180 protein-coding genes are annotated in these 221,920 nt (G+C 73.5%); 90 read left to right on the top strand and 90 right to left on the bottom strand.

Annotated elements, in window-relative coordinates:
• Positions 1-605, bottom strand: a 605-nt coding sequence (locus tag CHF15_RS22330; RefSeq protein WP_089225634.1) for an ATP-dependent DNA ligase, incomplete at its 3' end; no start/stop codon positions are given.
• Positions 606-865: 260 nt separating this feature from the next.
• On the opposite strand from CHF15_RS22330, the gene CHF15_RS22325 reads away from it, so the two are divergent.
• Positions 866-2,695, top strand: a complete 1,830-nt coding sequence (locus CHF15_RS22325; protein WP_089225621.1) for a glycoside hydrolase family 15 protein — start codon at positions 866-868, stop codon at positions 2,693-2,695.
• Between the two features lie 478 nt (positions 2,696-3,173).
• Here CHF15_RS22325 and CHF15_RS22320 read toward each other — a convergent pair whose 3' ends face one another.
• On the bottom strand, positions 3,174-3,701 hold the full coding sequence (locus tag CHF15_RS22320; protein WP_089225620.1) for a GNAT family N-acetyltransferase: 528 nt from the start codon (positions 3,699-3,701) through the stop codon (positions 3,174-3,176).
• Positions 3,702-3,875: 174 nt separating this feature from the next.
• On the opposite strand from CHF15_RS22320, the gene CHF15_RS22315 reads away from it, so the two are divergent.
• Positions 3,876-6,422 carry a SpoIIE family protein phosphatase gene (locus tag CHF15_RS22315; protein ID WP_089225619.1) on the top strand — a complete coding sequence of 849 codons (2,547 nt, stop codon included), beginning with the start codon at positions 3,876-3,878 and terminating at the stop codon, positions 6,420-6,422.
• Between the two features lie 140 nt (positions 6,423-6,562).
• The gene (locus CHF15_RS22310) at positions 6,563-7,507 is read left to right on the top strand and encodes a hypothetical protein (RefSeq protein ID WP_089225618.1); all 945 of its coding nucleotides are present in this window, start codon (positions 6,563-6,565) and stop codon (positions 7,505-7,507) included.
• Positions 7,508-7,535: 28 nt separating this feature from the next.
• Here the strand turns inward: CHF15_RS22310 and CHF15_RS22305 are convergent, their stop codons facing one another.
• The 4 genes from CHF15_RS22305 to CHF15_RS22290 form a co-directional block, all read right to left on the bottom strand.
• Entirely contained in the window at positions 7,536-8,516 is a 981-nt protein-coding gene (locus CHF15_RS22305; protein ID WP_089225617.1) for an alpha/beta fold hydrolase, read from the bottom strand.
• 431 nt (positions 8,517-8,947) lie between these two features.
• Complete coding sequence (locus tag CHF15_RS22300) at positions 8,948-9,790, bottom strand: prephenate dehydratase (RefSeq protein WP_089225616.1); 843 nt, start codon at positions 9,788-9,790, stop codon at positions 8,948-8,950.
• A gap of 243 nt (positions 9,791-10,033) precedes the next feature.
• Entirely contained in the window at positions 10,034-10,735 is a 702-nt protein-coding gene (locus tag CHF15_RS22295) for an SDR family NAD(P)-dependent oxidoreductase (protein ID WP_089225615.1), read from the bottom strand.
• 125 nt (positions 10,736-10,860) lie between these two features.
• Positions 10,861-11,733 carry an oxidoreductase gene (locus CHF15_RS22290; RefSeq protein WP_089225614.1) on the bottom strand — a complete coding sequence of 291 codons (873 nt, stop codon included), beginning with the start codon at positions 11,731-11,733 and terminating at the stop codon, positions 10,861-10,863.
• Between the two features lie 247 nt (positions 11,734-11,980).
• On the opposite strand from CHF15_RS22290, the gene CHF15_RS22285 reads away from it, so the two are divergent.
• Entirely contained in the window at positions 11,981-12,346 is a 366-nt protein-coding gene (locus CHF15_RS22285) for a DUF1330 domain-containing protein (RefSeq protein ID WP_089225613.1), read from the top strand.
• Between the two features lie 7 nt (positions 12,347-12,353).
• Here CHF15_RS22285 and CHF15_RS22280 read toward each other — a convergent pair whose 3' ends face one another.
• Positions 12,354-13,271 (bottom strand): helix-turn-helix domain-containing protein, encoded by a 918-nt coding sequence (locus CHF15_RS22280; RefSeq protein ID WP_089225612.1) that lies wholly within the window; start codon positions 13,269-13,271, stop codon positions 12,354-12,356.
• A gap of 183 nt (positions 13,272-13,454) precedes the next feature.
• Here CHF15_RS22280 and CHF15_RS22275 point away from each other — a divergent pair, with 183 nt between their 5' ends.
• The 3 genes from CHF15_RS22275 to CHF15_RS22265 are packed head-to-tail and all read left to right on the top strand — an operon-like array spanning position 13,455 to position 15,854.
• On the top strand, positions 13,455-14,390 hold the full coding sequence (locus CHF15_RS22275) for an alpha/beta hydrolase (RefSeq protein ID WP_089225611.1): 936 nt from the start codon (positions 13,455-13,457) through the stop codon (positions 14,388-14,390).
• Positions 14,391-14,444: 54 nt separating this feature from the next.
• On the top strand, positions 14,445-15,107 hold the full coding sequence (locus CHF15_RS22270) for an MBL fold metallo-hydrolase (protein WP_089225610.1): 663 nt from the start codon (positions 14,445-14,447) through the stop codon (positions 15,105-15,107).
• A 27-nt stretch (positions 15,108-15,134) separates the two neighbouring features.
• Positions 15,135-15,854 carry a hypothetical protein gene (locus CHF15_RS22265; protein ID WP_089225609.1) on the top strand — a complete coding sequence of 240 codons (720 nt, stop codon included), beginning with the start codon at positions 15,135-15,137 and terminating at the stop codon, positions 15,852-15,854.
• Positions 15,855-15,965: 111 nt separating this feature from the next.
• Here CHF15_RS22265 and CHF15_RS22260 read toward each other — a convergent pair whose 3' ends face one another.
• Positions 15,966-16,901 (bottom strand): oxidoreductase, encoded by a 936-nt coding sequence (locus tag CHF15_RS22260; RefSeq protein WP_089225608.1) that lies wholly within the window; start codon positions 16,899-16,901, stop codon positions 15,966-15,968.
• A gap of 98 nt (positions 16,902-16,999) precedes the next feature.
• Between CHF15_RS22260 and CHF15_RS22255 the strand changes: the two genes are divergently transcribed.
• From CHF15_RS22255 to CHF15_RS22245, 3 genes are all read left to right on the top strand, one after another.
• Positions 17,000-17,560 (top strand): TetR family transcriptional regulator, encoded by a 561-nt coding sequence (locus CHF15_RS22255; RefSeq protein ID WP_089225607.1) that lies wholly within the window; start codon positions 17,000-17,002, stop codon positions 17,558-17,560.
• Positions 17,561-17,995: 435 nt separating this feature from the next.
• On the top strand, positions 17,996-18,490 hold the full coding sequence (locus CHF15_RS44990) for an RICIN domain-containing protein (protein WP_107418558.1): 495 nt from the start codon (positions 17,996-17,998) through the stop codon (positions 18,488-18,490).
• A gap of 421 nt (positions 18,491-18,911) precedes the next feature.
• Complete coding sequence (locus CHF15_RS22245; protein ID WP_089225605.1) at positions 18,912-19,733, top strand: DUF1684 domain-containing protein; 822 nt, start codon at positions 18,912-18,914, stop codon at positions 19,731-19,733.
• A gap of 10 nt (positions 19,734-19,743) precedes the next feature.
• Here CHF15_RS22245 and CHF15_RS22240 read toward each other — a convergent pair whose 3' ends face one another.
• The 6 genes from CHF15_RS22240 to CHF15_RS22215 all read right to left on the bottom strand — a co-directional run bounded on the left by CHF15_RS22240 (position 19,744) and on the right by CHF15_RS22215 (position 25,932).
• On the bottom strand, positions 19,744-21,027 hold the full coding sequence (locus CHF15_RS22240) for a M48 family metallopeptidase (RefSeq protein ID WP_089225604.1): 1,284 nt from the start codon (positions 21,025-21,027) through the stop codon (positions 19,744-19,746).
• A 36-nt stretch (positions 21,028-21,063) separates the two neighbouring features.
• Positions 21,064-22,464 carry a CoA transferase gene (locus tag CHF15_RS22235; RefSeq protein ID WP_089225603.1) on the bottom strand — a complete coding sequence of 467 codons (1,401 nt, stop codon included), beginning with the start codon at positions 22,462-22,464 and terminating at the stop codon, positions 21,064-21,066.
• Positions 22,465-22,494: 30 nt separating this feature from the next.
• Complete coding sequence (locus tag CHF15_RS22230; protein ID WP_089225602.1) at positions 22,495-23,373, bottom strand: acyl-CoA thioesterase; 879 nt, start codon at positions 23,371-23,373, stop codon at positions 22,495-22,497.
• Between the two features lie 256 nt (positions 23,374-23,629).
• The gene (locus CHF15_RS22225) at positions 23,630-24,043 is read right to left on the bottom strand and encodes a hypothetical protein (protein WP_245938961.1); all 414 of its coding nucleotides are present in this window, start codon (positions 24,041-24,043) and stop codon (positions 23,630-23,632) included.
• 176 nt (positions 24,044-24,219) lie between these two features.
• Positions 24,220-25,410, bottom strand: a complete 1,191-nt coding sequence (locus CHF15_RS22220) for a hypothetical protein (RefSeq protein ID WP_143681610.1) — start codon at positions 25,408-25,410, stop codon at positions 24,220-24,222.
• A 9-nt stretch (positions 25,411-25,419) separates the two neighbouring features.
• The gene (locus tag CHF15_RS22215) at positions 25,420-25,932 is read right to left on the bottom strand and encodes a 4-hydroxylaminobenzoate lyase (RefSeq protein ID WP_089225599.1); all 513 of its coding nucleotides are present in this window, start codon (positions 25,930-25,932) and stop codon (positions 25,420-25,422) included.
• Between the two features lie 219 nt (positions 25,933-26,151).
• Between CHF15_RS22215 and CHF15_RS22210 the strand changes: the two genes are divergently transcribed.
• The gene (locus CHF15_RS22210; protein WP_245938960.1) at positions 26,152-27,360 is read left to right on the top strand and encodes a PP2C family protein-serine/threonine phosphatase; all 1,209 of its coding nucleotides are present in this window, start codon (positions 26,152-26,154) and stop codon (positions 27,358-27,360) included.
• A gap of 22 nt (positions 27,361-27,382) precedes the next feature.
• On the opposite strand, the gene CHF15_RS22205 is transcribed toward CHF15_RS22210, so the two are convergent.
• Positions 27,383-28,084 carry a nitroreductase family protein gene (locus CHF15_RS22205; RefSeq protein WP_089225598.1) on the bottom strand — a complete coding sequence of 234 codons (702 nt, stop codon included), beginning with the start codon at positions 28,082-28,084 and terminating at the stop codon, positions 27,383-27,385.
• A gap of 91 nt (positions 28,085-28,175) precedes the next feature.
• A complete protein-coding gene (locus CHF15_RS22200; RefSeq protein ID WP_089225597.1) occupies positions 28,176-28,844 on the bottom strand; it encodes a TetR/AcrR family transcriptional regulator in 669 nt (222 codons plus the stop codon).
• Positions 28,845-29,136: 292 nt separating this feature from the next.
• Here CHF15_RS22200 and CHF15_RS22195 point away from each other — a divergent pair, with 292 nt between their 5' ends.
• Positions 29,137-30,015, top strand: coding sequence for an alpha/beta fold hydrolase (locus CHF15_RS22195; protein ID WP_089225596.1), 879 nt, complete (start codon positions 29,137-29,139; stop codon positions 30,013-30,015).
• Between the two features lie 20 nt (positions 30,016-30,035).
• On the opposite strand, the gene CHF15_RS22190 is transcribed toward CHF15_RS22195, so the two are convergent.
• Together CHF15_RS22190 and CHF15_RS22185 are read right to left on the bottom strand one after the other, a co-directional pair.
• Positions 30,036-32,237, bottom strand: coding sequence for an FUSC family protein (locus tag CHF15_RS22190; protein ID WP_322975693.1), 2,202 nt, complete (start codon positions 32,235-32,237; stop codon positions 30,036-30,038).
• An 82-nt stretch (positions 32,238-32,319) separates the two neighbouring features.
• Positions 32,320-32,949 (bottom strand): cysteine hydrolase family protein, encoded by a 630-nt coding sequence (locus tag CHF15_RS22185; RefSeq protein WP_089225594.1) that lies wholly within the window; start codon positions 32,947-32,949, stop codon positions 32,320-32,322.
• Positions 32,950-33,292: 343 nt separating this feature from the next.
• Here CHF15_RS22185 and CHF15_RS22180 point away from each other — a divergent pair, with 343 nt between their 5' ends.
• The 3 genes from CHF15_RS22180 (at position 33,293) to CHF15_RS46700 (ending at position 34,307) form a co-directional block, all read left to right on the top strand.
• Entirely contained in the window at positions 33,293-33,532 is a 240-nt protein-coding gene (locus tag CHF15_RS22180; RefSeq protein WP_143681609.1) for a hypothetical protein, read from the top strand.
• Between the two features lie 9 nt (positions 33,533-33,541).
• Entirely contained in the window at positions 33,542-33,790 is a 249-nt protein-coding gene (locus tag CHF15_RS22175; protein ID WP_089225592.1) for a hypothetical protein, read from the top strand.
• Between the two features lie 79 nt (positions 33,791-33,869).
• A complete protein-coding gene (locus CHF15_RS46700) occupies positions 33,870-34,307 on the top strand; it encodes a TetR/AcrR family transcriptional regulator (RefSeq protein WP_089225591.1) in 438 nt (145 codons plus the stop codon).
• A gap of 399 nt (positions 34,308-34,706) precedes the next feature.
• Here CHF15_RS46700 and CHF15_RS22160 read toward each other — a convergent pair whose 3' ends face one another.
• Entirely contained in the window at positions 34,707-35,984 is a 1,278-nt protein-coding gene (locus tag CHF15_RS22160) for an FAD-dependent oxidoreductase (RefSeq protein ID WP_265737401.1), read from the bottom strand.
• 61 nt (positions 35,985-36,045) lie between these two features.
• Here CHF15_RS22160 and CHF15_RS22155 point away from each other — a divergent pair, with 61 nt between their 5' ends.
• Positions 36,046-37,269 (top strand): cytochrome P450 family protein, encoded by a 1,224-nt coding sequence (locus CHF15_RS22155; protein WP_089225589.1) that lies wholly within the window; start codon positions 36,046-36,048, stop codon positions 37,267-37,269.
• Positions 37,270-37,356: 87 nt separating this feature from the next.
• Here CHF15_RS22155 and CHF15_RS22150 read toward each other — a convergent pair whose 3' ends face one another.
• The 3 genes from CHF15_RS22150 to CHF15_RS22140 all read right to left on the bottom strand — a co-directional run bounded on the left by CHF15_RS22150 (position 37,357) and on the right by CHF15_RS22140 (position 38,711).
• Positions 37,357-37,842 carry an SPW repeat protein gene (locus CHF15_RS22150; protein WP_089225588.1) on the bottom strand — a complete coding sequence of 162 codons (486 nt, stop codon included), beginning with the start codon at positions 37,840-37,842 and terminating at the stop codon, positions 37,357-37,359.
• A 198-nt stretch (positions 37,843-38,040) separates the two neighbouring features.
• On the bottom strand, positions 38,041-38,430 hold the full coding sequence (locus tag CHF15_RS22145; RefSeq protein WP_089225587.1) for a hypothetical protein: 390 nt from the start codon (positions 38,428-38,430) through the stop codon (positions 38,041-38,043).
• Positions 38,427-38,711: a ribbon-helix-helix domain-containing protein gene (locus CHF15_RS22140; RefSeq protein ID WP_089225586.1), complete on the bottom strand. Its 285-nt coding sequence runs from the start codon at positions 38,709-38,711 to the stop codon at positions 38,427-38,429. The genes CHF15_RS22145 and CHF15_RS22140 overlap by 4 nt, the downstream gene beginning before the upstream one ends.
• A gap of 127 nt (positions 38,712-38,838) precedes the next feature.
• Here CHF15_RS22140 and CHF15_RS22135 point away from each other — a divergent pair, with 127 nt between their 5' ends.
• From CHF15_RS22135 to CHF15_RS22120, 4 genes are all read left to right on the top strand, one after another.
• Positions 38,839-39,504, top strand: a complete 666-nt coding sequence (locus CHF15_RS22135; RefSeq protein ID WP_089225585.1) for a maltokinase N-terminal cap-like domain-containing protein — start codon at positions 38,839-38,841, stop codon at positions 39,502-39,504.
• Positions 39,505-39,789: 285 nt separating this feature from the next.
• Positions 39,790-40,077, top strand: coding sequence for a hypothetical protein (locus CHF15_RS22130; protein ID WP_089225584.1), 288 nt, complete (start codon positions 39,790-39,792; stop codon positions 40,075-40,077).
• Between the two features lie 104 nt (positions 40,078-40,181).
• Positions 40,182-40,976: an SDR family NAD(P)-dependent oxidoreductase gene (locus tag CHF15_RS22125; protein ID WP_089225583.1), complete on the top strand. Its 795-nt coding sequence runs from the start codon at positions 40,182-40,184 to the stop codon at positions 40,974-40,976.
• Between the two features lie 73 nt (positions 40,977-41,049).
• Entirely contained in the window at positions 41,050-41,508 is a 459-nt protein-coding gene (locus CHF15_RS22120) for a GNAT family N-acetyltransferase (protein WP_089225582.1), read from the top strand.
• 39 nt (positions 41,509-41,547) lie between these two features.
• On the opposite strand, the gene CHF15_RS22115 is transcribed toward CHF15_RS22120, so the two are convergent.
• From CHF15_RS22115 to CHF15_RS22100, 4 genes are all read right to left on the bottom strand, one after another.
• Positions 41,548-42,243 (bottom strand): hemerythrin domain-containing protein, encoded by a 696-nt coding sequence (locus tag CHF15_RS22115; RefSeq protein ID WP_089225581.1) that lies wholly within the window; start codon positions 42,241-42,243, stop codon positions 41,548-41,550.
• Between the two features lie 186 nt (positions 42,244-42,429).
• On the bottom strand, positions 42,430-43,173 hold the full coding sequence (locus CHF15_RS22110; protein ID WP_089225580.1) for a hypothetical protein: 744 nt from the start codon (positions 43,171-43,173) through the stop codon (positions 42,430-42,432).
• A 67-nt stretch (positions 43,174-43,240) separates the two neighbouring features.
• On the bottom strand, positions 43,241-43,576 hold the full coding sequence (locus tag CHF15_RS45795) for a membrane dipeptidase (RefSeq protein ID WP_245938959.1): 336 nt from the start codon (positions 43,574-43,576) through the stop codon (positions 43,241-43,243).
• Positions 43,573-44,883 carry an amidohydrolase family protein gene (locus tag CHF15_RS22100; RefSeq protein ID WP_089225579.1) on the bottom strand — a complete coding sequence of 437 codons (1,311 nt, stop codon included), beginning with the start codon at positions 44,881-44,883 and terminating at the stop codon, positions 43,573-43,575. The genes CHF15_RS45795 and CHF15_RS22100 overlap by 4 nt, the downstream gene beginning before the upstream one ends.
• 99 nt (positions 44,884-44,982) lie before the next feature.
• Here CHF15_RS22100 and CHF15_RS22095 point away from each other — a divergent pair, with 99 nt between their 5' ends.
• From CHF15_RS22095 to CHF15_RS22060, 8 genes are all read left to right on the top strand, one after another.
• Positions 44,983-45,741, top strand: a complete 759-nt coding sequence (locus CHF15_RS22095; protein WP_089225578.1) for an IclR family transcriptional regulator — start codon at positions 44,983-44,985, stop codon at positions 45,739-45,741.
• Positions 45,738-46,688 (top strand): ornithine cyclodeaminase family protein, encoded by a 951-nt coding sequence (locus tag CHF15_RS22090; protein ID WP_089225577.1) that lies wholly within the window; start codon positions 45,738-45,740, stop codon positions 46,686-46,688. The genes CHF15_RS22095 and CHF15_RS22090 overlap by 4 nt, the downstream gene beginning before the upstream one ends.
• Before the next feature lie 107 nt (positions 46,689-46,795).
• Positions 46,796-47,947 (top strand): CaiB/BaiF CoA transferase family protein, encoded by a 1,152-nt coding sequence (locus tag CHF15_RS22085; protein WP_089225632.1) that lies wholly within the window; start codon positions 46,796-46,798, stop codon positions 47,945-47,947.
• 160 nt (positions 47,948-48,107) lie between these two features.
• Complete coding sequence (locus tag CHF15_RS22080) at positions 48,108-50,006, top strand: SMI1/KNR4 family protein (protein ID WP_089225576.1); 1,899 nt, start codon at positions 48,108-48,110, stop codon at positions 50,004-50,006.
• 152 nt (positions 50,007-50,158) lie between these two features.
• Positions 50,159-50,530 (top strand): hypothetical protein, encoded by a 372-nt coding sequence (locus CHF15_RS22075; RefSeq protein ID WP_089225575.1) that lies wholly within the window; start codon positions 50,159-50,161, stop codon positions 50,528-50,530.
• 265 nt (positions 50,531-50,795) lie between these two features.
• Positions 50,796-51,431 carry a TetR/AcrR family transcriptional regulator gene (locus CHF15_RS22070; protein WP_089225574.1) on the top strand — a complete coding sequence of 212 codons (636 nt, stop codon included), beginning with the start codon at positions 50,796-50,798 and terminating at the stop codon, positions 51,429-51,431.
• Positions 51,428-52,789 (top strand): MFS transporter, encoded by a 1,362-nt coding sequence (locus CHF15_RS22065; protein WP_179279903.1) that lies wholly within the window; start codon positions 51,428-51,430, stop codon positions 52,787-52,789. Before CHF15_RS22070 ends, CHF15_RS22065 begins: the two co-directional genes overlap by 4 nt.
• A 37-nt stretch (positions 52,790-52,826) precedes the next feature.
• Entirely contained in the window at positions 52,827-53,264 is a 438-nt protein-coding gene (locus tag CHF15_RS22060; protein WP_245938958.1) for a hypothetical protein, read from the top strand.
• Between the two features lie 107 nt (positions 53,265-53,371).
• Here CHF15_RS22060 and CHF15_RS46420 read toward each other — a convergent pair whose 3' ends face one another.
• The 3 genes from CHF15_RS46420 to CHF15_RS22045 all read right to left on the bottom strand — a co-directional run bounded on the left by CHF15_RS46420 (position 53,372) and on the right by CHF15_RS22045 (position 62,800).
• A complete protein-coding gene (locus CHF15_RS46420) occupies positions 53,372-56,644 on the bottom strand; it encodes a family 78 glycoside hydrolase catalytic domain (protein WP_089225573.1) in 3,273 nt (1,090 codons plus the stop codon).
• A gap of 67 nt (positions 56,645-56,711) precedes the next feature.
• Positions 56,712-60,113, bottom strand: coding sequence for a glycosylhydrolase-like jelly roll fold domain-containing protein (locus CHF15_RS22050; RefSeq protein WP_089225572.1), 3,402 nt, complete (start codon positions 60,111-60,113; stop codon positions 56,712-56,714).
• Between the two features lie 89 nt (positions 60,114-60,202).
• Positions 60,203-62,800, bottom strand: coding sequence for a glycoside hydrolase family 127 protein (locus tag CHF15_RS22045; protein WP_089225571.1), 2,598 nt, complete (start codon positions 62,798-62,800; stop codon positions 60,203-60,205).
• 517 nt (positions 62,801-63,317) lie between these two features.
• Between CHF15_RS22045 and CHF15_RS22040 the strand changes: the two genes are divergently transcribed.
• The gene (locus CHF15_RS22040) at positions 63,318-64,223 is read left to right on the top strand and encodes an oxidoreductase (protein WP_089225570.1); all 906 of its coding nucleotides are present in this window, start codon (positions 63,318-63,320) and stop codon (positions 64,221-64,223) included.
• Between the two features lie 26 nt (positions 64,224-64,249).
• Here CHF15_RS22040 and CHF15_RS22035 read toward each other — a convergent pair whose 3' ends face one another.
• The 4 genes from CHF15_RS22035 to CHF15_RS22020 form a co-directional block, all read right to left on the bottom strand.
• Complete coding sequence (locus CHF15_RS22035; RefSeq protein WP_089225569.1) at positions 64,250-65,176, bottom strand: universal stress protein; 927 nt, start codon at positions 65,174-65,176, stop codon at positions 64,250-64,252.
• A 449-nt stretch (positions 65,177-65,625) separates the two neighbouring features.
• Complete coding sequence (locus CHF15_RS22030) at positions 65,626-66,186, bottom strand: hypothetical protein (protein ID WP_245938957.1); 561 nt, start codon at positions 66,184-66,186, stop codon at positions 65,626-65,628.
• A gap of 85 nt (positions 66,187-66,271) precedes the next feature.
• Entirely contained in the window at positions 66,272-67,159 is an 888-nt protein-coding gene (locus tag CHF15_RS22025; RefSeq protein WP_089225568.1) for a universal stress protein, read from the bottom strand.
• A gap of 74 nt (positions 67,160-67,233) precedes the next feature.
• Positions 67,234-67,806 carry an Rv1733c family protein gene (locus CHF15_RS22020; protein ID WP_089225567.1) on the bottom strand — a complete coding sequence of 191 codons (573 nt, stop codon included), beginning with the start codon at positions 67,804-67,806 and terminating at the stop codon, positions 67,234-67,236.
• A 236-nt stretch (positions 67,807-68,042) separates the two neighbouring features.
• On the opposite strand from CHF15_RS22020, the gene CHF15_RS22015 reads away from it, so the two are divergent.
• Positions 68,043-68,951: an alpha/beta fold hydrolase gene (locus CHF15_RS22015; protein WP_089225566.1), complete on the top strand. Its 909-nt coding sequence runs from the start codon at positions 68,043-68,045 to the stop codon at positions 68,949-68,951.
• A gap of 161 nt (positions 68,952-69,112) precedes the next feature.
• Here the strand turns inward: CHF15_RS22015 and CHF15_RS22010 are convergent, their stop codons facing one another.
• The 3 genes from CHF15_RS22010 to CHF15_RS44985 all read right to left on the bottom strand — a co-directional run bounded on the left by CHF15_RS22010 (position 69,113) and on the right by CHF15_RS44985 (position 72,156).
• Entirely contained in the window at positions 69,113-70,219 is a 1,107-nt protein-coding gene (locus tag CHF15_RS22010) for a type III polyketide synthase (protein WP_089225565.1), read from the bottom strand.
• 359 nt (positions 70,220-70,578) lie between these two features.
• Entirely contained in the window at positions 70,579-71,784 is a 1,206-nt protein-coding gene (locus tag CHF15_RS22005) for a cytochrome P450 (RefSeq protein ID WP_089225564.1), read from the bottom strand.
• Between the two features lie 216 nt (positions 71,785-72,000).
• On the bottom strand, positions 72,001-72,156 hold the full coding sequence (locus CHF15_RS44985) for a DUF6131 family protein (RefSeq protein WP_018557825.1): 156 nt from the start codon (positions 72,154-72,156) through the stop codon (positions 72,001-72,003).
• Between the two features lie 625 nt (positions 72,157-72,781).
• On the opposite strand from CHF15_RS44985, the gene CHF15_RS21995 reads away from it, so the two are divergent.
• Together CHF15_RS21995 and CHF15_RS21990 are read left to right on the top strand one after the other, a co-directional pair.
• Positions 72,782-74,143: a glycoside hydrolase family 16 protein gene (locus CHF15_RS21995; RefSeq protein ID WP_245938967.1), complete on the top strand. Its 1,362-nt coding sequence runs from the start codon at positions 72,782-72,784 to the stop codon at positions 74,141-74,143.
• Positions 74,144-74,296: 153 nt separating this feature from the next.
• On the top strand, positions 74,297-74,503 hold the full coding sequence (locus CHF15_RS21990; RefSeq protein ID WP_089225562.1) for a hypothetical protein: 207 nt from the start codon (positions 74,297-74,299) through the stop codon (positions 74,501-74,503).
• A 122-nt stretch (positions 74,504-74,625) separates the two neighbouring features.
• On the opposite strand, the gene CHF15_RS21985 is transcribed toward CHF15_RS21990, so the two are convergent.
• The gene (locus tag CHF15_RS21985; RefSeq protein ID WP_089225561.1) at positions 74,626-75,852 is read right to left on the bottom strand and encodes an MFS transporter; all 1,227 of its coding nucleotides are present in this window, start codon (positions 75,850-75,852) and stop codon (positions 74,626-74,628) included.
• A 364-nt stretch (positions 75,853-76,216) separates the two neighbouring features.
• Positions 76,217-77,104, bottom strand: a complete 888-nt coding sequence (locus CHF15_RS21980; protein ID WP_089225560.1) for a GNAT family N-acetyltransferase — start codon at positions 77,102-77,104, stop codon at positions 76,217-76,219.
• A gap of 101 nt (positions 77,105-77,205) precedes the next feature.
• Here CHF15_RS21980 and CHF15_RS21975 point away from each other — a divergent pair, with 101 nt between their 5' ends.
• Positions 77,206-77,439, top strand: coding sequence for a hypothetical protein (locus CHF15_RS21975; protein WP_089225559.1), 234 nt, complete (start codon positions 77,206-77,208; stop codon positions 77,437-77,439).
• Positions 77,440-77,458: 19 nt separating this feature from the next.
• On the opposite strand, the gene CHF15_RS21970 is transcribed toward CHF15_RS21975, so the two are convergent.
• Complete coding sequence (locus tag CHF15_RS21970) at positions 77,459-79,531, bottom strand: SpoIIE family protein phosphatase (protein ID WP_089225558.1); 2,073 nt, start codon at positions 79,529-79,531, stop codon at positions 77,459-77,461.
• A gap of 188 nt (positions 79,532-79,719) precedes the next feature.
• On the opposite strand from CHF15_RS21970, the gene CHF15_RS21965 reads away from it, so the two are divergent.
• Entirely contained in the window at positions 79,720-80,286 is a 567-nt protein-coding gene (locus tag CHF15_RS21965) for a type 1 glutamine amidotransferase domain-containing protein (RefSeq protein ID WP_089225557.1), read from the top strand.
• A gap of 23 nt (positions 80,287-80,309) precedes the next feature.
• On the opposite strand, the gene CHF15_RS21960 is transcribed toward CHF15_RS21965, so the two are convergent.
• Both CHF15_RS21960 and CHF15_RS21955 read right to left on the bottom strand, forming a co-directional pair.
• Positions 80,310-80,969: a response regulator gene (locus tag CHF15_RS21960; protein ID WP_089225556.1), complete on the bottom strand. Its 660-nt coding sequence runs from the start codon at positions 80,967-80,969 to the stop codon at positions 80,310-80,312.
• Complete coding sequence (locus tag CHF15_RS21955; protein ID WP_089225555.1) at positions 80,966-81,922, bottom strand: HAMP domain-containing sensor histidine kinase; 957 nt, start codon at positions 81,920-81,922, stop codon at positions 80,966-80,968. Before CHF15_RS21955 ends, CHF15_RS21960 begins: the two co-directional genes overlap by 4 nt.
• A 264-nt stretch (positions 81,923-82,186) precedes the next feature.
• Between CHF15_RS21955 and CHF15_RS21950 the strand changes: the two genes are divergently transcribed.
• Entirely contained in the window at positions 82,187-82,468 is a 282-nt protein-coding gene (locus CHF15_RS21950; RefSeq protein ID WP_089225554.1) for a DUF3040 domain-containing protein, read from the top strand.
• Positions 82,469-82,636: 168 nt separating this feature from the next.
• Entirely contained in the window at positions 82,637-84,220 is a 1,584-nt protein-coding gene (locus CHF15_RS21945) for a multicopper oxidase family protein (protein WP_089225553.1), read from the top strand.
• A 45-nt stretch (positions 84,221-84,265) separates the two neighbouring features.
• Here CHF15_RS21945 and CHF15_RS21940 read toward each other — a convergent pair whose 3' ends face one another.
• The gene (locus CHF15_RS21940) at positions 84,266-85,516 is read right to left on the bottom strand and encodes a DUF6777 domain-containing protein (RefSeq protein ID WP_245938956.1); all 1,251 of its coding nucleotides are present in this window, start codon (positions 85,514-85,516) and stop codon (positions 84,266-84,268) included.
• Between the two features lie 272 nt (positions 85,517-85,788).
• On the opposite strand from CHF15_RS21940, the gene CHF15_RS21935 reads away from it, so the two are divergent.
• The 4 genes from CHF15_RS21935 (at position 85,789) to CHF15_RS21920 (ending at position 90,709) form a co-directional block, all read left to right on the top strand.
• Positions 85,789-87,882 carry a SpoIIE family protein phosphatase gene (locus CHF15_RS21935; RefSeq protein ID WP_089225551.1) on the top strand — a complete coding sequence of 698 codons (2,094 nt, stop codon included), beginning with the start codon at positions 85,789-85,791 and terminating at the stop codon, positions 87,880-87,882.
• 124 nt (positions 87,883-88,006) lie between these two features.
• Positions 88,007-88,567, top strand: a complete 561-nt coding sequence (locus CHF15_RS21930; protein ID WP_089225550.1) for a hemerythrin domain-containing protein — start codon at positions 88,007-88,009, stop codon at positions 88,565-88,567.
• A gap of 175 nt (positions 88,568-88,742) precedes the next feature.
• Entirely contained in the window at positions 88,743-89,270 is a 528-nt protein-coding gene (locus tag CHF15_RS21925; RefSeq protein ID WP_179279902.1) for a hypothetical protein, read from the top strand.
• Between the two features lie 92 nt (positions 89,271-89,362).
• Positions 89,363-90,709 carry an FUSC family protein gene (locus CHF15_RS21920; RefSeq protein ID WP_089225548.1) on the top strand — a complete coding sequence of 449 codons (1,347 nt, stop codon included), beginning with the start codon at positions 89,363-89,365 and terminating at the stop codon, positions 90,707-90,709.
• Between the two features lie 49 nt (positions 90,710-90,758).
• Here the strand turns inward: CHF15_RS21920 and CHF15_RS21915 are convergent, their stop codons facing one another.
• Together CHF15_RS21915 and CHF15_RS21910 are read right to left on the bottom strand one after the other, a co-directional pair.
• Positions 90,759-91,586, bottom strand: a complete 828-nt coding sequence (locus CHF15_RS21915) for an alpha/beta fold hydrolase (protein WP_089225547.1) — start codon at positions 91,584-91,586, stop codon at positions 90,759-90,761.
• Positions 91,587-91,760: 174 nt separating this feature from the next.
• Positions 91,761-92,495 (bottom strand): SOS response-associated peptidase, encoded by a 735-nt coding sequence (locus CHF15_RS21910; RefSeq protein ID WP_089225546.1) that lies wholly within the window; start codon positions 92,493-92,495, stop codon positions 91,761-91,763.
• A 99-nt stretch (positions 92,496-92,594) separates the two neighbouring features.
• Here CHF15_RS21910 and CHF15_RS21905 point away from each other — a divergent pair, with 99 nt between their 5' ends.
• Positions 92,595-93,437 (top strand): SDR family NAD(P)-dependent oxidoreductase, encoded by an 843-nt coding sequence (locus CHF15_RS21905; RefSeq protein ID WP_089225545.1) that lies wholly within the window; start codon positions 92,595-92,597, stop codon positions 93,435-93,437.
• A gap of 256 nt (positions 93,438-93,693) precedes the next feature.
• Here the strand turns inward: CHF15_RS21905 and CHF15_RS21900 are convergent, their stop codons facing one another.
• Positions 93,694-94,290: a TetR/AcrR family transcriptional regulator gene (locus CHF15_RS21900; RefSeq protein WP_089225544.1), complete on the bottom strand. Its 597-nt coding sequence runs from the start codon at positions 94,288-94,290 to the stop codon at positions 93,694-93,696.
• 160 nt (positions 94,291-94,450) lie between these two features.
• On the opposite strand from CHF15_RS21900, the gene CHF15_RS21895 reads away from it, so the two are divergent.
• Together CHF15_RS21895 and CHF15_RS21890 are read left to right on the top strand one after the other, a co-directional pair.
• Positions 94,451-95,371 carry an NAD(P)-dependent oxidoreductase gene (locus tag CHF15_RS21895; protein WP_089225543.1) on the top strand — a complete coding sequence of 307 codons (921 nt, stop codon included), beginning with the start codon at positions 94,451-94,453 and terminating at the stop codon, positions 95,369-95,371.
• Positions 95,368-96,234: an SCO6745 family protein gene (locus tag CHF15_RS21890; RefSeq protein ID WP_089225542.1), complete on the top strand. Its 867-nt coding sequence runs from the start codon at positions 95,368-95,370 to the stop codon at positions 96,232-96,234. Before CHF15_RS21895 ends, CHF15_RS21890 begins: the two co-directional genes overlap by 4 nt.
• A 9-nt stretch (positions 96,235-96,243) precedes the next feature.
• Here CHF15_RS21890 and CHF15_RS21885 read toward each other — a convergent pair whose 3' ends face one another.
• The 4 genes from CHF15_RS21885 to CHF15_RS21865 form a co-directional block, all read right to left on the bottom strand.
• Entirely contained in the window at positions 96,244-96,645 is a 402-nt protein-coding gene (locus tag CHF15_RS21885) for an SsgA family sporulation/cell division regulator (protein ID WP_089225541.1), read from the bottom strand.
• Between the two features lie 39 nt (positions 96,646-96,684).
• On the bottom strand, positions 96,685-96,999 hold the full coding sequence (locus CHF15_RS46585) for an ATP-binding protein (protein ID WP_410169655.1): 315 nt from the start codon (positions 96,997-96,999) through the stop codon (positions 96,685-96,687).
• 27 nt (positions 97,000-97,026) lie between these two features.
• On the bottom strand, positions 97,027-98,265 hold the full coding sequence (locus CHF15_RS21875) for an RNA-guided endonuclease InsQ/TnpB family protein (RefSeq protein WP_245938965.1): 1,239 nt from the start codon (positions 98,263-98,265) through the stop codon (positions 97,027-97,029).
• A 418-nt stretch (positions 98,266-98,683) separates the two neighbouring features.
• Complete coding sequence (locus CHF15_RS21865) at positions 98,684-100,039, bottom strand: PP2C family protein-serine/threonine phosphatase (protein WP_322975692.1); 1,356 nt, start codon at positions 100,037-100,039, stop codon at positions 98,684-98,686.
• A gap of 311 nt (positions 100,040-100,350) precedes the next feature.
• Between CHF15_RS21865 and CHF15_RS21860 the strand changes: the two genes are divergently transcribed.
• The gene (locus CHF15_RS21860) at positions 100,351-101,895 is read left to right on the top strand and encodes a GMC family oxidoreductase (RefSeq protein ID WP_089225539.1); all 1,545 of its coding nucleotides are present in this window, start codon (positions 100,351-100,353) and stop codon (positions 101,893-101,895) included.
• Between the two features lie 35 nt (positions 101,896-101,930).
• Here CHF15_RS21860 and CHF15_RS21855 read toward each other — a convergent pair whose 3' ends face one another.
• Both CHF15_RS21855 and CHF15_RS21850 read right to left on the bottom strand, forming a co-directional pair.
• Positions 101,931-104,684 (bottom strand): AAA family ATPase, encoded by a 2,754-nt coding sequence (locus CHF15_RS21855; protein ID WP_089225538.1) that lies wholly within the window; start codon positions 104,682-104,684, stop codon positions 101,931-101,933.
• Between the two features lie 155 nt (positions 104,685-104,839).
• The gene (locus CHF15_RS21850; protein ID WP_179279901.1) at positions 104,840-105,433 is read right to left on the bottom strand and encodes a TetR/AcrR family transcriptional regulator; all 594 of its coding nucleotides are present in this window, start codon (positions 105,431-105,433) and stop codon (positions 104,840-104,842) included.
• Positions 105,434-105,673: 240 nt separating this feature from the next.
• Here CHF15_RS21850 and CHF15_RS21845 point away from each other — a divergent pair, with 240 nt between their 5' ends.
• Positions 105,674-106,969, top strand: a complete 1,296-nt coding sequence (locus CHF15_RS21845) for an MFS transporter (RefSeq protein ID WP_089225536.1) — start codon at positions 105,674-105,676, stop codon at positions 106,967-106,969.
• Positions 106,970-106,991: 22 nt separating this feature from the next.
• On the opposite strand, the gene CHF15_RS21840 is transcribed toward CHF15_RS21845, so the two are convergent.
• A complete protein-coding gene (locus tag CHF15_RS21840; RefSeq protein ID WP_179279900.1) occupies positions 106,992-107,444 on the bottom strand; it encodes a lipocalin-like domain-containing protein in 453 nt (150 codons plus the stop codon).
• Positions 107,445-107,539: 95 nt separating this feature from the next.
• On the opposite strand from CHF15_RS21840, the gene CHF15_RS21835 reads away from it, so the two are divergent.
• Positions 107,540-108,169 carry a cysteine hydrolase family protein gene (locus CHF15_RS21835; RefSeq protein ID WP_089225534.1) on the top strand — a complete coding sequence of 210 codons (630 nt, stop codon included), beginning with the start codon at positions 107,540-107,542 and terminating at the stop codon, positions 108,167-108,169.
• 1 nt (position 108,170) lies between these two features.
• Positions 108,171-109,748 (top strand): aldehyde dehydrogenase (NADP(+)), encoded by a 1,578-nt coding sequence (locus tag CHF15_RS21830; RefSeq protein ID WP_089225533.1) that lies wholly within the window; start codon positions 108,171-108,173, stop codon positions 109,746-109,748.
• A gap of 42 nt (positions 109,749-109,790) precedes the next feature.
• Here the strand turns inward: CHF15_RS21830 and CHF15_RS21825 are convergent, their stop codons facing one another.
• Together CHF15_RS21825 and CHF15_RS21820 are read right to left on the bottom strand one after the other, a co-directional pair.
• Positions 109,791-112,442, bottom strand: coding sequence for a tetratricopeptide repeat protein (locus CHF15_RS21825; RefSeq protein WP_143681607.1), 2,652 nt, complete (start codon positions 112,440-112,442; stop codon positions 109,791-109,793).
• A 57-nt stretch (positions 112,443-112,499) separates the two neighbouring features.
• On the bottom strand, positions 112,500-113,525 hold the full coding sequence (locus tag CHF15_RS21820) for a terpene synthase family protein (protein ID WP_143681606.1): 1,026 nt from the start codon (positions 113,523-113,525) through the stop codon (positions 112,500-112,502).
• Between the two features lie 268 nt (positions 113,526-113,793).
• Between CHF15_RS21820 and CHF15_RS21815 the strand changes: the two genes are divergently transcribed.
• The 3 genes from CHF15_RS21815 to CHF15_RS21805 all read left to right on the top strand — a co-directional run bounded on the left by CHF15_RS21815 (position 113,794) and on the right by CHF15_RS21805 (position 116,189).
• On the top strand, positions 113,794-114,336 hold the full coding sequence (locus CHF15_RS21815) for a hypothetical protein (protein ID WP_089225530.1): 543 nt from the start codon (positions 113,794-113,796) through the stop codon (positions 114,334-114,336).
• Positions 114,337-114,427: 91 nt separating this feature from the next.
• On the top strand, positions 114,428-115,207 hold the full coding sequence (locus CHF15_RS21810; protein ID WP_089225529.1) for a class I SAM-dependent methyltransferase: 780 nt from the start codon (positions 114,428-114,430) through the stop codon (positions 115,205-115,207).
• A 22-nt stretch (positions 115,208-115,229) separates the two neighbouring features.
• Positions 115,230-116,189 (top strand): GNAT family N-acetyltransferase, encoded by a 960-nt coding sequence (locus CHF15_RS21805; RefSeq protein ID WP_089225528.1) that lies wholly within the window; start codon positions 115,230-115,232, stop codon positions 116,187-116,189.
• A gap of 10 nt (positions 116,190-116,199) precedes the next feature.
• On the opposite strand, the gene CHF15_RS21800 is transcribed toward CHF15_RS21805, so the two are convergent.
• A complete protein-coding gene (locus CHF15_RS21800; RefSeq protein WP_089225527.1) occupies positions 116,200-116,466 on the bottom strand; it encodes a hypothetical protein in 267 nt (88 codons plus the stop codon).
• Between the two features lie 477 nt (positions 116,467-116,943).
• Here CHF15_RS21800 and CHF15_RS21795 point away from each other — a divergent pair, with 477 nt between their 5' ends.
• The 3 genes from CHF15_RS21795 (at position 116,944) to CHF15_RS21785 (ending at position 121,435) form a co-directional block, all read left to right on the top strand.
• Complete coding sequence (locus tag CHF15_RS21795; protein ID WP_089225526.1) at positions 116,944-118,128, top strand: hypothetical protein; 1,185 nt, start codon at positions 116,944-116,946, stop codon at positions 118,126-118,128.
• An 80-nt stretch (positions 118,129-118,208) separates the two neighbouring features.
• Positions 118,209-119,147, top strand: coding sequence for a GNAT family N-acetyltransferase (locus tag CHF15_RS21790; RefSeq protein ID WP_089225525.1), 939 nt, complete (start codon positions 118,209-118,211; stop codon positions 119,145-119,147).
• Positions 119,148-119,335: 188 nt separating this feature from the next.
• Positions 119,336-121,435 (top strand): PhoX family protein, encoded by a 2,100-nt coding sequence (locus tag CHF15_RS21785; protein WP_089225524.1) that lies wholly within the window; start codon positions 119,336-119,338, stop codon positions 121,433-121,435.
• Positions 121,436-121,562: 127 nt separating this feature from the next.
• Here the strand turns inward: CHF15_RS21785 and CHF15_RS21780 are convergent, their stop codons facing one another.
• The 7 genes from CHF15_RS21780 to CHF15_RS21750 all read right to left on the bottom strand — a co-directional run bounded on the left by CHF15_RS21780 (position 121,563) and on the right by CHF15_RS21750 (position 128,734).
• Positions 121,563-122,807: a cytochrome P450 family protein gene (locus CHF15_RS21780; RefSeq protein ID WP_089225523.1), complete on the bottom strand. Its 1,245-nt coding sequence runs from the start codon at positions 122,805-122,807 to the stop codon at positions 121,563-121,565.
• Positions 122,807-124,060, bottom strand: coding sequence for a cytochrome P450 (locus tag CHF15_RS21775; protein WP_089225522.1), 1,254 nt, complete (start codon positions 124,058-124,060; stop codon positions 122,807-122,809). The genes CHF15_RS21780 and CHF15_RS21775 overlap by 1 nt, the downstream gene beginning before the upstream one ends.
• A complete protein-coding gene (locus CHF15_RS21770; protein WP_089225521.1) occupies positions 124,057-124,701 on the bottom strand; it encodes a GTP-binding protein in 645 nt (214 codons plus the stop codon). Before CHF15_RS21770 ends, CHF15_RS21775 begins: the two co-directional genes overlap by 4 nt.
• Positions 124,682-125,041 carry a DUF742 domain-containing protein gene (locus tag CHF15_RS21765; protein ID WP_018557864.1) on the bottom strand — a complete coding sequence of 120 codons (360 nt, stop codon included), beginning with the start codon at positions 125,039-125,041 and terminating at the stop codon, positions 124,682-124,684. The genes CHF15_RS21770 and CHF15_RS21765 overlap by 20 nt, the downstream gene beginning before the upstream one ends.
• Positions 125,038-125,481: a roadblock/LC7 domain-containing protein gene (locus tag CHF15_RS21760; RefSeq protein WP_018557865.1), complete on the bottom strand. Its 444-nt coding sequence runs from the start codon at positions 125,479-125,481 to the stop codon at positions 125,038-125,040. Before CHF15_RS21760 ends, CHF15_RS21765 begins: the two co-directional genes overlap by 4 nt.
• Positions 125,478-127,025 carry a sensor histidine kinase gene (locus CHF15_RS21755; RefSeq protein WP_089225520.1) on the bottom strand — a complete coding sequence of 516 codons (1,548 nt, stop codon included), beginning with the start codon at positions 127,023-127,025 and terminating at the stop codon, positions 125,478-125,480. Before CHF15_RS21755 ends, CHF15_RS21760 begins: the two co-directional genes overlap by 4 nt.
• A 461-nt stretch (positions 127,026-127,486) precedes the next feature.
• The gene (locus tag CHF15_RS21750) at positions 127,487-128,734 is read right to left on the bottom strand and encodes a YbfB/YjiJ family MFS transporter (protein ID WP_245938955.1); all 1,248 of its coding nucleotides are present in this window, start codon (positions 128,732-128,734) and stop codon (positions 127,487-127,489) included.
• Positions 128,735-128,880: 146 nt separating this feature from the next.
• Here CHF15_RS21750 and CHF15_RS21745 point away from each other — a divergent pair, with 146 nt between their 5' ends.
• The 11 genes from CHF15_RS21745 to CHF15_RS21695 all read left to right on the top strand — a co-directional run bounded on the left by CHF15_RS21745 (position 128,881) and on the right by CHF15_RS21695 (position 144,590).
• Entirely contained in the window at positions 128,881-129,477 is a 597-nt protein-coding gene (locus tag CHF15_RS21745) for a TetR/AcrR family transcriptional regulator (protein ID WP_089225518.1), read from the top strand.
• A 25-nt stretch (positions 129,478-129,502) separates the two neighbouring features.
• The gene (locus CHF15_RS21740; protein WP_089225517.1) at positions 129,503-130,468 is read left to right on the top strand and encodes a phosphotransferase family protein; all 966 of its coding nucleotides are present in this window, start codon (positions 129,503-129,505) and stop codon (positions 130,466-130,468) included.
• 197 nt (positions 130,469-130,665) lie between these two features.
• On the top strand, positions 130,666-133,581 hold the full coding sequence (locus CHF15_RS21735; protein WP_089225516.1) for a M4 family metallopeptidase: 2,916 nt from the start codon (positions 130,666-130,668) through the stop codon (positions 133,579-133,581).
• Positions 133,582-133,709: 128 nt separating this feature from the next.
• A complete protein-coding gene (locus CHF15_RS21730) occupies positions 133,710-134,729 on the top strand; it encodes a helix-turn-helix transcriptional regulator (protein WP_089225515.1) in 1,020 nt (339 codons plus the stop codon).
• 113 nt (positions 134,730-134,842) lie between these two features.
• A complete protein-coding gene (locus CHF15_RS21725) occupies positions 134,843-136,348 on the top strand; it encodes an aldehyde dehydrogenase family protein (protein WP_089225514.1) in 1,506 nt (501 codons plus the stop codon).
• A gap of 383 nt (positions 136,349-136,731) precedes the next feature.
• Positions 136,732-136,821 carry a K(+)-transporting ATPase subunit F gene (gene kdpF / locus CHF15_RS21720; RefSeq protein WP_018559386.1) on the top strand — a complete coding sequence of 30 codons (90 nt, stop codon included), beginning with the start codon at positions 136,732-136,734 and terminating at the stop codon, positions 136,819-136,821.
• Positions 136,821-138,485, top strand: coding sequence for a potassium-transporting ATPase subunit KdpA (gene kdpA / locus CHF15_RS21715; RefSeq protein WP_089225513.1), 1,665 nt, complete (start codon positions 136,821-136,823; stop codon positions 138,483-138,485). Before kdpF ends, kdpA (CHF15_RS21715) begins: the two co-directional genes overlap by 1 nt.
• Positions 138,485-140,602, top strand: a complete 2,118-nt coding sequence (gene kdpB, locus CHF15_RS21710; protein ID WP_089225512.1) for a potassium-transporting ATPase subunit KdpB — start codon at positions 138,485-138,487, stop codon at positions 140,600-140,602. The genes kdpA (CHF15_RS21715) and kdpB (CHF15_RS21710) overlap by 1 nt, the downstream gene beginning before the upstream one ends.
• Positions 140,603-140,621: 19 nt before the next feature.
• Positions 140,622-141,245 carry a potassium-transporting ATPase subunit KdpC gene (gene kdpC / locus CHF15_RS21705; RefSeq protein ID WP_089225511.1) on the top strand — a complete coding sequence of 208 codons (624 nt, stop codon included), beginning with the start codon at positions 140,622-140,624 and terminating at the stop codon, positions 141,243-141,245.
• 100 nt (positions 141,246-141,345) lie between these two features.
• Positions 141,346-143,910 (top strand): sensor histidine kinase, encoded by a 2,565-nt coding sequence (locus CHF15_RS21700; protein ID WP_089225510.1) that lies wholly within the window; start codon positions 141,346-141,348, stop codon positions 143,908-143,910.
• Entirely contained in the window at positions 143,907-144,590 is a 684-nt protein-coding gene (locus CHF15_RS21695) for a response regulator (RefSeq protein WP_089225509.1), read from the top strand. The genes CHF15_RS21700 and CHF15_RS21695 overlap by 4 nt, the downstream gene beginning before the upstream one ends.
• A gap of 59 nt (positions 144,591-144,649) precedes the next feature.
• On the opposite strand, the gene CHF15_RS21690 is transcribed toward CHF15_RS21695, so the two are convergent.
• Positions 144,650-145,432 carry a GNAT family N-acetyltransferase gene (locus tag CHF15_RS21690; RefSeq protein ID WP_245938954.1) on the bottom strand — a complete coding sequence of 261 codons (783 nt, stop codon included), beginning with the start codon at positions 145,430-145,432 and terminating at the stop codon, positions 144,650-144,652.
• Positions 145,433-145,623: 191 nt separating this feature from the next.
• On the bottom strand, positions 145,624-146,442 hold the full coding sequence (locus CHF15_RS21685) for an SDR family NAD(P)-dependent oxidoreductase (RefSeq protein WP_089225507.1): 819 nt from the start codon (positions 146,440-146,442) through the stop codon (positions 145,624-145,626).
• A 428-nt stretch (positions 146,443-146,870) separates the two neighbouring features.
• Between CHF15_RS21685 and CHF15_RS21680 the strand changes: the two genes are divergently transcribed.
• Positions 146,871-147,743, top strand: a complete 873-nt coding sequence (locus CHF15_RS21680; protein WP_089225506.1) for a hypothetical protein — start codon at positions 146,871-146,873, stop codon at positions 147,741-147,743.
• Between the two features lie 42 nt (positions 147,744-147,785).
• Here CHF15_RS21680 and CHF15_RS21675 read toward each other — a convergent pair whose 3' ends face one another.
• The 4 genes from CHF15_RS21675 to CHF15_RS21660 all read right to left on the bottom strand — a co-directional run bounded on the left by CHF15_RS21675 (position 147,786) and on the right by CHF15_RS21660 (position 150,825).
• A complete protein-coding gene (locus tag CHF15_RS21675; protein ID WP_179279899.1) occupies positions 147,786-148,814 on the bottom strand; it encodes a cation diffusion facilitator family transporter in 1,029 nt (342 codons plus the stop codon).
• 218 nt (positions 148,815-149,032) lie between these two features.
• Positions 149,033-149,671 carry a DUF305 domain-containing protein gene (locus CHF15_RS21670; protein ID WP_179279898.1) on the bottom strand — a complete coding sequence of 213 codons (639 nt, stop codon included), beginning with the start codon at positions 149,669-149,671 and terminating at the stop codon, positions 149,033-149,035.
• The gene (locus CHF15_RS21665; protein WP_089225504.1) at positions 149,668-150,318 is read right to left on the bottom strand and encodes a DUF3105 domain-containing protein; all 651 of its coding nucleotides are present in this window, start codon (positions 150,316-150,318) and stop codon (positions 149,668-149,670) included. Before CHF15_RS21665 ends, CHF15_RS21670 begins: the two co-directional genes overlap by 4 nt.
• Before the next feature lie 105 nt (positions 150,319-150,423).
• Positions 150,424-150,825, bottom strand: coding sequence for a hypothetical protein (locus CHF15_RS21660; RefSeq protein ID WP_143681605.1), 402 nt, complete (start codon positions 150,823-150,825; stop codon positions 150,424-150,426).
• Positions 150,826-150,929: 104 nt separating this feature from the next.
• Between CHF15_RS21660 and CHF15_RS21655 the strand changes: the two genes are divergently transcribed.
• A complete protein-coding gene (locus CHF15_RS21655; RefSeq protein ID WP_089225502.1) occupies positions 150,930-151,463 on the top strand; it encodes a GNAT family N-acetyltransferase in 534 nt (177 codons plus the stop codon).
• Between the two features lie 166 nt (positions 151,464-151,629).
• The gene (locus CHF15_RS21650; RefSeq protein WP_089225501.1) at positions 151,630-153,213 is read left to right on the top strand and encodes an outer membrane protein assembly factor BamB family protein; all 1,584 of its coding nucleotides are present in this window, start codon (positions 151,630-151,632) and stop codon (positions 153,211-153,213) included.
• Positions 153,214-153,236: 23 nt separating this feature from the next.
• Here CHF15_RS21650 and CHF15_RS21645 read toward each other — a convergent pair whose 3' ends face one another.
• Both CHF15_RS21645 and CHF15_RS21640 read right to left on the bottom strand, forming a co-directional pair.
• Positions 153,237-153,464: a hypothetical protein gene (locus CHF15_RS21645; protein WP_089225500.1), complete on the bottom strand. Its 228-nt coding sequence runs from the start codon at positions 153,462-153,464 to the stop codon at positions 153,237-153,239.
• An 83-nt stretch (positions 153,465-153,547) separates the two neighbouring features.
• Positions 153,548-154,213, bottom strand: coding sequence for a DUF1707 SHOCT-like domain-containing protein (locus CHF15_RS21640; protein WP_245938953.1), 666 nt, complete (start codon positions 154,211-154,213; stop codon positions 153,548-153,550).
• Positions 154,214-154,430: 217 nt separating this feature from the next.
• Between CHF15_RS21640 and CHF15_RS21635 the strand changes: the two genes are divergently transcribed.
• Entirely contained in the window at positions 154,431-154,838 is a 408-nt protein-coding gene (locus tag CHF15_RS21635; RefSeq protein ID WP_089225498.1) for a cupin domain-containing protein, read from the top strand.
• Between the two features lie 185 nt (positions 154,839-155,023).
• On the opposite strand, the gene CHF15_RS21630 is transcribed toward CHF15_RS21635, so the two are convergent.
• On the bottom strand, positions 155,024-155,569 hold the full coding sequence (locus CHF15_RS21630) for a universal stress protein (RefSeq protein WP_089225497.1): 546 nt from the start codon (positions 155,567-155,569) through the stop codon (positions 155,024-155,026).
• 236 nt (positions 155,570-155,805) lie between these two features.
• Here CHF15_RS21630 and CHF15_RS21625 point away from each other — a divergent pair, with 236 nt between their 5' ends.
• The 6 genes from CHF15_RS21625 to CHF15_RS21600 all read left to right on the top strand — a co-directional run bounded on the left by CHF15_RS21625 (position 155,806) and on the right by CHF15_RS21600 (position 162,721).
• The gene (locus tag CHF15_RS21625; RefSeq protein ID WP_089225626.1) at positions 155,806-156,216 is read left to right on the top strand and encodes an SAV_915 family protein; all 411 of its coding nucleotides are present in this window, start codon (positions 155,806-155,808) and stop codon (positions 156,214-156,216) included.
• Between the two features lie 13 nt (positions 156,217-156,229).
• On the top strand, positions 156,230-157,567 hold the full coding sequence (gene lysA, locus CHF15_RS21620) for a diaminopimelate decarboxylase (protein ID WP_089225496.1): 1,338 nt from the start codon (positions 156,230-156,232) through the stop codon (positions 157,565-157,567).
• Positions 157,568-157,741: 174 nt separating this feature from the next.
• Complete coding sequence (gene kdpB / locus CHF15_RS21615; RefSeq protein ID WP_089225495.1) at positions 157,742-159,865, top strand: potassium-transporting ATPase subunit KdpB; 2,124 nt, start codon at positions 157,742-157,744, stop codon at positions 159,863-159,865.
• Positions 159,866-159,867: 2 nt separating this feature from the next.
• Positions 159,868-160,710: a potassium-transporting ATPase subunit C gene (locus CHF15_RS21610; protein WP_089225494.1), complete on the top strand. Its 843-nt coding sequence runs from the start codon at positions 159,868-159,870 to the stop codon at positions 160,708-160,710.
• A gap of 8 nt (positions 160,711-160,718) precedes the next feature.
• Positions 160,719-162,335, top strand: a complete 1,617-nt coding sequence (kdpA, locus tag CHF15_RS21605) for a potassium-transporting ATPase subunit KdpA (protein WP_089225493.1) — start codon at positions 160,719-160,721, stop codon at positions 162,333-162,335.
• Between the two features lie 122 nt (positions 162,336-162,457).
• Positions 162,458-162,721: a dihydrofolate reductase family protein gene (locus CHF15_RS21600; protein WP_245938952.1), complete on the top strand. Its 264-nt coding sequence runs from the start codon at positions 162,458-162,460 to the stop codon at positions 162,719-162,721.
• Between the two features lie 27 nt (positions 162,722-162,748).
• Here the strand turns inward: CHF15_RS21600 and CHF15_RS21595 are convergent, their stop codons facing one another.
• Positions 162,749-164,419: a phosphodiester glycosidase family protein gene (locus tag CHF15_RS21595; protein ID WP_089225492.1), complete on the bottom strand. Its 1,671-nt coding sequence runs from the start codon at positions 164,417-164,419 to the stop codon at positions 162,749-162,751.
• Positions 164,420-164,727: 308 nt separating this feature from the next.
• On the opposite strand from CHF15_RS21595, the gene CHF15_RS21590 reads away from it, so the two are divergent.
• Together CHF15_RS21590 and CHF15_RS21585 are read left to right on the top strand one after the other, a co-directional pair.
• Positions 164,728-165,513, top strand: a complete 786-nt coding sequence (locus CHF15_RS21590) for an alpha/beta fold hydrolase (RefSeq protein ID WP_089225491.1) — start codon at positions 164,728-164,730, stop codon at positions 165,511-165,513.
• 151 nt (positions 165,514-165,664) lie between these two features.
• Positions 165,665-166,108 carry a VOC family protein gene (locus tag CHF15_RS21585; protein WP_089225490.1) on the top strand — a complete coding sequence of 148 codons (444 nt, stop codon included), beginning with the start codon at positions 165,665-165,667 and terminating at the stop codon, positions 166,106-166,108.
• A gap of 63 nt (positions 166,109-166,171) precedes the next feature.
• Here CHF15_RS21585 and CHF15_RS21580 read toward each other — a convergent pair whose 3' ends face one another.
• The gene (locus CHF15_RS21580) at positions 166,172-166,792 is read right to left on the bottom strand and encodes a TetR/AcrR family transcriptional regulator (RefSeq protein ID WP_089225489.1); all 621 of its coding nucleotides are present in this window, start codon (positions 166,790-166,792) and stop codon (positions 166,172-166,174) included.
• Between the two features lie 200 nt (positions 166,793-166,992).
• Between CHF15_RS21580 and CHF15_RS21575 the strand changes: the two genes are divergently transcribed.
• From CHF15_RS21575 to CHF15_RS21560, 4 genes are all read left to right on the top strand, one after another.
• Positions 166,993-167,907, top strand: coding sequence for a LysR family transcriptional regulator (locus CHF15_RS21575; protein ID WP_089225488.1), 915 nt, complete (start codon positions 166,993-166,995; stop codon positions 167,905-167,907).
• Positions 167,908-168,013: 106 nt separating this feature from the next.
• Positions 168,014-168,727 carry an SDR family NAD(P)-dependent oxidoreductase gene (locus tag CHF15_RS21570; protein WP_089225487.1) on the top strand — a complete coding sequence of 238 codons (714 nt, stop codon included), beginning with the start codon at positions 168,014-168,016 and terminating at the stop codon, positions 168,725-168,727.
• 138 nt (positions 168,728-168,865) lie between these two features.
• Positions 168,866-169,495, top strand: coding sequence for an ATP-binding protein (locus CHF15_RS21565; RefSeq protein ID WP_143681604.1), 630 nt, complete (start codon positions 168,866-168,868; stop codon positions 169,493-169,495).
• Between the two features lie 81 nt (positions 169,496-169,576).
• Positions 169,577-170,080 (top strand): hypothetical protein, encoded by a 504-nt coding sequence (locus tag CHF15_RS21560; RefSeq protein ID WP_089225486.1) that lies wholly within the window; start codon positions 169,577-169,579, stop codon positions 170,078-170,080.
• Positions 170,081-170,117: 37 nt separating this feature from the next.
• Here the strand turns inward: CHF15_RS21560 and CHF15_RS21555 are convergent, their stop codons facing one another.
• Positions 170,118-171,392, bottom strand: a complete 1,275-nt coding sequence (locus CHF15_RS21555; protein WP_089225485.1) for an MFS transporter — start codon at positions 171,390-171,392, stop codon at positions 170,118-170,120.
• Positions 171,393-171,562: 170 nt separating this feature from the next.
• On the opposite strand from CHF15_RS21555, the gene CHF15_RS21550 reads away from it, so the two are divergent.
• Positions 171,563-172,321 (top strand): hypothetical protein, encoded by a 759-nt coding sequence (locus CHF15_RS21550; protein WP_089225484.1) that lies wholly within the window; start codon positions 171,563-171,565, stop codon positions 172,319-172,321.
• Positions 172,322-172,384: 63 nt separating this feature from the next.
• Here CHF15_RS21550 and CHF15_RS21545 read toward each other — a convergent pair whose 3' ends face one another.
• Complete coding sequence (locus CHF15_RS21545) at positions 172,385-173,218, bottom strand: class II fructose-bisphosphate aldolase (RefSeq protein WP_089225483.1); 834 nt, start codon at positions 173,216-173,218, stop codon at positions 172,385-172,387.
• Positions 173,219-173,352: 134 nt separating this feature from the next.
• On the opposite strand from CHF15_RS21545, the gene CHF15_RS21540 reads away from it, so the two are divergent.
• Both CHF15_RS21540 and CHF15_RS21535 read left to right on the top strand, forming a co-directional pair.
• Complete coding sequence (locus tag CHF15_RS21540; protein WP_089225482.1) at positions 173,353-174,141, top strand: DeoR/GlpR family DNA-binding transcription regulator; 789 nt, start codon at positions 173,353-173,355, stop codon at positions 174,139-174,141.
• 164 nt (positions 174,142-174,305) lie between these two features.
• Complete coding sequence (locus tag CHF15_RS21535) at positions 174,306-175,253, top strand: SIS domain-containing protein (RefSeq protein ID WP_089225481.1); 948 nt, start codon at positions 174,306-174,308, stop codon at positions 175,251-175,253.
• 89 nt (positions 175,254-175,342) lie between these two features.
• Here CHF15_RS21535 and CHF15_RS45775 read toward each other — a convergent pair whose 3' ends face one another.
• Positions 175,343-176,326: an RICIN domain-containing protein gene (locus CHF15_RS45775; RefSeq protein ID WP_245938951.1), complete on the bottom strand. Its 984-nt coding sequence runs from the start codon at positions 176,324-176,326 to the stop codon at positions 175,343-175,345.
• A 172-nt stretch (positions 176,327-176,498) separates the two neighbouring features.
• Between CHF15_RS45775 and CHF15_RS21525 the strand changes: the two genes are divergently transcribed.
• From CHF15_RS21525 to CHF15_RS21515, 3 genes are read left to right on the top strand one after another with little or no spacing between them, the layout of a single operon-like run.
• Positions 176,499-177,092, top strand: coding sequence for a sigma-70 family RNA polymerase sigma factor (locus tag CHF15_RS21525; RefSeq protein WP_245938950.1), 594 nt, complete (start codon positions 176,499-176,501; stop codon positions 177,090-177,092).
• The gene (locus tag CHF15_RS21520; RefSeq protein WP_089225479.1) at positions 177,089-178,246 is read left to right on the top strand and encodes a hypothetical protein; all 1,158 of its coding nucleotides are present in this window, start codon (positions 177,089-177,091) and stop codon (positions 178,244-178,246) included. Before CHF15_RS21525 ends, CHF15_RS21520 begins: the two co-directional genes overlap by 4 nt.
• A 19-nt stretch (positions 178,247-178,265) precedes the next feature.
• Entirely contained in the window at positions 178,266-182,762 is a 4,497-nt protein-coding gene (locus tag CHF15_RS21515; RefSeq protein ID WP_089225478.1) for an FtsK/SpoIIIE domain-containing protein, read from the top strand.
• Between the two features lie 106 nt (positions 182,763-182,868).
• On the opposite strand, the gene CHF15_RS21510 is transcribed toward CHF15_RS21515, so the two are convergent.
• A complete protein-coding gene (locus tag CHF15_RS21510; RefSeq protein WP_089225477.1) occupies positions 182,869-183,168 on the bottom strand; it encodes a hypothetical protein in 300 nt (99 codons plus the stop codon).
• Positions 183,169-183,216: 48 nt separating this feature from the next.
• Positions 183,217-184,083: a hypothetical protein gene (locus CHF15_RS21505; protein ID WP_089225476.1), complete on the bottom strand. Its 867-nt coding sequence runs from the start codon at positions 184,081-184,083 to the stop codon at positions 183,217-183,219.
• A gap of 181 nt (positions 184,084-184,264) precedes the next feature.
• On the opposite strand from CHF15_RS21505, the gene CHF15_RS21500 reads away from it, so the two are divergent.
• Positions 184,265-203,131 (top strand): hypothetical protein, encoded by an 18,867-nt coding sequence (locus CHF15_RS21500; protein WP_089225475.1) that lies wholly within the window; start codon positions 184,265-184,267, stop codon positions 203,129-203,131.
• Between the two features lie 21 nt (positions 203,132-203,152).
• Positions 203,153-205,687 (top strand): right-handed parallel beta-helix repeat-containing protein, encoded by a 2,535-nt coding sequence (locus CHF15_RS21495; protein WP_089225474.1) that lies wholly within the window; start codon positions 203,153-203,155, stop codon positions 205,685-205,687.
• A 116-nt stretch (positions 205,688-205,803) separates the two neighbouring features.
• Here the strand turns inward: CHF15_RS21495 and CHF15_RS21490 are convergent, their stop codons facing one another.
• Positions 205,804-206,652, bottom strand: coding sequence for a tetratricopeptide repeat protein (locus CHF15_RS21490; protein ID WP_245938949.1), 849 nt, complete (start codon positions 206,650-206,652; stop codon positions 205,804-205,806).
• 102 nt (positions 206,653-206,754) lie between these two features.
• Entirely contained in the window at positions 206,755-208,524 is a 1,770-nt protein-coding gene (locus CHF15_RS21485) for an MOSC and FAD-binding oxidoreductase domain-containing protein (protein ID WP_089225473.1), read from the bottom strand.
• Between the two features lie 199 nt (positions 208,525-208,723).
• On the opposite strand from CHF15_RS21485, the gene CHF15_RS21480 reads away from it, so the two are divergent.
• Positions 208,724-209,467: a GNAT family N-acetyltransferase gene (locus tag CHF15_RS21480; RefSeq protein WP_089225472.1), complete on the top strand. Its 744-nt coding sequence runs from the start codon at positions 208,724-208,726 to the stop codon at positions 209,465-209,467.
• A 152-nt stretch (positions 209,468-209,619) separates the two neighbouring features.
• On the opposite strand, the gene CHF15_RS21475 is transcribed toward CHF15_RS21480, so the two are convergent.
• Positions 209,620-210,672: a sulfite oxidase gene (locus tag CHF15_RS21475; protein ID WP_245938962.1), complete on the bottom strand. Its 1,053-nt coding sequence runs from the start codon at positions 210,670-210,672 to the stop codon at positions 209,620-209,622.
• A 100-nt stretch (positions 210,673-210,772) separates the two neighbouring features.
• A complete protein-coding gene (locus CHF15_RS21470) occupies positions 210,773-212,092 on the bottom strand; it encodes a helix-turn-helix domain-containing protein (RefSeq protein ID WP_089225471.1) in 1,320 nt (439 codons plus the stop codon).
• 173 nt (positions 212,093-212,265) lie between these two features.
• Between CHF15_RS21470 and exaC the strand changes: the two genes are divergently transcribed.
• Positions 212,266-213,789 carry an acetaldehyde dehydrogenase ExaC gene (exaC, locus tag CHF15_RS21465; protein WP_089225470.1) on the top strand — a complete coding sequence of 508 codons (1,524 nt, stop codon included), beginning with the start codon at positions 212,266-212,268 and terminating at the stop codon, positions 213,787-213,789.
• A 20-nt stretch (positions 213,790-213,809) separates the two neighbouring features.
• On the opposite strand, the gene CHF15_RS21460 is transcribed toward exaC, so the two are convergent.
• The 8 genes from CHF15_RS21460 to CHF15_RS21425 form a co-directional block, all read right to left on the bottom strand.
• On the bottom strand, positions 213,810-215,162 hold the full coding sequence (locus CHF15_RS21460) for an aldehyde dehydrogenase family protein (RefSeq protein ID WP_089225469.1): 1,353 nt from the start codon (positions 215,160-215,162) through the stop codon (positions 213,810-213,812).
• A gap of 28 nt (positions 215,163-215,190) precedes the next feature.
• The gene (locus CHF15_RS21455) at positions 215,191-216,948 is read right to left on the bottom strand and encodes an asparagine synthetase B family protein (protein ID WP_089225468.1); all 1,758 of its coding nucleotides are present in this window, start codon (positions 216,946-216,948) and stop codon (positions 215,191-215,193) included.
• Between the two features lie 73 nt (positions 216,949-217,021).
• Complete coding sequence (locus tag CHF15_RS21450) at positions 217,022-217,534, bottom strand: hypothetical protein (RefSeq protein ID WP_089225467.1); 513 nt, start codon at positions 217,532-217,534, stop codon at positions 217,022-217,024.
• An 85-nt stretch (positions 217,535-217,619) separates the two neighbouring features.
• A complete protein-coding gene (locus CHF15_RS21445; RefSeq protein ID WP_089225466.1) occupies positions 217,620-218,462 on the bottom strand; it encodes a hypothetical protein in 843 nt (280 codons plus the stop codon).
• A gap of 1 nt (position 218,463) precedes the next feature.
• Positions 218,464-219,555 (bottom strand): hypothetical protein, encoded by a 1,092-nt coding sequence (locus CHF15_RS21440; protein ID WP_089225465.1) that lies wholly within the window; start codon positions 219,553-219,555, stop codon positions 218,464-218,466.
• Positions 219,552-220,559 (bottom strand): hypothetical protein, encoded by a 1,008-nt coding sequence (locus CHF15_RS21435; protein WP_089225464.1) that lies wholly within the window; start codon positions 220,557-220,559, stop codon positions 219,552-219,554. The genes CHF15_RS21440 and CHF15_RS21435 overlap by 4 nt, the downstream gene beginning before the upstream one ends.
• On the bottom strand, positions 220,556-221,248 hold the full coding sequence (locus tag CHF15_RS21430) for a cupin domain-containing protein (protein ID WP_089225463.1): 693 nt from the start codon (positions 221,246-221,248) through the stop codon (positions 220,556-220,558). The genes CHF15_RS21435 and CHF15_RS21430 overlap by 4 nt, the downstream gene beginning before the upstream one ends.
• Positions 221,249-221,407: 159 nt before the next feature.
• A partial coding sequence (locus CHF15_RS21425) for a glutamate-cysteine ligase family protein (RefSeq protein ID WP_322975691.1) occupies positions 221,408-221,920 on the bottom strand: 513 nt, incomplete at its 5' end.

Here is a 221,920-nt window from a genome sequence, read left to right as displayed (position 1 = left end):
GTACTGGTCAACCGCTTCGCCACCACCCCGTCATACCCCTCCTGCCGAATGTAGTGCAACGCCTCACTCGCCATCGCCGGCCAGTACGGCGGCACCACCACATGCGGCCCCGACACCCCCAGATCATCCAGCAACGCCCGCCGCGCCGTATACGGCGCATGCAACACCGGCTCCCCCAAATACAAAATGTCGTACACCACCAACTGCACCGGCATCGCCACCGCGGCCTCCGCCACCGCCGCCGGATGCCGCACACTCATCCGCCGCTGCAACCGCTCCACCGACACCCCACCATGCTTCCCCAACGCCACCACCTCCCCGTCCAGCACCCCCACCAGACCCGGCGGCAACACCCCCGCCAACCCCTCCAACTCCGGATACCCCGCCGTCACGTCCTGCCCGATCCCCGACACCAACCGCACCCGCCCATCCCCCGGCAGATACACCAGCACCCGCGCCCCGTTGAACAACGGCTCGAACCCGTACCCCGCCTCCGCCTCCGCCCCCGGCAACGGACCCGCCACCGCCAGCATCGGCGACCACGCAGGCAAATCGGCCCGAGCCACAGAATCCGCAGGAACACGCGTACCCATATACACCAGCATCCCCCCACACCCCCCACCCGGCGAATCAAACACCGCGGACCCCCGCACACCCCCCACGCACCCGGTCGCCCGCCGCCTCCCGCGGCACACTGGAGGCATGGACGCGGACAGCGGGACCGGTCTGCCGTGACAGGCCGGGGACATCGGGCCGGTCGCGACCGAACTCCGGCCGCCAGGTGCGGTGTTCGCGGCGCGCGAAGCGCCCGCCGCGTACGGCGCCGGCCGGCCGGTCCGCTGAGGCACCGTCCGTGGGAGCTGCCATGAGTTCGACCGCGATCGCCGACTACGCACTGATCTCCGACCGGCACTCCGCCGCGCTGGTGAGCCGGGACGGCTCGGTCGACTGGTTGTGCTTCCCCCGGTTCGACAGCCCCTCGGTCTTCGCGCGACTGCTGGACGCCGCGGCGGGGCACTGGTCGGTCCGGCCGTCGGTCCCGTACCAGGCGACGCGGCAGTACGTGGACCGGTCCATGGTGCTGGAGACGACCTTCCGCACCGGACCGGGGACGGTCACGCTCACGGACGCGCTGCTGACCGGCCCCGCCGGCGACGCGCACAGCCTCGGGGCCGGCGCACCGCGCCTGCTGGCCCGCCGGCTGACCTGTACCGAGGGCGAGGTGCCGATGGAGACGGAGTACCGTCCGCGCCCGGAGTACGGGCTCGTGGCGCCGATCCTGTCGGAGACCGCGGGCGGGGTCACCTCGCGGGGCGGGGCCGAGTGGCTGGTGCTCACCACCGCGCACCGCATGGACTTCGCCGACTCCACGGCCCACGGCGCCTTCACCCTGCGGGCCGGTGAGTCCGTCTGCCTCGGTCTGCAGCGTTCGACGCTGGAGGAGCCCCCGGCCCACGTCTGGACGCAGGAGGACCTCTCCGACCGCCTGGACGCCACGATCGAGGCGTGGCAGTCGTGGTCGGACATGCACCAGGCGTACGACGGGCCCTGGCGCGACCTGGTGCACCACAGCGGCCGGGTGCTGCAGGCGCTGTCGTTCCAGCCCAGCGGCGCCATCATCGCCGCCGCGACCACCTCGCTGCCGGAGGGCGTGGGCGGCGAGCGCAACTGGGACTACCGCTACACCTGGGTCAGGGACGCGTGCCTGACGATGGAGGCCCTGTGGGTGGCGGCCTGTCCCGACGAGGCGCACGACTTCTTCGCCTTCCTGGCGACCGCCGCGCCGTCGCTGGGCGCGGACCGGACGCTGCAGATCATGTTCGGCGTGGGCGGCGAGCACGATCTGAGCGAGCGCACCCTGCCCCACCTGCGGGGATGGCGGGAAAGCCGGCCGGTGCGGGTGGGCAACGGCGCGTGGTGCCAGCAGCAGATCGACGTCTACGGGGAGCTCCTCGACGCCGCGTACCGCCTCGCCGACCAGTTGGACCGCATCGACGACGACACCCGGCGCTTCCTCGTCGCCTGCGCGGACGCGGCGGCCGAGCGCTGGACCGAGAAGGACCAGGGCATCTGGGAGGTCCGTGGCGAACCCCGTCACTTCCTTTACTCGAAGGTCATGTGCTGGACGGCGCTGGACCGGGCCGTCAGGCTCGCCGGGCCTCTGGGCGCGCCCCGCGGGAAGGTCGCGGGATGGCGCAGGACCCGGGACGAGATCCACCGGACCGTACTGCGCGAGGGCTGGAACGAGGAGGCGGGTGCCTTCACGCAGTACTTCGGCTCGACCGCCCTCGACGCCTCGAACCTGATGATGCCGATCGTCGGTTTCCTGCCCGCCGACGACCCACGGGTCCGCGCCACCATCGACGCGACGGAGCGGGACCTCACCGACGACGCGGGTCTGGTCTACCGGTACCGCACCGAGGAGGGGGTGGACGGCCTCGCCGGGGAGGAGGGCACCTTCCTGCTGTGCACCTTCTGGCTGGCCCAGGCGCTGGCGCTGGCCGGCCGGGCCGAGCGGGCCAGTGACGTCTTCGCCCGTGCGGCGGCGTACGTCAACGACGTGGGCCTGCTGGCGGAGGAGATCGACCCGGCCACCGGTGAACTGCTCGGCAACTTCCCGCAGGCGTTCAGCCACATCGGTCTCGTCACCGCAGCGTGGGCGATCGGTGAGGCCCGGCAGCCCATCGCCGCCTGATGATCCGTCAGAGATGCTGCGGCGGTGCGGAGTCGGCCGGAAGAAGCGGGTGAGTGAGGTACGAAGCGGGCCCGGGGCCGTTTCATCGGGGGCCACTCCGGGGCCCCGGGCCGCTGATGCCATCAGACACCCGTCGCGGCGTTCCTGCGAGCCGGACTGACCCACCCGGGCTCAACCGGCCGTCGCTCCGGGTGGTGTGACGGGGCATCCGGTACCTGTCCGGCGCCGTGTGGCGAACGTTCCCGATGCGCCGCTCGCCACTCGCCGCTCGTCTCGAAAGCGCACGATCGGCGCCGGCCGGGAAGGGGGGCCAGGCCGGCGCCGAATCGGAGCGGGGCCGTTCTCCTGCTCCGCGGGCTCCGTGGGGGCCGGACCGCTCGTCGGTACCCGTGGAGCCCCGAGGCAGGTCTCCCGCGCCTGGTGCAACCGTGAACCGGACGCCGTCATTCCCCGTCCGGTCCAAGAGGTGGTGACGCCGCTACCGGTCGCCTGCGAGCAGGCCGAACAGCAGGTCGTCGGTCCATTCCCCCTTGATCCAGCTGTGGGCCGGGCGGCGGCCCTCCAGCCGGAACCCCACGCGTTCCAGCAGCCGTGCGGAGGCGGTGTTGCGGGCGTCGCACACCGCGGACACGCGGTGCAGACCGCCCTCGGTGAAGAGCCGGTCCAGCAGCGCGGTGACGGCCTCGGTGGCGTAGCCGTGTCCCTGGTGCGCGCGGGCGAGGGTGAATCCGAGGTCGGCCTGCATCCGGTTGTCGTGCAGGCAGACGCCGATGTCGCCGATCAGCTCACCGGTGGCGGTGAGCTCCACCGCGTACTGGAACCAGCCGGGCTCCTCGGGGTCCCCCGCGGCGAAGCCCGCGACGAGGTCGGCGGCCTCCTCGGCGGACACCGGTGCGCTCCAGCCCTGGTAGCGGGCGACGGCGGGGTCGGAACGGTAGGCGGCCAGGGCCGGCGCGTCACCGGGGCGGAAGCGGCGCACGCGCAGTCGGGAGGTCTCCAGGAACATGCCCGCGATGCTCTCACGCCCCGGCGCGCCTTCCTGCGGCCCCGCCCGGTACGCCGATCCGCTGCGTTGGTGCTCGCTCTCCGCAGGCACGATGCTGGTCAGTGGATGGCCTGGCCGAGCCCGGTTCCCCCGACCCAGCGGGGGAAAGAACCTAGCGAGGGCGAGATGACAGCCATGGAGCCACTTCCCACCGCCGCCGGTGGCGGGCCGGAGTCCCGGGGCGCCGACGGCGGTACCGCCTACACCGCCTCCGCCACGCTCGACGACCACGGGGTCGTCACCGGCTGGAGCGCCCAGGCCCACCACCTGCTCGGCCACACGCCCGCCGAGATCATCGGCCATCCCGCCACGCTGCTCCTCGCCGGACCCCCGCCGCACGCCCCGCCGCCCTCCACGCCGCGCTGGTCCGGCACGCTCGCGCTCCGCCACCGCGACGGGCACACCCTGCGTCTGCGGCTGCTCGCCCACCACCGCGGGACCGAGGACGGGGGCGACGGCACGGGGCCCGGCCGCAACGGCGGCGGCCACGGCAGGGGTGGCTGGCTCGTCGTCGCGGCGGTCCCCGCCTCCTCCGGCGACCCTCCTGCCCACGACGCCGTCCGCGGCTGGGCGTTCGCGCAGTCACCGTGCCCCCAGGCGGTGTTCGACGCCGGCCTGCGTCTGACGCGGGCCAACGCCGCCTTCGAGGACACGCTGGGCCTGCGCGAGGCGGAGATGCGCGGCCTGCGGCTGGCCGACCTCGCCCCCGGTGACACCGCCCGGCAGACGGAGACGCACATGCGGAGCGTGCTGACCAGCGGCCGCCCGCAGCATGCCCCGGCGCCCTTCGCGGCCGACGGCTCCACCGCCCCCGGACACAACGGGAGCCCGGGCACCTGGGCCGGGGACGAGGACCGGGCAGCGGACGGGACGGGCGCGGTGGACGGCGCCGACGGGGAGCACGCCCTGCGGGCGACGCTCACCCCGCTGGCGGACCCGGCGGGGACGGTTCACGGGGTGGTGCTCACCACGCACCCGGCCGCCGAGGACCCCGAGGTCCGGCGCCGTTCGCATCTCCTGCACGACGCGGCGACCCGTATCGGCACGACCCTGGACACCACCCGCACCGCGCAGGAGCTCACCGACCTGGTGGTCCCCGAACTCGCCGACTACGCCGCCGTCGACCTGATCGAGCCGTCCACCCGCCCCGGGGCGGCGGGCTCGGACGGTCCGGTGACCGTGACCCGCACCGCCGCCAGGTCCATCCTGCCCGGCACGCCCGAGGCGCTGATCGCCCTCGGCGACACCGCGACCTATCCCCCTGGCTCCCCTCCCGCGCAGACGCTGGCCACCGGGAAGGCCGCGCTGTACGACATCACCGACGCCACCCTCGCGCGCTGGGCCGCCCAGGACCCGCGGGCCGCGTGGATCCGCGAGGCGGGCACCCACTCGGTCATCGCCATCCCCCTCACGGCCGGCGGCGCCACCCTGGGGCTGGCGGTCTTCAGCCGGCACCGCAATCCCGTCCCGTTCAGCGCCGACGACCTCGCACTGACCGGGAAGCTCGCCCACCGGGCGGCCACCGCGATCCACAACGCCCGCCGCTACGCCCGCGAGCGCACGACGACGATGACCCTGCAGCGCAGCCTGCTGCCGCACACCCTGCCCGACCAGGCCGCCCTGGACGTCGCCACGCGCTACCTCCCCGCGACGACCCACGCCGGTGTGGGCGGCGACTGGTTCGACGTGATCCCGCTGTCGGGGACCCGCGTCGCGCTCGTGGTCGGCGACGTCGTCGGGCACGGCATCCGCGCCTCGGCCACGATGGGCCGGCTGCGCACCGCGGTGCGGACCCTCGCCGACGTCGACCTGCCCCCGGACGAACTCCTCACCCACCTCGACGACCTGGTGATCCACCTCTGCTCCGACGACGCCGGGGACGACCAGGACGCGGAGACCGCGGGCGGGATCGGCACCACGTGCCTGTACGCGGTGTACGACCCGACCACGCGCCAGTGCAGCCTCGCCCGCGCGGGGCACCCGCCGCCCGCCGTGGTGACCCCCGACCACGCCGTCCACTTCCTGGACGTCCCCGTCGGCCCTCCGCTGGGCCTGGGCGGGCTGCCGTTCGAGACGATGACCACGAACCTCCCTGAGGGGACCGTCCTCGCCCTCTACACCAACGGGCTGCTGGACCCGCACCACCACGACATCGACCAGTCCCTGGACAAGATGTTCACGGCCCTCGCGCACCCGGCCGGGTCCCTGGACTCGATCTGCGACCGGGTCCTGACCACCCTCATCACACACCGCCCGACGGACGACATCGCCCTGCTGGTCGCCCGGACCCGCACGCTGCCGCCGGACCACATCGCCACCTGGCAGTTGCCCAACGACCCCGCCACCGTCGCCCAGGCCCGCCACCACGCCACGACGCAGCTCACCGCATGGGGCCTGGAGGAGACCTCGTTCACCACCGAACTCCTCGTCAGCGAACTGGTCACCAACGCCATCCGCTACGGCAAGCCGCCCATCCAGCTGCGTCTGATCCACAACACCACGGCGCTCATCACCGAGGTCACCGACACGAGCAACACCACCCCGCACCTGCGCCGTGCCCGCACGTACGACGAGGGCGGGCGGGGTCTGCTCCTCGTGGCGCAACTCGCCCAGCAGTGGGGCACCCGCCACCATCCCCGCGGCAAGACGATCTGGACCGAGCAGGCTCTGACACCCGCGTGACGCACGCCTGACAGGCATACCCCCACCCCGTATCCCCGGCAAACGTCCGAACGCCTTGGCACATACCCCCTGGGGGTATATTTTGGGGTCGCGCGCCCGCCCGGCACGCGTCCCTCGGCCACGGCACCCACGGAGCACCCTTGAACACCGGAACGAAGATCACCGCGTTCGCCGTCGTCCTGGCGGCCTCCTTCGGCACCGCCTACGGCGTGGGCGCGGCCCTCGACCCGGTCCGCACCCCGGCGGCCGGCGCGAACGCGCCGGGGGCGGCGCACGCGCACGACGCCGCCGGCGAGGCATCGGCCGCGCCTCCCGCGGGCGGCCTGGCGATCAGCGAGGCGGGCTACACCCTCGACCTGCTCACGCCGCACATCGCGTCCGATCGCCCGGCCGAACTGCGCTTCCTCATACGCGGCGCCGACGGCCGGCCGCTCACCTCGTACCGGCTCGCCCACGAGAAGGAGCTGCACCTGATCCTCGCCTCACGCGACCTGACCGGCTACCGCCATCTGCATCCCGCGCGCGCCGCCGACGGCACGTGGAGCACCGCGGTCAGCCTCCCCCGCGCCGGCGACTACCGGGTGTTCGCCGACTTCACCCCCGCCGTGAAGGACAGCCGGAACCTCACACTCGGCGCGGACCTCTCCGTGGCCGGCGACCACCGGCCCACCGCCCCCGCGCCGGCCTCCCGGACGGCGACCGTGGACGGCTACACCGTCACCCTCGGCGGGGCGTTGCGGCCGGGTGCCGAGCGGGAGCTGCGGCTGACGGTGGCCAAGGACGGCCGCGAGGTCACCGATCTGCAGCCGTACCTCGGCGCTTACGGCCACCTGGTCGCACTGCGCGCCGGCGACCTGGCGTATCTGCACGTGCACCCGGGCGGCGCGCCCGGCGACGGCGACACCGCACCCGGGCCGCACGTCTCCTTCGACGCCACGGCCCCGAGCGCGGGCGCGTACCGGCTCTTCTTCGACTTCAAGCACCAGGGCACGGTCCGCACCGCCGCCTTCACGGTCACGGCCGGTCCGGGCGACGGACATCCCGACGCGGACACCGGCTCCGGCGCCGGCGGGCACGGCCACTGACGGCGGGAGCGGTCCGCGGTCAGGCCCCTCAGGCGAAACGGCGCCGCAGCCGGCGGGCGCCGAGAACGGCTCCCGCTCCGGCGATCAGCCCGCCCGCGGCAAGGCCGGCCAGAACACCGGTGCCGGACCTGCCCCCGCCGGAGCCGGAGCCGGTGTCCGCCAGCGCCGGGGAGGACCCCGCGGCCGTGGCGGCCTGGAGGATCAGGTCGGCGACGGCGTCGGGCCGCGCGATCAGGGACACGTGGCAGGTGTCGAGTTCCACGGTGTGGGAGTGGGCGCGCTTCGCCTGGAACCGTTCCTGGTCGGGGTTGATGGTCATGTCCTGGCGGCCGACGAGGGCCCAGGACGGAATGGTCTTCCAGGCCGCGACCTTGGCCTTCTCCGAGAACGCGGTGGTGGCCGCGGGCCGCTGGGTGACGCCCAGCAGGTTCGCCTGGCTCTCCGGCAGGCAGGCGGCGAACACCGGGTGCACCTTGTCGCGCTTGAGGTAGAGGTCGGTACCGCTCACGCCGCCGCCCGCCCGGTACGGCACGGACCTGGTGGCGGTGCCGAGGGCACTGGGGAACCGCTCGCCCAGCGACATCCCGCTCTCACCGACGTCGGGCATCAGCGCCGAGACGTAGACCAGCGACTTCACGTGGGGGTTCCCGGCCGCGGCCGAGCTGATCACCGCGCCGCCGTACGAGTGGCCGGCCAGGACGATGGGGCCCTTGACGCTCTCCAGCACGGAGGCGATGTACTCGGCGTCGCTGTACAGCCCGCGCAGCGGGTTGGCCGGGGCGATGACGGGGTAGCCGCGGGCCTCGAGCCGCTCGATCACCCCGTTCCAGCTGGAGGCGTCCGCGAACGCCCCGTGGATCAGGACGACGGTCGGCTTCGTCCCGGCCGTGTCCCCGTCAGCGGCGGCGGGAGCCGCGGCGGACGCGCACAGCGCGAGGGCGCAGCCGGCCGCGGCGACGTGGGCGCGGCGTATGCGACGCCGGGAGCGGGAATCCAGTGTTGCCGCCATGCCGTATCTCACTTTCCTCGGTGCTCGGGGCGGGGTCCCCCACGGCACCTGAGTGTTCACGGCTCCCGGGCGACAGGCCCGGCCGCGTGTGCCGACCGGGTCACGTGCGTGGGCCGTCGGGGTGAAACCCGCCGCCCGGCGGTGTGACGGCTGCGGCACGCCCTCCACGGCCGTGCGGGAGGCGTCGGGAACGCGTTCGCCCGGCGGACCGGCGTCCACGCCGGGGGCGGTGCGCTCGGGCAGGACCGGGCACGCGCGAGGCGGCGGATCGACTGCGGCCGGAGGAATGCCTGCGGGATCACGACGCGGCGCCCCGGTCCGCGTCCGCGGGGGCGGAGACGGCCGCGCCGCGGGCCGTCCCGGTGGGACACGTCCACATATGCGGCGGGCGCGACCGGCGGAGCCTCGTACGACCGGCGCCGGAACCGGCGTCAGTCGTGGTCGAGGGAGCGGTGCGGGTGCGCCGGGTAGACGCCCATGATCCGCACCTCGGAGGAGAAGAAGCGCAGCTCCTCCAGGGCCAGGGCCACGCTGCTCTCCTGCGGGTGGCCCTCGATCTCGATGTAGAAGCGGCTGGCCTTCAGCCCCGCGCCCACCTGGTAGCTCTCGATCTTGGTGAGGTTCACCGCGTTGCTGGAGAAGCCGCCGAGCGCCTTGTAGAGCGCGCTCGGGATGTTGCGCACGGAGAAGAACAGGCTGGTCATCATCGGCGTGTCCGAGACCGGCGGGAACTCGGCGTCGCGGGCGAGGACGACGAAGCGGGTGGTGTTGTCCGAGGTGTCCTCGACGCCGCTGCGCAGCACCTCCAGCCCGTACAGCTCCGCGGCACCGGGCGGGGCGAGGGCCGCGTGCCGCGGGTCGCCGAGCTCGGCGATCTCGCGGGCGGCGCCCGCGGTGTCGTCGCTCACCAGCGTCTGCCAGCCGCCCTCGCGGATGATCTTCCGGCACTGCCCCAGGGCGTGCACATGGCTGCGGACGAAGGCGACGTCCTCCAGCGTGGCGCCGGGCACGGCCATCAGGTCGAAGCGGATCGGGAGGAAGTACTCCGCGATGATCGAGAGGTCCGACTCCGGCAGCAGGTGGTGGACGTCCGCGACACGACCGGCGGCGGAGTTGTCCACGGGGATCACGGCCAGGTCGGCGGTCTCCAGCGCCACCGCCTCCAGCGCCTGCTCGAAGGTCGTGCAGGGCAGCTCACGGCTGTCGGGGTACAGCCTGCGGGCGGCGGCGGCCGAGTTCGATCCGGGCTCTCCCTGGTAGGCGATGGTCACCATGTGCGCGTCGGTATCTCCGGATCGATGGTCTGTGCGTGCGGCGGGGCCGTCCTTCGCATGCTACTGCGCGCGGCGCGCCGACCCCGTATCCGTCCGAGGGCCGGACGACCGCGGCCGGCCCGGATCGGGAGGCCCGGATCGGGAGGCCCGGGCTCACCGGTGCCGGGGGCGGGTGCCCCCGGGCGGCCCCCACCGCCCGGGGGTTCCGCGTCCGCGCCGACCGGGGTGTGGCCGGCGCGGCGTTCACCACGGAAGCGGCGCGCTCCGGTCGCCGAAGGTACCGGTCGGGCCGTCCTGGCCGACCGTGGCGTAGCGCACGATCGCCTCGGCGCCCTCCTCCGGTGTCTGGATGCCCTGGCCGCTCAGGCCGTGCAGGTCGGTGGCGCTGAAGCCGGGCTCGACGGAGTTGACGCGGATGTGGGGCAGGCCCTTGGCGTACTGCACCGTGAGCATGTTCACCGCCGCCTTCGACGCGGAGTAGACGGGCGTGACGTACCGGGACTCGTTCTTCTCGGGGTCGAGGACCGTGCCGAAGGAGCCGAGCCCGCTGCTGACGTTGACGATGACCGGCGCGGCGGACTCGCCCAGGAGCGGGAGGAAGGCGTGCGTCACACGCACCAGGCCGACGACGTTGACGTCGAGGACGGCGCTCATGTGGGCGCCGGAGGCCGCCTCGGGGCCGATCAGGCCCTCGTACACGCCCGCGTTGTTGACCAGCACGTCGAGCCGGCCCTCGCGGCGCCGCAATTCCTCCGCCGCCGCGGCGACGGAGGCGTCGTCGGTGACGTCGAGCACGAGCAGCTCCGCGCCGAGCTCCTCGGCGGCCTCCCGTCCGCGGGCGGCGTCCCGGGCGCCGATGTAGACGGTGTGGCCGGACTTGATCAGACGGCGGGCGGTCTCGCGGCCGAGGCCCTTGTTGCCGCCGGTGACGAGCGTGATGGTCATGAGGTGCTCCCTTGCTCTCTGCCGGGGGTCACGACGCGCGGGTGGCCGCGCACGGACAGGTTCCGGGGGGTGTGTTCGGGGATGTGCGGGTGGTGTGAGGTGTGCCGGCGTGGGTGGGCGGCCGGTCAGGCGGCGATGCCGTCGAGTTCCGCGAGGGCGTCGGCGGGCAGTTCCAGGGCGGCCGCGGCGACGTTCTCGCGCAGGTGCGCGACGGAGGACGTACCGGGGATGAGGACGCTCGTCGGCGACCGCCGGAGCAGCCGTGCGAGGGCGACCTGCTGCGGCGAGGCACCCAACCGGGCGGCCACGCCCGCCAGTTCTCCCGACTGGAGGGGGGTGAAGCCGCCGAGCGGGAAGAAGGAGGCGAAGGCGATGCCTTCGGCCGCGCACCGGTCGACGAGGACGTCGTCCTGGCGCTTGACCAGGTTGTAGAGGTTCTGCACGGCGACGACGGGGGCGATGGACCGCGCCTCGGCCAGCTGGGTGCCGGAGACCCCGCTCAGGCCGAGGTGCCGGATCAGGCCCCGCTCACGCAGCTCCGCGAGGGCCCCGAACGCCTCGGCGATCGACTCCTCACCGGTGCCCTCCACGGATCCGAGGCGCAGGTAGACCACGTCGAGCACGTCGAGTCCGAGGTGCCAAAGGTTCTCGCGCACCTGGGCCTCGAGGTCCTCGGGCTCCACGGAGGGGATCCAGCCGCCGGTGCCGTCGCGGCGGGCGCCGACCTTGGTGGCGATGCGCAGGGCGTCCGGATAGGGGTGCAGCGCCTCCCTGATCAGCTCGTTGACGACCGCGGGACCGTAGAAGTCGCTGGTGTCGATGTGGGTGATCCCCAGCTCGACCGCCTCGCGCAGCACCGCGAGGGCCTGGTCGCGGTCCCTGGGCGGGCCGAAGACGCCGGGGCCGGCCAGTTGCATGGCGCCGTATCCCATGCGGCTGATGACGAGGTCGTCCGCCGGCTTCAGCGCACCACCGGGGACGTTCCGGACGTTGCTCATGTGCCGCACCTTCCGCGCATTGGTGTGAGGTGATGACGAACCGGTCGGGTCCGGCCGACCTCCACTGTGCGCGGCGCCGGGCACGGGTGGGAGTGCCCCGCTGCTCCTGGGGGTGCGGGGGCCAGGCACCTCACCCGGGAGGACGCATCGCGGCGACCGTGCGGCGCGTCGCGCGGTGATCCGGCCGGTCCGTCACGTCGCCTGGTCACGACGACCGGCGACGGCACCCACCTCCGGAAGGCCCGACATGAGCACGTACCTGATCAACCACCTGCGCATCCCCGGCGGCATCCCGAACGACGAGGGCCTGGACTACCTGGAGCGCGTCGACGCCACCTTGCGGCCCTACGGCGGCACGTGGCTCGCGAACGGCGAGCCGACCGTGGTGGAGGGCGCCTGGCCCGGCCTGGTCGTCCTCCTGGAGTTCCCCGACCGGGCCGCGGCCCGGAACTGGTACGACTCGCCCGAGTACCAGGAGATCCTGCCGCTGCGCACCCGCAACGCGATCTCCGACCTCGTGCTGATCGACGGCCTTCCCGCGGACTACACCGTCGCGGGCTTCGCCCGGCAGGTCCGGGCGTCGGTGGCCGGTGCGTCCCGTACGGACGACTGACGCGGGCTCAGTGGCGGCCTGGCCGGGGCGGGTCGATCCCGCCCCGCGAACGTGCCCGGTCCCCGGCCTCGTTCGCGTCCGGGCGTCCCGCCGTCCACGAGGCCAGGATGCGCAGGGCGTCGTACGAGGGGGTGCCGGGCTCCGCGGTCAGCACCATGAGGCGCTGGCCCGAGTCGTCGGGGCTGCTCCACGTGTCGCAGTCGAGCGTGAGGTCACCGACCACCGGGTGCCGGTAGTGCTTGGTGCCGTAGGCGGTGGCGATGACGCGGTGCTCCGCCCACCAGGTACGGAAGTCGGCGTCCTGGACCGACAACTCGCCGACGAGACGGGAGAGTTCGGGATCGCCGGCTTCGGCGGCGGCCTGCATGCGCAGCGCGGCGACGGCGTCGCGGGCGTCGTGCTCCCACCGCAGGTGCATGCCGCGCACGGCCGGGTCCGTGAAGAGCAGGTGCACGTAGTTGCGGCGGTCTGGCGGGATCGCGGAGAAGTCGGTGTAGAGGGCCGCGGCGGCGTCGTTCCAGGCCAGGACGTCCATCCGCCGGCCGAGGACGACGGCGGGCGTCGCCGTGAGCTGGTCCAGCAGGCGCCGCATCGCCGGGCGTACGCGCTGCGGGGGAGGGCGGTGCCGCGGATGCGCGTCGGCCTTGCCGGCCAGCTCGTACAGGTACCGCTGCTGGTCGTCGTCGAGGCGCAGTGCACGCGCCAGCGGGGCGAGGACCGATGCCGACGCCCGGACGCGGCCCTGCTCCAGCCGCGTGTAGTAGTCGACGCTGATCGCGGCGAGCTGGGCGACCTCCTCCCGCCGCAGGCCGGCGACCTTGCGAGTGGAACCGGTCGGCGGCAGACCGCATTCGTCCGGTGCGAGCTGTGCCCGGCGGGCCTTCAGGAAGGCTCCGAGTTCGCGGGGGCCGGATGCCGCAGTCATGTGCCCCATTCTCCCGCGCACTCCCCCGGTTGTGAGGGGGCAGGTTTCTTCCCGGGCAGGAATCCGCCTCTTCCGCCCGCTCCGACCAGGGCGGATGGTCGGGAAGTGCCCGGCACGGATCCGGGTGGCAGCGGGCCCGCCGAACGGGCGCGGCCCCGCCGAACAACGAACACGGAGCATCCTGTGGCCAAGACCACCGTCACGTTCGACAGCGCCGGCATCCCGCTCGCCGGACATCTCTACTCCCCCGACACCGCCGGCGCACCGGGCCCCCGGCCCGCGATCGTCGTCGGTCACCCCGGCACCGGCGTGAAGGAGCAGACCGCGGGCCACTACGCGCGGCGCCTGGCGGAGCGGGGCTTCGTCACCCTCGCCTTCGACGCGGCCCACCAGGGCGAGAGCGGCGGCGAACCCCGCGGCCTCGAGGACCCGGCGCAGCGCGTCGAGGACCTCAAGGCGGCCGTCTCCTACCTGGCCACCCGCGGCGACGTCGACGCCGAGCGCATCGGCGCCCTCGGCATCTGCGCCTCCGGCGGCTACGTCCTTCCCGCGGCGGCCGGCGACCGGCGGATCAAGGCGGTCGGCACCGTCAGCGCGGTCGACGTCTCCCGCCAGTTCCGCCTGGGGGCGGACGGGACCCAGGACGCGGCCGTGTTCCAGGGCATGCTGGAGGCCGCTGCCGCCGCCCGCACCGCCGAGGCCCGCGGCGAGACGCCGCCCGTCCTGACCCTGTTCCCCGACACCGCGGACCAGGCCCGCGCGCTGGGCGGCGAGCACGGCGTCGAGGGCTTCGACTACTACCGCACCGCGCGGGCCCGGCACCCGCGGGCGGCCGACTTCTTCACCTGGTCGAGCGTCGACAAGATGGCGGGCTTCGACGCCTTCGCCGCCGTCCCGCTGCTCGGCCCGCGGCCCCTGCTGATGGTCGTCGGATCCCGCGCGGTCACCGCCTGGATGAGCGTCGACGCGTTCCAGCGCGCCACCGGCCCCAAGGAGTTGCACTGGATCGAGGGCGCCGGTCACGTCGACCTCTACGACCGGGAGCGGTACGTCGACCCCGCCGTGGAGAAGCTCGCCGGCTTCTTCACCCGGAACCTGGACCCGGCCGCGGGTCGCTGAACCGCGGCGCCGGACCCGGCGGTTCCGGGGGGGGTGCGCCGGTTGGGTCCCCGCATGCGCGAACTCGCCACCGGCGTCTGGCACTGGCAGGCGCCGCACCCGGACTGGACGCCCGACGACCGGTGGCCGCGGGAGGTGTCGTCGTACGCCGTGGACGACGGCACCCGGCTGCTCCTCCTCGACCCGCTGTCCGTGCCGCCCGGGCTCCTCGCGCTCGCCGCGGACCGGCAGCCGGTGGTGGTGCTCACCGCGCCCTGGCACGAGCGCGACACCAGGAGTCTGGTCGAGCTCCTCGGCGCGCCGGTGTTCACGCCCCCGCCGGACACCGCCGACGACATCGTGCGGAAGTTCGGCGTCACCCGCGAACAGGCGGGCGACGGCAGCCCCGACCTCACGTGGCTGCGCACCGGCGCCGGCGGCGCGGGCCGTCTGTACGCGGCGGGCGACCGGCTCCCGGTGGGGATCGAGGCGTTCGCCGGGCGGGAGCACAACGACCTGGTGCTCTGGGACGGCCGGGTGCGGGCCGTGATCCCGGGAGACACCCTGGTCGACTTCGGTCGGGGCCTGCAGATCAACGACCGGCTGCGGGGCGGCATCACGCGCGAGCAGGTGGCGGAACGGCTGCGCCCGCTGCTCGCCCTCCCCGTCGAGATCGTGCTCCCCGCCCACGGCGCACCGGCCGACCGGGCCGCGCTGGAGCGTGCGCTGTCCCTCTGACCCCACCCCGTCCGGCACAATGCGGGAGTGATCCTGGACGCCATCGACGCCGTGGACTGGTCGGCACTACCCAACCCGACGCCGTGGCCGGGCGACGAGCCCGCACGGGTCGCCGACGCGCTGCGGCGGCTGACCGTGTCGACCACGGCCAACGAGACGGGGAGTGCGGCGGCGGCACTGGAAGGCAGCGGCTTCACCTGCGGCCACGCCGCCATGGTGTTCCCCGCGGCCTACCCCGCCACGGCGATCCTGCTGGACCTCGTCGAGCACGGCCGACGCCCGCGCATCAAGGCCGTGGCACTCTCCCTCGTGTTCGACGCACTGTGCTTCTCCCCGCTCGCCGGCCACAACCGCGTGGACACGCCCTACGGCACCGACGTCCCGCTCTGCTGCGCCATCGCGCGGCAGATCCGCAGCCGTGCCGGCGTCCTCCTCGCGTACGGCATCCACGGGAAGCACCTACTGGCGCAGGCCGCACTCCACTGGCGGCTGGCCGTCGAGGAGGCCGAGTCCCAACCCGACGGCAGCACAACCGCCTTGGCCACGCTCGAAGGAGTGCCCTTCGCCACGCCTGCCGAGGCGGAAGTGCACACGGCGGCGTCGGGTGACACGGGTGCGATCCTGCGCGTCGAGTCTCTGACGGCCGATGCCTCCGGCGCGGCGTGCGTCCAATTGGCGGACGTCCGCGGCGTGTTGCCCTCGGGTGCCGTCCTCTACGACGCCGAATGCGGACGCCGCGAACACTGACTCGGCCGCGGACCTGGTCGGTGCGGTCCTCGGCGACGGCGTCGTAGGACGTCCGCGAGCCGGTCGTCGGTGTCCATGCCCGGTCACGGTGCTCGACCGGGGAACCCGTGCTCAGGCGGGGAACCGTACGCCCGTCAGCCGCTCGCTCGCCGTCCACAGCCGCTCGCCCTCGGCCAGGTCGTCCGCGTCGCGCGGCAGCGGAACCGGAACGGGGGTGCCGGTGGTCTGGTCGCGTCCGGCGGGGCCGATGAACTGCCCGCTGCGGACGTCGGGGCTGGTGGCGGCGTACAGCGAGGGCCACGCGGCGCCCTGCTGCGAACCCATCAGCGCCCGTGCGGCCACGGCCACGACCATCCGGGAGAGCGGGCCGCTGCTGTGCCGCTGCAGGTTGGTCATCGCCGAACCGGGATGGACGACGACGGCCTCGACGTGAGTGCCGGCCAGACGGCGCGCCAGCTCCCGGGTGAACACGACGTTGGCCCGCTTGGACTTGGCGTAGGCGGTCATCGCTCCGTACCGGCGCTCGCTGTTCAGGTCGTCCAGGCGCCCGCTGCGCCATCGCGCGGCGACGGCGCTGACGGTCACGACGCGGGCCGCGGGAGACCGGAGCAGGGCCGGCATGAGGCCGGCGGTGAGGGCGAAGTGGCCGAGGTGGTTGGTGCCGAAGGTCAGCTCGAACCCGTCGGCGGTGGTGCGGCGCTCGGGCACGTTCATGACGCCCGCGTTGTTGATCAGCAGGTCGATCGCCCCCGGCTCCGCGGCCAGCCGCTCGCCCGCCCGCCGGATCGAGGCGAGGTCCGCGAGGTCGACGACGACCGTGCCGACCTCGGAGCCTGGCTGCTCCGCGCCGAGGGCTGCCGCCGCCTCGTCGAGCGTGTCCTGACGGCGTCCGGCGAGGATCACACGGGCGCCGTGACGTGCGAGGACGCGTGCGGTCTCCAGCCCGATGCCGCTGTTCCCGCCCGTGACGAGGGCGGTGCGGCCGTGCTGGTCGCCGATGGCGTCGGGGGTCCAGTGGTGGGCGGTGGCGGCGGTGCTGCCGGACATGCGGGACTCCTATCAAATGAACGTTCATTTACCAGTTCGACGGTGCCCCACCCGCGGGCGAGTTGTCAAATGAACGTTCAATAGCCGAGGATGCGGGCATGCGCACACGCGACCCGGACCTGAAGCGCCGGCTGCTGCTGGAGGCGGCGCTGGCCGAATTCGCCGAGTACGGTGTCGCCGGGGCGCGGGTCGACCGGATCGCCAAACGCGCCGGGGTCAGCCCCGGCCTCACGTACTCCTTCTTCGACGGCAAGGAGGGCCTGTTCGAGGCCGTCTACGACGCCGTCGTCGAACAGGCCGTCGCCGGCATTCCCATCGACGCCGACGACCTGCCCGGCTACGCCGGCCGCCTCTACGACGCCGGCCTCGGCCACCCCCAGGTGATGCGCTTCGTGACCTGGTACTCCCTCGAACGCGGCGACGGCCGCGAGGTCCGGCCCCTCGTGGCCGCGTCCATGGCTGACAAGGTCGCGGCGGTCGAGGACGCCCAGCGGCGCGGCACCGTCACCGACCGCATGGGCGCGGGCGAACTGCTCGCCCTCGTCCTGGTGATCGCCAACATGTGGCAGAGCCAGGGGGAGGACGTCCGCTCCCTGGTCCCGGCATCGGAGCGCAGGCGGGTCGTCGTGGAGTCGGTCCGGCAGCTCGCCACCCCCTGATCGGGCACGCGGCGTCGGCGTGCGGCCGCGTGCCTCGCGCCGCACGCCATGAGCGCGGAGCGCGCCGCAACGGCGTTCACTCCCGATCGGCCTCGGCCTGGGCGTGAGGCTCACACCGCCGGCCTCGTCGCCGCCAGGCGGAACCCATTCCCGCCACCGCCTGCGGCCGCCGCCCGGTGGGCCGCCGGGGGCGGCGTTTCCGCCCGGCCCGGGGCGAATGCCGCGGGCGGCCGCCACTGCGGCATCGTGCGGACGGCCCGGCTTCACCTGGTGTTGGCCCGGCGTACGGGGGTGAATGACCGGAAGACCTGTGTTCGCGCACACGTTCGGTGGGCCAAGATCGTCGCGGCCGTCCCAGGGATCGGTGGCAGGGGCGGTGGACAAGGAGACGGCGGGGGGCGGCGGCCTGCCCGCACGACGGAAGGTTCACCTCACGTGCGCAAGAAGTCCTGGGCCGCGATGGCGACGGGCGTCCTGGCGGTCGCGACCCTCGCCGCGGGCACGCCGTCCGCGAGCGCGGTCGACATCTACTCGCGGGTCGCGAACTACAAGAGCGGACGGTGCCTCTCGCTGGAGGGCGGCGGCGGCACGGCCAACGGCACCGACGCCATCCTGTGGGACTGCGGCACGGGGCACGAGCAGTACTGGTTCCACGCCACGCCGTCCGGGGAGATCCGCAACCTCAAGAGCGGCAAGTGCCTGTCGCTGGACGGCGGCGGCGGCACCGCGAACGGCACCAAGGTCATCCTCTGGGACTGCAACGGCCGCGCCGAGCAGGCGTGGGACTACTCGGGCGGACACCAGTGGTACAACGAGAAGGCCGGCCGGTGCATGTCGACGGCGGGCGGCGGCGGCACCGCGAACGGCACCAAGGTGATCATCTACAACTGCATAGGCTCGGACGAGCAGGACTGGGACTACATCGGCTGAGCGCCGGCCGTCGTACGAGGCAGGGTCGTCGGCCTGATGCCCGGCAGGCCGAAGCGTGACCCTCCGAGGGCGGACGGGCAGGCCGCCCGGAAGTACCGGGGCTCCGAGCGGGCGGTCGACGTGAGGCGACGGCAATTCCCGGACGGTGAGCGGCCGTCCCCGCCCACCGGGCCGGAATTCCCCTGCCCCTGACGACTCCACGCTCGCGACACGCGGCGCCCCACCCCGTCCGGCGCAATCGCCACGCCTTCCGGCCTGCGCGGCGATCACCCCCGGGGCAGCCTGGGAAGCGGAGCCCGCCCGGTCGCCCTCGCACGCCGACCGGGCGGGCCGCCACATCTGCGGGCGGCGGGATGACCTCGCGGGCCTCGGCGGTTGTACGCAGTGGAGCAGTACACCGTCACGCGAGGGAGCAGCGGACATGACCGTGCAGGACGTCGACCGCAGCGGCTTCACCGAGCAGTGGGAGCGCTGGCACCGCGCCAAGGAGGAGGTGCTCGCCGGTCCGCACGGCTTCCTGGCGATCACCAGTCTGCGCTGGCCGGGCCCGCGACCGGAACGCTACGACGACGCGCCCGGCGCCTGGTCGGTCGTCGACGGCCACGTGGTGGTCGAGCTGGACGACGGCGAGGAGTTGACCGTCGGCGGGACGACGGTGCGCGGCCGGTACGACTTCGGCGTCGTCGCCGAGCGCGACAGCGTGTACGCCGGCTTCGGCGCCGCCGTCGTCGAGGTCGCCAAGCGCGGCGGGCACGACATCCTGCGGCCGCGCCACCCGGACAACCCGCTGCGCACCGGCTTCACCGGGACGCCCGCCTACGCTCCCGATCCCCGCTGGGTCCGCGAGGCCCGGTTCGTGCCCTACGACGTCCCGCTTCCGGTGACCGTGGGCGCGGCGGTGGAGGGTCTGGAGCACGTCTACGACTCCCCCGGGCAGGTGGAGTTCGACGTGGACGGCGCGACGTACCGGCTCACCGTCTTCAACGGCTCGCGGCCGGGCGCCCTGATGGCGCTGTTCACGGACGCGACGTCCGGGGTGACGACCTACGCGGCGAACCGCTCCCTGCAGATCGATCCGCCGGACGCCGACGGCAGGGTGAGCCTGGACTTCAACCGGGCGGCCAACCTGCCCTGCGCGTACACCGACCTCGCCACCTGCCCCCTCCCGCCCGCCGGCAACCGGCTGCCGTTCCCCGTCGAGGCGGGCGAGAGGATTCCCCTGGAGCGGGGCGGGCAGGTCTGACGCCGGCCGCTCAGCCGCGCAGGACCTCCCGGCCCAGCCGGCGGCGGGCCGGGTCGAGGGCGGCGTCGACCTCCTTGCTCCGCGCGACGTCCAGCACGATGGCGGCCGCGTGGTGCTCCCGGCGCTCCACCGCGGCGCGGCGCAGGTGGGTCGGCGGGTGGGTCTGGTCCTCGGCGTGGGCGGTGAGGACGGAGAGCCGGCGCCGCCGCTCGAGCTCGTGCTCCGGGATCGACGCCACGTACTCCTTGAGGCGTTCCCAGACCGCCTCGTCGGGTTCCCGGCCGGCGCCGCGTGTGGCGCGGTGCACGGTGCCGACGGTGACGTACTGCTGGTCGAGCCAGAACGCGATGGCGTCGGCGAGCAGCAGGACGTCCATTCCGCCGATGGCCGCCTCCGTCGAGCCGATGCGCGCCTCGAGGTCGTCCGCGAGGTACTCGGCCTGCTGACCGGCGCGCAGGGTCAGGTGCGCCAGGACGTGCAGGAGCAGCAGTACGGCGGAGGCGGGAACGAACATGAGCAGTCGTGCGGCGGTCTCGACCAGGCCCAGGCCGCTGGTGTCGGACTGCGGACGCAGCAGCACGTACCACTCGATCAGGGTGCGGTGCGCGGAGCCTATGACGAGCGTCTCGCTCGTGTCTCCGTTCACGAAGTGCCCGAACTCGTGGCCGAGCAGGCCCACCCGCTGCTGCGGGGTCAGCACCTCCCACAGCCCGAGTCCGATCGTCAGCACCTTGCGACGGCGCAGGCCGACCGCCTGGACAGAGGCGTTCACCTCGGCGTCCACCACGACCACGTCCGCCCGCGGCGCCCCCAGGGTGTCGGCCACCTCGTCCAGCAGCGCGTAGAGCGCGGGCGCGTCCTCCCGCCGCAGCCGGACGCCGTGCCGCGGCACCCGCCCCAACCGCGGACGCATCAGCCACGCCAGGCCCAGCAGCAGGACTCCCAGCACGGCGGGGATGACCGCCCGCCAGCCCGTCACCAGGAGCCACACACCGGCGCCGGCCACGGCCAGCGTCAGCAGGTGCACGAGCCCGGCGATCGCGTAGGCGCCGGCGTACGCGGCGCCCCGGCCGGGGAGCGGCGGCCGTTCCGAGGTCATCCTGGCGAACAGTTCCTCGCCGTACGTCCGCGAAAGGCGCCGGCGGAACGCGTCGACGGGGCCGTCGTGCTGCTCGTCGTCCTCGTTCCCGCCCCGGACGTTCCAGTCGCACGACGTGCACCAGACCACGAACCGGTCGTCGTCCGTCAGCCGCTGCCCGCACTGCGGGCACGGTCTTCCTCCGCCGGTCTCCATGCCGCCCTCCCCTTGATCGACATCGGCCGGGGCATCCTAACGGCGTTCCTCAAGCGGCCCGGACCACACTGCGGGGTCCGTGCCCCAGCGTCCCGGTGGGCGGCTCCAGTCCTGCGGGGCACCGCGGTAGCCCAGCGGCGGCCGGGCGTGGACGAGGCGTCCGTACGCGGAGTCGGCGACGGTGAGCAGGCGGGCGGGGCCGTGGTCCTCGCCGGAGCCGGTGCCGGTGTCCCCGTCGCCCGGGCCGATGCCGTCGGTCAGCCAGGAGGCGGTGGCCGTCAGCGACAGCCGCAGCAGCCTTCCGCCGCCGTGGGGGCGGGCGTCGGTCAGGGCGCGCAGGACCGCCGCGGCCAGCAGATAGCCGGTGCCGTGGTCGAGGGCCTGGGCGGGCAGGACGCCCGGCTGGCCCTCCGGTCCGGCCTCGACCGAGGCGATGCCGCAGCGTGCCTGCACCAGGCTGTCGAATCCGCGCCGCCCCGCCCAGGGTCCCGACCGCTCCCAGGCGCGGAGCTGGGCGACGACCAGTCCGGGCCGCCGCTCGCGCAGCGCCTCCGGCGCCAGGCCGAAGCGGTCCAGCGCGCCGGGACGGTAGCCGGTCACGACCACGTCGGCGGAGGCGAGGAGTTCCTCGAGGACCGCACGGTCGGGACCCCGGAGGTCGAGCCGCGCCGACCGCTTCCCGAATCCGGTGTCGGCGTGGGCCCACTCGTCCTCCGGCAGACGGGGACCGTCCACCCGCAGTACGTCCGCGCCGAGCAGGGCCAGGGTGCGCGTGGCGACCGGTCCGGCGATGACCCGCGTCAGGTCGAGCACGCGGACGCCTGCCGCAGGCAGCCCGGCGGGCGGCAGCGGACGCGCCAGGGCGTCGTCCGTACGCTCGGTCTCCACGAGGGGCTGCGCGCCCGGGCCGGAGTCCCGTACGGCGACGGCCAGTCCGCCCGCCGCGTAGACGGTCTCCTCGACCTCCAAGGCCTTGCGCCCGCCCAGTTCGTGCGCCAGCCGCCGGGACACGGCGTCCGCGTCACCGGCGTCTCCGCCGTCGGGAATGCCGAGGACGGCCGTCAACCGGGCGCGGTGGTGCGGGTAGTTGGCGTGGGTGCGCACCCACCCGTCGGCGGTGCGCCAGAAGCCGGACAGCGGGGCGAAGGAGCTGCCCGCCCGGCCGTCGATCCGCAGGTGCCGCTCGCTGGTGAACGCGGTGGCCACGGCTCCCTCGTCCACCAGTACCGGGGGCGGCGGCCCGCCGGAGCGCAGCGCGAGCAGCTCGGCGGCGGCCAGCGAGCAGACCCCGACCGTGGCCCGGGCCATCCGGCGTACCGGCAGCCGTGCCGGCAGTACACCGGCGACCTCCCGGTAGGTCACGTGTTCCACGTGCTCCGGGGCACCGCCGAGGGCCGACCAGGCGTCGGCGGTCGGACCGTCGATAGGATGTGACATACCGTCATTCCTTGCCGGGCGAAGGGAAGTTCAGCGGGCGGGCCGCCGCCGGTACAGCCCCTCCTGCACGACGGAGGCGACCAGGCGGCCGTCCCTGGTGAAAAACTGGCCGCGGGCCAGACCGCGGGACGACGCGTACGTCGGGCTCTCCATGGCGAACAGCAGCCACTCGTCGGCGCGGAACGGCCGGTGGAACCACACGGCGTGGTCCAGCGAGGCGGCCTGCCGCTGTCCCGGGTGGTCGGCGTAGGGCAGGCCGGCCGTCGCGAGCAGCCGGATGTCGGAGATGTACGTCAGTGCGCAGGCGTGCAGCAACGGCCCCCCGGGCAGGGCGTCCCGGGTGCGGACCCACAGTTGCTGGCGCGGCCCCTGCCCGATGCTGGGCAGCCCTTTGACGGGGTCGCCCACGCAGCGGGACTCCAGGACGGCCTCGAAGACCGACACGGCCCGGCCCGGTCGCCCGGCCTCCCACAGTTCGGGCAGCCCCTCGGGGCCGGGTGCCTCGGGCGCGTCCGCCTGGTGCTCCTCCCCGTCCTCCGGGCGGTGGAAGGACGCGGAGAGGCTGAAGATGGCCTCGCCGTCCTGGATCGCGACCACGCGTCGGGTGGCGAAGGAGCGTCCGTCCCGGGTCCGGTCGACCTCGTAGACGATGGGCCGGTCGGTGCGGCCCGGGCGGATGAAGTAGCCGTGCAGCGAGTGGACGAGCAGGTCCGGGGCGGGCGGTTCCACGGCGGGCAGCGTCGAGCCCGCCGCGATGAGCGACTGCGCCGCGACCTGGCCGCCGAACGCCCGCAGCGGCATCCCGGCATGGCAGAAGCCGCGGTAGAGGTTCTCCTCCAGCCGCTCCAGGGTCAGCAGTTCCTTGAACGACGTCGCTGCCTCGGCGGGATCCGGGACGTTCCGCTGCATGGGTTCACCGCCAGAGTGCGTACGGCGGGCGCTCACCGCTCGCCCACTTGAGTGCGTGACGCACATGGTAGGGCCGCCGACCTGCGCAGACCCGGCGGGGGCGGGTGCCGCGGGTCACGGCATGCCGGAGCCGGGCGGCGAGAGCCGGCCCGTGCTGACGGTGCGCCCGCGGCGAAGCCGCGCGGGAGGCGGCTTCGCCGCCGTCATCGATCGGGCCGCGGCTGTCGGAGACCGAGTGCCATCCGGGGACGGACACTCAGGGCTTCGGGAACGGCGGCACCTCGTCCATCAACAGCAGCAGCTCGCGGGCAGGCGCTGCCTCCTCCGGGTGCGGGGATGCGGCGAGCCTCTCGATGACAGGCCGGCCGGCGTGCACGGCTGCTCGAGCGGCTGCCTCCCAGCCGGGTTGCTCCTGGTAGTTCGCCTCGTACCCGTCGTTCCTCGCCGCCACGGCAGCGGAGTGCCATTGGTCGGTTCGGCAGATGCGCTGCAGCAGGGCCAGCACGTCGGCCTTGCAGGACGTGTGCGGGGCGCCGGCCAGTTCGAGGAGGAACGGAACCGCCGGGGCCGTGGCCTCGCCGACGACGAACCCCAGCTCACAGATCAGATCGCCCAGATCGTCGACGGCGAGACGGGCGGTCTCCTCATCGGCATATGCGATCCGCGACAACAGAGCGGGAATGCCCCCGGCCCGGTCCCTCCGTGCGTCACACAGCTCCCCCCAACGGATCCCCGAGACACCCTTCAGAAGAACTCCCATGTGCCGCTCCCTCCCTGCGCCCTGATCGCGTGGATACCACCCGGGTAGCGCCTCTGTGGGCCCCGGCGCCGGCACAAACCCGCCGGTCACCGGCGGTGCGCGGACCAGCGGTTGAGGGTGGTGCCGTCGGCGGCCAGAGTCAGCCAGGTGCCGTCGCCGAGCGCGACGGCATAGCCGCCCCGGACGGGGTCCCGGTCCCCGTCCGGGTAGGCGATCGGGCCGAGCGGGCGCAGCGTGAGCGCGTCCAGCAGCCAGTGCCGGGACGCCTCCCGGTGATGGTGGGCATCGTAGGCGTCGGCGATCACGGTGTGCCCGTCGACGAAGCCCGCGACGAAGTCCCAGGCCGGTTCGGTCCCGTCGGCGTCGTCTTCGGCGTCGTCTTCGCCGCCCGCGAGGTCCGCGGCGTCCCGCTCCATCAGGACGCGGCCGTCCGGGAAGCGGTGCAGCACGAGCGGGTCGAAGCCGTGCGGGGTGCTCAGGAACGCCCGTCCCCCGGGATGGACGGCGACCGGGATCCGGAACCCGTCGCCGATCTCCTGGACGGTGAGCGCCGATCCGTCCCAGTGACCGACGTAGGCGGGCGAGCCGTCCTGGCCCTGACCGGTGCCGAGGATCATCCGGCTGCCGTCATCGGGGTGCGGAAGGTGGTGCGAGCCCTGGGAGCCGCCCTCGATCCGGGCGACGCCGAGGACGGTGCCGTCGGCGGCGTCCAGGACGAGCCACTGCTCGTACGAGTCGGTGTCCGGGTCCCCGTGGTCGATGTCCGGCAGGACATGCGCCCAGACGAGCCCGCCGTCCGCGCCGACCTGTACGGATCCCTGGGCGAGGCCGCGGCACGGCTCGGCGCCGCCGTGACGGTGGGGCCCGTCGCCCCAGCAGCCGTGCCGGTACTCCCAGCGGGTACGGCCGTCGGGTTCCAGTGCGAGCACCGAACGCTGTCCGGAGAGGACGACGAGGCCACCGTCGGCGCTTGCCGCGCTGGCGCTGTTCCGCCACCCGGGCCAGGGGTTCGCGACGCCGGCGAGCACCGCCGGCCGGCCGGCGAACGCGGCGTCCAGGTCGACCAGTGCGAAGGTGTCGTCGCCCTGGTGCAGCAGCGCGTGGTGCGCGCCGCCGGGATGCCGCAGCAGCGCGTGGCCCGCCGTCACGGATCCGGCGCCGGGCAGGCGGGCCGTGCCGGCCGGGCGCGCGCGGATGGGCGCCGGATCAGCGGGCGCGGCCTGCCGCGGCACCGCCTCGGCGGTGGCGTGACGTCGTCGGAGTTCCCCGGAATCCACGCCCGCACCCTAGTCCACGCGCGGCGCGGTGACGTCGTACGAGATGCGCCCGGCGGGCAGGTAGAACAGGGCGATGAGGGCGCCGCCGCGGACCTCGGGGTAGTGGTGGCTGCCGGGGGCCGGGGCGGTCCAGCCGGGGCCCTGCCAGCCGCTCGGACCGGCCAGCTGCGCTTCCCGGTCGACGGGGGCCACGAGGTTGATCTCGCCGTAGGGGTGCGCGTGGTACTGGCCCCGGAAGCGGGCCTGGCTGTCCATGTACACCGCGGTGATGCTGAAGTACCGCGTCTCCGCCGAGGGCGGTGCGATGAGGCTGCGCCGGTAGTTCGGGCCGTCGACCTCGATGTTCGCGGCCCAGCCCTCCTCGACGCCGCGCTTGATGAGGCGCGCGAGGTGCCTGTACAGCTCGCTGTGCGGGCCGTGGGTGCCGTTCAGCCAGTCCTCCAGCTCCTTGCCCGCGGTCCGGTTCTTGACCTCGTCCAGGAACGCGATGCTGCGCTCGATGAGCTCTCGCCTGTGATCCATCGTCCGTCCTCCACAGAGCCCGGGGCGGCCCTCGCACCCCGTCGGAGCCAGCGTGACATCGCGTTCCATTACAGTCAATGCCTGTAATGGAACACACTCCGCGACCGGACGGAATCCCTGAACGATGCATTAACGTTACAGTCCATAGATGTAATGAAATGTCCACCTTGACTCGCATCCCCGTCGCGGGTTGGAGGGCCAGGCGAGGAGGTCAGGCCGGTGCACAAGTTCATCCGGCGTTCGGGAAGGCACGCATCCGTCCCGGTCGCCGCGGGCACACCTCACGGCCGCCTCGCCTGGGGCCGCACGGCACCCGGCAGACGGCAGCGGTCGAGGCAATGGCGGGCGTTGCGCCTGTCCGAGGTGGGCGCTCCCGTCGCGCTCGTGCTGATCATCACGGGGATCGCTCTCGTCGCGCCCACCGACGTGCATCTGGCGTCCCTGCTCATCGCCGCGCCCGCCCTGACGGCGGCGGTCTCGACGGCCCGCGCCACCTCCGGGGTGGCCGTGCTGTCGCTGGCCGGCGCGGTGGTCTGCGACGTCCACGACGGGCTGCTCCGCTCCTCCATCCTGCCCACGCACATCGCCGCCCTGCTGGTGGTCTCCGCCTTCCTCTTCGCCTTCTGCAGCGGCCGTGACCGCAACCGCCGCGAGGCGAGCCAGTTGCGGGCGATCTCCGAGGCGGCGCAGCAGGTCGTCCTGCGGCCCCTCCCCCGCCGAATCGAGGACCTTCGGGTCGCCTCGGTGTACCGGGCGGCCGAGACGATGGCCGAGGTCGGGGGCGACCTGTACGCCGCAGCGCGGACGCCGTACGGCACCCGGCTCCTGATCGGCGACGTCAAGGGCAAGGGCCTGGAGGCGCTGGACGACACGGCGGCGCTGCTGGGCGCCTTCCGCGAGGCGGTGCACCAGCACCGCACTCTGCCCGGTCTGGCCGCGGCACTCGAGGGCAGCGTGCGCCGCCACGTGGCCGAGGCGTCCGAGGCCGACGCCGACGCGCCGGAGCGGTTCATCACCGCGCTGCTGGTGGAGTTCCCGCCCGGCGCGGGCCTTGTGCGGACGGTCAGTTGCGGGCACCCGCCGCCGCTGCTGCTGCGGGACGGCCGCATCACCGCGCTCGCGGGCCCGGTGGCGGCGCCGGCGCCGCCGCTCGGGCTCGCCGGCCTCGACCCCGCCGCGTACCGGGAGGACTGCTTCCCGTTCGCCCCGCGTGATCTGCTGCTGCTCTACACCGACGGCCTCACCGAGGCCCGGGACCGCTCGGGCGCCTTCTACTCCGTGGCCGACCGCGGTATCCCCCGGAACGCGGCGGCGTGCGACCCGGAGTCCCTGCTCGAGGAGGTCTTGGCGGACTTGCTCCGCCACACGGGCGGGCGGCTCAACGACGACGTGGCGCTGGTGGCCGTGCAGTGCCCTCCGGCCGCCTGACGCACGCCGGCACCGGCCCCGCTCAGGACGCCGGGCGGTCGAGTTCGATGCGCGCGCCGTCCGCGTCCGGCGGCCAGAGGGGCTCGGGCACCCGCGCGCCGAACGACTCGCCCCACTGGTTGCGCGACGAGACCTCGTGGACCGGACGCCGGTTGGCCGCGACCCCCCAGCGACCCAGCGGGTAACCGAAGGCCAGCATGGCGATCATCCGCCAGCCGTCCGCGGTGGGCACGCCCAGCAGGTCGCAGACGGTGCAGGCCTCGTAGCGCAGCACCGTGGTCAGCACGCCGCCGATGCCCTCGGCGCGCGCGGCCAGCAGCGAACTCCAGATGGCCGGATAGATGTTCGCGCCACCGTGGTCGTCCACCGCGAAGACGAAGACCAGCAGGGGGATCTCGGTGAAGTGCTCGACGAAGCGGTCCCCGGACTTCTTGATGCGCGCCAGCGACTCCGCGCGCCGCACGGCGTCTTCATGCGGTGCCGCACCGAGCCGGCCGGCCGCGATGTCCGCGTACTCCTGCTGCCTACAGGACGCGTAGAGCTCGGCGAGCCGGGCCTTGAGCGCGAGGTCGTCGACGGCGAGGAAGTGCCAGCGCTGGGCGTTGCCGCCGTTGGGCGCGCGGATCGCGGCGTCCAGGATTCGGCACTGGCTCTCCATCGGGATGGGATCCGGCTTCATGCGGCGCATGATCCGGGTCGTGTAGAGCGCCTCGTGAACGTCCACCGGTCGGCTCCCAGGGCGTGGGCGACAGTTACGTTACAAATACCGACTGTAACATGCATCCCTGTCGCCCGCCCCGCGCCCCGGAGCCCGATCAGCCGGAACCGGAGGGATGCGCCGCGATGGCGGGCCAGAGGGTGCCGACCACCCGGTCCGCGACGTCCGCACCGGAACCACCGGTGCGGAGGTAGTCGGCGAAGTAACTGCCGAAGCAGAGCGTCACGACGGTGTCGAGGTCGATGTCCTCGCGGAGCTCGCCGCGTTCGCGGAGCCGCAGCAGCGTCTGCGTCAACTCGTGGCACCGGGGCCCCACACCGTGCTCCCGCAACTGCTCCAGCAGGCCGGGGGCGCGTTCGGCCTCCGCCATGAAGTTGCCGTGCAGGGCCATCGCCCCCTTGTTGTGGTAGCGCGGGTCAAGGCGGCGCACGGCCTCCCGGAACGCCTCGACCGCCGGCAGCGCGTCCATGTCGACGTCCGGGTACGCCTCGCGCTGGGCGCGGAAGCCGTACTGGAGGGCGTCGACGACCAGGTCGTACTTGTTGGCCCAACGCCGGTACAGCGTGGGCCGGGTGACGCCGGCGTCGGCGACGATGTCTCCGATGGTCATCTGCGAGTACCCGTCGGCGACCAGGCGCTTGCGCGTCGCCCGGATGATCGCCGCCTCGATCGCCGGGTCCCGGGGCCGGCCACCAGCCCTCGGCCCGGCGCCGCGGCCGGTCTCTTCGCCATCCCCGGCGCTTCCGGCGCGTTCCTCGCCACTCATCCGCGATCCCCTCTGTGCCCGAAAAGGCCCCATGCCAACGATTGCGGGCGTTACATTACATAAGTGTAATGTAACGGCCCCTCGCTTCACGGTCCCGGGGCCTCGCACGGGGGCGCGGCCCCGGGACGCCAAGGGCAGCATGTGAGTCGCCGGCCGCTCCCGGACTGACGGTCCGTCCGCGACCGCGCGCCCACGGGCGCTCCCGCGCCGGGGGTGCCGAGCCGGGGCGGCGCGGCTATCGTACCGACTGGACGGTATGAGCCGATCCCCCGCGAGCCCCAAGGAGCCCCGCATGCCGCGCGCGAAGTCCAACGGAATAGAGCTCGAGTACGACACCTTCGGCAGCCCCGGCGATCCGGCGCTGCTGCTCGTCATGGGCCTCGGTGCACAAATGACGCTTTGGCGGCCGGAGTTCTGTTCCGCGCTCGCGGACCGCGGATTCTTCGTCGTCCGCTACGACAACCGCGACGCGGGTCTGTCGAGCGGTCTCGACGAGCACCCCGTCCCGGACATCGGCTCCGTGCTGTCGGGCGACCCCTCCGGCGTCCCCTACTTGCTGGCCGACATGGCCGACGACGCCGCGGGCCTGCTGGACGCGCTGGACATCCCGGCGGCGCACGTCGTCGGCGCGTCGATGGGCGGCATGATCGCCCAGCAACTGGTGATCGACCACCCCGGCCGGGTGCTGTCGCTGTGCTCGATCATGTCCACCACCGGCGACCGGTCGGTCGGCCGCGCCTCGGCGGAGGCCATCGCGGCGATGCCCGGCTCCAACGGCGTCCCCCTGACGCGCGAGGCCGTCATCGACGAGGCGGTGCGCCGCGCCGCGGTGATCGGCTCCCCCGGCTACCCGCCGGCTCCCCAGGAACTGCGCGAGCGGGTGGCCGCCGCCCACGACCGGGCGTACCGGCCGGAGGGCTACGTACGCCAGTACGCCGCGATCCTCGCCTCGCCGGACCGCACACCGGGCCTGCGGTCGGTGGCGGTGCCGACGGTGGTCGTGCACGGCGAGCAGGACCCCCTGATCGACCACAGCGGCGGCCGGGCGACGGCAGCCGCGGTCCCAGGCAGCGAGTTGTTGCTGATCCCGGGCATGGGGCACGACCTGCCGGAGCAGGTGTGGCCGGCGGTCGTGGACGCGATCGCCCGCAACGCCGCCAGGGTCGCCTGAGCCGCCCGCCGGTGCCTGCGTCACGAGTGGTCGCGGACGGGCAGCCCAAGGGTTCGAGCGAGTCCCTGGATGCTCTCGTCCACGCGTTGCAGGTGCCGCAGCACGCGTCGCGTCAAGTGGACGTCCTCGGCACGCGCGCCGCCGGAACTCACTCCGAGCAGGGCGGGAAGGCCCGAACCGCGTTCGAGCGGGGTGTCGTCCTCGCCGCCGGCAGCCACCTGATCGATCAAGGTCGCGAGATTGCGATCGATCCGGCCGGCTTCGTCCACGAGGCACGGATCGGCGCCGATGCGGACACCGGCCGGCATCAGGTCCAGGGTGGCCGCCAGGCTGCGGGTGTGGAAGGCCGCGGTCTCCAGCGACCCCAGCACGCAGAGCGCGGTGCGCCGCCTGGACCGCAGTGGACTGATCGGGGTGATCAGCGGTTGCACCGACAGACGCAGGCTGTCCAGGGCCGAATCCAGCGCGCGGGCCGGATCGAGCAGATCCGGGCCGGGCTCGCCGCCTATCCGCGCCAGCGCTTGGGAAAGCACCGCGCGCAGCCGCTCCAGCACGTCGCGCAGCAACTGGTCCGTGCGTTCCCGGGTCCGCACCGGCAGCACGAGCAGAGCGGCGGCCAGGCCGCATGCGATCCCGAGCGCGGTCTCCTCGATCCGCACCACCAGCACGCCCGGGGTGAGGGCGTGCAGCAGCGTGTACAGCATGCCGAGCATCGTGGTGACGAAGAAGGACATCAACGTGTAGGACACCGCGGTCGTGTAGTACATGCCGAACACGCTGAAAATCGCGAAGGCGAAGGCCGGCCGGGGGTCGCCGCCGATCAGGACGGCGAGGGCGAGCCCGGCGACGACACCCACCACCGTGCCGATCAGCCGCCGATATCCTCTGACCAGGACCTCGCCGGTGGAGGCGGTGCTGATGAACACCACCCAGCACGTGAACACCGCCCAGTACCAGCGTTGCGGCGACAGCAGTTCACCGCCGACGACGGCCAGCGCCGATCCGGTCGCGACCTGCAGCGCGATCCTGGTGGTGGGGCGGATGCGGGGGCCCTCCCGCTTCGATACGACGTCCTCCGCCAGGCCGGAGTCCTCTGCCGTGAGCTCCTCCCGCGACCGTGCCGTCTCGGGGGTGTCCAGGGATGCCAGAGTGTCTTCGTCCAAGGCCAGGCGCAGGCCGAACAGGGCGCGGGCCAACTCCCCGGCGGAGCGGAAGACGTCCCCCATCGCCGGGGACGCGTCGGGCAGGTGCTCGTCGTTGCGATAGCCGAGCAGCCGGTTGCGCACCTCGGCGGGATCGGCGCCCACCGGCCGCGGCCGACCCGGGTCGATCAGCACACGCAGCGCACGCAGCTCCGAGATCATCGCGGGCAGCGTGACCGCGTCGCGGGCGTCGACGGGGGATCCGGCGCGGCGGTTCCTCGTCAGGTGCCGGGTCAGGGTGTCGATGTCGTCTCCGGGCCACAGAACCCGGAGCACGAGGATGGCCAGCCGCTCCACGGCCGTCTCCGCTTCCGCCACGCGGCGCTGGATCGCGGTGGCGGTACGCTCGTCGGGCGTGCCGGTTCGCAGCCGGGCCTGGATCATCAATGCACCCGTGTGCAGGCGGGCCGTGTACCGGCGCAGACCGTCGACCGACCGCCTGGCCCGCGGCGCCTCCGGTCCGCCCTCGGCCACCTCGATCAGCGCGTCGAGCACCAGCACCAGACGAACGCGGAAGGCCCGCTGCAGCCGTGCCAGCGTCCGCTCCGGCGGCGAGCGCAGGACGGCGAAACGGAGCAGCGCCGAGCTGCCGAAGGCCACCACCACGGCCAGGAACAGCTGCGGCAGCTGCGCCACACGGGTCTCGGCGAACTGGGTCACGAAGAAGAGCTGGAAGGCGAAGATGCCCAGCGCGGTCGCGCGCGGGCCCAGCCGCCGGATGTAGATGGCGGCGAAGATCAACAGCACGAACACCACGTCCGCCACGACCCGGTACGGCGTCAGCGCACTGCCGACCGCCACGGTCGCCAGCGTGATGGGCAATCCGGCCGCAAGGGTGAGCACCTGGTCGCGCGGCCGGGGCTCGGTGACCGCTACCGTGCTGACCATCGCGGTGAGGGCGCCCGTCACCAGGATCGGTATCGGGGCATGCAGCGCCGCGAGGAGACCGAGCGTCAGCAGCACCGCGCAGACCGTGCTCAGTGCGGACAGCAGCCGGATCAGTCCGGGATCGGATGCCACGAGCCGATCCCCAACGTCCGCCAACGCCGTTCGGGCCCGGTGCATCCCGGCTGCTCTCCTCACCGGACGGATGGTGGAAGTGTCACGCGTCCAGGCTGTCGAGCGAGGCCAGGAAGTCGTCGACGCTGACCACTCTGTGCGAGATCATGTTCAGGCCGCGCATCATCGCCTGGTACGTGACCAGGCCGCCGGGAGCGGCGATCGCGTCGGTGAACGTCGTGACGTGGTAGGCGCGCTCCATCGCGGTGCGGGCCGTCGACTCCACCGCCATGATCCCGGAGACGCCGGCGATCGCCAGGTACTCGACGCTGCGCTGCCGCAAAAGGAACTCGAGGTCGGTGTGGTGGAGCACGTCGAGGCCCTTGTGCGGCGCGAGGATCACCTCGCCCGGCTGGGGAGCCAGATCCTCGTAGAACTCGGTGTTCCAGGTCCCCGCCTCGAACAGCCGGTGGTCGAACATCTCCCGGTGCATCCCGGAGACGTGCTTCCACGTCGAGTAGTCCTCGTCGGTGAAGGCAGTCTTCGAGTAGAAGACGGGGATTTCCTTGTGCCGTCGTACCCCAGCGATCAGCTGGCCCAGATTGTCGATCGTGCCCAGCCTTTCGTATTCCGAGGCGTAGATGGCGTAGGCCTTGCCGTCTTTCGAGAAGTTCTCATTGACGAGGTCGACGAGCAGCAACCCCACCCGGCCGCGTTCATAGTCGCTCGGCATGACCCACCTCCTACGCAGAGGTCACCGACAGTCGGATCCCGGACCACGGGCCCACGGTTTCCACGATGCGCCCGGACCGACCGCAGAGCGCGCCGAACAGCCGCCCGCCGGTCGCGTGTCTGCGACCTGCCAGCCCCTTGCCGGATCTCGCACACCAGTGCGAATATCGAGACGCCTTCGAAGGTGCAAAGTGCGTACGGGCCTATCGGCCGGTGTGCTGGCAGAGTGGCGCTCTCCCCGGATATTCTCCAGTCACGAATGGTGTTTCCACTCGGAGGACAGCATGAGCGCCCAGCCCGCGGACACCGGCCCTGCCCCCCAGGCCGAGCCCACCATTCGCAGTGTGCGCGCAGCCCTACCCGCAGAGCACCGCGCCGCCTTCATCGAGCACATCGACAACACCGCGCTCCACCTCATCGGCAAGGTCCTGGCCGACTGGGACGCCCGCGCCCGGGCCCTCGCCAGTCCCGCCATGATCGCCATGGCGCAGCGCATCGCAGACGAACGGGCCGGCCGGTCCAATCCTCCTGCCACGGCGTCCGATGCCGAGATTCGGGCCATCGCGCCCTCCCTACGGCCGTAGTCTGGCTCCGTGCCATACAAGATCGACCTCAGCACCGAGGTCGTCGCCGACTACCAGCGTCTCCAGCCATGGGCCCAACGTTCCCTCGAAGCGGCCCTCCTGGTGGCCTCTGACGACCCGCACCGGCTTCCGGCCGTCCCGCAGCAGTCCGAGCACGCCCGGATCCTGAGCTTCGCGGACGGCCGCGGGCTGTGCATGGTGGAGATCGACGACGACGCCAAGCGCCTCGCTGTCCGCCTCATCGAACCGCCCCGCTGAACCGCCGACGTTCAACAGCCCGAAGCACCGACCCCGCGGGATCGGCGCCCTGATCCGCGCCGTCGGGGTGGACCGCGTAATGGCGGAGGCCGATGTCGCGCGGGGCACCTTCTACCGGCATGTCGAGGGCAAGGACGACTTGGTGCGTGCCTACCTCGAGGCAGCGGATCGCGAGATCCGGGGGCGGGTCAGCGCGGCCGAGAAAGTCATCGTTTCGCCTGCCGACGTCCTTGCCACCGTGGCGCACGGCATCGGCGAGGAGGTCTGCGGCGCGGAGTTCCGGGGCTGTCCGTTCATCACGCCACGGCCGAGTGCCCGGACCGCGAGAGCCCTGTCCATCAGGCGGTGCTGCGACACCACGCCTGGTTCCGCTAGGCCGTGTCGTCAAATGAGCTCCCCCAGCTACCGCTGGGAGGTGCCCCCACCGCCCGGAGGGCGGGCCCCGTGGTTCCCCCAGCTTGCGCTGGGCGGTGCCCCCAGGTGCGGTGCATCGCAAGGCGGAGAGTCGTCCTCGTAGTGGGCTACTCGGACGATTCGACAACGTAGCGTGGGGGCACCTCCCAGCGGAGCTGGTGGAGTGCCGTGCCTGGGGGCACCTCCCAGCGGAGCTGGGGGAGTGCCGCGGGGTGTGGGCACCCCCGGCCGAAGGCTGGGCGAGGGCGTTTGACGACACGATCTAGGTGCTGCAGGGTGCCTTCCACCGGCTCGGGGGCGGCCGATCCATCGCAGTCGCTGACGCCATGGTGGCCATGCGGGACGGCGCGATGGTGGCCGGCTACCTCGGCGACGCCCGGGCCGCGCGTGCCGGCCTGGAGCACGGCGTCGCCGCGCTCATGGCCGCCGCCTGACGGTTTCCACCTGTCGCTGGAACGCGGCCGGCCCCCTCCCCCACGTGGCGGATTCCAGGACCGGGGGCCTACCGCAGGGACGCCGCGGGCGGGCGCTCGCGCAGGGCGCCGTAGGCGATGAAGTACGCGGGCACGCGCTTCAGCCAGGGCGTGGAGTTGAGCAGACCGGCGAGCCGCCCGGCGCGGTCGGCGTCGCCGAGGGGGGAGGTTCCGGCCAGCACAGGGGCGATGAAGCGGCGGTGGGCCACGCGCTGCAGTGCCTGCGTGGCGGCCGCGGTCGGCCACCGGCGGAGCTGCACGGCGCGGACGTCCCGCAGCCCGACGCTGTCGCGGCGCAGCGGCTCCACGAGATGGCGGGCGGTGGCGACGGCGTCCTCGACCGCGAGGTTGATGCCGATCCCGAACACGGGCGACATGGCGTGGGCGGCGTCGCCGATGCACAGCAGACCCGGGCGGTGCCAGCGCTCCAGCCGGTCGCAGCGTACGTCGAGGAGCTTGACCTCGTCCCAGGAGCGCACCGCGTGCACGCGGTCGCCCAGCCAGGGCACGGCGGCCGAGAACGCGGCGAGGAAGCGGTCGAGGCCCGCGGCCCGGCGGTCGGGGTCGCTGCCCTTGGGGATCAGCGCGGCGCACTGCCAGTACTCGCCGCGGTCGATCATCGCGGTGAGGAAGCGGTCGCCGACCCCGGCCACCAGCCCCTGCGGGTCGCCCGGGTGCCGCGGCACCCGGAACCACCACGCGTCCATCGGGCAGCCGAACTCGCGCAGGCCCAGTTCCGGCCGCGACCGCGCCAGGGAGCCCCGGCCGTCGCAGGCCACGGTCAGGGTGGCCCGCAGTTCGCCTTCGCGGCCGTCCGCGGTGCGGTAGCGCACACCCGTGATCCGGCCGCGTTCCTCGAGGAAGGAGGTCGCCTCGGTGCCCATGCGCAGCGTGAACGCCGGCTCGCGTCCCGCCTCCTCCGCCAGGAGGTCGAGCAGGTCCCACTGCGGCACCATCGCCACGTAGTTGTACGGGCCGCGCAGTGTGCCGACGTCCGAGACGGTGACCAGGGACCGCCCGGGGCCGATCGGCAACTGGACCGTGGTGATGCGGCGTTGCGGCAGCGCGGCGAAGCGCTCGGCCAGGCCGAGCTCGTCCAGCAGGGTGAGCGTCGAGGGGTGCACGGTGTCGCCGCGGAAGTCGCGCAGGAAGTCGCCGTGCTTCTCCAGGACGGTGACCTCCACCCCCGCCCTGGCCAGCAGCAGGGCGAGCACCATGCCCGCCGGGCCGCCGCCCACCACACAGCACGTGGTCCGCTCCGTCACCCCGCCCGCCTCCGCCATCCCCGACTCGACATAACCGGACATATTACCCTTGAACGGTGCACGTTGATGCCGTCATGAAGTGCCACGCACTCCCGGAGGCCTGATGAGCCAGCAGCCGGTCACCCTGCCCTTCACCGATCCGGCGTTCGTCGCCGATCCCTTCCCCCTCTACCGGGAGCTACGCCAGGAGGGCCCGGTCCGCCGCGCGGTCATCCAGGGCGAACTCGAGGCCTGGCTGGTCACCCGGTACGAGGACGGCCTGGCGGCCCTCACCGACCCGCGGCTGAGCAGCGACGTCCGCGACGCCGCGGACCCGCGGCTCATGGAGCGGCTGCCGACCACCGAGCGCGAGTCGATGATCCGCACGATGCTGCGCGCCGACCCGCCCGACCACACCCGGCTGCGCCGGCTGGTCTCCAAGGCGTTCACCGCCCGGCGCGTGGCCGAACTGGAGCCGCGGGTCCAGGCCATCGCGGACGAACTCCTCGACGCGATCGCCGCGGCGGGGCGCGCCGACCTCGTCGAGGACTTCGCGGTGCCGCTGCCGGTCACGGTCATCAGCGAACTGCTCGGCGTGCCCGTCTCCGACCGCTTCGACTTCCAGCGGTGGACCGACGACATGGTCCTCCAGGGGCCCCAGCCGCCGGATCCGGCCAAGATCGAGGCGGCCTGGCAGCAGATGCACGGCTACCTCACCGCGCTGCTGGACGCCAAGCGGGCGCACCCCGGGGACGACCTGCTCAGCGCCCTGATCGCCACCCACGACGACGAGCAGCGGCTGGACCGGCACGAACTGATCTCGATGGCCTTCCTGCTCCTGGTCGCCGGGTACATCACCACCGTCAACCTCATCGGGAACGGCATCGCCGCGCTGCTCACCCACCCCGAGCAGCTGCGCATGCTGCGCGAGGACCCGGAGCTGCTGCCCGGAGCGATCGAGGAGTTCCTGCGCTGGGACGGACCGGTCAACCCGGGCATCGCGCGTTTCGCCCGCGAGGACCTGACGATCGCGGGGGTGGCGATCCCGCGCGGGGCGACCGTGCTGGTCGCCTCAGCCATCGCCGACCGCGACCCGGCGCGGTTCGCCGACCCGGACCGCCTGGACGTCACACGGGCGGACAACGCCCATCTCGCCTTCGGCCACGGCATCCACTACTGCCTGGGCGCGCCGCTGGCCCGGCTGGAGGGCAGGATCGCCATCGGGACCGCCCTGCGCCGCCTGCCCGGCCTCGCGCTCGCCGTACCGGAGGAGGAGCTGCGCTGGCGGCCGCGCGTACTGCGCGGCCCGTCGCGGCTGCCCGTCACCTTCGGTTCCGCACAGGGATAGGACGGGCGCCGGGGTCCCCGGACACGCCAACCGCCGGGCGAGCGCGCAAGGGGCTCGCCCGGCGGAGCGGATTCCGGCGGGAGCCGGTCAGATGCGTGAGCCTCCTGTGGGGCCCCTCATGTCCGCGCCCCTCATGTCCGAGGACTTCCCGCGGCCGGTGCCCGGCCGCATCGAGGCCGCCGCAAGTGCGAGCAGCAGCGCGATGACGCCGACCACCACGTTGTTGACGATCGTGCGCGTCGTGCTGACGTTCCCCGCGATGCACCAGGGCGAGATGATCGTCCACAGCCCGATGATGGCCGCGGCCCACGCCATGGAGTGGGTGCGCTCGAAAGCCCTGCCCACGCCGCCCATGAGCATGGCGTACGCGATGCCGGCGATCAGGTTGCCGACGGCTATCGTCGACAGGCCGTTGAAGCCCACGATCCAGGGGGACGCCGCCAGGTAGGTGCCTGTCACCAGGCCCATCGCCTCGATCGCCTGGCCCCGGTTGGTGGCGGTCGTCCGTTCGTACTCCGCGCGCAGCGCCAGCAGGTCGGGGTGCTGCTCGATACTCGGTCGCGTAGAGGCCATCTAAACCATCCCCACTCATTTCGGACCTTTCACCCCACACTTACCCACGTGGCGGCGGCCGAGACCTGGAGATTCCCGCAGGAAGGTTCGAGGGGCCGTCCAAGGGGCCTCCACCCCTCTGTTCAGGCGCTTCGTCCCGCCGAACAGGGGGCGCACATCCGGCTCCCGGGCAGGGCGCCGCGGGGAACCGGGGCGGGGTCAGTCGATCTGCTCGGTGTCGATCCTGGCGTCCACGCGCTTGTAGGCGTCGGGCTGCTGGGTCAGGACCGGCAGGCCGGTGGAGAGCGCCAGATGGGCGGCATGGGCGGTGGCGATGTCCGTCGCGCGCTCGTGGGCGATCTGCGCGACGGACCAGCAGGTGGCCTCGCCGAGCGCCCGGAAGACGAAGCACGGTGCCGCCAGGGCGTCCTGGAGCCGTTCGTACACCTCGCCGAGGACCGACTCGGTCAGGCCCTGCGCGAAGGGGACCGCCGGGACGTACAGCGGAACCGCCGTCTGCGCCGAGCGGATGACCCGGGCGACCATGTACGGCCGCCCCAGGGCCAGGGCCCGGACGGCGGTGTGGTCGAGGATGTACCCGCCGCTCACGCCGCCTGACCCGGGTCGGCGGAAGGAGCGGTCTCGAAGCCGCGCCTCGCGTCGGCGGAGGCGACGGCCTCGAGGGCGGCCTCCCACTCGCCGGGGTGGTCCTGGCGGGCGCGGGCGGCCAGCCAGTCGACGGCGCGCAGGGCGCGTTCGGTGCGCTGGAGCCGTTCGGTGACGGCCGCCTCGATGAACGCGGACCGGTTGCCGCCGGGGCCGCCGGCCAGCTTGTCGACGGCGGCGACGGTGTCCTCGTCGAGGGTGATGGTGACCTTCTGTTTCGCCATACGGTCACCTTACCGATGTATGGCCTGGCAGGCGACGACTGTCACCCGGCCGGACGACCTCTTCGTGTCGGACCCGGATGGGACGATGTCCCCCGCACGCACGGACTCAGGGGAGGCTCCACCGGCCATGTCGCTCATCCACCGCACCACACTGACGCCGACCAAGCTGGAACTGCTCACCGACTGGCTCCCCCGGCAGCCCTGGTACGCGGGCTCGGGGCGGCGGCCGGAGCTCGTGAAGGCCGGCGGCTTCCGCCTGGACGACCCCCTGGGCGAGGTCGGGGTGGAGTTCATGGTGGTCACCGACCAGGACGGCGCCGCCTACCACGTGCCCATGGCCTACCGCGGCGCGCCGCGGGCCGACGCCGAGGACGCCCTGATCGGCACCACGGAGCACGGGGTGCTCGGCAGGCGCTGGATCTACGACGGCGCCCACGACCCGGTCGTGGTGGCCCAGTTGATCGCCCTGGTGCGCGGCGAGGCCGAGGCGCAGGCCCAGAGCGTCAGCGACACCCCCGACCCGACCGTCGCCCGCCACTACGCGGGACCGGCGGACGCCGCCGTGTCCGGCGCCGGATCCGTCACCGACGGCCCGGGGGCCACGACCGACGTCACCCTCGACGCCGGAGCGGCCGGCCGCCTGGTCCTCCGTGTGACGCGCGCGCTGCGGCCCGGTGCGGCCGACGGCGGGGCGGGTGACGTGCTGGGGCACGTCGAAGCCCCCTGGCGGCAGCCGGACGGCACCGGGGCCCGGGCCGTCCTCGCGAGCCTGCGGAAGGCCGCGGACGGCTGATCGGCGGGGCGGCAAATCGCCGAACGGCCCCGCGCGGAAGGCGAGTTCGGCGACCTGCCGGCATGAAGACCATGGGGGCCGCGGGAGCCGACTTCGGGGTGTTCACGGCGCTCGCCAACCCGCCGGCGTCGCCGTACACGACGCTCGGGGCGCCCCTCACGCGGAATGTCTGGGACGGTACCGCCAACGTCCTGAGCCTCCTGCTGGACGCGGGCTGGTCCCGGGCCGCCCTCGCGGCGGCCGCGGGCGTGCTCGCCGGGACGCCCGCCGGCGGCGTACTACGCGATGGACCACCTCTTTGTGGAAGCCGGCTCGGACGTCCTGATCTTCGGGCCGTTCCTCGGCATGACGGGCGCGGCCGTCCGGCGGCCCGGACTGCTCGGCCTCCTGGCCGCGTTGACGGTGCCGGTCGGTGCCGCCGTCCAGATGGTCGTCCTGCCGCCCCGGCCGCATGTCACGGTGGCCCCGGCGATCGCCGTCGCCGAGGCCGTCGTCCGGACGGCCTCGGCGGCCGGCGCGGCCTGGGCCCTCCACCGCTTCCTCGCCGAGAGGCGTGCCGTCAGGGCCCGATGACGACGGCGGTCGCTCGCCGCGCGGCGGGATGCGGCCGGGCGGAGACTGGGAGGAGCACACTCGTGCCGCCGTGATCGCCGACCGGCTCGCCCCAGGGAGCGGACATGCGCATCGACCTCACCGGACGGACCGCCTTGGTGACGGCATCGACGCAGGGCATCGGAGCGGCCATCGCGGCCGGGCTCGCGCGTGCGGGCGCCCGCGTGGGCGTCAACGGCCGCGACCCGGAGCGGGTGGACCAGGCGCTCAAGGAGCTGCGGGACGAGCTGCCGGACGGGGAGTTCGTCGCCGTCGGAGCAGACGTGGCCACCGACGAGGGTGCCGAACGGGCCCGCGAGGCGTTCCCGGACGTCGACATCCTCGTCAACAACCTCGGCGTCTACGGCGCCAAGGACGCACTCGAGATCGACGACGCCGAATGGCGCCGGTACTTCGAGGTCAACGTCCTGTCCGCGGTCCGCCTCACGCGGATGTACATGCCGCGGATGCTGGAGCGGGACTGGGGCCGCGTCCAGTACATCTCCAGCGAGTCCGGCGTGGCGATCCCCGTCGAGATGGTCCAGTACGGCATGACCAAGACGGCCATGCTCGCCCTCGGCCGCGGCTTCGCCAAGAAGGCCGCGGGGTCGGGCGTGACGGTGAACTCGGTCCTGGTCGGCCCGACCCGTACCGCGGGCGTCGAGGAGTTCGTCCGGGGACTGGTCGGCGGCGAGCTGCCCTGGGAGGAGGCGCAGCGCGTCTTCATGCGCGAGCACCGCCCGCAGTCGCTGCTGCAACGCCTCATCGAGCCGGCGGAGATCGCCAACATGGTGGTGTACCTCAGCTCCGACCTCGCCTCGGCCACCACCGGCGGCGCCCTGCGCGTGGACGGCGGCTGCGTGGACGCGATCGTCCCCTGAGGCGACGTCAGCGGAGCCGCCACCGCGACGACGCGGCGGCGGGCGCTCCGCGCGGCACAGTAGCCTTGCGATCATGACGGACTGGGACCTGCGGCCGGCTGCGGCCACGGACGTCGAGGCGGTGGCGGAGCTGCGGGCCCTCGTCCTGCGGGACGACCTGGAACGGCTCGGGCGGTACGACCCGCACCGCGTGCGGCAGCGGCTGCGGGACGCCTTCGTGCCGGAGCACACCTGGGTCGTCGACGTGGACGGCGCCTTCGCCGGCTGTGTCGCCCTGCGGCCCGCGGGGGACGCGCGCTGGCTGGAGCACTTCTACCTGGCCCCGCGTCTGCAGGGCGGCGGCATCGGCACGGCCGTCCTGCGCGCGCTGCTCGACCAGTGCGACCGCGACGGTGTGCCGGTCCGGCTCAACGTGCTGCGCGGCAGTGCGGCGCGTCGGCTGTACGAGCGGCACGGGTTCACCGTCGGTTCCGAGGACGCGGTCGACGTGTTCATGGTGCGCGAGCCCCGTGCCGCCGTGTGCGGCGGTTGATGCCCGGCAGCCGCCCGGCGGCAGGCCCGGGCGTTCCGTTCAGCCGCGCCGTCCGACACGGGGCGGCGTGGCCGTGCCGTGCAGCTGCCTGGCGTAGGCGCGGTACCGGCGGCGGCACCGCATCGGCATGAGCACGCGGACACGCAGCGGCGCGCCCTTCAGGAGCCCCTTCATCACGGCGGGGTCGCCCTCGTAGAGGGTCATCCCGAACTGGAGGTCCAACCGGTCCGGGGACGTCCTGGACGTGCCGTGGCGCCCGAGTTCGGCCCACTCCGCGGCCGTGATGTGCTTCTCGGCCAACGGCAGGATCGACTCCTCCTCGAGCTGCATGTGCTCGAACGCGATGCGGTTCAGCCGGTCGGCGATCTCGGCGACCTCCTTCCCCCGCACGAGGTCACCGCTGACCCGCCAGCTCCGGACCGCCCCGGCGAGTTCGTCGCAGACGGCGTGCAATCGCTCGTGCTGCTCCTCCATCACGTGCACCAATGGGGCGAGTTCACCGCTCACCCGCTCCAGGAGCCGGGGCCACAACCCGATGTCCTCGCCTTCGTGGTGGCCGGTCAGCGCGGAGAGCATGATGTCGATGTGCTCGGCCACGATGCGGGTGCGCGTCAGGTCCCCGTCGGCGACGCCCCGCACGAGTGCGGGCGTGAGCCCGAACTCCCGCCGGAACATGGTGTGCACGACGTGCATCTCCTTGACGTTGGCCATCGGCACGGCGTTGTCGGTGCTCATCTGCTCTTCCTGGTGGGAAAACACGATCCGCGGCGGACCCCGGGGCGCGGTGCGGGCACGCGGCGGCGGCCCGGGAGTCAGATACTTGCCTCGTCAAGTACATACGCGCCCCGACGCGAATGTCAACCCGGTCCGGTCACACCCGAGCCCGGACCCCTCCCGGCCCCGGCACGGTCGGGGCCCCTGTCACGCCTCCCGCGGACGCATCAGCGCCAGGTCCTCGCCCCACGCGTCCAGCACAGCGCCGTGCCCGGCGCGGCGGGCCACCGCCTCGACGCGGGCGAAGAGCTCCCGCTGCGCGGACACGTCCCCCGTCGCCGAGACGGCGTCCGCGGCGTCGAGCAGCACACGGGTGTCCCAGCCGGGCAGCGGATACCGGGCGAGTTCCCACTCCAGGTACTTGTTGTACGGGCGGGGGCGCCGGTCGAGGGCGAAGAGCAGTTCCAACAGGAACCCGACGCTGTCGGCGGCGTCGAGCCGTGCCGCGAGCGCGTGTCCGTCGCGGTCGTTCTTGACCGAACGGTAGAGGGAGTTGGCGTAGGCGTCGAGCCACAGACCGGCGGCCCGGGACGCCTCGTCGGCGTCGAGGTGCGCTTTGGCGGCCACGATCCGGGCGACCTCTCCCCCGAGCCGGTCGAGCACGATCCGGGCGCGGGCGAGGGCGTAACGCTCGAACCCCGGCATTCCGACGGCGCGGAACTCCTCCAGGGAGACGATGACCAGGTCGAGTTCCGTGGTGCGGTGCCCGGCGAAGCGCCTGAGATCCGTCGTCGCGCCGTCGGCGATCACGACGTACAGGTCGTGGTCGGAGTGATCGGTGGTCATGCCCTCGTGAGCTCGTGAACCCTTGAGGACGAGGCCGACGACGGCGGGATCGGCCGCGGCGATCGCGACGAAGGCCTCGTAGGCGAGGGGCTGCTGTGAGGTCACCGTGCGCTCTCCCGGGGATGCGGTGGGCGTGCCGGGGCGCCCGCCCCGCCATCGGTCCCAGGGGAGGCTACGCCCAGACGCGGGAGGCGTAGGCCAGGAAGTTGCCGCCGAGGACCTTCTCGATGCGCTCGGAGCGGTAGCCGCGGCGTTCCAGCAGGCGGACGAGTTCGCGGAACTGGTCCACGCCGCGCAGGTCGACGACGAAGGGGTAGGTGTCCGCGCGCTCGCCCGCCGCGCCGACTCCCGCCTCGCGGCGCCGGGCGGCGTGTTCGGCGAGGGCGCGGGCGTCGATGGTGAGCTGGTCGCCGGAGGGGTTGAGGTGGGCGGCGGCCTCGGCGGAGGTGGGGGCGTTGGGGTTGTCCAGCTGACCCAGTGCGTTGACGATCACGGGCAGGCCGTTCACCGGCGGTCCTCGAACTCGGCGCGGTCGAAGCGGTGTCCGCGCTTGACGGTCAGCGTGACGCTGCGCAGGTTGCCGATGTCGCGCAGCGGATCCTCGTCCAGGACGGCGAAGTTGGCCAGTTTTCCGGGCTCGACGCTGCCCATGACGGCCTCGGCGCCGGCGGCGCGGGCGCCGATGAGCGTGGCGGAGCGGAGGACGTCCGCGGTGGGGATGCCGCAGCGTCCGGCGAGGAAGGCGAGTTCGTCGTGGAGGGCGGGGAAGGGCGCCCCGGGGGCGGTCTCGTGGTCGGTGCCGGTGGAGAGGGCGACGCCCGCCCGGTGGGCCTGGGCGGTGACGGCGGCGGCGAGTTCGCTGTTGGCGCGGGCCCGGGCGGCGTCCTCGGGGCCCTCGCCGGCCAGTTCGTCGCTCTCCCACATGGCGGCGGTGGCGTCCAGGACGGTGCCCCGCGCGCGCATGGCGGCGAAGAGCCGGTCCAGGTGCGGGTCGTCCCCCGCGGCGAAACGGGCGTGATCGACCGTGGGTTTGGCCTTGTAGCTGGTGAGCCCGTCGGGGGTGCCCTCGAAGGCGAGCAGGGTGACGTGGGAGACGGTGTCGACACCGGCGGCGACGACCTGGCCGGGGGTCGCGGGGAAGACGGTGGCGTGGGCCCAGACGGGGATGCCCTGACGGTGGGCCTCGGCGGTGACGGCGGCGACCAGGTCGGCGTCGAGGTCCGCGTAGACCTTGATCGCGGCGGCGTAGGTGCCGCGGGCCATGGCGACGGCCAGCGGCAGGTCGGTGGCGGTGGTGACGGCCTGCATCCACGGCACTTCGCCGGGCACGGCGCCCTGGGAGACCTGGTGGGTGCGCGGGTCGTCGAAGAAGCCGGGGCCGGCCATCAGGGCGGCGTAGCGGATGTCGGGGCCGGGGATCTCACCGACGAGGGTGGCGCGGGCGAGGTCGCCGATCTGCCGCAGGTCGTCGGCCATGTCCCGGACGGCGGTGATGCCGCTGTAGACGTGGCGGCGCAGTGCCGCCTCGGCCGCGGGGCGGTCGGGCGGGGTGGCGAGGTGCTGGTGGGTGTCGATCAGCCCGGGGATGACGAAGCGTCCGTCGAGGTCGAACACCTCGGCGTCGCCGGGGAGCCGGGAGGCGAGGTCGGCGTCGGGCGCGACCGCCGTGATCGTCTGTCCGTCGGTGACGATCGTGGTCCCGGACCGGGGCGGGCTGCCGGTGCCGTCGAAGAGGGTCGCGCCGCGGTAGACCGCGGCCGTGCCCGCGGCGGGCGCCGCGTAGGGAGTGGGGGCGCCCTGGGACTGGTCGGCCATGCTCACCTCGGCTGTTGCATACCACGTAACATCTGTATCGTCTGACGAAACGATCGGTACTGTACTGCAGCCGCCGCGGAACGAGAAGGAGTGGCCGCGATGCCCGAGGCCCCGCGTACCGCGGTGGACAAGGCGCTCGACCTGGTCGAGGCCGTCACCCGCGCGCCGCGTCCCGTCCGCCTGACGGATCTGGCCGGCGAGGTCGGCCTGCACCGCGCGACGGCCTACCGGATCCTGCTGGACCTGGTGCGCAGGGGCTGGGTGCTGCGGGCCGGGGACCGCTACCTGCCCGGCACCGCCGTGCTGCGGATGTCGGCCGCCGCGGCGGGGAACTCGCTGACCGCCCTGGCCCGCCCGGTGCTGCGGGACTTGTCCGACGTCACGGGGATGATGGTCAACCTGCAGGTGCTGGAGACCGACCGGGCGCGGGTGATCGACGTCGTCCGGCCGGAACGGCTCGCCATGATCAGCCACTTGCTGGGCGAGGCGCTGCCTGTGCACCGATTCGCGGGGCCGCTGGCACTGGTCGCGGCACTCGACCCGGCGGCCCGCGCCCCCTATCTGCGTCCCGCGGAGGACGACGGGTACCCGCTGGACGGGGACGCGGGGCTGCTGGCGGACATCGCGCGCACCGAGCGGACGGGGATCGCCGTGGAGCGCGGACGCAACGAGAAGCTGGTCTCCTCGATCAGCGGCGCCGTGACACCCGGCCCGGGCGCGCCCGTCTGCGCGCTGACCGTCGTCGGGCCGGACGCGGAGTTCGAGGAGGCCCGCCTGCCCGCCCTGGAGCAGGCGCTGCGCGACGCCGGCGAGCGGCTCCGGCGCATCCTGACCGATCCTCAGGGAGGTACGGCATGAACGGTGTCCTCGTCCTGGACCGGGCGCAGACCCGGGCCGCGCTCGACACGCGCCGCGTCGTGGACGCCGTGGCCACGGCCCTCGTCGCGATCAGCCGCGGCGAGGTGTCGGCGCCGCCGCGGATCGCGGCGCGCACCCCGGCCGGGCTGCTGGGCGCGATGCCGGGCCATGTGCCGGGGCTGGGCCTGGCGGCGAAGCTGGTGTCGGTCTTCGGCGATCCGGCGCGCCCCGGGCGCAGTGCGCACCGGGGCATGGTCGCGTTGTTCGACGAGCACGACGGACGCCCGCTGGCCCTGATGGACGCCGAGTCGCTGACGGCCGTGCGCACCGCCGCGGCGGCCACGCTCGGGGCGCGGGTGCTGGCCCGTCCGGGGGCGCTGCGCCACACCGTGGTCGGCACCGGGGCCCAGGCCCGCGCCCAGATCGCCCTGCTGGCGGAACTCCACCCGGCCGCGGAGGTCCTCGTGGCCGGCCGGGATGCCGGGGGCGCCCGCGAGGCCGCTGCCCTGCACCCCGGGGCGCGAGTGGCGGACGGCGTCGAGGCGGCCGTGGGCAGGGCCGACGTCGTCTTCTGCTGCACCGGGGCCACGCGTCCGGTCGTACGCCGCTCGTGGCTCGCGCCGGGCACGCACGTGAGCTCGGTCGGCGGCTCCCACGGGCCCGAGATCGACGCCGACACCGTCAGGGACGCCGCCCTGTTCGCCGAGTGGCCCGGCGCGGCGGGCTCCCCTCCCCCGGCCGGGGCCCATGAACTGCAGGGCCTCTCCCCCGGCCGCGAGGTCGTCCTGCTCGGCTCGGTGCTCGCCGGTGACCACCCCGGCCGCGGCGGGGGTGACGGGCTGACCCTCTTCAAGTCCACGGGGCACGCGGCGCTGGATGTGGCCGCCGCCCACGTCGTCCACGCCGTGGCCCGCGCGGAGGGACTGGGCACGACCGTGGACCTGTGAACGTTCCCGTCCGCACGCAGACCAGGAGCGCGACCTTGCAGCCATCACAGCAGCCCTCGCAGCAGCAGTCGGAGCGGCGGTCGGAGGGACAGACGGAACGGCAGCCGCTGGAGGGCGTCACCGTCGTCTCCGTGGAGCAGGCCGTCGCCGCGCCGTTCGCGACCCGTCAACTCGCGGACCTCGGCGCCCGGGTGATCAAGGTCGAGCGGTCGGGCGGCGACTTCGCGCGGGACTACGACAGGGCGGCCAGGGGCCAGTCGGCGTACTTCGTCTGGTGCAACCGCGGCAAGGAGAGCGTGGTCCTGGACCTCAAGCAGGACGCCGACCGGGCGCTGCTGGACCGGATCCTGGCCGAGGCCGACGTCTTCGTGCAGAACCTCGCCCCCGGCGCCGCCGAGCGGCTGGGCCTGGGGGCGGAGGCGCTGCGCGCGCGGCACCCGCGGCTGATCTGGTGCGGCGTGTCGGGTTACGGCGACGACGGCCCCTACGCGGCGAAGAAGGCGTTCGACCTGCTGGTGCAGTGCGAGTCGGGGCTCGTGTCGCTCACGGGCACGCCGGAGAGCCCTGCGCGGGCCGGGATCTCCATCGCCGACGTCGCGGCCGGGATGTACGCGTACACCGGTGTCCTGACCGCCCTGTACGAGCGTGAACGCACCGGCGAGGGCAGCGCCTTCGACGTGGCGATGCTCGACGCGCTCGGCGAGTGGCTGGGGCAGCCGCTCTTCCACGGCCTGTACGGGAGCGCGCCGCTGGCCCGCAGCGGCGCCCGGCATCCGTCGATCTCGCCGTACGGCCACTACCGTGCGGGCGACGGCGGGGAGGTCTTCATCAGCGTGCAGAGCGACCGGGACTGGGTCGCCCTGTGCGAGAAGGTGCTGGAGCGGCCCGAACTGGTCCGCGACCCGCGCTTCGCGGACAATCCGCTGCGCCACATCCACGACGACGAGCTCACCGCGATCATCGAGGAGCACTTCGCGGCCTTCGGGGCGGACGAGGCCCTGGAGCGCCTCGACGGCGCGGGGATCGCGACCGCGAGGCTGCGGTCGGTCGCGGAGTTCGCGGCCCATCCGCAGCTCGAAGTCCGCGACCGCTGGCGGGAGTTCGACACTCCTTCCGGCCCCCTGCGCGGGCTGCTGCCACCGGTGACGGTACGCGGACGCGAGGCCCTGATGGGGCCGGTGCCGGCGCTGGGCGAGCACACTGACGCCGTGCGCGCCGAGTTCTCCGGCGCGCGGGAGGGGGCGGAGGGCGGCCGGTGAGCGACCACGCGGCGATCCGCGGGCGGCACGAAGTCGCGCGGTCTCGGAGGCCACCGAACCCTCCCGACGCCCCGCCAACGGCATGACCCAGGTCTCCGACACCCGTACGGGACCGGAACCGGCAGAGGGCGTTGTCGGTGCCGCATGTCAGGATCGACGGGTGACGGACACCGACTTCGACTGGCGGTCCTTCCTCGCACGCTGGAGCGGGGAGTGGGCCGACGCCCAGGACCCCGACGCGTCTCCCCCCGATGACGAGGCGCACGCCCTGCGCGCACGCTGGCTGGGCTTCGCCCCCGCGAGCCCGGAACGCATAGCGGAGGCCGAGCGGCGGCTGGGGCGCCGGCTGCCGCCGTCCTACCGGGCGTTCCTGGAGGTGACGGACGGCTGGCGGCACGCGGGCGGGTTCGTCTCGCTGCTGGCCGGCACACAGGGGGCGCGCTGGTTCGAGGACGAGGTCGGCTTCGCGGAGCTCTATGAAGACGACCTGGACGAGGACTCGACGCCCGAGGAGGTGATGCGTGCCGGAATGTGGTCCCGGGCACTGCAGTTGGACGTGGAATCCGACATCACCTACGTCCTCATGGACCCGGGCGACGTCGACGAGGACGGGGAGTGGGCCGTCTCCCACTACAAGGGATGGTCCGGTGACCTCCCCGAACGCCACGCGTCGTTCCGGGAGTTCATGGAGGCCATGTACGCCGAGTTCCACCAGTTGTCGGTGCACGGGGGCGAGCGTTCCGGCCGGGAGTTCGTCAACGCCACGACCGAGGCGCTCGACGCGGACATCGAGACGGCCAGGAGCGATGCGCTGGCCGGACGGTACGCCCGGGCCGAGGCCGTCCTCGCGCGGGCCGAGGAGTTCGGCCGGCCACGGGCGAAGCCGCTGCTCGACCAGCTCCGGTGGATCCTGGGACGCCGTGACCTCGCGGACTTCGCGGGCCTGGCCCTGCACCCGGTGTACGGCGCCGAGTTGCTGCCGCTGCTGGCCATGGAGCACGTCCGCTCCTCGCACGACGAGGCGTCATGGGGTTTCCGGATGCGCGGCGCGACGGACGAGGCCCGCCGGGCGGGGGACGCCCTCGTGGAACGGACCCGCGACGGGGCGTTCCGGTACACCGCCGCCGGCGTGTTCGGACGTGCCGTGGACGAGGCGCGCGAGCACGCCCGCTGGGGCCGTACGGACACCGCGTGGCGCGTCCTGGCCCGTGCGCTCCCCGAGTGGACCCCGCTCGGACCGGACCACCTCGCCCCCGTCGGCCTGCTGGCGGACCCGGTTCTCGCTCCCGTCATCACGGAGGCACGCGGACGGCTGATCCTGTCGACCCCCCGTGCCGGTGAGCCGGGCGAGGCACCGGCCCCGGAGGCCGAAGCCGAACCGGACGGCCTGGCCTGGCTCGCCGCCCAGCCCGAGTACGAACGGGGGTACCGCTTCGTCCTGGTGGAGGGAGTGGCGCCCGCGGAGCTGCCGGCCCGCCTGGGCGACTCGGAGGGCGGCGGGCTCCAGGAACCGGTGATGCTTCAATCGTCGGCCATGTGGTGGGGCCGGTCGCACTCCTCGCACGAGGACAGGGCACTGGTGGCCGTCGGCAGCGCCGGGGACGGCTGGAGCTTCGCCTTCGACGGAAGGCCGGGCGGTTTCGCCGACCAGCGCTTCGTTTCCCCGGCGGCGGCCGCGTCCGGCACGGGCCGCGCGCTCGTCGTCTGGAGCGCCCCCGGTACACGGTTCGACGGGACGCCGGACGTGTTCCACCTGTCCATGGCCGAGGCCGGGGAGGAGCGATGGGCGTTCACGGTACGACCGACCCAGGTGCGCAGCAGCGGGCACGTCCCGGAGGCATTCGGGCCCGGGCGGCTGTTCACGCCGGAGGACTTCCACCGGGAGGGCGAACTGCGGGCGCTCCGCGCCGTGGCCGAGGAGTTCGGGGTGTCGCTGCCGCGCTTCGCGCTGACCCGGGGACGTCTGCACACCTTCCGGACCCGATCGTGGACACGCCCACCGGCTCCGGGCGAGACATACGTGACCCTCACCGTGACCGCGCACCGGAAAGAGGTGTGAGCGAACGTGCGGGTCGTACCACCCATGGCCGGCGCGGCCACCGCGACCGGCGATGCGCGCAAGCACAGTTCGGCGCTCTCGGCGCACATCGACAATGCCGTTCGGCTGAGGCAGCATGACAGCGACTCGTGGCGACAGGGCGGAGGCAGTGGGTGGCCGAACCGTCGCAGCCGTGGCTCGGGTTGGTGAAGGCCGGATCCGGCCTGGCAGCGCTCGCCCTCGGAGTCGCATCACAACTGCTCGCCACCATCAAGGATCTGGCCTTGCCCGGCGGCCTGGTGGCCCTGTCGCTGGCCGCCGCTGTCTGGGTGTCGAGCAAATGGGCCTCGGCCGCCGAGAATCATCCGCCGCTCAGGCCGGTGAACCGCGCGCTGCTCCTGTTCGGGGCAGCAGGTGTACTCGCGGGTCGGCTCTGGCTCGGCCCCGTCGCCACGGTGCCGTCCAGCTTCCTGCTGATCAGCGCCGGAGTCTGGTTCCTGACGGACGGAACCACCGACGTCATCGTCTTCCGGCGGCTGTCGTGACCGGGGACGGCCGACCGGGCTGCCCACGCGACAGGACGCCCGCAGATGAATCGCCACGCCTGGCGGTAAGTGGTCGGCGCGGGGGCGGTGGCCCGCGGAACCGGCCTTAAGCGCCGCTGCCGCCCGGCAGTTCTGGCGCGGACTCGGCGCGACGCCAGACCCGCTCGGCGCGCGCCCACTGTGGCTCCAGGGCGATGTGCCGCATCCGTCCGGACCAATTGCCGGGCGTAGACAGTGTCTACGCCCGGCTGGTAGACACTCCCCCATGACGGATGGCGGCTCCCTGCGGGAGCGACTTGTCGATGCCGGCGTGGACCTCGTGCTGGCCGGGGGCACCGCGTCGGTGGGGCTGCGCGAGATCGCCCGGCGTGCGGGGGTGTCGCACGGCGCTCCGCGGCGCCACTTCCCCACGCACGATTCCCTGCTGTCGGCGATCGCCCGGCGCGGCTTCGAGGACCTGCACGCGCGGTTCGCGACCGCGACCGCCGGCGCGGACGCACCGCGTGCCCAACTGGCGGCCGCCGCCCGCTCGTACGTCGGGTACGCGCTGGACCACCGCGGCATGTTCGAGTTGATGTTCCGACACGACCTGCTGGACGGCGCGCCGCAGGCGGACGGCGGCCCGCGGCTGCGGGAGACGTCACTGCCCCTGTTCCGGGCCATCGTCGACCTCGTCGTCCGGTGCCGGGCGGAGCAGGACGCAGCCACGGCCGCCGCCGCGCCGCCCGCCGCGGTGACGGCGGCGGCCCTCTGGTCGAATCTGCACGGTCTCGTCCAGCTGTGGACCTGGGGCAGTCTCCAGGTCGTCCTGGGCGCAGACGGCCCCGGCGCGGAGTCGCCGCACTACGAGCAGCTCGTCACGGCGGTCATCGACGCCCACCTCGGGCCGGTGCCCGCGTGATCTCTCCCGCGCGGCGGCGGCTCGCGCTCGCGGCGAGCGCCGCGGGCGCCGCGATCGTCGCCCTGGACGGCGGCGTCCTGCTGGTGGCACAGCCCAGCCTCCAGCGCGACCTGGGCGCGAGCGTGGCCGAGGTCCAGTGGACCAGCACCGGTTACCTGGTGGCGGTGGCGTCCCTGCTCGTGCTGTCGGGGCGGCTCGGGGACCGCTACGGCCACCGGCGCCTGCTCTGCGCCGGGGTGCTGGGTTTCGGGGCGGCGTCGGCCGGGATCGCCGTCGCGGGCAGCGTCGGCTGGGTCATCGCGCTGCGCGTGGCCCAGGGCGTGTTCGGTGCGCTCCTGCAGCCCGCGACGCTCGCGCTGCTGCGGCTGGCGTACCCCGAGGACCGGCTGGGAAGGCCGATCGCCGTTCGCACGAGCGCGCTCGCGGTGGCCGCGGGAGCCGGTCCCGTCCTCGGCGGACTCGTCGTCGCGCACCTGGGGTGGCGCGCCGTGTTCTGGATCAACGTCCCCGTCGCTCTCGCCATCGCCGCGCTCACGCTCGCCGTCCGGGTGCCGGCGCCGGAACGGCCGGCGGACGGCGGAGGGCGTGTCGGCCTGGGCGGCGCCGCCCTGCTCGCGATGGCGCTGGCGGCCCTCGTCCACGCGCTGGCGGGCATCCCGGAGCGCGGGTGGACAGGAACCGGGACACTGCTCGAACTCCTCGCCGCGGCCGGGGCCCTCGCGCTGCTCGTCGCGTACGAACGGCGTGCGAAGCACCCCAACGTGCCCCGTGCGGTGGCCCGTTCGGTGCCCGTGACGGCGTCCGTCGCAATCCTGCTGGTGACGACCGCGGGACTGTTCGGCACCCTGTTCCGGGCCACGTTCCACCTGCAGGACGCGCTGCGTCTCGATCCGCTGGCCACGGGCCTGAGGGTGCTCCCGCTGACGGCGCTCATGGTGCTCGGCGCACCCGTCGCCGGTGCCGCGCTGCGCCGGTACGGGCCGCGGCGTACCGCGGTCTGCGGCACGCTCCTGGTCGTCCTGGGCATCGCACTGCTGTCGCGGTCCGGGACGGGCGGTGCGTGGGCCGCCATGGCCGCCGCGTTCGCGGTGCTCGGCGCGGGCTTCGCGACCGTCATGGTGACGGCCACCGCCTCCGTCGTGGGCGACGCGCCGCCCGGGTACGCCGGGGTCGTCGGGGGCCTGAAGCAGACGGCCATGAACGTCGGGCCGACCCTGGGCATCGCGGTCGCGGCCGGGACGACGGGAACGGCGGGCGTGCCGGGCGCCACGATGGGCACCACCCTGCTCCTCCTCGCCGCGGTCGCCGCCCTGGGCCTGCTCCCGGCGTCACTGCTGCCCCGGCCCGCCAGGGCGTAGGCGGGGCCTGCTGCCCGCCGGCCGGGCGAGGTGGCTCATGCGCAGCGCTTCCCCCGGGCCGCCGGCTCTTGGATCGGACCGTGAGACCGTCGTGCTCGTGCTTGAACACTGGGCGATCGATGAAGACGAACCTGCGCGCGTGGAATCCGGGACGGTGGTGGAGATCCTCCGGTCGAGAATCGCCAGCATGCGGCTTGAGACGTGGCTGACCAGTTCGTCCGGGCGATTGCTGGCCTTCGTGACGAACACCGAGCGCGCGATGGTGATACTGCTCGAAGGAGAAGGGGATCCCGGCGAGCATGCCGTGGACCCGGAGGCTGTGGGATCCAGCGAAGGGTTCGTCCTGTCCAAGGGGCAACACGACGCGTACCCGGCCGAAGACACCGTCCCCCTCAGTGAGGCGTTCGGGCTCGTCAAGCACATCGTCGGCACCGGGTCCTGGCCGGCGAACGCGCCTAGGGTGATCGATCGCTGAGGTGCCCGCTGGGCCCCCCACCGCGAGCGCCAGGACCGCTGAACGCCGCCGCCCCGGCCGGCCGCATGGGGAGGTGCGGCCGGCCGGGGCGTGCCGTACCGGCCGGGTCAGGCGCCGGCGCGGTAGGTCGAGGTGAACGTCCAGTCGCCCGAGCCCACTTCGTAGACCCGCTCCCCGTCACCGGAGCGGACGAGGCGGGCGCCCTTCGGCGCGGCCACGTCGCCTGAGGTCACCGGCACGTGCACCTCGGCCGTGGTGCCCGCGGGCACGGTCAGCCGCAGCCGGTACGCGTCCCCGTCCAGGCGCCACGCGGTGCCGACCGTGCCGTAGGGGGTGCGGTACGAGCCGGAGGCGGAGGTGAGGCCGGCCACGAGGGCCGGGTCCACGAGGAGTTCGCGGTAGCCGATGGAGCCTGGCGCCTGCTGGATGCCCGCGAGGCGAGCGGTGAACCAGGCGTCGATGGCGCCGAGCATGAAGTGGTTCTGCGACTGGCCGGGCCCGCCGTCCCAGCTCTCGCCGAGCGTGGTGTTGCCGTGCAGCACCTGGTAGCCGTAGCTGGGGCTGGTGGTCTGGGTGGCGATCCGGCCGACGACGTCGTCGTGCCCGGTCTCCGAGAGCACCCGGAAGGCGGCGGGAAGCGAGATCTCCCCCAGGTTGAGGTGGTACCCGGCCGCCTCGACACCGGCGACGAAGTGGCCGAGCAACCGGTCGCGCTGGTCGGCGGGGACGGCGCCCATGTCGAGGGCGAGGGCCTCCGCTCCGTGCCCGCCGCCGCCGAAGGTTCCGGTCGCGGGGTCGTAGTACTTGTCCGCGAGGGCCTTGGCGGTGGCGTCGGCCTTGGCCCGGTACTCGGCCGCGGCGTCCTGGTCGCCCTGGAGTGCGGCGATGCGGCTCATCGCGTCCACGACGCGCCAGTAGCCGTAGGTGCCGGCCACCGCGCGGGGGAAGGTGGTGTCGGGGGTGAACCAGTCGCCGAGGCCGTAGTCGAGGATGCCGCCGGAGACCTTCTCCTCCAGGAAGGTCACGTACTTCCGCATCTGCGGGTAGTACGTGGCGAGGGTCTGCTCGTCGCCGTACGTGGTGTAGAGCTGCCACGGCACGAGGACGAAAGCACCGCCCCAGTTGGAGTCGTTGCGGTAACCGCCCGGCAGGGCCGTGTACTCCGGGGTGGTGGAGGTGATCAGGCCCTCGGGCGTCTGGCCGTCGGACATGTCACGGACGATCTTGCGGAGCTGGGACTCCATGTCGTAGTTCGCGGCGAGGGTGGGGAAGACGAGCTGGTTCTGCTCCAGCCAGCCGAGCTTCTCGCGGCTCGGGCAGTCGGTGAGGACGCTCATCATGTTGCCCTCGATGGAGCGGCGGATGATGGAGTGGATGCCGTTGACGAGGTCGTCGGAGCTGGTGAAGTCACCGGCCGAGGTGTTGTCGGTGTGCAGGACCTTGCCGCGGACGGTCACCGTGGCCCCGGCGGGCAGGCCCTTGAGCTCCAGGTAGCGGAAGCCGTGGTAGCCGTACTCGGGGTGCCAGGTCTCGGCTCCGGAGCCGCCGGTGGTGTAGCTGTCCCACAGGGGCCCGCCGACGTTGCTGATGGACTGGAAGGCGTGACCGTCCTTCAGGCTCTCGGCGGGCAGGATGCGGACGGTGGTGCCGGCGGGTGCCGTCACCGTGACCTCGGGCCAGCCGGCGATGTTCCTGCCCAGGTCGAAGACGCGGCTGCCCTCGGCGCCGGGCACCTCCTTGCCGGTGAGGGTCTCCACGACCCGGATCGGTTCGGTCTCACGGGCGCTGAGCGTGGCGGGCGCGTCGGCGGTGCCGGGGCCGGCGACGGTGACGGCCTCGTCCCAGCCGGCGCGGCTGCCGCGGGGCTCGTCCCAGTGCGGGACGGCGCGGCGCGCGTCGTAGTCCTCGCCGCCGTACCAGTTGGAGGAGGTGGTGGGGCCGAGCGTGGTGCGCCAGTCGTCGCCGCTGCCGATACGGCGGACGGTGCCGTCGGCGAGCGTGACCTCCAGCTGGGCGATCAGCTTGGGGTCGCTGATGTTTCCGTAGAGCTTGCGGTAGCGGTCCGCGGTGCTGACGACGTTGGAGATGCCGTTGCCGAGGGAGACGCCGACGGTGTTGCCGCCGGTGCGCAGCAGGTCGGTGACGTCGTAGGTGGCGTACTGGACGCGCTTGGTGAAGGTGGTGTTGGCGGGTTCGAGGACGGCGTCGCCGACCTGCCTGCCGTTGATGGTGGCGTCGTAGATGCCGAGGCCCGAGACGTACAGGCGGGCGCTGCGCACGTGCTTCGGCAGGGCGAAGTCCTTGGTGAACAGCGGCAGTCCGGACGGCAGCCAGGGCTTCGGCGGCTGCTGCCCGGTGACGGCGGCGGCCTGGGTGAAGGGCCCGGTGGGGGTGTCGGCGGTGGCGAGGGTGTAGTCGGTGGGGAAGCCGGGGACGCGGCCGTCGTCGGTGAGGACGTCGGCGCGGGGGTAGAGGGCGACCTCGTCGAAGGTCTTCGCGGACTTCAGGTCGAGGGTGAGCGTCACGGGCTGCTGTGCGACGTCCGGCCCGGTGTGCGCGGCGCTGGAATAGCCGGCGGCGGTCTGGAGGGCGCTGTTGGGCAGCCCGTCCACGGCGAGGGCCGGCTCCCAGGTCTTGCGGAGGGTGTTGGACTCCGAGGCGGTGACGGCGGCGCCCTTGGCGAGGCCGGTCGTGCCGGAGGCATCGTCGCGCACGTCGATCTCGCCGAGCTGCAGGCGCCAGGTGCGGTCGGGGAAGTTCTCCTGCAGGGGCAGGCCGAGGCGGGTGACGTCGAGGCGGAGGTAACGGGCGGTGGTACGGGGCAGTTTGACGACCACGGGGGTGATCTGGCGCTTGCCGAGCTGCCAGTCGGCGTTGGTGATCCAGTCGGCCTGCCAGTCGCCGCTCTTGGTGAGGCCGGTCTCGAAGGACGCGGGCGCGCTCCAGTCGGCGGCGTGGCCCGCGCCGTGCGAGCCCGTGGCGGACCAGAGCATGACGCGCCAGTAGACGCGGGTGCGGGAGCCGAGTTCCTTGCCCGCGTAGACGGTCCGCGGGACGTCGGAACCGACCTTGCCGGAGTCCCACAGGTCGGGGCGGCCCTGCCGGAGCCTGGTGGGCGAGGTCGCGGCCTGGACCCGGTAGGCGGTCTGGACGAGCCCCGCGGAGCGGCCGGTGAGGGCCCAGCTCAGTTCGGGGGTGGTGTCGTCGATGCCGAGGGCCTGGCTGAGCTTCTGGGTGCGCAGGGTGGTCGCGGTCAGCGACGCGGGGGCGCCGGCCTCCGCGGTGACGGCGGTGGGCAGGATCGTGACGAGCGCGGTGAGACCGGTCGCGACGGCGAGGGCCGGGCTGCGCCGGACTCCTCTGCGCGGGGGTCGGGGCATGCGGGTGCTCCTTGACGGCGGTTCGATGGGCGGGTGCTGCGGGTCGGGCGCCGCGGTGGACGGCACGTCAGATCCGGCGCAGGGTGGCGGTGACCTCGCGGTACGGCCGCAGGGTCACCGGGCCGAGGAGGCCGGACGGCAGGGGCTTGTTGCGCTCGTTCGAGAGGGTGTTGGACACCCGCACCGTCAGGGTGTTGCGGCCCGCGCGCAGCAGGTCCGTCACATCGGCGGTGTACGGGGTCCACAGCAGCGGGGGCAGCTCGGTGCCGTTGACGGTGACCTGGGCGACCTCCCTGACCTGGCCGAGGTCGAGGCGGAATCCGCGGCCGTCGAGGGTGCCGGCGTCCAGGACGAGTTCGGTGGTGTAGACGCCGCTGCCGGAGAACAGCGGTTCCACGGCGGTCCAGCTGCCGAGCGGGCCGGTGACGGGGGTGGCCCCGGCGCGCTGCAGGGTGAGCGTCCAGTCGCCGGCCACGGGGACGGGCGCGAGCGGGTCGGTGACGCTCACCGTGCCCCGGTAGGTGCGGCCGCCGTCGGTGCCGGTGAGGACGTGGTCGCCGGGGGCGTCGAGGACGGCGGTGACGCGCAGGGTCTGTCCGGTGGCGGTGACGGAGGCGATGGACGCGGCGGGCAGGGTGCTGTCGGTGAGGTGCGGCCGGGCCTTGCCGCCGGCGCGGACCACGACGGCGAGGGTCTCGTACGGGGCGAGCCGCAGCGGCAGGCGGACGCCGCCGTGCTTCTGCTGCCGGTGGACGGGCGCGGGGCGCACGGTGCCGGTGACGGGGTCCCAGAGTTCGGGGACGCCGTCGGCGGGGAGCACGGCCACGGTGTCGACCGGCGCGGCGCTCTCGTTGTTGAGGAGGAACGCGACGTCCTTGCCGCGGGTGGTGCGCAGCACGCGTACGGCCGGCGCCTGCGGTTCGAGGACGGCCGCGGCGACTCCTGCGTCCCGCGCGGCGTCCCCGAGGTCGGCGGTGCCGGCGACGCGGACGGCGGTTCCCGCGCCGACGCGGCGGCTGCCCGGGACGGCGTCGCCGAAGAGGGCGGTCAGTGCCCGCTCCAGGGTGCGGTCGCGGCCGTCGGCGTCCTCCTGGGGAAGGGTGCCGACGGCGACGACGGTGCCACCCTGCCGGGCGAAGGCGTCGAGGCGCGCGACTGCGGCGGCGTCGAGGGTCGGGGTGACGGGGAGGACGGCGAGGTCGTAGCCCGCCTCGCCGACGACGAGCCGTCCCTGGTGGACGCGGGCGTGGGCGAGCAGTTCCGGGTCCCCGGACAGGGCGCCCTCGTGGACGAGGTCGAAGTCGACCTGCGCGCTCTCCAGCGCGTACGCGGCGTCGGTGAAGGCGCCGTCGACCTCGCCCTGCCGGGTGGTGCCGCCCCACTGCTCGGCGGCGCGCTGCGGCTGGATCAGGGCGGTGCGGGCGCCGGAGGTGCCGCGGGCGACCTCCATGACGCGGCCGATCCAGTCGGCGATCGGCTCCATCGCCCACCACCAGGGCGCGCGCGGGCCGAACGGCGGCGGGAAGAAGACGCGCTGCTCGTCGGTCCACAGGGCGTGCAGCACGGTGAGGTTGACGCCGCGGGCGGCGTTCGCGCCGACCAGGGCGCGCACGAAGTCCGGGGCGACCTGCCAGCCCATGTTGCCGAAGCACTCCAGCAGCGCCCGGTCGCGGCCCATCTGGTGGGCGACGCTCACCGGGTTGCGGGGGATCATGGTGGGCTGTCCGGCCACGTACTCGGCGGTGATGATGTCGCCGCCGGGCACCTGCGCCCACTGGTGGACCTTGTGCAGGTCGCCGGTGGAGACGATCCGCTTGGAGGGCGAGGTCTCGTCGTACAGCGGGTTGGTGATGAGCGCGACGCCGCGCTTCTCGTACCACTGTGACTGCTTGCGGAAGTAGCCGGCGAAGCGGTCCGAGACGGCCTGCCAGTAGCGGCCCCGGGTGATACGGCCGGTGCGGCCGAGGTCGTCGAAGGCCGTCGCGTAGGCCGTGCCGGGCTCGGTGCCCGTCCTGCGCAGGGCGGCGGCCAGGGTGGGCGACCACGGGAGGCGCTTGAAGTGGGCCTCGGCGGAGGCGAAGAACGGCTCGTCGTCCCAGAAGCCGGGGATGACGTTGCCGAAGTAGCGGGCGAACCTGCGGTGGTACTCGCCGGGCACGATGTCGAGGAAGAGCTCGACCGGCTCGTCGTCGAGGAGGTCGACGTAACTGCGGCTGTAACCCTGGGAGTCGTCGACCAGCGGGGTGCCGCCGAACACGTCGATCAGCCAGTCGCCCTCGGGGACGCGCCAGGTGCCGCCGTCGCCGAGTTCCCCGGTGAGTTCGACGAGCTGGTCGCCGGAGGTGGCACCGACAGGGCGGGCGGCGGCCGCGACGGGTGCCGCGGCGCCGGCGGGCGCGATCCGGGCCGGGAAGTCGCCTGCGGCGGCGGGGTCGTCGAAGGCCGTCCTGGTGTGGAGGGCGGTGCCGTCGGCGGCGGTCACGACCAGGCTCGCCCACAGGGCGCGCTGCGTCCCGGTGGCGCGGACGCCGACGCCCCCGGCGGGGTGCGTGGTGTCGGTGACGGTGCCCTTGGCCTTGCCGTCGAGGGTCACGGTCAGGGTGGAGCCGCTGACGGTGACGGCGAGGGTGTGGAACTTGGTCTTGTTGAAGCCGTCGGTGCGGGTGGAGCGGGCGAGTTCGACGGGGTCGCGGTCCTTCGCGAGGAGCGAGACGGTGACGACGCCGGTCTGGTCGAACTCGACGGCGTAGCCCGCGCCTCCGTCGGCGGCGGCCCGTACGACGAGTCCGGCGGCCACCTGGTCGGCGCGGGCGCTGCCGGTGACGGTGTAGTCGTGCCACTCCTCTCCTCCGCGCAGCACGGCGGCGCCGCCCAGGACGGCCGCGTCGGCGACCAGCGAGGTGGTGTCCACGCCGACGCCCGTGGTGGTGCGCAGGTCCACGGTGGCGGGGCCGGAGACGACGGTGCTGGACCGCCACAGGGCCTTCAGCCGCAGGTCGGGGCGGGGCGGGTAGGTGCGTGAGCCGACCTGGCCACCCTTGACGATGTACTCGCCGGAGCGGCCGCTGGGGAAGTGGTCGTCGTTGAAGATCCACACACGCATGCCGGTCTTCTCGGCGGTCTCCAGGACGTGACCGACGATCGCGAACCATTCCTCGGTGAAGAAGACCGGCTGCATCTCCGCGTTGTCGAAGGGGAAGAGGACGACCTCGTACATCCCCTTGTCCCGCAGGTCGGCCATCTGGGTGTCGACGAGCTCCGGGGTGACGGGGCCGTTCCAGTACCAGTAGACCGTCGGGCGGCTGTCCTTGGCGGGGTCGGCGAAGCGTGCGGGCGACCAGGTCGCCTCCGCCGCGCCGTGGTGCTGCTGCGCGGCGTACGCGGGGAGGGGCAGGCCGGACGCCAGCGCGGCTCCGGTCACTCCCGCGGCGGCCACGAAACGGCGTCTGGACAGGGGGAATTCAGGCATGGCGGTACTCCGTGAGGTGAGGGCGGGGGAAGGCGGGAGGGCGGGGGGGGAGGGCGGGAGGTCGGGCCCTGGCGCTCTCGTCGGCCGTGTCAGGGGGTCGCGAGGGCGGCGACGTCGGCGGGCGCGAGGGCGCGGTTGTGCAGCCGGAAGCCGGCGACCGCACCGGTGAGGTAGGGGTGCGTGGGGTTCTGCGAGCGGCCGAGGTAGTTGTGCGTGGTCGTGCCGAGCAGCAGCGGGCTCGCGGCCATCGCGGGGTTGCGGCCGGCCTCGGCGCCGTCGACGTAGAGGACGCCGGTGCGGTCGCCGAGGGTGAGCGCGACGTGCGCCCAGCGGCCGGCGGGCAGCGGGCCGGCGGCGTCGACGACGTCCTCGGCCTCCATGCCGGCGATCTTCAGGGCCGCCCGGGCGCGTCCCGCGCCGGTGCGCGGGGTGAGGAACAGGTAGGTGTCCTTGTGGTAGCCGAGGTCGAAGACGCGGGCGGAGTTGACCAGGACGTCCACCCGCACCCACATGCTGACGGTCAGTTCGGACAGCCCGGCGGGCAGCGCAGGGGCCAGTGCGACATGGCCCCCGGCCCCGTCGAGGGCGACGGCGGCCCGGCCGCCCGGTCCGTCCGCGGTCCAGGAGGCACCCGCGGTGAGCGCGGCGGGGGCGAACGTGCGCGTGGTGTCGGAGGAGGTGCTCCCGGCGCCCTCGTCGAGGGGGTAGCGGGCCACGTCGCCTTCGCGGCCGGGGCGGGGGGCGACGGCCCAGTAGACGCTGTAGTTCTCGTGGTGGACCTGGTGGAACGGCTTGAGGGTGATCGCGCCGCCGTCCGCCTCGGCGGTGAACACGCCGTCGGCGCCGCGCACGGGGCGCAGGGTTTCCGGCCGGATCTCCGGGATCGTCGTCAGTTCCGCCGAACCGTGCGTGCCGGCCAGCACGAGCGGCCCGTACGACACCGAGCGCACCTGCGGGTTGTCGGGCGCGGGGCGCCACACGGGTTCGCGGGGCAGGGTGAGTTCGACGGTGTCCCCGGCCCGCCAGCGCCGGTCGAGGGTGAGGTGGCTGCCGGGCTCGACGCGGCCGGTGTAGGGGTGTCCGGCCACGCGGACCCGGGGCCGTCCCGGGCCGTCCGCCAGCCAGCCCGGTATCCGGACCTTGAGCGCGAAGCGGCCGCCGCCCTCGGCGACGGTGATCCGCACGGTGTCCGCGGAGACGGCGTGCTGACGGATCGTCACCTTGCCCGTCGCCCCATGGGGCCGCCAGTCCGCCTCGGAGGGGATGAAGAGGTTGACGTAGAGCGCGTCGGCGGACCGGAAGTAGATGGTGTCGGCGAACTTGGTGTGGGTCTCCAGGCCGGTGCCGTGGTCGCAGGAGAAGTTGTCGTAGTCACCGCTGTAGCTGCCGGGTGCCGCCCCCAGCCCGCCCTTGGGCTGCCGGTGCGAACCGGCCCACAGCCCGGTGTAGTAGGTGACGAAGCCGTGCTCGGAGTCGGGGTCCTGCTCGCCGAGCATCTGGTTGTACAGGGTCCACTCGTAGTGGTCCATGTAGGCGGTGCGCGACGGTTCGTGCAGGAACAGCTGCCGGCCGAGCTTGAGCATGTTGTAGCTGTTGCAGTTCTCGCAGGTGTTCTCCGACAGACGGCTCACGATCTCGTCCGGGGGCCCGAAGAACTCCAGGTTGGAGTTGCCGCCGATGGCGTACGTGTGGTGCTCCACGACCGTGCGCCAGAAGGTGCGCGCGATGTCGAGGTAGCGGCGGTCCCCGGTGGCCTCGTAGCTGTACGGCGCGCCGACGATCTTGGCGATCTCGGTGTTGGCGTGGCGGCCGGCGAGTTCGTCGCGTCCGGCGGCGAGCGGCGCGTAGAGCTCCTCGTGGTCGAAGCGGCGGGCGGTGCGCAGGTGCGCGGGGTCGCCGCTGAGGAGGTGGAGCCGGGTCAGGACGTCGTTCATCCCGCCGAACTCCACCTTGAGCACGGACTGCATGCGCTCGTACGGCAGCGGCGCGGTGCGCGCGTCCGCCCAGGCGGCCATCCCCAGGAGCACGGTCATGGCCTGCTCGTCGCCGCTGAGGGTGTACTGGTCGAGCAGCCCGGCCATGATCTTGTGCAGGGTGTAGTACGGCGCCCAGGGCTTGCCGCCCGCCTCCAGGCTGTCGAAGACGGACTCGGGGAAGGCGGACAGGTATCCGTCGTGGAACCCGGCGCCGGGCGAGGCGGCCTGGCACTCGGCGAGCGCGGCGACGAGGACGCGGGCCTTGTCGGCATAGACCTGTTCGCCGGTGCCGGCGTGGGCCTGGGCGAGCGCGGACAGCAGGTGCCCGGTGGTGTGGCCGCGCAGCTGGACGTCGGGGGCCTCCCAGCCGCCGCAGGGCTCGGCGGACGAGGGCAGTCCGACGTTGCGGCGGAAGGTGTGCAGGAGCCGGTCGACGTCGACGAAGCGCAGATAGGCGCTGGTGCGACGCATGTTGTCGAGGAAGGGGCTCGCCAGCAGGCGTACCGCGGACAGCGGCAGCGGGGCGAGCCTCGGACGCGCGGCGGGCGCCGGCCCGCTCCGGTCGGCGACCGGCGGCTCGGGGGCACTCGGCGCGGCGGCGGCGGGGACCGCCTGGACGGCCTGGGCCGCCACCGACAGGGTCGCGGCCGCGGCGGCGCCGGCGGTCAGCACATTCCTGCGGGACGGCTGGGAGGGGTGTGGTGCGGACATTCTCGGAACTCCTTCCGGGCACGGAGGAGTACCACCGGTCGGCGGCTGTCCGGCGGTATGCGGCCGTGGAACGCGGTTGCCGGGCAGCCCGATGCCCGGCCACTGGCCTGAGAGCGAATGAATCGTTTTTAGAGCCAGCGGCAACCTAGGGTGACTTCGCGGAGACCGTCAAGGGCCGCCGGGCATTCCAAGGGACGTGGGGTCACGTCCCCGACGGACCGTCACAAATGGCTGGAGAAGGGGCATCAGGACGTCGGGGATCCACCCCAGGAGCTGGCGGAGCGGCTTCCGGTGCCCGGCGTCTTGTCGCGGCGGACGCCGCCGCGTATGTTCCTCCCCGTCGCGCACTGAATCGTTCAAGTCCAAAAGGGAGGCAGCAAGCGCCGTCACTGTCCCGCACCGGGGTTCACGGGCGGCAATGGGCACGGCAGTGGCCACGGCAGCGGACACCCCGCCGCTGTCCTGCAGTGTCAGGCGCCGGGGGATACTCCGGAGCGGCGAAAGGAATCAGTCACCCATGACCACTGACAGGATCTCCGCGGCCGCCGCCGGCACCTGGCTCCTCGGCGACATGAAGGTCAACCGGATCGGCTTCGGCGCGATGCGGCTGACCGGCAGCGCCGCCTTCCACCTCGGTACGCCCAGCGACCGAGACCGCGCGATCGGCGTGCTGCGCCGCGCCGTCGAACTCGGCGTCGACCACATCGACACCGCCGCCTTCTACTTCTCACGGCTGCGTTCGGCCAACGAGCTCATCAACTCGGCGCTGGCGCCGTACCCGCGGGATCTTGTCATCGCCACCAAGGTGGGGCCCGCACGGGACGCGTCCGGGGAGTGGGCCACCGCCGCCCGTCCCGACCAACTGCGCGGCCAGGTCGAGGAGAACCTGCGGCAGCTCGGCCGCGACCACCTCGACCTGGTCAACCTCCGCTTCATGGGCGGCACTTCCGTCGCCGAGCACTTCGGCGCCCTCTCTGAGCTGCGCGACGCCGGGCTCGTCCGCCACCTCGGGCTCTCCAACGTCCGTCCGGAGCACCTGGCGGAGGCGCAGGACATCGCCCCCGTGGTGTGCGTCCAGAACCGCTACGGCGTCGACGCCCGCGACAGCGACGGCCTGCTGCGGGAGTGCGGTGCCCGGGGCATCGCCTTCGTGCCCTTCTTCGCCATCGCCGGCGGGGGCCGCGAGCGCGGGCCGGACGCAGGAGGTGCCGAGAGCGACGCCGTGCTCGCCGTCGCGGCCGCCCACGGCGTCTCACCCGCACAGGTGCGGCTCGCGTGGACGCTCGCCCAGGGCGACCATGTGCTCGCCATCCCGGGGACGGGCGATCCGGAGCACCTGGTCGACAACGTGGCGGCGGGCACGCTGCGGCTGACGGACGAGGAGACGGCGCTCATCGACGCGGCAGGCCGCCCCGCCCGCTGACCCGGGCCGCGCCGGGGCGCCCGGGGTCAGTCGTGCGGGACGACCGCCACGGGCGCCTTGGCGTGGTGCAGCACGGCGTGCGTCACCGGGCCGACGTGCAGCCCGGCGGCCGCGCGCCGGACACGGCGGCCGACGACGACCAGCGAGGCGTCGGCCGCGGCCTCGATCAGGTGGTGCGCCGCCCCGCCGGCCACGGAGTGCTCGACGACGTCGACGGCGGGGTACTTGGCCCGCCACGGTGCCAGCACCTGGGTCAGCGCCTTCGCCTGGGCGCCGGTCAGCTCGTGCTCCAGGTCGAGGGCGATGGCCGCGGGGTTGTAGCCGTAGGAGGCCGGCAGGTTCCAGCCGTGGACGACGCGCAGGCCCGTCCCGCGCAGCATGGCGGCCTCGAAGGCGAAGGCCAGCAGATCGTCGTGGGGCCGGGCCAGGTCGATGCCGAGCACCACGTCGCGGAAGGGCGTGTACTCCGAGACCAGCCCGTCGAGGTCCGGGCGGTGCTCGTCGTCGCCCTTCTCACCGGCCCGTACCAGGACGACGGGCCGGACGGCCTGGGCGACGGTCGCGGAGGCCACAGAGCCGACGAGGAACCCGGCGAGCGCGCCGAGGCCGCGGGAGCCGAGCACCAGCAGCTCCGATTCCTCGGCGGCGGCCGCGAGGGCCGCCGCGGGCTGCCCGCTCACGCGACCGGCGGAGATCTCCAGGTCCGGATGGCGCCCGGCCAGTACGGCGGCGGCCTCGCGCGGCACGGACTCGGCCCACTGCTGCTGGACGTCGGGGTCCACCGCGGCCACCGCACCGGCCAGCGGGGCGTAGACGGAGCTGTACGGCTGCCACTCGTGGACGTGCACGAGCCGCAGCGGCAGCCCGCGGCGCAGTGCCTCGCGGGCGGCCCAGTCCGCCGCGGCACGGCTCTCGGGCGATCCGTCGAGACCGGCGGTGACCGTACGGGACATGAGGTGCCTCCTGGCGAACGGGACGAAGGGCATGGGCTGTTCGCCCCCAGCTTCCCGCCGGCCGCGGGCCCCGGGCAGGGGCCGCCGGGCCCGGCCGGGGGCCGATCGGCCCATGGGCCGCGGCATGCGTCGTCCGGGACAGTGGGAGCAGGTCACCGCTGCGATCAAGCGTACGGGGGCGGATCCGGGCGCGGCGGCAGGGGGTGACGCAGCCGCGACGTACGGCGGGACGCCGCCGCGACCGGGGGCATCGGGCTCCGGTTCTCCGGCCACCGGGGACCCGGGCCGGCCGTCGAGGAGGCGGACGAGGCGCCGATGCTCGAGATCGCCCCGGACCCGGACCGCCGGCAGTCGACGCGGGTCCCGTTCAAGAGTGCGGGGCCGCCACCGTTCGACCGGAGCGTCCTCAAAGGGGGTGGGCGTCGGCTGAAGGGCGGGGCAGGAGCGACCTACCAGTGGCTCCAGACCTCTGCCGGATTGATGTCCCAGGAGGAACCCGCGATCTCCCCCGTACGGAAGAACACAGCCCAGCTCACGGCGGTATCGCCTGCTCGCTGCGCGCCCCGGTCGAAGTCGAGGCCGGGCCAGCTCAAGTCGCCCGACAGGCTGAACCAGATGCCCTCCCCGCGCTCCAGCGCCCGCGCCTCCATCTCCGCGGAGAGCTCTGACGGCACGCGGCCTATCAGGCGAACGCCCCGGAAGGTGACCTGCGGACCCCGCAGCCCGTCGACCAGCACGCTCGTCAGGCCCACGCCCTCGACGAAGTAACACTTCACGGCAGGTCGACGCTCGTCCGACGCGGTCCTGCGAAACTCGACACGCCACTGCGCACGCTGTGGGTTCCAGCGATCGATCGCTGTCTCCATGGCGGTGAAACCGTGCTCCTCCATCGTTGCGACGGCATCCTGCCGATCGGTTCCGAAGCTCAGCGGGCCGACGGTTTGCCGGGGGGAGTACCCCCACTGCTCCCGCTCGGAGTCCGCGAGCACCAGCCAGTAGTCCATGGTCATGGCCTCATGATCGCCCGTACGGCTCCGCGGGCGCGGCCTGTTCGGCGGCCGCGGCGTGTTGAGACGTCGGTCGTGCGCGCTGCCCTCACCGCGCGGCGGCGGAGCCCCGCACCACGGCGACCGGGCAGTGGGCGTGGTGGAGCAGCGCCTGGCTGACGGAGCCGAGCACCAGGCCGGTGAAGCCGCCCCGTCCCCGCGCGCCGACGACGAGGAGCTGTGCGGTCCGGCTCGCCTCGATGAGGGTCTCGCGGGTCCCGCCGCGCACCGCCTTCGTACGGACCTCGACGCCTGGGTGGGTCTCCCGCCGTCCCGCGATCGCCTCGGCGACCAGGCGTTCCTCGGTGCGGGCGAGTTCGCCCGGCTCGCTCGCGTACGGCATCGCGGGGTCCTGCGGCGGCGGCACCGGCGTGTGCCAGGGGGTCCACGCGTGCAGGGCGAGGAGTCCGGCGCCGCGCAACGCGGCCTCGGCGAAGGCGAAGTCGACCGCGTCCGCGCCGGCCGGGGAACCGTCGACGCCGAGCAGGACCGGGCCGCCGGCGGCCGGCTGCTCCCGGACCACCATGACCGGGCACTGGCCGTGTGCGGCGAGGTGCACGGCCGTCGAGCCCAGCATGAGGCCAACGAAGCCGCCCATGCCGCGGGATCCCACGACCACGAGTTCGGCGGCGCGCGACTGGGCCTCCAGCACGGTGAGGGGCTCCCCGGTCATCACGGCGTGGGTGACGTCCACCTCCGGTGCCGCGCTCCTCGCACGTTCCACCGCCTCCGCCACCACACGCTGCGCCGCGTGCCGCAGGCCGCCCTCGGGCGGTCCGAGGCCGGAGGGCCCGAGGGGCACGTGCATCGCCGGCCACAGGAAGGCGTGCACCACCCGCAGTCCCGCGCCGCGCAACGCGGCCTCCCGGGCCGCCGTACCGACGGCGGCGAGGCTCGAGGCCGAGCCGTCCGCTCCTACGACCACCAGGCCGCTCACCGCGCCTCCTCGTCCGCCCTGCCGATCTGCCGATCTGCCGATCTGCCGCTCGTCCGCCTCGGGTCCTCCCGGGCTCAGGCCCTGCGGTGGCCCCATGAGGGGCCGGTCTCCTCCCACTCTCGGGCCCATGCCGCCGCGCGATGGCGGTCGATCCGCAGGCGGACGACCCACCGTCCGGCCAGGACCAGCGCGCAGGCGCCGGCCGCGGCGACCGTGCCGAAGACCACTCCCTGGGCCTCGGCCTGCGCGGGGGTGAGCCGGTTCTGCTGCAGGCGGCCGTCCGCGTCCAGCCAGACGGTGGCGGGGGATCCCGCGGGGCTGCCCGGTTCGACGCGGGCCAGGCCGGTCCGGGTGGAGCCGTCGGGCGCGGTCCACCGGACGGGGGTGAGGACCTTCCCGATGGAGCCGGTGTACGGGTTCTCCACGGCCCTGGCGGCGTCCTCGGTCAGGAAGGCCGTCGCCAGGTGGGTGCCCTGGCTGCGCCGGAGCTCGGAGTGCTCCACCGCGACCGCCGTGGCCGCGCCGGCCGCCGGTGCCCCGGCGGCGATCAGCAGGGCGGCCGCCACGCCCGTACAGGCCTCCACGACATCGCAGCGGCGCCGCAGCGGATTGCGGCGCCAGCGCCAGAACACCGCCCTGCCGCCCATGGCCGTGCTCCCTTCCCTGTCCGACGACCGTCGCACGCGCCGGCGCTCCCGCAGCAGGGGCCGCACGGATCATTTCCGCCGCAGGACGGGGCCGACCGGCCCATCCGTGCGTGCTCGCCCGGCGCTCCCGGCGCCGTCGCCCCGGATGTGACGACCGTCACCCTCGGGCGATCGAACTTCACGTGCCGCCCCGCGTCCTGTCGGTGTCCTCGACACCTTCCGGATACGGAGTACCGATGCCCACCCCCCTGACCGGCCCCCTGTCCCCCGGTACCCACACCTTCGAGGTGGACGGGGTCGTCCAGCGCTACCACGTCCACGGCACCGGCCCGGTGTGCATCGCGCACTCGGGCGGGCCGGGCGTGTTCTGGGAGTACCTGCGCATGCCCGAGGTCGAACGGCAGCTCACGGTCGTCTACCCGGAGCCGGTCGGCACCGGCGGCTCGGGCCGTCTCCCCTCGCACCCGCACGGGTACACCCGTGAGCTCTACAGCCGGTTCCTGGACGCGCTCGTCGACCACCTGGGCGTCCCGCGCGTGCACCTCCTCGGGCACTCGCACGGCGGCTTCGTCGTCCAGTACCACGCACTGCGCCGGCCCGCGCGCGTCGCAGGGATCGTCCTGTACGACAGCGCGCCGATCACCGGCCCCGAGCACGGGGCCGAGGCGATGCGCATGGTCCAGGAGTTCGCCGTCCGGCACGCGGGTCACCCCGGTCTGCCGGAGGTCCTGGGGGCCCTTCAGGGGGTGTCCGCGATCTCCGACGACGTGGAGATGACGGCGGCCCTCAAGGGGCTGCTGCCCGCGTACTTCGCCGACTACTGGGGCCGGGAGGAGGAGTTCGCGCCGCTGCGCGCCGCGGTGGCGGGTACGCACATCTCGGGACTGGACGAGCATCTCGTCCCCGATCTCATCGACGACCGGGGACAGTTGGGGGCTCTCACCGTGCCTGCGCTGGTCGTGGCCGGCCGGTACGACGTGGTCTGCGGGATGCGGTGGGCCGGTGAACTGCACGAGCTGATCCCCCAATCGGAGCTGGTGGTCCTGGAGAACAGCGGGCACTTCGGCCACCTCGAGGAGCCCGGGCGCTTCGCGGAGGCGGTGGTGGGCTTCGTGACCGCCCGGGAGCGGGTGGTTCCCGCCTGACGGTCCGGTGGAACGGGTGCGACGCGGCGGCCGCGTGGCCGCCGCGTCGCAAGCCCGTACGGGCCTCACCCGGCCGTCGGGGTCCGGGCCGGCCGGTGGCGGGGACGCTGTGGCGTCCCCGGTCACCGCCGGCCCGGACCGTCGCCCGCCGGGGCCGCGGCTCAGGTGATGACGTCGTACTCCCCGTAGGAGTGCTGGGGCGTCATCGTGGAGTCGAGCCCGTTGGTGACCCATGTCCCCAGGACCATCTCCGCGGTGATGCCCGGGCCGAAGCCGGCCAGCAGTCCGCGGTGCCCGTCGAGGGCGGAGCCCTCCTCGAACATCCGGTACAGGGCGTCGAGGACGACGGCGCTCGCGATGTTGCCGTACTCGGTCAGCGTGGCCCGGCTGAACCGGAACGACTCCGGCGGGACGCCGAGGAAGCGGCACAGGTCGTCCAGGATGCGGGGGCCGCCGGCGTGGATGATGTAGTAGTCCAGCTTGGCGGCGTTCCAGGCGTGGTCCTCGGCGACCTGGCGCAGTACCGGTGCCAGGGGCTCCATGGTGCCGGGCACGCGCTTGTCGAGCTGGAAGTGGAAGCCCGTCTGGCGCACCGCGTAGGAGATCCACTCCTCGGTGTTCGGGATGAGGTAGGAGGCGTTGCGCTCCAGCCGCATCCCGGTGCCGCCGCTGCCGCGGACGACGGCGGCGGCGATGCCGTCGCCGAACAGCCCGTTGGAGAGCAGCGTTCCGACGCTGAGGTCCGTGGGCTGGTAGCACAGCGAGCAGAACTCGCATGCCACGATCAGGGCGTTGGACTCGGGGTACGCCGTGCAGAAGTCGTGGGCGCGGTTGATGGCCGCACCTCCCGCCGCACAACCGAGCTGCGCGATCGGCAGTTGACGGGTGTCGTGGCGGAAGCCCATCTTGTTGATGAGCCACGCGGTCAGCGAGGGCATCATGAAGCCCGTGCACGACACGTACACGATGATGTCGATGTCCTCGGGCTCCAACTCGGCCTGGTCGAGCGCCTTTCGCACGACGGCCGGTACCCGTGCCTTCGACTCCGCCTCGTAGATCTGGCTGCGTACGTCGAAGCCCGGGTGTTTGAGCACCTCTTCGATCGGCTGGATCAGGTGCCGCTTCTGAACGCCCGTGTTCTCAATGAGCCTGAGGGTCAGGCCGAGTTGCGGGTGGTCCTTGTGCAGCCGTCGTGCCAGCTCAAGCGTTTGTTCGCAGGTGATAACGTTGTCGGGAACCGAGATCACCGGCTTGCACAGAACAGCCATGGGTGGCTCCATTTCCTGCCCCTCGGCGGGCTATGGTCCATCTGGTGCGCTGCTCCGGGATTTCCGGAGCAGGCCCGTACCTGTCACGAAAATGCGGTAGGGGGTACGGGCGCATTCATCGGCGCACCCACAGGGGACTTTCAGGAGGTCCCGGCAAAAGTCGGTTCACAAGAAGGGACCGGCCGCTGTCGAAGTGGATTCATGGCCTGTTCAGATTTGCGTCCACCAGGAAAACGTACGTCACTTGGGCGGATTCCGCATGTCGGAGCGGCCCGCACCCGCGCTCACAAGGGACGACGTGACGAAGCCGGCCCCGCACCCGTGAGGGGTGCGGGGCCGGATCGGCGCCGGGGGGCGGTTCACCAGGCGACGTGCAGGGCCACCGGGTAGCGCCAGATCGACGTGGCGCTCCACCGCACCTCGTCGGCCGGCTTGGCCAGCCTCAGGTCCGGGAAGCGGCGCAGCAGCTCCCTGAAGGCCACCTGGAGCTCCATGGTCGCCAGCGGCGCGCCCAGGCAGTGGTGGCCGCCCCAGCCGAAGGTCATGTGGGGCGTGCCGGTGCGGTCCAGGTCCAGCTCGTCGGGGCGGTCGTACTTCTCGGGGTCGCGGTTCGCGGTCAGGTACGAGACGTGGACGACGTCACCGGCCCGGATCAGCACGCCGCCCATCTCCACGTCCTCGACGGCGATCCGCGGGATGCCGACGCCCTTGCGGAACGGGATGTACCGCAGCATCTCCTCGATGGCCTGCGGGATGCGGTCCGGCCGCTCGCGCAGCATGGCCAGCTCCCGCGGGCGGGTGAGCAGGGTGTACGCGATGTTGCCGATCTCGTTCGACGTGGTGTCCTGGCCCGTGATGAGCAGGACCATGGCCATGACGGCGAGTTCCTTGTCGTTGAGGATCTCGTCCCCGTCACGGGCGGTGGCCAGCACGCTGACCAGGTCGTCGCCCGGGCGGGCGCGCCGTTCGGCGGTGAGCTTGGTGAAGTACTCCCGCAGGTAGGCCTTGGAGTGGACGGCGGCGTCCCGGTTGTCGGGGCTGAAGTCCATCATGGTGCGGGCGTGGCCGCGCAGCTCCCAGCTGTCCTCGTCGGGGATGTCGAGCACCTCGCAGATGGCGGCCAGCGGCAGGGGCGCCGCCAGGTGCTCCACGAGGTCGGCCGGGGAGCCGCTCTCCTCCATGCCGTCGAGCAGTTCGGCGACGACCCGCTCGATGCTGGGGCGCATGTGCTCGACGTTCCGCGGGGTGAAGCCCTTGGAGACCAGCGAGCGCAGCCGGCTGCTGTCCGGCGGGTCCATCACGTTGATGGCCTCGTCCTGGACGATCGGCTCCGGCGTCATGCGGGGGAAGTCCTTGCCGACGACGGCGGCGCGGCTGAAACGCCGGTCGGTCGTCACCGTCCGCACGTCCTCGTACCGCGTGACGAGCCAGGCCTCACCCTCGCCGTGCGGCAGCTTGATGCGGGAGATCTGATCGTTCTCCATGAACTGCTTCAGCTGCGGGTCGAACTCGAGGGCTTCGGCGAAGTCGAAGGGGCAGTTGTGCGCGGAGGAACCGGATTCCATGCGAATACTCCAGTGCACCTGGGCGTCGGGGGGACATATCACAACCAATCCCCAGCGCGCGCCGGTGACCACTGCAGGCGGCCCATCCGGGCGACCCCGGCCCCGGGCGGCGCGGATGGGCCGGGTGGGCCGCGCCCCGCCCGCCCCGTCCGTGCCCATGAGGGCGCCGCGCCCCCGGGGACTCAGGGCGCGGCGCGAACTCGGGCTCACCGGCCGTCAGTAGTAGTGGCGGCGCCCCGCGACGGCGTGCCCCATGGCGCCCAGGACCCAGAGCACCAGGCCGATGACCACGAGGATGACTCCCAGGGTCCACAGGATGGAGATTCCGGTCAGGAATCCGATGATGAGCAGGATGATGCCGAGGATGATCATGATGCACTCCCTTGCTCGGCCCTGGTCGCCGTTGCCGCGTCCCGGGCCGGACACGCCTCGGGGCGCGGCCCCGGGGCGTTGACCGCGCGGTCCGCGGTCGCGCCCGGCCCCGTTCGGACGGGACCGGGCGTCGACGTCGCCCGCCGTCCGCGCCTGCGGCACGGATCTGCCGGCTTCGCATTCACGCCCATTCGTACACGGATCGGCTACCCGGCTCCTCGCAGTTCATGACCGCGGGATTCGACCGGTGTGGCGCCGGCCGGGTTCACGACCTCACCTGAGAGAGCGCTCTCAACAGCGCGAACGCAGTCAGAGCTGCATCCTGGGCGACCCTCAACACCCCTGCGCTGACTGTCACTTCGACACCGCAGCGCAGCGCGACCCGCCCCCGCCCGCCCCCACCGCCTCCAAGCAGTGAAGGCAGGAAACCGTGTGGGACTTCTTTTGTTCCATGTATTGACCGCGGTTCGCCCTGGCGGGAAGGTGTTCCCGCCGGATGAGAGCGCTCTCAAAGGCTCTCGGACCTGAACCGCACCCTTCCCCGGCACCGATCCCGAGGAGGCATCACCCCGTGTCCGCGCGAACGACCACCGGCAGGCGGTACGCCGCCAGACCGCTCACCCTGATGGTGGCCGCTGCAGCCACCGTGACCGCGCTCTGCCTGGGCCTGCTCGGCTCGGCCAGGGCCGCCGTCCCGACCGCACCGTCCGGCTGGACCACCGTCTGGAGCGACGACTTCAGCGGAGCCGCCAACTCCCTCCCGTCGAACGACAACTGGATCATCGACACCGGCACCAGCTACCCCGGCGGCGCCGCCAACTGGGGCACCGGCGAGGTGCAGACCTACACCTCCAACACCGCCAACCTCCGCCAGGACGGTTCGGGCAACCTGCGCATCACCCCGATCCGGGACTCCGCGGGCAACTGGACCTCCGGGCGCATCGAGACCCGCCGCAGCGACTTCGAGCCCCCGTCGGGCGGCAAGCTCCGCATCGAGTCCCGCATCCAGATGCCGAACGTCACCGGCGCGGCCGCGGCGGGCTACTGGCCGGCCTTCTGGACGCTGGGCGCGCCGTACCGGGGCAACTACTGGAACTGGCCCTCCATCGGCGAGTTCGACCTGATGGAGAACGTCAACGGCGTCAACCAGGTCTGGGGCACCCTGCACTGCGGCACCAACCCGGGCGGCTACTGCAACGAGACCAGCGGCCTCGGCGCCACCCGGGCCTGTCCCGGCAGCGCCTGCCAGGGCAACTTCCACACCTACGCGTTCGAGTGGGACCGCAGCGTCAGCCCGCAGCAACTGCGCTGGTACGTCGACGGTGTCCAGTTCCACTCGGTGAACGTGAACCAGATGGACGCGTCCACCTGGAACGCGGCCACCGCCCACGGCCACTTCATCCTGCTCAACGTCGCGATGGGCGGAGCCTTCCCCGACCCGGTGGCCGGGTACAAGACGCCGACGGCCTCCACCGTCTCGGGCGTGCCGATGCTGGTCGACTACGTCGCCGTCTACAGCTCCGGCGGTGGCGGCACGCAGCCCCCGACGTCTCCCCCGCCGACCGGGAACACGGGCAGCGCGTACGGCACCCTCCAGGCCGAGTCGTACACGCAGCAGGCCGGCACCACCGTGGAGAACACGACCGACAGCGGTGGCGGCCGCAACCTGGCGTCGCTCGCGAACGGCGACTGGGCGCTGTACTCCGGCGTCGACTTCGGGACGACCACGGCCCGGCAGTTCAAGGCCCGCGTCGCCTCCGGGGCCGGGGGTGGCGTCAGCGGTCTGGTCGAGGTCCGGCTGGACAGCCGGAGCAACGCCCCGATCGGCAGCTTCTCCGTCGGCAACACGGGCGGCTGGCAGAACTGGACGACGATCCCGGCCAACATCTCGGGCGTCACCGGCAAGCACGACGTGTACCTCACGTTCACCAGCGGCCAGCCGGCCGACTTCGTGAACGTCAACTGGTTCACCTTCAGCACGACCTGACACCCCGCCGCCCGCGGCGCCCCGGCCGGCACCTCCCCCGGCCCGGCCGCCGCGGGCGGCACCGTGTCAAGCCCCGGTCACGGCAGCCGGCCTCCGCCAAGTGGTCGCCGCAGGCACCTGGCCCGGTGCCGCGCAGTGAGCCATGCTCCCCGCATGTGGATCCTCTGGGCACCGCTCGTACTCGTCGTCGCACTCGCCTCCTGGGTCGGCTGGAAAGCTCGTCGGCACGGCGGGCGTCCCTTCCGCGACGGCGCGGCCATGTCGCGGGACGTACGGGACGCCCGCCGCGACATCCGCGCCTGGAAGGCGGGGTCCCTGGGGCACAGCGGCCAGGACATCTCCTGGATGAAGCGTCACTGACCCGAGCACCCCGGTCCTCGGCGGTGCCCCGGCACGAGCGGGACCGGGCAAGCGAGGCCCGGGCAGCGAGGCCCGGGCGGCGAGGCCCGGGCCGGTGCTCGCCGTGGCGGGGCGGCAACCCGTCACAGCGGTTCCGCGCGCGACTGCGCTCCCCGCGGACTGCGCAGCAGACGCAGCCCGGCGAGACTCTGGAGTGCCATCGCGGCGGCGGCCGCGGTGGCGACCGTGAAGCCGCCACGCGACCCGAGTGAGTCGATCGCCCAGCCGGACAGTGCCGCCGCGGCGGCCGTGCCCGCGGCACTGGCGGAGCCGAGCCAGGAGAACGCCTGAGTCAGGACGGCCTGGTGGACGGTCGACTCGGTGAGCACGGAGCAGAGCACCAGAAGGGGTGGCACCGTGGCGCCGGTCAGCACCACCACCAGTCCGAGTCCGAACGGTGAGCGGACGGTCGGCAGGAGCAGGGTACCGAGCACCAGCGCGGTGGTCGCCACCAGCAGTTGCACCGGAGGTGTGGCCTGCCACCGGCGCAGCCCGTACAGCCAGCCGGCCAGCAGTCCGCTGCAACTGGAGACGGCGAAGACCGGGGAAGCGGCGCTCGGTGCACCGTGCTCCACCACGAAGGCGGTCACCGAGACCTGCATCGCGCCGAAGAAGACCCCGAGGGCGAGATTGAGGCCCATGAGTACCAAGACCCCGCTGCGCAGCAGCGACCGGCCCGCAGGGGCGTGGGTGCCCGCGCCCGCCACCGGCGAGGGCGCGCTGCCGCGCTGCGCCGCGAAGACCAGGCCGCCGACCACCGACAACGAGGCGGCCAGGACCGTGCCGGCCACCGGATGTCCGGCCGCGGCGAGGGCGCTGACCAGCGCCGGGCCCACAAGGTAGGCCACCGCGTTGCCGAGGGACTCCAGCGCGAAAGCGGTGGGCAGCTCCGCCGACCGGCCGGTGCGCAGCAGTGCCGCCCAGCGTGCCGCGGACATCGCGCTGAGCTGCGGAACGCTGGCTCCCACCAGCGCACCGCCCAGAAGCAGAAAGGGGGCGGAGGCATCCGCGGAGACCAGGGACACGAGGACAGCCACCGCAAGGGCGTGGGCGAGAAGTGCGGGCGGGAGGATCCGGGTCTGCCCGAACCGGTCCACCAGCCGCGCGAGTTGGGGCGCCACGAGCGCGTCCGTCACCGCGAACCCGCCGCTGACCAGGCCGGCCGAGGCGAAGGTGCCGGTCTGGCCGTGCACGAGCCAGACGATGCTGAGGCTGGTCATCGCGATGCCGACGCGTCCGAGCGACGCCGGAAGGAAGAATGCCGCGGCGCCCGGGGTACGCAGCAGGGAACGGTAGTTCGCCGATGACACGGCGAGTCCCTTTCGCTGCCCGGCGGGACGGCCCACCTGGGTCGTCGGTGCCCGGATGTACCGACCTGTGGTCGCCGCCTGGAACCGTCCAGTGTTGGCGCGGAGAGGGGGCACGCGCCCCGCACCGACTCCATCACCGGGCAGAAGTCCTGATGTGCTGTTGGTTGTTGTGATCGCGGCGATTCTCGCCGCCAGGGCGGGCGATGTCCATCACGACACGGATGGGGTCCGTCCCAGCCAGGTCCGACCCACCGGGACACCGCACTACGAGGTGAGGCAGTGGACCGGATGCCGCGGGAACCGGGCGCCTCGGACCCCGCCCGGCTGAGCGGCGCCGAGCGTCAGCTCCCGGCCCCCTCCACGTTCATGCCGGTCGACGGGCCTCCTGGACGTCCCGGCGCCGGTCCCGGACTTCGGGGCGCGGCCGGAAGCCGGCCGACGCATAGGTGGCGACGGCGGCGGCATTGGAGCTCGGGGTGCAGACGACCGCGCTCGACGAGCCCAGGTCCCGGAGTGCGGCCGCGGCCGCGACGCTGATCGCCTTGCCGTAGCCGTTCCCGCGGTGCTCCCGGTGCACGCCCATCGGCTCCAGCAGTCCGGGTCTGCCCGGGCCGGCCGACCACACCGTCACCGCCGCCACCGCGTCGCCCCGGTCGTCGTACGCGACCAGGCACCGGGCGTCGGCGTACGGCGATCCGCCCGCCATCGCGTGCCAGTACTCCTCCGTGAACCGCGACCCGTCGAACGACGCCCGCTGCACGGCGGCCCGCACGCCCGCACGCTCCCGCCCGATCACCTCGATGCGCACGCCCGGGTCCTCCACCGGCTCCGTGAGGTCCCGGCGCAGCGGCGTCCACGGCACATCGGTGCCCCAGCCGGCCTCGGCCAGCAGATCCTGGACCAACGCGTCCGCGGGTGCCTCGACGTACGCCTTCCCGGCCGGCAGCACGCCCCGCGCGGGCTCCGCCAGATCGACGACCAGTCGCCGGGCCAGCTCCTCGTCCCGCCGGACGTCCGGCGCGATCGTGAGGCGCAGCAGGTCGGTGCCGTCCAGGAGCCCGACGCCGAGAATCCGCCCACCTCTGCTCCAGGTCCGTACCGCCGCGGCCGTTGCCTCCGCCCCGAACCGCCAGAACCAGCCCAGGTCCCCCGGATGCAGCTGCGCCGGCGCCCCGTCGTACTGCCACTCCCGCAGCGCGCCCGCGGCCGCGCCCAACCCGTCGACTCCCGGCGTGCCCGATACGATCGCCATGCCCCCGATCCCACACCACCGCGCCGTCCTCCCGCACCCGGTTTCCCGCCGGGGCAGTCTCCGCGACGTGGAGAATGAGCACCGCAGCGGGAGGGAGCACGATGACTGCTTGGTTCAGGGCGGTGTACGACCTCGGGGTCGGTGTGGCCCTGATGTCGGTGGCGTTCGATGTGGGCGCCGTCGCTGGGCGGCTTCACGGCCGTCTGGCGCGTCGTCCGAGGGTCGGCGCCGTCGTGACTCCCCTGGTCCTGAGGGCCACATGCGCGGTCCTCGGTGCGATCACGGTGGCGGTCGGTGCCGTACGCCTGGTGGCCTGGTACCGCGTCACGGCGTAGCTCCCGGCGGGCACGTCCGTCACACGTCCCGGGGGCGCGCGATGAGGAGGGCCACGTCGTCGCGGTCGGCGGGGTGGCGGAGGGCGGCGAGGAGGCGGTCGCAGGTCTCCTCGACCGGTTCGTCGGGGGCGTCCAGGAGCCGGAGCAGGTCGTCGAGGCGTTCGTCGATGGCGCGGTCGCGGGTCTCGACCAGGCCGTCGGTGTAGAGGACGAGGCGGTCGCCCGGGACGAGGTCGACGGTGGTGCTCTCGAAGGGCACGCCGCTGACCACCCCCAGCGGGGTGCCCGTGGGCAGGTCGAGCAGTTCGGGGCGCTTGCCGGCGCGGACGACGACCGGGGGCAGGTGCCCGGCGTTGGCGAGGTGGCAGATTCCGCGACCGGGGTCGTACACCGCGTAGACGCAGGTCGCGATGTAGGGGTCCAGCCCGTGGGTGATCCGGTCGAGGTGGCCGAGGACCTGGGCCGGGGCGAGGTCGAGGCCGGCGAGGGTGGAGGTGGCGGTGCGGAGCCGCCCCATGGTGGTGGCCGCGGGGACGCCGCTGCCCATGACGTCGCCGACGACGAGCGCGACCCTGCCGTCGTCGAAGGGGATCACGTCGTACCAGTCGCCCCCCACCTCGCTGCTGGCCTGGGCCGCGCAGTAGCGGGCGGCGAGTTCCAGTCGGGCGTGGACGGGCGGGAGTTGGGGCAGGAGGCTGCGCTGCAGGGTCTCGGCGGTGCTGCGCAGCTGCTGGTGGAGGCGGGCGTTGTCGATGGACACGGCGGCGCGGGAGGCCAGTTCGCAGGCGAGTGTCTGGTCGTCCTCGTCGAAGGGCTGGGGGGTTCGGGCGCGGGCGAGGCCGAGGACGCCGAGGATCCGGCCGCGGGCGATGAGCGGGACGGCCAGGGCCGTGTGGACGCCCGCCCGGGCCAGCAGCGATGCGGCGTCGGGGTCGCGGGCGACGTGCACCAGGCTCCGCTCGTCGGCGTGGGTGATCAGGCCCGGGCGGCCGGTGTCCAGGCACCGCGCGGCCAGGTGGTCGGGACCGTACGAGACGAGGCGCCCGGGCCTGCCGAAGGCACCGGCCGCCTCTCCGGCCTCGACGCACTTGGCGGAGAGCGCGCGGAAGCGGGTGCGGTCGTGGCCGGGCTCGCCTCCGTCGTCGCGCAGTGCGGAGTCGAGGACGTCGACGGCGGCGAAGTCGGCCAGTTCGGGGACGACGACGTCGACGAGTTCCCGGGCGGTGTCCTCGACCTCCAGGGAGTTGCCGATGCGGGCGGAGCTGTCGGCGATCACGGCGAGGCGCTGCCGGGCGCGGTCGGCCTCCTGGGCCGAGCGGTGCCGGTCGGTGACGTCCACCACCGAGGTCGCGATGCCCAGGACGTGCCCGTTGCGGTCCGCCAGCCGGAAGTAGGACACCGACCAGGCCCGGTCGGCCGTCGGGTCGGCGGGGGTGCGGCCGACCACGTACCGGTCGACGATCGGCGTGCCGGTCCGCAGGACCTGGCGGAGCGCGTCCTCCGCCATGCGGAACCTGGCGCCGGGGAGCACCTCGCGGAAGGGGCGGCCGATGTGGTCGCCCTCCGTCATGCCGTGCATCGCGGCGAGCGCCGGGTTGACGGACAGGTAGCGCAGGTCGGTGTCGAGGACCGCGAGCCCGATCGGGGACTGCGCGACCAGTTGGAGGGAGAGGGCGAGGCCGCGTTCCAGCCGCTGCAGCACGGGCCGGTCGGTGGCTATCCCCAGGGCGTAGACGCGGCCGCGGCTGTCCGTCAGGCGGACGTTGCGGAACTCCGCCAGCCGGGTGCCGCCGTCCTTGTGGCGCACGGGAAACGCTCCCGACCAGCTGCGGCCGGTCTCCAGCACCTCCGTGAACAGCCTCATGGCGTCGTCGCGGTGCTCGGGCCGGACCAGCAGCGGCGCGGCGTACCGGCCGACCGCCTCGTCCGCGGTGTAGCCGAACAGTTGCTCCGCCTGCGGGCTCCACATGTCGATGCGCCCGTCCGACTCGAGCAGGACCGCGGCGACTCCCAGGAGGTCCATCAGTCCACTGGGGCCCAGTGCCCTGGCCTCGAGCTGATCGGCGCCGAGCGGCGACCGCGCTTCGCTCATCGCAGGCTCCCTCTTCGCCCGCCCCTTCGCCGATCCCTTCCTCACTTTCCGTCCGTCCGCCTACCCCGGCTGCGGCGAGTGAGTCCTGCTCTTCGGCTGCACCGGCGGACCACGTGACCACGTTTCGCCGGCCCGCTCCCGGGCAGGCGCCCATATCGCACGAGAAGCGCACAGAAGAGGGAAATCCCATGGCTGCAGAGTTCCCGGGCGGCCGCCGTGTCCTGGCGGTCGTCTCCAATTACGGGGTCGAGCAGGACGAGCTGGTCGTCCCCGTCGAGCACCTCCGTGACAAGGGTGCCGACGTCACCGTCGCCGCGACGCGGCGTGACGCCGTGCAGACCCTGGTCGGGGACAAGGATCCGGGCAAGGTCGTGGAGCCGGACACCACCCTCGACGAGGTGGACCCGACCGGTTTCGACCTGCTGCTCATCCCCGGTGGCACCATCAATGCCGACAACCTCCGTCTCCAGGGGAAGGCGATGGACGTCGTACGGGCGTTCGCCTCGTCCGGGCGCCCGATCGCGGCGATCTGCCACGGCCCGTGGGCGCTGGTCGAGGCGGGCGTCGCGAAGGGCAAGACGCTGACCTCGTACGCCTCGGTGCGGACCGACCTGCTCAACGCGGGCGCCGCGTCCTGGGTCGACGAACCGGTGGTGAGCGACGCCTCCGCCGGGTACCCGCTGGTCACCTCGCGCACGCCGAAGGACCTGGACGCCTTCCTGGGCGAGGTCGACAAACTCCTCGCCGTCAGCTGAGCGCGGTCGCCGCGCGAGCCGGGTCAGGGCTCGATGAGCCCGGCCCGGATCGCGTAGCGCGTGAGTTCCAGGCGGTCGCGCAGACCGAGCTTCTGCAGGAGGTTGGCGCGGTGGCGCTCGACCGTCTTGATGCTGATGAAGAGCAGGTCGGCGATCTCCTGGGACGTGTGGCCCTCGGCGACGAGCTTGAGGATCTCCTCCTCGCGCTCGGTGATGGCACGGGCCGGCAGGGGCTCTCCCTGGCGGGCGCGTTCGAGGTAGCTGCGGATCAGGGTGGTCACGGCGCCGGGGTAGATGAAGGGTTCGTCGCGCACGGCGGCCCGGCAGGCTTCCACCAGGTCGCGGTCGGCCACGGACTTCAGGACGTATCCGCTGGCCCCGGCCTTGAGGGCCTCGAAGAAGTACTGCTCGTTGTCGTACATCGTCAGGATGAGGATGCGCAGGTCGGGACGGAGCCTGCTCAGTTCCCGGGCGGCCTGCAGGCCGGTCATACGGGGCATGGCGATGTCCAGTACGGCCAGGTCGACGGGCTCCGCGCGGGCCCTGGCGACGGCCTCGGCGCCGTCACCGGCCTCGGCGACGACGGTCAGGTCGGGTTCGCCGTCGAGGATCAGCCGCACGCCCCGCCGCACCAGCGCGTGGTCGTCGGCGAGGAGGATGCGGGTGGGCGGCGGCGCGGTCATCGCGGGCCGTCCGCCGCCGGCGCGGGCACGTCGAGCCGGATGCCGGCGCCACCGCCGGGGGCGGCACCGACGGTCAGCGTCGCGCCGATGAGCAGGGCCCGTTCGCGCATGCCGCGCATCCCGGCGCCCTCGGGGGCGTCGCCGATGCCCTTGCCGTTGTCCCTGACCAGGAGTTCGGCCCCGCCTCCTGGGGCGGCGCCGAGGTGTATCTCCACGCGGTCCGCGCCCGAGTGCCGGGCCGCGTTGGTGACGGCCTCCTGGGCGACCCGGTAGAGGACCAGCTCGGTCTCGTCGTCGAACGCGGGGAGCGCGGGCCCCCACTGCTCCACGACGGTGAGTCCTGGGGTGGTGAACTCGCCGGCCAGGGCGCGCAGTGCGCTGTGCAGGCCGAGTTCCTCCAGGACGCCGGGGCGCAGACGGCGCGCGATGCGGCGGATCTCGTCCAACCCGGCGCGCGTGGTCTCCTGCACCTGCCGCAGGTCGTCCTTGAGGGGGTCGGGGGCCAGGTCCGCACTGCGCCCCAGTTGCAGGACGACGGCGGTGAGGGTCTGGCCGACCTCGTCGTGGAGTTCCTGGGCGATCCGCTGCCGTTCGGCCTCCTGGGCGGACAGCACGCGGGCGCTGGTGGTGGCGCGCTCGGACTCCAGACGGTCGAGCATCGTGTTGAACGTGGAAATCAGTGCGGACATCTCACCCGATCCGGTGACGGCGGGGCGGCCGCCGGGGCGCAGCAGGTCGGCGGAGTTCATCGCCCGGCTCAGTCGCTGGAGCGGTGCCAGCCCGACGCGCAGCAGCAGGGCGTTGGCGACGAGCATCGCGGCCAGCCCCACACCCAGCACCAGCGCCTCGCCCAGCAGCACGGGCGTGGAGACCGTGACGGGGCCGAGCAGGAGCACCGCGGCGACGACCAGCACCGCGCCGTTCAGCAGGAAGATCCGCCAGTACAGCGACATGGTCCCGCCTTCCTCGGGGGCCTCCCTCCACTGTCCGCCGACACGGCCGTGACGTCCTGCGCGGGCGGGCTGCCGCGCCCCTCCCGCCGTGGGCGGCGGGGCACCCGGGTCCCGCTTCCAGCCTGCCCCGGGCCGGGGGCCGGAACCATCGGGGCCGGCACCCATTTCCAGGCCGCTGGATTGGGTGCCGGCCCCGATGGTTCCGCGGGCGGCTACGGGCGACGGTGGAGGTGACAGGGCCCACCGCTCCGGGAGGAGGACACCATGCCGCACCTGCACAGGGCCATCGAGGACCTCGAGGCCGAGACGAGGCGCACGGACCCCCGCTTCGCCGAGGGGTTGCGGACCGGCCGCCCCTGCGCGCCACGCGAGTACCGGCGCCGCATGGGCTGGTTCCTGCAGGCGGTGGCGCTCGCCTGGATCCTGATCGGCATCGCGCTGCCGCAGGGGCTGCTGCTGGCGGCCGGGCTGGTCCTGGCCGGCATCGGCACGGGGGTCCTGTCCCCCCGGCACGACGCCGTGGGGCGGGGCCGCCGGCGGTCCTGAGCCGGGCCGGGAGGGCGGTTTCGGGGATCGGACGCGCGGTGGGCGGGCGGCCGGCGGGTCCGAAGGTTGTTCACGGGGCCCGCGTGTGGCGCCGTTGCGCGGGGCTCGGGCGGGCTATTGTGTCGCCGACCGAAAAATTGCGCAAATCGTCACATTTGGGAGACCTACGTGATCGAAGGCATCGGCAGGCGCCGTTTTCTCGCCGCGGGGGCGGCCGTGGTCGGGGCGGGCGCGGCGGCGAGCCGGGCCTGGGCGGGCACACCGCTGGCCGATGTACCACCGGGCGGGATCCTGCGGAGCAAGGCCCGGCTCCCGCGCCCGTTCCAGGTACCCCTGCCGGTCCCGCCGGTCCTCGAGCCCACGCTGCGGACCGCGACGACCGACTACTACAACATGACGCAGCGCGAGGCGAGGCTGGAGATCCTCCCCGGACTGCGCACCAAGTGCTGGACGTACGACGGCCTCTTCCCCGGGCCCACGATCGTCTCCCGTTCGGGGCGCCGTACGGTCGTCACGCACCGCAACGAGCTGCCCCAGCCGACCGTGGTCCATCTGCACGGCGGTCACACTCCTGCCGAGAGCGACGGGTACCCGATCGACCTGACGATGCCGGTCGGCAGCGCCATGTCCTACGACGACGCGATGGCGGGCATGCCGGAGATGCACGGCTCGTCCGGGAACCTCAGCCACGGCCAGCGCAGTTACACCTACCCGATGCTGCAGCGCGCGGCGACTCTCTGGTACCACGACCACCGCATGGGCTACACCGGCCCGGCGGTGTACCGCGGTCTTGCCGGGTTCCACCTGTTGACGGACGACGAGGAGGACGGGCTCGACCTGCCGCGCGGCTCCCGCGACATCCCGCTGCTGCTGGCCGACCGGGCGTTCGGCGAGAACGGGGGGCTGCTCTACCCCGCGGTCGACTCGGGCATGCACAAGCCGGGCGTCGTGCACTCGCACCACTTCGGGATGATGGGCGACGTCATCCTCGTCAACGGCGCCCCATGGCCGGTGCACCGGGTCCGGCGGCAGCGCTACCGGCTGCGCTTCCTCAACGGCTGCAACGTCCGGGACTTCCGTCTGGAGCTCGACCCGCCGCCGCCGGGCGGCAGGGGCCTGCTGCAGATCGGCAGTGACGGCGGACTGCTGGGCACCCCGCTGGCCCACGACAGCCTGCGCATGGCCCCGGCCGAACGCTTCGACATCATCGTGGACTTCGCCCGCTACCGGCCCGGCACCAAGGTGCGCCTGGTCAACCGCTTCGGCAGCGGCAGCACCGCGCAGGTCATGCGCTTCGACGTCTCGCCGTCCTCGCGGAAGCCGCACGACGACACCCACATCCCCAAGCGGCTGTCGCACTACCCGGCCACCGTCCTCGACCCCAGCAAGGCCGTGGCCCACCGGACCTTCGCCTTCCGGCACTCGCGCGACGGCTGGACGATCAACGGCCTGCCGTACAAGCCCGGCCGCTCGCTGGCCCGGGTGAAGCTCGGCACGGTCGAGATCTGGAAGTTCACCTCGGTGTTCTTCCATTCGGTGCACGTGCACCTCGACGCGTTCCGGGTGCTGTCCCGCAACGGCAAGAAACCGGGCGCGTTCGACGCGGGCTGGAAGGACACCGTGGCGACGGGTCCGGGCGAGACCGTCGAGGTGGCGGTCCGCTTCACCGACTACGCGGGCAAGTTCATGATCCACTGCCACAACCTCGAGCACGAGGACATGGCGATGATGGCCGACTTCAGCACGTACTGAGCGGGACCCGGGCCCAGCCACGGCGGCCTCCGGCCCGGCGCGGCGTCACTGCGACGCGGCCGGGCCGGTCGGCTGTCCGGGGCCCGTACCGCCGGGCGGGGGGCCGCCCGGCGTTCCGGGTGTTCCGGGCGTTCCGGGCTCGGGGCTGCGCGGGGCGGGGCCCGTGCCGGCCGGCGGGGACTGCGGGGCGGTCCCGCCCGGTTCGCCCGTCGGCGTGGCGGGGCCCTGCTCCGGGGCGGCGGGTGAGCCGCTCCGCGGTGACCCGGACGGGCTGCCGGACGGCGTGTTCCGCGGGGGTGTCGTCGGCTCGTCCCCGGAGGCCTTGCCGTCGCCGCCGGCCCGGGTGAACCACTCGCCGGTGCCCGGGTCGCGGACCACGAACTTCCGCACCGGCTCGGACGCCGGGGCCACCACGACGGTCCTCGACGGCTGGTAGCCGGGCCACGCGCGGCCGACGGTCGTGGCGCCGCCCTTCTGCTCGACCGGACGGGTCAGCGGATTTCCGCAGGCGCAGCGCACCCGGGGCAGGCCCCGGTCGTCGACCAGGACCGCCGTCCCGGCCTGCAGCACCGACTGGAAGGCGGTGGGCCGGCCGCCGCGGTAGCCGTGGTTGGTGACCCGGGTGTCCGCGCGCAACTGGAGCGGGGTCAGGTCCCGCAGGTACGCCGGCACGCCGGACGGCTCGAGGCCCAGCACGCCGGCGAACGCCTTGTTCTTCGCCGGGTCCGCCGACAGGGCGCTGATCTGCTTCTCCACGTCGCAGCTCGCGGCGTCGCGCGTGCCGCCGTAGAGGCCGGGCATGGCGCCGCTGTAGACCTGCCGCACGGCGCCCCCCGTCGTCGACGGGGTCGGCAGTGCCGGTGTCGCCGAGGGGGCGGCGGTCTCCTCGGCCGTCGACCGCGTGAACGGGTTCGGTCCCGCGCTGCCCGCCGTCTGCAGGAAGAGCTCCCCCTGCTTGCCGCCCGACACCCCGCCGGGCCGGGTGAACACCACGGCCAGGGCCACCGCGGCCACCACGACCGCGGTGACCGCCGCCACCTTGGGCACCGATCGCCACCAGGGGCCCTCGTGTCCTCCGCCGTCCCCGTCGCCGCCTCCCCCGCCCCCTCCGCCGCCGTCGTCCGGAGGTTCGCCCGGTGGCGGGGGCGGTTCCCCCACGACGACCGTCGGGGTCCGGCGGCGCCGTCCGGACGGGTCCTGGCCGGGGGGCCTCGCCTCGTCCGTTCCGTCGGGTCCGGACAGCGGGCCCGCCGGCGGGCCCTGGGGGCGGGCGAGCGAGGGCGGTAGAACGCTCACAGGGCTTTCCTCCACTCGTCCCCGGCCGGCACGCGGGCGGACGGCGCCGCCGTCCGCCTCAGAAGCCCCACCCGCTGACCATTGTGTGCGCCGCCCACACAGTCCCCGCAAGCCGACGTGCGCCGGGACGGGGCGCCCGTACGGTCCCCTCGCCGGGCCCCTGCGAGGGGTGCGCCGCCACCGCTCCGGGGGGACCATGGAATCGCGTCGGCGGGAACGGCGGGGGACGGCGGACCGACCGGCCGGAACGGCAGGCGGAAGAGGCGCCCACCATGAGCGACACGGATCGGTACACGACCGGCCCGGAGCGGCTGGAGGGGCTCTCGACGAGCCCGAGCGGGCTGATGGACCTCCTGGGTGTGGCCGCGGTGCTCCTGGAGGGGGACGGCCGGGTGGACATGTGGAGTCCGCAGGCCGAGGAGCTGTTCGGCTACACGGCGGAGGAGGCGGTCGGCCGCTACGCCGCCCATCTGCTGGTGCACGACGCGCACCGCAAGCTCGTCGTCCGGCTGTTCGCCGAGGTCATGAGGACCGGCGAGAGCTGGGCGGGGTCCTTCCCCGTGCGCTGCAAGGACGGCAGCCGGCGACTGGTGGAGTTCCGCAACATGCGGCTGATGGACAGCCTCGGCGACCACTACATCCTCGGGCTCGCGACCGACCGGACCACCATGCGCGAGGTGGAGCAGGAGGTCGCCCTGTCCACACGGCTGATCTCGCAGTCGCCGATCGGCATCGCCGTGCTGGACACCGGGTTGCGGTACCTCAGCCTCAACCCCGCGCTCGCGCGGTTCCACGACATCTCGGTCCAGGACCACGTGGGAAACACGTTCCGCAGCGTCCTGCCCGGGCCCGAGTTCCGTGCGGTGGAGGCGGAGATGCGGCAGGTACTGGCGTCGGGGGTGCCGATGCTCGACCGCTACATCGTCGGCCGCACCCCGGCGGGACCGCGCGACGAGCACGCCTGGGCGGTGTCCCTCTACCGGCTGGAGGACCACCGCGGACACGTGCTGGGCATCGCCGAGGTCGTCGTCGACATCACCGACCGGCACCGCGCGGCCGCGGAGGCCGACCGCGCCCGGCGCCGGCTGGCGATGATCGCCGACGGCTCCGCACGGATCGGCACCGCCCTGGAGGTGGAGCGGACGGTACGGGAACTCGTCGAGGTCGTGGTGCCGGAACTGGCGGACCTGGCGGTCGTCGACATCCTCGACGCCGTCCTGGACCAGCGCGCCCCCGCCCCTCCCCGGGGCGCGCCGGTGTTCCGCTCCCTCGCGGTCAGGAGCGCCTATCCGACGGACGCGGCCCGGGCCGTCCCCACCCCCGGCGACGTCGTCACCTACCACGCCGAGCACCTCTCGGCGCTGTGCGTGCGCACGCTCCGCCCCCACATGATCGCCCGCGCCGGCCGGCACGACCTCGAACGGATCAGCCCCGACCCCGAGTCGGCCCGGCTCCTGGTCGACGCCGGGGTCCACTCGTGCATGGCGATCCCGCTCATCGCCCGCGGCGAGGTGCTGGGCGTGCTCGGCATGTGCCGGGCCCGTACGCGGACGTCCTTCGACGAGGACGACCTCACCCTCGCCTGCGAACTGGCCGCGCGCGCGGCCGTGTGCATCGACAACGCCCGCTGGTACCAGCAGGTGAGCAACACCGCCGAGACCCTGCAGCGCAGCCTCCTCCCGCAGCCGCAGCCGCACCACCCCGGTCTGGAGGTCGCCGCGCGCTACCGGCCCGCCCAGGCCAGGAGCAAGGTCGGCGGCGACTGGTACGACGTCATCCCGCTCGACGGCGAGCGGACCGCGCTCGTCGTCGGCGACGTCATGGGCAGCGGCATCGAGGCCGCCACCACCATGGGACGCCTGCGCACCGCCACCTCCACGCTGGCCGAGCTGGACCTGGACCCCGCCCAGGTGCTGGCCCACCTCGACAAGATCACGCGCGGCCTCGACCCGTACATCGCGACCTGTGTGTACGCCCTGTACGACGCGCGCAGCGCCGAGTGCCGGCTGGCGACCGCCGGGCACCTGCCCCCGGTCCTGGTGCACGGCGACGGCTCCCCCGAACTGCTCGACCTGCCCACGGGGACGCCCCTGGGGGTCGGTGGCGTCCCGTTCGAGAGCGCGAGCATCACGCTCGTGCCCGGCGACCGCCTGGTGCTGTACACGGACGGGCTCGTGGAGACCCGCGACGACCCGATCGACGAGCGCCTCGCGCTGCTCCTGGCCCTGCTGGGCGCGCCGGATCCCTCGGTGGAGGAGACCTGCGACCGGCTCCTGCGGGAGCTGCCCGGCGCGGACGGGCACGACGACGTCGCCCTGCTGATCGCCCGCGCGGACCCGCACCGCCGGCCGTGGGAAAGCCCCTGATCAGGTGCCGCCGGGCGGGTGGTGACCGCGTCCCCGGGTGGGCTGGGCCCCGGGAGGGTGGAATGCATGGGGTTCGGCCCCGGCGCACGCCCGGGCCGTACTGCCGCACGAAAGGCGTGAGGGAATGGGACACGGCGGAAACGTGATCGCTGAGCTGCTGGCCGACCACCGCGAGGTCGAGGAGATCTTCGACCGCATGCAGTCGATGTCGACCGGCAACCCGGCGCTGCGGGAGCTGGTGGACGAGGTGACCATCGAGCTGGTGCGGCATTCGGTGGCGGAGGAGCAGTACCTCTACCCGGCCGTCCGCGAGCACGTCGAGGGCGGGGACCGCATCGCGGACAAGGAGATCGCGGACCACGCCAGGATCGAGGAACTGCTGAAGGAGCTGGAGCAGCTGCCGCCGAACGACGGCCGGTTCCACCCCCTGCTGATGCGGCTGATGGACGAGGTCACCGCGCACGTCCAGGACGAGGAGGGCACGCTCTTCCCCCGGCTCGGCAGCGCCTGCTCCCCCGAGGCGCTCGACGACCTCGGCGACAAGGTGCGCCGCGCCAAGTCCCTCGCCCCGACCCGGCCCCACCCCGCCGCGCCGGACACCCCTCCCGCCAACAAGATCATCGCTCCGGGCGCCGGCCTCGTCGACCGTGCCCGCGACTTCGTGAGCGGCCGCGGCCGGTCCTGACCGCCGGCCGCGCGGGCGGTGGCGCAGGGTTCCCGTTCCTTCCGGGGCCCTGCGCCGGTTCCTCGGGGGGCGGGCGTGATGCGGCTCATGTCGCGAAAGCGAGGTTTTACGTACGCTGGGCGCGCCGCGCCGGACGGGCGCGGCACCCCCGCGCACGGAGGACGGTTCGTTCGGCATGCACAGTGAGTTCTCGTCGGTCATCGCCGCGGCCACCCGGTGGCTGCTGTCCGCCTATCCGGCGACCGGTGGAGCGCTCAGCCGTGCCCTGACGGAGGCCCAGGCCCGCCAGGCCGCCACGGTCGCCGCCGCGCTGCGCCATCCGACGGCGGTGGACGCCGCCCTGCTCGGGCTGCTCGCGCCCGGCGGCGCCGACCGGCTGGACCGGATCGCCGGAGCCTGGGTCGCCGGGGAGGACGGCGAGGACGGCTGGCGGACCTGGGTGGACGAGGTCGTCGTGAGCTGGGCGGCCTGTCTGCTCTCCGACCCGGACCTGGCCGCCTCCGCGGTGACGGCCCTCGCGGCCACCGAGCACGGCGCCTCCCTCGCCGGCGACGCCCTCCGGCTCACCGACCCGGGCACCCACGACCGCGCGGCGGCCGCCCTCCTCCGGCACCCGGACCTGGTGGCCCCGATAGCGGGCCTGCACCGCGCCGAACTGACGGCGCTGCTGGCGGCGGAGCCGCTCGACAGCTTCCCGGCCTAACGGACCGGTTCCCGCGGCGCCGGACCCGCCGCCCACGTGCCGCGCGCGGCATTCGCAGGTGTATGCGGCGTTTGTTCGGGAAAAGGCAGAAGATGCCTCTACGTGATGCCGTGACCTGGTCGGCCCGCCGCTGCCGGGACCCGGTCGTCACGCTGACCGCGCGGGCCACCGTCGCCGCGACCATCTCGTATGTGATCGCCGTGCACGTCAGCAGCGAGTCCGCCCCGCTCACGGCGCCGCTCACCGCGCTGCTCGTCGTGCAGGTGACGCTGTACTCGACGCTCACCACCGGCATCCGCCGGGTGAACTCCGTGGTGGTCGGTGTGCTGATCGCCGTCGGGTTCAGCGTACTGGTGGGGCTGACGTGGTGGAGCCTGGGGCTGATCATCCTCGCGGCGCTGGTCATCGGGCAGTTCGTGCGGGTCGACGAGTTCGTCAACGAGGTGGCCATCAGCGCGATGCTGGTCCTCGGGGTGAGCCAGTTGACGGTGCAGGCGTGGGACCGCGTACTGGAGACCCTCATCGGGGCGGGGGTGGGTCTGCTGCTCAACGTCCTGTTCGCGCCGCCCGTGTGGGTGGGGACCGCCGGGGCGTCCATCGAGGACCTCGCCCGCCGCATGCGCCATCTCCTGCTGTGCTGCGGCGAGGAACTGGGCTCGCCCACCGCGGTCGAGCGGGCCGCGGCCCGGCTGCACGAGGCACGCCGGCTGGACCAGGACGTCGCCGAGGTCGACACCGCGCTGCGCCGGGCCGAGGACAGCCTGCGGCTCAATCCCCGTGTCAAGGAAGGGCTGTTGTCGCGGGTGGTGCTGCGGACCGGTCTGGACACCCTGGAGATCTGCGTGGTGGTGCTGCGCGTCCTGGCGCGGTCGCTGACCGATCTCGCCAAGCGGCGCGGCGCCGACGAGCCGCTGTTCGACCGCGACGTGGCGGTCGCCCTGGAGGAGCTCTTCGCGCATCTCGGAGGGGCGCTGGTCAGCTTCGCCGTCCTGGTGACGACGCAGGTGAGCAGCAACGCCGAGGAGGCCGAGGACCGGCTGGCCACGGAGCTCGCGGCGGCCCGCGCGAGCCGGGAGAAGGTCGCCGACATGCTGCTCGACCGGGTGCGGGAGCATCCGGGCGCCTGGCAGCTGCACGGGTCACTGCTCGCCGAGGTGGACCGCATCCTCGACGAGCTGGCCCTGGAGCACCGTTCCGACCGGCTGATGGAGGAGCTGGACGAGGCCGCCCGCGCGCAGCAGGAACGCTTCGCCGTGCTGGCCCGGTTGCGCCTGGTGGCGCGCGGCGAGCACGTCCGGCGCCGCCGTCGCGGGCGGGGGGCGCCCGCCGGGGAGGCGCGGACGGGACCGCCGCCGGTGCCCTCCGCCCGGGCGGACCGGCCGGGCCGCGCGCCGGGCGACCGGAGCCGCCCGGCGCACGACCGTTCCCGCTCGGGGTGACGTCACGGCCCGGCCGGCCCGGGGCGCGAGGGTGAAGGCCGCGGAAGGCTCAGCCGCGCGCGAACTCCAGCAGGTCGGCGTTGAAGCGTTCGGCGAATTTCGGCACCATCGCCAGCCCGTGCGGGGCTCCCTCGTACACCTTGTAGACGGCGCCCTTGACCAGCTTCGAGCTCTTGGCGCCCGCGGCGACGATGGGCACGATCTGGTCGTCGTCTCCGTGCACGATCAGCGTCGGGACGTCGATCCTCTTGAGGTCCTCGGTGGTGTCGGTCTCGGAGAACGCCTTGACGCAGTCGTAGGCGCCCTTGATGCCCACCGTCATGCTCCACAGCCAGAACTCGTCGCGGGTGCCCTGGCTGACGGTCGACCCTTCGCGGTTCGCGCCGTAGAACGCGGCGCTGAGGTCCCTGTAGAACTGGGACCTGTCGGTCGCCACGCCCTCGCGGATCTCGTCGAAGACCTCGATCGGAAGACCCTCGGGATTGGCCTCCGTCTTCAGCATCAGCGGAGGGATCGCGCCCACCAGCACGGCCTTGGCGACCCGGCCCGTCCCGTGCCGCCCCATGTAGCGGGTGACCTCGCCGCCGCCGGTCGAGTGCCCGACGAGGATGATGTCGCGCAGGTCGAGTTCCTCGATCACGGCCGCCAGGTCGTCGGCGTAGGTGTCCAGGTCGTTGCCGTCCCACGGCTGACCGGAACGCCCGCCACCACGGCGGTCGTGGGCGACGCCGCGGAAGCCGTTGTCCACCATCCACTGCATCTGCGGGTCCCAGGCGTCCGCGGTCAGCGGCCACCCGTGGGAGAACACGACGGGCTGGCCGGTCCCCCAGTCCTTGAAGAAGATCTGGGTCCCGTCCTTGGCTGTTGCGTACGGCATGATCCTGAGGCCTCCTCGCTCCGGGTGAGAACGCAGGGTTTCGGGGCTTGCCCGTACTCGGGCCGGACGACGGCCGGGCCGAGTACGCCGTTGCTCAAACCGTAATGCTGAGGCGATGTCCCGGCGCGCCGAGAGCGGACCGGGCAGGGCCCGGGATGCGCCCGAGGCGCCCGGTCAGGAGGGTGTGTCCAGCAGGTGGGGGCCGTTGTTGCGGACGCTGTTCACCGCCGTGCCGACGGCGCGGGCGGCCAGGTGGCCGTCGGCCGGCGCGGTCAGGAGGGCGCGGAGTTCGCCGGGGTCCTGGTGCTCGGGGTCGAGCCAGGCGTCGTAGTCGGCGGCCGCGATCGTCAGCGGCATCCGGGGGTGGACGCGGCCGGCGGCGTCGGTCGCGTCGGTGGTGATGATCGTGCAGGTGGCCAGCCAGGCGCCCGGGTCGTCGTCGCCGGCGACCTCCTTGTCCCGCCACCATTCGTACAGGCCGGCGAAGGCCATGCCCTGGTCCTGCTGCTCAGGGCTGATGAAGTAGGGCTGCTTGTAGGCCTTCCGGTCCTCGGTGGCCGGGACCGGGACCCACTCGTAGAAGCCGTCGGCCGGCAGCAGGCAGCGGCGCCGGGTGAAGGCGCGGCGGTAGGCCGGTTTCTCGTGGACGGTCTCCATACGGGCGTTGATCATCTTGGAGCCGATCGCCGGGTCCTTGGCCCAGGACGGGACCAGGCCCCACCGCAGCGGCCGCAACTGCCGCTCCAGCGCGCCGGTCTCCCGGTCGACGCCCTCCAGGACCGACCAGACGCTGTCCGTCGGGGCGACGTTCCAGTTCGGCGCCACGAGGGCTTCCGGATTCCATTCGGTGACCCGGAACTGCTGCACCAGGTCCTCGGGGCGTCGGGTGGAGACATAGCGGCCGCACATGGGCACCAGCCTGCCACGCCGTCCTGCGGCGGGGGGCGACCGCGCCCGCCGCGGCGAGTGCGGTCGAGGAAGCCGAAGCGTCCCATTACGGTCGTAAACATGACAGAGAACACTCAGACCCGGCCGCGTACCTGGCTGATCACCGGGGCCACCTCGGGCATCGGCCGCGAACTGGCCACCCAGGCGCTCGACGCCGGCGAGAACGTCGCCGCGCTGGCCCGCAGCACGGCGGCCCTGGAGGAACTGCGTACCGCCCACCCCGACCGGCTGCTCCTGATCGACACCGACGTACGCGACCAGGCGGCCGTCACGGCGGCGGTCGCGCAGGCGGTGGACCGCTTCGGCGGTCTCGACGTGGTCTCCAACAACGCCGGTTACGGCCTGTTCGGGGCCGTCGAGGAGGCCACCGACGAGCAGGCCCGCGCCATCTTCGACACGAACGTCTTCGGCGTCCTGAACGTGCTCCGCGCCGCCCTGCCCGTGCTGCGCGCCCAGGGTTCCGGGCACGTCTTCCAGGGCTCCTCGCTCTACGGGCAGAGCGCCCACTCCGGCGTCGGACTCCTGGCGGCGACGAAGTACGCCGTCGAAGGCCTCTCGGACGCCCTCGCCGACGAACTCGCCCCGCTCGGCATCAAGGTCACCATGGTCCAGCCGGGGCCCACCGCCACCGCGTTCCTCGGCAACCTGGACATCGCGGCGGCCATCCCCGACTACGACCGGACCGTCCGCGAGGTCCAGAAGGCCATCGGCGCACAGCCCGTGACCGCCTTCGCGTCACCGGCGCGCATCGCGGCGGGCATCCGGGCGGCCGCGGCCAGCGACACCCCGCCGCTGCGGCTGGCCCTGGGCATCTCCGGCGCGGACGCCATGCGCACCGCCCTCACCGCGCGCCTGGCAGACCTGGACGCCTGGGCCGAGACCACCCGCGCGGTCGACGCGTGACGGCTGCCGCCGCTCCGCGCCGTGGCCGACGGCAGGACCGTGGCCGCCGCGACGGGTCCGGCGTGTGCAGGCCGGTCGCCGGGTCCTCCCGGCCGGGCCTGCGTCAGCGACGGGCGGCCGGCGGCCGTGGCGCGCCGCCCCCGGGCATCCGCGTCCAGCGGCCTCGGCCGGAGCGTTCTCCGCTCCGTGGCCGACGCCCCGCACCGGCTGGGCGAGCGCGACCGGTGGCCGCTCCTCCCGGCGGGAAGGGGCCGGTTCAGCCGGGCGGTACGACGGAGGCGTCCAGCAGGGGGCCGAGTTCGCGGGCCACGGTGGTCAGGGCGCGTACGTCCCGCTCCGCCCTGGCGATGACGATGGCGCCCTCGATGGCGCTGATCATCAGCGTCGCCAGCGCCGGTGCCCGCCCGGCCGGCACACCCATCTCCTCCAGTGCCCCGGCGACGGGGCCGGTCCAGGTCGCGAAGGCTGCGGCCGCCGCCGAGCGGGTGGCGGCGGAGGTCCCGGCGCAGTCCACGGTGGCCGCCGCGACAGGGCAGCCGGCGTCGTAGCCGGACGCCAGGAACTCGTCCGTCCACTGGCCGACCATGGCGGCGAACAGCCCGGCGGGGGTCGGCTCGGGCAGGGCGGCCAGGAAGCGGGCCACCCGGTTGCCGGCGTAGCGGCCGGCCCAGCCGACGGCCTCGTTGACCATCTGCTCCTTGCCGCCGGGGAAGTAGTACTGCAGCGACCCCCGGGGGGCTCCGGCGTGGGCGGCGACGTCGCGCATGCCCGTCGCCGTGACGCCGCCGCGCCGGATGAGCTGCGCGGCGCTGAAGACCATGCGCTCGCGCGGACCCCGCTCGGAACCGGTCATCGCCGACCTCCCACTGTCTGCCCCTCCCGCCTTCCCGCCCCGCCCGCGCACGGGCCGACGACCGGCGCCGCGAGGTCTATTATGACGGCTGTCATAGCGTTATGACAGCCGTCATAACGCTACGGGTCGATCGGCCGGACGGCCGGGACGGCGGTGGGCAGTGGCGGACGTGGGATTCATCGGCCTGGGGATCATGGGGCAGCCCATGGCGCTCCGTCTGGCCGGTTCGGGGACGCGGCTCGTGGTCTGGAACCGCGCGGCCGCACGGTGCGCCCCGCTGCGCGCGGCCGGGGCCGAGGTCGCGGACGGGCCCGGCGCGGTGTTCGACCGGGCCCGCGTGGTCGTCCTGATGCTCGCCGACGGCGCCGCCGTCGACGCCGTCCTGGGCCGTGGCACCCCGGACTTCGCCGCCCGGGTGGCCGGGCATGTCGTCGTGCACATGGGGACCACGTCGCCCGCGTACTCGCGCGGTCTGGAGGCCGACGTCCGGGCGGCGGGCGGCCGCTACGTCGAGGCCCCGGTCTCCGGTTCCCGCAAGCCCGCCGAGGCGGGGCAGCTCGTGACGATGCTCGCCGGGGACCCGGAGGCGGTGGCGGAGGTGCGGCCGCTGCTCGCACCGGTCTGCCGGGAGTCGTTCGTCTGCGGACCGGTGCCCGGCGCGCTGCTGATGAAGCTCTCGGTCAACCTCTACCTCATCACGATGGTCACCGGGCTCACCGAGGCCTTCCACTTCGCGGAACGGCAGGGCCTGGACACCGGGCAGTTCCTCGACGTCCTGGACGCCGGGCCGATGGCCAGCGCGGTGTCGCGGATGAAGGCGCCCAAGCTGCGGGAGCGCGACTTCTCCGCGCAGGCCGCCGCGTCGGACGTGCTCCACAACAACCGGCTGATCGCCGAGGCGGCCCGCGCGTCCGGCCTGGCCTCGCCGCTGCTGGACGTCTGCCACGCCCTCTTCGACGAGACCGTGGAACAGGGCGGCGGACGGGCGGACATGGTGGCCGTCCTGCGGGCGATCGAGGCCAGGACGGACGTCGGCGGCGGCCTGCCGGCCGAGCTGCCGGCGGGAGGTGGCCGGCGGTGAGCGGGACCGTCACGCCGGCGGACGCCTCCGTCACCGCGCGGCGCGTGTGGCGGCTCGCCGAACCGGTGCACGCCGTCACCTACTTCGCGCCCGAGGCGCGCGCCGCCTACGAGGAGGCGGGGCTGCGCGGCTACTGGCGCGGCTACTTCGCCGGTCGCGCGGCGCCCCTCGGCCCGGTGGGACCGGAGCCCGTCGTGGCCGCCTTCTTCGGCTTCGCGCCCGGCATGGTGGCCCGCGCGCTGCCCGGCGTCTGGGCGCTCGCTCCGCCCGAACGCGCCCTGGAGGCTCGCCGACTCGGGGCGGGCGCGGCGCTGCGGCGGCTGCTGGCGGGGCAGGAGGCCGCCGTAGCGGAGGCGGTGGACCTGCTGCGTCCGGTGACCGACGGCCTCGACATCGCGGGGCGGGTGCTCGCCGCCGCGAACCTGGCGCTCCCCTCCCCCGGCGACCCGGTCGACGCCCTCTGGCACCAGGCCACGCTGCTGCGCGAGCACCGCGGGGACGGCCATGTCGCGGCGCTCGTCGCGGCCGGCCTGGACGGGTGCGAGGCGCTGGTGCTGCGCACGGGCATCGACCTGCCGCGTACGGAGTTGCAGCCGCACCGCGGCTGGACCGACGAGCAGTGGGCCGCCGCCGCGGCCCGTCTCGCCGCCCGCGGCCTGCTCGGCACGGACGGCGCCGCGACCGCCGCGGGCCGGGAGGCCCACGGTGCGCTGGAGGAGGCCACCGACCGCGCCGCCCGGCGGCCCTGGGAGGCGATGGCGCCCGAGGCGGTCGAGCACCTGGTCACGCTGCTGTCCACGGTGGCGCGGGCCTGCGCGGGGGCGCTGCCGTACCCGAACCCGATGGGTGTGCCCGCACCCTGAGGGGGCGTCTCAGGCGGAGAGGAGCCCGGCGATGCAGGCATCCCAGTCGATGCGGGTGTCCTCGGTGCCGAGGGGGACGAGTTCCGCGGTCGCGGCCAGGAAGCGGGCGAGTTCACCCGTGGCGACCTGGAGGACGGCCGTGCCCCCGGGCCCGGCGAGGGTGATCAGGGTGTGGGCGTGGTCGCCGGGTTCGACGTGGACGTCGCCGTCCCCGGCCGGGGCCGCGAGTCCGGCCAGCAGCAGCTCACGGGAGAACACCCACTCCGCCTCGTCGCCACCGTCGCCGTGGCCGAAGCGCATCCGGACGGTGTAGGGGTCGTCGGGACGGTACTGGCAGTCCGCCGACAGATCGAGGACCCGCCGGGTCCCGGTGATCAGCCGGAGGGACAGGTGCTCCGTGAGTGCTCGCATGGACGCCCCCTCGTGGGCCCGGTTCGGCCGCGTTGCCGTTCAGCAGCATGTCGTTGCCCTGCGCTTGCCCCGTGACGCGCGGTCCGGGCCGGGGCGGCCGGGAAGATTTGGTGAAGGCTCGGCGTGCTCTCCGCCGGGCGGTGTGAAGCAGGCCGTGATCGTCTTGCCCTTCGCCTGGCTCCGGGCGTGGCAGTGGTCGGCGACGGCGTTCACCAGCACCAGGCCGCGCCCTCCAGTGGCGGACCATTCGGGGAGCCGCACGGCGGGCACCTCGTCGTCGGAGTCGTGGACGCTGACGTGCAGGCGGCTGCCGTCCCAGGTGAGGACGAGGTCGGCGGAGCTGTGCGCGTGGATGTGCGCGTTGTTGACATCCTCCCCGCCTTAAGGAACGGGGATTCCTGGCTCACGTGGGCTGGGGACCGGCGGTCCTCCAGCGCTTACACGATCGGCACCAGCCGGGTTGAGACCAGCCCGGACCAGCATCACACGTGCGGAGTTCTTGTCCCTGGGGGACACGGCTCCGCACGCGGTGCAGGTGTAGGTACGTTCGGAAAGAGGAAGTGCGTGCTTGGTTCTCGCTCCGCACGACGCGCAGTCCATGGTGGTGTGCGCGGGATGCACCAGGCGCACGTCACGCCCGTGCTTGCGGCCCATCTCGATCAGAGCCGCCTTGGTGGCGCCGATCGCCGCGTCCGCCGCCTTGCGCGCCATGGTCGTCTTCGCCAGAAACTTCGGCCGGAAGTCCTCCACCGCGATCGCGTCATGGTCACGCACCACGCGCTTGGCCCACTTGCGGGCGGTGTCCTGCCGCCGGCGCGCCACCTGCTTGTGCAGCTTCGCCGACTGATGTCTGGCGTTGCGGTAGCCCCTGGATGCTGACTGCCCACGAGCAGGCTTACGGCGAGCCATCATCCGCTGGTACCGCGCGAGGCGCTGCGCGGCGGTCTTGCCGTGCTGGGCGTGGGGCAGGTCGTGGGCGTCGCTGGTCGTGGTCGCGGTCTCCTTGACACCCCAGTCGATACCGATCACGCAGCCGATAGCGGGCAGCGGTTCTGCGGCAGTGGTCACGACGAACGAGGCGTACCAGTGGCCGAGGCTGTCGCGGTACACGCGTACCGACGAGGGTGCGGACGGCAGGTCGCGGGACCACACCACCGTCAGCACGATGCCGCCGGCCAGGTGCAGGCGTCCGTCCTTGATGCGGAAACCGCGGGTAGTGTAGTTCAGCGTCGGTGCGGCCTCGCGCTTGCGTTTGATCCGGGGCATCCCGGCCCGCTGCCCCATCGGCAGCCGCGCCACGATGTCCTTCAACGCCTTGGCACGGGACTTGGCGAAGTCCCGGATGACCTGCTGCTGCGGCACCGAACTGCCCTCCCGCAGCCAAGCCATCGACCGCCTCGCCTCGGTCAACATCCTGTCCAGATGCGCCGGGCCGCACGTGACCTTCTGCCCGGCGGATTTGTTCAGGCCGTGGACCCTGCGGGACACCGCCACACACTCGTTCCACACCCACCGGCACCGCGCCCACTCCGCCTCCAAACCCGCACCCGCCGTGGACGACACTCGCAGCCGAAAGGTGAACCGGGCGTGCCCCGACCCCTGCCCGGCCATCGCTGTCATCGTCACACTCCGGAACCTAACAGCCCCCACTGACAACGAAGGAGAGTGCAGGTCAGGACAGATGCGCAGCCAACTCCGCCACTTCGCAGCTCCAGCTCAAGACCAATTACCCCCGGCCTGAAGGCCCGGGCATTCTGGGAAGAGCAGGTGCCCAGTCCCGAGACCTTCGGCAGCAGATCGTCGACCGTGCCGGGGGCGTCCGCGGTCCAGCCGAGGGCCGCGAGGTGCTCACGCGTCCAGCGGCGGCCCGCACGCGCTCCGCCCGCCGCCGGGAAGGACCTGGCCCAGCCGACCGCCTTCAGGGAACCGCCGGTCATCGCAGTCCTCCCTCCGCCGCGGGATACGGCCCGACGCCGTCCCGGTCCCCGCTCCTGCCCGGGGTGGGGCGGGGAAAACGGCGGTTCACCCGGGTGCCCGATCAGGAGCGCCGGTCCGGCGCCATGACGTCGGCGGGTCCGGGGAGTTCACCGCCGATCCCGCGGACCGCGGGGAGGTCCGCGTCCGCCGCGGACTGCGGGAGCGGTACCCCGGCGACGGCCGCCGCCCGTTCGGTGTCGTCCGGGGAGCAGCCGAGCCACGCGCAGAACAGCACCGTCGCGTCGTCCTGGAACTCGCCGACCTGGTGCTCCGACACCCGGCGCATCAGACGGCACAGGGTCTCCGGCAGGGGCAGGCGGTCGGCGTGGTGGCGGATGAGGAAGTCGAGGAAACCGGTGAGCCCGAACTCTCCGCCGGTGACCGTACGGGCCTCCGGGATGCCGTCGGTGTACAGCACCAGGCGGTCGCCGGGCTCCAGTTGTTCGCGGCACACCTGCGGCGCCACCCCCAGGCCCAGGCCCATGGGGTCGCCGGGCGCGCAGGCGAGTTCGGCGACCCAGCGGCCGCCCCGGATGAGGACCGGCGGGTGGTGGCCGCGGTTGACCCATTCGAAGAGGCCGGTGCCGGTGTCGAGCCGGGCGACGACGCCGGTGGCGTAGCGTGTCCCCTCGAACTGCTCGACCAGCACCTCCTCTATCTCCTCGGTGGTCTCGACGAGTTCCGCCTTGCGGCGGCGGGCGTTGCGGCTGGCGCCCATGGCGAGGCTCGCGGTCAGGCCGGCCGCGGTGTCGTGCCCCATCGCGTCGAAGATCGACAGGTGGACCAGCGGGCCGTCGAGAGCGTAGTCGAAGGCGTCTCCCCCGACCCGGTAGGCGGGTTCCAGCGCCGCGGAGATGACCACCCGGCCGTCCGAGTACGAGCGGGGCGGCAGCAGGCGCCACTGCATCTCGGCGGCCACGTTCATGCTCTCGGTGCGTACCGTGCGCGCGTAGGCGTCGCTGTAGTCGCGCTTGACGGTGATGATGAGCGCCACCGCGTCGGCGAGCGCCTGCACGTCCTCGCGGGTGCGGCGGTCGTCGGCGTCGGTGGTCACGCGGAGCAGGCCGAGCCGCTCCGAACCGCCCAGCAGGGGTGCCCACCAGCGGCACTTGCCGGGGCAGGCGGAGGCGGCGGGGAGCAGCCGGCCGTACTGGAAGGCGCGGCCGGGCACCGTGCCCTCGATCCTCAGCTCGGAACTGTGGTTCCGTTGCCGGCACTCGTCCGCGCCCTCCTCGACGAGGTTGCGCAGCACATGGCGCTGGAGGTCGGCGAGGTAGATCGTGACGTGGGCGAGACCGGCGGGTTCGGCGTGCGCGGCCACCTTGGCCGGCAGCTGCTCCAGGGGCATCAGGTGGCTGTCGGCCAGCAGACCCGCCAGCATCCGGCGACTTCGCCGATCCCTGTCCTGAACCGTCACCCTTGCTCCTCGCCGCCCGTCGGGAGGCCGCCGTCGCGGCGTCCACGCCCGGGCCGGGTGGCCCCCGTCCTGATCCTTTCCCATCGTACGCACACCACCCATATGTGACGTAACGGGCACGTCACATCACTCACGGGTCCCACCGGGGCGGTCTGCGCGCCGATGACGTACGGCGGTACGGATGGCGGGGCGCCGCACGGACCGCCGCTACGTAGCTTGACGGACGCCTTTCATCAGCTTTCGCCCTAGTTTTTGCTGTGTCCACGGCCGAGGACCGGGCGACCGCGGACGCGTCGACACGGAGGTCTGCGATGGCGGCTTACGACTACATCGTCGTCGGTGGCGGGAGCGCGGGATGCGTACTCGCCGCGCGGCTCTCGGAGGACGGACGGGCCCGGGTGCTGCTCCTGGAGGCGGGGCCGGCGCGGGCGGCGAAGGGCTCGGCCGCGCCGCCGCGGTGGATGGGGCTGATCGGCGGCGGGATGGACTGGGGCGACCGCACCGTGGCGCAGCGCGGCGCCGGCAGTGCCGTGCTGCGCTATCCGCGCGGCAAGGCGCTGGGCGGCTCGAGCAGCATCAACGCCATGGTCCACCTGCGCGGGCACCGGAGCGGCTACGACGCGTGGGAGAAGGCGGGCGCGACCGGCTGGAACTTCGACAACCTGCTGCCCTATCTGCGCCGCAGCGAGCACGCGGCGGGCCGGGACCCGGCGTTCCGCGGCACCGAGGGGCCCATGCGGGTCGCGCCGCCGCGCCGGGTGCACCCGCTCTCCCCCGCGTGCCTGAGCGCCGTGCAGGCGGCGGGGCACCCCATCAGCACCGACCTCAACGGCCGCCGCCAGCAGGGCGGTGGCTGGCTGGACCTGAACATCGTCGACGGGGCCCGGCAGAGCGCCGCCGACGCCTACCTGCGGCCGGTGCTGCACCGGACGGGCCTGACCGTGGTCACCGGTGCGCAGGTCCACCGGCTCCTGCTGCACCACGGGCGGTGCACGGGCGTGGAGTACCGCCGCGACGGCTTCCTCGAACGGGCCGAGGCCGACCGCGAGGTCGTGCTCGCCGCGGGTGCGATCGGCTCGCCGCACCTGCTGATGCTCTCGGGCGTCGGGCCGGCCGGCGAGCTGCGGTCCCACGGCATCGGCGTCCAGGCGGACCTCCGCGAGGTCGGGGGGAATCTGCACGACCACCCGGTCACCGTCGTCAACTTCTCCGCGTCCAGGGAGGTGCCCGCGCCGACGGGCCCCGCGTTCGACGCCGCCGCGGCCCTGTGCAGCACGCACGCCGACACCGCTCCCGACATCCAGCTGCTCTTCCTGTGCGCGCCGTACGCGCCCCCTGCGCTGGTGGGCGCGGAGAACGGCTACAGCTTCGTCGTGGGCCTGATGACGCCCCGCAGCAGGGGCTCGGTGCGGCTGGCCGGAGCCGATCCGGGGACCGCGCCGCTGGTCGACCCGAACTTCCTGTCCGCGCGTTCCGACGTGGAGAGCCTGATCAGAGGGGTGCGCATGGCCCAGGAGATCGGCAGCGAGCAGGTGCTGAACGTGTGGCGGAAGGAGGAGGTCCTGCCGGGGCCGGCCGCGTTCAGCCACGGGCTGCTGGAGGCCTACGTACGGCGCAGCGTCGGCAGCTTCTTCCACCCGGGCGGCACCTGCCGCATGGGGTCGGACGACCATGCCGTCGTCGATCCCGAGCTGCGGGTGAACGGGGTGTCGGGGCTGCGGGTCGCCGACGCCTCGGTGATGCCGTCCGCGGTGTCGGCACACCCCAACGCGACCGTGCTGGCGGTCGCGGAACGGGCGGCCGACCTCATCAGGGGCGACAGGGGAGGCGGCCCCGCGGACCGTGCCGCCGCGTGACGGCTTGCCGTCGCCGGCCGCCCGCACCGCCGGTCTCAGGGCCCGGGCGGGAAGTGGCGGGCCAGCTGGCTGCGTGAGGTGACGCCGAGCTTGGGGAAGATCCGCGACAGGTGGGTGCTGACCGTGCGATGGGACACGTAGAGCCGCGCGCCGATCTCCTTGTTGGACAGTCCCTCGGCGGCCAGCATCGCGATCTGCAGTTCCTGCGGCGTGAGCCGGTCGGCGGCCCGGGGCGAACGCTGCCGGGTCGTCTCCCCGGTGGCCTCCAGTTCCTGACGCGCGCGCCGGCTCCAGGCCGCGGCCCCGAGGTCGTCGAAGGTGTCCCTGGCGGCCCTCAGCGGGGCGCGGGATTCCAGGACGCGGCGCCGCCTGCGCAGCCACTCGCCGTACGCGAGCCGCAGGCGCGCCCGCTCCAGCGACCAGCCGGTGAGGTCGGCGTCGAGGGCGGACAGGAAGGCGGCCTCGCCCTCGTCCCCCCGTGCCAGGACCGCGCGGGCGTGCCGCGCGGCCAGCCGCACGCGGGCCGCGGGTGTACGGCGGGCCAGCGGTGCGAGGCGCTCCAGCACCGCTCGCGCGTCGTCCTTCTCGCCGCAGTGCGCGGCGGCTTCGGCGAGGTCGCCCACGGTCCACAGCGCGGTCATCATGTGGTGCCCCGGGTCGGCGGGGTCTGTCAGCCACCGCAACTGGGCGTACGCCTCGGCGTGGTCCCCGCTGCAGGACAGCGCCGTGCCGCGCGCCATGCGCACCGTCGCGTGCAGCAGGGGGGAGTTCTGCCGGACGGCGATGGCCCGGGCGTGCCCGATCAGCCGGTGGGCGGTCGCCGCGTCGTCGCGCAGGGCGGCGACGCAGCCCAGCACGGTGAGCGCGGTGGCCTCCCATTCGGGCTGGCCGGTCTCACGGGCGAGCCGGCGCGCCTCGTCGGCGTCGACGCGCGCCGGGTCGCACCGGCCCGTGGCCGCGCGTCCCGAGGCGCGCAGGGCCAGCGCCTCCGCGAGCGGTGCCAGCCGCCCCTGGTGGCGGAGCCGTTCGACGGCCGCGGTGAGGAAGGGGTCCGCGCGTTCGGGCGCTCCGACGCACCAGAGCGCGCGGGCCGTCGTGTGCAGCGCCGCGGCGTCGTCCGTGCGGTGGGCCAGGGCGCGGGCGGCTTCGAGCACCGAGGCGGCGCGCTCCACGGGGGCGGCGTGCGCGGCGATCAGCAGCATGGCCGCGCCCGTGGTGTCGCACCGGCCGTCCGGTTCGGCGGCCAGCCGGTCGGCGGTGCGCAGGACCTCCGCGTGGAGCGCGGACTCCCCGTTGCCGCGGTAGAGATGGGCGGCCGCGGCACCCGTGAGCCGGACCGACAGGGCCGTCTCGCCGTCGGCGCGCATGCGTTCGGCCGCGCGGAGCAGCGTCCGTACGGCGACCGGCTCCCGGCCCCCGCAGACGGTCAGGGACTCCGAGATCCACAGCAGACGGGCCGTGTCCTTGGCGGTCGGCTCCAGCCGCTCGGTGGTGCGCACCAGGCGGCGGACGAGGTCACGGCGGCCGAGGCCGACGGCCAGCTCCGCGCTGCGCAGCATGAGGTCGGCCTGCCGGCGCCCGTCCGGGGCGAAGGCGGCGGCCTGCTCGAACGCGTGCACGGCCGCGACGACGGCGCCCCGCCGCAGCGCACGCTCCCCGCACCGCTGCAGACCCTCGGCGACGGCCTTGTCCGGGGGGACGGTGGAGGCGGCCAGGTGCCAGATGCCGCTGTCGGGACGGCCGGAGTGAACCGCGGCGAGCGCGGCGTGGACGGCGGTGCGCTGCGTGACGGACGCGGCCTGGTGGATCGCCGACCGGACCAGCGGATGCCGGAAACGCACGGCGTCCCGGTCGACGCGGACGAGTCCGGCCTCCACGGCGGGTACGAGGCCGTCGACGGTGACGGGGCCGCCGGTCACGGCGCCGGCGGCGCTCAGGACGTCGCCGGTCGCAGCCTCGGCGTCGAGCGCGGCGGCCAGCAGCAGGGTGCGGGTGGCGTCGGGGAGGCCCGGGATCCGGGTCTCGAACGCGCGCTGCAGGTTGGCGGTCAGCGGCAGCCAGCGCGGGATGACCGCGACGGATTCCAGGCCCTCGGCCGCCAGGGGCAGTTCGACGAGGGCCAGTGGGTTGCCGTCGGCCTCCTCCAGCAGCCGTGCGCGGACGAAGGGCGCGAGTGCGGGGGCGCCGGCGTCCAGCAGCCGCGCGGCGTGGTCGGCGTCGAGCCGGCTCACCGGCAGTTCCTCGACGCCCTCCCAGACCGGCGCCTGCGTCTCGCCCCGGGTGGCGGCGGCGAGCAGCACCACGGGGTCCGAGGAGAGCCGGCGGGCGACGAAGGCGAGCAGGTCGCTGGTGGACCGGTCGAGCCACTGGACGTCGTCGACGAGCAGCAGCAGCGGTCGGCCGGAGGCGCACTCCGTGAGGAGGTCGAGCACGGCGAGGGCGATACGGAAGGGCTCGGGGCGGCCGGCGTCGTGGAGGCCGACGGCGGCCAGCAGCGTCTCGCGCCGGGCTTGTGTGAGGCGGCCGGTCTCCTGGAGCACCGGGCGCAGCAATTGGTGGAGCCCGGCGAACGGCAGGTGGGACTCGGCCTGCACACCGGCCAGGGCGAGCACCCGCCGCCCCTGTTCCGCCGCCCGTTCCCGGGCGAGGGCCAGCAGCGCCGTCTTGCCGATCCCCACGTCGCCCCGCAGGACCAGGGCGCCGCCGCGGCCGTCCGCAGGGCGCAGAAGAGCCTCGATCGCCTCGGTCTCGGCCTGCCTGCCGACCAGGGAGGGGATCCGTGTCGCCATGGTCCGCCCTCGCGGCTTCCCGGTACTCGTACGCTAACCACCGTACAAGGCGATGAAAGGGTTCATTCCTCCACCGCTCAGGCCGCGCACGCCGCCCGCGCCTACGGGTGCCTCAAGGGGCCTCGGGGCGCGCGGCGGGAGTTCCGGGGATGCGGTCAGACCTCCGCGGGCACGTGCGTGTCGGCGTCCTTCAGCCGTCCGGCGACCGTCGCCAGGATCTCGTCGGAGAACCCGGGGTCGGCGACCGCGCGCGAGATCAGCATCGCGCCGACGAGGGCGCTGAGGGTGACCATCGCGTCGGCCTGCGCCACCTCGGGGTCACCGCCCTGTGCGGCCTCGCCGATGAGTTCGAGGTACTTGCGGACCTGCTGCTCGTACGCCTCCTTCAGCGCCTCGTCGCCGCGGCCGGCCGTGGCGCCGAGGGTCACCAGGGCGCAGCCGGTACCGGGAGCGTCCCGGTGGCGGGCGCTGAGGTAGGCGTCGATCAGCCCCGAGCGGGGCGCCACGGGGTCCCTGCGGGCGGCGTCGGCCATCTTGCCCTCGCCGTCGGCCAGCGCCAGCGCCGCCGCCTGGCCCATCAGGTCCTCGCGCGACGAGAAGTGCTTGTAGAACCCGCCGTGGGTCAGCCCGGCCTCCTTCATGAGGTCGGCGACGCCGGGGCGGGTCATGCCCTCCTCGCGGATCCGGCGGGCCGCGATCCGCAGGACCTTCTCGCGCGACTCGGCCTTCGCTGCCTGCGAGTGACCCATCGCCTGACCTCCCGGATGTGCGTCGGACCGTGCCGACCTATGTGGATGACGGACATCATACACCTTCCCGGGGACCCTTCCCCGGGCCTTTGACATGAAGGATGACACGCATCATCCTGCATATCAGGATGACTCCAATCATCCACACTTCCCGGCACTCGGGCCCCCACCGCAGCGGGCCCGGCGCCGCACCCCCACCGCCCCACCGCCCCACCGCCCGCGACCCCTCCGCGAGGACCCATGACCACCGCAGCAACCCGGCCGGACGTCAAGCGGGGAACCCTCCCCGTCTTCGCCACGGCGACGGCGATCACGGTCGCCAACATCTACTTCACCCAGCCCCTCCTCGACCAGATCGCCCGCGGCTTCGGCATCTCCGCCTCCGCCGCCGGGCTCGTGGCCACGGCGGGGCAGATCGGCTACGCGCTGGGCATCGTGGCCGTCGTACCGCTCGCGGACCGGGCCCGGCTGCGCCGGCTGTCCAGAGTGCTGCTGGCGGTGACCGCCGTCGCACTGCTGGCCGGGGCCGCGGCGCCGTCCGTCGCGCTGCTGGGCATGGCGACCCTCGTCCTCTCGGCGAGCACCGTGCTCCCGCAGGTGATCATGCCGACGGTCGCGTCCATGGCCGCGCCCGGCCAGGCCGGGCGGGTCCTGGGGGCGGTCGGCACGGGGCTGACGATGGGCGCCCTGCTCTCGCGCACCGCCTCCGGGCTCATCGCCCAGGCCGCGGGCACCTGGCGGGCGGGCTTCCTGGTCGCCGCGGCGGCCACGGCGGCGCTGCTGCTGATCCTTCCCCGCTACATGCCGGCCGGGCGGCCCGCCGGAGCCGAGGCCTCGGGGGGTTACGGACGGCTGCTGGCCTCGCTCCCCCGACTGCTGGTGGACCACGCCCCCTTGCGCCTGTCGGCCGCGCTGGGGGCGACGGTCTTCGCCTCCTTCTCCGCCTTCTGGTCCACGCTCGCCTTCCACCTCACCGCGCCGCCGATCGGGCTGGGCCCGGCCGTGGTCGGCCTCTTCGGCCTGTGCAGCGTGCCGGGCGCACTGGCCGCCCGCTACTCGGGCCGGCTCACCGACCGGTGGGGGCCGCTGGCGGTCAACACCCTCTCCGTCATCGCGGCGGTGGCGGCCTTCGCGCTCTTCGGGGTCGCGGGGCGGTCGCTCGTCGTCCTCGCCGTCGGCTGCAACCTCCTCGGTTACGGGGTGACCAGCGGCCAGATAGCCAACCAGGCCCGCATCTTCACCGCGGCGCCGGGCATCCGGGGTCGCCTCAACACGGTGTACATGTTCGCCGTCTTCGGCGGCGGCGCCGTCGGTTCGGCCGTGGCGGGAGTGCTCTTCTCGGCCTCCGGCTGGCACGGCGTGGTGGCGGGCGGCCTCGGCTTCCTGATCCTCGCGGGCCTGACGCTCGCCTGGCACGGCCTGCGCGCCCGGAACGGCGGCAGCGGGAGGGCCGCCCGGCGGGGCGACGGCACCGGACCCGGCCGTACCGACACCGCCACCGCCACCGCCGCCGCCACTCCCGCCGTACGCGGGTAGCCCCCGCGGAGCACGGCGGCCGCTACCGCCCGGCGCGCTCCCAGGTCAGGACGCCGGTGCGGAGCGCGCCCCAGATCCTGGCGGCGCCGGGCAGGCTCAGCCGGAGCCTGCGGCCGTCCAGTGCGGCGATCCGCGTCTGCGCACCGCCAACCCAGTTGGGGAACAGGCTCAGTTCGACCCGGTGCACGACCGTGTCCTCCGCCGGGACCTCGAAAGTGCCCGCGTACGCGAGATAGCCCGCGGCCGCCGCGGCCAGTTCCCCGGGCAGCCCCTCCTCGAGCCGCCCGTGGCGGAAGTCCGGCCGCCCGGCCCTCATGATCTGGGCCGACATGTGGCCGTCGGGGCCGTAGGTGATCAGCCCACGGGGCCGCGGCCCGAAGGGCTCGACGACCTCGCCGGTGGCGACGTCGGTGGCCGCGTAGGACACCAGGCGCCAGGCGCCGATCAGGGCTTCGCGCAGTTCATCGGGGGCCATGTCCCCACCTCGCATTCGTTCCTTGACTTTCAGGATGACGAGAGTAATCCTGAATGAGGATGATGCAAATAATCCAGAATGGGAAAGGACGCGTCATGACCGACACCTACGACCCCACGCGGACGGCGATCCTGCTGGTCGACCCCTACAACGACTTCCTCTCCGAGGGCGGAAAGGTCTGGCCCGCGCTGGAGCCCGTAGCCACCGAGGTGGGTCTGCTCGACAACCTCCGCGCCGTCGTCGGGGCCGGGCGCGCGGCGGGGCAGAAGGTCTTCTTCGTCCCCCACCGCCGCTGGCAGGAGGGCGACTACGAGGACTGGGAGCACCCCAACCCGACGCACCGCATCATCCAGGAGCGGCGCACCTTCGCCTTCGGCACCTGGGGCGGCGAGTTCCACCCCGACTTCCGTCCCGCCGACGGGGACGTGGTCATCCAGGAGCACTGGTCGCAGAGCGGGTTCGCCAACACCGACCTGGACTTCCGGCTCAAGCAGCAGGGCATCACGCATGTGATCGTCATCGGGCTGCTCGCCAACACCTGCATCGAGTCCACCGGCCGCTACGCCATGGAGCTCGGATACCACGTGACGCTCGTCCGCGACGCCACCGCGGCCTACCGCCCCGAGATGATGCACGCCGCCCACGAGCTCAACGGCCCCACGTACGCCCACTCCATCACCACCACCGCCGACCTGCTGAGCACGCTGGAGAACGGAGACCACTGACATGCGACTGACCGGAGAGATACTGATAGGCGCGTCGTCCGTCCCCGCGTCCGAAGGCACGATGAAGGCACTCGACCCGGCGACCGGCGAGCCGGTCGGGCCGGAGTTCGCACTCGGCGGTGCCGCCGAGGTGGACCGCGCCGCGCGGCTGGCCGACGAGGCCTACGACACCTACAACCGCACCGGCCTCGCGGAGCGCGCCGCGTTCCTGGAGCTGATCGCGGACCGGCTGGAGGCGATCAAGGGCGAACTGGCCGAGCGGGCGGCCCTGGAGACGGGTCTCCCGGTCGCGCAGCTGGAGGCCGAGGCGGTCAAGTCCGCCGGGCAGTTCCGGCAGTTCGCCGAGGTCGTCCGGCAGGGCCGGTTCCGGCAGGCCGCCGTCGATCCGGCCCAGCCGGAGCGGCAGCCGAGGCCGCGCATGGACCACCGCATGCAGAAGATCGCGATCGGACCGGTGGCCGTGTTCGGCGCCAGCAACTTCCCGATCTCCTACTCGGTCGCGGGCGGCGACACCGCCGCCGCGCTCGCGGCGGGCTGCCCGGTGATCCTCAAGGCCCACAACGCCCACCCCGGCGCCTCGGAGCTGCAGGGGCGGGTCATCCAGGGCGCCGTGGCCGACTCCGGGCTGCACGAGGGCGTGTTCTCGATGCTCCGGGGACCCGGCAACGCGATCGGCGAGGCCCTGGTGGACCACCCGCTGGTCAAGGCGGTCACCTTCACCGGCTCCGAGGGCGGCGGCATGGCCCTGTACCGGCGGGCGCAGCTGCGCCCCGACCCGATCCCGGTCTTCGCCGAGATGACGAGCGTCAACCCGACCTTCGTCCTGCCGGCCGCGCTGGCCGCGCGCGGTGGCGAGATCGGCGACGGTTTCGCCGAGCGCATGCTCGTCAACGTCGGCCAGGCCTGCCTGAAGCCGGCCGTGCTGCTCGCCGTAGACGGCCCGGGGTACGCCGCGATGCGCGAGGCGGCCGCGGCACGGGTGAGCGCGATGGGCGCCCGGACGATGCTCACCCCCGGCATCCACGACGCCTACGGCCGGGGGGCGCAGCGCCTGCGCGGCGCGGGTGCCGCGACCGTCGCGGCCGGACCGGAGCCCGAGGGCGCCTTCGAGGGCCGCGCCCAGCTCCTCGAGGTCGACGGCGACCGGTTCCTGGCCGAACCCACGCTGGCCGACGAGGTCTTCGGGCCGGCCGCGCTGCTCGTCCGGCTGACCGGCGTGGAGCAGATGACGGAGATGGCCCGGAGCTTCCGCGGCCAGTTGTCGGCGACGATGCACCTCGATGACGCGGACCACCCGCAGGCCGCCCGCCTGCTGCCCGTCCTGGAGCGCCGCACCGGACGGATCGTGGTGAACGCCTTCGCCCACCCGCAGGAGGTCGGCCACGCCACCATCCACGGCGGCCCGTTCCCGGCCACCACCGACAGCCGTTTCACCTCCGTCGGCATGAGCGCGATCGAGCGCTTCCTGCGACCCGTCACCTACCAGGGTTTCCCGGACGCGCTGCTCCCCGAGGCGCTGGCCCCGGACAACCCGCTGGGGCTGTGGCGGCTGGTCGACGGGCACGTCACCCGCGGCTGACCGCGCGCCGGGCGCGAGGCGGGGCGGGGGGGCCGGGCCCGGTCAGGTGAAACGGGCCAGCTCGTCCCGGGTGCGGTCGCCCCAGGGGTGCTCCTCGCCGAGATGGCGCACCCGGTCCTGGAGGACCTGGCGCAGCAGCCGGCCGGCGCGTGCGGAGTCGCCCGCCGCGCCGACCGAACAGGCGTGGGCGTTGCGGCTGTTGAGGGTGGAGGGATGGTCGTCGCCGAGGACGCGGGTGCGGTCCTGGACGAGGATCTCCAGCAGGTCCGCCGCCTCCCCGTGGCGGCCGGCCGCGGCCAGGCAGCGGGCGCGGCCGCCCCGGGCGGTGAGCGTCTGGGGGTGGTCCTCGCCCAGACGGTCGCGGCAGTCGTCGACGAGCCGTCCGTACAGCGCGGCAGCCTCGCCCGTGCGGCCCGCACGCAGGACGCAGCGGGCGTGGGCGGCGCGGACCGCGAACAGCTGGGGGTGACCGGCGTCGAGGATCCCGCCGCTCTCGGTCAGCAACGTGTCCAGCAGCCGTACGGCTTCCTCCGTCGCCCCGGCCTCGCTGAGGAAGACGGCCTGGTAACGGCGCCACAGCAGCGGGATCGGGCTGTCCGGCCCGTGCACGGCGGCTCTGCGGCCGTCCGCGATCAGGCCGTCGAGCAGCGCCGCCGCGCGGCCGGGGTCGCCGGCCTCGCCCAGGAAGCGGGCCTGGCCGTGGCGGGAGGCGAGGGTGTCCGGGTGGAGCGGGTCGAGGACCTTCAGGCAGTCCTCCAGGAGTTCCTCGAAGAGCCCGGCGGCCCGGGCGGCGTGGCCCGCCTCGCCGAGGAAGTGGGCATGGTGGCGGCGGTTGTTGAGGGTGTAGGGGTGGTACGGGCCCTGGGTGCGGGTGCGGTCCGCGACCAGGCTGTCGAAGAGCCGGGCGGCCTGTCCGGGGCGGCCGGCGTCGCCGAGCAGGTAGGCGTACCCGTAGCGGCTGCTGAGAGTGTGCGGGTGGTCGGCGCCCAGCAGGCGGGTCCGGTCGGCCAGCACGGACTGGTACACGGCGACCGCCTCATCCAGGCGGCCGCTCTCGCCGAGGAACAGGGCGAGGTTGTTGCGGCTGTTGAGGGTGTGGGAGTGCTCGCGGCCGAGGATGCGCGTGCGGTCCTCGATGACGCCGCGCAGCAGGTCGACGGCCTCCGCGGGGTGGCCGGCCATGCCCCGGTAACGGGCGTGGGAGTTGCGGTTCTCCAGTGTCTCCTTGGCGTCGGGCCCGCCGCGCCGCTCGGCCTCCGCGACCAGGTCGTGGTAGAGGTCCGCGGCACGCCGCGGGTCGCCCGCCTCCCCCACGCACGTGGCGTACCACTGCCGGGGCAGCTGCCCGGGATCGGCTCCGGCCTTGTCGAAGGCGGCCATCGCGTGGCGCAGGTCGCCGCGCTGGTAGGCGGTCGCGCCGATGTCCAGGGCACGCACCGGGTCGGCGTGGTCGATGAGGATCTCCCACACGGCGTCCGGGATGCGCGGCGGCGGCACCTGCTCGTCCAGTGTCTGGTGCAGGTAGTCGAAGGCGAGGTACGCGCCGTCGTCCCGGGGCAGCAGCAGGCTGGAGGTGGCGTGCAGGGGGTCGGTGGCCCAGTTCAGCGCCTCCTCCCACGGCTCCGGCCGCAGGCTGCCGCCGCCGCGCAGGTCGAGGTGGATCTCGTGCAGGCGGCGCAGGACGTCCTCGGGCAGCGGCTCGTGGTGACCGGCGCGCCGCGCGTCCACGGCCCCGGCCACCAGGGCGGCGGCGCGCGGACGGGCGCCTGCCGCCCAGGCGTTGCGAAAGTCGTCGAGCAACTGGGGCGCCGCGGCCAGGTACTCGGCCACACCTCGGCTGCCGGTCCGGGCGCCGTTGACGGCGGCCCTGATCCTCGGATCGTCGGTGTGGTGCTGGGCCCGGGCCAGCTCCGCCTCGCTCCAGGTACGGTCCACCCGGACGACCGAGGCCAGCCGCAGCACCTCGCGGCCCGAGCGCAGGACGTCGCCGCCGGGCTCGTCGTCGGCGGCGGAGCGGGCGCCGAAGCGGATGTGCTGACGGGCGCTGATGGTCGCGACGACGGCGACCCGCGCCGATCCGGCCTCCAGCAGCCGCTGTACGTGACCCGCCGTCAATCCGCCCGCGCCGAGGTAGTTCTCCAGGTCGTCCAGCCACACCACGGCCCGGTACCACCGGGAGACCGGGTCGACGAGCGCGACCATCGCCTCCCGGCTGTCCGGGACGACCAGCCGGTGGCGCGGGAAGTGCTTGCGCACCACCTCGTACGCCAGGCGGGTCTTGCCCGCCGTGGAGTCCCCCACCAGCAGCAGGAAGCCCCGGCCCCCGCTCAGCACCGCCTCCGCCTGCGGCATCGCGTCCCGGCCGACGAACACCGGGACGCGGCCGAAGCCCGCCGTCCCGCCGCCGCCCGGCGCGGCCGGGTGGACACCGAGGCCGATGGGGTCGTCCACGTCCGCCACCAGCGGCGCCGTGCCGCGCCGGGAGATCCGCAGCAGACCGGGCAGCGCCCGCCTGCGACCGGCCGTCTGCTCCAGCGCCCTGCCTCCTGAGGCGGCCACGGTCTCGGTCGCCGCGCCGGCCACCGCTCCCGGCGGACCGAGCAGCAAGGTCAGCACGGGCCGGGCCAGGCCCGCGAACATCCTGAGCAGGTAACCCGCAGCGCCCGCGATACGCCCCCACACGGCAGCCACCACGTACCCCCGTTCCCCCTGGCTCCCCCTTCCGTGGTGCATTCCCGGTGGCGCCGCCGGCTATCCCCCGCAGTCGCCGTAACGGGCGGAGGCCAGTGAGAAGTCGAGGAAGCCGCGGGCCCAGGCATGGATGCCGTCGGCGTAATGGCAGACCGCCGCCAGCTGCGCCGGGGTCAGGTCGGCCGCGAGGGCGCCGGCGTACAGGTCGCGCGTCGCGGTGCGCAGGGCGGCGACACGGCGGGCGTGCCACAGCCGCGTTTCGTCTACGGCCTCCTCCAGCGTCAGTCCGTGGTGGTGGCGAAGGACGAGGACCAGGTTGGTGGTCTCCCCGGTGCGCAGCTCCTTCTCCACCGAGAACAGGTCGTTGGTCCAGCCGATGACGTCGGCGGCGGCCTCCCGCAGCGCGCGGCAGGCCGGCGAGAACCAGATCGCCGCGGGGAGTTCCGACTCCTGGGCGTACTCGATGAGGTCGAAGCACCAGCCCGTGGCACCGGAGACCCGCCGCCAGGCGATGTAGGCCTCGGGGGTGGGCACCTCGTGGCCGCCGCGGAACCGGAGCATGTCCTGGTTGGTGCGGATCCACGCGACGAGGTGACGGCGGAAACGGTCGCCCCAGGCTGGCCCCATGACACCGGTCACCCGCGGCACCACCTCGTCCAGGACGCGGACGGCCGGTGGCGCCGACACGGGGACGGCGCGCGCCCAGCCGCCGACGGCGTGCGCCATGGCCTCGAGTTCCGCTCCGGTCCCGGTGGCCGGTCCGGCGTCGCTGTCGTCGTCGACGGCGAACATCCACAGGGTGAGCCGGGCCAGCTCCGCCAGGCGGCCCGGGGGCGCCCACGGCCACACGTGCGCGGCCATGGCGACCTGCCGCTCCCGGCCGGCCTGACCCGAGGTCAGCGCGGACAGCAGACCGGCGCGCCGGGCCCAGGCCATGACCTGCGGCTCCACCTCCTGCAGACCGGGGTTGAGCAGCGACGGGCCCGGTACGCGGACGGGCCCCCCGGCCCGCTCCCGTACGGTCCCGCTGTGCGAGGCCCGTCCCCCCGGGCCGTCGATATGGACGAACGCAGACGTCTTACCCACCGAGATCCCCCCTTCCCGGGCCGTCGGCGGCCCGGGCAAGGACTACGACTTCCAGCCATCCCCGTCCCGGTTCCTACCCAGCGTTCGGCCATCGGACGCCAGGAACGGGCAGGCGACGTCAGAGGCAGGGCGGGCGCCGACACAACCGGGCGGGCGATGCGGGAACCCGGGCCGTTCGCATCGCGTCATGATCCGGGCGGGCACCGACCGCCCGCGACGCCGTTCACCTCCGCCTTCGGCGTCACCTTCACGTTCACCGAGGAGAGCAGTGCACAGACGCCGCCGCCCGTACTCCGCCGCCGTGACCGCCGCGCTCCTGGCCGCCCTGCTGGGTGCCTGCGGGAGCCCGGACTCCGGTGCCGTGGCCGGATCCGGACCGTCGGCCACCGCTTCCCCAGGCCCCCGTACCCCGGTCGCGAAGGCGGACCCGCCCGTCACCGGAGCGCTGGACGACCACCGGCACGTGGCGCGCAGGACGACCACCGGGCGGCGGCCGCACATGGTGCAGCGGTGCACCGACCGCACCCGGCGGGTGCGGCACACGTCCTCGAGCGGTTCCGGCAAGCGCAAGTCGACCCGGACCTGGTACACCACCGAGCACTACAAGGACTGCCGGAAGGTGCAGCAGGGCACCGAGTCCTACACGCGCGTGGTGTCGGCGGAACGCTGGTGCGTCGAGCTGGACGACGTCGGCGGCGACCGCACCCGGGACGACGTCTGGTTCAAGGTCGACTCCGCCACCTACGGCAGGGCCGCCGACGCGGAGGAGGGCACCCGGATGTCCTTCACCCCCCTGGCGACCGGCTGCTGACGGCCCGCCGCGGGACGGGACGACGCGGAGCGCCGCCGCCCCGGCGTAATCCGGATGCGCCCCGCCGGGGGCGTCTGCCATCCTCGCGCCCATGTCCACGTTCCGAGACCTCCTCGCCGAAGGGGAGGCCGTCCCGACCGAGGGCTGGGACTTCTCCTGGTTCACCGGCCGCGCCACCGAACAGCGCCCGTCCTGGGGTTACGCCCGGCTCCTCGCGGACCGGGCCGCCCGGGCCGAGGCCGTCCTCGACGTCCAGACCGGCGGCGGGGAGGTCATGGCGACCGTGCCCCTCGCCCCGCCGGTCGTCGCGGCGACGGAGTCCTGGGCGCCCAACCTGGCGATCGCCCGCCGCAACCTGGCACCCTTCGGCGCCACCGTCGTCCAGGCCGAGGACACGGCCGACCTCCCCTTCCCCGACGGCCACTTCGACCTCGTCGTCAGCCGGCATCCGGTGGTGACCCGCTGGGACGAGGTGCGCCGGGTGCTGCGTCCCGGCGGCACCTACCTGTCCCAGCAGGTCGGCGCGGGCTCGGTGCGGGAGCTGACGGACTACCTGATGGGGCCGCGGCCGGTCGCCGTGCACACGCAGGACCCCTTCACCACGACGGCCGGCTCCAGCGGGGTCGAGGCCACCGCCCGCGCCGAGGCGGCGGGCCTGGAGGTCGTGGACCTGCGCCAGGAGGCGCTGCGCATGGAGTTCCACGACATCGCCGCCGTGGTCCACTTCCTGCGCAAGGTCATCTGGATCGTGCCGGGCTTCTCCGTGGACGCCTACCGCGAGCGGCTCGCGGAGCTGTACGGCTTCATGGAACGGCACGGGCCCTTCGTGGCCTACTCGCAGCGCTACCTGATCGAGGCCCGCAAGGGCTGACCCCGGAAAGAAGGCACCCCTGGTGAAAGCGCCGACGACCAGGCCGTTCGAGGCCTCCGACGTCGATGCCGCGGCCGGCCTCCTCGCCGCCCGCCACCGCCGCGACCTCGCCGGGGAACCGGCGCTCGACCCCGGTTTCGCCGAACCGGCGGCCTGCGCGGCCCTCCTGCGGGACGCCTGGGAGCGGGGCGCGCGCGGAGCGGTCGCGGAGACGGCGGACGGCACGCTCGCCGGATACCTCCTGGCCGTGCCCGGCGACGACGTGCGCGGACGCCATGTGTGGACGGGGCCCGGGCACTACGCGGCACACGACGGGGACGTCCTGCGCGGCCTGTACGCGCACCTGTCGGGTCCATGGCTCGGCGAGGGGCGGCTGCACCACTACGCCGTCTCGGCCGCGCACGACCTGCCGGTCTGGCTGTCGCAGTGCTTCGCCTACGAGCAGGTCCACGCCGTGACGGATCTGGTGGCGGGAGAGGCCGGCTTCCACGACGACGTACGGGCCGCCGGGCCTTCGGACCTCGCCGCGCTGGAACCGCTGTTCCGCCTGGTCGCCGACGCGCACACGGGCCCGCCGGTCTTCGCCTTCATCGAGCAGTCCTTCCACGAGGGCCTGCGGCCGGGGCACTTGGAGCTGCTGGAGGACCCCGCCGTGTCCTACTGGCTCGCCGAAGGGCCGGAGGGGGCGCGGGGCTTCTGCGTCATGCGGCCCGTACCCGACGACGAGGTCTCGCCGACCGCGCCGCGCGGCTCGGTCGAACTGCTCCTCGCCGCGACCGCCCCTGAGTGCCGGGGCAGCGGTGTGGGGCGCCGCCTCACCGAGCACGCCCTCGCGGACGCGGCGCGGAGCGGATTCCGCGTGTGCGTGACGGACTGGCGGGCGGCGAACCCGCTCTCGTCGGTGTTCTGGCCGCGCCGCGGCTTCCGTCCCGTCGCCCACCGGCTGCACCGCCTCCTGGACCCGCGGCTGTCACAGGGCTGAGCCGGGCGGGCTAGTCCACGACGCCGAAGTCCTCCGGGAAGTCCTCCAGGAACGCGCGGCGCCGGGGATCGGTCTCGGCCGCCGTCATCGCCGCCAGCAGGTCGAGGAACCCGTCCCGCTGGCCCTCCGTCATCCGGTCGACCACGGCGGCCACACCCTCCAGGGCCTTCAGCGCCTCGTCCTGGTCCATGCGCTCGTCGTCCGCGTCCTCGACGAACCAGGTGAGGTCCACGAGAGCCGCCACGAGGGCGTGGGTGAGCGAAGGGTACGGAGGCATCGGCGTGTTCTCCCTGCGGGCTACGGCTGCGGTGTTCCCCGGCATCCCATCACGGGGCGCCGACACTGCCGCGCCCAGGTCGGTGCCGCAGCCGCCCGGGCGGGTTCCGGCGGGCGCGTACGGTCCGCCCTGGGGCCGCGCCCGCTTCACGGAGTACCACGCGTGCCACGTCGCGGCCGGCACCTGCCCCGCACGTGACCGCCCCGCTCTCGACGGTACGCCCAACTCACCATTCAGCGTTGCCTGTTCGACCGCGGCCCTGGGCCACTCGACAAGTCCGGCCGGCGTCTCCTGATGGGCCGTCATTCATTTTCCGTTGGCACACCGTTCTCGCGCGGTTCCGCAAGGCCGGCACCTCGGGGGCGGATTGGCGCGGGCACATGGGTGACCGTTTATGCTCTGCACCGTCATTGGGAATGTTGTGAACTCAACCACGTTTGGCCGTCGAGGGGACAGCGCGCCATGAACCGTCCGGGGATGTCGATCAACCAGGTGCGGATAGCCGTGGCCTTGCTCAGCCTCGCGCTCTTCGCCCAGACGACGTTCTGGCTGCTCTACGACATCGTTGTCCGCGGTCTGCCCGGCGCCTGGTCGCTGTGGACGACGGGATGGGTGCCGGGCCTTTCGGCGACCTCTTCGCTCGACCTCGGCCTGGCGGCGCTGCAGCTCTGCGCCGGTCTGGCCGCCCTGTTCCGCACCCGCGGCGCCGGCGGCCTGCTGATGACCTCGTGCACGGTGACCCTCGGCTTCCGCCTTCCGGCGGTCTGGTACCTGCTGCTCGACTCCCCCTCCGACCCGTGGTTCGGCACCCTCAAGGGCGCCTCGCTGAACGCGGTGGGCAGCACCGCCGTCCTCGCGGTGGTCATCTGCCTCGTCCTCGGCGGGCTCCTCCTGCTCGCACGGCACATGGAGTACGAGGCCGCCGCCTCGAACTCGGTGACCGGCGGGGTCCGCCCGGTGAAGGTGACGGCCACCGCCTCCGGTCTGCTGCTCGCGGTGCTCAACGTCTTCTACATCGGCCGGAACGCGGTGACGGCCTTTCAGGTCGGCCCTGGTGTGCTCACCGACCTGATCGTCGGCAAGGGCAGCGGGCGCGCCATCCTCGCGGTTCCTTCGCCGTACCAGTGGGTGTGCCTGACCGTGCTGTGCGGGGCCGGCATGCTGCTCGCCGCCAGGCGGCGGCCCACCGCCCCGGGCTTCTCGGTGGGCCTGTCGCTCTTCATGATGCCTTCGGCCTTCACGGAGCTGTGGGGCTACGCCGTCGGCTCGATGCCCGTGACCGCCGTGGACACCTCGCAGAGCCTGCTGGAGTTCGTCGGTTCGGCGGCGGTGGTCGCCCTCATCGTCGGCGACGTCCGCCGCGACCGCCGGCCCGACGACGCCGACCTCGACGTCATGACCCCCGCCGTGCCGATGAGAACCGCGGCAGGCGTACCTGCCGTACCCGTCACGCCCGCCGTAGCCACCACGCCCGCCGCACCGGCCGCACCCGCCGCACCCGCCGCACCGGCAGCCCAGGACGACGAGGACGACGACGCACCCGAAGAGGCCGTCGAGGCCGTGGAGATCACCGTCCCCGCCCAGCGCGACACCGACACCGACGCGAGCACCGACGCGGGCGCGAGCGCGGACCGTCCGGCGACCGAGGCCGCGGGCGCCTGACGCGGGCGCCGTCCCGGCCGGACCGGCTCCGCCGCGAAAAACGTTTGCGCGGAGCCGGTGCCGGTGCCGAGGGTTGCGCCATGCCCATCATCGTGCGGCCGGCCGCCCCCGAGGACGCCCCCGTCATCTGCGACCTGCTCAACGCCGTCGACGTCGTTGAGCTCGGGCGGCCCGAGACCGACCTGGCGACGGTCGAGTCGTCGCTGATCCATCCCGAGGCGGACCTGGAACGCAACTCCTGGCTGGCCTTCGAGGACGGCGCGCTCGTCGCCTACGGACTGCTGTGGGACGACTCCGGCGCCGAACGCATCGACGCCGACCACTACGTCCTGCCCGCCCACCAGGAGGCGGGCGAGCGGCTGCTGGGCCTCCTCCAGACCCGGGCCGCCGGACGCGCCGCGGAGAACGGCGCGGAGCGGGCCGTCGTCCACCTGTCCCTCAACACCGCGCCCACCATGGACACGTCCCGCCTGACGCGGCGCGGCTGGAGGACGGTACGGCGCTACCACGTGCTGACCCGCCCGCTGTCCGCCGCCGCGGACCCCGTCCCCGGGCCCCCTACCGGACTGACGCTGCGCGACTGCACAGCGGAGGCCGACCGCCGCCGCGCGCACGAACTCCTGCAGGAGAGCTTCGCGGAGCACTTCGACCACCAGCGGCGCACCTACCGGCAGTGGCTGGACGACCTCGGCCAGGGCATCGACTGGTCCCTGGTGTGGATCGCCTCGCTGGAGGGCGCGGGGGACGTGGGAGCGGCGCTGAGCCGTGACGACCGCGCGGCCATGGCGTGGATCCGGAGCCTGGGCGTGCGCAAGGAGGCGCGGGGCCGGGGCGTCGCCGGCCATCTGCTGCGCCACGCCTTCGGGGTGTACGCCGCCCGCGGCCGCGACACCATCGGGCTCGGGGTGGACACCGGCAACACCACGGGGGCCCTGCGGCTGTACACCGCGCACGGCATGACCCTCCACTTCGCCGTGGACACCTGGGAGCTGACGCTGCCCGCGGCCACCCCGGCGTGAGCGCGCCGCCCGCGGCGCGGTGCGGACGCCGCCCAGGTGGGCGCCGGCTCGCGTCGGGCGCGCGGACGGGAACCCCGCGCCGCGCTCACCGGTTCATTCGCGGTTCACGTTCCGGCCACTCCCGCGAGAACAGGGCTCTTTACCGTCCCTTGGTATTCGCTATACCGGAACATAGACTTGGAGGCACTGTGCGGCCGCACAGACTTCTTCCGCTGCTCCCCCGTCACGACGGCGGCAGGTCCGCTCTCACCTGCCGGTTCAAGTGCGGTGACGCCTGCGCCCACGAGGCCCCGAACACCAGCGGCAACGCCTACCTCGGCGACGTCGTCGCGGACGCCCTCTCCCGCCGCACCATGCTGCGGACCGGCGCCGTGGTCACCCTGGCCGCCGCCGCGGGCGGCATAGCCGTCACGTCCGGCACCGACGTGGCCGCCGCCGCGCCCGAGCCGCTGCACGGGGGCCACGGCGGTCACGGCGGCACCGTCGACCCCGACGCCGCCAAGGGCCTGCGCTTCCGGCCCGTCGAGCCGAACACCGTGGACGCCGTCGTCGTCCCCGAGGGCTATGCCCAGAGCGTCGTGATCCGCTGGGGCGACCCCATCCTGCGCGGCGCCCCCGCGTTCGACCAGGCGCGGCAGACCGCCGCGGCGCAGGCCGGCCAGTTCGGCTACAACAACGACTTCCTGCACCTGTTCGACCTGCCCGGCGAGCGCGGCCGTCAGGTACTCGTCGCCAACCACGAGTACACCGACGAGATCCTCATGTTCCCGGCCTACGACGCGGCGAACCCCACCCGCGAGCAGGTCGAGATCGCCTGGGCCGCGCACGGGCTCAGCGTGGTCGTGGTCGAGGAGGAGCGGCACTCCGGCCGCCTGTACCCGGTGAGCCGGCACGGCCTGAACCGCCGGCTCCACACCCGGACCGCCTTCCGGCTGACCGGCCCCGCCGCGGGCAGCCCCCTGCTGCGCACCAAGGCCGACCCTACCGGCACGAAGGTCCTCGGCACCCTCAACAACTGCGCCGGCGGCACCACCCCGTGGGGCACCGTGCTGTCCGGCGAGGAGAACTTCAACCAGTACTTCGGCAACGCGGCCTCGGTCACCGACCCGGTCACCGCGGAGCGGCTGAAGCGCTACGGCATCGCCGGCGCGGCCAGCGAGCGCAAGTGGGAGCGGTTCGACGACCGCTTCGACCTGGCCAAGGAGCCCAACGAGGTCAACCGCTTCGGCTGGATCGTGGAGCTCGACCCGTTCGACCCGGACTCGACGCCCCGCAAGCACACCGCGCTCGGCCGCTTCAAGCACGAGGCCGCGCAGCCCCGCCTCACCGACGACGGCCGCCCCGTCGTCTACATGGGCGACGACGAGCGCTTTGACTACATGTACAAGTTCGTGGCGAGCAAGGCGATGCGCCACGGCACCGGCCGGGCGGTCCGCGAGCACAACCTGTCGCTCCTGGACGAGGGCACGCTCTACGTCGCCCGGCTGACGGGCGACAGCCCGGCCGCCGAGTTCGACGGCAACGGGAAGCTGCCCTCGGACGGCGAGTTCGACGGCTCCGGCGAGTGGATCAAGCTGGCGAGCGGCACCACCTCCTTCGTGGAGGGCATGACCGCCGAGGAGGTCTACCTCTTCACCCGCATGGCGGCGGACAAGGCCGGAGCCACCAAGATGGACCGCCCCGAGGACGTCGAGCCCAGCCCGCGCACCGGTCGCGTCTACGTGGCGCTCACCAACAACACCAACCGCGGCAAGGCCGGATCCGCCGGTGCCGACGAGGCCAATCCGCGCAGCAACAACAAGCACGGGCACGTGCTGGAGCTGGCGGAGTTCTTCGACGACCCGGCCGCCGACCGCTTCGCGTGGCGGCTGTTCCTGGTCGCGGGCGACCCCGCCGACCCCGCCACCTACTTCGCGGGCTTCCCGAAGGACGACGTCAGCCCGATCTCGTGCCCGGACAACGTGGCCTTCGACCCGCACGGCAACCTGTGGATCTCCACCGACGGCGCGCCGGGCACCCTCGGCACCCACGACGCCCTCTTCGGTGTCGCGGTCAAGGGTGACAAGCGCGGTCAGGTCCGGCAGTTCCTGAGCGTGCCCAAGGGTGCCGAGACGTGCGGCCCGATCGTCCAGGACCAGCGCGTCCTGGTCGCGGTGCAGCACCCCGGCGAGACCGACGCCTCCACGTACGAGAACCCGTCCTCGCGCTGGCCCGACGGCGGCAAGCGGATCCCCCGCCCCTCCGTCGTCGTGGTGTGGCGCAAGGACGGCCGCGACATCGGCGTCTGACGGAGACGGCCCCGCCCGGCGTGCCGGGCGGGGCCGTCCCGCGGTCGTCGTCACGGGGCCGGACGGGACCGGCACCGCCCCGCACCGGCACGAGCGGCGCGGGGAGGTGCCGGACACCGACGGTAGGTCAGTGGACGGTGACCGGCAGCTCGTAGAGGTCGTTCTGGGTGACCACGGGCTTGTTGCGCAGCTTCGCCGCCGGGACCGCCAGGTCGAGCTTCGGGAAGCGCTCGAACAGGGCGGGCAGCGCCACCGAGGCCTCCAGCCGGGACAGCGCGGCGCCCGGGCACACGTGGGGGCCGTGGCCGAAGGCGATGTGCCGGATGGGGTGGTCGCGGGTGATGTCGAAGACGCCGGCGCTCGGGCCGTGCTGCTTCTCGTCGCCGCCGATCGCCGCGTAGGAGACGATCAGCGCCTCGCCCTTGGCGATCACCTTGTCGCCCACGGGGACGTCCTCGGTGGCGAAGCGGATCAGCACGTGCGAGGTGGGCGTGGAGTGGCGCAGGGTCTCCTCCACCACCGACTCCCAGCTCGCCTTGCCCTCCCGCACCAGCGCGAGCTGGTCGGGGTGGGTGAGCAGGTTCACGACCGCGTTCACGATGAGGGAGATGGTGGTCTCGTGCCCCGCGGCGATCATGAGCTGCAGGGTGCTCTGGATCTCCTCGTCGGTGAGGTGGTCACCGTCCTCGGAGGCCGCGATGAGAGCGCTGGTGAGGTCGTCGCCGGGCTCGGCGCGCCGGTCGGCGACGGTCTTGGCCATGAGGGCCGCGAGCTCGCCGAGGGTGGCGAGGACCTCCGCGGGCGGGGTCTGGGTGGAGAAGAACTTCTCGAACAGCACCTTCAGCCGCGGCAGGTGGGCCTCGTCGATGCCCATCAGCTCCTGTACGACGTACATCGGCAGCGGGTAGGCGAAGGTGGCCTTGAGGTCGAGTACGTCGCCCTCGCGCGCCGCCTCCTCGACACGCTCCAGGAGACCGGCCGTCAGCTCCTCGATCCGGGCCCGCATCTGCTCCACGCGGCGCGGGGTCAGCGCCTGGGCGACCAGGGCACGCATGCGGCGGTGGTCGGCGCCGTCGACGGTGAGCATGGAGCGGCCGGGGTTGGCCAGGCCGATCAGCGCCCAGTCGGCGGGTATCTCACCGCGGGTGAAGGCGTCCCAGTGGGCGATGTCCTTCACCAGCCGCGGGTCGGTCAGCAGCGCGCGGGCCTCGGCGTGGTGCGTCACGGCCCACACCGGCACCCCGCCGGGGAGCTCGACCGCGGCCAGCGGGCCCGCCTCACGCAGCGCGGTGCTCTCGGCGACGAGGTCGCCCACCAGCGGGTCCAGCACGATCGGGGAGGCCGCGTGGTGGCCGGTGACCGGGCATTCCATCAGAGTTCTCCTAGCACGGGGGTGGGTGTGAAGCGCACGGGGAGCTTGGTCATGCCCCGCAGCCACGGGGACGGACGGCGCACCAGATCGGCGGGGTCGACCGCCAGTTCGATGTCGGGCAGCCGGTCCAGCAGCACCTCGATGCCGGTGCGGGCGATGGCCTCGGCGATCTCCTGGGCCGGGAACGGGCAGCGGTGCTCGCCGTGCCCGAAGGAGAACCAGGCGTTGTTGCCGTTGGTGGAGGCACCGGCCTCCAGGTGCACCTGGGGGTCTGCGTTGGCCGCGGCGAAGCCGAGGATGAGCAGGTCGCCGGAGGCGATCTGGCGCCCGCCGAGCCGGGTGTCGCGGCTGGCCCACCGCCCGGCGATGTTCTGGCTGGGGGTGTCCTCCCACAGGACCTCGTTCATGGCCTGCCCGACGCTGTGCCGGCCGCCGGTGAACGAGGCGGCGAAGCGGTCGTCGGTGAGCATCAGCCTGAGCGAGTTGCCGATCCAGTCCGCGGTGGGCTGGTGCCCGGCCACGGTCATCACCATCAGGTCCTGCACGATCTCCTCGTCGGAGAAGTCGTACCGGTCGGCGAGCATCCGCGAGACGACGTCCGCGCCCGGCTGCTCCTTCTTCGCCTCGAGCAGTTCGGTCATCGCGGTGTAGACGTGCGTCTGGCCGGCGATGGCGTCCGGGCCGCCGTCGACCAGGTCCTTGACCGCCTTCACCAGGAGGGGGCCCTGCTCCTCGGGGAAGCCGTACAGCCTGGCGAGCACGCGGACCGGGAGCAGCATCGCGAACTCGTCGAGGATGTCCGCCGTACCGCCGCCGCAGAAGGTGTCGACGAGCGCGTCGGCGTAGCGCTCGGCGTAGCGGCGCAGTTCGACCGCGTCGATGGCCTCCATGGCGTTGCCCATCATCGCGGCGCGCTGCCGGTGGCGTTCGCCCACGGTGTAGAGGATCGAGGGCTGCTTGCGCCCGATCATGGGCAGCAGCGGCCAGTCGTCGGGGATGCGGTCCCACTGGTTCCACAGGTCCGAGTCGCGGCTGAAGAGCACGGGGTCGCCGGTGACGTGCAGGAGTTCCCGGTAGCCCAGCACGAGCCAGGCCGGAATGCCTCCGTCGAGCGTCACGGGGGCCAGGGCGCCGTGGTCGCGCCGCAGTTCCCGGTAGAGAGCGGCGGGTTCGACGTGGAATCGCGGACCGCTGAACGGCACCGCCCCGGCGAACGGGTCGGTGCCGGCGGCCGCGGTGGGCTGGCTGGTCACGGGGCGGTCATCTCCCGGGCGCGCGGGTGGGCGGCGGACAGGGTCTGCAGGTGCTGGACGAGGGTGATCAGGACGTCCTTGGAGGACTGCCGGGACCGCGCGTCGCAGTCCACCAGCGGCACCCCGTCCGCCAGCGACAGGGCGTCGCGGACCTGCTCCTCGGAGTGCTTGGGTCCGCCGAAGTCGTTGCGGGCCACCACGAACGGGGTGCCGTGGTGCTCCAGGCGGTCGATGGCGTACCAGGAGTCGTCCAGGCGGCGGGTGTCGACGAGCACCACCGCGCCGAGCGTGCCGGAGAACAGCCGGTCCCACAGGAACCAGAACCGCTCCTGCCCGGGCGCGCCGAACAGATAGAGCACGGTCCGCGCGTTGACGCTGATCCGGCCGAAGTCGAAGGCCACGGTGGTGGAGGACTTGGTCCCCACACCGGCGAGGTCGTCGACTGCGGCACCGGCCTGCGTCATGGTCTCCTCGGTGTTCAGCGGGCGGATCTCGCTGACCGAGCGCACCATGGTCGTCTTCCCGACGCCGAACCCGCCGGTGATGACGATCTTCAGCCCGTTGTCGGCGCTCGCGTCGAGCGGTGCCCGGGGCCCCGGCGGGCCGGGAACGAGGCCGGGGTCAGAGGTTGCGTAGTCCAACGAGCACCTGCTCCAGGATCTCGGGGTCCGGAAGTTGAGCCGCCGTCCGGACGGTACGGGGGTGCCGGGCGCTGATGCGGCCGGTGTCCAGCAGGTCGCACAGGAGCACCTGGGTGATGCCGACCGGCAGTCCCAGGTCGGCGGCGAGCTCGACGACGGCGGTGGGCCGGCGGCAGATCCGCAGGATCGCCGCGTGCTCGGACTGCATCCCCGGGACCGGATCGCACTCGGCGACCACCAGGGTCACCAGGTCGAACGCGTCGGACACGGGCCGGCTGCGACCCGACGTCAGGGTGTACAGCCGGTCCGGATCCTCCTCCCGGCCCGGGCGGGGTGTCATGCGCCGTCGCCGTCCTCACCGGGCACCTCGCGCGGGGGCGCGCTCAGGTGCTCGCCGAGCTGCTCGACCAGCTCGTGCATGTTGTGGCCGATCAGGCCGACCTCGGCGTCGTCGTCGGCGACGACCGCGAGGTGGGCGCCGTCGCCGGCCTCGACGATGAACAGGATCCCGCCGTAGAACTCGGCCATGGCCTGCCGTACGCCGCCGCTGCCGTCGCCGAACTCGATGGACGCGCCCTGGGACAGGCTCTGGATGCCGGCGGAGATCGCCGCGAGCTGGTCGGCCTGGTCGACCGAGAGCTCGGGGGTGCGGCACAGCTTGAGCCCGTCCCGGGACAGGACCAGGGCGTGGCGGGCGCCCGGGGTGCGCTCCAGCAGGTTCTCCAGCAGCCAGTTGAGCCGCTCGTCCGTACTGGTGTGGCCGGTGGCCGGTGCGGTCATCGCGCGTCGCTTTCTGGGGATGGGGCCGTCGCGTTGTGCTCGTCGCGGTCCGCGCCGGGCGCGGATGCGGGGGACTCGTGGTCGGGGGCGGGTGCGGGTGCGGCGGGGGTGGTGCCGTGCACCGCGCTGCGGAAGGTACTGAACCGCGCGGCCCGTTCGGCCGCCGTGCCGTGGCCGGCCGAGCCCGCACTCGGGCGTGCGGCGGGCCGGTCGTGGCCGGGCCCGTCGTGGCCGGCGGCGGACAGCGTCTGGCCGCGGCGGCGCTTGGGCAGGCCGCTCTCACCCAGCTCCGGCGCCGTGTGCCGGGCCTCCTCGTCCGGGTCGGGCGTCTCGGCGGGGGCCGGGACGGACGGGGCGGTGGCCGGGACCTCCGGGGGCAGGAGGGGCTCGGCGTCGGGACCGGCGTCCATGCCGGGGCGCGGGACGGTGAGCAGTTCCTGCGGGATCATCATGACCGCGCCGGTGCCGCCGCGGGCCGAGGGCCGGAAGGAGATGGTCAGGCCGTGCTTGAGGGCCAGTCGGCCGACGACCGTCAGGCCGAGCCTGGTCCCGGACAGGCCGGTCAGGTCCCCGGACCCGGCGGCGACGGCGCTCTGCGCACGGCGCAGCGCGACCTCGCCCATGACCAGGCCGCTGTCCTCGACGGTGATGACCGAGCCCGCGGGCACCTCCTCCACGTACACGTGGACCTCGGCGGTGGGCGGGGAGAAGTTGGCCGCGTTGTCCATGAGTTCGGCCAGCGCGTGCATGACACCCTCGGCGGCGTGGCCGACGACGGCGACCTCGCTGGTGGAGTGGAGCCGCACGCGCTGGTAGCCGGCGATGCGCCCCATGGCGCCGCGCAGGATCGACTCCATACGGATCGGCTTGGCCCACCGGCGTCCGGACCGGGCCCCGGTCAGCACGGCGATGCTGTCGGCGAGGCGGCCGGCCTGCGCGGTGCGGTGGTCCAGGTGCAGCAGGTCGTGCAGCACGGCCGGGTCGGTGTGGCGGTGCTCCATCTGCCGCAGGTCGGCCAGCATGCCGGTGGCCAGTGCCTGCATGCGCCCGGCGGCGTTGGCTCCGACGGCCATCGCCGCGGCGCGGCGCGACTCGCTGCTGCCCACGCGGTCGGCGATCAGGGCCAGCATGCGCCGCTGAGGGCCGGTCAGCGGCTCCCGTACGGCGGTGAGCACGCGGTCGACGGTCTCGCCGGCGGTGATCCGGCGGACGGCGGCGGGCAGCAGCTCATCGGCGAAACGTTCCGCCTCGGCCCGCAGGGCGTCGAGCTGCCCGGCCAGCCGCCGTGCCCGCCAGCGCTCCTGCGCCGCCACGGCCACGGCCACGACCAGGGCGAGGATCCCCGCGGCCGCGCCGGCCGCGGCGGGTGCCCGCAGCGACCCGGGAGCGGCGACGATCAGCCACACGGCCACCGGAATGGTCACCACCAGTGGTGCCGCCAGGGCCCGCGCCAGGTACGCGAGCGGAGCACGCTGCTCACGCGGCCGTGCCGGGATGCGCAGGCGCCCGGTCCGCGGGCGCGGTAGCGCGGTCTGCGCTGTCATCGATCAGGACCTCGGGACCGTCTGGACGGATGGGATGGGCGGAGCGGGAATCCGGCAAAAACGGGCACCACCACGCACACGAATCCCGGACGGGCTCCGTGTTCGCGGGGAACTCGCGGTCACTATATGCGAGTTGCCGAGGCTGTTGATCAATGCGCCGACGACATTCCTCGGCTGGTGGGGACATGTGGAGCAAACGCGGCGCGCGGCGGTCGCGATGCCGGGGAACCGCCGCTTCCGCTCCCCCGCGGCGCCACCGGAGGCACGTCCGTGGCCGGCCCATCTTGGCAGCGCCACTGACCATGTCTTTTGCCGTCCCGTCAGGGCCCGGGCGGCACTCCCGGGAAGGGGAGGCCGCACGGCCGGCGCACCGGCGGACGGCTCCGGCCCGGCGGCCGGCGGGGAACGCCGGCGGTCTGTCCACTCTGCGACATGTCGCAACCCCGCCACTCCCCGGCGCCCTATTCCCGCACGGACGCGCCCCGGACCCCGGCGACGTGGTACGCGGCTTCCTCCTCCGCGGCCACGGGCACACGGGCGAACCGCGCGGCCACACCGACGACCAGCGCCAGGCCGAGGGCCGCTGCGCCGATGAGGAACAGCGTGCGGTGGTCCTGGCCGCTGCGGGCGAAGACATAGGAGTAGAGGTAGGCGGAGAGGGCCAGCGACAGCGCACCGGCGACGGTCGCCCTGCCCCATGCCGCCGACTGCGCCTCGGGACGCCGCCCCACGAGTTCGTGGACGCGGCCCAGCACGACCGGCACGACACCGGGCGGGAAGGACCCGATGACGACGCTCAGCACCGCGATCTCGGGCAGGCTGTGCGCCGTGGCGAGCGCGGCGAGGGCCCCCGCCTGCACCAGGGTGATCAGCAGCAGGGCCCTGGCGAAGCCGAGGCGGTCGCCGAGCAGGCCGTAGAGGGTGGGGCCGACGAGGGCGCCGAGCCCGTACAGGATCCAGACCGTGGAGCCCGCGGACCCGCGGCCCAGACCCCGGCTGACGAAGTCGGCGAGGAACGCCATGGCCGGGGTGAGCCCCATCGAGATCAGGGCGTACTCCACGAGCAGCAGCCTCAGCCGCGCCGGGCGGACGGGCCTGCCCTGGCCCTCCCCCGGAGCCGAGGGGACCGCGGGTGCGGTGGGCCGGGGCCAGCCGTTCCAGCTCAGCGCGGTGAGGAGGGCGCACAGGACGGCGAGGCCCGTCCAGGTCCGGCTCAGGCCGAGGTGCAGCAGCAAGGGCACCAGCGTGCCCGAGGCGGCGATGCCGACGCCGAGCCCCGCGAAGATCGCGCCGCCCGCCAGCCCGCGCCGCTCCCCCTTCAGATACGGGAGCACCGCGCCGGCCACCCGCACCATGATCACGCCGCCCGCGAGCCCCGAGGCCAGGCGCCAGAAGAAGAACCAGGGCACCGACACGGGAACGCTGCAGGCCAGCAGTGCGAGCGTGGCCAGCGCCATCATCCACCGCAGGGCCCCGCGGTCGCCCAGCCACCGCCCCACCCGCCGGGCGCTCAACGCGCCGGCCAGGTAGCCGGCGAGGTTGGCCGCGCCGAGGTAGGCCACGGCGGACGGCGAGAACCAGTGGGCGTTGATCAGCTCGGGAACCAGGGGCGTGTAGGCGAACCGGGCGAGGCCGATACCGACGAAGCTCGCGCTCGCGCCCGCCGCTATCGCCCGCCACGCGGCGGGTCCCGGTGGTGTGGTGCTCATGTGCTCGTTTCCGCTCTCCGCCCGGTCACGGCCGACCCGGGCGCCGCCCGGTCCGTCCGCCGTCCGGGCCATCTTTGACAACCCCGTCATGTTTGACAGCCTTGCAAACTTTGACGGAGCCGTCAAAGATTGATTACGGTGGGGCCATGGCTGGACGGCGTCAGTTCGATGAGCAGCACACCCTGGGCCGGATCCTGGACGTCTTCTGGGACCAGGGCTACGGAGCGACCTCCATGCAGGACCTGGCGACCGCCACCGGAGTGCAGCGCGGCTCGCTCTACAACGCCTACCGCGACAAGGAGACGCTGTTCCTGCGCGTCTTCCGGGACTACGCGGACGCCTTCGTCGCCGAGGCCGCCGCCACCCTGGACCAGCCGGACGTGCGGCGCGCACTGGAGGACTTCTTCGACTTCACCATCGCCTCCATGACCCGCGGCACCCCCGCCCGCGGCTGCCTGTCGACCAAGACCGCCACCGACACCCAGGCGGACGCCGAACCCATCCGGATCGCGATCCGCGGCATGCTGGACCGGCTCGAGGGCGTCATGGCCGAACGGCTCTCCCGCGAGGACGCGGCCGGGCTGCTCACCGTCCCGCCCATCGAGGCCGCGCGGGTGCTGGTCACCATGACCCGGGGCACCGTGGTCATCGAGCGCGTCTACCAGGACGCGGACCGCCTCCGGGCCACCGCGAGGTCCCTGATCGCGATGGTGCTCGGCGCACGCCGGCAGGCCACCGCCTGACCAACGGGCCCGGTAGGGTGCCCCGATGACCGTATCGGAGGGGAACGAGCCCGGCTGGACGGCCACCCGGGCCTGGGTGCACCGCCACCTGCGCGAGGGGGAACGCGTCGACTCTGCGGAGCGGCTGCGCGGCGGCTGGACCTCGCAGATGCTCCGCCTGCGGGTCTCCGGGCCCGGAGAGGGCCGCCAGTTGGTGCTGCGCTCCTTCGTGAAGCCCTTCTACCTGCGGCACGCGGAGGGCCTGCTGACCCGTGAGGCGCGGATCCTGAAGCTGCTCGGCCCGACCGCCGTCCCCGCCGCCGAGTTCCACGCCGTCGACGCGAGGGCGGAGCACTGCGACCACCCCTCGCTGCTCATGTCCCATCTCCCGGGCGGCGTACGCCTGCAGGACGCGGAGGCCGGGGCACGGGCCTGGCTGCTGGCCCGCCAACTCGTGCGCATCCACGGCCTGTACGTCGGCGAGGAGGACCGGCCCCGCACCTACCAGCCCTGGACGGCGCCCGAGCGCGTCCGGCCGCCCGAGGACACGAGCCGTCCCGACCTGTGGGCCCGCGCGGTGGACGTCATACGCCGCGACCCGCCCGCCCACGAAGGCGGCTTCCTGCACCGCGACTTCCACCCGGGCAACGTCCTGTTCACCGGGCACGGCGGGCACCTGCGCATCAGCGGCGTCGTCGACTGGGTCGAGACCTCCTGGGGCCCCGCCGACCTCGACGTCGCCCACTGCGCCACGGCACTCGCGCTGCTGCACGGGCCCGCGGCCGGGATGCGCTTCGCCGACCTCTACACCGCCGCCGGCGGCCATCTGACCGGATCCCCCCGCGCCCATCTCTACTGGCGGCTCCTGGACGCCCTCGCCTTCGCACCGGACGCGGAGAAGGTGGCCGTCCCCTGGCGCGAACTCGGCCGCCGCGACCTCACCCCGGCGGCGCTCGCGACGCGCCTGGAGGCCTACGTCGCGGCGCTGCTCGCCCGCTACGGCGGCGGCTGACCGAAACAGACTGGCTTCCGGGGCCGGATGCCGTTCCCATCTGTGCAACTGCGCGTACTCCCCCCGGCTTTCGTCTTGTCACCCGGGTGTGATCGCCAGCAGGGTGCAGGGCGAGCCGCGGGCGCGATGGTGCGCCGAGCATCCGATGTCCCACTACCGAGCCCGGGGTCACGCCGGGCTGCCGGAGGCATTCGTCCATGTCAACACGCATACGGCCCAGACCGGTTCACCGCACCGGCCGCACCGGCCTGTCCCTCCTGCTGGCCGCCGCCGTCGCCCTGGGCGTCACCGGTCTGACCGCCCCCGCCCACGCCGCCGACCCCACCACCGGCACCGGGACGGCGGCTCCGACGCCGCAGCCCTCCACCGCCACCCCCGCACTCGTCGACGGCCTCACCGAACCCGCCGACGCCTCCGTACCCGCCGCCACCGCCGCCCGCGCCCACCTGGCCGGCCACCAGGACCGCTACCGCATCCCCGCCCCCGACCGCGACCTGGCCACCGACACCGTCACCACCGACCCCGACGGCACCGAGACCGTCCGCCTCGGCCAGAAGTACCGCGGCATCCCCGTCCTGGGCGCCCAGTACGTCGTCCGCATGACCCACAAGAACGGCAAACGCACCGTCACCGGCACCTCCGGCAGCTACTTCACCGCCCTCGACCTCGACACCACCCGCCCCACCCTCCCCACGCCCACCGCGGTGCAGAACGCGGTGCGGCAGGTGCGGGAGGAGCTGGCGAAGGGCGGTTACCGCCCGTCGCACGCCAAGAGCGCCAAGGACGGGCTGACCGGCACCGACCGCGGGCTGACCGTGCTGCCCACCGGCAAGGGCGTGCTGGCCCGCCACGTCACCGTGCGCGGCACCGACCCGGCCACCGGCGCGCCCGTGGTCCAGGAGGTCTTCGTCGACGCCGCCACCGGCATCGCGGTGTTCGAGTACGGAGGTCTGCCCACCTTCGCCCCGACGGCCTCCGCCGGCGCCGCCGCGCGGCGCAGCGGCACGTCCATGCGCAGCGGTACCTCGATGCGCGGCGGCGCGCCCGCGGCTCCCGCGACCGGTTCGACGGGCGTCACCGGCAGCGGTGTCCTCCTCCACGGCGCCACCGTGCCGCTGAACCTCACCAAGGACGCCGCCACCGGCCAGTACCTGCTGCGCGACTCCGCGCACATGGCCGACAGCAAGAGCCGCAACGTCATCCAGACCTGGGACGCCTCCAGCGTCTGGTACCAGGACGTGTCGGGGCAGTGGCCCGAGAGCGTCGTGCCGTTCGCGATGCCGACCACGAAGGCGCCGCAGGAGATGACCGACAGCGGGGCCGTGGACGCCCACTGGGCGGCCGGGAAGGTCTACGAGTTCTACCGCGGCACCTTCCAGCGGGACAGCCTCGACGGCAAGGGCATGGCCATCAACTCCCTCGTCGGCGTCACGGACTTCGGCTCGCCGTTCGTCAACGCCTTCTGGGACCACACGAAGATGGTCTACGGCACCGGTGACGACGAGTACCGCTCCCTCGCCTCCGACCTGGACGTCGTCGGCCACGAGATGACCCACGGCGTCGTCGAGCACACCGCCGACCTGGTCTACGCCGGCCAGTCCGGCGCCATGAACGAGGCCATCGCCGACTACCTCGGCAACGCCATCGACGTCACCGTGAACCGCACCTCCATGACCGACCCCGAGGCGAGCCTGATCGGCGGCGACCTCTGCCGGACCCGGGCACCGAAGGACTGCGCCTTCCGCGACCTCAACGACGGCGCCACGACGAAGGGCTTCCTCGGGCTGCCCCTCGGCTCCTCGTACGACAACGGCGGCGTGCACGTGAATTCCACGATCTTCAGCGGCGCGCTCTGGGACATCCGCGAGAGCCTGGGCGCCGAACTGGCCGACCAGATCGTGTACAAGGCGCTCACCTCCTACATCACCCCCCTCGACGGCTTCGACGAGGGCCGGGACGCGGTCGTCGCCGCGGCCAAGTCGCTGCACGTCAAGGGCGACCGCATGGCCAAGGTGAAGAAGGCCTTCGACGCCCACGGCATCGTCCCCGGCTGGGAGAAGGACCTCGGCCTGGACAGCGACGTCCTCCTCGGCCGGCTCGGCACCCTGATGTCGTTCGTCGGCACCGGCAACAGCCCCAGCGCGCGCGGCGACTGGTGGGCCGCCCCGAAGTCCAGCGCCGACGGCACCGAGCCGTACGCCGTGTGGACCGGCCGGACCGACGGCAAGGGCAAGCCCCGCCGGATCTCCCCGGTCGACGGGCGCTCGCACCTCAGCCCGGTCACCGACGGCAAGCGTGTGGTGTGGGTCGCGGTCGGCGACGTCCCCGGTGACGACCCCTGGGCCCGCACCTACGACATCCTGTCCGCGCCCGTGGGCGGCGGCCCCGTCAAGACCCTGTTCAGCACCGGTTCGGAGATCAGCGGTCTGAGCGTGGACGGCGACACGGTCGCCTGGTCCCACCGCGACGAGACGACCGGACTGCAGCGGGTCTCCTACCTCACGGGCGGCGCCACCACCCCGCAGCAGGTCCCGCTCGGCCGGGACTACAACCAGGCGGCCGAGCCCGCCGTCAAGGACGGGCGCATCGCCTACATCCACGACGGCATGTTCGACGGCACCTACGGGATCGTCGTGGAGGTCTTCGACACCAGGACCGGCAAGTCCACGGCGCTGGGCACGCCCTCGCAGCCGGAGTGGATCAGCACGCCGGTGATCACCGCGGCCGGTGTGTACTGGTTGATCGACACCGACTACACCGACGACGCCTACACCACCCTGCGCCGGGCGTCGCTCGACGGCTCGACCGTCACCGACGTCATCGCGGAGAACGGCCCGCGCCCCGTCCGGGCGTACGGCCTCACGGCGTCGGACACCGCGGTCACGCTGACCCTGTACTCCTCGTTCTCGCAGGTCTTCGACGACTACAACGACTCGCTCGCCAAGCTCTGGCAGTTCACCCCGCAGGGCGACCCGCTGGGCCGGGTCTCCTGCAGCCACGGCCAGCAGTCCAACGCCGCCGCGGGCACCGGGAACCGGGTCCTGTGGATGGACACCACCACCACGGACACCGACCTGGTGACCCGGGCCCGCCCCGCGGGCACCTGCCGCTGAGCGGCCGCGACACCGCAGCAGCCCGACGGGGGCCCGGACCGGCACACGCCGGACCGGGCCCCCGCCGGCCGTTCCGCGAGGCGTACGATCATGAGCCGGTGCGCGGACGTACAGGGGTGGCAGGCGGCATGGAAGTCTCGTCGGGAGGTCCTTGGGCGGGTACGGGGCTGGATCCCCTGGGCGCACGGGTCCTGGAGTACCTGGTGGGCCACCCCTCGGCGGACGCCGCCGCGGTGGCCGAGGCGGTCGGCACGTCCGCCGGAGGGGCCGAGCGCGCCCTGCGGGCGCTGGAGGACGAACTCCTGGTCATCCGCATCCCCGGCGGGTCCCCGCGCTGGAAGGCCGGCCCGCCGCGTTCCTCGCTGGGCTCGCTGCTCGCCCGCCGCCGGAGCGAACTGGCCCGCACGGAGCTGTTCATGGAGCAGCTCGACGAGCTCTACCGCTCCGCCGCGCACCCCGGCGCGCCCGACCTGGTGGAGGTGCTGGAGCACGGCGACGAGGTGGCAGCCCGCTACGCGCACCTGCTGAAGGGCAGCAGGAGCGAGGTGCTGCACCTGGCGAAACCACCGTATGTGACGGAGACCGCGGACGACTCGGGACACCGGGACCCGGACCGCACCGCCGTCGTCCCCGGAGTGCGGCTGCGGTCGGTGTACGAGGCCGACGGATTCACCGACGAGGTGTCCCTGGAGACCGCGATCCGGGGCACCGCGGTGGGCGGTGAATTCCGCCTCGGCACACGGCTTCCCGTGAAGCTGGCCCTCTTCGACCGGACCGCCGCCCTCCTCCCGCTCCACGGGGACCGCCCCTCGGCGGGCTCGCTGGTGGTGCACTCCCCGGCCCTGATCGAGGTGTGTGTGGCGCTCTTCGAAGGCATCTGGGAACGCGCGACGCCGGTCTCGCTGGAGAGCCGTCAGGACTGGCCCGCTCCGCGCCGCGAGCGTGAGGCGGTCGAGACCGACGAACGGACCCGGGAGATCCTCCACCTCATGGCCACGGGGATGAAGGACGACGCCATCGCCCGGGTGCTCGGCGTGAGCCGCCGGACGGTGCAGAAGCACGTCAGCGAGGCGGGCACCGCCCTCGGCGCCCGGACGCGGTTCCAGATCGCGCTCCTCGCGCGTGAACGCGGCTGGCTGGACGGCTGAGTCAGCCCCTCACGGCCGTGGACGGTTCCTTGGGCTGCGCTATACGCGCTGTTTGCCCTATATAGAACATTCAATCACTGTAAGCAGCACATATTGGTGCAAACCTGGAGTGTATGCGTATTTCGGAGCTGTCGAATCCGTACGGCGCGACCGGCGCACGACCGACCGCGGGCGAGATCGTGGACCGCCCATGGCGCATGCTGATCGGCGGCGCGGCGACCGAAGCGGCCTCGGGCGACACCATGGACGTGATCAACCCCGCGGACGAGACCGTGGTCACCCGGATACCCCTCGGCGGCGCCGCCGACATCGACGCCGCGGTGGAGGCGGCCCTGGCGGCGGCGCCCGCCTGGGCCGCGACCTCCGTCGCGGACCGGGCACGGGCGCTGGTCGCGCTCGCGGAAGCCATCGAGGCCCACGGCGAGGAACTGGCCTGGACCGACACCATCGACAACGGCAGCCCGATCGGGGTCATGCGGGGCGACTTCCGCGCTGCCGTCGCCGAACTGCGCTACTTCGCCGGACTCGCCCTCCAACTGCGCGGCGAGACCATCCCCGTGGCCGACCACGACGCCTTCGACTACACGCTGCGCGACCCCTTCGGTGTCGTCGGGCGGATCGTCCCCTGGAACCACCCCCTGATGTTCGCGGCCGCCCGCATCGCCGCGCCGCTCCTCGCCGGCAACACCGTCGTCCTGAAGCCCGCCGAGGCGACCTCGCTGTCCGCGCTGCGCCTGGGGGAACTGGCCGCCGGCCTCGTCCCGCCCGGCGTGCTGAACATCGTGCCGGGCCTCGGCCCCGACGCGGGCGAACGGCTGGTGACCCACCCCGACGTCCCGCGCATCGCGTTCACCGGCTCGTCCGCCACCGGACGCCGCGTCCAGGCGCGCGCGGCGAGCGCCGCGGTCAAGACCGTCACCCTCGAACTGGGCGGCAAGAACCCGCTGATCGTCTTCGCCGACGCCGACGTGCACGCGGCGGTCGACGGCGCGATGGCGGGCATGAACTTCACCTGGCAGGGCCAGAGCTGCGGATCCACCTCGCGCCTGCTCGTCCACAGCTCGCTGTTCGAGGAAGTGGTGACCGAGGTGGGCAGGCGCATGGACGCCATGCGCCTCGGCGACCCGGCGGATCCCGCCACGGACATCGGCCCCCTGGTCTCCGCAGAGCACTACCGCAAGGTGACCTCCTACATCCGGGCGGGGCTCTCCGACCCCGCCCTCCGCCTCGTCGCGGGCGGCAGCGCCCTGCACCGCCCCGGCTACTACGTCCGGCCCACCCTCTTCTCCGCCCCCGCCGGCCCCTCCGGGCCGCTGTTCCAGGAGGAGATCTTCGGCCCGGTGCTGGTGGCCGCGCCCTTCGAGTCGTACGACCAGGCGATCACCGAGGCCAACGCACTGCCGTACGGCCTGACCGCCAGCGTCTGGACCACCGACCTGCACACCGCCATGGCCGCCGCCCGCGACCTGCGCGCCGGCTACGTGTGGGTCAACGCCAGCTCGGCGCACATCCCCGGGGCCGCCTTCGGCGGGGTGAAGAACTCGGGCGTCGGCCGTGAGGAGGGCATGCAGGAGCTGGAGTCCTACACCCAGCCGAAGAACGTCTACGTGCGGTTCTGACCCCGCTTCCCACTTCACCCCCCCCGCATGACCAGGCCGACCCGCCGCCCACGCACCTGCCCGGAAGCCCGCGACGCGGCCTGACTCCCGCGCCCGGGGGCCGCGCCGCGTGCGCGCCGTCCCATTCCTGCGGGCCCCGTCAAAGTGCCGTCAAGGCGCTCCGGGCCCGCGTCAGGAACCCGCTAACGAACCCCGTCGGGGGTACTGCGGGGCGCTTCGCTACGTACACCGGCTTTTCACCGGGGCCGCGGACCCGACCGGGTGCGCGGCAACGTCCCCATACGACTTCCGGGGTGTCTCCGCATGCCAGATGTGGCCTTCATCGTCCTCACCTTCGCCGTATTCGCCGTGCTCGGCCTCGTGGCCAAGGGGGCGGAGCGGCTGTGAGCGTCGAAAACGCCGTCGGACTCGTCGTCGCCGTGGCCCTGGTCGGTTACCTGGTGCTGGCGCTGATCTACCCGGAGAAGTTCTAGTGAACGACACCCTCGCGGGCTGGCTCCAGATCCTCGCGCTCGTCGGCGCGCTGGCCCTGACCTACCGGCCGCTGGGCGACCACATCGCCCACACCCTCACCTCCGCCAAGCACCTGCGCGTCGAGCGCTTCGCGTACCGGCTCGGCGGGGTCGACGGTGACGCGGACCAGAAGTGGTCGGTCTACCTGCGGAGCGTGCTGGCCTTCTCGGCCGTCTCCGTCCTCTTCCTCTACGCCTTCATGCGGCTGCAGAGCCACCTGCTGCTGTCCATAGGCATGCCCGCCGTGACACCCGGCGTATCCTTCAACACGGCCGCGTCCTTCGTCACCAACACCAACTGGCAGTCCTACTCCGGTGAGTCCACGATGGGCCACCTGGTGCAGATGTCCGGTCTCGCGGTGCAGAACTTCGTGTCGGCGGCCGTCGGCATCGCCGTCGTCGCCGCCCTCATCCGGGGCTTCACCCGCCGCAAGACCGACCGCGTCGGCAACTTCTGGGTGGACCTCACCCGGATCGTCGTGCGGGTCCTGCTCCCGCTGGCCTTCGTCTTCGCGATCGTGCTGGTCGCCGGCGGCGCCGTGCAGAACTTCCACGGCGTGGACTCCATCTCGACGCTCATCGGCGACCACCAGAGCCTGACCGGCGGTCCCGTCGCCTCCCAGGAGGTCATCAAGGAGCTGGGCACCAACGGCGGCGGCTTCTACAACGCCAACTCCGCCCACCCCTTCGAGAACCCCAACGCCTTCACCAACTGGCTGGAGATCTACCTCCTGCTGGTGATCGCCACCTCGCTGCCGCGGACCTTCGGCCGCATGGTCGGCGACAACCGCCAGGGCTACGCGATCATCGCCGTGATGGGCGTCATCTGGGCCGCCTCGGTCGCGATCGTCACCGTCAACGAGCTGCACAGCGTGAGCAGCCAGGCCGGGCACGTGGCGGGCGGCATGATGGAGGGCAAGGAGCAGCGCTTCGGCATCTGGGGCTCGGCCCTGTTCGCCGTGTCCACCACCCTCACCTCCACCGGCGCGGTCAACTCCTTCCACGACTCGTACTCGCCGATCGGCGGCGGGATGACGATCTTCAACATGATGCTCGGCGAGATCGCCCCCGGTGGTACCGGCTCGGGCCTCTACGGCATCCTCATCCTGGCGATCATCGCGGTCTTCGTGGCCGGTCTGATGGTCGGCCGCACCCCGGAGTACCTGGGCAAGAAGCTCGGCGGCCGGGAGATGAAGTTCGCCTCCCTCTACATCCTCACCACCCCGGCGATCGTGCTGGTCGGCGCGGGCCTCGCCATGGCGCTGCCCGGTGAGCGGGCCGGCATGCTCAACACCGGTGCGCACGGCTTCTCCGAGGTGCTGTACGCCTTCACCTCGGCGGCCAACAACAACGGTTCGGCCTTCGCGGGCCTCACCGTCAACACCGACTGGTACAACACCGCGCTCGGCCTGGCCATGCTGTTCGGCCGCTTCCTGCCGATCGTGTTCGTCCTGGCGCTGGCCGGCTCCCTGGCGCGCCAGCAGCCGGTGCCGGCCACGGCGGGCACGCTGCCCACCCACCGGCCGCAGTTCGTCGGCCTGCTGACGGCCGTGATCCTGATCGTCGTCGGCCTCACCTACTTCCCGGCCCTGGCGCTGGGTCCGCTCGCGGAAGGCCTGTCCTGATGTCCCTGACCACCCTCGAACCCCCCGCGTCGCCGGGGGGCGCCCCGACCGAGCCGCAGCAGCCGCACCGGGTCTCCGGCGGCATGCTGGACCCGAAGCAGCTCCTCACCTCGCTGCCGGACGCGGTCAAGAAGCTCGACCCCCGGGTCATGATCAAGAACCCGGTCATGTTCGTGGTCGAGGTCGGCGCGGTCCTGACCACTCTGTCGGCGATCAAGGACCCGAGCGTCTTCGCGTGGGTCATCACCGTGTGGCTGTGGCTGACCGTGGTCTTCGCCAACCTCTCCGAGGCCGTCGCGGAGGGCCGCGGCAAGGCGCAGGCCGAGACCCTGCGGCGGACGAAGACCCACACCGTCGCCCGTCGGCTGACCGACTGGCGGCCGGGGGCGACCTCGCCCCGTGAGGAGGAGGCCGCGGCCTCCGACCTGAGGCTGGGCGACCACGTCGTCGTCGAGGCCGGGCAGATCATCCCGGGTGACGGCGATGTCGTCGAGGGTGTCGCGTCGGTCGACGAGTCGGCGATCACCGGTGAGTCGGCCCCGGTGATCCGGGAGTCCGGTGGTGACCGTTCGGCGGTGACGGGCGGCACGAAGGTGCTGTCGGACCGGATCGTCGTGCGCATCACCTCCAAGCCGGGTGAGACGTTCATCGACCGGATGATCGCGCTGGTGGAGGGCGCGGCCCGGCAGAAGACGCCCAACGAGATCGCGCTGAACATCCTGCTGGCCTCGCTGACCATCGTCTTCCTGCTGGCGGTCGTCACCCTGCAGCCGTTCGCGATCTACGCGGGCGCCGAGCAGAGCATCGTGATCCTCGCCGCGCTCGTCGTCGCGCTCATCCCGACGACCATCGGCGGCCTGCTGTCGGCGATCGGCATCGCCGGCATGGACCGCCTGGTGCAGCGCAACGTGCTCGCGATGTCCGGACGCGCCGTCGAGGCCGCCGGCGACGTCAACACCCTGCTGCTGGACAAGACCGGCACCATCACCTTCGGCAACCGCCAGGCGTCGGAGTTCCTGCCGGTCAAGGGCACGACCGCCGCCGAGCTGGCCAACGCCGCGCAGTTGTCGTCGCTGGCGGACGAGACGCCCGAGGGGCGCTCCGTCGTCGTCCTGGCGAAGGAGAGGTACGGGCTGCGCGAGCGGCACGAAGGCGAGCTCGGCCACGCCGAGTTCGTGCCCTTCACGGCGCAGACCCGGATGTCCGGCGTCGACGTCGACGGCCGCCAGGTCCGCAAGGGCGCCGCGTCCGCGGTGACCGCGTGGGTCGCCGCCAACGGCGGCCGGGCCGACGAGGAGGTGCAGTCGCTGGTCGACCGCATCTCCCAGTCCGGCGGTACGCCGCTCGTCGTGGCCGCCAAGGAGGACGGCACCGCCCGGGTGCTCGGCGTGATCCACCTCAAGGACGTCGTCAAGCACGGCATGCGGGAGCGGTTCGACGAGCTGCGGAGGATGGGCATCCGCACGGTCATGATCACGGGTGACAACCCGCTGACGGCCAAGGCGATCGCCGACGAGGCGGGCGTGGACGACTTCCTCGCGGAAGCCACGCCCGAGGACAAGATGGCGCTGATCAAGCGGGAGCAGGCGGGCGGCAAGCTCGTCGCGATGACCGGCGACGGCACCAACGACGCCCCGGCGCTGGCCCAGGCCGACGTGGGCGTGGCCATGAACACCGGCACCTCGGCCGCCAAGGAGGCCGGGAACATGGTGGACCTGGACTCCGACCCCACCAAGCTGATCGAGATCGTCGAGATCGGCAAGCAGCTGCTCATCACCCGCGGCGCGCTGACCACGTTCTCGATCGCCAACGACGTCGCGAAGTACTTCGCCATCATCCCCGCGATGTTCGCGATCGCCTACCCAGGCCTGGACAAGCTCAACATCATGCAGTTGCACAGCCCGGCGTCGGCGATCACCTCGGCGATCATCTTCAACGCCCTGATCATCGTCGTGCTGATCCCGCTCGCCCTGCGCGGCGTGCGCTACCGGCCGTCATCGGCCTCCTCGCTGCTGACCCGCAACATCTGGGTCTACGGCCTGGGCGGTCTCGTGCTGCCGTTCGCCGGCATCAAGGTGATCGACCTGATCATCCAGTTCATCCCCGGCCTCAGCTGACAGAAGAAGGCGATCCATCATGTTCGGCTCACTGCCCTCAGTGGTGCGCAACCACGTGGCAGCCCTGCGGATGCTGCTGGTGTTCACGGTGCTCCTGGGCATCGCTTACCCGCTGGCGGTCACCGGCGTCGCCCAGGCGGCGTTCTCCGACCAGGCCAACGGCTCCAGGATCACCCAGGACGGCAAGACCGTCGGTTCCAGCCTCATCGGCCAGAGCTTCAACCTCCCCAAGAAGAACCCGGACGACGCCGAGGAAGTCGCCCAGCCGGACCCGAAGTGGTTCCAGCCGCGTCCCGGCGGCTACGACCCGCTCGTCACCGGCGCCTCCAACCTCGGCCCGAACGACGAGGGCCTGGTGAAGACCATCAAGGAGCGCCGGGCCGCGGTCGCCGAGTTCGACGGCGTCGCGCCCGAGGACGTGCCGGTCGACGCCGTCACCGCCTCCGGCTCCGGCCTCGACCCGCACATCTCGCCGGAGTACGCCCGCGAGCAGGTGGAGCGGGTCGCCGAGGCCCGCGGCCTGGACGCCGCCGCCGTGCGCAAGCTGGTGGAGGACCACGTCGAGGGCCGGGTCCTGGGCTTCCTCGGCGCGGAACGGGCCAACGTCGTGGAGCTCAACCACGCCCTCACCGCGATGAAGTGACGTTGCACCACCGTTGTACCGTCCACACCACGCCGCCCGGCGGCGCAGGATCGACCTGCGCCGCCGGGCGGCGTGACACCCGCACAAGGAAGGACTCCCGGTGACGCAGCCAGTCGTCCCGGCCCCGGCCGGCTCCCCCCACGGACGGCCCGGCAGACTCAAGGTCTTCCTCGGGGCGGCCCCCGGAGTCGGCAAGACCTACCGCATGCTCGACGAGGCCCGCCGCCGGGCCGCCCGCGGCACCGATGTGGTCGTGGGATACGTCGAGTGCCACAAGCGGCCGCGTACCGAGGAGATGCTCGACGGCCTCGAGACCGTGCCCCGGGCCGAACGCGACTACCGCGGCACCGCCTTCACCGAGATGGACCTCGACGCCGTCCTCGCCCGCGCACCCCAGGTGGCGCTCGTCGACGAGATGGCCCACACCAACGTTCCCGGCGGACGTCACACCAAGCGCTGGCAGGACATCGAGGTGCTCCTCAAGGCGGGGATCGACGTGATCACCGCCGTCAACATCCAGCACCTGGAGTCGCTCAACGACGTCGTCGAGAAGATCACCGGCGTCCCGCAGCGGGAGACCGTCCCGGACGAGGTCGTGCGCCGCGCCGACCAGATCGAACTGGTCGACATGCCCGCCGAAGCGCTGCGCCGCCGCATGGCGCACGGCAACGTCTACGCCCCGGAGAAGGTCGACGCGGCCCTGTCGAACTACTTCCGCGTCGGCAACCTCACCGCGCTGCGCGAGCTGGCGCTGCTCTGGGTCGCCGGACGCGTGGACGAGGCGCTGCAGAAGTACCGCTCCGAGCACGGCATCGGGCGCGTCTGGGAGACCCGGGAGCGGGTCGTCGTCGCGGTGACCGGCGGCCCGGAGGGCGCGACCCTCATCCGCCGGGCCGCCCGCATCGCAGCCCGGTCCGCCGGCGGTGACCTGCTCGCCGTCCACATCGTCCGCAGCGACGGCCTCGCCGACACCTCACCCGCAGCGCTGGCCAAGCAGCGGGCCCTCGTCGAGAGCCTCGGCGGCACCTTCCACTCGGTCGTCGGCGACCACGTCCCCGACGCGCTCCTGGACTTCGCGCGGGCCGAGAGCGCCACCCAGCTGGTGATGGGCACCAGCCGCCGCGGCCGGCTCGCGCAGTTCCTGACCGGACGCGGCGTCGGCGAGACCATCGTGGAACGCTCCGGCGACATCGACGTCCACATGGTCACCCACGAACGGGCCGGACGTGGCCGCCTCCTGCCTGTGCCCTCCAGCAGCCTGCCCCTGGCCCGCAAGGTGGCAGGGCCCGTCGCCGGGTTCGTCCTGCCCGTGCTGCTCACCGCGGTGCTCGCCAACACCCGCGGGCACCTCAACCTCACCAGCGAGGCGCTGCTCTTCCTGCTGACCGTGGTCGGCGTCGCCTGCATCGGCGGCGTCGCCTCCGCGCTGCTCGCCTCCGTCACGGCGTCCCTGCTGCTGAACTACTACTTCATCCCGCCCATCGGCCGGTTCACCATCGGCGAGACCAACAACGTCCTGGCGCTGGCCGTCTTCGCGCTCGTCGCCGCGACCGTGGCGACGATCGTGGACCGCTCGCTGCGGCTGTCCAGACGCGCCGCCAACGCCACCGCGGAGGCCGAGACGCTGTCCTCCCTCGCCGGGAGCATCCTGCGCGGCGACCAGGCCGTCGAGGCGCTGCTGCACCGCACGCGGGAGGCCTTCGGCATGGAGTCGGCAGAACTCGTGCACCGCTCGGACGGGGGCGCGGCGACGGTGGACGACCCCGCCGAGGGCGGGGTGGCCGTGCCCGTCGGCCCGGACGACGTCCTCGTGCTGCGCGGGCGGCGCCTGGCGGCCTCGGAAAGGCGTGTCCTCATCGCGTTCGCCGGGCACGTGGCCTCCGCGCTCGAACGTGCCAGGCTGGCCGAGGCCGCCGCCGAGGTGGAGCCGGTCAGGGCGGCGGACCGGATGCGGACGGCGCTGCTCGCGGCCGTCAGCCACGACCTGCGCACCCCGCTCGCCGGCGCCTGGGCGGCCGTCAGCTCGCTGCGCAGCCGGGAGGTCGAGTTCTCCGCCGAGGACCAGCAGGAGCTGCTGGCCACCGCGGAGGAGTCACTGGACCGGCTCAACCGCCTGGTGGACAACCTGCTCGACATGAGCCGGCTGCAGGCCGGCGCGCTGAGCCTGGTCCTCGAACCCTCCTCGGTCGCCGAAGTGGCCTCGCTCGCCCTGGACAGCCTGGGGGACAGCCACGTCCCCGTGACCACCCAAGGCCTGGACGCCATACCGGACGCGCTGGCCGACCCACCGCTCCTGGAACGCGTCATCGCCAACCTGGTCACCAACGCGCAGCGGCACGCCCCCGAGGGCACCGCCGTCCTGCTCAGTGCCAGCGCCCTCGGCCCGCGCATCGAGCTGCGCGTCGCGGACCGCGGCCCCGGGCTGCGGCCCGCCGACCGGGAGCGGGTCTTCGAACCCTTCCAGCGGCTGGGCGACACCGACAACACCACCGGCCTCGGGCTCGGGCTCGCCCTCTCCCGCGGGCTGACCGAGGCGATGGGCGGCACCCTCACCCCCGAGGACACCCCCGGCGGAGGTCTCACCATGGTCCTGTCCCTGCCCACCGCCGACGGTCCTGCCGACGTGCCCGCCGCCCCCGTCGGCGGGGAGGAGTCGCTGACATGAGGCGCGTCCTGATCGTCGACGATGAACCGCAGATCCTGAAGGCACTGGACATCGATCTCACGGCACGTCACTACGCCGTCGCCACCGCGCCCGACGGCGCCACCGCACTCCTGCTGGTGTCCCGGCAGCCGCCCGACGCCCTCATCCTCGACCTCGGCCTGCCCGACATGGCGGGCACCGACATCATCCACGGCGTTCGAGCCTGGAGCCCGCTGCCCATCATCGTGGTCTCCGGCCGGACCGGACCGGCCGACAAGATCGAGGCGCTCGACGCGGGAGCCGACGACTTCGTCACCAAACCGTTCTCCATGGACGAACTGGCCGCCCGGCTGCGCGCCGTGCTGCGCCGCCCGCCCGCGCTGGAGGAGCCGGAGACCGTCACCATCGCGGACTACCGGGTCGACCTGGGCGCGTTCACCGTCGAGCGCCGCGCCGGCACGGGCGAGGCCCCGCGGCTCACGCCCACCGAGTGGCGGCTGATCGCCCCGCTGCTGCGCAACCCGGGACGCCTGATCACCGGGCGCCAGCTGCTGCGCGACGTATGGGGCCCCGGCAACGAGAAGCGCACCAACTACCTGCGCGTCTACCTCGCCACCCTGCGGCACAAACTGGAGCCGGACCCCGCCCACCCGCGCCACCTGATCACCGTGCCCGGCATGGGCTACCGCTTCGAGCCCTGAGCCGGCGCACGACGAGCACCCCGCCCGGTGAGCCCACCGGGTGGGGTGCGTCGTACCCGTCAGCGCGCTCCGAGGGCGCGGGTCGTCCCGCCGGGCCGACCCGCTCCGGCGGGCCGCCCGACGGCGTAGTGGACGTACTCGCCGAACAGCCGGAAACCGGCCGTCCAGGCCAGCCGGCGGCTCGGCCGGTTCCCGCGCGAGCACGTCCAGCCGGGGGTGCGGCCGCGGGCCGCGACGTCGCCGCACAAGCCCGACAGGCACGCGAGCGCCAGACCCTCGCGGCGGTGGCCCCGCAGCGTGACGACCGCGAGGTCCTCGTACCGGTCACCGAGGAAGTACGTGCACGCCAGCGAGACGAGGCGGCCCGAGCGGAACGCCCCCCACGCGTGGCCCGACGCGGCGAGCCCCTGCGCGCCGCCCCAACTGCGGGTGTTCCAGCGGACGTCGTCGCCCGCGGCGGCCACGGCCGGCCCGTCACGCGGTGCCAGCCTGCGCACCACCACGTCCCTCGGCGGCCGCCTGCGCGGCACCGGCCGTGACTGCACCCAGATCATCCGCTCCCAGGGAACGACGTGTTCGAACGCGGCCCCCAGGACCGGCAGGAAACGCGTGCGGGCCAGGACGTAGCCGTTCGCCAGAGGAGCGAGAGCGTCCGGGTCGACGTACCGGGGGTCGCCCTCCAGCAGCACATGGTCCGCGCACGCCACCGCGACGGCGCGCGGCGCGGCAGCCCGGTCCGCCCACCACCGCCCGTTGCCGGTCGCCCGCACGTGCTCCGCGAGCGCGACGGGCCCCGGCACGTCGGAGGGGAACCAGCCGTCCAGGGAGGGGACTTCGATCACCGCTGACCACACCTTCCGCGTACACCGTGGTACGTCCTGCGAAACGGACGGCGGTGCGGACCGGGGTCGTCGACCCGGTGGTCCGCACCGCCGTGGGGAATCAGCCCTGGCCGGGCTTGTTGCCGTGGCCGGCGCCCTTCTTGCGCCTGGCCCTCTTCTTGCGGGCACGCTTGGACACGTGTGACCTCCCTTCAGGTGGTGACGAGCAGGTCGGCGACCCTGCACAGACGGCGCACCGCGTGGTCCTCGACCGCGCTCCGGGCGGCCGGGGCGAGCGCGGCCCGGTCGTAGTGCGCGCCCGGCACGAGCTCGGTCTCCGGGTCGCACAGCCGGGCCACCCGTGCGGCGCCCTCGGCGGCGGGTTCGCCCTCGTGCCCGTACCGCGGCACCGGGCGCGTCCCGTACGCCCCCGGGTGCACGCTCACGGCCGTGACGCCGGCGGGCGCGGCCGCCCGGGTGAAGACGGTGAGGGCGACCTGGGACCGGGCGTACGCGGCGTGCCGCGAGTAGCGGCGCGAACGGTGCAGGTCGCTCCACGCCGGCGCCGCCGACCGGTGCGCCGCGGACGACACGTTGACCACCCGGCCGCCGGGGCGCGCCGTCAGCGGGCCGGTCAGTTCACGGGTGAGCAGGTAGGCCGCGAGGAAGTTCACCTGGAAGGAGATCTCGTGGCCGTCGGCCGTGAGGGTGTGGCGCTCGGGCGCCGCGACCGCCGCGTTGTTGACGAGGACGTCCAGCGCGGGGTGCAGGCCCCGCACGGCGGCCGCCAGGTGGCGGACCTCGGACAGCCGGGTGAAGTCGGCCACCGCCAGCCGCAGCCGGACGCGTTCGATGCCGCCCGCCACCAGCCGTTCGACCGCGTGGTGCGCCGACTCCGTGTCGGGACCGTGGACGATGACCGTGCAGCCCCGCTCGGCGAGCAGCCGGGCGGTCTCCCACCCGATGCCGGACGTCGCCCCGGTGACCAGGGCGGTGCGCGGCGGGACGACGGGGACGGACGACGCAGACATGGACCACTCCGTGGATCGGTACGCCGGATCGCGCCGGCCACGGAGGTGGGGCGCGCGCGTACGCGGGACCGAGCGGTCGCGCAGAGCGGCGACCGCGGGACGACGCCGGTACCTCAGGGCGCCGGCAGGACAACAGCGCGCGATACCGGCGGCACCCGATGAGGTGGCCGGTCGTCGTGGCGCGGACCGCTGTTCACGCGTTCCATCCAATGCGGCGGCGGATCCCCGGACAAGGATCCGCGGCGATTCCTGACGACGCCCTGACGAGCGCCCCACGCGGCGGCGTCACGGGCGCCGGCCGGCTCGCCTCGATGCGAGCGCGACGTATTGGCATTCCTGGTATTTCGCCCCCTATGGGTGCCGGAGTGCCCTCGGGCCGGGGGGTGCTGTACATTCCGCGCTTCCGCCGTGACGCAAGGAAAAGGTCCATGAGTACTCGCCCCCTGATCGCCGCACTCGCTCTTCCCCTCGCGCTGCCGCTCGCCGCCTGCGGCGCGGAGAAGGGATCCGCGCCGGCCGTCGCCGGGAGTCCCGCGGCGACGCCGTCCGTCGAGCAGTCCCCCGAGAGCCCCAAGTCGCCGGAGGAGTTCCTCGACCTCGCGGAAGCGGCGATGACCGGCGAAAGCGGATGGACCTTCTCGGTCACGGGCAGCGAGGGGCTGACCCTTCAGGGGCAGCGGAGCGCTGCCACGTACCGGGCCACGGTCCACCGCGGCACGGACCCCGAGGCGTTGCACTCCGAGGGGGTCAGCACCAATGGCAAGGGGACGAAGAAGAGCGAGGAGATCTATGTCGTGGACGGCACGGCATACGTGAAGGAGGACGGTGCGGCGTGGAAGCACGCACCCGCGTCCGACCCCGAGATGGAGAACAAGACCGAGGACCCGGTGGCCGCCATCGAGGAGTTCAGGATGTACGCCAAAGCCGCCGGCGGCGGCGATGTGAAGCTGACGAAGGCACGCGGCACGGTCGAACTCCGGGTGGCCCGCGGCAAGCAGAAGCTGGCCGCCGTCAAGGACCGGGCGTGGGCGAAGAAGGCGCGGCGGGAGTTCGACCCCACGGCCGAGCAGTTGCGCAACGCCGGTGTCCCGGTGAACGACGACCGGTTGACCCTGTCCCGGCTGCAGGAGGTCCTCGTCCTGGATGCGGCGACGTACCGGGTCAAGAGCCACCGCTATGAGCTCGAAATCCTCGTCCCGTATGCGGGCGGCGGGGACATCGCGTACGAGCAGGACGTCCGTGAGGAGAACCAGGGCGCGTACGCGGGGCGCATCGAACTGCCCGGCGACGTCGGCGCGTGACCAGGTGCTGCAGGGGCCCGGCGACTCCGGGGAGCGGGAGGATCAGTGCCCGTGCGCCCTGGCGCGGTGCACCGGGCCGTGCGGCTCGCCGCAGTGGCCGCCCGCCGAGCCGCCCGCGCCGACCGGGGTCGCGCCCACGGTGAGGAGTTCGGCGGGGGCGTGGTCGACCTGCAGGGTGGTGTGGGTGAGCCCGTAGTCCGCGCCGAGCAGGTGCTCCAGGTCGCGGCGGACGGCGTGGCAGTCCCCGCCCGGCTCGACCAGGACGTGCGCCGACAGCGCCGGCTGGCCGGAGGTGATGGTCCAGATGTGCAGGTCGTGGACCTCGGTCACGGCCTCGTGCGCGGCCAGCCGGTCGCCCACCTCGTCCGGGTCCAGGCCCGCCGGAGCCGCTTCCAGGAAGATCCGCCCCGAGTCGCGCACCAGGCCGCACCCCGCCTTGAGCATGAGGCCGACCACCACGAGCGTCGCGATGGCGTCGGCACGGACGAAGCCGGTCAGCAGGACGACGAGGCCCGCCACGGCGGTGCCGATGAAGGCGTACAGGTCGTTCAGCACGTGCTGGAACGCGCCCTCGACGTTGAGGGACGTGCGGTTGGCCCGCGACAGGCACCAGGCCGCGCCGATGTTGACGACCACACCGGCCAGCGCGGTGACCAGGACGGGGCCGCCCGCGACGTCGGGCGGCGAGACGAGCCGCCGCACCGCCTCGTACGCCAGCCACGCGGCGAGCAGCAGCAAGGTGATGCCGTTCGCCTGCGCCGAGAGGATCTCGGCCCGCTTGAGCCCGTACGTGAAACCGCCCCGCGCCGGCCGCGCCGCCAGCCGCATCGCCACGAGCGCCAGCACGATGGAGGCGGCGTCGGTGAGCATGTGAGCGGCGTCGGAGAGCAGCGCGAGTGACCCCACCAGCAGCCCGACGACGACCTCGACGGCCATGAAGCCGGCGATCAGGCCCAGCGCGAGCCCGAGCCAGCGCCGGTCGGCGTCCTCGGCCACCCCGTGCGCGTGCCCGTGCCCGTGCGCGTGCTCGCGTGCGTGCTCGTGATCGTGCCCGTGACCGTGCGCGTTCATGGTGCGGTGACCTCCCCGTTCCAGGTGCGACACCCGCAGGGAAGCACATGGGTGCCGTGATCGGCAAAGACTGCACCGGTGACCGTTGTCAACTTCGATAAGACGGCGGTGACCTGCGCCGATGTCCGGCGGGTCGGAGAGCGTACGGAATCCCCCTGCCGTGCCCTGCGGCGGGGGCGCCGGGAGGCGGGCAAGCCTCCCGGCGCCCCCGGCCGGGGTCAAGGGTTCGGGCTCGCTCCGCGGGCCGCGAGCATGTCGGCCATCAGGCGGATCTCCGCCTCCTGGCCCTCGACCATGCCCGCCGCCAGGCGTCGTACCTGGTCGGTCCGCGCGAGGTCCGCGGCCGCGGCCGCCATCTCCACACCGCCCTTGTGGTGGGCGGTGAGCAACTGGAGGTAGAGGACCGCGGCGGCCTTGCCATCGGCCGCCCCGAGCCGCCGCAGTTCGGCGTTCGTGGCCATGCCGGGCATCAGCGCCCCGTCGTGCGGCGAGTAGCCCATGTCGTGGGCCATCCATCCCATGGGCGGCTCCGAGGAGGACTTGGGCAGCCTCCAGACGTCCAGCCAGCCCAGCAGCATGCCGCGCTGGTTGGCCTGGGTGTTGATGACGTCGTAGGCGAGGCTGCGGACGTCCTCGTCGTCCGTGCGGTCGCGGACGATCAGGGACATCTCCACCGCCTGCTGGTGGTGGATCGCCATGTCGCGCGCGAAACCGGCGTCCGGCGAGTCCGTGCCCGGGGTGCCCCCGCTGCTGGGCCGCGCCGTCAGCAGGGTGAAGGCCAGGGCCGCGAGCACGACCAGCGCCATGCCGCCGGCGAGCGCGAGCAGCGGCCTGCCCGCGCCCCGGGCGGCGGTCACGAGGCCTTGCCCCCGGTGCAGGGCGCGCCGGGCTCCGGAGTCTGGTCGCCCTGCACATAGGTGTCGAAGAACTTCGCCACGCGCGGGTCGTCCGCCTTGGTGACGCCCAACTGGTGGCCCCACGCGGTGAGGGTGATCGGCGAGGCCTGGTCCGCGTACGGGCTGATCAGCGAGTACGGGGTCTTCGAGACCCGGGCGCTGAGCGTCTTGACGTCGGCGTCCGCCGCCTTGTCGGTGTACGTCACCCACACCGCGCCGTGCTCCAGGGCGTGCACGGCGTTCTCATTGGCGAGGGGCTTGTCGTAGACGTCGCCGTTGCAGTTCTGCCAGACGGGGCTGTGGTCGCCGCCGGCGGGCGGGCTCATGGGGTAGTCGACGGTCTTGTCGACGTGGTTCTGCGTGAGGCCGGACCACGTCTTCTCCCCGCTGACGGAACCGGCCGCCGCGGACTTCGCGTCGCCGCCTCCGCTGTCGTTCGCGGCGTTGACGAGGTAGACGCCGCCGCCGACCAGACCGACGAGGATGGCCGTGCAGGCGGTGATGGTGATGACACGGTTGCGGCGTTCGCGGGCCTGCTCCTGGCGGCGTATCTCCTCGACGCGCGCACGGCGGTCGGCGGCCCTGGCCTTGGAATGGGGGGAACCCATGGCATGTCCTGATTCCCCGCCGCGTCGGCGACGCGGCGGTGCTGGTGGAAGGGTCGGATGACGTACGGCGCGCACCGGCGGTCGCCGCCGGTGCGGTCGGCCCTTCTACGTCCGCTGGATCTGGAGCATGTGCAGGTCGAGGGAGCGCACGATGCCGGGGGACGGCGCGCCCAGTCCCGCGGCGGCGACCGCGGGCGGCCACACCGACGGCGGTTCCCCGCCGGGGAGGTGCGGCAGGGGAGCGGAGCCCAGGGTCACCGGCGTGTGCTCCGCGGGGGAGCAGCCGTTGCCGCGCCTGCCGGGGTCGTGGGCGTCCGTGCACACCTCGTCGGCGACGTACGCGACGTGCGAGGAGACCAGGGTCCGGGCCGGGCCGTACGCGTCGTCCGGAGGCCCGGCGTGGCCGCAGATCCCGAGGGCGGCGAGCAACCCGCACAGGACGAGGACAACACCGCTCAGGCGGGCGGGTATCGCACCGCCTCGGCCGGCTCCTCCGTCACTGCGCATCGCGGCAGATCGTACCCGCCGCGGCGCGCCGTACCCGCCCCGGGTGCGCCCCCGGCGGGAAACCGGCGTGCCCGCCGCCAGGGGGCCGTGCCAGGCTGCTCCGCATGGACGTTCGCCTGCAGCCGTGGTCGGAGGGAGCCCTACCGCTCCTCCGGCTGATCAACACCCAGGAGATGCGGCGGCACGTCGGCGGCCCGGAGCCCGAGGAGCTGCTGCTCGCCCGGCACGAGCGCTACCTCGCGCTGCCGGAAGCCGGCCTCGGCCGCATGTACGCCGTACTCCTCGGCGAGGAGCAGGTCGGCAGCATCGCCTACCACCGCCGCGACTGGCGGGGCGAAGCGATCTACGAGACGGGGTGGAACGTCCTGCCGCCGTACCAGGGCCGTGGCATCGCCGCCGCTGCCGGTGCCGCGCTGGTCGCCGTCGTGCGCGAGGCCGCCCGAGAAGCGGGGGCTCCCCGCGCGCTGCACGCCTTCCCGTCCGTGCGGAACGCCCCGTCGAACGCCCTGTGCCGCCGCCTCGGGTTCGCCCTGCGCGGCGCCTGCGACTTCGAGTACCCGAGGGGCAGCGGCACGATGATGCGCAGCAACGACTGGCGCCTCGAACTCGCCGCACCGCACCGGGCGGTGCCACGCTGAGCCACGCGACCGCGCCCGTCACGCCGCGCCCCGGCCCCGCGCCGCCTCGACCGCGGCAACTCCCCGGAAAACCTCGTTGGTCGTACCGACGCTCCGGGGGATCATCAGGTGCCCCGTCCGTTCGCGCGGCGGCGGTCGTTCGTGTGCCGTCCTGGGAGGGTCCCGCATGCCGCCTGAACCGGTAGTCCTGCGCGTGCTCGGAGACGGGCCGTTCGCCGAGATGGGAGAGCCCGCGTCGGCCGTTGCCGACGACCCGTCGCGGCTCGTGGCCGTGGGCGGGGACGTCGGCGCCCTTCAGTGGAGGGGCAGCGGGACCGGGAACTCCAGATGGACCGGGCACCGGGTCGGCGTGTACGAGCGGGACGGCCTGCGGTGCCGGCATCTGGTGCGGTCCCGTCACCCCGTGCGAACCCTCGCGTTCCACCCCGTGCTTCCCCTGCTCGCCGTCGGCACCGGGCGCTACGACGGCGGCTACTCCTTCGAGGGCGAGCTGCTGCTGATCAACCTCGACACCGGTGACGTCGTGTCCGTCCTGCACCACAGCCGGGAGGTGCTCCACGCGGAGTGGCTGAGCGGAACGGCACTGCGGCTGGTCCTGGCGCCGTCCGACGACTGGGACAACCCGCGCGCACACGAGCAGGGGCATGCGGTCGTCGTCACACGCGCGGACTGGGGCTCGGTCGGGCGGAGGACGGTCGGCGCCGACGAACTGGCCGCCCCCGCGGTGCCGGCGCCCAGGCAGGACCACCGAGAGGACGCCCGCCGGCTCCTGGCCGACCTCGCGGCCGCCGCCGGCCGCACGTGGTTCGTACGCCGAAGGGTGTGGGCCGTCGAAGGGCTGGAGGACGGCCGCGTCCTGGCCGCGCTGGACGGGGTGCTGGCGGAGGCGTGGCTGCCCTCGGGCGAGCGCCACTGGGCCGTGGAGGACGAGGAAGGAGGCCGGCAGCTGCTCATGGCCTCCGACGGCGCGTCCGTGTGGGCCAACGCCGAACGCGGAGCTGGTCGCAGGAGAGGACGCCGGGAGACGTCCGCGCCTCGCCTCGCCCGGATCTCCGTGGACACGGGGCAGGTGCTGGAGACCCTGAGTACGGGCGTGTTCTCGATTCTCGTCGCCGGCGGCGGCCGGGCGGTCCTGCGGCCCGTGGAGGACCGCCGCAACAGCCGCAGCCGGCTGACGATGTTCGACCTCGAGGGTCCGGCCGACGGCCCGGAGGCCGGCCACTTCGACCTCGTCAACCACCCGTTCGCGGTCCGCAGCGCGAGCCGTCCCTACGTCCTGGTGGGCACCGACCCGGACGAGCCCCACAGGGACAAGTGGGTCGCGGCCATCGGCGCCGACGGGGAGTTGCGGCGGCTCTACCCGCACTCCTGGGTGCCGGCGGAGCATCACTTCGGAGGTCCCGCGGTCGAGATCGGGCAGTCCCTGGTGTACGCCGGGGCCGTCCACCACGGCCATGGGCTGCAACCCGGTGGAGCCTACGTCGTACGCAGGTCCGCGAACGGAGCGGTGAGGTGGCAGCACCGCAGCGATCACCCCGTCACCGCCCTGGAAACCGACGGGGACACCGTCTACGCCGCCTGCAACTCCGGTGCCCTCACGGCGCTGGACGCCGGCGACGGTACGGTGCGATGGCACACCGACCTCGCGGTCGACGGCGCGCCGACCGCCGCCCTGTCCCTCGCGGTGACGCCCCGGGGACGCCTGCTCGTGGGGACCGTCGACGGCCGCGTGCTCGAGTGCGCGCTCTGAACCGCACGCTCTGAACCGCCCGTTCAACGGCGGTGGCGGGCCCGGCGTCTGGGGGAGCGGCGGTCCGCCACCAGGAAGAGGAGCAGCAGCGCCGCGACGACGCAGATCGCCACCGTCTCGGCCGTGAAGAGCAGTTCGCCGAGCCCGCGGTCCCTCGCCTCCACGGGAGGGAGGTAGACCTCCCGCGACGGACCGCCGGAGGGCGCGTCGGAGGGCAGGTGGAGGCGCAGGGGTGCCTTGCGGAGGCTCATCGCCGGCCAGTATCGCGGCTCCGGTCCCGCCGCGGGACGAGTCGGCCGGCAAGGGGGCGCCCGGGCCCGTGCCGCGCGCCGGGTCAGCCGGTGAGCGCCGGGAGCGCTGCGGGGCGGCGCAAGAGCCATCGCAGGAAGTTGCGCCGCGGCGGCCGCGCCCGCACCTTCCCGAACTCCAGCTCGCCCGCCAGCACCACGCGCAGTCCGACCGGTGTCGCCGGGCCGGCCGCGGGCCTGATGTCCACCTTGCCGAAGGCGACGGTCAATTCGTCGGCGTCCACCACGATGCCGGGCCGGGTCACGAGCACCAGCGAACTGCCGCGGACGTCCATGTCGATGCGGAGGGTGTCCTGCGTGATCACGGCGCGGGTGAAGTCCAGCACCACCTCGCCCCACTCCGACCGGACCTCCATGCGCCGTGGCACGACCCAACGGTCGACGCGGCGGAAGGAGCCCCCGCGGTTGTCGACGCGGACCACGTCCTTGACGTCCGGGGCGGCGGCAAGCGGCGTCCCGGCGGCGGCCGGCAGGTCGGCGGTGAGCGGGGCCAGTTCGTCGAGCGTACGGGCCGACAGGGCGGTCTCCAGGCGCTCGTCCAGTTCGGCCGCGGACAGCAGCCCGTCGCCCGCGGCCACGGTCAGTATGTCCACCACCCGGTCCCGGTCCGCGTGCGAGGCCCGCAACGGGGGCGGCGCGAGCGGCGCTCCCGCTGCGGACGGCACACCGGTGGGCCGGATCTCTCCCGGCATGTCCTCACCCCGTTCCGGTCGGCGCCTCCGAAAAGACGCGATACACCATTCGCGAACTAACGCTATATCGCGTCATGGGTGCACGCCAAGCCCGCACCCCGCTCCGCGCCGGGAGGGGGAACGCCGTTGCGTCCACGGCGGGTTTGCCGCGTGGGGCATGTCACAGACGGGGCGGCCGTCCTGTCCTTCTTCGGACAGTCCCTGTTTGGAGGAACGCATGAGCGCTGAGCACGCACACCTGCCCCCCGGCGTCGAAGTGGTCGCGACCCTGCCCGAGGCGGCGGGCCGGATCCCGGCCGGCGCCGAGGCCAGGACGATCCGGGTCACCCTGGCGCCCGGTGACCCCGGGGCGCCGCCGCACCGCCACCCCGGACCGGTCTTCGGCTACGTCACCGAGGGCGAGATCCTCTTCGAGCTGGAGGGGCAGCCGCCCCGGGTGCTCAAGGCCGGTGACGCTCTTTTTGAGCCCGGAGGCGACGTGATCCACTACCAGGGCGCCAACAACCTTCCCGATGCGCAGTCCCAGCTGGTGGTGATGATGTTCGCGCCTCCGGGCAGCCCGGTGCTGACCGTGGTCGGCGAGGACGAGCTGGCCGAACGACGGCACCTGCGGGTCACGTCGTGAGGTCCCGCCGCTGAGTCCTGGGCGGCGGGCCGAGTGCGGGAAACCGTGAGGCTCCGGGCGGACCGGCCGTCGACCGAGGCGGACTGTTCCGCCCGGAGCCTCACGCGTTCGCGGCCTCAGCTCAGGTCGATCGCCCGTCGCTGATCCGGCACGGCGGACACGGCGCCGGCGGCCGCGTCCAGCACTCAGGGGACGACGAAGCCGGGCCCGCGCCTCCCGGCGCCGAACCACCGGCCGCCACCGCCGCGCCGGGCCGACGGGACGCCCGGCGGCGCGGACGGCACGGCCAGGACCGGGCAGCGGGCGTGCGCGAAGCAGTGGGCCGCGACCGACGGCGCGAAGAGCCGCTGCCACGGGCCGTGCGAACCGGCACCCACCACCAGCAGCCCCGCCCCGTCACCGGCCACCTCCACCAGTGCCGGGCCCGGTCGTCCCAACGCGAGGACCGGGCGCAGCGGCGGGTCAAGGGGCAGGTCGCCGTCGAAGGCGGCGTCCAGGGCCGTCAGCAGCCGGCGCCGGGCGAGCCGCCGCCACCGGTCCGGCTCCGGCGGGAGGGGCGGCCACCTGCTCCCCGGCCCACCGGCACCGTCCCACACCGCCTCCCAGGCGGTGACCACGGTCAGCACGCACTCCCGGCGCCGGGCCTCCGCCGCGGCCCGGCGCAGCGCCGCCACGCTCCCGGGGGAGCCGTTGACGCCCACCACGACGCACTCCTCGCGGACCTCGCTCATGCCTCCATGGAACTCCCCGGAACGCGCGGACCGCAGGCCCTTGTCGCGATCCTGACGCCGTCCTCACCAGCCCGGCGACCCGCGCCGTTAACGTTCGCCCGCTCGCCGTCAACGTCGCGTCAGGGATCACCGTCACCCCCCCGACCCCGGGCATAGCGTCCCTGATGCGTCCCGGACCGCCGGCCCCGGCCGGGGCGCCCCAGGAACCGCAGCAGGTGCCGCACCAGGAGGAAGCCATGACAGAGCCCGTGTACGGGGAAGACCCGGAGCCTTCGGATCCGTCCCCGGCCGGACGACACCGGGAGACGTTGTACGTCCCCGTCCGGCCGGGACCCGTGGGATGCGTCGCGCGCATGTTCCGCACGCCCCTGGGCGGCCGCACGGCCGTCGGCTTCACCACCGCGGAGCGTCTCGCGGAGACGCTCGGCCCCGACCAGCAGTGGATCCCCCTCTCGGAATCCGCGCTCCGGTCGCTGGCCCGGCCGCTGGGCGTCACGGCACTGACCGTGGACCCGCAGTTCGCCGCACCCGCCGTGTCGGACGTGCCGGAGGAGACCGGTCGCCGGCTCGACCCCCAGACTCTCGGGGTCCTCAGGGTCACCGGCGCGGTCGCGCTGGTCGACGCCCTGGCCCTGTGGATCGGCTGAAAGGAGCGCCGTCATGACTCTCGTCACCGAGCACTTGGAGACCGCGTACCCCGACGCCGACCTGTCGGTGTGGCCCGCGTCCGCCTCCTCCGCCCCCCACGGTGAGGTCACCGTGGGCGGGGTCGCCCTGACCGAGGTCGCCGAACGCTTCGGCACCCCGGCCTACGTCCTGGACGAGGGCGAGGTACGCGACCGCTGCCGCGCCTACCGCGCGGCCTTCCCCGACGGCGACGTGCTGTACGCCGCCAAGGCCTTCATGTGCCGCGCCATGGCCCACTGGGTGGACGAGGAGGGCCTCGGCCTCGACGTCTGCTCGGCCGGGGAGCTCGAGCTCGCGGTCGTCACCGGCTTCCCGCCGGAGCGGATCCTGCTCCACGGCAACGCCAAGAGCCCCGAGGACCTGGCCACGGCCCTGCGCCTGGGCGTGGGCCGGATCGTGATCGACAGCACCGGCGAGATCGCCCGGCTGGCCGCCCACGTCCCGCCGGGGGACCGGCAGAAGGTGCTGCTGCGCATCGTGCCGGGCATCGCCGCCGGTCACCACAACGCGGTGCGCACCGGCACCGACGACCAGAAGTTCGGGCTGTCCCTCGCCGACGGATCGGCCCAGCACGCCATCGCCCGTGTGCTGGAGCAGCCGCGCCTGGAACTGGTCGGCCTCCACTGCCACCTGGGCTCGCAGATCAGCAGCGTCAAGCCGTACCTCTCGGCCGTGCGCCGCCTGGTCGGCCTGCTGGCCGCCGTGCGCAGACAGCACGGCGTCACGCTTCCGGAACTGGACCTGGGCGGCGGGCACGCGGTCGCCTACCGTCCGGGCGAGGCGGCGATGGACCTGACGACGCTGTCCGCGCGGATACGCGCCGAACTCGCCGAGGGCTGCGCGGCCGCCGGGCTGCCGGTGCCGCGGCTGACGGTGGAGCCGGGCCGAGCGATCGTGGGGCCCGCCGGTGTCGCGCTCTACCACGTGCTGTCGGTCAAGCGCACCGGCGGCCAGACCTTCGTCGCGGTCGACGGCGGCATGAGCGACAACCCCCGGCCCGCGCTGTACGGGGTGCGCTACGCCCCGCGGCTGATCGGCCGTCACTCCACCGAGGAGCCGGTGCTGGTGACCGTGGTCGGCAGGCACTGCGAGGCCGGTGACATCCTCGCCTCCGCGGTGCCGCTGCCCGCCGACGTCCGGCCCGGGGACCTTCTGGCCGTGCCCGTCGCGGGCGCGTACCACCTGTCCATGGCGTCCACGTACAACCTCGTCGGCCGTCCGCCGGTCGTCGCCGTCCACGAGGGGCGGGCGCGGCTTCTGGTCCGCCGCGAGTCCCTGGCCGACTTCCGCAACCGCGACATCGGGCTCTGAGCCCGGGCGCCGTCCGACGCCTCCGAAACGCCCTCCGGGCAGGTGATGTCCCCGCGTCCCCCTGCCCGGAGGTGCGACATGCCCGATTCCGGTGCGTGAGCCCCGGTCCACGAGAAGAGAGAGTCCGGTGAGTGTGGAGCACACCGTCCGCCCGAGCGTCGCGGAGGGCATCCGATGACCTCCGCACCCGCACCCGTCAGGCCGGACCGTGAAACCCCCGCCCTACCCCACGGGACCGGCGGGCAGCGCCGGGCAGGCGCCGGCCCGCTCGCTCCGGGACAGCTGTGGCTCGCCCTCCCCGAGGCCCTGCGCAAGCTCAACCCGGTGACGCTGGTCCGCAACCCGGTCATTTTCGTCACCGGGATCGGCGCCGCCCTGACCACCGGGCTCGCCGTCGTCCACCCCTCCGTCTTCGGGTGGCTCGTCACGTGCTGGCTCTGGCTCACCGTCGTCTCCGGCAACCTCGCGGAGGCCGTCGCCGAGAGCCGCGGCAAGGCCCAGGCCGACGCCCTCCGCCGCACGCGCAGGATCACCACGGCCCGCCGGCTGACGAAGGACGGCGAGAAGGCCGTGCACGCGATCGCCCTGCGACGCGGCGACACCGTCGTCGTCGGGGCGGGGGAGACGATCCCTGGTGACGGCGACGTCGTGGAGGGCGTCGCCGCCGTCGACGGGTCCGCCGTCACCGGCGAGTCCGCACCCGTCATCCGCGAGGCCGGCGGCGAGCGTTCGGCCGTCACGGGCGGCACAAAGGTGCTGTCCGACCGCATCGTCGTACGCATCACCCGGCAGTCGGGGGAGAGCTTCATCGACCGCATGATCGCCCTGGTGGAGGGCGCCGACCGGAAGAGGACGCCGCACGAGATCGCGCTCAACCTGGTGCTCGCGTTGCCGACCGCCGTCTTCCTCGTCGCCGTCGTGACCCTGCGGCCCATGGCCACCCTCTCCCACGAGCCCGGCGGCGCCACCGCGACCGTCCTGGTCTCGCTGCTGCTCTGCCTCGTCCCGACGACGATCACCGCCCTGCTGTCGGCCGTCGGCATCGCCGGCATGGACCGCCTGGTGCAGCGCAACGTCCTGGCGGCCTCCGGCCGGGCCGTCGAGACCGCCGGCGACGTCAGCACCCTCCTGCTCGACAAGACCGGCACGATCACCCACGGCAACCGCCGGGCCGGTGCGTTCCTGCCGCTCGGGGACGTCGAGCCCGAGTGGTTCGCCCGGTCCGCGCTGCTGTCGAGCCTCGACGACGACACCCCCGAGGGGCACTCGATCGTCGCCCACGCCCGCGAGCACTACGCGCTCTCCCACCACAAGGCCGACGAGATCGACCTGCCCGACGCCCGGTGGGTGCCCTTCCGCGCCACCACCCGCATGTCCGGGGTGGACCTCCCCGGGGGCAGGCGGCTGCGCAAGGGCGCACCCGCCGCCGTCGCCGCCTGGGTCCGCGAGCGGGACGGCACCGTCCCCGCCGGACTGGACGTGTACGTCGAGCAGGTGTCGTCCGCCGGCGGGACACCCCTCGCGGTCGCCGAACTCCCGGCCGGGGGCGGCCCCGCGCACGTCCTCGGCGTCATCCATCTGAAGGACGCCGTCAAGCCCGGACTGCGCGAGCGCTTCGAGGAGATGCGCCGGATGGGCATCCGCACCGTCATGGTCACCGGCGACCATCCGGTGACCGCTCGCGCCATCGCGGACGAGGCGGGCGTGGACGGCTTCCTCGCCGAGGCGACCCCCGAGGACAAACTCGCCCTGATCAGGCACGAACAGGCCGACGGCCACCTCGTCGCCATGACGGGCGACGGCATCGACGACGCCCCGGCGCTGGCCCAGGCGGACGTGGGCATCGCCATGAACACCGGCACCACGGCCGCCAAGGACGCAGGGAACATGGTCGACCTCGACTCCGACCCCGCGAAGATCGTGGAGATCGTCAAGGTCGGCAAGCAACTCCTCGTCACCCGCGGCGTGCTGACGACCTTCTCGATCGCCAACGACATCGCCAAGTACCTCGCGATCCTCCCCGCGGTGTTCGGCGGGGTGTACCCGGCCCTGGACGCCGTCGACGTCCTGCGGCTGCACTCGCCGGCCTCGGCGGTCCTGTCGGCCGTCGTCTTCAACGCCGTCGTCATCCTCGCGCTGATCCCGCTCGCCCTCCGGGGCGTCCGCTACCGGCCCGGCAACGCCGCCTCGCGGCTCACCCGCAACCTGTGGGTGTACGGCCTCGGCGGGGTCGCCGCGCCGTTCCTGGCGATCAAGCTTATCGACCTCGCCCTCGCCCAGTTCATCCCAGGGATCTGACCATGGCCCGTACCTCCACGCTGCCCCGCTGGGCCGCGCACCATCTCGCGGCCGTCCGCGTGGTGCTCGCGCTCACCCTCCTCGTCGGCCTGGCCTACCCCCTGGGCATGACACTGCTCGCCCAGGCGCCGGGCCTGCGTGACGCCTCGTCACGCGACACGCTCATCGGCAAGGCCTACACCGACTCCAAGGGCAACCCGCTGCCCGGCTACTTCCAGTCGCGCCCCTCCAACGCCGGCGACGGCTACGACACCGCGGCCTCCGGCGCCGGCAACCAGGGCGCCGAGAGCGTCGTCGACACCGCCGACAAGCCCAGCCTGCTCACCCAGGTGTGCTCGCGCAGCAAGGCGGTCGGAGAACTGGAGCACGTCGACGGCTCCCGCCCCTACTGCACCCCCGACGGCGTCGGTGCCGTGCTCGGCGTCTTCCGCGACGGCGGCACCACAGGCCGCGTGACCCACGTCGTCAGCCTCAACCAGGTCTGCCCGGCCCGGCCGTTCGTCAGCTCCTACGAGCGCGTGGTGGTCGGCTGCGCGGAACCCGGCGCCGACTACTCCCGGGCCGTCGTCACCCCCGTGCGCGGCGACGCCCCGGCCCGCCCCGAGGTTCCCGCGGACGCGGTGACCGCGAGCGGCAGCGGTCTCGACCCCGACATCACCCCCGCGTACGCGGGCCTCCAGGCATCGCGCGTCGCCCGCGAGCGGGGGATCGGCGAGGACACCGTGCGCGCGCTGATCGCGCAGTACACCACCGGCCGCGCTCTCGGCGTGCTCGGCGAGCCCGCCGTGAACGTCGTCGAGCTCAACGCCGCCCTGGACCGCACCCACCCGTCGCGCGGAGCGTGAGAGCAGACATGTACGGATGGATCCAGGCCTCCCTCGTCATCGCCGTCGTGGTCGGCCTCCACGTCCCCCTCGGCGACTACATGGCACGCGCCCTCGAAGGCGGCCGCCACCTCAGACCCGAACGCACCCTCTACCGCCTGTGCGGCGTCGACCCCGACAAGGAACAGAACTGGCGGCACTACCTGGGTGCCCTGCTCGCCTTCTCGGCCGTCAGCATCGCCGCGCTGTTCGCCCTGTTCACCCTGCAGGACAAGCTGCCGTGGTCGCTCGGCCGCGACGGCATGCCCTGGCGGCTCGCCCTCCACACCGCCGTCAGCTTCACCACCAACACCAGCTGGCAGAACTACGCGGGCGAGTCCACCACCGGCCACCTGGCCGTCATGGCCGGCCTGGGCACTCAGGCCTTTGCCTCCGGCGCGGTCGGCATCTGCGTCGCGCTCGCCCTCGTGCGCGGCCTGGTCCGGCGCGGGACGGACCGACTGGGCAACTTCTGGGTCGACCTGGTACGCAGCACCTTCCGCGTCTTCCTGCCCCTCGCCGTCGTCTCGGGCATCGTCCTGATCGCCCTCGGCGTGCCGCAGCACCTGTCGGGGAGCGACCAGCTCGCCGCCCCCGTCGGCTCCTGGGAGTCCGTCAAGCTGATGTCGGGCGACGGCGGCGGGGTCTTCAACGCCAACAGCGCCCACCCGTTGGAGAACCCCTCGGCCTGGAGCAACACGCTCGAGATCGTGCTCATGCTGCTGATCCCGACCGCCCTGATCCGCACCTACGGCAGGCTCGTCGGCAGCCTCAAGCAGAGCTGGACCCTCCTCGCGGTGGTCGGCATCCTCTTCGGCCTGCTGCTCGCCGCCGCCAACCTCGCCCAGAGCGCCCACACCGGCACTGTCAGCGCCGCGGTCGGCGGTCACACCGAGGGCACCGAGACCCGCTTCGGCGTACCGGCGAGCACCCTGTTCGGCGTGTCGGCGACCGCGTCGGCTGACGGCGCCGCCAACGCCTCGTACGACAGCTTCTCCAGCCTCGGCGGCGGGGTCCTGCTGGCCGGCATGATGCTCGGCGAGATCGCGCCCGGCGGCACCGGGAGCGGACTGTACGGGCTGCTCATGGCGGTGCTCGTCGCGGTCTTCGTCGGCGGCCTGATGGTCGGCCGCACGCCGGAGTACCTGCGCAAGCGCATCGGCGCCGGGGAGATGCGGTACGTCGTGCTCTACGCGCTCGTCGCGCCCACCGCGATCCTGGTGTGCTCCGCCATCGCGGTCGCCCTTCCCGGCGGACGTTCCTCGATGGGCAACCCAGGGCCGCACGGCCTGACCGAACTCGTCTACGCCTACACCAGCAGCACGGCCGGCAACGGCAGCGCGATGGCCGGCTTCAACGGCGCCACCGACCTGCACAACCTGCTCATGGTCGCCGCCATGCTGATCGGCCGCTACCTCCCGATGGTGTTCGTGCTCGCGCTCGCCGGGCGTCTCGCCCGGCAGCGGCCGGGCGTGGTCACCGTCGGCACCCTGCGCCCGCACGGGGTCAACTTCGTGGTGCTGGCCACCGGCGCCGCCCTGGTCCTGGCGTTGCTGAACTTCCTGCCCGTCCTGTCCCTCGGGCCGGTCGCGGAGGGACTGCTGTAGTGCCGACGGCCCGCCACCCCGGGCCGCGAGACTGAGAAGGTGACGAGGACCCGGTACCTCACAGCCGACAAGTCTCGACGGCTTCATCGCCGACGCGGGTACCCGGGGCGGACATCACCTTCGTGCGCCACGACGTCCGCCCCGTCCACGAGGCCATGACAGCCGCCGCGCGGGGCCGCGACATCTGGCTCGTCGGCGGCGGTGAACTGGTCGGCTGCTTCGCCGACCACGGACTGCTGGACGACCTGGTGCTGGGCGTAGCCCCGGTGACCCTCGGCGCCGGCGCGCCGCTGCTGCCGAGACGGCTGACCTCGGCCCGGCTGCATGCGCTGACCGGCGTCGAGCAGGTCGGCCAGTTCGCCTACCTCACGTACACGACGCGCTGAGGCCGGTGCCTTACGGGCACCGGCGGGTCAGCGGGCCGCGGCGGGCAGCACCTGGATGGTGCCGCCGACCCGGCGCTCGCCGACGGCGTCGGAGGGGCGGTTGGCCAGGGCGCCCCTGACGGCGATGGCGGTGGAGCCGCCGCCGTCGAGGTTCAGCGCGTCGACGGCTCCGAGGGACCGCATGAAGACCGCCGACTCGTAGAAGGTGAAGCCCTCGCTGCCTCCCGCGCGCCGGCCGTCCACGGTGGCCAGGATCAGCCGGCCCCGAGCGTCCACCCCGGCCATGGTGCGGGGCTGGCGCACGGCCGACCAGACGTAGCCCAGAGAGAGGTCCGCCGGGTCGAGACAGCCCTCGGTGGCGGCGTCGATGGCGATGCGCCCACCGGACACCAGCGTCGGCGCGGCGCTCACGATGCTGTCGTCCGGGCCGAGCACCACGCGTCGGCCCTGCGCGTCGCGGATGGTCCGGTCGACGGTGAGCGGCGCTCCGGCGGGGGCGTGGGCGCGCAGCCAGTCGGCGGCGGTGCCGAGGCCCTGCAGCACCTGTCCGCGGGCCGGCACCGAGCCGCCCCTCGGCCCCCGGGACACCACGCGGCCGGAGGCGTCCAGCACCACCTGGATGCCGGGCCCGGTCGGCAACGGCGCCTTGTACGAGGGGGTGAAGACCACCATGTCGTCCGGCAGCCGGCAGATGACGCCCTGCCAGGGGAGCGCACTGGGGACGCCTCCGGGGCGCCCGCAGTTGCGGGCGGTGCCCGGCACCCGGTTGATGCCCTGGGCCTGTCGGCCGGCGGCGCCCGCCCGTACGGTGACGACCGTGGTCAGGTCCGTCACCCGTACGCGGCGTCCGCCGTCCCCGAGGACCAGGGCCGCGCGCGAACCGACGGCCATCGCCTCCAGTCGGCCGTGCTCGGCGCCGACGGCCGCGGGCGTGCCCACCCGGCCGCCCTCGCTGTGGTCGACGAAGAACCCGCCGTTGACGCCGACGAGGGACCCCGTTTTGCGCGCGACCGCCGAGACCTTCTCCGGCCGTGCGACGTCGCCGTCGTAGGTGCCGGTGACCGTGCCGGTGAACTTCCGCGGGTCGACCACGACGACGTGGACGTTCTGACGGTCGGCCGGCTCCTCGACGTCGTAGCCCGTCCAGGTGGTGTCGGCGTGGAAGCCCGCTGCGCGTACCCGCGCCGCCGCGCGCGCGGCGGCCGCCTCCGTGCCGTACGAGCCGACGCGGACCCGCCGGCCCATCTCGCCCTGGGGCGTGTCGGAGTACCGCGGCCAGAGCACGGTCTCGACCCGCGGCCGAAACCCGGCGGTTCGCAGGTCCCGCGCCGTCGTGCCGGCCCAGTCCCGCGATCCGACGGCGGCCCACGTCTTGGCGCCGGTCACCCTGCCGGTCGCGCGCGCGGACACCGCGACCGTCCACGAGTGGTGCGCGCCGGCGTTCGTGATGACCCCGGTGCGCACCTCCGCGCCCGGGGCGAGGGTGCGGACGGTCCACCGTCCGGGGGGAACGGGCGCGTCCCGAGTTGTCCCGGCGGGGTCCTGACGGTGCGTGGGGGAGGGCGTCGCGGCGTCCGCCGGGGGGACGAGGATCCGCGCGGCCCCGTAGAGACCGAAGGAGGCGAGGACGGCGAGGGCGAGGGTGGTGCCGAGCGTGCTCCGGCGCCGGGTGCGTGACGGGACTTCGTGATCGGCCATGGCATCCTCACGGCTGGGAGGGCTGATCCGGGGACGTGGCCTGCCGGGCGGCGGACCCGGCCCCTCCGGCCACGCTTTCCTCGCCGATGAGACCGGAAATGCGAAACGCGCTCTCTTCACCCGGATGACGGCGGGAGGAAGCGCGGGCGAACGCGGCAGACGTGACGCGGGCCCCTTCCCCGCGAACTTCCCGTGGGGGGAACGGCCGGCGGCCGGGCGATGACGGGTGCGTGTGTTCCCGGCGCGGCGGAGCGCCGTCCGTGAGAAATGCGCGGGCGCGCGCCACGGCGTCGTGCGAGCATCTGCGGATGCTCACACTCGCCGACGAAGTCGGCTCTCTCGCCTGCACGGTGACGGGGGACGGGCCGCCGGTCGTCCTCGTGCACGCCGGCGTCGCCGACCACCGCATGTGGGACGACGTCGTGCCCGGCCTCGCCGGACACCACACCGTCATCCGCTACGACATGCGGGGCTTCGGCCAGTCCCCGCCCCCGGCCGGCCCGTTCAGCGAACACGACGACCTGCGCCGCGTCCTGGACCACTTCGGCCACGACCGCGCCCACGTGGTCGGCGCCTCCTTCGGGGGCCGTGTGGCGCTGGACTTCGCGCTCGCCCACCCAGCGCGCGTCCACTCCCTGGCCGTGTTCGCCCCGCCGTGGCCTGGGTACGACTGGTCGCCGCGGATGATCGCCTACGACGCGGCCGAGACCGAGGCCCTCGCCGCGGGGGACCTCGACGCCGCGGTCCGCGTCAACCTCGACATGTGGCTGTACGGCCCGGCCCGGGGCCGGGACGAGGTACCCGCCGGGTCGGCCGACCGGCTGCGCGGGCCGATGCGGACCGCGCTGACCCATCAGGGCGCGGTCGAGGCGCACTCCCGCGGCCGCGCGGACGGCGACGTCGCCACCCTCACCGTGCCCACCCTGGTCGGCGTCGGTCTCCTCGACGTACCGGACTTCCAGGACATCGCCCGCCGCTACGCCGCCGCGATCCCCGGCGCCACCCTGGTCGAGTTCGCGGCCGCGGCCCACCTCGTCGCCGTGGACGCCCCCGCCGACATGACCGCGGCGCTGGTTCCGTTCCTCGCCCGGTAGGGCCCCTCGGGGCGCTCGCACCGCCAACGCGGTGGCCCTATCGTCCGCACCGACCGCGCGCCGGGTCCCGGGGGTATGGATCACCCCCACGCACCGTGGGCGTCCGACGTGCCACGCACGCCGGGCGGGGCTAGGGAGAGGAGCAACCCCTGTGGACATGAAACTCGAGGTCGTGGTGGTGCCCGTCGCCGACGTCGACCGGGCCAAGGACTTCTACACGGGTCTCGGCTGGCGGCTCGACGCGGACGTCACCACCGGCGAGGACTTCCGCGTGATCCAGGTGACCCCGCCCGGCTCGCCCTGTTCGGTCATCTTCGGCACGGGGGTCAGCGCGACCGAGCCGGGCTCGGCCAGGGGTCTCCACCTGATCGTGGAGGACGCCGTGGCCGCCCGGGAGGAACTCGTGGGCCGCGGGGTCGAGGTGAGCGAGGTGTTCCACGACGCCGGAGGGGTGTTCCACCGCGCGGGGACGGAAGGACGCGTGGCCGGCCCGGACGCGGAGCGGCGCAGCTACTGCTCGTTCGCGTCGTTCAGCGACCCCGACGGCAACGAGTGGGTGTTCCAGGAGATCACCGAGCGGCTGCCCGGCCGCTGACCGCCGCCCCGCGCCGCAGGGCCCCGCACCGCGGACGGTGCGGAGCCCCGCGGTGCGGCACCGTCACGCGCCGGCCACGGCCTGCGGCAGCGCGGTCACGCCGAGGATGGCGAGGCAGTTCGTCCAGAGCGGGCTGAGGCGACCGGTGTCGTTGTAGAGCTTCGCGAAGAGCACCTGCCCCTCGAGCTGCGCGACGATCGACGCGGCGGCCGCATGGGTGTCGGCGACGGCGACCTCGCCGCGCTCGCGGGCCTCGGTGACGATCTCGTCGATCATCCCGACCTGCGTGTCGAAGATCTCCTGCAGCCGTCCGCGGATGGACTCGGTCTGGTTGCTCATCTCCAGCGTCAGGTTGCCGAACATGCATCCCGACACGGTGCCGCAGGACTGCTGGCCCGCGTGCTGGATCTCCTCGGTCGCCTCGAACAGCCGGCGCAGCCGCTCCAAGGGTGCCGCGTCGGCGCCCAGGATGCGGGTCCACTCACGCCTCTGCGCCGCCCAGTGCTCGTCGACGACGGTCAGGGCGAGGGCTTCCTTGGACTCGAAGAAGTAGTAGAAACTGCCCTTGGGCACCCCGGCCGCCTTGCAGATCTCGGCCACCCCCAGGGCGGAGTAGCCGCGCTGCTCGATGAGCGTCTGCGCGGCAGTGATGATCTTCTCCCTGGCATCACTCGTGCGTCCCATGGCACCAGTATACGACCGATCGACTATTTCCTCGTCGACCGGCCCGGATCACTGCTGCCCCTGACCGGGGATCCCGGCCGGCCCCCATGGTGGGTCCGGCGGCGCGCCGCCCGCCAGGACCTGTTTCCTCCCTGCTGGGAGGCGGCGACTCCCACCCGCCCGGCGTCCCGGGGATCCCTGGCAGGCCCTAGCATGGCGGCGTGGAGCTGCGTCAACTTCGGTACTTCGTCGCGGTCGCCGAGGAGCTGAACTTCGGCCGGGCGGCCGAACGGCTCCTGATCGCCGGGCCCTCCCTGTCCCAGCAGATCAAGGCGCTCGAACGCGACCTGGGGGTCCGGCTCTTCGACCGCGACCGCCGGTCGGTGTCCCTCACCCCCGCGGGCTCGACGCTGCTCCCGCACGTCCGGGCGCTGCTGGACCGCGCCGACGACGTGGGGCGCCGGGCGAAGCAACTGGCGGGCTCGGAGGCGGTGCGGCTCGGCTACGCCAACTGGCTTCCCAGCGACCTGGCGGCCCGCGCTTCGGCGGTGGCCCGGCTGCACGTCGACGCGTGGATCGCGCCCTCCCACACCCAGGCCGCCCGGGTGGCCGACGGCAGCCTGGACCTCGCGGTCTGCTGGGTGCGGACCGAGGACCTGCAGCGGCAGGGCCTGCGGTCCCGGCTCCTGGGCGCGGACCTGCTCTACGCGGTCTCCACCGGCGACGACACCAGTCCCGTGCGTGCCGAGGACACCGCCGTCCTCCTCGACGACGACAGCACCTCCTGGCTGTCGTGGAACCTCTACGCGGAGCGGCTCGCCGCCGACACCGGAGCCCGCGCCGTCCGCATCTCCGACGGCGGAGTCACCGGCAGCGGGTTCTTCGACCACGTCCGCCGCTGCCGGGGGCCGGTCGTCAACTGCCCCAAGGGCCAGACCGCCCCGCTGCCGCCCGACCTGGTCAAGCGGCCGGTCCTCGGCCCCGAGGTCTACTGGACCTGGTCGCTGGTCTGGCGGGCCGACGAGGTCAGCGGCACGGTGCTGGCCGTGGTGGACGCGCTCACCGAGGGCGTCGGCGACCTCGGCATCCACCGTTCGGACGTCTGGCTACCCGACGGCGATCCCTACAAGCGTTAGATTTCGACGGTATGCCGGAATTGTCGCCAGGTCGCCCGGGTTGTAGGTGACCGGTCGGCTATTTCGCCGGCGGAGTCCGTTCACCCCCCAACATCGGGAGCAGGTCATGAGCGTTCAGGGTCAGAAGGTCGCGGTCGTCACGGGTGCCTCGCAGGGCATCGGCGCGGGGCTGGTCGAGGGGTACCGCAAGCTGGGGTACGCGGTCGTGGCCACCTCGCGGAACATCGGCGCGTCGACGGACCCGGGAGTGGCGACGGTCCCGGGGGACATCGCGGAGCGGGACACCGCGGAGCGGGTGATCGCGACGGCGGTGGAGCGCTTCGGCCGGGTGGACACGCTGGTCAACAACGCGGGGATCTTCGTGGCGAAGCCGTTCACGGAGTACACCGAGGAGGACTACCGGGCGGTGCTGGGTGTGAACCTGGACGGGTTCTTCCGCATCACACAACTGGCGGTGGAGCGGATGCTGCAGCAGGGCGGCGGCCACGTCGTCCAGATCTCCAGCAGCCTCGGTGACCAGGCGGACGCGAAGGTGACCTCGGTGCTGGCGTCCCTCACGAAGGGCGGTCTGCAGGCGGCGACGCGGGCGCTGGCGACCGAGTACGCGAAGCAGGGGATCCGCGCGAACGCGGTGGCGCTGGGCACCATCAAGACCCCGATGCACCCGGTGGAGACCCACGAGGTGCTGGCCGGGCTGCACCCGGTGGGGCGGATGGGGGAGATCGACGACATCGTCGAGGCGGTGCTCTACCTGGAGCGGGCGCCGTTCGTGACGGGTGTGACCCTTCCCGTGGACGGCGGCCAGAGCGCGGGACGTTGACGTCCCGCGACCTCCGTCGTGGTGGGAGGCAGGGCCTTCCACCACGGAGGACGCCGGTCATGGCGTGCGCGCGGTCCCCGGGCGCACCGTTGAGGCCAGGTCGCGACCAATCCGTCCCCGCACTCCACCGAGGTCCCCATGCCGACGTACGCACCAGCCCGGCCGGCCGGCTGTCCGGTCCGGGACGGCCTGGAACGGCTCCTGGACGTCCTGCCCGCGGTGCCCTGCCCGTGGCGGGCCCGCCGCACGCAGGCACCCGGAGCCGACCTGCGTTTTCCCGTCCCGTACGACCCCCGCGAGCTCGGTTCCCTGCGCCGGCGGGTGCGCCGCGCGCTGGACCGGTCGGCGGTTCCGGAGGACGCGGCGGACGAAGCCGTCCTGGTCGTCTCCGAGCTGGTCACCAACGCCGTCACACACGGCACGTCGCCCGCAGAGCTGCGCCTCGTCCTGGGGCGGGAACACCGCGGCCTGCGCGTCGAGGTCACCGACGCCGGGCCGGTCCCGTCCGGCGACCGGGAGGACGTGCCGCCGGACGAACACGGGCGCGGCCTGCCGATAGTGGCCGCCCTCGCGTCCGACCACGGCGTGAACGTCCGGCCCGGGCGGACCACCTGCTGGGCCGACCTGCCCCTGGACCCGCCCCTGGACCGGTCCCGGCGGCACGGCGAAGGCGGCGGCCCGATCGTTTCCGTCGTGTCGGCGACGGCCCTCTCCGTGCTTCTGCTGGTCGCGGTGTTCGCGGCGGGCTGCCTGCTGCGCCTCGTCTGAGCCGGGGTACGAGGACCGCCCCCGGCCGCGGGCCGGTGCCTCACCGGCCGGGCCCGCCAGGTCATTTGGCATCATGCCCGGATGGACCTCGACCTCGTCCCACCCGTCGGCGTCGGCCCACTGCGGATCGGCATGGCCCGCGAAGCGGCCGACGACGCCCTGGCCTCCTTCCGCGACCCGGCCGCCGTCTCGGAATCCGACCGGCCGGGACAGCATGTGTTCCGGCCGAGCGGGTTGATGATCAGCATTCAGTGTTCCCGCGGTGTCCTCGAAGCCGTCGAGCTGGGCAGCCCCGTCACCCCGGCGGATCGCGTGCTGTTCCGGGGCGTGGACGTGTTCGGCCTCCCAGCACGCGAGGTCGTGCGGCGGATGCGCGAGCACACCGCGATCGACGAGGACCCGGACGAGCCCGCCTCGTTCGTCGCCCCCGACCTGTTGCTGGGCTTCTGGCGTCCCTTCGCGGCGGACGACGACCCGGACGAGGAACAGGGCCACTACTTCAGCTCGGTCCTCCTGGCGGAGCCGGGCTACTACGACACTCCCGACCAGGCCCTGGAACGATCCCGCGCGTCGGCCGGCCGGTGAGGCCGACGCGTGACCTCGTCCGACGGCGTCGTGTGCCTCAGGGCGAGGGGGACGGGCTGCTCGCGTCCCGGTTCCCGCCGGGGGCCGCGGCCGGTGTCCCGGGTTGCGGGAAGGCGGCCCGCACGGCGGGGAGCGTCAGGACCACGGCCACCGCGGCGAGTTGCCACACCGCGCCGAAGCCCAGCACCCCGCCCACGCCGACCAGGACGGACACCGGCCCGGCCGCGGCGAGCCCCACCGGCCCGAGCGCGAAGGCACCGAAGGCACCGTAGGCGCTGACCCGGGCGAGCGCGCCTGGCGGCACCTGCGACTGGGTGACCGTCGTGTACAGGGTGCCGCACACGGACGAGCCGGCACCGGCCGTCAGCGCGGCGGCGCAGATCCACGGCAGCGGCAGCCCGGCGGCGAGGGCGGCCGACGGCATCGCCCAGCCCAGGGTGGCGGCGGTGCCCACGAACAGCGGGCGGCGGGGCCGGCGCCCCAGCATCGCCATTCCGCCGGCCACCGCACCCGCCCCGTACAGGGCCATGACCAGACCCCAGGACGTGGGCCCGCCGAGGTCCCGCTGGGCCACCAGCGGCCCGAGGACGAGGAACGGCGCCCACACGAGGAGGTTGAACAGGCAGACGTGGGCCGAGGTGACCCACAGCCAGGTACGGGAGCGGAACTCCGTCCAGCCCTCTCGCAGTTCGGCGACGAAGGACGAGGCGGGCCCCGCGTCCCGGACGGTACGTGGCAGCAGGAGCAACGCGATCACGCTCACCCCGTAGCTGACGGCGTCCACGGCGAGGACCGCCGAGGCGCCGGCGGCCGCCGTGATGACGCCGGCGAGCGCGGGGCCCGCGATCGAGGCCGCCGAACGGGCCACGCCGAGCAGCGCGTTGCCGTCGGAGAGCGCGTCGCCCCGGACGATGCGGGGGACCAGCGCGTCGAGGGCCGGAGTGAACAGGGCCTCGGCCGCGCCCCAGACGACGACCAGCGCGATCAGCGTCGCCATGTGCGGATCGCCGCCGAGCAGGGCGAGGGCGAGGCCGGCCTGGGTGAGACACCGTACGACGTCCGCGGCGAGCATCACCTGTCTGCTGCCCCAGCGGTCGGTGAGGACGCCGCCGGCGAGCAGCACCAGCACCAGCGGCAGGATCCGGGCCGCGAGCACCAGGCCGAGTTCGGTGCCACCGCCGCCGGTCTCCAGGACGGCGAAGGCCAGTGCGACGGACGCCATCGACGATCCGAACAGCGAGGTGGCGTAGCCGATGAAGAAGCGACGGAAGTCGCGTTCGCGCAGGACAGGGGGACGGAGTTGGAGTGCCATGGGCGCAGCGTGCGTGCGGTGTGCGGCGACACGCCAGGCCCGCGGAGCAAATTATTGAGTCTGGTCGAATCAACTTATGATGGCTACGGTTCACGACACAGATACATTTACTGCGGTCGATCTGCCGGTCGACCGGATCGCCGGATCGCCGGGGGAGGGGTGGGTTCCGTATGACCCAGCCGGTGGAGTACGCCGTCGCCGTCGACCGCTTCCTCGCCGCCTCCGGACTGGGTGCGGGCTCGCGGCGGGTCTACCGGATCGCGCTGGCCACCTGGGCGTGGGGGCTCGTCGAGCGTCCACCGCCGGTCGGCGGGGGGCGCCGCAACGCCGAACCCCCGGCGGTCCCGCTGGCCCTGCTCGACGCACCGGGCACCGCGGGACGGCTTCGCGAGGCTTTCGCGGCACGGTCCGAGGCCGTCGGCGCCCGTACCGCCAACCGCGAACTGTCCGTCCTCAGCAGCGCCGTGACGTGGTGGCGCGCGGCGGGCTGGCTGTCCGGCGATCCTACGGACGGCCTGCGCGCGCTTCCCGTTCCGAAGGCGCGCCGAGCCGAGGCCGGACTCGGCGCCGACCAGGTGCGCGAGGTCCTCCGGCTGGCGGCGCCGCTGCGGGAGCAGGCCTTCTGGCATCTGCTCCACGAGACCGGGGCGTCCATCGAGCGGCTCCTCGCACTCGACGTCGACGACCTCGACCTGCCCGGCCGCCGCTCCCGCGAGCGCGCGGGGGAGCCGGTGCGCTGGGGGGACGGATCGGCCCGGCTGCTGCCGCTGCTCGTGCTCGGGCGGGTGAACGGGCCGCTGTTCCGGACCGGCCGCGGGCGGCTCTCCTACCGCCGCGCCGCGGAGGTGTTCACCGCCGCCACACGCCCACTTGAGCCCGGGGGACGTGGCTGGACGCTGCGGCAGCTCCAGGCGGCGGGCCGGCGCTGACCGTTCGGCCGGCGCCGGCCGTCCACCGTCAGCCGTCGGTCATCGGCCGTCCGCCGTCCGCCGTCAGCCGAGGACGCGCAGGGCGCTCTCCACGGCCGAGGCCATCCGTGTGCGTGCGGAGGACAGGTAGCGGCGCGGGTCGACGGTGACGGAGTCCGCCGCGAGGAAGTCGCGGACCGCGCCGGTGAAGGCGATGTTCAGCGCCGTGCCGATGTTGATCTTGACCATGCCCCCGGCGACGGCCCGGCGCAGTTCGTCGTCGGGCACGCCGGTGGAGCCGTGCAGGACCAGCGGGACGGTCGCCGCGCCGCGGAGGCGGCCGATCAGATCGTGGTCGAGCCGCGCCGTGCGGGTCGTCATGGCGTGCGAGCTCCCGACCGCCACCGCGAGGGCGTCGATCCCGGTGGCCGCCACAAAGGCGGCCGCCTCGGCGGGGTCGGTACGGGCGCCCGGGGCGTGCACACCGTCCTTGCCGCCTATCTCGCCGAGTTCCGCCTCCAGCCAGAGGCCGCGGTCGTGCGCCCAGTCCGCGGCGGCGCGGGTGGCGGCGACGTTGCGGGCGTGGGGGAGGGCCGACGCGTCGTACATCACGGAACCGAACCCGCAGTCCGCCGCGCGGCGGAGCAGATCCTCGTCGGTGACGTGGTCGAGGTGGAGACCCACGGGGACCGCGGCCGACTCGGCGACCGCGGCGGTGGCGCGGGCGATCGGGGCGAGGGAACCGCCGTGGAAACGGACGGCGTTCTCACTGATCTGGCAGACCGCGGGCAGCCCCGCGGCCTCCGCACCGGCGACGACCGCCTCCGCGTGCTCCAGGGTGATGACGTTGAAGGCGCCGATCCCGCGCCCGTCGGCGTGCGCCGCGCGGACGAGTTCGGCGGTGGGGACCAGCGGCATGACGCGGCGACCTCTCGATGGAATGATGTTGCGTGAACGTGATGGTTCAACCCGGAAACACCGCATAAACGTGCGCGGCCGCGCAGGAGCCGCGGCACCCGGGCCGGCACACCCGAACGACAGGGGACGAGGAGATGGCGGGAGCACAGGCCCGATGGAGCGCGCTGCTGGAGATGCTGACCCGGGACGGGAGCGTCGAGGTCGAGCCGGCCGCCGCCGAACTGGCGGTCTCCGCCGCGACGATCCGGCGCGACCTGGACGAACTGGCCCGGCAGAACATGGTCACCCGCACCCACGGCGGCGCGGTGATCAATGCGATCGCCTACGACCTGCCCCTGCGCTACAAGGCCGCCCGCAACGCCCCGGAGAAGGAGCGCATCGCCCGGGCGGCCGCGGCCCTGGTGAAGCCGGGCACGGTGGTGGGGCTCAACGGCGGCACCACGACCACCGAGGTGGCCCGGGCTCTCGCCGCGCGTGCCGACCTCGCCGGCGACGGGTCGGAGCCCGCGCTGACGGTCGTCACCAACGCGCTGAACATCGCGGGTGAACTGGCCGTCCGGCGGCACGTCAAGCTGGTGGTGACCGGCGGCGTCGCCCGCCCGGCCTCGTACGAGCTGATCGGGCCGCTGGCCGCGGAACTGCTCGCGCAGCTCACGCTCGACCTGGTCTTCCTCGGCGTGGACGCCGTCGACGTCACCCAGGGTGCGGCGGCCCGGCACGAGGGGGAGGCGAGCATCAACCGGGCGCTCGCCCGGCGCGCGGAGCGGGTCGTGGTGGTCGCCGACGCGTCGAAGCTGGGGAAGCGTGCCTTCGCGCGGATCTGCCCGGTGGAGGAGGTCGACGTCCTGGTGACGGACGGGAACGCCCCGGCCTCGCTCGTCGAGCCCTTCTCGGCGGCCGGAGTCGAGGTCCTCCGGGCCTGACCGCGCCTGCCGTCGCACAGCCACCTCCCCTTCGCCGTCCCGCCGTTCATGAAGCAGCATGCAATTTTCTGCAGGAAAATTGCTAGAGTCGAGCAACTTCACACATCATGCTCGACCGGGCGTGCTCGGTGTCAAGGGCCGCCGGACAGGGACGGAGTCCATCGATGAGTCAGAGTGAGACCCGGAACGAGAGCCGGAGCAGGACCAGGACCGAGATCGAGACAGCCACCCAGCCGGACTGCTGGCGCCGCGCCCTCGCGCTCGCGGGCGACGGGGAGGCACCCTGGCGGGCCGCGATACCGCGCCCCGGCGAGCGGGTGGCGGTCGTGGGCTGCGGCACCTCGTGGTTCATGGCGCACGCCTACGCGGTGCTCCGCGAGACGGCGGGCCAGGGCGAGACGGACGCCTTCGCCGCGTCGGAGATGCCGGCCGGCCGGTCCTACGACCGGGTTCTGGCACTCACCCGGTCCGGCACGACGACCGAGGTGCTGGAGGTGCTGGCCCGGCTGCGCGGCACCACCTCCACGGTGGCCGTCACCGCCGACCCGGCCACCCCCGTCATGGAACTGGCCGACGCGGCGGTGGTGCTGGACTTCGCCGACGAGGCCTCGGTCGTCCAGACCCGCTTCGCCACCACCGAACTCGTCCTGCTGCGCGCGCTGCTCGGGGAGGACCTCGCCGGTCTGCCCGCCCAGGCGGAGGCCGCGCTCGCCGCGCCGCTGCCCGAAGGGCTGCTGGAGACCGAGCAGTTCACCTTCCTCGGCCGCGGCTGGGCCTACGGTGTCGCGCAGGAGGCGGCGCTCAAGATGCGGGAGGCGTCCGGCGCCTGGACGGAGGCGTACCCGGTCATGGAGTACCGGCACGGCCCGATCAGCGTCACCGGCCCCGGCCGGGTGGCGTGGTGGTTCGGCGACCCCGGGGAGCTCCCGGCGGGGCTGGAGGGGGAGATCGCGCGCACCGGCGGCCGCCTGGTCGCCCTGGGACGCGACCCCCTCGCCGACCTGGTCGTCGTCCAGCGGCTGGCCGCCGCACTCGGCGCGGCGCGCGGCCTGGACCCGGACGCGCCCCGGCACCTCACGCGCTCGGTGGTCCTCGCGGACGGCCGGGGCTGACGGCCGGTCCGTCGCCCGTACGCAGGAACGCGGATGCCGTCCCCGCCCCGGGGAGGGGCGGGGACGGCATCAGGCGGGGACCGCGACCGTCAGGCCTTGGCCCACTTCTGGTTCTGCGTCCCGTAGCACTTCCACAGCTGGAGCGGGGTGCCGCTGGACGTGCCCTTGTCGAGCACGTCGACGCACTTGTCCTTGTTGGTCAGGTCGTTCGAGGTGTTGAGCCTGAACTGCTGGGCCCAGCCGCCGTTGCAGCGGGCCAGCTGGATGACCGCACCGTCCGTGAACGAGGCGCCGGCCAGGTCCATGCACATGCCGAAGGCGCGAATGGTCCCGTCGGAGCGGAAGTCCCACTTCTGCCAGGCGCCGCCGTCGCAGTCCTGGATCTGCAGCCGGGCGCCGTCGCGGCCGGTGCTGGTCTTCGCGCCGCTGACCGCGATGCAGCGGCCGCTCTGCACGCTGCGGATCCGCACACCGGGCACGGTGGCGGTCTGCTGAGTCTTGGTCGGCGTGGGGTTGCCGGCCGACGAACCCGATCCGGACCCCGACGAGCCGCCGGAGCCGCCGGTGGCCGAACCGCCGCCGGAGCCGCCCGTGGCCGAACCGCCGCTGCCGCTGGTCCCGCCGCCACCGCTTGCGCTGCCCCCGGTGCCGCCGGGCGTGCCGCCCACGGGCGGCAGGCCACCGCCGGTACCGCCCGAAGAGCCGCCGCTGTTCAGCTGCCCCTGCGACCCGGTCACCGGGGCGTTGTTCTTGCCCGTGGCGGGAGAGTCCTTGGAGCCGCTCGCGCCGGGCGACGCCGGCAGGACGCCGCTCTGCAACGTGCTGGGCTCGGCCACCGCGACCGGGTCGCCCTTGCCGCCCCCGTCGGGCAGCACGTCTATTCGCGCCATCAAGGGCACGACCAGCACCGCGCAGCCGATGACGGCCGAGGTGGTCGCCAGTACACTCCACGCCCGCCGGTCCGGCAGCAGCCGCCGGTGCGGCAGCGAGGGGCGTCGGGCGAAGGTGTCCGCGAAGCGGGGCTTCGCCCCGTCGAGAACCTCGGGGTCCCGTGGATCGGGATGGGGAGGCACGTGGTCTCCTGTCGGATCGGGAATCTGCGCGGAAGCGTAGGGCGCGCGTCCGCCCTTCGATTTCGGCAAGGTGAACATTAGTTTAAAATTTCACCAAGTGTGACAGTGAATGATCGAATATGCGCCAACACTCTGGTCGGAGCATGTCGTTCAGCAGCTTAATCTGTACGCCATGTGTGTGAACGAGTCCGACCGTCGTGAGGGCGGGGCGGACATCCTCGCCGGGCACGACATCGGCGACGCCGACGAACACAGCGCTGTCGCCAGCCTGATCATCGCCGAGCGGGACAGCCTGCGAAGGTTCGTCACCGGCCTGATGGGCCGCGACGTGCATGCCGCTGAGGACGTGCTCCAGGAGACGATGCTGCGCGCCCTGCAGCGCGCGGGACGGCTGGACGTGCACGAGCGGCCGGTCCGCATGTGGCTCTTCCGGGTCGCCCGCAATCTCGTGGTCGACCACCGCCGCCGCGACCGCGCCGTACCCGTCGGCATCACCGCCGCGGACTTCGCGGGCACCGCGCTCGAGCACTCCGACGACCACGCCGGCCTCGTCGAGGACCGTTCCGTGTTGCTCGCCGCGCTGAGCGCCCTGCCCCCCGCGCACCGCGAGGCGGTCGTCCGGGTGCACGTGATGGACCAGACCGGAGCCGACGCCGCCGCCGAACTGGGCGTGCCGCGGGGCACCGTCAAGTCCCGCACCCACCACGGTGTGCGGGCGCTGCGGGCCGAACTCGCCCGCCGAGGCGTGGACGGAGTGGCCGCGTGAACGCTCCCACAGGCTGGACACGGCTCATCGGACTCATCGGGCTGCTGATCCTCGTCGTCGTCCTGGCGCACTGGATCGTCCGTCGCAAGGGCGGCTGGGGCGCACTGCGCCGCCGCGTCGTGCGCGAACTGAAGACGGCCGCCCGCGCCTTCGCCACGCCCGTCCGTACGGAACTGCGGCACCGCCGCGGTCTGCGGGTGCTCGGCCGCCTGCTCCGCGACGCCGCCGGCTGGACGGACGCCGCGACCGCGCTGCGCCGGGCCGCCGCCGCACGCCCCGATGTACGGCCGTACGCGGCCCTCCTCGGCACCGACGTCGTCGGCGTCTACGCCGCGCACGGCCACGGCGAGTCCGCGCTGCCCGAACCGTGGGCCCGGGACGCTGCCGAACCGCGGCTGTGGTGGATCAGCCGCGCCGACCTCGGCGCCGCACCGGAGACCGGGCGCGACGGCGAGGCCCCCGTACTCGTCTGCCTCGGCAGGTCCGGTACCGACGCGGTGCTGCTCGACCTGACGGCCGTTCCCCCGGCGGTGTCCGTCACCGGTGAACGCCGCACCGCCCGCGCGGTCCTCCAGGCCCTCGCCGCCCAGCTCGACGCCCGCCTCCCCGCGGGCCGCGTCGTGGTCGGCGCCGGGGTGCACCCCCGGCACGACGGCCCCGCCGACGTCTTCGAGCGGCCCGGCGCAGGATACGCCGTGAGCGCCGAGGCACCGGAACGCAACCGGCCGGCCGGCATGCGCCTGCTCACCCTGGGCGTCGCCCACCACAGCACCCTGATCCTGGAGGCGGACGGGGACGGCCACCTGCGCCTGCACGGCGGCCCGCCCGCCCTCGCCGTCGACGCCCTGCCCCTGGCCCGCGTCGTCTCCCGGCTGGTGCACACCCTGCCGCCCGTCCCCGGGGACGACGGGGGCTCCGGCCCCAACCCGCCGAAGACGCTCCACGCCCTGTCCGCCGACGACGACCTCGTCGAGACCGGGCTCCCGTCCACCGCCATGGCCGTCTCCGCGACCGCCCCCCGGCCCGAGCCCACCCCGGCTCCCGCCGCCCCCGCCGCCGCAGAACCCGGCGACGAGGACGGCGACCTCGCCGAGCCGACCGCATTCGGACCGGCGGGCGTCTCCGCCGCCACCGCACGCTCCTCGTCCTCGTGACGCCCGAACTGGGAAGACCGTGAACCTCACCATCACCACCGTCGACGGCGCGGACGGCGCGCGCCGCGACCACCTCGTAGGGCTGCCCGCACGCACCACCGTCGCGGACCTCTCGGAGGCCGTGGACGGGGCGCGAACCCGCGACCTCTACCTCGACGGCCGCCGACTCGACCCCGACGCCTCCGTCGCTGCGGCAGGACTGCGCGAAGGCGGCGTCCTGGGCCTGGGCGCCCCCGGCAAGGAGCCCGACCGGGTCCGCGTCGGCGCGGAGACCGACGCCGGACCGGTGCTCGCCGAGGTCCACGTGGTCTCCGGACCGCAGGCCGGGCGCACCTGGCGGCTCGGATTCGGCAGCCACGAGGCCGGCTCCGGACCGCTCTGCGCGATCCGCCTCGAGGGCGACGGCGTCCCCGCGGGCGGTCTGTGGGTGACGGTCGGCGCGGACGGCTCCGCGCACTGGCACCGCACCGGCACCGCGCCCGGTGACGAGGTGCGCGGCCGGGTCGCCGCGCCCCCGCCGGACGACGCGGTCACCGCGCTTCGCCGCACCCGTCCGCACAAGGTCACCACCGAGCGCACCGCCGCCCAGGGACAGCCCGTGCCGTGGCCGCCCGGCGAGGACCTGACCGTGGGCTCCGTCCTGCTGAGGATGAGCGCGCCGGTCGAGGCGGACGCCGCCGTCACCGAGTCCGCGGACGGCTTCGGCATCGACTACAACCGCCCGCCGCGGATCGCCCCGCACCTGGACGGCGAGCGGGTGCGGCTGCCCTCGCCGCCCTCGCCCCCCGCCAAGCGGCCCTTCCCCGCGGCCATGATGATCGCCCCGGTGATCATGGGCTTCTTCATGGTCGCCATCTTCAAGTCGTACTACTTCCTCGCCTTCATCCTTCTCGGCCCGATGATGATGGTCTCCAACTGGGTCACCGGCCGCCGCACCGCACGCAAGGAGTACGAGGAGGCGGACCGGCAGTACAACCGGCGCCGCGTCGTGGTCGAGGACGGCGTCCGCGAGGCCGTCGCCCGCGAGAGCCGGGTACGCCAGGTCACCGCCCCCGACCCCGCCGCCGTCGCACTGATGGCCACCGGGCCGGGCAGCCGGCTGTGGGAGCGGCGCCGCCACGACCCCGACCACCTCGTGCTGCGGCTGGGCACCGCCGACCAGCCCTCGCTGCGCGAACTCGAGGACCCCGCCCGCGACGAGAACCACCGCACCATCCGCTGGAACATCCCCGACGCCCCCATCGGCATGGACCTCAGCGGCCACGGCGTGGTGGGCGTGGCCGGCCCCGCCGCCGAGGTGCAGCCGCTCGCCCGCTGGATGGCCGTGCAGGCGGCGGTGCTGCACACTCCCCGCGACCTGCGGATCGTGCTGCTCACCGATTCCAGCCGCGCCGCCGACTGGGCCTGGGTGCGCTGGCTCCCGCACGTGCGGCCCGCCGCGTCCGGCGGCCCGCTCGTCCTGATCGGCAACGACCCCGAATCGACCGCGGCCCGCGTCTCGGAACTGGTCGCGCAGATCCAGGTGCGCAAGCGGGCCACGAGTTCCGACCGCAACGCCGTCCTCATCGGCCCCGACGTCCTGGTGATCGCCGACGGCGCCCGGCGGCTGCGCGACGTGCCCGGCATGGTCCAGGTCCTCACCGAGGGCCCGGCCGCGCGCGTCTTCAGCCTGTGCCTCGACGAGCAGGAGCGGCTGCTGCCCGAGGAGAGCACCGGAGTGGTGCTCGCCGAGGCCGGCCGGCTCACCGTCAAGCGTCCCGGCACGCCCGAGGTCCCGGGGGTCCGCGCGGACCAGGTCACGCCTGAGTGGTGCGAGCAGGTCGCCCGCGCCGTGGCGCCGGTCCGCGACGTCAGCCCCGAGCACGACGCGGGACTCCCGCAGCGCGTGAAGCTGCTGGACCTGCTGAGCCAGGAACCGCCCAGCGCCGAGAAGATCCTGGCGGGCTGGCGGTCCCGTCCCGCCGCCACCTCCTTCGTGCTCGGCAGCGGCTTCGAGGGCCCGTTCTCCCTCGACCTCGTCCAGGACGGCCCGCACGGACTGGTCGCCGGTACCACCGGCTCCGGAAAGTCCGAGCTCCTGCAGACCTTCGTCGCCTCCCTGGCCACCGCCAACCGGCCCGACGAGCTGACCTTCGTCCTCGTCGACTACAAGGGCGGCAGCGCCTTCAAGGAGTGCGCGAACCTGCCGCACACCCTCGGCATGGTCACCGACCTCGACGCCCACCTGGTCGAGCGCGCCCTGGAGTCGCTGGGCGCCGAGCTGATGCGGCGTGAGCACGTCCTGGCCGCGGCCGACGCCAAGGACCTCCCCGAGTACCAGGCCAAGCGCGCCGCCGACCCCACGCTCGCGCCGCTTCCGCGGCTCCTGCTGGTCATCGACGAGTTCGCCACCCTGGTGCGCGAGGTGCCCGACTTCGTGCCCGGACTCATCAGCATCGCCCAGCGCGGACGGTCGCTCGGTATCCACCTGATCCTGGCCACCCAGCGTCCCGCCGGCGTGGTGACCGCCGACATCCGCGCCAACACCAACCTCCGGATCGCGCTGCGGGTCACCGACCAGTCCGAGAGCCAGGACGTCATCGACGTCAACGACGCCGTCGACATCTCCGCCACCACCCCCGGACGTGCCCTCGTTCGGCGAGGCCCCAAGTCCGCCGACCCCTTCCAGACCGCGTGGGTGGGCGCCGAGCGCCCGCGGCCGAAGTCCGCCGAGGAGACCGAGGCCGACAGCGGCGCCCGCAAGCCCGTCGTGGCGTCGGAGCTGTCCTGGGACGCGCTCGGCCGGGCCGCGGCGCCGGCCGCGTCGGAAGTCGTCCTCACCCAGAGCGCCCAGGCGCCCGCCCCCACCGACCTGCAGGTGCTGGTGGACGAGATCCGCGGGGCCGCGGGGCAGCTCGAGGACTACACCCCGCAGCCGAGCCCCTGGTTGCCCGCGCTGGAACGCCGGGTCCTGCTCGACGACCTCGACGCGATGAACCCCGTCCGCGAGGGACGCCTGCTCATCCCGTACGCCCTGGAGGACGTGCCGCAGCTGCAGCAGCGCCACGTGGCCGCGGCCGACCTCAGCAACTTCGGCCATCTGTACGTCATCGGCGCCCCCCGCTCCGGCCGCACCCAGGTGCTGCGCACCCTGGCCGGCTCCGCCGCGCGTCACCAGAGCACCGCCGACGTGCACTTCTACGGCATCGACGCGGCGGGCGGCGGCCTGGCCGCGCTCACCACCCTCCCGCACTGCGGTGCCGTCGTCCCCCGCCACGACACCGAGCGGCTGGAACGGCTGCTGCGCCGCCTCAACCAGGAGCTCGTCAACCGCCAGGAACTGGCGCAGCAGCACAGCGCCACCGGCATCGACGAACTGCGCAAGGTCCTCCCGAAGGCCGAACGCCCGGCGCACATCCTGCTGCTGGTCGACGGCTGGGACGCCCTGTCGGCCATGCTCGACGAGCACGAGTACAGCCACATGTACCAGGACATGGTCCGCCTGGTACGCGAAGGCGCCGGCGCCGGCATCCACTTCATCGGCACCTCCGAACGCTCCCTGCTCAGCGGCCGCATGGCGGCGCACAACGACCACCGGCTGCTCCTGCGGCCCGGCGACCGCTCCGACGTCCAGGCCGTCGGCATGAAGCCCGGCAAGCTGCCGGCGGAGATCCCGCCCGGCCGTGGCTGGCACGTCCTGACCGGTACCGAGACCCAGATCGCGCTGCTCGCCCCTGGCGGCGGCACCGAGCAGGTCGAGGCGCTCCGCAAGATCGGCGCCGCCGCGCTCAAGCGCGACGCGAGGGTGCCGCAGGCACGGCGCCCCTTCACGGTGGCCTCGCTGCCGCGGTCCGCGGAGTTCGCCGACGTCTACGACAAGGTGCCCGCCGGGCAGCGGCGGCCCCTGTGGGGCCTGCTGGGCATCGGCGGCGACCAGGGCGAACCGGTCGGCGTGGACCTCGCGGGCGCGTCCGCGGTGTTCGGCGTCATCGGCCCCACCGGGTCCGGGCGGAGCAACGCGCTCGCCTCCCTGGCGGTCTCGCTGCTCGCCGGGGGTACCTCGCTGGTCGTCCTCACCCCGCGCGAGTCCCCGCTGCGCGGACTCAGCCGGCACACCACGGTCCGCGTCATCACCGACACCGAACCGACCGAGGAGGCGGTGCGCTCCGCGCTCGCCGCGCTGCCCGGCCCGCGGGTGGTGATGGTCGACGACGCCGACCTGCTGGCGATGTCCGGCGCGGACAAGCTCCTCAAGGAGATCACGGTGTCCGGCCGCGACCAGGGCCTCGGCCTGGTCTACGCCGCGACCGCCGACGGTGTCCAGGGCGGCATGAGCGGCTGGATGTCCAGCGCCCGCAAGGCCCGCCGCGGCCTGCTGCTGGGGCCCAAGAGCACCACCGAGGGAGACCTGATCGGCGTACGGCTCCCGCACGCCGTCACCCGGGTGGCACCCCACGCGGGCCGCGGCTGGACCGCGGGACCGGGCAACGAGGTGATGGCGCTCCAGGTGCCGCTGACCTCGCTCCGCACGGAGTGACGCCCGCGCCGTGGCCCGCACCGCGGTGCGGGCCACGGCACGGGCCCCGGACACGACGAAGGGCCGGGCGGGAGACGACTCCCGCCCGGCCCTTCGCGCGCGTCCCCTACTTCTTGTTGAAGTTGTTCGCGACCTGGGTGTCGAAGTCCTCGGCGCCCTTGGCGATCGAGGTGAACGCCTCACCGAAGTTCTCCAGGCCGTGGATGGCCTGGGTGAGGCTTCCCGTGAACTGCTCGTAGGCGTCACGGATGGCAGGGCTGGCCTGGGGCAGCACCAGCTCGTCGTTGAGCATGCTCTCGACCTGGCCCTTCAGGCTCCCGAGCCGGGTCATCCACTCCTGGCAGGTGGCCGCGTGGACCGCCGCCCGCTGCCGGACGTCCTCGGGAACGATGTGAATCGCAGGCATTGCATCGCCTTTCTGTTCTGATGACTGGCCTGGGGGTGGTGTCCCCGATCAGGCGATCTTCGGGTTGGTGCCGCCGTGGGTACCCGGGTTCTGCGGATGGGTGTCCGGGTTGTTGGGGTTCTTCGGGTCTTCGGGGCCGCCGCCCGGCTTGTCGCCGCCGGACCACGTCCACTCCGGCGCCTTCCCGTCGGCGCCCTTGGGGCCGCGGGTGTACTCGGTGTGGCTGCCGTCGCTGCCGGTGACGGTCATGGAGCCGCTGCCGTCGCCGTTGATGTTGGCCACCGTGTGCGAGGTGCTGCCGTCGGGATACTTGGTGTCCGTCGTGTAGCTCGGACCGTTGTAGTTGGTGGTGGAGGTGTACTCGCTGCCGTCGTACTTGACGGTGGTCACTTCCTTGATGACCTTGCCGTCCTTGTCGACCTCCACGTGGGAGTCGATCGAACCGTTCGGCGTGTCGACGTGGAAGTCGGGCGGCGTGTCACCGGGGTCGGTGGCGGAGCAGAAGTCCGGCAGTTCGCCGGGCCCCTCGCAATCCTTGAGGTGGCTCTGCTTGTAGTCCCACAGGTCCTTCTTCTGCCGCCAGTTCTGAACGTGCAGATTGGCGCTCATCACACCCATCTCGGCGCCCAGCTCGCGGTCGAACTCGCGGAACGCCTCGCCCACGCCGCCGAACGCGGACGCCAGCTCCTTCAGGCCCTTGTCCGCGCGTTTCATGGTGCTGCTCGCGTTGGTGTGGAAGAGCGACATCGCACTGGCGACGCCCTCGTGTCCGAGGATCGCCTCCGCCTCACCGCTGCCCGAGCCGAGACGGCCGAAGACGCCCTTTGTGATGAGCGGGTCGATCTCGCCCGCCAGGGCGTCCAGGTCGCGCTTGGCCGCGTTGAGGACGTCGTAGTCGATTTTGATCTCGGGCACAGGGGACCTCCGGACGGTCCTTGGAGAATCCGGTCACCACGACCACGCACCACGCCCCCCGCCGGTTCACCGAGGCGCGCGGGTTTGACCCACGTCACATGAACCACGCGCGTGCCCCGCGCGTGGTCCACGTGGAGAGCTCCGCCGTGCTCCTCCGCTCCGAACCGAGAGGGATCCTGACATGCCTCGCCCGAGCGACTGGAACGTTCTCGGCCTCCACGGGGATCCGACCCCCGGAGACCCGGTCCAGATCCGTCTGCTGGTCGACGACCTGGTCAAGATCGGTTCGCAGGCGAGGACCATTGCGAACGCCATCGACCAGGTGATGAACACCGCGGACAGCAGTGTCTTCGCCGGGAAGACCGCCGACGCGCTGCGGGGCAAGGTCGACGACAGGCTGCGCAACCACATCAACGACGTGGCCGACTCCTTCTGGGAGGTCTCCCAGAACCTCGGTGCCTGGGCGAACCACATCGAGGACGCCCAGCGGAGGGCGGACGGCGCCCTGTCGGCCGCACGCGGCCTGCCGAAGGACGACCCGCAACTGGAGGCCCTTCGGCAGACCGCCCAGAGCGCGGGCACTGAGCTCGACGAGCTGGGCAACACGATCGCGAACGCGGTCAACAACGCCTCCGACATCCGGCTGCCGATCTCGGACTGCCAGGTCTTCTGGGAGATGTTCCAGATCCTGGCGATCATCCTCATCGTCCCAGCGCTGATCTTCGGCGGCCCGGTCGCCCTGCTCGCCCTCGGCGTCAACATGACGCTGTTCGTGAAGGCGGCCATCGATTTCGCCCGCGGCGACATCGGTTTCCTCGACCTGTTCCTCGCCGGGCTCGGCATCATCGCCCCCACCACGAAGGCGCTGCCGATCTTCGCCATCGGCGGCCTCCTCAAGTCCGGCTTCAAAGCCGTCCTCCAGTGGGGACGCAACGGCTTCCTGTCCCTGAAGGACTTGGTCAACGGGTTCCGGTTCGCCACCGTCTTCACGGGTCTGAGGGACGTCGCGCGGATCAGCCTGACCTGGGTGCGCCAGGGCGGACTGTGGGTCATGCAGAACTTCCACAACGTGCCCGCACTCGCCGGCTCGGTGTTCGTCAAGGGCGGGCTCGTCGTCGTGCAGGGCGTCCGCTCCATCCCCGTGGTGGTGCGCGGCTGGGGGTCGGCCATACGGGCCGGAGCCCCCGGGGCGTGGCAGAACTTCCGGATCTTCGCCCAGGAGACCTGGAGCAGCCAGATGGCCGGCGGCAAGTGGACGCGCCTGATCCTGCCCGTGACGCACACCGACATCGCGGAGTACGGGATGAAGGGCGCTCTGCGCATGGGCTTCTGGGACCGCGGCGTCATGGGCCGCGGCGTGTGGGACCTGCCGGTGGGCGGCACGGCCGCGCACACCGTGAGTGCCGTGCCGATGGGCCCGCACGGCGCGACCCCGCACCTGGACCTGGGGCACGCCAACATCAACATGGCCCGCATGGACCTGGAGGACGTGCGCTTCGGCAACTTCGCCGACACCCACACCTCCGTCCGCCCGTCCTCCTTCTCCGTGGCGCCCGTCAGCACCGTCGACCTGACAGGGCTGCGGGTCGGCACGGTCAACCCCGTCTCGGTGCACGGGGCGAGCGCCGTGTTCGACAACTCGACGGCGGGCTTCCGGGCCATGCGGCACATGGACGACGTGGTCGACATCGCCGGTACTCAGATGAGCCGGATGAGGATCGACGCCCTCGACGTGGCGCCCGGCCAGATGAGCGGGGGACTCGGGGTGAGCGCGGCGGCCCCCGGCGGCCATGTGACGCACTCCTCCGGCCTGTACGTGCCCGGCTCCGCCGGCGCCCCGGCCGTGCACGAAGGCGTGGACGTCTCCGCGCTCGTCGCCAAGGGCAACGGGGGCAACCTGCTCGCGCAGGGCCCGACCGGTGTCCTGACGGCACCGCCCGGCGGGACCGGCGCGCTGCACGCCGCCCTCACCGGAGTGCCCGCGCCCGCCCCGGGCAGCACGAGCCTGCACGACCTGCTCGCCGTCCCCGGCGCCCCGGGGGCGGGATCCGGTGCCGCGCACACCGCGCTGACCGGCGTCCAGGCGCCGCCGAGCGGTGCCGGGGTCCACGGCCTCCTGGGGGCCCCAGGCGGAACGCCCGCCCACGGCCCGCTCACCGGGGTCCCCGGGCACCAGGGCGGCACCGGCGCCGCCGGAGGCTCGGCGTTCGACCTGCTGTCGGGCGGCTCCAAGGGGACGCCGAACAACCCGGTGCCCACCCACATCGGGTCCGACCTCGGTGACAACGTCGCCGGTGCCGCCCGCGCCCACCAGGCCCAGCTGACCCTGGACGAGATCGTGCGGCCCGCCGGCAGCGGCCGTCCCGGCTCCGTGGTCACCGACGCCGTGCCCGGTTCCACCGCCCACGGCGTCCCTGCCCCCGGTCTGCCCAAGGGCGGCGTGCACGGCACACCGCCCAAGGACGCGGCCCGCTCGGCGCTCGACCTGCTCGACGACGGCCGCGGCGTCCGCCCCGTCGACGATCCCGCCTTCGCCGGCGCGCCCGGAACCGGGAAGGCCGTGGACACCGACGCGGGCCACGCCTTCGCCGGCGCGCCCGCACGGAGCACCGACGACGTGGTCGTCACCCCGGGCACGCACGACAAGGCGGTCGTCTCCGGCGACGGACACGTCGCGGTGCCGCTGCGTCAGGACCCCGTACCGGTCCCGCCCGCGGCCTCGGGCGGCGGTCACGTGCTCTCGCGCGAGGCGGACCTGCTCCACGAGGTCAACCTGAAGCTGGGCAAGATGGGGTCCGGCGCGGTGACGGTGGAGGCCGTCACCGCCGCCCGCCAGGTGCTGGAGGACCTCCGCGGCGCGGCCTTCACCAAGGTCGACATCCGGGCGCAGGCCGACCAGCTCGCCGTGCACCTCGCCGGCCCGGAACGCGGGAAGCTCCCCGGCGGCGTCCGGCACACGGACTTCACCGACGACGCGCCCGCGACCCCTGGGCCCGGCGGGCACCACGCACCGCCGGTCCCGCCGAGGCCTCCGCGGCCGGAGAGCGGCCTGCTCGACGGGCTCGACGACGTGGTCCTGGACGACACCGGGGCCCCGCTGGGTTCGCGCTTCGACTTCGACGACGACTCGGTGCCGGGCACTCCGGTCAGCGAGCACGGGACCGAGGACCTGGACGGCTTCTCGGAGTTCGTCGACCTGATCCGCCCGCTGCGGCAGCACGTGGAACGGGCCCTCGACAACCCCGCGGCGAACATCGAGGTGGCCCTCGTGGCCAGCCCGGGAGGCCGTACCTGGCGCGAGTTCTCCGACGACGTCGGCCACGCCATGGTGGCCGTGATGCTGCCGGGCGAGCGCAAACCGCTCACGATCGGCTTCTACCCCGAGGAGGGAAACCTCTTCGGCAACCCGGGTGCCATCGTCAACGACGCCGAATACCTGGTCTCCGGGCATGTCCGCGTACTGGGCACCTACCGGATCACGGCGGCGCAGCTGTTCGACGGATACCGGTACGCGATGGCCAACTCCGGTGCCGTGTACGACCTGTTCCGCTACAACTGCGTGCGGTTCGCCGAGGGCTTCGTCTCCGCCGCGCTCGGCAAGTCCGTGGCGGACCTGTGGGTGGCGGCGCCGTACCGACTCGTCGACACGATGCTGCGCCGCGACGGCGCCTGGCACTGGGCGGACGGCACGACGTCCGTGGCCAAGCTGACCGCCGACGACACGATCCGGTACCAGGACGCCTTCATCGAGGTGGAGGACTGGCGGGTTCTCGACGAGGGCCGGTTCCAGGCCGCCACCGACCAGGCGCAGAGCTTCGTGCTCTTCGACCACCAGCGTCCCCTGATCGACGGCAATATCGCGACCGTTCCGCAGAAGGAACGTCTCGCGATCCTCGGCCAGTTCGAGAAGATGATCACCCACACCATCCTCACCTCGGGTGACGACGCCGGACGCCAGCTGTCGCGCCAGCTCGGCGAGACGTACGGCACGCTCCGTCCGGGGCTGTCCGACCTGCCGGGCCCCTCGGTGACTGTGTCCGCCGGCGGCGACTCCCTCCCGGGCGTCGGACGGGGCTCCGTGGACAGCGTGCCGGAGCCCGTCCCGAGCCCCGGCGGGTCGGCCGCGGGGGATTCCGCCGGTCACCTGCCGCCGTCCTCGGTGCAGTACCCGTCCGACGTGCAGCACATGTTCGGCGAGATCGACGACATGCTGGACGAGATGGGCCTGTTCCGGCACTCGCTGGACGACCTGCCGTCCGGTCCTCCGTCGCCCGTGCACCCGGGGACGGGAGGGGGCGACGTCCACGTCGGCACCGGCGGGGACGACGTCGTACGGTTCATGGACGACACTCGGCCGGTGCGGCAGCACCTGGAGCACGCGATCGCCGACCCCGCGGCCGACATCCGGCTGGTCCTGGGGACCGACGGTTCGACGGGCGCCCGTTCGCTGACGGTCCTGCTGCCGGGCCGGGACGCGCCGGTGCCCCTGGGCCCGGGTGCGCCGGGCGAGCTCGGTGCCGTCCGCGGCACCGCCGACGGGGCCCCGGCGGGCGGGACGCACGTCGTGGAGGAGCACCGGATCACGGCGGCACAGCTGGAGAACGCCTATCTGTACGCGGCCCGGAACCTGCCGCTGTGGCACACCGACGCGGGCCGGTTCACCGACGGGTTCATGGACGCGGTGCTCGACGCGCGGCCGGCGGTGCCCGATGGCTCGGCCGGCAGGGCGGTGCGCGACGTGACGGCCGATGTCACGGACGTGCCGCCCGTGGTGGGGGACAAGGGCAAGGGCAAGCCGTCCGCCGGCACCCTGGACACCACCGGTACCGGATCGGACCACGGCGGCGTGCGCGGGAACTTCGCGGACGACCTGTCGGAGATCGACGTGGCGGCGTCCATCACCGACGCCCGCCGCGAGCTGATCAACGCCCGGACGATCCGCGACGACCTGCAGACGCGCTACGTGGACGGCGTCGGCACCTCGGCCGAGGTCGACGGCGTCCGCTACCTCGAGTCGTGGCAGCAGGTCAGGCAGGCCGACGACGCGCTGGCCCGGGCGGAGGCCCACTGGAACGAGCTGACCGGCGGAGCACCGCTCCCCGAGGTGCAGTCCTACGCCGGCCACGGCCTCGGCGGCGGCGCGCGCCTTCCGGAGGGCCTGCGTTCGCTGCTGCACCTCAAGGGCCGTGGCGACGCGGTTCCCCCGGCTCCCCAGGGAGTCGTGCAGTCCGTCGACCACGTGCCGTCCGCCACCCACGTCGTCACCCAGCTGGAGGGCGGCAAGCTCAGCCACGCCCTCGTGCCCAGCGGTCAGGACCTGACGGTGGCCCACTGGCTCAGCGAGCCGCAGTCGGCCCACGGATGGCCCAAGGGCCAGGGCAAGGAGGCCTACGAGGGCGACCTCACGGCCCATCAGGACATCCTGACCAAGGGGCTGGCCCGCGCGGAGCACGACGACGCACTGAAGTCGGTGCTGCTGCAGCAGCAGAAGTCGTTCGACGAGAACAAGCTGCTGTTCCAGGCCCTCGAAGGCCGTACGGAACTGCGGGACCTGCGCATGCCGCAGCTCTCCGCGATCGTCATGGCCGAACGGCGCGCCATCCGCACGCTCGCGGCGGACACGGACCAGCTGACCACCAAGCTGCGCAGCGACGAGTGGGAGTGGGCGAAGGGCTACCGGCTCGACGGGGCGGAGGCCGGTGAGCTCGTCACGAAGGTGCACAAGCACCTACAGGACGAGCTCTCGCTCACGGTGAACCTCAAGCTCGGCAACCAGCTGCCGGGCGGCGGGACGCTGCTGGACGCGATGACCGCGGACCAGCAGCTGCTCCGCAACGCATGGGAGATCGACAACGCCGGCGCCGGGTACTACGTCACGCGCGGCAACACGGAAGAGGCCCTCGGCCTGCCGGCGTCCGTGAAGCGGACGACGGACGCCTCGGGGATCTACCCGGGCCAGGGCGGCAAGCAGTTCGCCCCGACCGCGGCCGACATCGCGGACCTCCCGAACTACGCCGCCCTCACCTCCAAGTACCGGCCCAGCGGCGTGAAGATGTACGGGCAGGCGGTCTTCCACCTCAAGCCCAACTTGATGGAGCGGGCCACGTTCACGCCTGCGGACAGCTTCGGCCAGGGCCTGGAGGGCGCCATGAGCGTCACCGGGCGAGGCAATATGCTTCCGCTGCTCAACCACGGCCCCGAGCCGCTGGTCCGGCTCGCCTTCGCCGAGGCGACCGACTTCCAGTACGACAGTGCGTTCCGCGGCCTGCGCGATGCCGGGAAGCTCGAGGGGAAGCTCAACAGGTACTTCGAGGCCCAGCTCCACGGTGGCGTGAAGTGGGACGACCTCGACCGCGTCGTGCTCGTCAACGACGGCTTCAACCCGGCTGGACTGCAGGCGCAGAAGCTGCAGCTGGAGCAGTTCGCCACGGACAAGGGGCTCTCGTTCACGGTCGAGGTCCACAACGCGCGACCGGGCGCCGCGGTCTCCGCCCCGGGCGCGCCCCCGGCGCCCCCTGGATCCGGTGGCGCCCATCCCGGTGGAACCGGCGGCGCGGGTCCCTCGTCGGTGCACGGGCCCGGGCCGACCAGCGGCCACCCGGGCGGTCCCGGCACTCCGCCCGCACCGGGCGGCAGCAAGGCCGGCGGTGCGGTGGACGAGGTGCACGAGAGCTACGCCGACCTCGACTTCGCCCGCTCGCTCCTCGACGAGGGCGGCGTGCCCAGGGCGGACCTCTTCACGGACACGGCCGCGCGTGTCGAGCGGTCCGGTGACGCCTCGTTCGTCTCCCCGGCGGCACCGGCCGCCTCGGGGGGCTCCGCGAAGCTGACCGATGACCAGATCCTGAACGCCGTCGTCGGCACGGGCGGGCGCAACGGCGACGAACGCCGTACGCTCGGCGGTTTCGAGTTCGGCGCGGGCACCCGCAGCAACGACGGCAAGAACCTCGTGTCACGGCCGATCGTGGTCACCGTCAAGGACGGCGGGACGGAGGCCGACGTGGCCGTCCACCTGAACGTGATGCTCAGCTCGGGCAACGAGGCCGACGTGACGGTGACGGGCGGGAAGCTCGCGAACACCACGGAAGTCACGATCACCGGGAGCAAGTTCCACCTCACCGCGCGACCGCACACCGACCAGAACCTGATCGACCTGCACGGCCCGTCCAGCGACACCGCGTCGAAGTCCATCCACGTGGGGCCGAGCAACGCCAAGACCGGCTGGAACAGCAGGCCGGGCAACACCAGGAACCTCGCGCAATCCCTCGGCGTCTCGGAACAGAAGCTCATCGAGGCTCTCGACAACCGGTTCCCGCCGAGCGGACTGGTCGAGACGATCCACCGCTTCCAGGACGACGTGGAGCGTGCCGTCGTCCACGGCTCCGGCGCGGAGGACGTGCGGGTTCACTTCCAGGGTGACAAGTCGTTCCCCGTCCGGGGGGACTCCGGCGGCGTGTCGGCGCCCGCCGTCACCGGCCTGTCCCGTGGGGCGGGTGACGTCCTGCACGGTGGGGTTCCGGGTGCGGGGCGGGTGGATCTGACGCTGGACGCGGGTTGGGACGCTGCGCGTGGTGCGGCGGCGCCGAACACGGTGAAGCACTCGTGGGTGGATCCGGTGTCGACGCCCCGGGGCGGTGGCGCTCACGCGCCGCGGTACGAGGTGCAGGCCGGTTATGACGTGCGCCGTTTCGAGGTGGGCGGGCGTTCCGTCACGGATCTGACGGTGAAGGTGCGGCTCGCCGGTGACGGTCTGTCGCCGTCACAGGTGGACGCGCTGTGGGACCGTGCCGTGTCGGGTGTGGAGAGTGTCTTCAACCGTCCAGGTGCGGTGCTGCGCGATGAGAGCGTCCTGCACGTGACGCTGGAGCGGGTCACCGGGAATGCCTCTGACGCGCATCTGAACGTGAACGTGGGCAGGCCGCAGGGGGCGATGAACCAGCATCAGTGGCGGATCGACGCGACGGAGCAGGATCTGGCGCACGAGCTGGGCCATCAGCTGGGTCTGCGGGACGAGTACCGGGACACCACGGCCGGACACCGGCCCGAGGTCGACGGCAGTCTGATGGGCAACTACCACAACGCCGCCCCGGAGGGCCTGTCCCAGGGCGGGCTGCGCCCCCGCTACCTGGACCTCATCCACACCCAGGTGGTCAGCCACGACCACGTCCACGTGCCGCACGTCGACGTCGACGCGATCGACGGGATCGCCCCCCAGGCACCCGACAAGAACAAGGTCAAGGCGAGCACATCACAGCCGGCGGCCGTCCCGGCCACCCTCACGCGGCAGCCGGAAGCCACGCGATTCACCCAGGGTTACCAGAAGATCGCCGATTACTACGCGCTGAAGCCCCTCGCCCAGTACGACGGCACGGCCAAGGGCTCGCTCCAGGGCGGTGAGGGGACCCGTTTCGTCGCCACGGTCATCGCGACCCCGGACACGGATCTGCTGCAGCTTGCGCGGACGTACGGGACGGCGTTCGGGAAGGAGTCCCTCGGCGAGCGGCTGGGGCTCGTGATCGGCGTGAACGGACGGGTGGGCAACGACGCCGAGATCACCGATGCGGTGCGGAAGTTCGCCCAGCAGTGGGAGAAGGAGGGCGACTTCTCGGTTTCGGTCACCGGTTTCACCTGGGAGCAGCCCAATCGCCAGTTGTTGGCGGACGGCGGCCAGAAGATGGTCCCCTATGGTGCGCTCCGCGAGGCGGTCATCCGCAACAATCTCACCGAGGGCATGCTCGACAAGCTGAAGCTGAACTCCGGGGGAGAGGTGTACCTGCACGTCGGTGACGCCGACGTCATGAGCATGGTCGTCGGCGGGAAGCCGCTCTTCGAGCGTGCCGCCGCGAAGATCGAGGCCCTTACCGTTCAGAACGTCAACGCCCCCGAGGTGGTGAGTGGTGGTTACACGCTCCCCGGGGGTGTTGCCAAGAACGCCGCCGATCTTGACCTTGCCGTGCGCGACGCGATGGCGAAGACCGACACGCGAGCGATCTACTTCCCCGAGCCCAACACGTTCATCCGTGTCGACCCGAACCACGGCCTGGAGAAGGACATCCGGTTCGGCGAGATCTCGGGCGACAGCATCAACTACGGGGCCAGGGAGGGCGAGCGGCTTCTCGACAGCTCCCTCAAGAACCGCGGTTACATCTGGCAGGGTCGGGAGAACCAGGGCTTCGTCTTCGACTCGAGTCTCGCACTCGTCACCGATGGGGGGCGGATCGCCAAGGAGGTGGGGGACGACCCGCGGGCGATTCTCAGCGGGCTGACCCAGAGCCACGCGAACCCGAAGACCTGGACCGAGCAGATCGAGCGCCACATCAAGCTGCACCACCCGGACGTGCTCGTGAAGGACGCGAACGTCGGGAAGAGCCTGGCGGCCATCGCCTTCCACGACATCCAGGCGGACGGCATCACGGCCCTCAAGACCATGACGCGCAAGGAGCTCGGAAAGGCACTTCCGGCGGAGGCGGACGCGCTCAAGCAGGTGGCCGGCGACCACCCGGGTGCAGTCAGGCAACTGCTCGACATGGCCGTCGACACCCGTAACGCCCTCGTTGACGGCATCAACAAGCGTCTGCCGCAGTCCGTCTCCCCGTCCGCTCCGGCTGCGAGTACGTCGACGGCCGCCCACGCAGGCGCCGGTACGGGCGGGCGGCTGACCCCTGACGCCGTCCGGATCCTGGACAGCATCACGAGTTCGGGCACCGTCGACGGCTCCCGACGCACCCTCGCCGGCTTCGAGTTCGGAAAGGTCCGCGACACGGGGAGCACGAACCTCATCTCGCGGCCCGTGCTGATGACGGTCACGGAGGGGGACAAGACGGTTCAGGTGGCCGTCCACCTCAATGTGATGGTCACCCCGAGCGGGAGGCTCGACGGGACGTCGGTCACGCTCAACGGGACGGACTTCCATCTCACCGCGCGCTCGAAGGCCGCGCAGGACCTGATCGACAAGCACGGACCCTCCGCTCTGACGGCGGACAACTCGATCCATGTGGGGCCGGGCAACGCCAAGGCCGGCTGGGACAACAGGGCCGGTCACCTCCAGAACCTGGCGGACGAGCTCGGCATCACGAGGGACAGCCTGATCAAGGCGCTCGACAGGCGTTTCCCGCCGGGCGAACTGCCGGACACCGTGGCCCTGTTCCAGCGGGACGTGGAGCGTGCCGTCGTCCATGCCTCCGCCTCCGAGGTCATCACGGTGGAGTTCCGGGGCGACAAGTCGTTCCCGGTGCAGGACAAGTCCACCGGTGTCTCCGCGCGGGCGGTGGACGGGCCGGCCGGTGTGGTGGACGACTTCTTCCACGGTGCGGTTCCGGGTGCGGGGCGGGTGGATCTGACGCTGGACGCGGGTTGGGACGCTGCGCGTGGTGCGGCGGCGCCGAACACGGTGAAGCACTCGTGGGTGGATCCGGTGTCGACGCCTCGGGGCGGTGGCGCTCACGCGCCGCGGTACGAGGTTCGCGCGGGCTATGACGTGCGGAGGTTCGAGCTGGGTGGGCGTCCGGTCACGGATCTGACGGTGAAGGTGCGGCTGGCCGGTGACGGTCTGTTGCCCAGCGAGGTGGATGCGCTGTGGGACCGTGCGGTGTGGGGTGTGGAGCGGGTGTTCAACCGTCCTGGTGCGGTGCTGCGCGATGAGAGTGTTTTGCACGTCACGTTGGAGCGGGTCACCGGGAACGCGTCCGACGCGCATCTGAACGTGAACGTGGGCCGGCCGCAGGGGGCGATGAACCAGCACCAGTGGCGGATCGACGCCACCGAGCAGGACCTCGCACACGAGCTGGGCCATCAGCTGGGCCTGAGGGACGAGTACCGGGACACCACCGCGGGGCATCGCCCCGAGGTGGACGGCAGTCTGATGGGCAACTACCACAACGCCGCACCCGAGGGTCTGTCCCAGGGTGGTCTGCGCTCCCGCTACCTGGACCTCATCCACACCCAGGTCGCCGGCCACGACCACGTCCACGTGCCCCACGTCGACGTCGACGCGGTCGACGGAATCGCTCCCCACGCACCCGGCAAGAACAAGGCCAAGCCGAGTACCTCGCAGTTGGGACCCGTGCCGACGTCGTTCACGCAGCGGACGGAGGCCGTGCGCTTCAGCGAGGACTTCAACGACATCGCCAAGAATTACCGGTTGAATCCGGTGGCCCAGTACGACGGTGCGGCCAAGGGCTCGCTCCAGGGCGGCGAGGGGACCCGTTTCGTCGCCACGGTCATCGCGACCCCGGACACGGATCTGCTCACCCTGGCGAAGACGTACGGGACGGCGTTCACCGACGAGTCGGTCCTGGGCGAGCGGCTGGGCCTCGTCATCGGTGTGAACGGACGCGTCGGCAAGGAAGCCGAGATCACCGACGCGGTGCGGAAGTTCGCCCAGCAGTGGGAGAAGGAGGGCAACTTCGAAGTCTCCGTCACCGGCTTCACCTGGAAGCAGCCCAACTCCAAGCTGGTGGAGGCCGGCGCCCAGAAGGAGATCCCGTACGGCGCGCTCCGCGAGGCGGTGATTCGGGACGATCTCACCCGCGGCATGCTGAAGAAGGTCAAACTGAATGCCGAGGGCGAGGTGTACGTGCACGTCGGCGACGCCGACGTCAAGAACATGGTCGTCGGCGGGAAGCCGCTCTTCGAGCGTGCCGCCGCGAAGATCGAGTTGTTGAGCGCGCAGAACGACGGGTTCGCTCCCGAGATGGTGAGTGGCGGTTACACCCTCCCCGGGGGTGCCGCGAAGAACGCCGCCGACCTCGACCTGGCCGTGCGCGACGCGATGGCGAAGACCGACGCGCGGGCGATCTACTTCCCCGAGCCCAATACGTTCGTCCGTGTCGACCCGAACCACGGCCTGGAGAAGGACATCCGGTTCGGTGAGGTCTCCGGAAGGACCGTCAGTTACGAGGCCAGAGAGGGGGAGCGTCTCCTCGACAGCCTCGTCAAGAACCGCCGCCACCTGTGGCCGGGACAGGAGAACAAGGCCGTCGTGTTCGATTCGAACCTGGCCCTGGTCACCGACGGCGAGCGCATCGCCCTGGAAGTGGGCGATGACCCGCAGTCGCTCCTCACGGGTCTCACGCAGAGCCATGCGAACCGGAAGATCTGGACCGAGCAGATGGAGCACTTCCTCACGCTGCACCACCCGAACGTGCTCGTGAAGGACGCGAACGCCGGGAAGAACCTGGCCGCCATCGCCTTCCACGACATCAAGGCGGACGGCATCACCACCCTCGCGAAGCTGGACGCGAGGGAACTCGGTGCCGCCCGGTCAGTGGAATGGAAGGCGGTGCTCAATGCCGCCAAGGGCTCCGACGGCGCTTTCAAGCAGCTGGTCGGCATGGCCATGGACACCCGGAACGCCCTGGTCACCGGTATCAACAAGCACCTGCCGCTGTCCGTCTCGGCGGCCGCCCCGGGCGCCACGCGGCTGACCGGGGACGGGGTGCTGGACGTCGTCATCGGCAGGGGCGGTGGGAGGCCCGAGGACGCGCGTCGCACGCTCGGCGGCTTCGAGTTCGGCCTGAAGACCCGCAACAACGGCGGCAACAACCTCATCTCCCGCCCGATCGTGGTCAAGGTCGTGGACGGTGGGACGGAAGCGGAGGTGGCCGTCCACGTGAACGTGGTCCTCACCTCGAGTCATGAGACGCGGGTGGCGGGCGGGTCGTCGGTCACGATCAAGGGGAGCGACTTCCACCTGACCGCGCGTTCGAAGGCCGCCCAGGATCTGATCGACCTGCACGGTCCGTCCATCCTGACCGCGGACAACTCCGTCCACGTGGGGCCGAGCAACGCCACGCCGGGCTGGAAGAACAATCCCGGTCACCTCCAGAACCTGGCGGACGAGCTCGGGGTTTCGAAGGACAGCCTGCTCGACGGGCTCGACAGGCGTTTCCCGCCGGGCGAACTGCTGGACACGCTCAAGCGGCTTCAGCAGGACGTGCGGCGGACCGTCGTCCACGGCTCCGCCACGGAGACCGTGACGGTGCGCTGGGAGAGCGGGGACAGGTCGTTCCCGGTTCTGGACAAGCCCTCTCAGGTTTCGCCGCGGACGGTGTCCGGGCCGGCGGGGTCGGTCGACGACCTCATGCACGCCGCGGGTGCGGGGCGGGTGGATCTGACGCTGGACGCGGGTTGGGACGCGGCGCGTGGTGCGGCGGCGCCGAACACGGTGAAGCACTCGTGGGTGGATCCGGTGTCGACGCCTCGGGGTGGCGGTGCTCATGCTCCGCGGTACGAGGTGCGCGCGGGCTATGACGTCCGTACGTTCGAGTTGGGGGACCACTCGGTCACGGATCTGACGGTGCGGGTGCGGTTGGCGGCGGACGGGTTGTCGCCGACTGAGGTGGACGCGTTGTGGGACCGTGCGGTGTCGGGTGTGGAGCGGGTATTCAACCGTCCTGGTGCGGTGCTGCGCGATGAGAGTGTTCTGCACGTCACGTTGGAACGGGTCACCGGGAACGCGTCCGACGCGCATCTGAACGTGAACGTGGGTGGTTCGCGTGGTGCGATGAACCAGCATCAGTGGCGGATCGACGCGACCGAGCAGGATCTGGCGCACGAGTTGGGCCATCAGCTGGGTCTGCGGGACGAGTACCGGGACACCACGGCCGGACACCGGCCCGAGGTCGACGGCAGTCTGATGGGCAACTACCACAACGCCGCCCCGGAGGGCCTGTCCCAGGGCGGGCTGCGCCCGCGTTACCTGGACCTCATCCACGGCCAGGTCGCGAGCCACGACCACGTCCACGTGCCGCACCTCCCCGCCGCCTCGGACGACGTGATCGCGGCCGGCGGCAGCGGCGCCGGCGAACTCGACCTGCTCGACCCGGCCGTCTTCAAGGCGCAGACGTCCGGCTCCGGTGCGGCGATCGACGCCGTCGAACGCCGGTTGTCCGAGCTGCACGACGTGCACGGAACGGACCTCGCCGGGCGGATCTCGGCGCTCGACGAACTGACCGCGGCCGCCGACGACTTCCTCACCGCCCACCGTGGCGCACCGGGTGTCGCCGGCGTCGAGCGCATGCTGGTCCAGGTCCGGGCCGAGAGCGGCGCCTACCGGTTGCTGCAGGAGCGCGCCGCGTTCGGTACGGGCCACGGCGGCGGCGTGGCCGCCCTGGACGACCTGGCGACCCGCGTCCGTGCCGTCCTGGCGGGCGACGACCTCACGCAGGCGACCCGCGTGCGGCTCCAGGACGCGCTCACCGGCACCGAACGTCAGGCCGGCGCCCTGCGCCTGCTCGCGGGGAACGACGTCCCGGCAGCGTCGGCCCCCGCCCCGGCCGCCGCGGGGCGCGACGCGACCCCCGGCGCCGGCACGTCGAGCGACCTGCCCGAGGGCTCCGCGGGGAGCGTCACCCGGGTCGAGTTGAGCGACTCCGGCGTCGAGGGCGTCAACGGGCTGGTCATCGAGCGCATCGCGGCCGGCGACGGCAGCGTGACCCACCGCGTCCTCGGTCGCGGGTTCGAGCCCGACGAGGGCCGGACGGTCGTTTTCCGTGACGGCGGGTTCGACGTGCGGCACACCGCGTCGGACACGGTGGCCCGGTACAACGAGTCGGGCATCAGGACCGCCCAGGAGGCGCCGCTCCGGAACGCCGCCGGAGACCCGAACGGCCTGCGGCTGCACACCGATCTGAACGGTCACGGCCGCCCCGCGGCGGCCCGCCTCGCCGGCCCGGACGCCGAGCACCACCTCGCGGAACCGCTGGAGGACGGGACGGTCCGCGTCACCGATACCCGTACCGGCGAGACCACACGCCACCGCACCGGCGGCCACCCGGTCGACGGGGGCCTGCGGCTGCGCGGGGCGGACGGGACGCCGGCCGAGGGAGACCTCGTGCTGGTGCGTGAGGACGGCACCACCCGCGTCACCGACGTCCAGGGGCGCGACGTGCCCCGCACGGTGACCCCCCTGGAGGACGGCGCCGGGTTCCGGATCACGGACGACGTCAGTGGTGCGTCCGTGCGCCACGACGGGGCCGGACGGCTCCAGGAGAGCGGGCTGTCGCTCACCGGCGCGGACGGCGGACGCGGTGACCTGTTCCTGGCCCGCGACGGTGCGGGCACCCACACGCTGACGAACGCCCACGGCGTCCCGCAGCGCGGCGACGTCACCGTCCTTCCCGGGGACGCCGGTTTCCGGATCATCGACGACGGGACCGGCGCCACGTCCCGCCACACCCCGGACGGCCGCTGGCAGGACGCCGGGACCGCCCTCGCGGACCCGGCGGACGGGGCCCGCGGGGCCAGGGTCGTGGTCGCGGACGGCGCCGGCGGTGTGCGTCTCACGGACGGCCTGGGCCGGTCGCTCACCGAGCGTGTGACGGACGTCGGCGGCGGCCGGTTCCGCACGTTCGACGACACCACGGGTCGGTCCGTGCTCCACGACGTCCAGGGCCGGCACGTCGAGACCGGCACGGCGCTCGCCGGCCCGGTGGCCGGTACGCCCCGCGACCGCATCGTCGTCCCGGACGCGGCGGGCGGCCACCGGCTCACCGACGCCACGGGCGCCGCCCTGCCCGAGCGGGTCCGGGCACTGCCGGGCAACGGCGGTTTCCGCGTGACCCACGCCACCGGCTACCGGACGTTCGCCCCCGACGGCGCCTTCACCGGTGACGGCCTGCGCCTCACCGGCCGCGGCGGCGTACCGGCGGGCCACCTGGACCGTGCGGCGGGCGGGGGACAGCGGTGGCTGGACGAGGCGTTCGCGCCCGACGCCCAGCGGGCCGTCACGGTCCACGGGAACGGCCACATCGAGATCGCCCGGCCCGGCAACGGCCACCAGGTGTTCCACGGCACGACCGGGGAACTGGTCCAGGAGGTCACCCCGCTGCCCGGCGGCACACGGCAGGTGACCGCGGCAGACGGTTCCTTCGCCCGCCACGACGAGGACGGCGCCCTGACCGCCCACGGCACCCCGCTGCCGGACGAGGCGGGCGGGCGCGTCCTCGTCACGCGGGCGCCCAGCGCGGACGAGCCGAACGGCGCGCACTGGCTGGAGGACCCCGCGGGCAACACCATCCGGCACTGGAACGCCACCGGGCAGCCGGCGGGCGGCGTGCGGATCGAGTGCACGCTGCCCGGCGGCCCGCGCCGCGGGGAGTTCCTGGAGCTGGACCCGGACGGCGTGGTCGTCCGTCAGGGCTTCAACGTCCTCGACAAGGGCAGGACGACCCCGTACCAGTACGTCTTGGACCACGGGAGCAGCACGTGGGCCCGCACCGGAGGCGCCGACGGCGCCCCCCGGGGGGTGTTCCACCACGGCACTGCGGATCTGACGGGCGTCGCGAACGGCAGGGTGGTGCTGCTCAGCGCGACGGGGGCTCCGGTTCCCGTCTTCGAACGCCGGGTGCTGCCCGGCGGCGGGCTCCTCGACTCCTTCCGCCGCACGGACACCATCGCGTTCGGCCGTACCAACCCCCGTACGAGCTGGGCGCGCTGGGGCGACGAGGCCGCCCTCTCCGGCTCGGGGATCCGTGAGTACGACACGGCGGGCACCGGCTGGCGCGACCTCGACGGACGCGGCGACGTCGTCCACGAGTACCAGGCCGGTCTGCAGAAGCACACCAACGGCACGGGCCACACGCTGGCGCTGCGGGACGGGAACGGCGACCTGCGCTGGCACCGCTACGACGGCGCCGGCAAGGAGCTCGCCGAGGGCCCGCGGACCCCGGACCGCTTCGACTCCGGCTGGACCGACCTCGCCGACGACGGGCGGACCCTCGTCCAGCGCAAGTGGGGCATGGGCCGGCTGCCGGAGCACGCGGGGCAGTACGAGGAGCACAAGATCGTGCCGGACACCGGTGCGCCCGGCGGGTGGCGGACCGACGGGACCTGGCAGCGCCAGTCCCCGCACGGCAAGGAGGTCGGAAAGGCCGAGGTCGTCGACGGCCACCTGCTGGTCACCGAGCGGTGGCGCGAGCAGCGTCCGCCCGTCTGGGTCCGCAGGGGCCTGCTGCCGGGCGCAGGGGACGCGGAGGGCGCCTACGCCCATGTGCTCGGCGACAACGCGTACCAGATGTTCACCTGGGAGAAGCGGCCGATCGGCGCCGGCACCGGAACCTCGGGCGTGCGCTACGTCGGCCTCGACGGCGGAGTCCTCGACCTGACCGCGGACGGCCGCTTCGCGCGCCTGACGACCAAGCTGCACGACGGCACGGCCCTCAAGGTCGGCGACCACGCCGCACGTCCCGACCACGCACCCGCGGCCGCGGGGCACCAGCCGTGGGAGGCCGGGCAGTCGCGGGGTTACCGCGTGCCGCAGGACCCGGCGGCCACCGGCCTGCTGTGGCGGGACGAGTACCGCGACGCCGCGGGCGTCCACGTCGTCCGCGAGGGCCTCCCCGGCGGGGTGGTGCGCGAGTACACCACCCCGCGGGCCGTGGACGCCGCCGCCGGCCACGGCACCTGGGTCACCCGTGACGCGCACGGCAACCTCACCGGGATGCGGCAGCCGAACCCCGACGGCACCGTGAACAGCTTCATCGAGGGTGTGGGGAAGACGGACTCCGCGAAGTGGACGTGGCGCGAGGTGGACGCCGAAGGCACCCCGCTCGGCGCGTCCGGCACCCGCAAGTTCTTCCGCGGCTCCAGCGACCCGAAGCTGTCCTGGGACGATTCCTTCCGCGACCGCGACGCGGGCGGCCGGCTGGTCCGCGAGCGCCGCATGCTCGACAAGGGCCGCTACGTGCAGGCCTGGCGCGACCCGGCCGACGGCAACGGCTGGCTGACGGCCGCGTACGACCGGACCGGGCGCGGGATCGACCCCGGGCCCGGCCGGCAGGTGCGCAGCTGGTGGAACGGCACGTCGTGGCAGGACCAGTGGTCGCGCGGCGCGCGGCACTTCCGTGACGAGCTGCGGCCGCTGCCCGGCACCCAAGGCGCCACCGTCAGGCTCCGCGAGGTCCCCGTGGGCCTCGGCGGTCCGCTGCGGGTGCGCGAGTACGACCCGGCGGTAGCGACCCCGCACTCGGTCTGGAAGGAGTTCGACCACGAGTCCGTCGTCCGCGAGCGCCAGGCCGTGAGGGGCGCCGACGGAACCGTCACCGGCTACCTGGAGACGGACGCCTGGCGCGGCCAGTGGAACCGCTACGACGCCGACGGCGGGCTCGTCGCCCAGCGCACCGACAGCGGTCTGGTCTGGGAGCGCGGTCCGCTCGGCCAGATGAGGCTGGTCGGCAACGAGTACGACTACCGCGGGGCACTGACCGAGATCCGCGGCTGGGGGCGCCGGATCCGCGAGGCGCAGCGCATGCCGTGGTCCGGCACGGTGGTCCCCGACGGCGCCGGTGCGGCGCTGCGCGAGGCCCGGTACGAACCGTACTGGCGGACCGTGGCGTACAAGGCCGCCGTGGAGTTCGGCCAGGAGTTCGTCCTGGAGTTCGCCGCCAACCTGGTGGTGAACGCGATCGTCGACGCCGCCCAGCACAAGAAGTTCACCGGGGACGACGTGCTGAAGGCGTTCGCCAACGCCGCCGTGTCCTCGGGCGTCAAGACCGGTTTCGGCATCGCGGTGCACGAGAACCGGATTCCCGGGCTCCGGAACCTCGGCAACCTCAAGTCGACCCTGGCCAACGTCGACGGCGGCAAGCACGCGCAGCGCCGGCCGTTCAACCACGACAAGACCTGGACCAACGAGTGGGCCGGGAACGAGACGCCCACCCGCTGGCGCGGCGGCATCTACGACTTCGCCTTCAGCGCGGGCACCAGCGTGATCTCGGGATGGTTCAACGGCGCCATGAACGCCGCCGTGTGGGGCGTGAGCGACGCCAACGGCACCACGCATCACCTCAAGGGTGACGACGCGTGGCTGGACGGCGGCATCAACGCCATGGCGGCGCTCACCACGTCCGCCTCCACCGCCCTGGTCAAGAACGTCCTCGTGCTGGGCGGCGGCAGCCGGCTCTTCCACCGTCAGGGCTTCGCGGACTTCTGGATCCAGCTACCCTTCAAGATCTTCGAGAAGTCGATCCAGTCGGTTTACCTGACCGGTGCGTACCGTGCGAGCATCAACCCGTCCTGGTACCAGGTACCGCCGGCCGGCACCCAGTAGAAGCAGTAGAGGATCCGGAACATGACGCGTCACACCGTGGCCCCGAAGGGACAAGGCGGCCGGGGGGCCTTCCACCGGATCGCCGACGCGGTGCGCGCCGCCGCCCCCGGTGACGTGGTGGTGATCGCCCCGGGCACCTTCACCGAGGCGGTGGTGCTGGACCGCGCCGTCGTGCTCACCGCCGAGCACGGCCGGGGGAGCGTCGTGCTGGCCGCGCCGCCCGGGGACCGGCCCGCGCTGACCGTCGACGGGCCGGACTGCGCCGTGCACGGCGTCACCGTGTGGGGCGCCGACGACGGGGCCCCCGCGATCGCCGTCTCGCCCGGTGCCGGGCTGGTGCTGGAGGACTGCGCCGTCGAGGGCGGCCGGGTCCAGGCCCGCGGCCCGGAGGACGAGGAGAGCGGGACGACCGCCCTGATCCTGCGGCGCTGCCGCCTCGAGCGCGCCCGGCTGGCCGGCCTGCACCTGACCGGGGCGGTCCGCGCCCGGGCCGAGGACACCAGCGTCACCGGCGTGGACGGCACGGGCGTCGTGCTCTCCGGCACGGCCCGGTTGGAGGCCGCACGCCTGCGGCTGGACCGTACGACCGGCTCGGGCGTCCGGCTGCGCGGCAGCGCACGCCTGCGGCTCGCCGACTCCACGCTGACCGGCACCGGACGGGCCGGGCTGCTGCTGGAGGAGGCCGCCGAGGCCACGGCCGGCGAACTGCGGATCGAGTCGCCCGGCGCGGCCGGTGTGCACGTCACCGGTACGGCGCGCGCCGAGCTCACCGACTGCCGGATCCGCGGGGCGTCGGCCAGCGGGGTCGTGGTCCAGGACAACGCGGTGCTCGACGCGAACGGCTGCGCCGTCGCCGATGCCGGGGCCAACGGGCTGCTGGTCACGGGCGCCGCGCAGGCCCGGCTCGCGGACTGCCGGATCGACCGCAGCGCCTTCAGCGCCGTCCACCTTTCCGGCACCGCCACCGGACGGCTGACCGACTGCCTCGTCCGCGACGGGGCCGAGCACGGCGTCCACGCGGCGGGCGAGGCCCGTCTCGAACTCGCGGACTGCGGGATCAGGAACGTCGCCATGACCGGCGTCGCCGTGGCCGAGCAGGCGGTGGCGACGGTCACCGGCTGCCGCATCGACGAGGTGGCGACGGGCATAGGTGTCGGCTCGACCTCCGAGAGCCGGGTCGAGCACACCACGGTCACCGGCACCAGGGACATCGGGGTGCAGGTCGCGACCGGCGGCACCGCGGTCCTCACCGGCATCCGGATCACCGGGGCGGCCGCGGCGGGCGTCGTCGTCGACAAGGGCGCCGAGGCCACCATCAGCGGCGGATCGGTGGAGGACTGCGCCGGCTCCGGCGTCGTCGTGTGGACCGGAGCCCGCGCCACGGTCGCGGACCTGCGCATCGACCGGCCCGCCAAGAACGGCGTCTTCCTCGCCGAGGGCGCCACCGGCACCTTCACCTCCGTCGAGGTGTCCGGCTCGGGCTTCCCGGCGCTCCATGTGGGCACCGGCGCGGATCCCGTCTTCCGGCACTGCCGGATCCGCGACTGCGCGGACGCGCTCGGCACCGACGAGGGCGCGGCACCGGAACTGGACGACTGCACCGCCGACGGCGTCCCGCTGACCGCCGGGGGGCCCGCGCCCGCCCCGGCGGCGCCCTCCGCCCCGGGCGCTCCCACCGCACCGCCGCCCGTCGGCACGCGGCCCGCGGCCGGCACCGACGACCCGGACGTGCCCGAGGAGAGCCTGGAGGACCTGCTGGGCGAGCTCAACGCCCTCGTAGGCCTCGACCGTGTGAAGCACGACGTCGGCTCGCTGGTGAAGCTGATGCAGACCGTCCGCCGCCGCGAGGAGGCCGGACTGCCCGCCCCGCCGCTCAGCCGGCACCTGATCTTCGCGGGCAACCCAGGCACAGGCAAGACCACCGTGGCCCGTCTCTACGGCAGACTCCTGAAGGCCCTCGGACTGCTGCGCGAGGGCCACCTGGTGGAGGTCGACCGTACGGCCCTGGTCGGCGAGTACGTCGGCCACACCGGCCCCAAGACCACCGCCGCGTTCAACCGCGCCCTGGGCGGTGTGCTCTTCATCGACGAGGCCTACAGCCTCGCCCCCGTCGGAGCCGGCAACGACTTCGGCACGGAGGCCGTCGCCACCCTGGTCAAGCTCATGGAGGACCACCGCGACGACGTCGTCGTGATCGCGGCCGGCTACCCCGGCGACATGGACCGCTTCATCAGCTCCAACCCGGGCCTGTCCTCCCGCTTCGGCCGCACGCTCCTCTTCGAGGACTACGCGGCGGACGAACTGGTCTCGATCGTCGAGTACCAGGCCGCGGAGCACCAGTACGAACTCACCCCCACCGCCCGCGAGGAGCTCACCCGCCTGTTCGAGGTGCTCCCGCGCGGCGAGGGCTTCGGCAACGGCCGTTCCGCGCGCCAGATGTTCCAGGAGATGACCGAACGGCAGGCGCAGCGCGTCGCCGAACTCGACGACCCCACCGCGGACCAGCTCATGGCCCTGGAGGTCCAGGACCTCCCGCAGCCCGCCGTCCGCGGCTGAACGCCCGGGGCGGCGTGGCGGCCCGGCGGCGTGTTCGGGCCGCTCGTGGCCCTGGCCGCACAGGGCCTCGCGCAGCGCGCAGTCCGCGGCCCCCTGGTCGACTACCGGTGGCGGCGTCAGTCGCCGGGGGCGGGAGCGGGGGTCAGGCGCGTCTCCATCCGGGCCACCACCTGCTCCTGGGCGCGGCGGCGCGCGGCGGAGAGCCTGCGGTCGAGGACGAAGACCGGCAGGAGCCACGCCCAGCCCCACACGACCAGCCCGTGGGCGAGGTCCAGCGAGCGCAGCAGCGCGTTCGTGCCGTAGGCGAGGACGGCGGCGGCTGCCCAGGCAGGTGCCCGGTGACGGGCGAGCAGTCGCAGGGGCGCCCTCGCCGGGCCGGACAGTTCGGCGAGCGTGGCCGCCAGCACGGCGGCCCGGTGGTCCTCCGGCCGGCCCCGCAACCATGCCTCGGCGCGGTGCCGGGCCTCCTCTGCCGTGCTGTCGCGCAGGGCGTACGCGAGGTCGTCGCTCTGCGCCCGGGCGCTGCCCTGCTCCAGCTGGGCGGCCGCCGCCTGCATGCGGACGTCCTCCCACCACGAGCGCTGTGACCACCGCAGCGCTGCCTGGGCGTGTTCGGCCTCCGGGGAGCCGGGTGCGAGGCGCTCGAGTCGTTCGAGGAGGGTCCGCGCGCGGGCGGCCCGCCCGGGGTACTCGAACGCGTCGGCGGCGAGGCAGAACTCGGCGTACCCGGCGAGCAGTCCGGGGTGGTCCGGGGCGAGTTCCAGTCCCGCCCGGAAGGCCTTCTCCGCCTCGTCGTCGTGGTCGTCCTCGTCCTCGCCGACGTGCCCGAGCGCCAGCCAGCAGTGGAGGTCGGCGGACGTGGGGTCCTGCCGCAGCCCCTCCCGGGCGGTCCTGCGCACCGCCGCGTATCCGCCCGCGGCGTGGAGGTCGGCGCAAAGGCCCAGGTACTCGTCCGTCGTCGTCATGTGTCCCGCCCCTGAATTCATGCGCCCCGGTCGGGGCCGCACCACTGTGTGGCATGCGAACGCGCACGTCAACGCGGATTCGGGGCTGCGGGGCGGGGTGTCCTACAGATCCAGCACCAGGTCGGTGCGCGGCTGTGAGCAGCAGATGAGGGCGTTGCCCGCGGCGGGTTCGTCGACGGGTTCGGGGGCGTAGCCGACGCCGCCGGTCAGGACCGGGGTCTCGCAGGTGTGGCAGACCCCGGTGCGGCACGACCAGCGGGTCGGCACGTCGCACGCCTCGGCGAGTTCGAGGAGCGAGCCGTACGCCGGGTGCCACGGGACGCTGACGCCGCTGCGGGCGAAGGACACCGACGGCCCGGTCGGCTCGCCGGGCGGCGCGGCGGGCGGATGCGGGGTGCGGGCCGTCGCGCCGACCACGCCCGGGTTGATCGAGGACAGCGCGCCGAAGGTCTCCCGGTGGATGCGGTCCTCGGCCAGTCCTCCCGCGGCCAGCGCCTCCGCCATGTCGTCCATGAAGGCCGGCGGCCCGCAGACGTAGGCGTCCGCGTCGGGCGGCAGGTCCAGCGCGGCGATGCGGGCGGCGTCCAGCCGGCCGGCCCCGGTGTAGTCCGCGCCCGCGCGGTCGCTCTCCCGCGGCCTGCTGTACGCGATGTAGGCGTGCGCACCGGCCAGCCGCCCCACCAGGGCCCGGGACTCCGCGGCGAACGGATGGCTCTCCCCGTCGCGCGCCACGTGCAGCCACCACACCTCGCGCCGGCCGCAGGCGTCGGCCAGCGCGTACAGCATCGCCATCACCGGTGTGGCGCCCACCCCCGCGGACAGCAGCACCACCGGCGAGTCGCCCTCCCCGAGGACGAAGGTGCCGCGCGGCGCGGCGACGTCCAGCAGGTCGCCCTCCCGTACGTGCCGCCGCAGGTAGCCGCTGCCCGCGCCGTGCGGCTCCTGCTTGACGCTGATGCGGTACTCGGCCGCGCCGGGCCGCCCGGACAGGGAGTAGGTGCGGATCAGCGGGGGCCCGTCGGGTTCGGGCCGCATCCGGACGGTGAGGAACTGGCCCGGCATCCCGGCCGGCAGCGGGCTGCCGTCCTGCGCGGCCAGGGTCAGCGAGAAGATGCTGCTGCTCTCGTCCCGCACGCGGGCCACCCGCAGCGGGCGGAAGCCCGGCCACGCCGGGGGAGGGGCCGCCGCACCCGTCAGCCCGGGGTTGCCGGCGCTGCCGCCCTCCCCCGCCGGGCTGTCGAGCAGCGCCCGCATCGACGCCTGCCACCCCGGGCTCAGCGCGGGGATGCGCAGGGCACGCTCGACCTGGTCGCGGGCGTGCCCGGGCAGGTACAGCAGCGCGTCGATCTCGGCGACGGTCATGGCCTCCGGCCCGGTCCCGAGCTTGACGATCTCGTCGCCCGCGGTGACCTCGCCCTCCTCCAGCACCCGGAAGTAGAAGCCGGGGCGCCGGTGGGCCACCAGCAGTGCGGCCATCCGGGGCTCCGCCATGCGCATCCCGACCCGGTAGCAGGTCACCCGCGGCTGCGTGACCTCGAAGACGGCGCCGCCGATGCGGTACCGGTCGCCGATGCACACCTCGTCGTCCGGCAGCCCGTCCACGGTGAAGTTCTCGCCGAACTGGCCGAAGGTGAAGTCGTCCCGGCCGAGCTCCCGCTGCCAGTGACGGTACGAGTCCAGCTGGTACACCAGCACCGCGCGCTGCTCGCCGCCGTGCCCGCCGAGGTCCCCCTGCCCGTCGCCGTCGATGTTGAGCCGCCGGACCATGCGCGGACCCGACACCGGGTCCTTCCAGACACCCGTGTACGTCGTCCGGCCCTGCCACGGCACGTTCTTGGGCTTGCCGACGCTGACGGCGACCAGTGTGGCCATGCGCCATCTCCCTTGTAGCGCGACCCCCGCCTCCCGGCCACGCTATTACGCCGACCGTGCCGCGCAACCCGGCCGGTGCCACAGGGGCACCAGCGCCCGGAGCGAGAAATCCGGCCTCTGGCGGGATTGCGCGCGGGCACGGCGGTGTTGATCCACAGGACAGCGCCGGCCCCCCGATGGACGGAGACCCGCACCACCCATGTCCACCATCGTTGATCACGCCCATCCCGCTGAGCCCGAGGGCGAGCCCGCCCGGGACGGCGTTCCCGCACTGGACAACCCCGTGTGGGGCACCCTCATCGGCACGCACGCCCGCTTCGCCGAGGTCTGCGGACGTGCCGCCCGCTACCGGTCCGACGTGTCCCTCTTCGCCGGCCTGGCCGACCCGGCCGACCCCGCCGCCTGGGCCGATCTGGCCAAGCTGCTGGGCCCCGGCGGCACCGCCCTGGTCACCGGCGCACCGGTGGTCCCCGGCGACTGGGAGGTCGTGGAGGGCGGCGAGGGCGTGCAGATGGTCGACACCGCACTCCGCGCCGAACACGCCCCGGAGGCCGTACGGCTCGGCGCGGGCGACGTCGACGACGTCATGGACCTGGTCGCCCGCACGCGGCCGGGACCCTTCCTGCCGAGGACCCTCGAACTCGGCACGTACCTGGGCATCCGGGAGAACGGCCGGCTGATCGCCATGGCCGGGGAGCGCATCCAGCCGCCCGGCTGGACGGAGATCAGCGCCGTGTGCACCGACCCGGACCACCGCGGCCGCGGTCTGGCGACCCGGCTGGTGAGCGCCGTCGCCGCGGGCATCAAGGAGCGCGGCGACACCCCGCTGCTGCACGCCGCCGCGAGCAACACCAACGCGGTGCGGCTCTACGAGTCGATCGGCTTCAGCCACCGCCGCCGCACCCTGTTCCTGCTGGTCCGCGCACCGGGGGCGCAGGGCTGACCGCCGTCGTTCCGCTCCCGGTCCTCGCCCGCCGGGGCGGGGGCCGCGGGGCGGGCGGTGCGCACCGCGCTCGCGCAGCTCACTCTGGCCCCCTGCCCCACGACGCCGTCGACTGGCTCGCCTTCGACGGGCGACCTCGTGGCGCGCGGACCTCAGGCGCCGGCCGCCAGGCAGACCACCGGGACGTGCTGGACGAGGTTGTTCGCGAAGCCGCCGCGGTTCCAGGGCTGTTCCAGCGGCTGGGTGTGGCCCTCCGCGTCGGTGGCGCGGACGCTGAGCACGTGGTGGCCGGGCGTGGCGTCCCAGGTCGCGTGCCAGTGCCGCCACGCCCAGGGGTGGCCCGCGTCGTCCATTTCGGCCGCGTGCCAGGTGCGGCCGCCGTCCGTGCTCGTCTCGACGCCGGCGACGGGCGCCCGGCCGGACCACGCCCGGCCCTCCAGACGCTGCGGTCCCGGCCGCACGACCCGGGTGCGCGTCATGAAGTCGGGGAAGCCGGGCGGCACCATGAGCGCGCGCGGCGCGATGCGGGTCACCGGCTCGCCGGGTTCGTCGGGCTCCTGCCGGATGCGGTACGCCACGGCCTGCTGGAAACCGGTGAACGGGGTGTCCGTGAGCGTGATGTCGCGCAGCCACTTCACGTGGGCCATGCCGTACCAGCCGGGGACGACCAGGCGGACGGGGTGACCGTGCTGCGGCGGGAGGGGCGCGCCGTTCATGGCGTACGCCACCAGGACCTCGGGGTCCTCGGCCGTGGCGTCGGCGACCGTGAGCGAGCGCTGGTAGTCCTGCTCGACCCCCCGCTCCACGCCGTGGTCGGCGCCGGTGAAGACCGCCTCGACGGCCTCGGGTTCCACGCCCGCCTCCCGCAGCAGTGTGCGCAGCGGCACACCCGTCCAGTCGGCCGTGCCGACCGCCTCGTTCAGCCAGGGCTGGCTGACCGGGCGCGGGGTCAGTCCGGCCCGGCCGTTGCCGGCGCACTCCATGGTGACCCGGTGCGTGACCGCCGGATAGCGGCGCAGGTCGTCCACGGACAGTTCCAGCGGGGTGCGGACCTTGCCGCCGACGGTGAGCCGCCACGTCGCGGCGTCGGCCGGCGGGATGTCGAAGTGGACCAGCACGTAGTGCAGCCCGGGTGGTGTGACGTCGTAGCGCAGGGCCTCCAGTGGCAGCGCGTGGTTGCGGGCCGCCAGGCCCAGTTCGTCCATGCCGATGCCCTCGGCCGGGTCGGCCAGCCGGGACGCGGCGCTCACGTGCGCGAAGTTCGGATCATCCACGCCACCAGTGTGCCCGGAGGGTCCCGCCAGGTCACCGCCGGGCACGGTCGAGCAGGGCCCGCAGCACGGGACCCCGCGGCGACTCGCGGGGCAGCGCGCGCAGCGCCGCCCGCAGCAGTTCGACGTCGTCGTGGTTGCCGGGCCGGTCCAGCCAGTCGAGCAGCAGCCGGGCGTCGCCGCGGTCGCGCAGGGCGCGGCGCAGCGCCCAGTCGAGTTCCTCGCGCGCGTCGACGATGGCCGGGGCGTCCGAGCCGGGCAGCATTGCCCCGGGGTAGCGGGCCAGGGCCCTGCGGTGCGCGCCGCGCGCGAGGAGGGCGCGGACCTCGTCCGCGTCCGTGGCGGCCGGCAGCAGCAGCCGGTACGGGCGCGAGCCGAGGACCTGCGGGCCGAGCAGCCTGCGCAGCCGCGACATCTCGGCGCGCATGGTGACCCGCGCCGACTCGTGCTCGTGCAGTCGCGCCGCGAGCGCGTCGGCGCCGAAGCCCCGCGGGTGCCGGGCCAGCAGGAAGACGATCTCGGAATGCCGCGGACTGAGTTCCACCGTCCCGTACGGGGAGGTCAGCCGTGCCCGGTCGCGCGCCAGCACCTCCAGGCGGGCCCCTGCCCCCGAGGCGCCCGGAGGTCCCAAGGCGCCCGGAGTCCCCGGTGCCGGTGCGGCCGGGAGCACGCCGCGCAGGCGCAGCAGCCGCAGCTCGGCCTCCGCCGCCGCCACGGTGGCCCGTACCAGCGCCAGGGCGTGCGGCGCCGCGATGTGGTCGCCGCCGGTCAGGTCGAGCACGCCGATCACCGCGCCGGTGTCCGGGTCGCGGACCGGGGCCGCCGAGCAGCTCCACGGGTGCACCGGGCGGATGAAGTGCTCGCCCGCGTAGATCTGCAGGGGCCGCCCGAGCGCGACCGCGGTGCCGGGCGCGTTGGTGCCGGCCGCAGCCTCCGCCCACTCCGCGCCCTCGACGAAGCCGATCCGCTCGGCCCGCGCCGCCAGCCCCGGGGTGCCCTCGACCCACAGCAGCCGCGCGTGCTCGTCGCCGACCGCCACCAACTGGTCGCTGTCCTGCGCCGGTTCGACGAGCAGGCTGCGTACGACGGGCAGCACGGCCGCCATCGGATGCTGCCGCCGGTAGTCCCGCAGTTCCGCGGCGCCGAGCCCGGGGGAGCGGGGCCCGTCGGCCTCCGGGTCCACGCCGCCCCTGAGCGAGCGCTGCCAGGAGTCGCGCACGACGTCGCGCACCGGCCGCGGCGGGCGTCCCGTCGACAGGAACTCCTCGTGGGCGCGCGCCACGTCCCGCCGCAGGAGGTCCGGATCGGTCCCCGGCGGCCAGGCCGCGTAGGACGCCGCGTACGTGACAGTCATGGCCGTCCCCGGGAGTCGGCACGGACCGGTGCCCGGCGGCACCGGGTGGGGTGCTGCCGAGTGTAGTTCCGTGGTGGCGCTCCGCCGCAACCCTGTTGCAACCTTGCGCCCCCTACGGTCCCCCCAACCGCCGTCCGCGACGGAGCGGGCGGCTCGCTATGGGAGGCCGCCCCATGACCCGGTACGCCAACCCCGGTTCCGACGACGCGATCATGAAGTACCAGTCCCGCTACGACCACTGGATCGGCGGCGAGTACGTGCCGCCCGCCCGCGGCGAGTACTTCGCCAACCCCACCCCGGTCACCGGCGAGACCTTCACCGAGGTCGCCCGCGGCACCGCCGAGGACGTCGACCGGGCCCTCGACGCCGCCCACGCGGCCGCACCGGCCTGGGGCCGTACGTCGGTGACCGAGCGGGCCAACATCCTCAACAAGATCGCGGACCGGATGGAAGCGCACCTGGAGGAACTGGCCGTCGCCGAGAGCTGGGAGAACGGCAAGCCGGTCCGGGAGACCCTCGCCGCCGACATCCCGCTGGCCATCGACCACTTCCGGTACTTCGCGGGCGCCGTCCGCGCCCAGGAGGGCAGCCTCGCCGAGATCGACGACGACACCGTCGCCTACCACTTCCACGAGCCGCTGGGCGTCGTCGCGCAGATCATCCCCTGGAACTTCCCGATCCTGATGGCGACGTGGAAGCTCGCCCCGGCCCTCGCCGCGGGCAACGCCGTCGTCATCAAGCCCGCCGAACAGACCCCGGCCTCCATCCACTTCTGGATGAGCCTGATCGCCGACCTGCTGCCGCCCGGCGTGGTCAACATCGTCAACGGCTTCGGCGTCGAGGCCGGCAAGCCGCTCGCCGCCAGCCCGCGCGTGGCCAAGGTGGCCTTCACCGGCGAAACCACCACGGGCCGGCTGATCATGCAGTACGCCTCGCAGAACCTGAAGCCCGTCACCCTGGAGCTGGGCGGCAAGAGCCCCAACATCTTCTTCGACGACGTCTCCAGCGCCGACGACGACTTCTACGACAAGGCGCTCGAGGGCTTCACGATGTTCGCCCTCAACCAGGGCGAGGTCTGCACCTGCCCGTCCCGCGCGCTGATCCAGGGCGGCCACTACAACGCCTTCCTCGAGGCCGCCGTCACCCGCACCGAGAAGATCGTCCAGGGCCACCCGCTGGACCTCTCCACCATGATCGGCGCCCAGGCCTCCAACGACCAGCTGGAGAAGATCCTCTCCTACTTCGACATCGGCCAGCAGGAGGGCGCCAAGGTCCTCACCGGCGGCGAACGCGCCGAGCTGGGCGGCGAACTGGCGGGCGGCTACTACGTCCGGCCGACCATCCTCGAGGGCGACAACCGCATGCGCGTCTTCCAGGAGGAGATCTTCGGGCCCGTCGTCGCCGTCACCTCCTTCGGCGACTTCGACGACGCCATCGCCACCGCCAACGACACCCTGTACGGTCTCGGCGCCGGTGTGTGGACCCGCGACGGCAGCACCGCCTACCGCGCCGGCCGCGCCATCCAGGCGGGCCGCGTCTGGACCAACTGCTACCACGCCTACCCGGCGCACGCCGCCTTCGGTGGCTACAAGCAGTCGGGCATCGGCCGCGAGAACCACAAGATGATGCTCGACCACTACCAGCAGACCAAGAACCTCCTGGTCTCCTACTCCCCGAAGAAGCTCGGCTTCTTCTAGACCGCGCCCGGCACGGCAGGTCAACCGCCGTCGCGCAGCCGGACCGTGACGGTCTTGGGGCGCTGGTACTCGTGCAGCGCCAGCGTGCTCAGGTCCGTGCCGTGGCCGGAGGCGCCGCGGCCGCCGTGCGGGAGTTCGGCGGTCTGCACGAGGTGGCAGTTGAGCCAGACCTCGCCGGCGTCCAGCCGGCCGGCGAGGTCCAGGCCGGTGGCCAGGTCCCGGGTCCACACGGACGCCGCCAGGGCCTGCGGGACTCCGCCGGCCAGGGCCACGGCCGCGTCCAGGTCCTCGGCCCGCTGCACGGTGAGCAGCGGGCCGAAGACCTCCTCCACCACGGCCGGGTCGTCGTCGGGGAGGTCGGCCAGGATCCGGGCGGGGCGCCAGAAGCCGTTCTCCTCGCCGGGCCGTGGGGCGACGCCGGCGGCGACATTCCGCCCGGCGCCCGTGGCCTTGACGATGCCGTCGTAACGGGCCGCCTGGTCGGGGTTGTTGAGCGGGCCGAAGTCCCGTCCGGCGAGGCGTTCCCGCATCGCGGCGACCAGCCGTTCGACCGTCTCCTCGTGGTTCTCGCGCAACGTGATGACCCGGGCGGGTGCCGCGCAGCTCTGCCCGGCGTTGTAGGTGCAGGCCCGGGCCAACTGCGTCCAGGTGTCGTCGGGCGCGTCGGGCAGCACCAGGACCGGGGCGTTCCCGCCGAGTTCGAGACTGACCCGGCGCCCCGCGGCGCGCGCCGACACGTCCGCCCCCGCGGCCGCGCTGCCGGTGAACGCCACCATGTCGACGTCGGCCCCGACCAGCAGCCGGCCGGTCCGCCGGTCGCCCGGTACGGCCGTGAGCACGGCGGGACCGAGTGCCTCGGCGGCGTGCTCGGCGAGGAGTTCCAGGGTGTCCGGGGTGGTCTCCGCGGGCTTGGCCACCACCGTGTTCCCCGCGGCCAGGGCGGGTGCGCACCGCCAGGCGGCCATCATCAGCGGGTAGTTCCAGGGCACGATGACACCGACCACGCCGATCGGCTCCCGGCGCACCCAGCTCTCGTGGCCGTCGACCAGCCGCCCGCCGGCCGGTGCCGACTGGGCGCGGACGGCGGAGGCGAAGAACCGGAAGAGGTCGGCGACCTGCTCCACCTCTCCCGCCGTCTCGGAGTCCGGTTTCCCCGTCCCGGCGGCCTCCCGCGCGACGTAGGAGTCCGCGTGCTCCTCCACCAGCGCGGCCAGCCGCTCCAGTCGGCGTGACCGCTCCCTGGGGGTGAGCCCGCGCCAGCCGGGCAGGGCCGCGCGGGCCGCCGCGACCGCGGAGCGCACCTCGGGCTCGCCCGCCACGGCGGAGCTGCCCCGGACTCGGCCGGTGCGGGGGTCGACGAGGACGGTGTTCACAGCGCGGTCGCCTCCATCGGGGATCCGTTCACAGGTCGTACGCCCGCAGCCACAGCTCCAGCGTGAGCACCAGCCACAGCTTGCCGCCCTGCCGGGGGAGCAGAGCACCCTCGCCGCGCAGCCAGCTCCGTACGGTGTCGGGCCGGAACAGCCCGCGCCGCCGGGCGGCCCGGCCCAGCAGCAGGTCGCCGCCGAGCTCGCGCAGCGGCCCGGTGAGCCACTGCTGCACGGGGACCCTCATACCGCTCTTGGGCCGGTCCACGACGGTGGCGGGCAGCAGGTCCCGTACGGCCTCCTTGAGCACCCACTTCTCGGCCGTGCCCCGCAACTTGAGCGTGGGCGGGGTGGCGAAGGCGTGGTCGACCACGTGCCGGTCGAAGAGCGGGGCACGGCCCTCGACGCCCTGCGAGGCGGTCAGCCGCTCCACCTTGGTGAGGATGTGGTGCGCGCCCTTGGTGCGCAGGTTGCAGTGGAGCAGCTGGTTGAGCAGGTGCGTCATCCGGCCGGGGCCGGTCAGGTAGGGCTCGACGAAGCGCTGCGGGGGCGGCGCGGACTCCAGCGCGGACAGCGCGTCGGCGGTCAGCAGGTCCGGGAGGTCCGTCCAGCACTTGCGGTAGGACCGCAGGTAGGCGGTCGCCCGGTCCTCGTACCAGGGCTCCTCGCGCGCCCCCGGGGCGGAGGCGTGCATCTCCTGTACGAGCATCGGGAGGTTCTTCGGCCCGCCGAACACCGGGTCGCCGCCCTCGCCGTTCAGGACGACGCCGAGCCCGTCCTCCGCGACGGTCTCCGCCAGCAGCAGGTTCGGCACCGTCAGCGGGTCCCCGACCGGGCTGTCGAGCAGGGCGGCGGTGCCGGCGAGCCGGCCGGCGACCGCCGCGCCGGAGACCGTCAGCACCCGGTGGCGGGTGTGGCAGTGGGCGGCCACCAGCCCCGAGTACCCCAGCTCGTTGGGGAGTTCGCCGCCGAAGCTGATGGAGTAGGTGTGGACGGGGTGGCTGTGCAGCTTCGCGGCGAGCGCGGTCACGAGCGAGCTGTCGATCCCGCCGGAGAGCAGGACGCCGACGGCCTCCGCCTCGGGCAGCCGCCGCGCGGTGGCGTCCTCGAGGAGGGCGCGCAGGGTCAGGACGGGATCGCCGGAAGCGCCGGGCAGTTCCCGGGGCTCCCAGTGGACGGTCTCGGTCACGGTCCCGTCGCCCGCCAGCCGCAGCACCCGGCCGGGGAGGACCTCGCGCACGCCCTCCAGCAGCGTCTCGTCGCCCGGCAGATAGGCGAAGGTGAGGAAGGAACGCACGGCGGACAGGTTCATGCGGGTGCCCAGCGCGGGCCAGCGGCGCAGGGCCCGCAGGGAGGTGGAGGCAGCCCAGGCGCCGGCGGCGCGGGCGTAGAAGAGGGTGCGCGCGCCGACGTGGTCGCGGATCAGGACGAGGTCGTCGCCGTCGAGGACGGCGAGCACGAACATCCCCTCGGCCAGCGCCACGCCCCGTTCGCCGAGCCGGACCCAGCAGCGCAGCAGCAGTTCGCCGTCGCTCGTGCCGGGCGGGGCGGGGGCGCGGTCGGCGGCGAGGGCGCCGAGGAGCTCGGCGCGGTTGTGCAGGGTGACCTCGCCGACGGCGCGCCTTCCGCCGGCGTCGAACGGCCCCTGGGCGCGCCCGGGTTCGTCGCGTACGAGGGCGAGCCCCGGTGCGACGGGCGCGGCGCCCATGGCCGCGAGGTGGGCATCGGCCGGCCCGGACCGGCCGACGGCCGGCCCGCTCCCCGGGGCGAGGCAGACGCAGAAGCGCGCCATGCGGGATTCCTCTCCTGTTGCCGCTCACTGGTGTCGAAGGGACCGCCGGGCCCCCGCCGCGGGGCGGGGCCGGTCAGCCGAAGTCGTCGTCGCTCCAGCCGCCGCCGCCGTCGTCGTCCCAGTCCCCGTCGTCCCAGCCGCCTCCGTCGTCGCCGTCGGCCCCTCCGCCGGACGATGAACTCTGCGCCTGCCGGCGCAGCTCCTCTTCCTCCTCCGGCGTGAGGCTGAGCGGCGGGAGCTGTGCGGCGGTGATCGCCAGTCCCGCCACCCCGAGACCGACGAGGGCCGCTCCCATCCGGCCGCCGAAGGACGTCCGGTTCACCGTCAGGGTGTCGCCGCGTCCCCAGAGGGTCCGGCCGTAGCCGATGTCGCGCCCGTAGGTCACCGTGCCGTCGGCGAGCGCGCGCTTGAGGATCCGGTGGCCCAGCAGTTCGTCGGTCCCGGCGCCGCCCTGGCCGTCGTGCCAGTGCACCACCCCGTTCCGGCCGCGCCGGCGCCACTCCTGCCGGCCGTCCTCGTAGGTGCGGTGGACACTGCGGTCGGCGAGCAGGGTGTCGGTGTAGCCGATCTCGCGGGGGCGGATCATGTTCTTCCGTCCTTGGGTCTGCGGCGCTGTCCGGGCATACGGTCCTCGCGTCGGCTTCGGGGTCGGGGCCGGGTTCCGCTTCCGTTCATGCGTCGGGCCAGGTCATGAACCCGGAGGCGCGCAGCTCCCGCAGTTCGCCCCGGACGGAGTGGCGGGGCGGCCGCGGACCGCGGGCGATCCGCAGCACGGCGCGCAGCAGCCGGGCCGGCGGCACCGCGGCGACCTCGGCGAACCGGCCCGCGGCGAGCCACTCGGCCTCACGCGGCCGCAGGCCCGGCGGCAGCGGCCCGAGCGGCGGCACGGGACGGGGCACGCGCCCGGACACCAGGCGCATCGCCTCGGCGTGCCGGGGGACGAGCCCGAGGGAGACGACGTGCACCGGCGCCGCGCCCAGCGCCTTGCGCACCCGGCCGGGCAGGGCGATCCCCGAAGGGCTCGCGTCGTGCAGGACGTGCACGGTGGCGTCCCCGGCGCGCTCCAGGGCGGCCACGAGCCGCGGATCGAGCGGCAGACCGCCCTCGGCGTCCAGGACCGGGCAGGCGGCCTCCAGGTGCACGTGGTTCGCCAGCAGCATCCGGGCGATGGAGCGGTCCTGGCAGACCAGAAGCCGCTGCAGCCCGTAGTCGTGGAGATCGGGTTCCCGGCCAGGCCCGCCGATCCCGGCGCCACCGGTCGGCGCGGCGGGCAGGAGCCCGGCGGGCTCCCTGCCGCGCAGCGCCTCCGTGAAACGGGACAGCCGCAGCGGCGGGGCCGTGGTGCGCGCGAGGCGCCGCAGCGGTGCGGGCGTGGGGCGCAGCACGCGGCAGGTCTCGTAGTACAGCTGCCGCTCGGTGAAGCGCAGCCCGCCGGGAGCTGCGGCGCGCCGTCCGGCGACGGTGATCGCCTGCTCCAGCAGCAGCCGGCCGACGGGACGTGAGGGTTCCGGCATGTCAGTTCCCGCCCTCCACCGCTGGTTCCGGGGACTGCGGCCAGCTCAGGAAACCGGCGGCCACGGCTTCGCGTTGCTCCCGGTCGGCAGCGCCGCGGGCCTCCCGCACCGCTCGCACGACGGCGGACTCCAGCACCGCGGGAGGGACGGCGGCGAGCGGGCTGAACCAGCCCTCGACCAGCCAGTCGGCGTGGTCGGGGGCGGCCGGCGCCAGCTCGCGCAGCCACTGAGGTGGTTCCTCCAGCACGCTCTCGGGCGGATCCTCGTGGAGCCGTACGGCCTTCGCGTTGCCGACGACGACGCGGAGCGGCAGACCCGCGTCCACGACCACCCGCCGGGGCAGTCGCGCGCGGGCGTCGGCGACCAACTGGAGGCCTCGCAGACCCGCGTCGTGGAGCACGACCACGGGCCCGGTCCCGCAGAGCTCCCCGAGCCCGGCGGCAAGGGTCAGGTCCAGCCGTGCCGGAAGGTCGTTGGCGGCCAGGAAGACGCGCACGGCCGGGTCCGGGCAGAGCACCTCCACGGTCCCGGGCCGCGGCTGCCCGGTGTACGGGCGCGCCTCGCGGCCCGCTCCGTCGTCGACGATCCCGGGCGGCAGGTGCCCGTACACCTGGACCCATCGCGTGCAGATCAGCGACCGGAAGCTCTGCTCCGAGGGCAGGACGAAGCCGTGAGCACGGGTCCCGGGCATGTCCCGCGCGCTGAGCGCCGCCCCGTACACGAGGGCGGACACCGCCGTGCCCACGCTCAGCAGGAGCACCGCGAAGGACCGGCCGTGCACGAGGAAGCCGAGCAGCACCAGCCCGGCCAGGAGCCCCGCGCCGATGGAGTGGGCGGTCCTCGGGGAGATGCTGTTGTCCGGGCCCGCCTCCCGGACGGGGTTGCCGGTCCTCGCCAGGTACCAGAGCTGGGTGACCGTGACGTTGCGGCGGCCCCCGTCGGTGGCCTTCTCCACGACGCGGCGGATCCGCGTGTCGTGCATGCCCCTGCCGTGCACCTTGGGGTCGAGGGCGTACGGGCGCCCGCACTTGCCGCAGACGCTGTCGGGACGCTCCTTGCGCAGCAGCGACGCACGGCAGTTGGGGCAGATCACGGGCCCTCCTCGGGCCAGGTCATGAAGCCGAGGGCGGCTGCCCGCCGGCGCTGCGGAGCGGCCTGTGTCCCGGCCCTCTCCACGGCCCGGGAGACGGCGGCCAGGAGCCTGGCGGGCGGTACCCCGACGAGCGGGAACCCCCACCCCCGGGCCAGCCACGTCAGCTGCTCACCGCTGAACTCCCCTGTGGATTCCAGGGCCTTCATGACGTCCGCGCCCGGCCTGTCACCCCGTACCGGCACCGCGCGGTCGCGGCCGTGCACGGCACCGAGCGGCAGGCCGATGTCGACGACCCGGCGACCGGGCAGCGCGGTGCGCACGCGGTGGGGGAGGAGCAGGCCGTCGGCGGCGGCGTCGTGAAGGACCAGGACGGGGCCCCGGCCGGGCGGGGCAGCCGGCACGGCGGTGAGCGTCACCCCGTGACGGGCGGTCAGCCCCGCGGCGTCCAGGAAGACGGCGACGGAGCGGTCGGGGCAGACCAGCACGACGCCGTCCGCCGGGGCCGGGGGCCGGGGATAGCGGCTGTCGTCGACGACGCCCGCGGGAAGTGCGCCATAGACCTTCTTCCACTCCTCCAGCGGACCGGTCCGGAAGGCGTCCCGGGCGAGCCTCGGCCGGCCCCGGCCCACGCCCTTCACCTTCGCGACCACGAAGCCGCTCGCCGCGAGCAGTGCCACCCCGCCGACGGCACCGAAGGCCACGGAGCCCTGGCCCAGCCCGACGAGCCCGGCCACGACACCCGCGATGGCGAGTACGACGGCGCAGCCCATCTCCACCCGGGTGTTCCGCAGCGACGTGCGCGACAGGGCGTACCACAACTGCCCGGAGGTACAGGGGACCTGGCCCCCCTGGGTGAGGCGCAGGACGATCCGGCGGACCCGGAGGTCGTTCAGGCCCATCGCGTTCGTCTTGGGGTCCAGGGCGTACCGGCGGCCGCACTTGCCGCAGACGTTGCCGGGACGCTCCTTGCGGAGCAGCGACTTCTCGCAGTGCGGGCAGATCACCGGCGGCCCTCCAGTCCCCAGGCGAGCCGGCGCAGCCGCGCGGCCAGCCGCTCCCGCACGGTGGTGACGCCCGGCCCCCTCACCCGCTGGACGCGCTCGATGTCGCGCAGCGCGGCGGCGAGGGCGAGGTAGTCGGTACGGGCGAGGGTGTCCGTGCCCCTGCCGGGCGGGGCGGCGGCCTGCGGGGCCCCGGCCGCCCGGCGCTCGGCCTCGCCGGCGGTGATCGCGTAGTCCTCGTGGTCGATGCCGTAGCCGGTGTTGGCGGCCAGCAGGGGCAGCGGGTCGGTGCCCCGGTTGGCGAAGGAGTGCGGCACCATCTCCGGGATCCGGATCAACTCGCCGGGTACGAGCGGGACGTCGGTGACCCGGCCGCGTTCGGCGTCGTACAGCCCGCAGGCCCCGTGGCCGAGGCTGAGGACGAAGTGCTCCCCGCCGTGCGCGTGCGGGGTGAAGGCGCTGCGCGGGCCGACGATGCCGAGCTTTACGGTGGCGTTGGAGGGACGGTCGGGCGATGTGGCGGCGTCCCCCACGAGGTAGTGGGCGAACTGGCCGTCGTCGATGAACCGCAAGAGGTCGTGTTCCGGCCGCAGGTCCCGGGTGCCGTCACGATCGGCGAGGACCACCGATCCGTCCGGTCCCAGCCGGTACAGCCGCACACCGCGCGGCAGTTCCGGCACGACTCCACGCATGCTGCGAGACAAGCGCGCCTCCCCCAAGTGCCGCTCCGTACGCATGCGTATGGTAAGCCGCTGATCCGGAACCTGACGAGGTCGCGTGCGGGCCCGCGCGCCGACGCACGGCCGAACGGCGGGTGAACGCAGACCCGGTGACGGGGCGGGGCGGGCCCGTCAGGCGCGGGTGCGGCGGACGCAGGCCGCCGCGACCTCGCGGAGGCTTCCGGTGCGCCGGAACAGCTCGCGCTGGACGCGGGCGCCGTTGCCGGTCTTGAGGAGTCCGGCGAGGGCGTCCTGCGCGGGGATCAGGTCGCCGTTGTCCTCCAGGGCGTCGCGTACGTGGTCGAACAGGGCACGGACCACGGCCTCGGCCGGGGCGGGCTCCATGGACACCGGGTGGATCAGGCGGCCGTCGACACCCTCGCGGGCCGCCCGCCAGGTCGCCAGCCGCAGCAGGGCCACGCTGTGCGTGGACGGCGGCTCACCGGCTCGCCAGGCGCGGGCCGCGGTCTCCACCAGTGCCCGTACCAGCGTCGCCAGCAGCGCGGTGCCGGACGCGTCCAGGCACACGTCGGCGACCCGGACCTCGACGGTGGGGTAGGTGTGCGAGAGGCGGGCGTCGAAGTAGACCATGCCGGCGTCGCGCAGCGCCCCGGTGGCGATCATGGCCCGGACCTGCTCGTGGTA

The organism is Actinacidiphila glaucinigra, assembly GCF_900188405.1.
Classification (GTDB): Bacteria; Actinomycetota; Actinomycetes; order Streptomycetales; family Streptomycetaceae; genus Actinacidiphila; species Actinacidiphila glaucinigra.
This window is presented reverse-complemented; position numbering and strand designations above follow the sequence as displayed.

Excerpts from the sequence above, each read along its gene's own strand:
- CHF15_RS21765 (WP_018557864.1), bottom strand. The coding sequence starts at position 125,041 with ATGACACCCCGCCCGGGCCGGGAGGAGGATCCGGACCGGCTGTACACC.
- CHF15_RS21540 (WP_089225482.1), top strand. The coding sequence starts at position 173,353 with ATGGCGGGAGCACAGGCCCGATGGAGCGCGCTGCTGGAGATGCTGACC.
- CHF15_RS22215 (WP_089225599.1), bottom strand. The coding sequence starts at position 25,932 with ATGGATCACAGGCGAGAGCTCATCGAGCGCAGCATCGCGTTCCTGGAC.
- CHF15_RS22160 (WP_265737401.1), bottom strand. The coding sequence starts at position 35,984 with ATGTCCGGTTATGTCGAGTCGGGGATGGCGGAGGCGGGCGGGGTGACG.
- exaC (WP_089225470.1), top strand. The coding sequence starts at position 212,266 with ATGACCCGGTACGCCAACCCCGGTTCCGACGACGCGATCATGAAGTAC.
- CHF15_RS21800 (WP_089225527.1), bottom strand. The coding sequence starts at position 116,466 with ATGCCTCCGTACCCTTCGCTCACCCACGCCCTCGTGGCGGCTCTCGTG.
- CHF15_RS21900 (WP_089225544.1), bottom strand. The coding sequence starts at position 94,290 with ATGACCGGTTCCGAGCGGGGTCCGCGCGAGCGCATGGTCTTCAGCGCC.
- CHF15_RS21810 (WP_089225529.1), top strand. The coding sequence starts at position 114,428 with ATGTCCACGTTCCGAGACCTCCTCGCCGAAGGGGAGGCCGTCCCGACC.
- CHF15_RS21970 (WP_089225558.1), bottom strand. The coding sequence starts at position 79,531 with ATGAGCGAAGCGCGGTCGCCGCTCGGCGCCGATCAGCTCGAGGCCAGG.
- CHF15_RS22010 (WP_089225565.1), bottom strand. The coding sequence starts at position 70,219 with ATGGCTGTTCTGTGCAAGCCGGTGATCTCGGTTCCCGACAACGTTATC.
- CHF15_RS21470 (WP_089225471.1), bottom strand. The coding sequence starts at position 212,092 with ATGACTGTCACGTACGCGGCGTCCTACGCGGCCTGGCCGCCGGGGACC.
- CHF15_RS22120 (WP_089225582.1), top strand. The coding sequence starts at position 41,050 with ATGACGGACTGGGACCTGCGGCCGGCTGCGGCCACGGACGTCGAGGCG.
- CHF15_RS21475 (WP_245938962.1), bottom strand. The coding sequence starts at position 210,672 with ATGGACGAACTGGGCCTGGCGGCCCGCAACCACGCGCTGCCACTGGAG.
- CHF15_RS21850 (WP_179279901.1), bottom strand. The coding sequence starts at position 105,433 with ATGGGTCACTCGCAGGCAGCGAAGGCCGAGTCGCGCGAGAAGGTCCTG.
- CHF15_RS21590 (WP_089225491.1), top strand. The coding sequence starts at position 164,728 with ATGCTCACACTCGCCGACGAAGTCGGCTCTCTCGCCTGCACGGTGACG.
- CHF15_RS22230 (WP_089225602.1), bottom strand. The coding sequence starts at position 23,373 with ATGCAGCGGAACGTCCCGGATCCCGCCGAGGCAGCGACGTCGTTCAAG.
- kdpC (WP_089225511.1), top strand. The coding sequence starts at position 140,622 with ATGTTCGGCTCACTGCCCTCAGTGGTGCGCAACCACGTGGCAGCCCTG.
- CHF15_RS21655 (WP_089225502.1), top strand. The coding sequence starts at position 150,930 with ATGGACGTTCGCCTGCAGCCGTGGTCGGAGGGAGCCCTACCGCTCCTC.
- CHF15_RS21975 (WP_089225559.1), top strand. The coding sequence starts at position 77,206 with ATGACTGCTTGGTTCAGGGCGGTGTACGACCTCGGGGTCGGTGTGGCC.
- CHF15_RS21560 (WP_089225486.1), top strand. The coding sequence starts at position 169,577 with ATGGACCTCGACCTCGTCCCACCCGTCGGCGTCGGCCCACTGCGGATC.
- CHF15_RS22300 (WP_089225616.1), bottom strand. The coding sequence starts at position 9,790 with ATGGTGACCATCGCCTACCAGGGAGAGCCCGGATCGAACTCGGCCGCC.
- CHF15_RS21640 (WP_245938953.1), bottom strand. The coding sequence starts at position 154,213 with ATGCCGGGAGAGATCCGGCCCACCGGTGTGCCGTCCGCAGCGGGAGCG.
- kdpB (WP_089225495.1), top strand. The coding sequence starts at position 157,742 with ATGACCTCCGCACCCGCACCCGTCAGGCCGGACCGTGAAACCCCCGCC.
- CHF15_RS22150 (WP_089225588.1), bottom strand. The coding sequence starts at position 37,842 with ATGGCCTCTACGCGACCGAGTATCGAGCAGCACCCCGACCTGCTGGCG.
- CHF15_RS21610 (WP_089225494.1), top strand. The coding sequence starts at position 159,868 with ATGGCCCGTACCTCCACGCTGCCCCGCTGGGCCGCGCACCATCTCGCG.
- CHF15_RS21955 (WP_089225555.1), bottom strand. The coding sequence starts at position 81,922 with ATGTCGCTGTACTGGCGGATCTTCCTGCTGAACGGCGCGGTGCTGGTC.
- CHF15_RS21635 (WP_089225498.1), top strand. The coding sequence starts at position 154,431 with ATGAGCGCTGAGCACGCACACCTGCCCCCCGGCGTCGAAGTGGTCGCG.
- CHF15_RS21645 (WP_089225500.1), bottom strand. The coding sequence starts at position 153,464 with ATGAGCCTCCGCAAGGCACCCCTGCGCCTCCACCTGCCCTCCGACGCG.
- CHF15_RS21500 (WP_089225475.1), top strand. The coding sequence starts at position 184,265 with ATGCCTCGCCCGAGCGACTGGAACGTTCTCGGCCTCCACGGGGATCCG.
- CHF15_RS21430 (WP_089225463.1), bottom strand. The coding sequence starts at position 221,248 with ATGCGTGGAGTCGTGCCGGAACTGCCGCGCGGTGTGCGGCTGTACCGG.
- CHF15_RS22035 (WP_089225569.1), bottom strand. The coding sequence starts at position 65,176 with ATGTCCCGTACGGTCACCGCCGGTCTCGACGGATCGCCCGAGAGCCGT.
- CHF15_RS22060 (WP_245938958.1), top strand. The coding sequence starts at position 52,827 with ATGCGCAGCGCTTCCCCCGGGCCGCCGGCTCTTGGATCGGACCGTGAG.
- CHF15_RS21625 (WP_089225626.1), top strand. The coding sequence starts at position 155,806 with ATGACAGAGCCCGTGTACGGGGAAGACCCGGAGCCTTCGGATCCGTCC.
- CHF15_RS46700 (WP_089225591.1), top strand. The coding sequence starts at position 33,870 with ATGGCGGAGGCCGATGTCGCGCGGGGCACCTTCTACCGGCATGTCGAG.
- CHF15_RS21930 (WP_089225550.1), top strand. The coding sequence starts at position 88,007 with ATGGGACACGGCGGAAACGTGATCGCTGAGCTGCTGGCCGACCACCGC.
- CHF15_RS22005 (WP_089225564.1), bottom strand. The coding sequence starts at position 71,784 with ATGGAATCCGGTTCCTCCGCGCACAACTGCCCCTTCGACTTCGCCGAA.
- CHF15_RS21545 (WP_089225483.1), bottom strand. The coding sequence starts at position 173,218 with ATGCCGCTGGTCCCCACCGCCGAACTCGTCCGCGCGGCGCACGCCGAC.
- CHF15_RS21835 (WP_089225534.1), top strand. The coding sequence starts at position 107,540 with ATGACCGACACCTACGACCCCACGCGGACGGCGATCCTGCTGGTCGAC.
- CHF15_RS21565 (WP_143681604.1), top strand. The coding sequence starts at position 168,866 with ATGCCGACGTACGCACCAGCCCGGCCGGCCGGCTGTCCGGTCCGGGAC.
- CHF15_RS21925 (WP_179279902.1), top strand. The coding sequence starts at position 88,743 with ATGCACAGTGAGTTCTCGTCGGTCATCGCCGCGGCCACCCGGTGGCTG.
- CHF15_RS21790 (WP_089225525.1), top strand. The coding sequence starts at position 118,209 with ATGCCCATCATCGTGCGGCCGGCCGCCCCCGAGGACGCCCCCGTCATC.
- CHF15_RS21490 (WP_245938949.1), bottom strand. The coding sequence starts at position 206,652 with ATGACGACGACGGACGAGTACCTGGGCCTTTGCGCCGACCTCCACGCC.
- CHF15_RS21550 (WP_089225484.1), top strand. The coding sequence starts at position 171,563 with ATGACCCAGCCGGTGGAGTACGCCGTCGCCGTCGACCGCTTCCTCGCC.
- CHF15_RS22320 (WP_089225620.1), bottom strand. The coding sequence starts at position 3,701 with ATGTTCCTGGAGACCTCCCGACTGCGCGTGCGCCGCTTCCGCCCCGGT.
- CHF15_RS21995 (WP_245938967.1), top strand. The coding sequence starts at position 72,782 with ATGGTGGCCGCTGCAGCCACCGTGACCGCGCTCTGCCTGGGCCTGCTC.
- CHF15_RS22270 (WP_089225610.1), top strand. The coding sequence starts at position 14,445 with ATGCGCGAACTCGCCACCGGCGTCTGGCACTGGCAGGCGCCGCACCCG.
- CHF15_RS22040 (WP_089225570.1), top strand. The coding sequence starts at position 63,318 with ATGACCACTGACAGGATCTCCGCGGCCGCCGCCGGCACCTGGCTCCTC.
- CHF15_RS21495 (WP_089225474.1), top strand. The coding sequence starts at position 203,153 with ATGACGCGTCACACCGTGGCCCCGAAGGGACAAGGCGGCCGGGGGGCC.
- CHF15_RS21750 (WP_245938955.1), bottom strand. The coding sequence starts at position 128,734 with ATGAGCACCACACCACCGGGACCCGCCGCGTGGCGGGCGATAGCGGCG.
- CHF15_RS22280 (WP_089225612.1), bottom strand. The coding sequence starts at position 13,271 with ATGACTGCGGCATCCGGCCCCCGCGAACTCGGAGCCTTCCTGAAGGCC.
- CHF15_RS22130 (WP_089225584.1), top strand. The coding sequence starts at position 39,790 with ATGGACCACCTCTTTGTGGAAGCCGGCTCGGACGTCCTGATCTTCGGG.
- CHF15_RS21660 (WP_143681605.1), bottom strand. The coding sequence starts at position 150,825 with ATGCGCAGTGACGGAGGAGCCGGCCGAGGCGGTGCGATACCCGCCCGC.
- CHF15_RS46420 (WP_089225573.1), bottom strand. The coding sequence starts at position 56,644 with ATGCCCCGACCCCCGCGCAGAGGAGTCCGGCGCAGCCCGGCCCTCGCC.
- CHF15_RS22285 (WP_089225613.1), top strand. The coding sequence starts at position 11,981 with ATGAGCACGTACCTGATCAACCACCTGCGCATCCCCGGCGGCATCCCG.
- CHF15_RS21980 (WP_089225560.1), bottom strand. The coding sequence starts at position 77,104 with ATGGCGATCGTATCGGGCACGCCGGGAGTCGACGGGTTGGGCGCGGCC.
- CHF15_RS21950 (WP_089225554.1), top strand. The coding sequence starts at position 82,187 with ATGCCGCACCTGCACAGGGCCATCGAGGACCTCGAGGCCGAGACGAGG.
- CHF15_RS21675 (WP_179279899.1), bottom strand. The coding sequence starts at position 148,814 with ATGAACGCGCACGGTCACGGGCACGATCACGAGCACGCACGCGAGCAC.
- CHF15_RS21830 (WP_089225533.1), top strand. The coding sequence starts at position 108,171 with ATGCGACTGACCGGAGAGATACTGATAGGCGCGTCGTCCGTCCCCGCG.
- CHF15_RS21905 (WP_089225545.1), top strand. The coding sequence starts at position 92,595 with ATGACAGAGAACACTCAGACCCGGCCGCGTACCTGGCTGATCACCGGG.
- CHF15_RS22325 (WP_089225621.1), top strand. The coding sequence starts at position 866 with ATGAGTTCGACCGCGATCGCCGACTACGCACTGATCTCCGACCGGCAC.
- CHF15_RS22195 (WP_089225596.1), top strand. The coding sequence starts at position 29,137 with ATGCCGCGCGCGAAGTCCAACGGAATAGAGCTCGAGTACGACACCTTC.
- CHF15_RS21920 (WP_089225548.1), top strand. The coding sequence starts at position 89,363 with ATGCCTCTACGTGATGCCGTGACCTGGTCGGCCCGCCGCTGCCGGGAC.
- CHF15_RS21735 (WP_089225516.1), top strand. The coding sequence starts at position 130,666 with ATGTCAACACGCATACGGCCCAGACCGGTTCACCGCACCGGCCGCACC.
- CHF15_RS22260 (WP_089225608.1), bottom strand. The coding sequence starts at position 16,901 with ATGTCCGGCAGCACCGCCGCCACCGCCCACCACTGGACCCCCGACGCC.
- CHF15_RS21845 (WP_089225536.1), top strand. The coding sequence starts at position 105,674 with ATGACCACCGCAGCAACCCGGCCGGACGTCAAGCGGGGAACCCTCCCC.
- CHF15_RS22070 (WP_089225574.1), top strand. The coding sequence starts at position 50,796 with ATGACGGATGGCGGCTCCCTGCGGGAGCGACTTGTCGATGCCGGCGTG.
- CHF15_RS22015 (WP_089225566.1), top strand. The coding sequence starts at position 68,043 with ATGCCCACCCCCCTGACCGGCCCCCTGTCCCCCGGTACCCACACCTTC.
- CHF15_RS21580 (WP_089225489.1), bottom strand. The coding sequence starts at position 166,792 with ATGGGACGCACGAGTGATGCCAGGGAGAAGATCATCACTGCCGCGCAG.
- CHF15_RS22030 (WP_245938957.1), bottom strand. The coding sequence starts at position 66,186 with ATGACCATGGACTACTGGCTGGTGCTCGCGGACTCCGAGCGGGAGCAG.
- CHF15_RS21665 (WP_089225504.1), bottom strand. The coding sequence starts at position 150,318 with ATGGGTTCCCCCCATTCCAAGGCCAGGGCCGCCGACCGCCGTGCGCGC.
- CHF15_RS21685 (WP_089225507.1), bottom strand. The coding sequence starts at position 146,442 with ATGTCTGCGTCGTCCGTCCCCGTCGTCCCGCCGCGCACCGCCCTGGTC.
- CHF15_RS21755 (WP_089225520.1), bottom strand. The coding sequence starts at position 127,025 with ATGACAGCGCAGACCGCGCTACCGCGCCCGCGGACCGGGCGCCTGCGC.
- CHF15_RS21780 (WP_089225523.1), bottom strand. The coding sequence starts at position 122,807 with ATGGAATGCCCGGTCACCGGCCACCACGCGGCCTCCCCGATCGTGCTG.
- CHF15_RS21935 (WP_089225551.1), top strand. The coding sequence starts at position 85,789 with ATGAGCGACACGGATCGGTACACGACCGGCCCGGAGCGGCTGGAGGGG.
- CHF15_RS22245 (WP_089225605.1), top strand. The coding sequence starts at position 18,912 with ATGACCGTGCAGGACGTCGACCGCAGCGGCTTCACCGAGCAGTGGGAG.
- CHF15_RS21875 (WP_245938965.1), bottom strand. The coding sequence starts at position 98,265 with ATGACAGCGATGGCCGGGCAGGGGTCGGGGCACGCCCGGTTCACCTTT.
- CHF15_RS22050 (WP_089225572.1), bottom strand. The coding sequence starts at position 60,113 with ATGCCTGAATTCCCCCTGTCCAGACGCCGTTTCGTGGCCGCCGCGGGA.
- CHF15_RS21450 (WP_089225467.1), bottom strand. The coding sequence starts at position 217,534 with ATGATCCGCCCCCGCGAGATCGGCTACACCGACACCCTGCTCGCCGAC.
- CHF15_RS44985 (WP_018557825.1), bottom strand. The coding sequence starts at position 72,156 with ATGATCATCCTCGGCATCATCCTGCTCATCATCGGATTCCTGACCGGA.
- CHF15_RS21445 (WP_089225466.1), bottom strand. The coding sequence starts at position 218,462 with ATGCCGGAACCCTCACGTCCCGTCGGCCGGCTGCTGCTGGAGCAGGCG.
- CHF15_RS21730 (WP_089225515.1), top strand. The coding sequence starts at position 133,710 with ATGGAAGTCTCGTCGGGAGGTCCTTGGGCGGGTACGGGGCTGGATCCC.
- CHF15_RS22090 (WP_089225577.1), top strand. The coding sequence starts at position 45,738 with ATGAACGGTGTCCTCGTCCTGGACCGGGCGCAGACCCGGGCCGCGCTC.
- CHF15_RS22255 (WP_089225607.1), top strand. The coding sequence starts at position 17,000 with ATGCGCACACGCGACCCGGACCTGAAGCGCCGGCTGCTGCTGGAGGCG.
- CHF15_RS21960 (WP_089225556.1), bottom strand. The coding sequence starts at position 80,969 with ATGACCGCGCCGCCGCCCACCCGCATCCTCCTCGCCGACGACCACGCG.
- kdpB (WP_089225512.1), top strand. The coding sequence starts at position 138,485 with ATGTCCCTGACCACCCTCGAACCCCCCGCGTCGCCGGGGGGCGCCCCG.
- CHF15_RS22185 (WP_089225594.1), bottom strand. The coding sequence starts at position 32,949 with ATGCCGAGCGACTATGAACGCGGCCGGGTGGGGTTGCTGCTCGTCGAC.
- CHF15_RS22095 (WP_089225578.1), top strand. The coding sequence starts at position 44,983 with ATGCCCGAGGCCCCGCGTACCGCGGTGGACAAGGCGCTCGACCTGGTC.
- CHF15_RS21745 (WP_089225518.1), top strand. The coding sequence starts at position 128,881 with ATGGCTGGACGGCGTCAGTTCGATGAGCAGCACACCCTGGGCCGGATC.
- CHF15_RS22020 (WP_089225567.1), bottom strand. The coding sequence starts at position 67,806 with ATGGGCGGCAGGGCGGTGTTCTGGCGCTGGCGCCGCAATCCGCTGCGG.
- CHF15_RS21885 (WP_089225541.1), bottom strand. The coding sequence starts at position 96,645 with ATGCGAGCACTCACGGAGCACCTGTCCCTCCGGCTGATCACCGGGACC.
- CHF15_RS21965 (WP_089225557.1), top strand. The coding sequence starts at position 79,720 with ATGGCTGCAGAGTTCCCGGGCGGCCGCCGTGTCCTGGCGGTCGTCTCC.
- CHF15_RS22295 (WP_089225615.1), bottom strand. The coding sequence starts at position 10,735 with ATGACCATCACGCTCGTCACCGGCGGCAACAAGGGCCTCGGCCGCGAG.
- CHF15_RS21840 (WP_179279900.1), bottom strand. The coding sequence starts at position 107,444 with ATGGCCCCCGATGAACTGCGCGAAGCCCTGATCGGCGCCTGGCGCCTG.
- CHF15_RS21990 (WP_089225562.1), top strand. The coding sequence starts at position 74,297 with ATGTGGATCCTCTGGGCACCGCTCGTACTCGTCGTCGCACTCGCCTCC.
- CHF15_RS21760 (WP_018557865.1), bottom strand. The coding sequence starts at position 125,481 with ATGACCGCACCGGCCACCGGCCACACCAGTACGGACGAGCGGCTCAAC.
- CHF15_RS21485 (WP_089225473.1), bottom strand. The coding sequence starts at position 208,524 with ATGGCCACACTGGTCGCCGTCAGCGTCGGCAAGCCCAAGAACGTGCCG.
- CHF15_RS22155 (WP_089225589.1), top strand. The coding sequence starts at position 36,046 with ATGAGCCAGCAGCCGGTCACCCTGCCCTTCACCGATCCGGCGTTCGTC.
- CHF15_RS22135 (WP_089225585.1), top strand. The coding sequence starts at position 38,839 with ATGTCGCTCATCCACCGCACCACACTGACGCCGACCAAGCTGGAACTG.
- CHF15_RS21855 (WP_089225538.1), bottom strand. The coding sequence starts at position 104,684 with ATGGCGACACGGATCCCCTCCCTGGTCGGCAGGCAGGCCGAGACCGAG.
- CHF15_RS22200 (WP_089225597.1), bottom strand. The coding sequence starts at position 28,844 with ATGAGTGGCGAGGAACGCGCCGGAAGCGCCGGGGATGGCGAAGAGACC.
- CHF15_RS21680 (WP_089225506.1), top strand. The coding sequence starts at position 146,871 with ATGAGTACTCGCCCCCTGATCGCCGCACTCGCTCTTCCCCTCGCGCTG.
- CHF15_RS21860 (WP_089225539.1), top strand. The coding sequence starts at position 100,351 with ATGGCGGCTTACGACTACATCGTCGTCGGTGGCGGGAGCGCGGGATGC.
- CHF15_RS22290 (WP_089225614.1), bottom strand. The coding sequence starts at position 11,733 with ATGAGCAACGTCCGGAACGTCCCCGGTGGTGCGCTGAAGCCGGCGGAC.
- CHF15_RS21595 (WP_089225492.1), bottom strand. The coding sequence starts at position 164,419 with ATGGCCGATCACGAAGTCCCGTCACGCACCCGGCGCCGGAGCACGCTC.
- CHF15_RS21650 (WP_089225501.1), top strand. The coding sequence starts at position 151,630 with ATGCCGCCTGAACCGGTAGTCCTGCGCGTGCTCGGAGACGGGCCGTTC.
- CHF15_RS21510 (WP_089225477.1), bottom strand. The coding sequence starts at position 183,168 with ATGCCTGCGATTCACATCGTTCCCGAGGACGTCCGGCAGCGGGCGGCG.
- CHF15_RS22100 (WP_089225579.1), bottom strand. The coding sequence starts at position 44,883 with ATGGCCGACCAGTCCCAGGGCGCCCCCACTCCCTACGCGGCGCCCGCC.
- kdpA (WP_089225493.1), top strand. The coding sequence starts at position 160,719 with ATGTACGGATGGATCCAGGCCTCCCTCGTCATCGCCGTCGTGGTCGGC.
- CHF15_RS22305 (WP_089225617.1), bottom strand. The coding sequence starts at position 8,516 with ATGGCGGCAACACTGGATTCCCGCTCCCGGCGTCGCATACGCCGCGCC.
- CHF15_RS21480 (WP_089225472.1), top strand. The coding sequence starts at position 208,724 with ATGTCCACCATCGTTGATCACGCCCATCCCGCTGAGCCCGAGGGCGAG.
- CHF15_RS21555 (WP_089225485.1), bottom strand. The coding sequence starts at position 171,392 with ATGGCACTCCAACTCCGTCCCCCTGTCCTGCGCGAACGCGACTTCCGT.
- CHF15_RS22235 (WP_089225603.1), bottom strand. The coding sequence starts at position 22,464 with ATGTCACATCCTATCGACGGTCCGACCGCCGACGCCTGGTCGGCCCTC.
- CHF15_RS21740 (WP_089225517.1), top strand. The coding sequence starts at position 129,503 with ATGACCGTATCGGAGGGGAACGAGCCCGGCTGGACGGCCACCCGGGCC.
- CHF15_RS21915 (WP_089225547.1), bottom strand. The coding sequence starts at position 91,586 with ATGCCGTACGCAACAGCCAAGGACGGGACCCAGATCTTCTTCAAGGAC.
- CHF15_RS22125 (WP_089225583.1), top strand. The coding sequence starts at position 40,182 with ATGCGCATCGACCTCACCGGACGGACCGCCTTGGTGACGGCATCGACG.
- CHF15_RS22115 (WP_089225581.1), bottom strand. The coding sequence starts at position 42,243 with ATGAGCACCGACAACGCCGTGCCGATGGCCAACGTCAAGGAGATGCAC.
- CHF15_RS22315 (WP_089225619.1), top strand. The coding sequence starts at position 3,876 with ATGGAGCCACTTCCCACCGCCGCCGGTGGCGGGCCGGAGTCCCGGGGC.
- CHF15_RS22240 (WP_089225604.1), bottom strand. The coding sequence starts at position 21,027 with ATGGAGACCGGCGGAGGAAGACCGTGCCCGCAGTGCGGGCAGCGGCTG.
- CHF15_RS21725 (WP_089225514.1), top strand. The coding sequence starts at position 134,843 with ATGCGTATTTCGGAGCTGTCGAATCCGTACGGCGCGACCGGCGCACGA.
- CHF15_RS21535 (WP_089225481.1), top strand. The coding sequence starts at position 174,306 with ATGAGTCAGAGTGAGACCCGGAACGAGAGCCGGAGCAGGACCAGGACC.
- CHF15_RS21910 (WP_089225546.1), bottom strand. The coding sequence starts at position 92,495 with ATGTGCGGCCGCTATGTCTCCACCCGACGCCCCGAGGACCTGGTGCAG.
- CHF15_RS22045 (WP_089225571.1), bottom strand. The coding sequence starts at position 62,800 with ATGTCCGCACCACACCCCTCCCAGCCGTCCCGCAGGAATGTGCTGACC.
- CHF15_RS21630 (WP_089225497.1), bottom strand. The coding sequence starts at position 155,569 with ATGAGCGAGGTCCGCGAGGAGTGCGTCGTGGTGGGCGTCAACGGCTCC.
- CHF15_RS21695 (WP_089225509.1), top strand. The coding sequence starts at position 143,907 with ATGAGGCGCGTCCTGATCGTCGACGATGAACCGCAGATCCTGAAGGCA.
- CHF15_RS21525 (WP_245938950.1), top strand. The coding sequence starts at position 176,499 with ATGTGTGTGAACGAGTCCGACCGTCGTGAGGGCGGGGCGGACATCCTC.
- CHF15_RS21455 (WP_089225468.1), bottom strand. The coding sequence starts at position 216,948 with ATGGCGCGCTTCTGCGTCTGCCTCGCCCCGGGGAGCGGGCCGGCCGTC.
- CHF15_RS22140 (WP_089225586.1), bottom strand. The coding sequence starts at position 38,711 with ATGGCGAAACAGAAGGTCACCATCACCCTCGACGAGGACACCGTCGCC.
- CHF15_RS21795 (WP_089225526.1), top strand. The coding sequence starts at position 116,944 with ATGTCGATCAACCAGGTGCGGATAGCCGTGGCCTTGCTCAGCCTCGCG.
- CHF15_RS21570 (WP_089225487.1), top strand. The coding sequence starts at position 168,014 with ATGAGCGTTCAGGGTCAGAAGGTCGCGGTCGTCACGGGTGCCTCGCAG.
- lysA (WP_089225496.1), top strand. The coding sequence starts at position 156,230 with ATGACTCTCGTCACCGAGCACTTGGAGACCGCGTACCCCGACGCCGAC.